Origin of the sequence: Acinetobacter sp. AOR43_HL (genome assembly GCF_027854635.1) — a bacterium.
Taxonomy (GTDB): domain Bacteria; phylum Pseudomonadota; class Gammaproteobacteria; order Pseudomonadales; family Moraxellaceae; genus Acinetobacter; species Acinetobacter pittii.
Genome location: NZ_JAKTHX010000008.1, coordinates 1 through 222,925, shown reverse-complemented (window position 1 = coordinate 222,925; position 222,925 = coordinate 1). Strand labels below are relative to the sequence as shown.

The window sequence follows — 222,925 nt, the reverse complement described above, 5'->3', positions numbered from 1 at the left end:
AGTGCACCTGTACGGCCAACACCAGTTTGCACTTCATCAAAAATAAGTAAGGCACCGAACTCATCACACAGTGCTCTTAAGCCTTTTAAAAATTCGATGTCAGCAGGAATAACACCGCCTTCACCTTGGATCGGCTCAACAATAACTGCACAAGTTTGCTCATTAATGACCGCTTTTGCAGCTTCTAAATCATTAAAGGCAACATGATTAATACCGTTCGGAAGTGGTGCAAAGTCTTGTGAATATTTAGGTTGACCACCCGCCGAAACGGTAAATAAGGTACGGCCATGGAAAGCATTGTTAAATGCCACAATGCCACTTTTACCAGCAACACCGCTGTCTAGTCCAACTTTACGAGCTAGTTTTAATGCTGCTTCGTTCGCTTCTGCACCTGAGTTACAGAAGAAAACCTTGTCTGCAAATGTATTTTCAGTGAGTTGTTTTGCAAGGCGTAGAACGGGTTCATTTGTATAACCGTTACCGACATGCCAAAGTTTTGTTGCTTGTTCTGTTAAAGCATTTACTGCCACTGGATGCGCATGACCTAATGCATTTACTGCAATCCCGCCCGCAAAATCGATATATTCTTTATTTTCTTGATCCCAAATACGTGAACCTTCGCCACGTACCGGAATGAAATTTGCTGGTGCAAAAACTGGAACCATCCACTCGTTAAAGTCATTACGAGAAACTGCAAAATTATTCATCTTATCTATTCCATTAAATTGAATTATTAGGCTTAATTGATGACCCTATTATTCAAAATCAAATTGATTCACAAAATTTGTAATTCAGTAAAAAATGAATTATTTTTTACCAATTTGATAATTGACAATTACAATATGGATAACATTGATCAAATTATTTTAGGTTTGCTTAAAGATAACGCACGGATGTCTGTTACCGAATTAGCCGAAAAAGTTCACGTTTCACGGGCAACGGTCAAAAAGAGAATCGAGTATTTAGAGTCTTCGGGCATTATTACCGGATATACAGTTCGTTTTAAACCCAATGCTGAACGAAACGTCATCCGTGCATGGATGAGCATTATGGTTGAAGGGACCAAAGCGCAGTCTGTGATTAAAGAACTACGCCTAGAAAGTGCCGTGGAATGTTTACATAAAACGAATGGCAAATGGGACATTTTGGTCGAGCTACGTTCTGATACTTTAGAAAACTTCGACAAAGTTTTAGAAAGAATCAGGAATATTTCAGGTATTTATAACAGTGAAACTAGCATTCTGCTTGCGAGTCATAAGACCTAATCATTCAATTTAATTTCAATAAATAAGAACTCGAAATTGATGAGCTAAGTTAAATCTTGGCTCCTCAAGCTGCTCTCGATTAGAAAATTATTCAATTATCTTTCATCAAATCTACTGAACTAGTACGACAATCAACCTCTCCTAAAAATCTTCAATAAATTTTTAATATTTTTTAAACAATCAAATCAAAAACTTAAAATCCAATTTGATTTAAATTTTCACTTTTTTCACTCACTCCTCTCATCAAAGCATTTGACAGAAAATTTAAAACATAATACATATAGTATTATATGTTATATGTTAAAACCTAAGGACAAGGTATAAAAAATGGCTAAAACTCAACTACAACACTTTATTAACGGCGAATATGTTGCTAGCAAAGGAAATGATTATTTCGACTTGGTAAGCCCAGTCACTGGTGAAGTTTATGCGCAATCACCGAATGCGACCGAGGCAGAAGTTGATGCAGCTTATGCTGCTGCAAAAGAAGCGTTTAAAATTTGGGGACGTAGTACACCTTCGACTCGTCAAAAAGCATTACTTAACTTGGCAGATGCTATTGAAGCAAATGCTGATCGTTTAATTGAAGCACAAAGTCGTAATACGGGTCAGTTAAAACACTTAATTGCATCTGAAGAAGTGGGTGCATCAGCAGATCAGGTTCGTTTCTTTGCAGGTGCTGCCCGTTTACTCAATGGCACAGCTTCAGGTGAATATTTAGAAGGTTTAACCTCTTCTATTCGCCGTGAACCTGTCGGTGTAGTTGGGCAAGTTACACCTTGGAACTATCCACTCATGATGGCTGTTTGGAAAATTGCTCCAGCTTTAGCCGCAGGTAATACCGTGGTACTTAAACCAAGTGATACAACGCCGGAAAGTACGCTTTTACTTGCTGAAATTGCTGCACCATTTTTCCCTAAAGGTGCATTTAACGTAGTGTTAGGCCAAGCTCAGGTGGGTTCAAAAGTTGTATCACATAAAACCCCTGCTCTCGTTTCGATTACAGGTTCAGTTCGTGCGGGATTACAAGTTGCAGCTTCTGCCGCAGCAAATCTAGCCAAGGCACATCTTGAGCTTGGTGGTAAAGCACCTGTAGTGGTTTTTGAAGATGCTGACCTCGACAAAGCAGTTGAAATGATTGCATTAACGGGCTATTTCAACGCAGGCCAAGACTGTACTGCGGCAACGCGTGTGATTGTGGCTGAATCTGTTCATGATGAATTTTTAAGCAAGTTAGTTGAAGCTGCAAAAAATACCCGTTTTGGTGAACCCGATGATCAAGACGCACTTTATGGCCCACTCAACAATGCCAACCAATTAAAAAATGTTAAAGCCTTTATCGACAACTTACCTGCTCACGCCAAAGTTGAAACAGGTGGAAAACAAGCAGACCGTCCAGGCTTTTATTTTGAACCAACCGTTATTAGTGGCTTAAAACAACACGATGAAGCCATTCAAAATGAAATTTTTGGACCAGTGATTACCGTTCAAAAATTTACAGATGAAAATGATGCGATTGAAAAAGCCAACGATGTTGAATATGGCTTAGCTTCAAGTGTTTGGACTAAAGACCATGCCCGTGCCACTCGTCTTTCTCGTGAACTTGATTTCGGTACGGTTTGGATTAACACCCATATTCCTTTAACCGCAGAAATGCCACACGGCGGTTTCAAAAAATCAGGTTATGGTAAAGATTTATCTGGCTACGGTTTTGAAGAATATACTCGCGTTAAACATGTGATGAGTTCAAACGAATAATAACAATGCGTTTTGAAAGGAGATCAAAATGAATAAGCAAGAAATGAAAGACTTGGTGACTAAAGCCCATCACGAGCTTTTTAATTTGCACGACACCACTGCTTTAGACCGTTATTTTTCTGAAGACTTTATAGAACACTCACCACTCGTTGCAAATGGCATTTCGGGCCTTCGCCAATTGGTAGAAGACTGTCCTGACATGCAACACGAAGCTGTACGTGTACTAGCAGATGGTGACTTGGTTGCAATTCATGGCCGCTTTCAAGGATTAGATGAAAATCCTTTAGTCGGTTTTGATATTTACCGAGTAAAAGACGGCAAAATTGTGGAACACTGGGATGGTCTGGTGGCAGAAGCCGCGCCAAATGTGAGTGGTAGAACTCAATTAGATGGTCCGACTGAAATCGTCACTCACCATGACCCAGAGGAAAATCGTGAGATTGTGACCTCTTTCTTTAAGAAGTCATTAATTGATGGCAATTACGAAGCATTTAAAGAATACACTCACAACGATCAGTTCATTCAACATAGTCCAGACATTGGCGATGGTGTTAAGGCAGTGATTGATTTTTTGAACAATATCCGTAATGAAGGACAAGGTTTGGTATACTCCAAAACGCATCGCTCCATTGCTGATGGTCAATTTGTCTTGACACATTCCGAAGGAAGTATTGCTGGAAATCGACATGCCTATTTTGAATTATGGCGAGTCGATAATGGCAAAATTGTTGAACTTTGGGATGCAATACCAGCTGTGCCTGAAGATGAACAGGCAGTCCATCAATATGGCGTGTTTTAATCATTTATCCGTTTCATTAAGCTAAGTCTCTGACTTAGCTTTTAGAGAATTCGCCATGTCAGCATATACGATAATTTTTGCACCTATCGCTCAGGCAACTCGATCGGAACAAGTTGTAGAACGCTTGGAAAATGCAATTATCTCTGGATTGCTCAAAAGCAATGAACAGCTTCCTAACGAGGCGGATCTAGCTCGCTTAATGGGAGTGTCACCCATTACGGTCCGTGAAGCTTTAAATACTTTACGCGTAAAAGGTCTGATTGATACACGACGCGGGCGAAACGGCGGAAGCTTTGTTTGTGAGTTGCCTTCCGATTTACTCTTAAACAAGCACCCTCTGCGTCAGGCTTCCAATGAATATCTAGCTGATTTAGGCGAGTTTCATAGTGCAATTTTAAGCCATGGTGCATATTTGGCAGCACAAAGAACTACTGAATATGAACTGGGTAAAATCAAAGAGCTTATTGATCAATTTGAACAGGCCGTTGAACCAGACACACGTGCCCAACTTGATTTACGTTGTTTGTTAACACTTACCTCTTTTGCTCAATCAGCTCGACTGGCAAATCAAGAGTTAACCATACAAGCCGAATGGGCACCGCTCATTGCTGTGCTTTACCAAGATGATCAATTCCATCAATCGGTCGTCGCTCAATACCACCAACTTTTATCATCTTTTGTTCAAGGCAATGAAGATGATGCTGTTATTCAAGCGCGAAAAATCATTTCGATGCTAACAGATCAAATGCTTCGATATAAGTTATCTATTGAATAAAAACAATAAAGTAGAGCACTTATAAAATATCGAGTGAGAAATACGGAATTTTAGGAGTTATAGGAATGACCCAACATTTAGATATAGAAGAGCTTCAAAATTTGTTAAAGACGGTGGTTGAAGAAACGACAGCCATTACCGAAAAGCTGGCAACTAAAGCGAGCAAAATTCTTTCAAAACATGAACCTGAAAAAACAAAAGACGTTAAGCTTTCAGGTTCAGAACGCACTGCTTTGCAAAAGGAAATTAAAAAGGCCTTACAGGAAAGCCATTACAGTCAGGGTATTGGTTTTGCAAGTTATAGCCCTGCAACGCAAGAAGAGCAGGACTATTGGACACTCGAATGGTGGTATAAAAAAGAAGATCAGTTACAGCAAGCCAAGCTTGAAAACTATCAAAATGCTCAGCGATTTTTAGATTTCCGCTCTTTTGAATGGTTCCATAAACCTGCTCAAAACAAAAGTCCGTGCATCCATGGACCCTATGTCGACTATATTTGCAATGGTGCATACACCATCACCCTTGCCCATCCAGTCATGATTCGTGATCAATTTATCGGTGTAATTGCTACCGATATTTTAGTTTCCGCACTGGAAAAAATTCTTATGCCGAAGCTTAAAAACATTAAACAAAAAGCAATTGTGATTAACGACTCTTCTCGAGTGATTACTTCAAATGATATCACCATCAGAACAGGCACATTATTTAAAGGCCAAAGCCCCAAGCAGGTTCTCTCACGACCGTGTCAATCTTTTCAATTGGTCGTGATCTAGAGTTATATCAAAGATATAAGTATTTGATCTTGCTTTAGGGCATCACCAAGGCGAAACAGCCACCCACTTTTGTACAAACTTTCTCCAAATAGACGTGTTTATTCAAGTCTAGGGGAAGTTTTGGCTCAAAAATAGCATCGCTTTTCCGGATGAAAAGCAAAACAACGAATTTGAGGTTGAAATGACATGGAAAAAAAAACGTCTTCCTTAAAAAAACTGTCTCTTTGGCAAGTCACGATTATTGGTATTGCCTACATGACTCCCATGACGGTGTTTGACACTTTCGGTATTGTCTCTGGAATTACCAATGGACATGTATCACTGGCCTATTTACTCGCACTTGGTGCCATGTTACTTACCGCTTGGAGCTATGCAAGATTTAGTCAAAATTCAGAAAAATCAGGCTCGGCATATAGCTATACTGCTGAAAGTTTAGGGCCTAAAAGTGGTTTTTTTGTCGGTTGGTGTTCACTACTCGACTATTTATTATTACCCCTCATTAATGTTTTGCTAGCCGCAATTTATCTCACAGCCCTTATCCCAAGTCTGCCTTACTGGTTCTGGGTAATTGTGTCGGCAAGCCTAGTCACTTTAGTAAACTGTTTCCGCATTCGGTTGCTCGCCAATTTAAGCCTGTTGTTTGTGTTTGCACCGATCATACTCATGGTCATTTTTGTTTATTTAGTGATTAAGGGTATTGGCTCGACTCAAGGTTATGAGCATGTGCTTACATTGGCGCCACTCTGGCATGAGCACCAATCTTTACTCCCTCTCGTTGCGGGTGCCTCAGTTTTGTGCTTTTCATTTATGGGCTTTGATGCGGTTACCACGCTTTCTAATGAAACCAAACAACCTACCAAAAATATTCCTCGTGCAGTCATGTTAACGACTCTCGCTGGCGGGCTTATTTTTTTCACAGCCGCTTGGTTTATTCAGCTTTATTTTCCAAACAATCTTCGTTTTCAACATCCTTCAGAAGCGTTGCCTGAAATTGTGCTTTACGTTGGTGGTGCTTTTTTCCAATCCGTATTCTTGTGCGGGCAAATTATGAACACAGTCGCCTCTGGCCTTGCCTCACATGCCAGCGCTTCACGTTTACTGTATATAATGGGTACCGATAATATTTTCCCTAAAAAGTATTTTGGGACAATTCATATTTCATTAGGTACACCGTTTTTCTCGGTTTTGTTTGTTGGTCTTATTTCAATGTCTGCGGTTTTTCTAGATTTAGCCCAAGTCGTAAGCCTCATCAGCTTTGGTGCGTTAGTCGCTTTTACAGCCGTAAATTTCTCAGTTTTTATGAAGTTTTATATTAAAGATAAACAGCGTTCAGGGTTTAAAAATAAATTTCTAAACCTGTTTTTACCGCTTATATCAGTCTTTAGCATTATTTGCCTCTGGCTTAATCTTGACTCATCTTCACTGATTTTTGGATGTTTCTGGTTAGCTTTGGGCATTCTCCTATTTATTTATAAAACGATTAAAAAACAAAGTATTGCTATCAGCAATGCTTATTAATTTTTAAGGAACTTTATTATGAAAATTATTTCTAAACCTCAACTTTTAAAAGACGTGGAATATAAACCAAGTAAATCTCTACAAGTGGGCAAAGAGTGGAGTTGGTTAAATCCAAAACATGCAAAATTTGACACAAAAAATGTAGAAGGTGCAGCGGTAGATAATCCAGCAAACTACTATGAAAGCTCGCTTTCTGATTGGCATACATTTGACAGTTTACAAGCTGATATTGAATGCGATGTGGTAGTTATTGGCGGTGGCTTATTAGGTTCATCAAGTGCATTACATTTAGCTGAACAAGGCGTAGATACCGTTTTATTAGAAAAAAACCGCATTGGTAGTGCAGCTTCTGGCAGAAATGGCGGACAACTTACCCCTGGTTTAGCTCGCTGGGAAGCTCAAGAAATGGCCGATCGCTTAAGCTATGAAGATGCCAAAAAACTTTGGCATTTTACCTCTACTGAAGCCATGCAACTTATTGATGATATCGCAGAAAAATACCAGCTCAACTTTAACCGAAAACATGGTCACATTACCGCCGCCGTTCATGAAGGACATTTAGTTGGTTTAACACAAGGCGCCGATGCACGAAAATATTTAGGTGAAGACCATACGCGCATTGTGGGTAAACACGAACTCATGGACTTTATTAAGTCTGATTACTATACGGGTGGTTTAATTGATGAGTTAGGTGGACAAATCCATCCTTTAGCTTTAAACCGTGGCTTAATTTATGGCTTTTGCCAAAATGGCGGTACTGTTTATGAACAAACAGAAGTCATTTCAATAGAAGAAAAAGCAGATGGTATTTATGTTCAAACAGCAAATGCTGTCGTAAAAGCTAAAAAGTCTGTGGTGTTAGCAGTACACCATGCTTCGTTTAAACTTTTATCAGAGCAAAGCAATACTACTATTCCATTTTACACCTATGTTGCGACGACTGCCCCACTAGAGCTTGATACAAAAGAGCTTCTGCCATTTGGACATCCAGTCTATGACACTCAGTTCCAGATTGATTACTACCGTCCCGTGTTTAACAACCGCTTATTGTTTGGTGGCCAAGGCACAGGAACGTGTTGGGGGCCAGAGAAAACTTTAAATTATCTAGAACATCGAATTCATACGGTTTTCCCTCAAATTAAAAATCTAGAAATGGATTTTGTCTGGAGTGGAACAACTGATTTAACCGTAAATGGTGCAGTCGATAGCCGTAAATTTGGTAATAAGTTCCCGATTTATGCTGTTCACGGTTGGAGTGGTCACGGCGTTGCACAGACGGTACGCATTGGTAAAGCCATTGCAAATGACTTTATTGGGCAATCTAATGACTTTGAAATGTTATCTAAAATTGACCATCAAAATATTATGTTTGGTCGTACCCTTGCTCCCGTTGTTATTCCACTCGCAAAAAGTATGTATGGCATCGGCGCAATGATTAACCCAGGCAAAATGGTGTCTTTCTAATTTATAGAATCACTAATTTTCTAAAAAAGGATTCGTATAGCTTTGTACGGATCCTTTTTTATTTAGCTGAGTAAAATCCTTTTCAAATTAGGTTATCCCTAGCCAATCTATTACAATAGCATCAGCTTTTTTATTCAGCGCATATATTTTGAGCAACTCATCTTCCCAATTAAAACGCGGACTTAAAAATCGCCACATCCAGCTAATCGCTATGGGTGGCGCTGTCGGGACAGGTTTATTTTTAGGCTCTGCACAAGTCATCCAGTCTGCTGGTCCGTCTATTATTTTAGGTTATGCCATTGTCGGTTTGGTCGCATTTTTAATTATGCGCCAAATGGGTGAAATGATCGTAGAAGAACCTGTGGTCGGTTCCTTTAGTTACTTTGCACAAAAATATTGGGGAAGATTCCCTGGTTTTTTATCGGGCTGGAACTATTGGGTGGTCTATATTTTGGTCGCAATGACCGAACTGACAGCAGTTGCTAAATATGTGCATTACTGGTGGCCTCATATTCCTGCTTGGATATCAGCCTTATTTTTCTTTGTTTTGGTCACGTGTTTGAACTTAGGCAATGTTAAATTTTATGGTGAATCTGAGTTTTGGTTAGCCATTATTAAAGTCGCGGCGGTCATTGCCATGATCGTGTTTGGCTTATATTTATTGCTCACCGCAGGTAGTGACTCTATCGCTAGCTTTTCAAACTTATGGCAGCATGGCGGATTTTTCCCGCATGGATTTTCGGGCCTGTTTTATATGCTTGCCTTCTTAATGTTTGCTTTTGGCGGTATTGAACTGATTGGGATGACTGCTGCTGAAGCCGAAAATCCTGAAAAAAGCATTCCACAAGCCATTAACCAAGTCATCTTTCGAATCTTGGTTTTCTATGTGGCTTCGCTTGCCATCATCATGTCGCTCATTCCGTGGAATCAGCTTGACCTCGGTGGTTTAGATAAAAGTCCATTTGTGATGATTTTTAGTCAGCTTGGGATTGGCTGGGCAGCGCATTTGCTTAACTTTATTATTTTGACGGCTGCACTGTCTGTTTATAACAGCGGTATGTACGCAAACAGTCGCATGTTGTACGGCTTAGCAGTACAAGGCCACGCATCTAAAGTTTTTACAAAAGTCAGCAAACAAGGGGTTCCTACACCTGCTGTTATTTTCTCTTCTATTCTGATTTTTGGTTGCGTGTTACTGAACTATTTTATCCCAGAAGAAGCTTTAAGCTATCTCATGTACATGGCTGTAGCAGCTTTAGTTTTAAACTGGGCAATCATTAGCTTTACTCATTTGAAGTTTAAACGTGCCATGAAACTTGAAGGTAAAGTTGTCAAATTCCCTGCACTATTTTCACCTTTAAGTAACTATATCGTTTTGATTTTTATTGGCATGATTTTATATATCATGTGGACTCAAGGCTTTGAAAAATCAGTTATTTTAATTCCAATTTGGATTGCATTCATGTTTGGATTATATAAATTTTTGAGTTGGAAAAAATCACTCTAATCTTCAAAAAAGGCTTATTCAAACAGAATAAGCCTTTTATCATTAAATAGCTTGTCCTCTTCAATAACTTCAGAAAATCTACTCAAAAAACCATTCACATTTTATTCATTATTATTAAATTGCTCTCTGCTAGACATATTAATATGTAAGCCTTAGTCATTCTAAACATCGGTATTTAATGAGATAATTATTAAAGTACAAGTGTTTACATGATCTATAAATATTTGTGTCAATGTTCAGCTAAAATCAAAGCAGACCAGTTTATCGTTACGATCACTCAATAGGCAAAAGATACTGCATCGCAAGACAGGTTCTTTACCCACTGCACTGATTTAGCCGTCAACTGTGTCACTCAATGATGAAAGACAGGAAATTTTATGGAAAAAGCTCTGCAATGTCCTAAGTGTGGTTCTACAGAAATTGAAGCACGTGACCATGACAAATTACTTAGAACAACTGGCGGTGTTTTACTCACAGCTGCCGGTACAACGGCAGGCACTGTAGGTGGCGCTGCGACTGGTGCTACTGTTGGAGCAGCTATTGGTACTGTTGCTGGTCCTTTAGGTGTAATTGTTGGCGGAACTGTAGGGACTTTTGTTGGTGCCATTAGTGCAGGAATTACTGGCGGTGTAGTTGGTAATATTTTTGGTAAGAAAGCTGGCGTAATAATCGACAAGAATATTTTTCAAGATTATCGCTGTCTAAAATGTAAATACCGTTTTAAGCAAAAGAAGTAATTTAAATTAAATAGGAGAACTAGTTACTCTAGCTCTCCTACCACCATAAACACCATCAAGACTCTACCAATACAAGCCTTAGTTTTTCAAGGATGAGAAAGTTTTCGGCTGCAATCTGACTCTTATTGAGTTAACTGGCTGCTTTAAAGTCCTGCTGGGCTTTTTGGTATTCATCAAAAAGCTGTTCTTGCTTAACATCTTGACTACCTACACTGCATACAGCTTTATCTTCAGCGACTTTTTGATCTACCTCTTTCCCTTTTCCACTACGACGGGATTCGTAAACTGTTCTTTGTCGGAAGTAACTAAATGGTTCCGCATTACTAATAAAACCATATTTGGAGTCATGTATATAATTCTGATAAAAGTCCATAATTTCTGGGCTTGCTCCTTTTCTCCAGCTTGCAAACTCCCAATCATCAATACCCAAGTAAAACTCATAAGCTTTCGAAACAGGTGATAATAATCTAAAAATATTAATTCCCCCTGTTGTATTTGGAGCAGTGAGTTTTTGCAATTTTTCTAAACGACTAATTTCGGTTGCCATATCTGATGGACCTATCGGAATATACTCACGAATTTTATTGTCGTTACGAGCTTGCTGACTTACAGAGAGAATTTTCTTTTCAGCTAAAGCCCCGTAAGCTGCATAATAGACTTTCATTGTGGCAATAATTTGATCTTGAATTTTACCGCTAGACTGCATTTCTGCTTTCACAGCATTATATAAATGTAGGGTTTTATCCTGTATTTCAAATTGCTCAGCAAATAGAACCCCATATTTTTCTTTTAATTGATTATAGTCAAACATACGGACACCCGCATTTACCGCTTCCTCCAACATATCCTTCAGTGGAATACGAGCATAGTTATCATTTACATTTTGACTTCCAGGAGTATAACCTCCCCCTACATCCGAATGCATACCTGGATAAACAATTTCCTTCCAGTTAGGATTCGAAATTTCACCATTTTCTTTATGTATTAAATCAACAGGAAAGGCAAAACGCTGTTCATTTCCTGCAATATGATGAACACACATTTTGACCCGTTCATCAATGACCATGTCTCGGCCTTCAAAAGTTAAATTATTATTTAAGTTGGTTGCAGGTAGACCAAAAGAAGCGACTGTATCGAAGATACCCATAAATTTAAATTCGATAGGATATTTTCCAGTACCATAAGTTAAACCATTACAATCAGATTCGCATTGCCACATAAACTGATTGGTAAAAGCACGTGCTAAAGCAGCGCCCCGAGAAAAGCCAAAAGTGGAAATATTAATTTTTTTGATGAGACGATGTTGACTTAAACTTTTCTCAACTTCAGCAAAACTATAAACCTTTTTTTCGTTTGCATATTTACTTGTATCTATTTCTGCTTTTTTCGCATTCAGAATCATGACTTGTTTTAATGCATCATTAAGTTGATCCTCTCCATAATCGAGCCGCCGAGTACCGCCTGATCCTACACCAAGTCCCAAACCACTATGATCTTGGATCATAGCAAGTGCTCGTTGGAAAATATTTAACTGACCATTAAAACGCGTTCCTACACCTGATACATAGATCGCATAATTTGAGCTATCTTTTCCTTCTTTCTTATGATCATCAATAAGAGCTCTGGCATTCCGCCATAATCGGGCAGGATTCGACCATTTCTTTTGCTCCTCATCAGCATCTTTATTGTTACCGGTACCGTCAAAAAAAACTGAAATATGGACTACATCTGAACAATCCTGTTTCGCAGATGGAGGGGTATTAGAAACATCACTATTTGTTTCTATAGTCCGTTTTATAATTGTTTTTTTAAACATGAACTAATCTCACTTTTTATTATTTTTTAGTTGATTTAACCATTTAATACCTTTTTCAGTTGGTTCAGGCCAATTATTAGATGTCGTAATTTCTACCGTATCATCTGGATATAAATGTGCAGCTAAATATTTCATACCTTTTAGTTGCTCTTTAGTAATAATCACTTGATTTTTTGCAGAGTGAGGTTCACCAGTTTTTGCATCTTTCCATGTAATGACTTGAGCACCAGTTTTAATTGAGTTAGTCGACATAGCGCCTCCAAAACCGCCTCCAATTTCCTGACCATTCAATTTCAACATATAATCAGAATAAGTTGGATCATAGTTGAATGATGTGGTGCCCATATAATATGTTGCGTTTGGGCCAATACCAGCACAACCTGCAGCACTAAATGCTAAACTTATTGGTAAGAGTAAAAACTTTTTAAGACTCATGGTATTTCCTCATTTCTCCTTGCTATCTTGGACCTTTTATAGCTGAACTTACTCAATTATTAGATGTGGTAGTTTCTAATGTATAAACAGGCTACAAATATACAAATGAATATTCATAAGCTCACTACCATCACTTAAATTTGTCCATACATCCAATTACAACCAGTTAAAATTACTGGTATAACAAGTAAAATAAATAGCATTTTATATTTCATTATTTCTCTCCATTTTAAATTCATATTGACTTACTCTCACTAAAGCCATATTAATCATAATTAAAAAAGTGATTACCCAGCTTTAGACATCAAACTATTCATAATCTGATCCATTGTTAGCTTTCTATCTTTCAAATTATTTAATAAATGCTGTAGGTTGTGATCCAACTCAAATTGGACTCCATACATCAATTTTAGGCAAATAAAATTTAAAATATCGCGAGTACCAGATAAATAGTGATCTCTTGCTTCAGGGATACTTTCAATTACAAATTCATATAATGACTCATCATCAATTTTATCAACCAAAAATGAGTTATTGAGTTTGAGGTAATAAATTAGATTGTCAGGAAAAGTAGCCTCGACCATCATTTCTTCTTGTTCCACCGTGAAATGTAAAGGCTTTTCGATTGATGGCAGTACTTCAACACGCTCATTTAGTCCAAATATACTTTGCAGATTACTTAATCGATCCCAATACCACCAGCTTTGAATAGGTTTTAGTAAAGCTTCAATTTGCTGGGGGTTAAATACAGGGCCTTGTACATATAAAGTTTTATCAGCTTTGTGCCCAACTAATGTCGCCAAGATAGCAGGATCCCAAAATGCCAGCATCATTTCTAGACCACCATCAAATTCAACATCTAAAAAATTTCTTAAATGTTTATAAAGATAATCAAAAGTTAAAGGCGTAATAATAATTGTCATTTTAGGTGTGCCAACGATATTACTTTCAATCCACTCCCATTCAAGTGAAGTAAAATTTTTAGGTAGCTGAATTAAATGTGGAGAAATCTCTTTAGCTTTTTCACCACTAGCTTCTTTTAATAAGCATTTTTGACGTAAATGCTCTAAAACCTTTAAAAATTTTTTATCTTGGGCGGCATCAGCGATTGCATAAATATTTAATCCAATTTGATCAAGCGGATACTTTTCAAAAGTTTTAAACAAAAATTGGAGACTTTGATTATCTATCATTTACATTCCATCTCCTTTATTGATGAAAGCTCCACGTTGTGCTGCGCGTCGAGCAAGACATTCCCAACAAATATTATTTGGAAATATCGGAAGCGTTGGGCTTTCACTTACACCTGTTGTAAAGAGATGTTGACCTGCTTTAGCAGTAAACTTATTTGGAGTAATGACCGTAACGCCTTCACCATTAATTTTTAGAGCACTATCTTTTGCTTTAAATACAATTTCAGTTGGACTATGGATTTCTACTTTACCTTCAGAGGATGTTATTTTTACATCGAGTCTTGCAGAAACATCTAATACATTATCTTGCGATTGCAGATCAAATTTCCCTTTTGCTACATAAATTTTTAAATCTTCCTCACCTGCAAACAGACTTACTTTTTTCTTAGCATTTAAAATTAGATGTTCATCCGTACTGACATTAATGGATTGCCCACTTCCAACAGTTACGCTATCTAAAGCATTAATATGTATATCTTTTCCAGAAACTAAAGAAATACTATCTGGAGAAGCTAATAACATTAAAGCTTCTTTAGTCGCTTTTAAGTCAGACCACTGAGATTCGATCGTTTTAATATACTGATTAATATTTCCAAGCATATCAGCAGCTTCTGCTTTCTGTTTCACAGCATATTCAGATAAAGCTTTCATACTTTCTAAACTTTCTGTGAAGTTTTGAACTGCTTCATTTGCCTCTAAATGTATACCCGCGGCATTATTCTGAACAAATGTTGAGATATATAATCCCTTACTTCGGATTGCACCTGAACGATCCGTTCTTAATTCAAATCCCTCACCACGCCCTTCACTCGTCGCACTTTCTTTAGGGTGACTTAAATTCCCCAAATTAAGCTGTGTTGCACCGTGACTGCTATGTAACTGAGCGCTAATTTGCCCTGTCGTATCATCAAAACGCAGCTGGTTATATCCACTACCGCCAACCTCTTTGGATCGAATACCACTCAGTTTTTTTGTGTCAGGAAGTTGCCCTTTAATATCAAACTTCGTTGGCGAACGCTGAGCTTCATGGATGCGTCCCGTCACGAATGGGCGATCAATGTTGCCATCAAAGAAATCAATCACTACGATTTCATCTTTACGTGGTAAAAAACGTGCTCCGTAACCTTCACCAGCCCAAGGAGTGAGGACATCTACCCAAGCCGAATCTGTATCACTATTATTGGCCCCCGCACCACCATCATGCGCATGGTCATCGGTACGTGTGAATAAGAATCTGACTTTTATTCGCCCCCATTCATCCACATGAATTTCTTCACCATCACTAACCACTTTGGCACGTTGGACATGGGCAACGGGGCGATGCTTCAATGAATCATATTCAGGGACAACGTTAATATTTCTGCGAACAACTACAAATTCATTGGCCTGGCGCTCTTGTTCACTGTCTTTACTGTTTTGCCAGTGACTTAAGGTCAATAGTTTTTCTACTTGGTCTTGAATATCTTTGGGTAGGTTATTTTGATTATAAAAGTGCTTATTAAGGATTAAAAACTCTTTATCTTGCTGACTATGATTTTTCTCTAACTCTGGATAATCATGTAATTGGAACCAATAACCGACTTGAGTGTCACGTACACTACTATGTGCAGTAAAATACTTGGCTTGTAATGCCTGATATTGGTTTAAGTGCATATTCAGTTTTTCTAACTGAGAATTACTTGAAGCGGTGGCTTGATCCTTTCCTTTAAGATCGCTTATCCAAGCAGGAGATATATTCCACGCCTGTTCCAGACTTAAGCTTTCATTGTCTCGCTGAGTGCTGTGTTGATGTGAGCTGACCACTGATCCACTGGCATCTTCTTGACTTAGACTATCAGCTTGCCAACGTTGTACATGGATAGCGGTTGGTTGTAACTGTCGCTGAGCAATAAAACTAGTGATACTGTCATATTGTTCAGTCGCATTTGAACGGTGATAACGGATGGTTCTGCGTTCGAGCGATTGAAACTGAGCATTATCATCAATTAAACGTAGTTTTTGTGCCTCAATACTTTGGCTATTACTTGCTACAAGATAACTCGCCTCATCCACAAGCCAGTTAATCGATTCTTCACGCATTATTCGAGTTAAATATGCATAGTCACTTTCATTCGACTGCATGGAAAAAGGGCGTACATCATATGTTTTGGTTAAACCGGTCGTATCTAACTGTAAACTTGACGCAAATAACGGACTTTTACTCTGCCATTCCTTAAAGATGACTTCGATAATGTCCACAACGCTTTTATTCATAAACACACGACTATTACGTCGTTTATGCCATAAGCTAGTAGCGTCCTGCATAGTCAAGCGATATAAACTAAAAGCACCATCGCTTTGACCTTGGCTAGCACCAGTAACAATACCCGTAGTTCTAAAAAGCTGACCTGCATCTGTTACTTGATCAACTGCAACCTGACATCCAATAAATTGTTTTAATTCAATATATGGGTTTGTAGATAAACAAATAAGCTCTGCCGATAGTCCATCATTAATACCATGATAGCCATCAATACGTTGCAACATAATCTGTGAATTAAGCTCAGTATTTGAAAACTGGATACTAATCGCACGTTTTTGAGCGCCAAATCCTATTTTTTCCAAAATACCAAAGATATTATTCAACATTATGATGCAAACCTTATTATTAATTAAACAAGTCTAACAGAATGATAAGTCTGTCTCAATTTAGGGTATTTCATGTTTTGTTTATATTAGTATCTTTTCCCTATCATCTTCTCACTTCCTTTATTGAAATCTAAACTGAACTTAAATTTTAAAACAAAATATTTACAACCAATCTTAGTGGAGAGAAACAATAAAATCAGTGACTTACTTTACATTATTAAGAGGATATGAAAAAATTATTACCTCATATAACATCTGAAAGTTAAAATGAAAAAAATATTATTTTTAAGTTTAGTAAGTGTCCTTAGCTCATATACTTTTGCTGAAGACAATAGTTCAATTTACCGCGGACTAGGCACTGGTACTAAAGATTTTTTAAAGTTTGAAATACTCAAAAAACAAGGCTTTATAGCAAAGAAAGCAACTATTTCAAGGGCAGATTATAATGATATATACAAACTGAAAAAGCCTTATCAATTTATGGGACAAAATGTTGTATTAATCTCAGATGAATATATGTCTGAATATGTGGGCTGTTGCGTTAGTGAAGGTTGGGGCGCGGTATTTAAACAAATCTCTAATTTGAAATTAATTGAACATTTTGCAAAAACTAATCAATGCAAAATCTCTCCTATAGAACAGGACAGTGATTACTATGGATTTAAAATCCGTTCTTTACCCAAAGGTAATTACTATGAATTATCATGCCGCGAACGCGATTTAGATGAATCCCAATAAATCGAAGTTAAATTCTAAAAATAAAAAGCCAAACTAGTAAGTTTGGCTAGAAGAATCGAACAGCTATAAGCTATATTAAAGAGGAATCGCCTTTGATGCGACTTTTACCAAAGTTCCTCCACCCGGAACAACCGTACTAGCTAACTCTGCCGAAAGTTCTACTAAATTCTCTTTAGTAAAAGCTTGATCAAAAGTATTTCGGAACCAACTTCCTTGTTCAATAACTTCTCCTGTAAGTCCATCAACCTCAATAACGCCAACTTTATCTGCATTAGACCAAATATATTCAAATGCATAAACTGGACGAAAATATAGGTACAGTTGAGTTATTTCCTCTGAATCTTCAATAATATTAGTTGCATGAACTTTTTGATTTTGTAGTTCCGATCTGACAATGCTAGTAATAGAGTCAAGAGATAGTAATGGTTGAAGTACATTATCAACTTCGACTTTATCTACCTCAGAAAGTTCAAACTTTCTAATATATTCCGCTAAATGAGATGATTTAAGCTCACGTTGCAAGCCATCAAAGTAATTTGAAAATTCTATTTTTCTGCTACAAACTTCTTTCATTTGCAATTCTATTTTGCCTTTATCCTGTTGACGTGTAATAGGATAATTTTTTTGTTCAGGATCTTCATAAACCTGAATTTGCTTCGCATGTGAATTATGTACAGGAATAGAATAAGTCACAACACAATCGTAATTAAGGTTACGCTCGCTTGAGACAAACCAAAATGGTTCATAACGTAATATATGATTTTTTAAATGTACTGTTTCTTCCGTAGGACGTTTTAAAAAGTTAAATTTTGCTAACATTCCAAAAGCATTAACCTTCTTCTTTTCAGCTTGTTGCTTTGCTGAATCAAATTCAAATATTTTCTTAAAAACAAATATTTTATGGTTTTCAGCCTTTACTTCTAATTTTGACATAATGATATCATTGCTATTAAACAAATTTTTTAAATTATAGTTATTAAATTTCATAAAATAAATCATTAAGATTGTATATTTTATTTAAGCGTAAGATTGGATAAACTTCTAGTAAGTGCCAACTTATTTAAGAAATAGCACTATAACGCCATGAGAAAACAAAGTTTATTAAACTACATTTAACCTCTTACACTCTAAGAAAATTACTTAAATAATCTGAATAAAACTTAACTTCAGGTTTTAATATTATACTTAAGATTTATAGGTAATATCCTGAATCCAATGATCTATTCATCGTGTCATCTAAGATAATCATTCATTTTAGATAGAAAATTTAAAAAGTAATCCAAGAACTGCTCCTTTTCACTAGCTTTATTTGGATCTAAAAGTTGGATGATTGCGCCATCAATCATAAATAAAATCATGTTTGCATCAGCTTTTAAGCCACGACTTTCTAGACTAAATATCAAATCAAAAAGTTCTTTAAGTAACCATTTTCGATATTCAATCGCCATGCGGTAAGCTCGAGGATAAAGCAGTTTTAATTCAAAAATGGCCTTAAATAGCAAAAAGTAAAAACTGTTTAAATCGACATGTAAACGGACAATTTCTTTAAGTTTATAGGCTGCGGTTGGGTAGCGATGTGAATAGACAATTGCCAGAACTTCTTCTTTGAGTCGGCTTTTTTGAAAGATTAGGCACATTTCAACAAGTCGTTCTTTCGAGTGGAAGTAGTTATAAAACGTGGCTTTTTGAATTTTGGATTTTTTAATAATCAGGTCTACGCCTGCATTATGGAACCCATGCATCGTAAAAAGTTGGATTGCGGTTTGAACAACCTGTAATTTTTTGGAAGATATTTCTAAAGTTGGCATAGTTTTACCGTTATAAATTCTTGTTGTTTCTAAATGAGATAAAAAGCCTGTGCCTTTTTGGGAGAAAAAAAGGCACAGCAAAGCCGTAAGACGGTGCTTGGCACATCTCAAGTTTTGTTTTGCTAAGTTTTAAGTAAAAATGACTTAAAGCCTGAAAACCTTATGGCGTTCAAGCTGCTTTAAATTTTTAAGTTGTGTCGATATAGACTTTGGCAAAGGCTGCCAAGAAATAATGAATGTGCAAAGCCAACTCCTTTTTTACTGGGAGTTCTGCCAAATCATTAAAATTATGGTGGCAGAACGAAAGGGGGCGAACGAGTTCCCGACACACAAAATAAGAATTTTGCATATCGACTTTGTTTTCCCGGTCTGCGACAACCGGCTGGCAATGTGGCCAGCATGCGAAGAATAGTATTCAACGCTCTTACAGTCAAGCACACAAAATGACATTTGTTTTAAATTAGATCATTAAAAAGTAAGGATAAATAATGAATGAGTTATTGTTAAAGTGGGGTTTATAACGGGATTGAAATTTATATAGATATATTAGTTTTAACAGGTAAGATGAGAATATAAAAATGGTAAATGATGAAATTAATGATGTAGAAAGTTTTTCTTAGAATTACTACTAAATTTACAATCACAATAAGTCACCGATGCCTTTAAACCTATTATTTATACTTCTCGCGATAAGCTTTCTGCTCGAAACAACTCAATAAGAATATAATGGTAAAAATAGTTGTTTGCTTTTCATTCTATTTATTTCAATTTATAAAAAACATATAATATTCTCAATAGTTTTCTAATTATCTATTACATTCAATCAAGATCATATATTTTCAATAAAGAGAATAAAATGCAAGACCAAGCTTTAACCTCTCTTCCTCAAGATGTAAATGAGGATCAAAATATTACAACTCCACCAATTTCACACTCAGGAATTCATCATTTTAAGTTTCATGGGAATGCCTCAGAATATTTTGGAATCTGGATCGTTAATATTCTTTTGACTATTATTACCTTAAGCTTATATGCGCCTTGGGCTAAAGTTCGTCGCTTACGCTATTTCTATGGTAATACAGAATTTTTTGAACGCCGCTTTGATTTTACAGGGATTCCAACCAAGATTTTGATTGGACGTTTAATTGCATTAGGAATTTACGTCGTATTTGCAATTTCATCACAGTATTCAATGATTGCGACTGTGGTTGGACTGGTTGCATTATATGCAGCAGTACCTTGGCTAATTCGCGCTACTTTGCGTTTTACTGCAAGAAATAGTAAGTTCGGCAACGCACGTTTTTATTTTGGTGGAACGATAAAAGAATCTTATAAAGTCTTTCTTTTGAGTATATTGGTATATATTTTCACTTTAGGAATCTTTACACCTGTCGCTATTTGGCTATATAAAAAATATTATCTTAACAACTTATATGCTGGACAATTAAATTTTAAATTAAACGCGAAATGGTCTGCATATATGGCTGCAGTTTATATACCAGTTTTTATTGCAATTGGTGTAATTGCTATTTTTTCAATCATTTACTTTGCTATGGCAGGAACAATTGCTGGAGTCTCACCAAACGCTATATTCTTCGGAATATTTACGGTATATGCATTTATTGGATTATTTATTTATCCATTAATTGCTGCTCGTATTTTTATTACGACATGGAACAATACTACAATTGGGAACAGTCAATTTAAAACAGACTGTAACCAATGGCGTTTCGCATGGATTGTAGCCTCGAACTGGATTGTAAAAATCTTATCCCTAGGTTTAATGTCTGCTTGGGCTGCAGTTCGTATTCACAAATACAAAATTGAATCGATGAGTTTAATTTTATTAGATGATCCAGATCAAATGATGAATCTCGCTCAACAAGAGCAAAGTGCTTTAGCTGAAGAAATCAGTGATATTTTTGATATCGACATCTCTTTATAACAATCTGAGTTTAATAATTTATGTCCCACGCAGTAGATATCACTTTCTATGATGGCCTAGTGTCTAAACCATACCCTGCTCAGATTTCAGCTCAATCTGAATCTGAAGTTCTAATTCGGTATGGTGAGCAATTAGAACTTCAGCGTCATTATCAATATAGTGATATGAAATTGATTGGTGCGCTGGGACAGTTACACCCAGTAATTGAATTATCTGATGATGCACGGATTGAATTTCATAGTGCATTACCTGAATGGTTTAATTACACAACTAAAAAGGTTCAACATTCGATCTGGAAATTTGAACGCTCTCCGGGTCTTATTCTTTTTAGTGTAATTTTTGTGATTACTTTTGCGATCAGTCTAGTCAAATGGGGTGTTCCAGCCACATCCCATTATCTTGCTTTTCAATTGCCTGAGAATACTTTAAACAAACTAGGTGATGAAGCCGAGAATTATGTATTAAATAATTGGACTGCACCCAGCCAATTAGCACAAACTCAAAAAGATCAAATTACTAAACAATATTTGAATACTGTTGCTGAAAACAAACCAGCCAAATTAGTCTTCCGTAAAGGTGATCAGTTAGGGGCAAATGCTGTAGCGCTACCCAATAATACGATTATTATCACAGATGAACTGATCAAATTGGCACATACGAATCAGGAAATCTTAGGCGTATTAGCCCATGAACAAGGCCATTTGGTTTATCGCCATAGTTTGCAACAAGGGTTAACCAGTTTAGGCCTAAGTATATTATACATTGCAATGACAGGAGATAGTTCAGACTTATTTACGTCCTTACCTGCCGCTATGATTGGTGCAAATTACTCACGTAAATTTGAATCCGAAGCCGATCTATATGCTTTACAGCTGATGGATAGGAAGCATATCGAAGTCTCACACTTTGCAAATTTCTTACAACGTTTAAGCGATACAACAGAAGAAGGTATCGATAAAAAGAATCAGGCCAACCCACCAACTTCTCAGGAAGAATCTTCAGCTAATAAACTATCTTCAGTTGTGCTTGATACTTTATCCTCTCATCCAGCAACTGAAGAGCGTATTCGAATGGTTCATGATTTTGAGAAAAAACAGAAAGGCGCACAAAATAATTTATAGGTACACAAAGTCTATCTAGAAAATTTATGGTCTTTAGGAAGTGGAGCATCACATGGTTGATCCGTCTTTACATTGACCATTTTCACAGGCCCATCGTTGTAGATTGTTACCTTACAGCCTTTTACAACATATTGTTGTTGAATGCCACCGTACATTTCATCCTCAGAAACAGCAGATGCAACATCACACGCCTCGTCAGCACGGCATGCAGTCTCCCCTCCACCACCCTCTACAGCTTCTGCTCCAGCAGCTTCCATTGCGTCTCCAGCACTCTCCTGTACTTCAGCATCTACAGCTTGTATCTTTGCTGCATATGTATTTGAAAGACTCATCATAAGAAGAATTGCAAGAAATAACTTACTACAGTGATTTATTAGATTCATGAACTATCCATATCTCTTAATTTAAATTTGGTACATATCAGGCGATTTTACTTTACAAGTTAGTGATGCAAAGGGATTGGTATTATAAGGAGCTATTCTACTCATAATTATACATATAGCAGCAATAGTTGCCCCGAAAGAATTCTTCAAACAATTACAAGATATTGACCATTATGAGGGTGCGATTAACTACACAATATAAAATTAAACTGAAATCAAAATCTGTCTAACTCAATCCAAATTTTTATGTGGGGTAGAATGAGGGGTAAAATAATAGATATAAAAAAAGCCCCTGCTTTTAACAGGGGCTTTTCGAATTTGGCGGAAGCGGTGAGATTCGAACTCACGGAGGACTCACACCCTCGTCGGTTTTCAAGACCGGTGCATTAAACCGCTCTGCCACGCTTCCATGTGCGTAAGAATACAAAGCTTATTCATTTTATTCAAGAAAAATATCATCGCTTTGTGTTCAAGTGCATATTGTTTCATCAATTTTACAGTTGCGCAGCCAATTCTGCTCCTTCTTTGATCGCACGCTTGGCATCTAGCTCTGCTGCGAGCTTTGCACCACCAATAATATGGTAGTTCGCTATAGTCGACTCACCTTCTTTTGGCATCAAGTCTTTTACCGACTCTTGACCTGCACACACCACCACAGTATCTACACGTAAAAGCTGGTCTTGACCATTGTGCTCAATCCAAAGTCCTTCATCAGTGACTGCTTTATATTGCACACCACGCAGCATACGTACACCATGCTTTTTAAGCTGTGCACGGTGTACCCAACCCGAAGTCTTGCCAAGGCCAATACCGAGTGGTGTGGTTTTACGTTGTAGTAAATAAATTTCACGGATTGCTGGTTCAACTTCTGGCGGCTGCATACCACCTTCAGAAACATAGTTCGGATCTGGGTCTACACCCCATTCACGTTGCCAATCTGCCAAAGGTTGAGGCTGTGGTTGATGTGGCGGTTTAAGTAAAAATTCTGACACGTCAAAACCAATACCACCCGCACCAATCACTGCAACCTTTTGCCCGACTTCTGCCCCTTTCAAAACTTGAGCATAAGAAAGGACTTGTGGTGCGTCACTTCCTTCAATTTTTAATGCGCGAGGGATTACACCAGTTGCAACAATTACTTCATCAAAACCTTCGCGTTCAAGCTGCTCGCGATTCACTCGAGTATTTAAACGTACATCCACCCCTGTTTTTTCGAGCTGGACTTTAAAATAACGAATCGTTTCGTGGAATTCTTCTTTACCCGGTACAACTTTGGCAAAGTTAAATTGACCACCCACATCAGAAGTTGCCTCAAACAGCGTCACTGCATGGCCACGGCTTGCCGCAACAGTTGCCGCCGACATACCCGCTACTCCACCGCCAACAACTGCAATTCGCTTAGGCTGTTTAGTCTTTAAATAGACCAGTTCAGTTTCATGGCCTGCACGAGGGTTAACCAAACAAGATACGCGCTTATTTTTAAAAGCATGGTCTAAACAGGCTTGGTTACATGCAATACAGGTATTAATTTCATCAACGCGGTTAGTCGCAGTTTTATTTACCCAAAATGCATCGGCCAATAAAGGACGCGCCATTTGAACCATATCTGCTTTGCCAGTTGCCAAAATTTCTTCGGCAGTTTCAGGTATGTTAATGCGGTTTGATGCAATAATCGGGATAGAAATATGCTGTTTTACATGAGCAGTGTAGTCGACAAAAGCGGCACGAGGCACAGACGTGACAATGGTCGGCACACGAGCTTCATGCCAACCAATGCCAGTATTTAATAAAGTCACACCTGCTTTTTCTAAAGCTTTTGCAACAGTCACAACTTCTTGCATGGTGTTACCGTCATGAACTAAATCGAGCAACGACAAGCGGAAACAGATAATAAATTTTTCACCAACTTTTGCACGAATCGCCTTTACGACTTCGACCGGAAAGCGCATACGGTTTTCAATTTCACCGCCCCAACGGTCAGTACGCTGGTTCACATGGCTGCTTAAAAACTGGTTAATGAGATAACCTTCCGAGCCCATAATTTCAACGCCGTCATAGCCCGCTTTTTTGGCAATGTCAGCACAATGTGCATAGTCATCAATCGTACTTAAAATATTTTTTTCAGAAAGCTGACGCGGTTTAAATGGTGAAATTGGCGATTTGATCGGACTAGAAGACACTGCAAAAGGTTGATAACCATAACGGCCAGCATGCAAAATTTGCATTAAAATTTTTGAACCATGCTTATGCACAGCATGTGTAACCAGACGGTGCTGTGGAATATCGGTTAAACCATTCATGGTTCCACCCATGGGTAGTAGCCAACCTTGACGGTTTGGAGAAATCCCCCCAGTCACAATCAGGCCCACCCCACCTTTTGCACGCTCTTCAAAATAAGCTGCCAGCTTTGGGTAATTATAAAAACGGTCTTCAAGCCCCGTATGCATGGAACCCATCACCACACGGTTTTTAATAGTGGTAAAGCCTAGATGTAATGGTTTTAATAAATTGGCGTAACTTGTCATGCTGCGTCCCAATAATTTTTTGCAACTTGTTGCATAGTACTTTAATACTTTTTTGATAATTTTGGATGACCATGCAAAGAAATTTATCGGAGCTTATGGTCAATCCATTTATTTAAGAACAATACTTCATTCACTTCTTCTTATTCTATAAATAGCCTTATATTTTTTATCAAATTAAAACTTCAAATCAGAACAAGTGAATTAATGCTTTTTTTGCGAAAAAAAGCACCATGAATAGTGCTACAATAGCCGCCATTCAGAATTCTCAAGACCGCCTATATGGGGTCTTTTTCATAAATGTTAGGATTAGCAATGACTGATAATGCAACTATCTTGCAGCATGTACCAGTAGGCAAAAAAGTTGGGATTGCCTTCTCCGGAGGCCTAGACACTTCAGCTGCCTTATTGTGGATGAAACAAAAAGGCGCAGAACCTTATGCATATACTGCAAACTTAGGTCAGCCTGATGAAGATGACTACGATGCAATTCCAAAGAAAGCAGAACAATACGGCGCTGTAAAAGCTCGCTTAATTGACTGCCGCTTACAACTTGCGCTTGAAGGTATTGCTGCGATTCAGTGTGGTGCATTCCATATCAGTACAGGTGGTGTTCCTTATTTCAATACGACTCCACTCGGTCGCGCAGTAACAGGCACAATGCTAGTTACCGCAATGAAAGAAGATGACGTAAACATCTGGGGTGACGGTTCAACTTATAAAGGTAACGATATTGAACGTTTCTATCGTTATGGTTTGTTGACTAACCCGAATCTTAAAATTTATAAGCCTTGGTTAGATCAAAACTTCATCGATGAGCTTGGTGGCCGTGCAGAAATGTCACAGTTCCTGATCGACAACGGTTTTGACTACAAAATGTCAAAAGAAAAAGCGTACTCAACTGACTCAAATATGTTGGGTGCGACTCACGAAGCAAAAGATCTTGAATACCTAAATGCTGGTATCAAAATCGTTGACCCAATTATGGGCGTTGCTTTCTGGAAAGATGAAGTTGAAATTACTCCAGAAGAAGTGACTGTACGTTTTGAAGAAGGTGTACCTGTTGCATTAAACGGTCAAACTTTTGACAATCCGGTTGAGCTTATTCTTGAAGCAAACCGTATTGGTGGCCGTCATGGTTTAGGTATGTCTGACCAAATCGAAAACCGTATTATCGAAGCAAAATCTCGTGGTATTTATGAAGCACCGGGTATGGCTCTTCTTCATATTGCTTATGAGCGTTTGGTTACTGGTATTCATAACGAAGATACGATCGAACAATACCGCATTAATGGTTTACGTTTAGGTCGTTTACTTTACCAAGGCCGCTGGTTCGACTCTCAAGCACTTATGTTGCGTGAAACTGCACAGCGTTGGGTTGCTAAAGCGATTACTGGTGAAGTAACTCTTGAACTTCGTCGTGGTAATGACTACACCATCATGAACACTGAATCTCCAAACTTAACGTACGAAGCTGAACGTTTAACAATGGAAAAAGGCGATTCAATGTTTACGCCAATGGACCGTATTGGTCAGTTGACTATGCGTAACCTCGACATTACCGATACACGTGCAAAACTTGGTATCTATACAGATGCTGGTTTGCTTTCAATCGGTCAAGGTTCTGCTGTGCCACAACTCGATAGCAAGAAAAAATAATTTTCTTACTTAATAAAAAAGCCACCGACAAAGGTGGCTTTTTTATTCCAAGCGCTAGAGTTTAAACAAGTTCTGTCACTTCCAAAGGTTGATAATAAATCTGGTTACGTCCAAGCTGCTTAGCTCGGTACAAAGCTTGATCCGCAGCATGAATTAACTTGTCCTGATTTACTTTAAAACCTTCTGTATAAACAGTAAAACCTAAACTAATCGTGACATGCTTAGAGACTAAAGATGCTGCATGAGGAATCGCTTGTCGCTCAATCGCTTTATAAATATTTGCAGCAACGGCATAGGCACCTTGAGCAGGTGTTTTCGGCAACAGTACCACAAACTCTTCTCCACCATAACGGGCAACAAAATCAACATGCCGAATCGAATTTTTAATTGCAGCGGCAATAGATGAGATGACTTTATCCCCCATTTGGTGCCCATAAAAATCGTTATAATTTTTAAAAAAATCGATATCAATAAATAAAACAGCCAATGGGCGCTTTTCTTGCTTTGCACGATAGTAAAAAAAGTCGAACATCTCATCAAAAGTACGTCGATTTGAGATATTCGTCAGTGCATCCTGCTGGCTTAAATGAAGCAATTCAGATGCCTCAATACGTAAAATCTGTTCGTTCAGCTCAGCAAGCTGATTATTTAAAAAAAGGCTTCTTTCTCTTGAGGTAAGCATCGTACTAATTGAAAAACCTAAAATACAACTTCCAAACAGCGCTCTTCCCAAAGCAATAAAATCACAATTCGCTTGCCATAAAATCAGTAGGGAAAAAACACAAAAGGCTGCTGTTAAACCCACATAAAGCATATGTAGAGGCTTTATTCCGCTTAAAATAAAACCCAGCATATATAAGAAGGAAAGTAATAACATCGACTGGTTTTTAAGAGCGACATTTTCTACGCTAAGGAGCAACATTGCATTGATAATAATGGTCAAAAATACAATGCCACACGCAGCGATATAAAAATATTCAGTGAGTTTTTTAAACTTTGCAAAAACCCAAAATAACAGTAGCGCACAAGCAATATTAATTGCACTAAGTAAACAGTAAATAAAGTCCCAAGTAATATAAGGCACCCCTATGACCAAATAGTCTGTAGGTAGAGCTAGCAATATAAAAATGAGATAGGTTAAAACGCCACTTGCTAAGAACTTTGAGATATTTTGTTTAGTTCGCTCAAGATTTAGACACCAGAATTTTTTTTCTAATTGATGTGGCAAAGGTATATTGGCATAACGATGGGTATGTAGAGTTACTAAATATTCTATTTCTTCTTTTGCTTTGAGTAATTCATGTACATTTCCCCTATTTGCCACTACTTGATTCCTGCCTCTCACACATTAACAAAATATAACATTATTTTTTAAGGCCTCTGGCGCTTTATTTTGCCATTTGTCCGTAATTCTCGTTACCATTTTCACACTTTATCGATTATCATTTGTTTTATTTCGAAGTTTGAACTGCCTTGGACTCTATTACCCTGCTCCAGCCAGATGACTGGCATGCACATTTACGTGATGGTTTAGCATTAAAACGTACTGTACCCGATTTGGCCAAACAATTTGCTCGTGCGATCTGTATGCCAAACCTTGTTCCACCTGTAAAAACTGTGGAAGAAGCATTGGCTTACCGTGAACGTATTCTTGCTCATGTTCCAGAGGGTCTTAATTTTGACCCACGTATGGTGCTTTATTTTACTGATTTCACCTCACCAGATGAAGTTCGTAAAATTAAAGAATCTGGACATGTAAATGCCATTAAACTTTACCCAGCAGGTGCGACCACCAATTCTGATAACGGTGTAAGTGACATCCGTAAAGTTTATGCAGTCATTGAGCAACTAGAAGAGCATCAAGTTCCGTTATTACTTCATGGTGAAGTGACTCATAACCACGTTGATATTTTTGACCGTGAAAAACGCTTCTTAGATGAAGTTTTATCACCGTTATTAAAACAGTTTCCAAAACTTAAAGTGGTACTTGAGCACATCACAACAAGCGATGCTGCACACTTTGTTTTAGAACAAGACCGCAATGTGGCTGCAACGATTACACCTCAGCATTTATTATTTAATCGTAATGATATGTTGGTTGGTGGTATTAAACCGCATTTCTATTGCTTACCAATTTTAAAGCGTCAAACTCACCAGACCACTTTGCTTGAAGTTGCAACGAGCGGTAACCCTAAATTTTTCTTGGGTACAGATAGTGCTCCTCACTCGCAAAATGCAAAAGAAAATGCGTGTGGCTGTGCGGGCTGTTATAGTGCGCCTAATGCAATTGAACTTTATGCTCAAGCATTTGATCAAGTAGGTAAACTAGAACGTTTAGAAGGTTTTGCTAGCCACTTTGGCGCAGACTTCTACGGCCTACCACGTAATACTTCTACGATTACTTTGGTAAAAGAAGATAACCTCGTTCCAGAATCTTTTGATTATTTAGATGATCAAAAAATTATCCCGCTGCATGCCGGGAAAACGCTGCAATGGAGAAAAGTGTGACACAAGAAACCTCTGTCCCGGTCATTGGCCAACGTTTTCGTGGCTTCTTACCTGTTGTTGTTGACGTTGAAACGGCAGGTTTTAATGCCCAGACAGATGCATTGCTAGAAATTGCGTGCATTCCAATTGTGTATGATGCTCAGGGACAATTTGTCCCTGGTCCAGCATTTCATGCACATATTAACCCGTTTGAAGGGGCTAATCTCGATCGTCGTTCGCTGGACTTTATTGGTATTGATCCATTCAATCCAATGCGTATTGCAATGGCTGAAGATGAGCGCACTGCATTACGCCGTATTTTTAAATCGGTGAATGAAGTCCGTAAACAGCAACACTGTACACATGCAGTCTTAGTGGGCCACAATGCGCATTTTGACCTTGGTTTTGTACAAGCAGCAATTGCGCGTACAAGTACAAAAAACCAAAACCCATTTCATAGCTTTTCTGTGATGGATACGGTTACTTTAAGTGCTGTTATGTTTGGACAAACCGTGCTTGCGAAAGCGTGTATTCAAGCTGGAATTGAGTTCGATGGCAAAGAAGCACACTCTGCTTTGTACGATACTCAGAAGACTGCTGAACTGTTTTGCTATATTTTGAACAAACTGTCACCTTACCTCCTTGACAGTTTGGTGGCGGCTTCTTAAGATACCGCCATCCTCAACGTCCCTATCGTCTAGAGGCCTAGGACATCGCCCTTTCACGGCGGTAACCGGGGTTCGAATCCCCGTAGGGACGCCATATTCTTTCTATCTATAAAGAATCCTATATCCAAATTATTTTATCTCACTTCAAATATCATCCATGAGATAAATTTCTTATTTTCAAAATCAAGAATTCAACTTTACTTCATCAATATATTGAGTGGGTTGTACACGTGGATCATCTCTCTCAATAATTATTGCATCAGTAACTAACTTTGTATTTGTTAAATCTGGCTCTATTGAAACTTGAGCTAATGAACTCGATGCACTATTAAAATCACTATGTATTTGTGCCAATTCTGGTGTTCGTTTATAGCGTATAACTTTAAAACCAGCTTCTTGAATTAAAGCATCTCGCTCTGCATCAAGGTTTTCTTTCCCCTTATGGCTAGAATCATCCAGTTCAACAATAGCAACTATATTAAACGCTTTATCCAACACAACAAAATCAGCAACTTTGCGATTAAATAAATTACGCGTCGCGTATCCTTGTGCTGTCATAAAAGCACTGAAAGCAACTTGCGCCAAAATAATATGTTCGGGCAAAGCTTCCTTTAGTTTCATAAAAGTAGGTTGTTCATTCATAGTAATGATACGCTTTCCCTTGATTGGGTTACGTTTTGCATTTCTATTTTTGCTTTCCCCTTTCTTTAAAACATTTAAAATTACCAATATCATCATGGCTATTAAAAATATACCAACAATCGCAAACATCGAATTTCCCCTAAATAAATATAAAAACTATTTTGATTTTCAAAAATACAATTAGAAACAGCTAGCTATAAATTATTTATTTGATTTTAAAAGCTATTGTTCTATGTATTTGATACTCTATTTTAGTCTGTAATTTATAATTATTTAAACTAATCAATTCTTGTTGTTTAATTTTTTGCCATTTGTATTTCCTAATAAAATACACTTGTGCATATATATCACCGATCTAGTATTTCCTTTACATAGATTTACAATATAATAATTCTTATTTTTATACTGATATTTATTATCAACAAGGTTTTAAATGGATCTTAAACTTCGCCTCCTCTCCCTGAGCATCGCTCAACTCTGCTGTATCTCAAGTGCTTTCGCAGAAACCAATAATTCCTCAACAACGCTCGCTACCATTAAGATTAAAGCCCAAGAAGCTGCCGACCAAGCTTATAAAGTCGATAGTTCAAATAGTGCAACACGTAGTGAAATCGCATTAAAAGATACACCACAATCTGTCAGTGTAGTGACTCAAAAAGTAATTGAAGATATTGGCGCAACACGTTTGATTGAAGCGCTTGATTTAGCTGGCGGTGTTACTCGTGCTAATAACTTTGGTGGTCAAGGGTTAACAGGCTTTAACCTTCGTGGTTTCACTAGCGGTGAATTTTATCGTAATGGATTCCCAATTAACCGTGGTTATCCAAATGCTCCAGATAGCAACACTATTGAACGTGTAGACGTTTTACGTGGACCCTCTTCTAGCTTATATGGTCGTGGTGACCCGGGTGGTACGTTTAACTTAATTTCTAAAACACCAACGTCTGAGCAACAAACCACTTTGGGCGCACAGCTTAACAGTGAAGGTTTATATCGCACTACGGTAGATACCACAGGTACTATTCCAAATGCAGAAAATATAGGTTATCGCCTAAATGTAATTGCAGAAGGTGGTGATAGTTATCGTGATCATGTCGAGTCCAAACGATATGGAATTGCACCAGTCATCCAATGGCAAGCTTCTGACGCAACCAAAGTTACTTTTGAAGCGGATATTTTAAGAAATCAGCATCCACTTGATCGTGGCCAAACACGTTATGCAGGCCAGAAGTCTTTTAATAGTTCACCCGAAACCTATTTGTGGGAAACAGGTAAATACAACAACCGACTCTACAATGATAACAATATGACTCAATTACGAGTCGAGCACGACCTTGGGAATGACTGGAAGCTAAATGCTGGTGTGCAATATTTAAATGGTAAATTGCATGGCTATGCGGTAGAGGCAAATGGCATTCAAGATGACGGCGAAACTTTAAACCGAAATTACAACTATCGCGAATTAAAATGGCAAGATACCGATGCCCAAATTAATCTAACAGGTAATTTCCAACTTTTAGGTCTAGCTCATACTTTAGTGACTGGGCTTGAATACGAAAACTATGATTATAAGTCATATATTATTCGTTCAGATGCTAAGTCAAATAACTACCCGATCAATATCTATGTTCCAGTTTTAGATCAACCTCTACCTGAGCTTAAAAACATTACGACCCATGACCGTGAAAATTTAAAAACAACTGCTCTTTTTGTACAAGATCAAATCGATTTAAATGAGCGTTTAAGTGCACTGCTGGGCTTGCGTTTTGAGCACTACGAACATGATTACAAAAATCTTTTACCGAATACTGCAAACTGGAATACCAGTCATGACGCATTTATTCCGCGTTTAGGTTTAGTTTTTAAAGCCCGTGATGACCTTTCAATCTATAGCAATGCTGCGAAATCTTTTAAACCTAACACTGGTGCTAGCCGTAATGGAGAAGGTTTTGACCCAGAAGAAGGCATGGCTTACGAGTTAGGCTTTAAATGGCAAGCACTCGACAATATGTTGTCGGTTGACTCTGCGATTTTCTATGCAGAAAAAGAAAATGTCTTAACCCCCGATCCTGTAGATTCAGCCTATAAAGTTGCTGCTGGTGAAGTTCGTAGCCAAGGTATTGAGCTAAATATTGCAGGGCAAATCACTCCAACTTGGAAAATTATTGGTGGATATGCCTATACAGATGCAGAAGTGACTAAAGACAATGCTTTGAAAAAAGGAACCGCTTTAGCCAATATTCCAAAGAATAGTTTTAATCTGTTAAATATCTATGAATTTCAAGATGGTCTTTTACAAGGCTTAGGTCTAGGCATTAATCAAAAATATATTGATAAGCGTGCAGGTCAAACAGCCAATAGTACTTACACCATGAAAGGTTATGCTGTTACAGATTTGGTTTCTTATTATCAGGCGACACCAAAACTTCGTATTAACTTAGATCTGAAAAATCTTTTTGATAAAGTTTATGATGAAAGCGCTTTCAATCTATATGCATATCCGGGTGAATCACGTACTGTTCAATTGGGTATGAGCTATACGTTCTAAACTTTAAAGACATTTAATAGACAGCCGTTTCACAGCGATAACCTAGCTTAAAATCTCACTAGGGATATCAAATACTAAAAAGCCACTGCTTTTTTAAGGTAGTGGTTTTTTATTCAGCTGCTCTTGTATAAAAACATAATTTATTGATTTATTAATATTTTTAAAAATTAAATGATGTCTTATACTAAAAATAGGTCAAAACTATAATTTGAAGATGACATGCAAATTCGATTATTTCACTTACAAAATTCACGCTCTCAACGCATTATTTGGTTTTTAGAAGAATTAGGACTCAACTATGAGCTCACTATTAAAGATCATTCAGGCATAGACAAAGATAAAAACTCACCTCATCAATTATCAAAATTTCCAACTATCGAAATTATTGAACAAGGAAAGACTTCTATCTTAGCTGAAACCTCAGCAATCCTAGATTACCTATCTCATTTACACCCACAATTAGGTCCGAACAGCCTATTAAGCCAACAACTGCAAAATTTTTATTATTGGAAAAATTATTCTGAGGCGACATTCATTCCCGATTTGGTACTCAAACAAATCTTTCACCAAATTGTAAAGCGTACGCCTTTTCCGGTCCGTTTCATTCCAAAGTTTTTAAAATATGGATTTGATCAAGGCTATCTCAATCAATCATTACAAAGACAGATGAGTATGATTGATAAATATTTAGAGCACCAATTATGGTTTGCCGGAGATCAGTTTACTACTGCTGATATTTTGATGTGGTTTCCATTACTGGCTTGCTCACCAAATTACAGACAATTTAAACATATACACCGTTATCTTGCCCAAATAGAAAACAGACCCGCCTTTAACAATGCTTTAATTAAAGGCCGATGGTCTGCTTCTACATTTAACGCTTACTGGACGACTGCATGGTAATTTATCTACGCAGATTTACGTGAGTTCACGCGGCCTTGTACAACAGCTTTAATATTGCCTTTGGCGTAATTTAAAAACACTACCAGTGGTGAAAGTTTTGGATTTGGCTTTTTACCTTTGCCAATCGTTTTAAATTGAGCTGCATACCAAATAATTTCCATAATTGCCATCTTATCGACAAATGGTAAGCCTGTTTTAATTGGTTTTACTGCATAGCGAACATCTTGCCCTGCAATTAAACGCTCAGTTAAATCAGTTTCTACTGCAAATGGACGAGCAATACCAATAAAGTCACATGCACCACTTTCAAGTGCGGCATTCATACCTTCTACAGTACGGAAACCGCCTGTCACCATGAGTTTACACTTAACATGCTGGCGGATTTTCTCTGCAAAATCTAAAAAGTATGCTTCGCGTGCAATCGTACTTGCTTTACGTTTGTCGGCCTTAGCTCCAGCCATTGCTGGTGCCTCGTAAGTACCGCCTGAAATTTCAATTAAATCGATACCAGCTTCATCCACTGCTTTAAATACTGAAATTACATCTTCTTCGCTAATACCACCACGCTGGAAGTCAGCTGAGTTAAGTTTCACTGAAATGATAAAATTATCTGAAGTCGCTTCACGTACCGCTTTATAAACCTCTAGTAAAAAACGAGTACGATTTTCAACTGAACCGCCCCACTGATCTATACGCTTATTGGTTAATGGCGATAAAAACTGACTAATTAAATAACCATGTGCACCATGTAATTGCACCCCTTCAAAACCTGCTTTTTCACAAATGTGAGCTGCTGTCGCAAAACGTTTAATAATATCTAGAATTTCGTCATGAGTAAGTTCACGTGGCGTTCCAAACATGGTTGCTAAAGCTGGGCTAAAAGGTACCGCTGATGGCGCTACAGTCTCTTTATTTAAGCCTTTTGGACACTGACGACCTGGATGCGATAATTGAATCAACTGAACCATGCCATATTTTTTACCTAATTCCGCCCACTCTTTTAAGCGCTCTAGGTCACGTTCAGTTTCAATAACAACAACACCCGGTTCATTTTTTGCGCTGGCATTTACCATGACATTACCAGTAATTGCACAGCCAAGCTCACCTTTTGCCCATGCACCATATAGACCCAAATGTAAGTCATTTGGTTGGCCTTCATAATTTGCTAGTGCTTCACTCATTGCACCTTTAATAATTCGGTTTTTAAAGGTGGTATTGCGAATTGTGATGGGTTGAGCAATCTGGTTCATGGTTAACCTCTGTTCTTTGAATTTTAGAGCAATTACTCTAATTTAAATGAGTTATTGGGCATGTCAAGTCATAATCGATAACTGACAATAGCACATGTCAATTTTAAAAAATATAAAAATATGCAACTTTTTGCATTAGAAGTTTAACCAAAATTTATTTATATAAAACAATAAATTAAAAAATATCTTTAAAAGGATGCTTTAATTAACTGTTTCGTATATTCACTGTTAGGCTTAGAAAATAAGAGTTCAGTTTCCTGATATTCAACAACTTTTGCATGACGTAATACCATCACTTTGTGGCAAAGTGCTTTTACTATATTGAGATCATGACTAATGAAAATATAACTTAACTGCTCAGTTTGCTGTAATTGTCTCAACAACTTGATCATGGCTTTTTGCGTGGTCCGATCTAAGGCAGAGGTAGGTTCATCCAAAATTAAAAGTTTCGGTTGCACTACCAAAGCTCTGGCTAAGGCGACACGTTGACGCTGTCCACCTGAAAGTTCATGAGGATAACGGTGTTGAAAATCTTCAGCCAATTCAACTTTTACCAATACAGATTCAACTTGCTGTTTGATCTCGTTATCAGCTACTGCTTTCACTTTCAATCCTTCAGCAATAATCTGCCCTACTGTCATACGCGGGTTTAAACTTCCAAATGGGTCTTGGAATACAAGTTGAAAATTTGATCTCATCAAGCGTAGGGCTTTAGGCTGTAGCTGATTTAAATCTTGACCTAAAAAAATAATCTGCCCTTCACTTTTAATAAGTCGGACCAAAGCCATCGCCAGGGATGATTTACCAGCACCACTTTCACCAACCACCCCAAGCGATTCACCTTGAGCAACATCAAAACTCAAATCTTCTATTGCGGTGAAATACCCTGGAATACGATTTAAAATTCCTTTTCTTATAGGAAACTTCACGCTGAGCTGTCGAACTGATAAAACATTCTGTTGAGCAGGTCTAGACTCTACACTGCCAAAATCATGATCTAACAACTGTGCTGTATAACTTGTTTTAGGATTTGCAAAGATTTGGCTCAGTTCACCTTGCTCTACTACACGCCCATTTTGCAATACAATAACTTTCTCAGCATAGCGATGCACTAAATTGAGGTCATGGCTAATTAAAATAAGTGCCATCCCATATTTGCTTTGCAAAGATTTTAATAGCTCTAAAATCTGTATCTGTAAAACCACATCCAACGCAGTAGTAGGTTCATCAGCAATCAAAATTTTAGGCCGAAGTGCCAATGTCATCGCGATCATGACACGTTGTCTTTGCCCTCCAGAAAGCTCATGAGGATAACTTTTTAAAATTTGTTCTGGTTCAACAATTCCCACATCTTTTAACAGTTCAAATATTTGCTGCCGGACTTCAAGTTTTGAAAAACCAGATAAAAGAAGATTTTCACCTATAATTTTTTCAACCCGATGGAGCGGATTTAACGCAGTAGCAGGCTCTTGAAAAATCATAGCGATTTGTCGACCACGTAAATTTGATTGAGCTCTTTCATCTAGCTCAAGCATGTTTTGTGAATCAATCCAGACCTGACCCGTTATTTCTAATTTTTCTTGTAGCAAGCCCATTATTGCTAAGCAGCTCATCGATTTACCTGAACCACTTTCGCCCACAATAGCCAATGTTTCCCCTTCATTTAAGTAAAAATTCAGATCTTCCAATAAAACCTTTTTTTCTTTAGTTTGAACCGAAAGTTGCTCTACTTTTAATAATGCTAAAGCGGGATTTAAATTATTTTCTTGGGTCAAAAGCATCACGAGCCGCCTCCCCAATATAGATTAAAAGTGAAAGAACAATCGCCAGACTAAAAAAGCCTGAAATTGCTAGCCATGGCGCATCTAAATTATTTTTACCTTGTAGCAATAATTCACCTAAAGAGGCAGCATCTGGCGGCAGACCATAACCTAAAAAATCAAGAGCGGTTAAAGCGCTAATGTTAGTTGTTAAAATAAAAGGTAACTGAGACAAACTCGAGCTGATCGCATTTGGCAAAATATGCCTAAAAATAATCGCGTGATCGGTCACTCCCAAAACTTGGGCTGCACGAACGTAATCAAGCTGACGAGCTTTTAAAAACTCTGCCCTAACAATACCTACCAAAACGGTCCAGCCGAAAAACAACATAATGAAAAATAGCCAATATACATTTGGAACAAACATACTGACTAAAATCATGACCATAAAGAGCATGGGTAAGCCATTCCAGACTTCAACTAAACGTTGCCCCAACAAATCGACCCAACCGCCATAGTAACCTTGAATGGCACCTACGGTAATTCCAAATAAAGCGGAACAAAAGGTTAAGGCTAAACCGAAAAGCAACGATACTCTTAATCCATAAAGAATACGGGCGAAAACATCCCTTCCTTGATCATCTGTTCCCAACCAGTTTTGCTTGGAAGGTGGTGATGGCACAGGAACGGCTAAGTCTAAATTGGGTGTTTGATATGAAAATTGAATGAGGGGCCAAACTGCCCATCCCTTAGTATTAATAAGCGCTTGTACAGCAGGGTCTTTATAATCAGCTTCTGTTTCAAACACCCCACCAAACGCAGTTTCAGGATAAGTTTTTAACACGGGTAAATAGTAAGAATCTTCATACTTCACTAACAGCGGTTTATCGTTAGCAATTAACTCCGCAGCTAAGGATAAAACCAAAATCAGACTAAATAAAATAAAGCTGGCCCAGCCCAATTTATGCTGCCTAAAACGCTGTAATCGTGTACGCACAATCAGAGACATTATTTGCCTCCTTGTGCATCAAAGTGAATTCTTGGATCAATCCATTGGTACAATACATCACATATGAGACGTAAAATTAGGCTAAATAAAGTAAAGAAAAATAAAACCCCAAAAATAACAGGATAATCACGCTGAACAATTGCTTCAAAGCCCAACAACCCCACCCCATCTAAATGAAAAATAATTTCTACAAACAGGTTACCCACAAAAAAAATGCCCGCTAACGCTTCTGGCAACCCTGCGAGCACAACTAAAATAGCATTACGAAAGACATGCTTATATAAGACCTGTTGGCTGTCCAACCCTTTTGCATAGGCTGCCAAAACGTAGGGCTTATTGAGTTCTTCTAAAAATGAGTATTTAGTTAAATAGGTTAAACTGGCAAAACCGCCTAATACCATCGTAATGAGTGGCAGAGTCATATGCCATAAATAATCGGTAACTTTGCCCCAGAGACTAAGTTGATGGAAGTTATCTGAGACTAAATTTTGTAATGGAAACCATTGGAAGTAAGACCCACCTGCAAAAAAAACAACTAACAAGATCGCAAATACAAAACTTGGTACAGCATACCCCACTACGAGGATTAAAGAAGTGGAGCGATCAAACCAAGAGCCCTGCTGTTTTGCCTTTTTAATTCCCAGCGGAATAGAAATGAGATAAATGAGTAAAGTACTCACCAGCCCAAGTGAAATGGAAACAGGCATTTTTTCCCACAACAATTGCACAACAGGTTTATCTTTAAATAAACTTTGTCCAAAATCTAAAGTTAAATAGCCTTTTAACATTAAGAAAAACCGTTCAGGCGCAGAACGATCAAAGCCGTACTGAGCCTTAATTTGCTCAACCATTTCAGGGCTTAAACCTTGAGCACCTTGATAATAAGTTTCTGCACTCAATGCACGACCAATTCCCAAATCACTTTGTGCCTGATGTATTGCTTGCTCAACTGGCCCACCCGGTGCAATTTGCACAACCACAAAATTAATCAATAAAATGACGAATAATGTGGGAATCATTAAAAGAAGTCGCTTGAGAATATATGAACCCATATAACAGGATTTCCTTTATGGCAGGTGCTTTTTATTGTTGATGTAAATATTTGGCAACTTTTTTGGCTTTGTTTGCATCACTCCACCAATATTCTATCCCAGAAGAAAGTGCTGGTTTAACTTTAGGTTGTTGATACATATTCCAATAAGCATACCAGTTTTCACCTTTACCATAGGTCGGGATTTGATAATAACCAGCTCTAAGCATTCGATCGAGAATGCGAGTATAAATAACCTGCTGTTCACGATTTTTACTCGCAACGAGTTTTGAAATCACTTGATCAATTACTGGGTTGCGGATTCCCGCATAATTGTAATTTCCATCCTGAGCTGCGGCGATACTCCCCCAAAATTGAGTCTGTTCATTTCCCGGATTGAGAGATTGAGGCAAATTCATTGTGGTCATATCAAAATCGTAACGACGAGTCCGTTCTAAATATTGCGGAGCATCAACCTGACGCAAATTAACTGCAATACCTAACTTTTTTAAGTTACGAATAAAAGGTAAAAGTGTTCGTTGTTTACCATCTTGCTGAATTAAAAACTCAAGCTGAACTTTTTTTCCTTCAGGTGTAAATAGCTGTCCTTCTTTAACTTTATAGCCAGCTTGTATCAGTAATTGCCGTGCCGTTAATAAATTCTGACGATTGAAACCACTCGCATCCGACACTGGATATTTCCAATCTGCTAACACACCTTGCTGCATGAGTGGAGATAACTTAGGTAATAACGGTTTTAACAACTCTAATTCAGTTTTTGAAGGTCGACCTGTTGCTGCTAATTCACTATTTTCAAAATAACTTTGTAGGCGCTGATATTGCCCATAAAACAAAGCTTTATTCTGCCATTCAAAGTCATAGGCATAGGTTAAGGCTTGTCTAAAACGAATATCATTTAAAGGTTTTCGTCGCGTATTAAAAACATAGCTTTCAGTGGCAATCGGATTATGGTGACGAAACTTATATTGAGAAACCAACCCTGCTTTTACGGCTGGAAACCGGTAATCAGTTACCCATTTTTTAGGATTAGTTTCTTCATGCAAAGTGTATTGCCCAGATTTAAATCCTTCAAAAGCAATATCCCAATTTCGATAATAAACATATCTCAAGCGGTCAAAGTTATAACGCCCCTTATTAATAGGTAAATCTGTTGCCCAATAATTTGGATTTCTTTTATAACTGATGCTTCTACCCGGATCAACTCGTTCAACTACATATGGCCCCGAACCAATAATCGGTTGTAAGGTAATTCGGCTAAAATCTCTTTTTTGCCAATCTGCTTTTGAATAAATGGGTAAGGTTGCCAAAATGAATGGCATTTTAGGGTTATGTGTAGACTTAAAACTAAACTTTACTTGATGAGCATTTATTACTTCTGTTTTTGCTAAATCAGCAAGGTACATTTGCAAACCTAAATTAGATTTAGTCTGATAGGCATCAAAACTAAATTTAACATCTGCCGCAGTGACTGGCTGCCCATTACTAAAACGCGCTTTAGGGTTTAAATAGAAAGTCACTGATTGCGTTTTTTCTGGGTCATAACTCACTTTCTGAGCCAAAAGCGGATATAAAACTCCAACCTCATCAAGTGATTGAGTCATTAAGGTATCAAAAAGATAATTAACGCCTTCTGTAGCATTCCCTTTCCCATTCATACTATTGAGGTTATCAAAAGTTCCTTGAGCTGCCTGACTTAATAGGCCACCTTTAGGTGCATTAGGGTTTGCATATGGCATAGCCATCATTTCTAAATATTTAGGCTTAGAATGAATCGCTATATATGAATTGGTTTGTTGTGCAGAAAAAACACTATGGGAAATGACACTGAGCCCGACTAGCAGGCTCAGTTGAAAATTTAATTTATGCATAAATGACTAATTATTTTACAAATTAGGCACTTTAATCACATCACCAATGCGAAGCTGAGTAGAAGGCGTTAAATTATTCAGCTCAGCCAATAAATTGGTTTCTAAACCATATTTACTCGCAAGACCGATTAAGGTATCACCACGCTTCACTTTGTATTCCACGACAGTTTTTGGAATCACAATATTCTGACCGCGCTGTAAGTTAGCATTTGCTTTTAATGCATTCATTTCAGCCAGTTCACGCACTGAAATACCAGCACGGCTCGCAATACTATTTAAAGACTCACCAGATTTAACCGTATATCTTTCAGTGTTTTTACCAGCAGCAACTGTTTTAGTTGAAGACTTAGTATCTACTTTAGCTGTTTCAACTGTAGGCACATCACCCGTTAGCTTTAAACGCTGCCCCACACGAACGCTACTGTTGCGTGAAAGACCATTTAATGAAGCAAGGTAGTCCAGCTGTAAATGGTAGCGATTAGCGATATTACCTAAGCTATCGCCAGATTTAACTGTATAAGTTTCTGGTGTTTCTTCTTTGGCGTTTTTAGAAGATTTAGTTGGCACTTCTTCAACCGTACCTGTTAGTTTTAAGCGTTGACCAGCACGCAAACCAGCAGTACGAGACAAACCGTTTAGGTCAGCCAAATAGCTTGTTTGCAAATTATATTTACTCGCAATCGCATTTAAACTATCGCCAGACTGTACAACGTATTGTTCTGGAACACTTAAGCCTGCCGGTACTTTTAAAGTTTGACCAAGCTGTACATGGCTATTTGCTTTTAAGTTATTTAATTCGGCTAACTCAGCTAGGCTAATTTTTGATTTAGTTGCAATACTCGATAAAGTATCACCACGTTGTACTTTATAGCCTTCTGTTTTATAAGAAACACTTGCTGATGCTTTCTCAGATTTACTAGAAGCCTTAGTTTCAGCAACTTCATCTACAGAAATATCTTGTGTAGGCACATTAATTTTTTGGCCTACCATTAAGTTACTGCCCGCAGTTAATCCCGGAGTTAATTCAGCAAGTTCCTGATTAGAGAGCGCATAACGATCTGCAATCAATTTAAGGTATTCACCGCGCTTCACAGTATAGCTTTTAGTTGCTATACGTTTTGCACTTGCCTGAACTGCTTTTGGCTCGGCTTTAGTACTTGCGCGACTATTCTTTGGTTCTTTTAACTGTAGTTTTTGCCCAACAAATAAGCCATCAGTCACTGATAAATCGTTATATTCAGCCAATTGTCTTACTGACAAATTAAACTGGTTTGCCACACCGCTTAAGCTATCGTTAGCCTGAACGACATATACATCTGGTTTAGCTGTGCTTTTTGAAGTCGTTTGAGTTTCTTGTGGCTTAGCATCATAAAGGTAAAGCGTTGAACCAACATATAACGTCTTCTCAGGATCAATCTGGTTCCACTTAGCAACATCGCGCCAGTTTACGCCGTTTTTCATCGCAATAACGGCTAAAGTATCACCCGGTAAAACTGTATAGGTACTACGTTTGCCTTTAGGCTGCACAACCACTACATCTGTGTCAGTTTTAATGTAAGGCTTGTCTTTATTACGCTGCCCATCTTCAGAGTTAGCCACAGTCACATCTTCAGCTAAAGTTTTTGGATATGCAAAACCTTTACTTACTTCTTTACCTTGTTGCTCTGCAACTGACTGACTTGTTTGAATCGCAGTTAATTTAATTTTGCCATCATAAGGATCAACAATTTCTGTTCCTTGTGGTGCAATAGCTTTTAACTCGGCAACTACTTGATCTTTTTCAGCCTGCGTTGGTTGTGGCTCTAAAGCTTGTTGAACTGTTTCTTTCTCACCTTCAGCTCGAACTGCCGCTAAAATCTTTTCACGTTCTGCAGCCGAGATTGGTGGCTCTGTCTTCACTTGCTTAATATTTGCCGCAGGTGTCACAGCAACAGGAATACGTGGAGCACTTGGTACATCAGCCGAAGCTGCAAACGCGGCTAAAGCATCAGACCCACGTGGAGTTGAAGTTTTTACCGTGGTAGAGCTACTCGTTGTTTTAGTAGGTGTAGACGGTTTAACCGGTTGAACCTGATTTGCAGGCATGGTTTTAATTGTCACAGATGTTGACGCACTTACATCTGGCTTAGATGGTGAGGTCACATTTGCCCACCAACCTGAACCACCGCCAGACGTCATACCTTTTAATTTATTATCAATTGAAGGACTTAAATCCGCCGGAATCAAGATACGCATTGGACTTGCAGGGTCTACCATTTCACCACGATATCCCGGGTTTAATGCATAGAGTTCCGAACGACTTAATCCAGCTACAGAAGCAATTTCATTTAAAGATAAAGGTGCAGATAAAGTCACTTCACGGAAATGGGGTCTATTTGCAATTGGTGGTAAAGAAATACCGTAAGCTTTTGGATTTTTAATAATTTGGGCAACAGCCAAGAAACGAGGAACATAGTTCATGGTTTCTTGAGGTAATTTTAAAGACCAATAATCAGTTGGTAAACCTGCTGCCTGATTTCGGTTAATTGCTTGTTGAATACGTCCCGGTCCAGCGTTATAGGCTGCTAAAGCAAGCTCCCAAGAACCGAATTGGTTATATAAGCTTCCTAAAAACTCATAGGCAGCACGAGTCGACTCAACAACATCTCGACGGCCATCATACATGCCTGTTTGCTTTAAGCCATAAATACGGCCAGTACTCGGAATAAACTGCCATAAACCTGCTGCTGCAGCACTACTTGTTGCAGCTGGGTCATATGAACTTTCAATTACAGGTAAGAGTGCAAGTTCTGTCGGCAAACCACGGCGTTCAGCTTCTTTAACTGTATGGTACAAATAACGACTTGCGCGGGCACTTAAACGATCAAGATAAGGCTGACGAGAAATAAACCAACTACGCTGAGCTTCAATACGCGAATCCCAATGGTTCAAATCCATTTTGAAACCAACAGACATACGTTTCCAGACATCACCATGCTTTAAAATAAGCAGACGGTCACCTTCTACAGCACGCATATCAGTTGCTGAAAGTAAGTCTTCCAATGAATCAAGACTACTCGCATCTAAATAACCTGCACCACTGACCTGTTTCGATTTTGAGGTTTTTGCAGATTGCGGAGTCGATGAACAGCCTGTTGTAATACCCAACGCAGCTAACGCAGAGCTAAGTACGGTAATTTTAAACAATGATGCTGCAGATGGCTGCCACACAAATGTGGTTGGTTTATACATAAAAACTTCCAAACAACTCGCGTAATATTTTTTTGGGGTCTGCCCACAAACCCTAGGTCTTCGATGCCATTGTAGTAAAGCATGCAAGATAGACAAGGCAATAATTTAATGTCATTTGCATGGAAATGTTACAAGAAATTAAAAAAACCTTGCTTTGATACGATGGAACCGAACTTTTTGCGTATACAATACACCATATTCAGTTCTTTTTCTTTTAGTTTAGGTTTCGATTTATGTCTCAAACAATCACACTGTATGTTGATGGTGCATGTCGTGGCAATCCGGGTTTAGGTGGTTGGGGCGCATATGTCATTACTGAGCAGGGTGAACATAAATTATTTGGCGGTGAGCCTGATACGACCAATAACCGTATGGAACTCACTGCTGCCATTGAAGGTGTTTCATTTTGCCCAGCCGATGCACATTTGATTATCTGGACAGATTCAAATTATGTGAAGCAAGGTATTACTGAGTGGATTCATGGTTGGAAAAAGAAAAACTGGAAAGATGTAAAAAATCCTGACCTTTGGCAGAAATTAGATGCTGTCTGTGCAGGTAGAAATATTGAGTGGAACTGGATTAAAGGCCACGCAGGACACCCGGGCAATGAAATGGCAGACCAGCTTGCTAATTTAGGTGCAGACAAAACTGCGAAAGAACTCAAGCAACCACAGTCTGCCACTGTATCGCAAGATATAAAAAAGCCTGAAGAGGACTGGCTGCTAGATGACCCTTTCGGGTTTGATCTGGCTGGCGCAACAGAAGAGGAAAATATCCATCTTGAAGCATCTGAAGAAGTTGAGATGATTATTGTGGAAGAAGAAATTATTGAAGTTGAAACTGTCGAACAAGAAAGTAAGCAGCCAACCAATAACATTCATCCTCAAATCGTTGTGACCGAAGCCAAGTTAAAATTACAAGGTCCTCGACAACTGATTCTCGATACGGAAACTACTGGTTTTTATTTCCAAGATGGCGACCGCATTATTGAGGTGGGCGCGATTGAGATGATTAACCGTAAGCTTACGGGTAGCTCGATTCATATTTATATTAACCCACAAAAACCAGTGGGAGACTCAGAAAACATCCACGGTATCAGTGATGATTTCTTAAAAGATAAACCGCTCTATGCAGACATTGCTGACACCTTATTTGATTATCTCAAAGGTGCAGAGATTATTGCCCACAACGCGACCTTCGATATGAACTTCCTTGATATGGAGTTTAAACGCGTAGGGCTTCCTGCACTTTCTGAAGTATGTGAGGTAACGGATACTTTAGCTTTAGCGAAAAACAAACATCCGGGACAAAAAAACTCCCTTGATGCGCTTGTAAGACGTTATGAAATTCCAGCACGTGACCGTACTTTCCACGGCGCATTACTCGATGCTGAAATTCTTGCTGATGTCTACTTGGCAATGACTGGTGGTCAGGTTTCTTTTGATATAGATGCCTTATCTCAGAGTGAAAATAGCCAGCAAACAACCAATAGAAGCAGAGTTCAAATTGACCTCCCTGTAATTTACCCTTCAGATGAAGAGTTAAATACACATGAGACTTGGGTCAAAGAATATGAGGAAAAACACGGAGAACCTTGCCTTTTTGCAAAATAAATTTTTGATTCTTTAGTGTTTTTAGCTTTTCCCCTTTGTAAGTTAAGTTATATTAGTCGCATAGATTTTTAGCTCAAATTATTGAGCACTACGAATATAACAATTGATTTTTTTGCAAAGGGGAACGTTTATGTCTGAGCATACGTCGATTCATTTCGATCCAACAGCTTTACTCATCATTAAACATGAAATTGATCGTTCAATAAAACTGGTTGAAGGTGCAGTAAGTACCTTAATTGAAGAACAGGCTCTCCCTTTTGGTATTGATGATGCATTAGAACAATTTAAACAATGCACTCAAGTTCTACGCTTAATTGATGTTCCTTATCTTGCAAAAATCACTCAATATTCGACTGAGTTGATGCAAAAAATTATTGCGAATCCAACCCAAATTAATACGGATGATGTGGTTGCCCTAAGTGAAGGCACGACCATGGTAAAGCGCTATATTGAATTTATCTGTTTGCGTGAAATACAAGTTCCACAATTTCTTCTTACGACCTTAAATAATTTAGAATTGGCTTTAAATAAGCCACTGACTACCTCCGGACAAGCTATTGTTCCTTTACTTGCAAATACTTCGCTTGAACTGCCCTTGCCTGAAATATTAATTAGTGAAAAAACTCAGTTCATCCATCAACTATACAAACTATCTCTACACCAATTTTTAAAAAAGACAGCTTCAGCTCAGAATTTTCAAGCCTTTAAACTTATTGCAACCTATTTGGTCAGCATGGCGAACACTCAGCCAAGCCAAAAGTATTGGCAGCTCGTCAATTATGCTTTTAACCATATTGATAACCTACTTTTAAATGATTCACGTCTACGTGTACTGATTAATATTGAAAGTCATATTGCTCTATTTTTAGCAGCGCCCGAAAGTTTTGAGCCCAATTTAGCTGCCTTCGCAGATATTTTAAGTATTGTTATTGCTCAAGAAGATGAGATTGCTCACCATATTCGTAACCAGCTTCATATTGGTGATGAAACACCAACTGATACTCAATTACTCATTTTAAGTCGCCATCTCTTTGGTCCGGACTTTGACACGATGCACACAGTCAGCCAATTAATCTTAGATGAAATGAATAAGGTGCGGAACGATATTGAATACAACTATCAAAATATGTCGCCTGAAAAAGCACAGCAACTACAAGTGAGCCTTTTACAATTGGCTCATACCTTTAAACTTCTAAACCTTGATGAAGCCGCATCTGCTCTTTCTCAACAAGCCAGCAGTTTAAGTCAACTTAACATTTTAAGTGATGAAAACTATGCTCAGCAGCTGATGAACAGCATTTTATCTGCTATGAACTCAATTGGTATTTTGGTACGCAATTACACGTCAAATCGTCTACAACTTAGCGTAAATAATACGGCGATTTCTTTAGACCGTCTTGATGAAGCTCATCAAGCTTTGCTTACCGAGACAAAAAATTTAATTGATTTTATCTGTCAGAGTCTTACTTTGTATGCCAATGATCAGACACAAAATATTGAAGCCATTGCAGGTTCATTAAAAGAGTTAGCGGGTGCAGCTGAATTTTTAGGAAGTACGACGCAACAACATGCTTTACTCCAAACTGCCCAATTTGTTCAAGAGCAACTTGAACAAAACCAGCCTTTTAATACAGACCAAATTCACTGTATTTTTAACGTATTAGCAGGCATTGACATGTTAGTTGACAATTTAAAAAATAAACAACCTGTTCTACAATCCATGTTTAATGTAGCATTGTCGAGTAGTCAACAACTTCAAAAAAAGGCAGCTTAATGTCTGAATTATCACTTGCTTATATTTTCCATCATCAACAATTACTGGTTGACCAGAATCTCCAACTACCCAAAGTCGAAAAGTTAGCAAGTGATTTACTTTTCACTCATGATGAGCAAGTCATTGCACGTGACTTGCTTGCTGAGGAACCTATCCCCGAAGGCTTACAACTTGTCCCAATTCGCCAGCTTATTACCAGCTGGTCGAAAGAACAGTTTTTGCAAGCGAGCCGTGCTGTTCAATTACTTGAATGGCGACGTAACCATAAGTTTTGTAGCCACTGTGGACATCCGACAGAAGTTCATCCAACCGAATATGCAATGGTATGCCCTTCTTGTCGCTACCACCAATATCCTCGTGTAAACCCTTGCATTATTACCGTCATTACTCGTGGTGATGATGAAATCTTGCTGGCTAAGTCAGTTCATAACAAAACCAATATGTATGGTTTGATTGCAGGTTTTGTTGAGGTAGGCGAAACACTTGAAGAGGCAGTACAACGTGAAGCCTTTGAAGAAGTAGGTTTAAAACTTAAAAATATTCAGTATATGTCCAGCCAGCCTTGGCCATTCCCAAGTAACCTTATGGTGGCATTTCGGGCAGAATATGAGTCCGGTGAAATTAAGCTTCAAGAAGAAGAAATTGCAGATGCACAATTCTTCAAAATTGATCAATTACCTGAGATTCCGTTTAAAGGAAGTATTGCTCATTCAATGATTATGCAGATTACCCAAGCTGGGTAATCTGCCGTGTTGTAAACGAGACTCTCGTTTAAAACACTTCTTCGAGAAAATGTAAGATCGTTCTTTTCGTTCTGAAATAGTGGCTAATAAAGCTAGAAAGACTGGCCAAAATTGTAATATGTCCAGTTTTGGGAATCACAGCGATATGACTGTGATTTCCACTCTGTCTTAAAGCCCGATCCAAATCCAACGTATTTTCTTTGCCGACAAGCTGATCATTTTCAGCCATGAGTAAGTAATGTTTAATACTATTTTGATTGACGAAATAGTATGGCATCACTTCTTGATAAGAAATACTTTGATCAAAAGCATCTTCAGCTAGTGGGTCACCCTTATAATCAAAATGATAAGGTCCAGCTAAACCGAAAATCGCCTTAATATTTCCTAAACATTGAATAGAATTTGGCGTTGGGTGATAAACAGCAGACATTACATTAAATGCCCCTGCTGAATGCCCCATAAGCACAACATTTTCTGTAGAAATTTCTAGTTTGTCTTGGTTTTGATGTAAATAATTCAATGCCTGAGTCAGGTCATCAACAAAACTCGGAAAAATATTTTTAGGAGCTAATTGATAGTTGATAACTGCAACGTCATAGCCTTCTTTAGCAAACGTCTCACCAATAAAAAGATAATCTCGCTTATTACCATGTTGCCAAGCACCACCATGTACAAAAACAATAAGAGGCTGATGTGCTAGTTTTTTAACAGATCGGTAAATATCCAAACGGTGACGCGGCTTTAGACCATAACGTACATTTGCGACCTGTTCAAAACCATCTTTTGGCGTAAAACGGTTTAAAGCAAAACTCCCCAAATCATAAAGGCGGAACTCTTTATAGAGAGTTCGCGCCTGTTCAATTTTACTTTGTAGTTGTTCAATCAGATTCATATATTACTGTGCATTCGAAGCTGGATCTGTTTGGTCAGGATCAATTGCAACAGGAGTTTGAACTGTTGGTTGAGCAATGACGTTATTAATAATTGGTGTAGTCGTTGCACTAGCAGTACTCGCCGCTGGCGCAGGTGCTAAATCAACGTTATCAATGAGTGTCACAATTTTGGTCACGTTACCCACATTTTGAAGCACATTATTTAAATCATTAATTTCAGCTGTATTTAAACGGCCCATCACATAAAGTACGCCGTCTTCGGTATGGACAAGTACTTTACTGTCCGATACAACTGGCGCTTTCATTAATAGAGCACGTGTATTTGCAGTTACACCAGCATCTTGCATGATCGTGTTATAGCTGACCTTATTACCCACGGTAATATAGTTATGTACAGCTTTTACATCACTCATGGCTTTAAGATTGTCTTCTGCCAATTGTTTCAAGTATGGGTCTGGCACTTGTCCTGTTAATAAAACAGTACTATGGAAACTTTCGATATTAATACGTGATTGTTTAAAACGCTGATCAAGCTTATAGAGGTTAATATTCGCTGTACGTTTAATTGAAGAATCAATGAATACCTGACCTAAGCTACGTACACCACTATCTGTTCCGACTGGAGCTGTACCTGTTCCACCAGAAATAAAACTTGCGCAACCTGACAAACTTGCGACACAAAGCGCTGTTACAGCAATACGTTTCAACACTCCACCAGACTCCTATCAATCTCTTCTTGGCTTGATCATAAAACATCGGTTTTAATTTGCTCAAAAGAGTAATGAACTCTTAATCCAAAGTAAATGCATTTTCGATCCATTGCAGATCATAATGGAAATTTGAAAAGTCTTGCTGTACTGTTTTTGCAATTTTCTGTGGAAAATCAAAACAAATCACATCAAAACGACAATAAAAATCCTGATAAGATGGGTAGCGCTGTAAAAAACGCATCGCGGTTTTAATAATTTTCTTCTGCTTTGTTCTTGTCACCATTTCGCAAGCCTGTCCATAATTTCCTATAGTACGTGCCTTTACCTCAACAAAAACCAGCTCTTGCCCTCTTTTAACAATCAAATCCACTTCACCACGGCGTGAATGGTAATTACTGGTTACCCATACATAGTTTTGCTTTTGCAACAGGTTTAAAGCTGTTTGCTCTGCCCATTTCCCCAACTGCTGTGCTAATAACATTTTTATCTTCCCCAAATTAAAAGTAGCACCACATATTTTGATGCTTAAATTATTTCGTTAAATCCATCCGTACTTTCCGATCTAAATTGAACAAATGAAAGTCAGATCATTTTGGAAAAACAAAGCTTGGCAGACATTGTTCACGCCCAAATCATAATTTCGGGTAAACTACCCCATTAAAATTGTTTATCTGTACGGAGTAAAACCAAATGAGTGCTCAGTTATTCGTTGTAGCCACCCCAATCGGGCACTTAGATGATATGACTTTCCGTGCAATTGATATTTTAAAATCCGTTTCTATTGTAGCTGCCGAAGATACACGTCAATCAGCACAATTATTTAAGCACTATAATATATCGACTCAACTTACTGCATGTCATGATCACAATGAAAGCAATAAAATTGAGCAGTTAGTTCAAAGATTACTTGCGGGCGACAATGTTGCTTTAATTAGTGATGCAGGTACGCCGCTTATTAGTGACCCCGGTTTTAAGTTAGTTCGAGCTGCTCAAGAACATGGCATTAAAGTTGTTCCTGTGCCTGGCGCATGTGCTGCAATTGCCGCTCTAAGTGCAGTAGGTCTACCGAGCGATCGTTTTAGTTTTGAAGGATTTTTGCCATCAAAAGCTTCTCAACGTATTTCTCAATTAGAAAAACTCAAAAATGAAACTCAGACCTTAATTTTCTATGAAGCACCACACCGTATTTTAGAATGTGTAAAAAATATGGCTGAGGTATTTGGTGAAAACCGTCCTGTAGGTTTCGCACGTGAAATTACCAAAACCTTTGAAACCATCAAAAAAATGACTTTAAAAGATTTGGTCAGTTTTATAGAAAATGATCACAACCAAGAAAAAGGCGAAATTGTTCTTGTAGTTGGCGGTGCGCCAGAAAAAACAGATCTGGAACAAGAAAAACTAGATGAACTTTTAAAGCGCTTACTTCAAGATTTATCTGTTAAAGCGGCATCTCAACTGGCTGCTGATTTAACAGGAGTTAAGAAAAAAGTCGCTTATCAACGTGCGCTTGAGTTAACACAATCTTAATCTTTTAATTAAGCACAGTGATGAATAATAAATATTCTTCATCATCACTGTGCATGAATTTTGCATAATAATATTAAAGATAAAAATAAGAGTATTTACATGAATGTACAGTTTGGAAAACTTGGGCCGCATGAAGAGTGTGAACTAGAATTACTACTTTCAGGCGAGAAATCTATCGCTTTGTTTTATGATCTATTACCTACCGAGTTTTTAGAGCATCTCGAGCAAGGTACTTTATCTATGCTGAGTAAAGATATTGAAACCTCTTTATCTTTACCATTTTCAATTATGCTGATCTATAAAAATGCTCCTTTAGCACATTTAAATGAACTTGTGTTATGTATTGAAAAATCACTAAAGGAGACTCAACTCGAAGATCGCTTAGAACTTGACCGTAGAATCGGACAACTTTTAGGTTACTCAACACAAGATATAGAGTTTTATATTCAGCATGTTTCAAATTTTTATGCCCGCTCACGGACTTAAATTTATCTCAATATCTTTTTTGCTGACTGAACAATTGTTTCAGTTAATACATCAAGTTGCTGTGACTGTCTTTTCCAGTGGTGCCAATATAAGGGAACATCAAGTTCGGCTTCAGGCATAATATCAACAAGTGTTCCATTTTCGAGTAGTGGCTGAACCTGCAACTCGGGCACCATGCCATAGCCTAAACCTAATTGAATTGCTTTGACGAAAGCATCTGTTGCTGGAATAAAACTATAAGGATAACTTTGCATCGGTAAACCGTATCCTTTTAATAGAACCTCTGAATGCATTAAATCTTTATGATTAAAAATAACTGCTGGTGCTTTTCTTAATGCGTCTCTATTCACTCCAGCACTGAACCATTTATTTACAAATTCAGCAGAGGCCAACATTTTATAACGCATTTTTCCTAGTGGTTGAGCTAAACAACCTGACATGACCTGCTCTTCTGCCGAAATACAGGCATTGACTTGTCCTGTCTCCAATAAAGTGTGCGTGTGAGATTGATCATCAATTTTTAGTTCTAATACTATTTTTTCTTTAAAAAGCGTTTGCTGAATATTTGGTAAAAGCCAAGTAGCTAATGAATCTGCATTTGAAGCTAGAGCAATTTTATAAAATTCAGATTCTGATGATTTTCCCATCAAACCTTGTAATAAATTTTGCTCCATTAATCTCGTATGACGTAAATGCTGCAATAAAGTTTGCCCTGCTTGAGTGAGCACACACGGGCGCCCACGTATAATGAGTACTTGTCCTAAATACTTTTCTAAAGCCTGTACGCGTAACGAAACTGCAGAAGGCGTAATATATAAATACTCTCCTGCTGCATCAAAACTTCCCAATTCTGCAACTGCAAGAAAGGCTTCACATTGTTTGCTATCCAACATATCAAACCTAAATTATTTTTAGCCAAACCTAAATATTCTTAATTTTACTTATTTCTTAATAAAAAGTCAGATAATTCCCATATCTGATTTTTCCACCTTATTGTTATGTTCTCTCTTAGTATATTTTTTAAAGGTTTCGGTATTGGCAGTGGGCTTATCGTAGCAATTGGAGCTCAAAATGCTTTTGTCCTAAAACAAGGACTTAAACAACAATATGTATTTTGGTTGTGTCTAATCTGCGCTCTATCCGACTCAATTTTAATTGCCTGTGGTGTATTAGGCTTTGCCGAAATCATGACGGCATCACCTATCTTAATTACCGTAGCTAAATATTTAGGGGCAACGTTTTTATTAGTTTACGGTGCTAAAGCATTTTATGCTGCATTTAAGACTACCCAAAGTATGGACCTTGATAGCAGTCAAAAACAAACATTAACTCAAGCATTAGTGACCTGTCTTGCCTTTACTTGGCTTAATCCTCATGTCTATTTAGACACTATTGTTCTGATTGGTTCAGTTGCAACTCAGCTTGAAGACAAAGTGAGTTTTGCTTTGGGGAGCATTCTTGCCTCTTGGGTTTTCTTTTTTAGTCTAGGCTATGGTGCAAGATTATTAAAGCCACTATTTACCAATCCCAAAGCTTGGAAAATTTTAGATTTCATTATTGGTTGCGTTATGTGGAGTATCGCTATAACCCTCTTGTTTTAACGGCTTAAAATAAAAAAGGATCATATAAAAGATCCTTTTTTATTACTCTTGAGTATTACGCTTCACTGGCAACTATAACTCTTGCCTGTTTTCTTTCTTGTTGTGACTGTTTTATAACAACATAGCCAGAAGATACACCCAAGTATGCAATGACAAAGGCAACAAATAAATCGGGAAATACACTTCCTGTTCCAAATACCCCAACCGCCGCTAAAATTACAGCAATATTGGCAATTGAGTCATTTCTACTGCACAACCAAACAGAGCGCATGTTGGCATCCCCATCACGAAATGCATAAAGCATAAGCGCCACAGAAACGTTAGCAATTAGAGCCATTACACCAATTGCCCCCATCACCATTGGTTCGGGTGAAACACCATAAAAATACGACCAGATCACTTTCGCAATGACAAAAACACCGAAAGCCGCCATCGTTATTCCTTTAAGTAGTGCCGCTGTCGCACGCCAATATAAACTCATCGAAAGAACGACTAAAGATAATGCATAGTTTGCTGCATCTCCGGCGAAGTCCAATGCATCTGCCCAAAGTGAAACAGATTGGGCCTTATAACCTCCCAATATTTCTACAACAAACATTAAAGCATTGATTACAAGTGCAATCCATAAAGCTTTTCTAAAACGCGGACTCACTTTCTTTGAAGGAGAACATGTTGAAGCACAACCACATCCAGCCATTTTATTTCCTCAAAAACTCTTTTATAGTGATTAAAAACCCTCGAGTAGCTCCAGAGTCAAGTCTTATGAGTCTTTCTATTGGTCAATTATCAAAAAAAGCGGATATTCCAATTGATACGATCCGTTATTACGAAAAAGTAGGTGTACTTGATCGCATCCAACGTTCAGAAAATAATTATCGTGTTTACACCGAACAAACACTTGCAGACCTTTTATTTATTAAGCATTGCCGTGAATTAGATATTTCACTGAGTGATATTAAAACGTTAAAGGAAATGAAAACTCAGCCTAAACAGGCCTGCACAGAAATTGATAATTTAGTCGATAAATACTTAAAAGAAGTATCTGAAAAAATCGAACGATTATTACTTTTAAAAGAATCTTTGATTGATTTAAAACAGCACTGCTCTACCAATCGAACAGTAGATGAATGCGGGATCTTGAAAGAACTTCAGAACGCACCTTAAAAATAAAAAAAGCATCACTCATGTGATGCTTTTTAGGATTAATGGTCGCTATGTTCATCTGGAGGAACTTCAGTAATTCTCCCCCCTCGAGCTAAAAATGCGGCAACTTCATCTTCCAGCGCTTGGCGCTGTTTTTGCTTAGCAGTCACAGTCAGTGTTTCTGCCTCAGCAATATCAGTATCATTAATACTGCTTGCTTCTTCATCAGCTGCACCGCTTTCAGCTGCTTTCGCTTCATCTTCATCTACAGCAGAATCTTCTGCATCTTCATAATCATTGATATCTGACATTTTTCACTCCCCAGAATGATTTCTATTGCATCATCGCTATGGTCCCAAGACCTCAGAAATTTAGCAATCTCTTTGCATTTAGCAAAGAGCCAAATTGGTCAAATGTGTATCTTTTTCAACCCAATTGGTAATGATATATAAATGATTGCTTAAAAAATATCTACTGATATTTATTTAGACCAGTAGAGCATAAACTTCGTAATTATTTTAACGACTATACTGGGTGTTTTGTAAAGACCCTAAACCGTTTGCTTGTTGCATAAAACGCTCTTTTAAGAAGGAAATTTGTTCAACTTGCTTGAGTCCCACATTCCGAGCCCAGATAAATGGAAATAGCTCACTACTTTCCAACCAACCAATTGCCGACATGCTATGCATCATTGCATCATTTTGGCCTTTACGGCGATGCTCATAACGCAACAATGTCTGTTCATTTGCCCATACGCCACGCGCTAAATCATGTAGTAATGCATCACAGAGTACAGCCGCATCTAAACAACCAATATTTACCCCTTGTCCAGCAAGTGGATGAATCACATGTGCAGCATCCCCAATTAAAGCTAAACCAGCTTTCACATACTGTTTTGCGGCGCGCGCTTTGAGCGGGAATTGGGCTCTTGAACGTACATCTAACACTTCACCCATCATATGTTGGCTTTCACGAGTTAAAAGCTGCATAAATTCATGATCGGTTAAAGCAGAATATTCATCGGCATAATCATCAGGTAGTGTCCAGACAATTGACTGCCAGTAGCCATTTTCACTTTCTTCAAGACAAGCCATCGGTAAATAGGCTAAAGGCCCTGTAGGTAAGAAAATTTGCCGAGCAACATGATTGTGGGGTTTAGATGTTTTAATAGCACAACTAATCGCTGCTTGCTTGTAATCTAAGACATCTAGGTCAATAAAGGCCTGTTCTCGTACAAATGAATTGGCACCATCTGCACCAATCAGCAGTTTTGTTTTAAGTGTCGTACCATCTGCCAATTGAATATGCCAACAACCAACACCCTGCTCAATGCGAGTCACACGAACTTGAGTACGATAGTCTGTTAACTGCTCAAGCATTTTTTGTTGAATAGCAATATTCAACACACTTGGCTCAACCATAGAACCCAAGGTCTGTTCTGGCATTGGTCTTTGTACGGACTCGTGACCAAAATTAATTTCACCATAGCCATTCAGGTTCCACACCTGCATGCCTGTATAAGACATTTGACGTGCTAGATCATCCCAAACATTCACAGTTTTAAGTAAATGAATGGTCGCTTGGCTCAGTGCTAAAACACGTGGGTTCATCACACTTAGTGTTTTTTCAACATCCAGTACAGGAGCAGCGTCAAGCACAGTAGGCTGTACACCACCTTGTGCAAGTAATAAAGCTGTTAAACCACCAACCAACCCACCACCAACAATGACAACATCTAGTACTTCACTCATGCTTTTAACCCCATTGCATAGTTCGCTACCAGTGGTTTAACACCCGGAATGACATCAAATGCAATTAATCCCGTATTACGAATTAATTTTAATAATGGATTTTGGTTACTAAAACCACGAACCACGGTGTCACAGAACTTAATTACTCGCTGTTGATCTGACAAACGGGCTTGTTCATAGGCCAGTAAATTATCTGGGTTACCGATATCGTCAGAAGCAGTTAGCTGATTCACTAAATAACGCACTAAAACATCCGCATCACGTAGACATAGGTTAAAACCCTGTCCTGCAACAGGATGGATTGTATGCGCCGCATTACCCATTAAAATAACGCGTCCAACCGCTTGTTTATGCGCAAGTACTTGTGAAAGTGGATAGCTAAAACGTTTACCCGTTTTTTCAAATTTACCCGCTCGGTCACCATAGGTTTGTTGTAAAGCACTTAAGAAATGCTGGTCATTTTCATCGCCTATCCATTCATTTTCGGTGCCCTTTTTAACAGGCCATACCACTGAGCGGCGGTACTCACCGGGTAAAGGTAATAAAGCTAAAGGACCCAATGCACTGAAACGCTCAAAACCTACATGCTCATGTGGCTTGGATGTCTGAACCGTAGTCACAATTGCAACCTGATCATAGTCGTGAACATCAACATCTACCCCAATTGCCTGACGACAAAAAGAATCACGTCCATCTGCGGCAATTAATAGCTTTGACTCAAGTTTTAAAACTTCATCACCACGCTTGGCCTCAATATGTACTTGCTCAGCATCTTGAGTTAAAGCAGTCACTTGAACGCCATCAATCAGCTCAATCAAAGGCTGCTGACGTACTTGATTCAATAAAACACGACCCAACCAAGCATTTTCAATCACCTGCCCAAAGCTTTCGACTTTTTCTTGTTCTGCAATTAATCGTGCCTTACCAAAACTACCTTGTTCAGTAATGTGAACTTGTAGAATTGGAGTCGCGTGCTGCTGTAATGCATCCCATAACCCCAGCTTCTGATAAATCTGGACGCTACGACGCGATAAAGCCGTATTACGCGCATCGAAACTGGAATGATAAGGGGCAACATTTTGATCATCATAGTTTGGGTATTTCACAGCTTCTAACAGCTTTACTGCAATATTAGCCTTCGCCAGCATGAGTGAAAGGCTAAGTCCAACCATTCCCCCACCTACAATAATCACTTGTTGTTGCATCGAGTTGCGCTCCTTTGGCGAATACGTTTAATTATGATTTAGCTTGCGCCATTAAATGTTCAATATCTACAATATTTTTAACTACATCAGCAGTTAAAACTCGTGGACCTTTTGATGTTGCGACCACATCATCTTCAATACGAATACCAATACCACGCCATTTTTTATCTACAGTTTCATCGTCTGGTGCAATGTATAGGCCGGGTTCAACGGTAACGACCATACCTTCTTCATATTGACGCCAGTCTTCACCTTTTTTGTAAGACCCGACATCATGTACATCCATTCCTAACCAATGGCCTGTACCATGCATATAAAATTGACGGTATGCTTCGGTTTCGATAAGTTCGTTAACATCACCTTTGAGTAAGCCTAAAGCAACCAAGCCTTCAGTTAAAATTTTAACGGCTACTTCGTGAGGCTCACGGTACGAATTGCCAATGCGTACTGCATCAATCGCTGCATATTGAGAAGCCAATACAACTTCATATAATGCTTTTTGTTCAGCACTAAACTTACCATTGACCGGAAAAGTACGGGTAATATCTGAGGCATAGAACTCATATTCGCATGCCGCATCAATTAAGACTAAATCACCGTCTTTAAGAGGTTGGTTATTTTCAACATAGTGCAAAATACAGGCATTAGCCCCACCACCAACAATACTGTTATAAGATGGGACACAGCCGTTTTGCCCAAATATATAATTGAGCTCGGCTTCAAGCGCATATTCCATCATACCTGGCCGCACCATCTGCATCGCACGAGTATGTGCCTGAGCACTAATTTTTGAAGCAGTTTGCATCAGCTCAAGTTCTTGTGGTGACTTGATTAAACGCATTTCATCGACAATACGGTCGAGCTGTACCAGTTGAGCTGGAGCACCTTGATGTCGATGCTCAGCATCTGCTTTTTTAATCCACTGGCTCACTCGTGCATCAAACGCAGCATTTTGCCCAATCCGATAATAAAGGCGTTCTTTATTTAATAACTTTTCAATAATTTCTTCATCAAGCAGATCAATTGCATAGGCTTCATCTGCATCATAGTCTTCGATTGCACCGTCAATTCCGGCACGGTAACCATTCCAGATTTCCATCTCGCGGTTACGTTCACGGCAAAAAAGACTATAGCTATAGTCACTTACATCCTCAAAAGTTTCAATAACTGCAACTGCTTCAGGCTCAGCAAAGCCCGTCAAATAGAAAAAACTACTATCGGCACGGAATTTATAATCCGCATCACGATTACGGTACATCTCCTCACGCGTTGCAATAATTGCAATACTGTTAGGACCCATTTTTTCTGCTAAACGGTCTCTACGATGTTGAAAATCAGCTTGAGGCAATTTCATAATGATCTACTTGATTTAGAATTTTAAAGTCAAAAAATAAAATACAACCAATAACACATCGCCTCAATTAGCTTGGACGATGTGGTGTGAACATTTCTACAATATTCTGATCTGTACCTAGAGCCGCAGTTTTACTTTTTGCATGAAAGTTTTTCAATAATGAACTTTCAGCTACAGTGATTTTTTTTCTGCCAATAGACAAGCTCACAGGGATTAAGCGTACAAATTCATACAATTCTTCGTAACTGCTTTCGCCTTCCTCATCATTGTCAGAATCTTCAAATTCTACTGCAGCAACATCTTGAAGGTGTTCAATCAATTCGCGCTCATCACCACGAACATGACCCGATGCCAAACCAAAGCCTAACACAACACCAGCACACCAATCAGATAATGCTTGCACACGCTCTTGAAGTAAATGTTCATCATCTGGAAGCATTGGTAAATAATCTAATTCATCTTCAGATAAAGCATGAACCACATCTTCTGCTTCGTCAGTCAAAAGCGCTAAAGCATCTTCACTTAACTCTGGCACATTAAGGGTTGTTAAAATTTGTGACCATTCTTCGCGCGTAGGCGCTTCTGTCACACAAACAATACCTGTTAACAGACCATGTAACTCACTAGGGCTTGAAATTTCTTCAATTCCTTCAAAATGAGCGTTCCAATCTGTCCAGCCTGAAATATCGTCTTGCATTCGTTTATCCAATCTCTATACTTTGTATATATTACCTTTGATTGCAATTCTGTGCGACCTCGTTATGTTAGAACAATTACAGCGGCTACAAGCGCATATTAGCGTTTTAAAAACACGCTTACATCATTTAGAGAGTGAACATGCGGCACTCTCAGAAGCTAAAGAACTGGCTGAAACAGAGCATCACGCACAAGTTGTGCAAAAAAATAGTATTATCACTAAAAAACAAGAGGAAATTGAGTCGGTAACTGAGCAACTTTCTCAGTTAAAAGGTCAATTTCAACAATTGAATCAAGATGCTAACACACTTGCCGAACGTTATAGCCGATTAGAAAAAAGTACGACTGATTTAAAAAATCGTTTTCAAGAAATTCTTGCAGAACGAAATGAATTACGTGTTGCAAAAGAGAAGTTACAAGCCCACCAGCGTCAAACCCAACAAGAGCTGCATGATTTACAACAAGATCGTGACCGTTTGTTACAAAAAAATGAGCTTGCCAAATCAAAAGTTGAAGCCATTATTCAGCGTTTAGGAATTTTAGGCACTGCTCAAGATCAACATGCTCAAGAAATCCAGCAACTTGCACATCCTAATGCTGAAACTGGTGAGGAGATCCAATCATGAGTGAACAAGTCATGGTAGAGCTTAGGCTGATTGAGCAGACTTTTAGACTCGCGACTACCTCAGATAAAAAAGATGAACTTGAACGCGCTGCACAACTTCTCAATGAGAAATTTAATGACATGCGCCGTAGTGCCCCACGTGTTGAGCACAACAAACTAGTCATTATGGTCGCTCTACAGTTAACTCAAGAAGTGCTGAGTCTTAATAAATCTTTGCAGGAATACACTCACTGTGAACGTCTACTTCAAACGATTTTAGAAGATGTGGAACAGGTTATTTAACAGCTTTGATTACCACAAAATGCCTTGCTCTATAAATCATAGATGCAAGGCTTTTTTATTTTTGACTATCAACTACAGTTGAATATCGTTTTATCTACTTTCAATGTACAAAGCTTCATCAAACGCAAACTAAGTTTACAGTTCCCTAGGCTCAAGTGATTGCCAACATAGTCAGATCGGTTATACTTAAGCTATCTCTGGGATGTTCGCCAGCGGGTCTATTCCCCTGCCGATACTTAAACTTATGGATTGCGTTCTGTATATTTAGAGTGTATGCCTACCTTCGAGTAGGAAACCCAGCAAGTATACGTCGCGTCCACCTTGAACTCATCGGGTTCAGGGTAACGACACATGCAGCGGCATCTTCGGAGCATTTATTTTTAATTAAATAATAAAATTCCAGAAATTTATTTCAATTAGCCTTTCAATACAGACCTGTCGGTACGATCTTTTTCTCAAGCATTCAATAATGCATAACATTATTATTTTAGAGATGAATAAGTCTCTGCATTCAAAATTACTTTTCTTTTCTACTCAGGCATTCTTGATACCAAGCTATTTGAAAATCTTCTATCGCTTTTCTTTTAAAGAAGCTGGTCTTGAATACTTTGGTTGAGTAAGCAGAAGTAATTAAATCTTGATAAAGTTTTTTTGCCTTTGGATCTTCAAGACTATTCGCTATATGCTGCAAGTCTTCAGATGGGACTTTTTGTTGACGCGCTTCCATGACAGTATAAGAAACTTTCTTTACCACATTACAAATTTCGGGGTCATTTACACTTTCATCGGCATAACAGCCAAAAGCTAAAAAACTAAGAAAAAATAATTTAAATTTCATATACCTACCTTATTTTTATAGCTTTGAATTAATTACAGAATTTTATTATTAATAAAGAAATAGGAAATTGATCCCTATTTCTTTTAAAGGTTTTTATGCTGGATTAATCACATAAAAATAAATAATTAGACCTACTAAAACGGTTGAAGCGATCGTTAAGTATGTACCAACTGTATTAAAACTCTGTAAGAACTTTAAGATTTCCATATCTAAATCCCCTAAACTTTCACTTATAAAGATAGAAGAAAATTTATCACAACCCAATAATGCCAATCAATTCACATTTATCGGATTTTTTGAGATTGAAATCAAAACAAACTTATTGAGTGCATCTAATCGCAAAAGCATCCTTATAGTAGTCCGTTGCACTTTTCAAATCTGATAATAATTTCTCTTCGGTATAAGGTTTAGGCGAAATTTTTATTAAGGCAGGCATATATTGGGTCTTATAAACTTCTGGATAGTCATGACATAAGATTTTGACTTTAATTTCTTGCGGTGTATTCGGGTTATCTAGTTGATCTAAAAACTCTCCTATTTTACGATCTGATTCTTCAAATTGAGCTTTATAATCAACTTCCGCCGCTTCAGGTTCGGCTTGTTTCGTACATCCACCAAGTAGCAGACCAGCACTTATTGTAATGGTTAAAATTTTCAACTTCATACGCTTAACAATTCTGCATTAATCTTTTAAATATACTTAACCTTATTAAATGTAAAGAAATACTGACAATACGTAAAGAAATAGAATTTTTAATAGTTAAACACAATAGATCAGATCAATTTATGACTTTTGGTCTAACGAATTTAAGTTATTTTCGAATTACCCTTCTATTTCCATAAAACTGTCGAAAAATAGGTATAATTTTGCACGACTGATCTTTAATCTTAGTTAGATTTATACATGAATGAACTCAGCTTTATTAGAAAAAATTTAAGATCTAAAAGACGTTCTTTAAGTTCATTTGAGCAAAAACAAGCTCAGCTTAATGTTCTTCATCATTTAAATACCCTGCCTATTTTTCATTCTTCCCAAAAAATTGGTTTATATTTGCATGCCTTTGGAGAAGTTCACACAGAGCTTCTCATAGAATTATGTTTTCAAAAAAATAAACAAGTTTATTTACCTATGATTTGTTCTATGAACCAGCGTTTGGTCTGGGTAAAAATATCTAAAAACCAATATATAAACCGACGTTTTTCACATCATCCATTGGGTATGAAAGAACCCATGGCAACAAGAGGAAAACATGTTTCAAAACTTGATTTACTATTAATGCCACTTTTAGCTTGTGATCAATACGGTACGCGTATTGGTATGGGAGGCGGCTATTATGACCGTACCTTGGCTAATGCAAAACACAAACCTTACCGTTTAGGGTTAGCTCACCCATTTCAATTTATCGAACATACTTTAAAACGTCAGAGTTGGGATCAGCCATTAGATGCTTTACTCACACCTCAACGTGTTTATTATTTTAAAAGATAATATTTATATAAAAACTAATAAAATTTAGTCATATAAAACCAGTTTTTTACTTTTATGTCTTTCAAAATCATAAAAGTAACCACCCTAAGGATGGTTACTTTTACGTGACAGACCGTTTCACCAACTTAAATTAGCACCTCTATTAGGCACCAAACATTGAATAAGTTGTGAATTATTGTTAACCATATAATGTCTATAAATCGCCCGCAAAATGATTACTTTCTATTCATAAACATTTTTTGTGATATGGATATTTATAATTATTAAGCTAAATTACTTAGCATTAATACAAAATTTTATTCTTCTTAAGAATTAATCTCTTGATTCATAACATTTTTAAAAAAAAGTTGACTAAATTAGTCCTTTTTTCCACATTTTCTCTAGTGAAGCCCTTGTAATTTTTAAAATACACATCACTATAAAAAACATGGCAACCTCGTTGTCACTCATTAGGAGTGCCCATGTCTGAACTTATTATGAATGAAAAAACTGACTTAGAGCCTCAGGTTCCAAGTGTATTACCACTTTTAGCGTTGCGTGATGTTGTGGTTTACCCACACATGCAAATTGCGTTATTCGTGGGTCGTGAAAAATCGATCAATGCAGTTGATGTGGCTCGTAACAGTGACAATTTAGTATTTGTAGTTGCGCAAAAAGATTCGCTTACAGAAGAAATTGATCACGATAACCTTTATCAGTACGGAACTGTCGCTAAGATTGTTCAAGTCGTAAATCATGAGAATGATGAAAACTGTATTAAAGTACTTATTGAAGGTTTACATCGCTCTAAACTTGAAAAGATTATCGATGAAGATAGCCATTTGACTGCTGAACACAGCTTAAGTCCAATGACAATTAACGTAGATAAAGCTACTCAAGAAACTCGTTTGCAAGAGTTGCGTACTTTATTTGCTCAATATGCTGAAGCAAAATTACGTAATGCACGCGAACTCGTTGCTGCGGCTAATAAAATTGAAGACTTGCTACAACTCATGTTCTTCGTAGCAACACGTGTGCCTCTAAATATTGAAATTAAACAGAAGTTTTTAGAGCACGATGAGTTTGAAGCACATTTGCAAGAGCTTATGAGCTACTTGGTAAATCAATCTGCTGAACAGCAAATTGAACAAACTTTGCATGACAGCGTAAAACGCCAAATGGAAAAAAACCAACGTGAATACTTTCTAAATGAAAAAATGAAAGTCATTCAACGTGAACTTTCTGACATGAATGGCGGTGCTGAAGATGACGTTGCTGAAATAGAGAAACGTCTTGCTGAAGCTGATTTACCTGAACACGTACGTAAAAAAGCTGAAGCTGAGTTCCGTAAGCTTAAAGCAATGCAACCAGCCTCTAGCGAAGCTGCTGTTGTACGTAACTATCTAGAAGTAATTTTAGATACGCCGTGGAATAAAGCTAGCAAAGTGAGTATCAACCTTGCGAAAGCACAGGAAATTCTCGATACAGATCACTACGGTTTAGATGACGTAAAAGACCGTATTGTTGAATACTTAGCTGTTCAGTCGCGTGTTAAAAAGCTTAAAGGTCCGATTCTATGTTTAGTAGGCCCTCCTGGTGTAGGTAAAACTTCACTTGGTGAGTCTGTCGCGAAAGCAACAGGTCGTGAATTTGTTCGTATGGCACTTGGTGGTGTACGTGACGAAGCTGAAATTCGTGGTCACCGTCGTACTTATATTGGTGCGATGCCAGGTAAAATTGTGCAATCTTTAACAAAAGTTGGCGTGAAGAACCCATTGTTCTTACTCGACGAAATTGACAAGATGGCGCAAGACTACCGTGGCGATCCTGCTTCTGCATTGCTTGAAGTATTAGATCCATCACAAAACAGTAAGTTCAACGATCACTATTTAGATCTTGATCTTGACCTATCTGAAGTGATGTTCATCTGTACTGCAAACAGTATGAATATTCCAGAAGCCTTGCTTGACCGTATGGAAGTTATTCGTCTACCGGGTTATACCGAAGATGAGAAAGTTAACATTGCTGAACGTTACCTTGTTCCAAAAGCAATTAAGAACAATGGTCTACGTCCAAAAGAGTTAACAATTCATGAAGAAGCGATTCGTGACATTGTTCAACGTTATACGCGTGAAGCCGGTGTACGTAGTTTAGAACGTGAAGTGTCTAAAATTGCGCGTAAAGTGGTAAAAGAAGCAGTAAGTAAAAAGTCTAAAAACTTACAACTTGATGTGACTTCTGCCAATCTTCCAGAATACTTAGGTCCACACAAGTTTGACTTTGGTATCGCAGAAGATGAAGCACAAGTAGGACGCGTAAATGGTCTAGCTTGGACATCTGTAGGTGGTGAGTTACTTACCATTGAAGTTGCAGCTGTCAAAGGTAAAGGTAAATTCATTACGACTGGTTCACTCGGTGACGTAATGAAAGAATCTATTACTACAGCAATGACTTTAGTGCGTACACGTGCCGATGAATTAGGTATTGAAGCTTCTCGTTTTGAAGAAACTGATGTACACGTTCATTTACCTGAAGGTGCAACACCAAAAGATGGTCCATCTGCTGGTTTAGCATTAACAACTGCGCTTGTATCAGCATTTACAGGTATTGCAATTCGTCCTGATATTGCAATGACCGGTGAAACAAGCTTAGGTGGTCGTGCAATGCGTATTGGTGGCTTAAAAGAAAAACTTCTTGCAGCACACCGTGGTGGAATCAAGCTTGTCTTTATTCCTCAAGATAACGTTCGTGACTTAGCAGAAATTCCTGCGAATGTTAAAGAAGGTTTGGAAATCAAAGCTGTGAAAAGTATTGATGACATCTTACCTTTAGCATTAGTTTCGATGCCAAAGCCTTTACCTAAAACACCGATTGTAAAACCGGTGGAAGGCTCAAAAGCAGCACGTCATTAATTAAAAATATAAAAAAGAGAGCTTCGGCTCTCTTTTTTTTGTTACACAATTTGATTGAAAAATATCCAACCATCCTCATAATAGGTAATAAGAGTATTTAAATAAATGAGTACTCTTAACTATCTAATTCTTAGATAGCCTTGTTTTTATTCTCTATGATCATCTGAACTCCAGACAGATGATCATTTGATCGCAGTCCAACACTGTTTTTTGGACTGCGTTTTTTATGCCAGCTTTTTAGATCGTCAGATACTTTCATTCATCAGGTATAATGCGCCAGCTGTATTTGAATGAATAGATAACATGAAAATTCGTATTCTGACCATTGGTCAAAAAATGCCTGCTTGGGTTCTTACTGGTTTTGAAGATTATTTCAAACGCATCCAACCTTTTGTTCAAACCCAAGTTATTGAACTACCTATGGCCAAACGTGGTAAAAATGATTCAGAAGCGGATATTGTAAAGTATTGCCAAATTGAAGGCGAAAGTATTTTAAATGCTTTAAAACCCAATGAAACCTTAATTGCTCTTGAAGTTGGTGGTCGGGAACTAAGTACAGAAAAATTAGCTGATACAATGAAACAATGGATGCTTGAGGGTAATGATGTAGCACTTGCGATTGGTGGTCCAGATGGTTTGTCAGATCAGGTACGTAAAGCTGCCGCTTGGCATTGGTCACTTTCAAAACTTACGATGCCCCATCCGTTGGTACGTGTTTTATTAATCGAGCAACTATATCGGGCCATGAGTATTAATCACAATCATCCCTATCACCGTGCATAAAAGGAACAAACGTTTCATTTTAAGAACAATCCGTTGAAATCTGGATACTTTTATCATGTTCTGATTTTGGCATAATACCTATTATTCTGCTTTTCAAATCAGGTGTAATGAAATGGAACTACAAACGCTTCCTGGACTGTTTATTTCTCATGGCTCGCCCATGCTTGCACTTGATCCGGAACAAGTGGGACCTGCTCTACATCGCTTAGGTACAAATCTTCCTATACCTAAGGCAATCATTGTGATGTCTGCGCACTGGGAAAGTAAAGCACTTGAAGTAAGTATTTCGACTCGTCCTGAAACGTGGCATGACTTCCGTGGATTTCCTAAAGAGTTATATGAAATTCGCTACAGTGCGCCTGGCGAACCAGCATTAGCAGAAGAAATCTTAAAATTATTGGCAGATGCTCACTTTGTTGCACATGCCAATAGTACCCGTCCTCGTGATCATGGCGTATGGATGCCTTTATTGCATATGTACCCAGATGCAGACATTCCTGTAGTCGAAATTTCTTTGCCATCAAATTTAAGTGCACAAGAAATTTATCGTATAGGACAAACACTCGCCCCTTTACGTGATAAACAAATCTTACTCATTGGTTCAGGAAGTATTACTCATAATCTTGCAGAGTTATCTTGGCAAGGAGACAACTCTAAAGTTCCTGAATGGGCTTCAACTTTTAGAAATACTGTCGTTAATAAGCTTTCCCATCAAGATTATGATGGAGTTTTAGACTGGCAATCACTGCCGTTTGTGAAACGTAACCACCCTACGCTTGAACATTTTGCACCTTTGTTTTTTGCTATGGGTACAGGCAATCGCTTTACGATTGTTCATAGTAGCTTCACAATGGGTTCATTAGGAATGGACATCTATCGTTTTGATTAATTATTAAGAAATACCCCGTTTTGCGGGGTATACCATTATTTTTGTTGAAAATTAGAATAATTTACAAACTTATACATTTTAAAAACCGAAACAATCAAATGTTTACATTTTCTTTTTTTAAGAATGTTTTAAGCTTATTACTGTTGTTTTTTTACTTGAAGTTTTTAAATGAAAATTAAATATTTAATTCTTGCGTTATTACCTTTTTCTTTGATGGCGTGTCAAACAGTTACTAATACTCCTGCTCCAATTGTTTCTGAGCAACAACAAAACCTTGCAACCACTTTAGGTGAATATGCATGGACTTATCAAAATGTAAAAGCTTCTAAACCACTTATTCTTAACTTTAATGCAGATGGTAAATTAGCCATTAATACGGGCTGTAATGGCCAAGGCGGTACTTGGAAAGTTGAAGGCAACCAACTTGTTACTTCTAATCTTGTTTCAACGATGATGGCTTGCCAAGATGATTTAATGAAACAAGAACAACTTTCTACTAGCATCTTTAATGAAGCAAAATTACCAATTGAAATTAGCAACACTAATGGTCAGGCGATTTTAACGGTGACAGATAAAACTGGTCAAAAACACATTTTCCAAGGTCAAAAAGCAGTTAATACTCAAGCTTTAACAGACTACTCTTGGTCATATCAGCCTGAAAATACTAAAAAACCAATCGTTCTTAACTTTACAAATGATCGTTTATCTATCGCAACAGGTTGTAACCGCCAAGGCACAACTTGGAAAGTTGAAAACAACACCATCGTAACAGCTGACGTAATGTCGACGATGATGGCGTGTGAACCTGCTTTAATGAAACAGGAACAGTTCTCTAGCAGCCTCTTCCAAAAACGTGCAATTCCATTTGAACTCAATACTACAAATGTTGATCAACCAACATTGACAGTATCTGATGCTCAAGGCCAGAAATATACTTTCACTGGTAAAATGACACCTGAAGCAAAATATCAATCTGAAGGAAAAACTGTTTTCCTTGAAGTAGCTCCGGAAACTAAATCTTGTACTGGTGTTGCGCCACAAACTTGTATGCAAGTTCGTGAAATTAAATATGACGAGAAAGGCGTTAAAACTTACGCTGACAAAAACTGGTCATTATATTACGGTCAAATCGAAGGTTTTGAACACAAACCAGACCAACCCGTAATTTTGCGTGTAAAACGTTTTGAAGTGAAAAACCCGGCTGCAGACCAATCTAGTCAAGCAGATGTATTAGATATGGTTGTAGAACAAGAGTTAGTTAAAAAACCTAAAAAATAAGTTTTTAGACTAAAAAAATCCGATGTTTATGCATCGGATTTTTTATTTCTATCTTAGAAAATACCTTGAGCAAGCATTGCATCAGCAACTTTTACAAAACCTGCAATATTGGCACCGTCTACATAGTTCACAGTACCGTCTTCTTTAGTACCATATCTTACACAGTTGGCATGAATGTCTTTCATGATTGCATGTAAGCGTTCATCGACCTCAGCATGGGTCCAGCCTAAACGAATTGCATTTTGAGACATTTCTAAACCAGAAGTTGCCACACCACCCGCATTAGATGCTTTACCTGGCGCATACAAAATTTTAGCTTCAATAAAATGTTCAACTGCTTCAAGTGTAGATGGCATATTAGCGCCTTCAGCTACACAAATGACACCGTTAGAAATAAGTTTTTTAGCGTCTTCACCTGTTAATTCATTTTGTGTAGCACATGGCAAAGCAATATCAACAGGAATATGCCAAGGTGTTTTTCCTTCAAAGTATTCAAAACCATGTTTAGAAGCAAACTCGGAAATACGACCACGTTTAACGTTTTTCAGTTCCATTACTTCAGCAAGTAACTCATCTGTAAAACCATTTTTTAAATAAACTGTGCCGTTTGAGTCCGACAAGGTAACAACTTTTGCTCCTAAGAACATCGCCTTTTCTGCTGCATATTGTGCGACGTTACCAGAACCTGAAACAGAAACAGTTTTACCAGCAAAAGATTGTCCACGGGCTTTAAGCATTTCTTCTGCAAAATAAACCGTACCATAACCAGTGGCTTCAGGACGCATCAAGCTACCACCAAATGAAATTCCCTTACCGGTAAAGACACAAGCGGTGTCGTTACTCAGCTTTTTCATCATGCCTGCCATATAACCGACTTCACGCGCACCCACACCAATGTCACCCGCAGGAATATCCGTATTTGGTCCTAAATGGCGATAAAGCTCAATCATTAATGCCTGACAGAATCGCATAATTTCAGCATCAGATTTACCTTTAGGATCAAAATCTGAACCACCTTTCCCACCACCCATTGGTAAAGTAGTAAGTGAGTTTTTAAAAGTTTGCTCAAAACCTAAAAATTTTAAAATTGATAGATTGACCGATGGATGGAAACGCATTCCACCTTTGAATGGACCAATTGCTGAATTGTATTGAACGCGGAAAGCACGGTTAACTTGGGTCTGACCTTGATCATCCATCCATGAAACACGGAATTGAATCACACGCTCTGGTTCAACCAAACGTTCTAGCAATCCCTGCTCTGCATATTCCGGATTTTTTTCAATAAATGGCCACAAACTCGTCATAACTTCTTCGACAGCTTGTAAGAACTCAGGTTGATGCGGATCACGCGCTTGCACGTAATTCAGGAATTCATTCAGGTTGTTGTATTTCAATGCACGGTCCTCAGCATAGTAATGAATTAAATTGGTGCAATACATTTTTAAATGCATCATTTAGCAGCAAAATATTAAATCCCTTTCCATCAATTTTAACAATACTTATTTTAAATTATTTTATTTATCTTAATTATCAAAAACTTATTTTTAGAAAAACTACTTAAAAATAAGAAATATTCATTAATCTTTTCATTTTTATTGATCTATTATTGTGCAATATTAGCTACATTTTAGGTCAATCAAAAAGCCAATAAATTCGTTAAAATCCATTGACCTTACTTAGGTTTTTCTTCATTATCGCATCGTTTTAACCAAGCTATTTGCCCACTATGAATTCATCTATTTCTCTCATACGCGAGATCGATGCGTTATTACCACAGACTCAGTGTGGTTTATGTGGACATCGTGATGGATGTCTACCCTACGCAAAGTCGATTGCTGAAGGTGAAGAAGCGAATAAATGCGTTCCAGGTGGTCAGCCTGTAGCCGATGCACTCGCAAATCTATTAAATCGTTCTGTGTTAACCGCTGAAACTAGCGTATGGCCTGTACAGGCCGATGGGCGCCCTCAGCGAATGAAAGCGATTATTCGAGAAGATGAATGTATTGGTTGCACCAAATGTATTAGTGCTTGCCCTGTAGATGCTATTATTGGAAGTGGTAAGCTCATGCATACCATCTTGACTGACTTATGTACAGGTTGTGAGTTATGTATTCCACCTTGTCCGGTAGATTGCATTGATTTGGTCGAAGATACGCAAGTATTACCAAATGAGCAACAGCGTATCGCTGAACAAAATGATTTAAGACAACGTTATTACGCTCACATTCAGCGCGAAGAAAAACGTCGTACTCACCGTAAAGGACCTGTAGTACGCGCTGAAATTGATACCCAACTGTTTGCCCAGTTCTCTCAGGCACTTGATGAAGTACCTTCAATTCAGCTCATCGAGAAACCCAAAGAAGTTGTGTCAACTGATGCAAAAACTACAATTGAGTTAGCGAAAATTCGTACGCAAATTAAAAAGTTGGAAAAACAGCTCAGTGTACGTGAAGATACTAAAAAACGTCTTCAACTTGAAGAACTTCAACAGCAACTCATGCAATTACAGGAGGTCTGAATGGCCGTCAAGAATATGACGAAAAAGCAGATTCAAATTTTCTTTGAACGCCTTCGCGAACAACGACCTTCACCTCAAACCGAGTTAAAATATTCATCTCCATTTGAGCTACTTATTGCAGTTATGTTGTCAGCTCAAGCGACCGATGTAAGTGTTAATAAAGCAACTGATAAACTCTACCCTATGGCGAATACAGCCGAGAAAATCTATAACTTGGGCGTAGATGGGTTAAAGGAATATATCAAGACAATTGGTCTCTATAACGCAAAAGCCGAAAATGTCATTAAGACCTGTAAGATTTTAATGGAACAATTTAACGGCGAAGTTCCAAGCAACAGAAAAGATTTAGAAGCTTTACCGGGTGTCGGGCGTAAAACAGCTAACGTGGTTTTAAATACGGCTTTCGGACAACCAACTATGGCTGTCGATACCCATATTTTCCGAGTAGGAAATCGAACTGGCTTAGCCGTAGGTAAAAATGTACTTGAAGTTGAGCACCGCTTAATTAAAGTCATTCCTAAAGAATTTATTTTAGATTCACATCACTGGCTCATATTACACGGTCGTTATTGTTGTATCGCCCGTAAACCTAAATGTGCAGAATGTGTTGTTGCAGATGTCTGTAACTGGCCTGATCGCTTTGAATTTGGCGCACAAAAGCAAATTGCCATTAAAAATATTGAAGCTTAAAAATATGGTTGGGTATAGGGATCATACCCAATCAAACTTACTTTAGACGTTTTTTTTCATTACGCTCTTCTTTTGCTTGTTTTTGAACCTGTCTTAGCATTTTGTAGCTTTGAAAAGCCAAAAATATTACTAGTGCCAGACTCAGCAATACCACCAAAATCAATATGATTTTCATATTGTTCTCCTGCACCTAATGAAAGAAATGAGCCCTCACAAAGAGGGCTCATTATCACAAACAATATTAAATTATTTGTCTAAGATGTTGAACAAATCTTTTTGTACATCTTCAATTGTACGCAAGCCATCAAGCTTGTCATAAGTTGGAGCATTTTCACCAGAAGCAGCACGGCCTTGGTAGAAACCAACCAATTGCTCTGTTTCAGTGTGATAAGACGCTAAACGCTTACGGATTGTTTCTTCTTGGTCATCTGGACGTTGAACAAGATCTTCACCAGTTTCATCATCTTTACCTTCCACTTTAGGTGGATTGTATACAGTGTGATAAACACGGCCAGAAGCTGGATGCTGACGACGACCAGAAAGACGTTTTACGATTTCTTCATCAGGAACATCAATTTCAATCACGTGATCGATGCTAATCCCTTCTTTTTCCAAAGCTTCAGCTTGTGGAATAGTACGTGGGAAACCATCGAAAATGCAGCCATTTGCACAGTCAGGTTGAGCAATACGTTCTTTTACTAAACCGATAATAAGTTCATCTGAAACCAAACCACCAGATTCCATTACACTTTTAGCTTTTAGACCTAATTCAGTACCTTCACGAATCGCAGCACGGAGCATATCACCGGTTGAAATTTGTGGGACATTGTAGCGCTTACAGATCAACTGAGCCTGAGTCCCTTTGCCTGCTCCAGGTGGTCCGAGTAAAATAATGCGCATAAAAAACATCCTCATTTAAAACAATGAATATGAAGTCCGGCAGAAAAAGTCTCGTTAATCTTCAATAGATTCTGCCTGACATCGAATTATAAGAAAGCCACAAACAAATGTATTGTACCAGCAATAAATCCGGTTACCCCACCTAGTACAATAAGAATCCACTCATCCTCCTGAAATGCAGGACGTAATAAATTCTGAAATTCTTTTGGTGTTAGTTCACGAATACGCTCTTTAAACATTTGAAAAATCTTCTGTGCCCGGCTTGCGTTCAGTGCTGGGTCACATACGGGTCCCATCGTAATTTCAATTGAACGATCAATCAAGTCCGTCTTTAATCTTGCGTACTCTCTTGGCCCTAAAGAAAGCTGTAAAGAGGTGCGAACTAACGGGGTTTCCATGATTTCGTTAATATGACGCTTAACAATGCGGCGCGTTTTATCTTTACGCGGCCCGTACATCATTTCGGTCATAATCGATTTTAACGTGATCAAATCTTCTGTGACTACGCTCGAAAACACATCAGAGACTTCCTCTTGACGCTTCATAAAAGCGCCTTGGACATTATAGGTCCCAATTCGAAGAACTGGTACAATCCATGGAAACTTACGATCTTTTGTTAATCTAAAAATCTGTGGATAACGAATATAATGCGGCTCAATTGGGTTAAATACCATCCAGATTGCGATCCAGTTAGTTAAAAAGCCCCAAATTGCAGCCCAAAATGGTACTGTCCAGTGCCATGGTACTACAAACCAAACCACCATTTGGAAAATACCAAAGAACATCCCAATCAGTGCACTAATATGCCAAATAAAGTTAATTTCTTTTTGACCCACCTTTAAGAACATACGTACCATTAAACGGCGATCACCTTCCATCTGGCTCACGACCATTTCACGCATGTTAACCAGTGACTCTACATTCATGGTCAGCTCAGTCACTAATTCTTTTAGCACACCCGGCAATTGCTTATGTGCTTGAGCATAAATACGGCGTTTAATTGAATAAGGTAGATTTTCCCAAAGCACAGCATTACGATCGATCATTACTTCATCAATAAGATGTTCAAGTTCAAAACCGACTTGTTCACCAATAATACGGGCCATATCTTCAGGATCCATTGCTTCTAAAAATTCACGCAATGAGCCTAATTTAGATAAAGTGTTATCGGTAATAATTCCAGAGATACGTCCTGCTTTACGTGGCACGATACCTTGCCAACCTACTGGCAATGGACCTAAATGGAATCCCCAAAATTTAATTGGGTAAAATACCATTTTTAAAGCCATCCACACATGTGCCCATGTGACAAAAGCCGTTACGGGAATAATACTCAAAACGGCCCAAAAATCAGGTCTGTGTAAAAAGGTCTGCCACAATCCACTGACGTACTCTAACATGTAAGACTCTCGTATTTATTTGTGCTCTGCTTATGGCGAGTTAACGATAAACTGCTTTGTTTTATAAACCAAAACTTAGAGAATAAGAAAATTGAATTTGTGGTTTAGTATCTGCAGCAACATTTCCGTTCTGGTCAGTTAATTTTTCAGCTGCACCGATACCCACACTAAAAGTGCTAATTCTTTCTGAATTTAACCACACATAGGCCAAATCAACACCCGCACCTAAACGGGATTTAAAATCACCATCGACCTCTTTACTATCAAGATGACCAGCATAGAAACCGATATAGTAACCATTTTTGTCTGTGCCAGTAAGATAATAAGGGTATCGGAAGCCAACTTGACCACCAGCGGTTTTGTCACCATTCAAAAATGCGCCGGCTTTGGCATAGGCAATACCATATGGATTTACCCACTCACCGTTAAGATGTAATAATTTTTGAGTAACTCCGGCACCCACATTCCAAGTAGATGCATTATGTCCTGCTAATTTTGCTTCTGGAAGAAACGAGTAGTCTTGAGCATGGGCCCAACTACTTACTGTCAAAACTGCAAGTAAGGGATAAATTTTTCTCATTATTTTCTCCATTTTCCCTAATCGTATGGTGAGAACAACCCTATTCTATTGAATGAGAGACTTTAACAGAATTATTTTGCTTCTTATATACAAGTATCTACAATTTTGTTGTCTACAAAGTCAAAAAGTATCTTATTAAAATGCAATGAAACTTTGAAAATTATGCAATATTTTAAGTGCTCTTGCGTTAGAATAAGCAGCTATTTTTCTACCCTATGTCATTAAGTCGATCCTTATGAAACAGCACTTTCCTTTAAAAGATATCCAGCAAGAAAAGCGCATTTATCGAGGTCGTATCTTTTTTGCCGTAGGGATCGTGATCATCTGCTTATTAGTCTTAATTAGCCGATACGCTTATCTACAAATTTTTCACTACGACGAATTCTCGACTGCATCTGACAAAAACCGAATTCGCTTGCAGCCGCTTCCGCCTGCTCGTGGCTATATCTATGACAGAAACGGTGTATTACTAGCAGATAACTATCCTGTTTTTACAGCAACTTTAAGTAAAACAGATGTAGAAGATGTTGATAGTGTCATTGAGCAATTACAACCTATTTTAGATTTAACACAAGAAGATATTGACCGTTTTAAAAGCCGTATAAAAACTGCCCGTAAAACTGAACGCGTCGCGATTAAACTTAATCTAACTGAAGCTAATATTGCTAAATTTAGTGAAGCCAAATATAAGTTTCCAGGTGTAAGAATCGAGACACAAATGACTCGCTATTATCCACACGGTGAGTTATTTGCTCATGTGATTGGCTATGTCGGGCGTATCAACGATAAAGAATTAAAAAGTATTGATAAAGACTTATATGCTGGGACCAACCTAATTGGAAAAATTGGTGTTGAGAAAAGCTATGAAGACCTACTACATGGGACACCCGGTTACGAATCTGTTGAAGCAGATGCACATAGTAATGTATTGCGTCATTTAGGTCGTAAAGACCCTACTCGCGGTAATGACCTCTATTTATCTTTAGATTACGGTTTACAAGTTGTCGCTTCTCAGCAGCTCGCAGGTCGTCGTGGAGCTATTGTCGCTATTGATCCTCGTACAGGTGAAATTCTAGCTTTAGTGTCTAGCCCAAGTTTTAACCCTAATTTGTTTGTGACAGGCATTAGTCATACTGACTACAGTTCACTACGTGACAATTTAGACCAACCTCTTTATAACCGTGCTGTGCAGGGTGTATATCCCCCTGGTTCTACCATTAAACCAATGGAAGCAATGGGTGGCCTACACTACGGTATTGTAGACTGGTCAACGGCAATTTCTGACCCTGGTTATTTCCATCTACCAGGTGATTCACATAAGTTCCGTGACTGGAAAAAATCTGGTCATGGCATCGTGAACATGCATAAAGCCATCATTATGTCATGTGATACCTATTTTTATATTCTTGCCCATCAAATGGGTATTGATCAAATGAACCAATGGATGCGCCAATTTGGATTTGGTCAAAAAACAGGTGTCGATTTACCAAGTGAAAGTGAAGGCCTTTATCCAAGTCCTGAATGGAAAATGCGTACGCGTAAAGCGAAATGGATGAAGGGTGAAACTATTTCTGTCAGTATTGGTCAAGGCGCGTTTACAGCCACTCCATTACAGCTTGCGATGGCAACAGCAATTACGGCAAATCATGGTTCTCATGTAACGCCTCATGTTTTACGCGCAACGCATGGTGCAAAACCATTTACAGTACGTAATGCGCCTGATGGCAAAATCAAATTCAACGGCACGGATGAAGACTGGATTCAAATGCGTGATGCCATGATTGATGTAATTCAATCAGGTACTGGCCGCGGTATTCGCACTCCCCTCTACCAAATTGCAGGGAAAACAGGTACAGCACAGGTTAAGAGTATTGCACAGGGTAAACGCTATAACGAAGCAGCCTTGAGTGAACGTCAACTTGACCATGGTTTATTCGTTGGATTTGCCCCTGCTGAAAAACCTGAAATTGCGATTGCAGTCATTTGGGAAAATGGTCGTCATGGTGGTTCAGCTGCTCAACTTGCAAGACCTGTCTTTGATTACTGGCTATTAACTCGTAAGAAAAACCCGATTCGTCCAGCAAATCACCAAGTCAATGGCGGGTTAATGACAGCAGGTATTAAACCAGGTGAACTTCCAAGCGGCGGTGAAAGTTCTGGTCCAGCATCGGCTACAGCTACCACCAACAAACCAGCAGCCTCAACACCGCAAGCTGCTCCTGCTCGTCCTGCTACCAATGAGGCCGATGAATAATGAAAAATCAATTACGTATAATTGGCGGCGAATGGAAAAGACGAGTACTGACTTTCGCTAGCATTGATGGCTTACGCCCAACCCCAGATAGAGTACGCGAAACTCTATTTAACTGGCTCATGTGGGATATTCAAAATGCTCAAGTTCTCGACATCTGTACAGGCTCTGGTGCATTAGGTTTTGAGGCTCTGTCACGTGGTGCTGCATCTGTTTATATGATTGAGCCTGACAAAACTCAGGCACGATTTTTAAAAGATAATATTGAACTATTAAAAGCCCAAAATTGTCACCTAATTAATGCCACTGCTCAACAAGCTCTACCCCGCTTAAAAGAACAGTTCGATGTGGTTTTTTTAGATCCACCTTATAGCCTTGATTTATGGCATGAACTATCGAACTTGGCCGAGCCTCATATTAAAAAAAATGGATACATTTATGTTGAAGCTGACCGAGATTTATCTCAGCTTCACCTTCCAGCAACATGGCAAAAAGTTAAAACCACTAAAGCGGGTACAGTCCACGCGGGGCTTTACCAGAAAGTAAACGAATAAAAAAGGTAGCTTAAAGCTACCTTTTTCTTTGCAAAGTTTTAGTTAGCTTAAGCCAATCACTGCAACAACTGCTGCACAGGCGCCAACAATTTTTTTGCCATATGGCACATATCGGGTAAGCACAGCACCCAACACCAATCCACCCAAATAGATGAGCGCCATACCAGCAACCATACCAGTTACTAATGCAACAATATGCCCCGCATGTGCTAACTCAACACCATGAGCCATGCCATGGAAGCTTGCAAGTAATGCCGCGGCAATTGGTAAAACTTTATTTGACTTTGTCCATAGAGCAATTGCTGTAATAACTAAAGAAGCAACAATGCCGTATTCAGCTATATTAACTGGTACCAAACCTTGAGCACCTATTAAAAAGCCTACAATTAAGGTAGTACTTAAGGCAATGACTCCAGCAATTTTCCACTGTTTAGCAGCTGACCACAACAAGACACCAAAACCCAAAGCCATGACTAAATGATCTAGACCGGTAAACGGATGAATAAAGCCTGCCATAAAACCAGAATGTGCATGGTCATGTCCCGGATGGGCCATTGCAAGTGCTGGCAATAATGAAAGGAGCGCTACATTCCATTTTTTCATGAAGTCCATAATCTCTCCTTAAGCTTTAAACAGCCCTTGTTTCTCAATAAATTGGATAATTTCTTCAAGCCCATCTTGTGTTTTCATGTTTGAAAATAAGAATGGCTTTTCTCCGCGCATGCGTTTCGCATCTTGGTCCATGACATCAAGATTTGCACCTACCATTGGCGCAAGATCAGTTTTATTAATAATGAGTAAATCTGACTTAGTAATGCCTGGTCCACCTTTACGAGGAATCTTTTCACCGCCTGCCACATCAATCACATATAGAGTTAAATCAGAAAGTTCAGGGCTAAATGTTGCAGCTAAATTATCACCACCACTTTCGATAATAATGAGTTCTAAGCCTTCGAATTTTTCACACAAATCATCAATTGCAGCCAAGTTAATTGAAGCATCTTCACGAATTGCGGTATGAGGGCAACCACCAGTTTCTACCCCCACAATACGATCTGGTGACATCGCCTCATTACGGGTTAAGAAGTTTGAATCTTCTTTGGTGTAAATATCATTTGTCACCACAGCCATATTGTATTTATTACGCAAGGCTAAACATAAATTAAGTGTAAGTGCTGTTTTACCCGAACCCACTGGTCCGCCAATTCCAACTCGTAATGGACTACGCTCTGTCATGATTTTTATCCTTTTTCCTAAACTTAAGATCTGAATAACCGTGAATATTGTGTTTCGTGTTTCATGCTCAGCATGGCATAACGAGGTAAAGCGCTGCTCAATTGCTCGTCATTAAGCTTCAAAGCTTTCTCTACCGCTTGTGGTACTAAACCATGTAAGTGCCATAAAATTCTTTGTCCTGCCATTTGGCCCAATGGAACGGTTTTTACGGCTGCTAAAACCTGATTTTCCAAAACGGTAAAGGTATATGCCGTAAGCACATCCTCTTCTTTAAGTTCTAAACGACCACAGAGCTGCGCATAGACAGGCACAAAACCAAACTGCTTTTTAACCTCAACCGTTTTTTTTAAAACATCTTTAATCCATGCATTTAAAGAAAATGCGAGTTGTTGAGATTCAGCAAGTAGCTCTTTACTTTCTCGGCTTGCCTTATACAAATTTGCCCATACCAGAAACTGTTCTGAGTCATCATGATATTGCATGAGACGCTTTAATACGGGTAACTCAAACCTCACCAACAACATCTCAAGCACTTCTTCAAAATAAGCAATTGCCGAGGTTTCGTCATGTATTAGGCCAATATCAATTGCCGTTTCCACACCTTGCGAATAACAATACGCCCCAACTGGCAATGCCGTAGAAGACAGTGTCAGTAATTGCAGTAATTGCGCGGCACTATGAATGGACATGATGTAAAGCTTTGATTGGGCTTAAACGATGGTCATGGCTATGCTGTGCATAGGCACCGCTTTCAGGTTCAAACGGATGATCGGTTTCAGTCACCGTAAGTCCTAAACCTTCTACCATTTCTGCAAGCACATGATCAGGCTCAAAATACAAAGCTGTAGGGGTCAACATTAACGGTACATGTCTATTACCTAAGTGATAGGCAGCTTTAAGCAAATCAAAATCAGTTTGAGCAGTGACTTGCATTAATCGCTCAGGTTTCGCGTCAACACGTAATACATCACCCTCTTGAGTTGCAATATATGAACCACTACGCAAAATACCAGTACGCGGTAAATCAGCACCAATATCGATGCCACTCGCTAAAGCTGCTCGAAAGCGGGATTTTTGGCGGGTATCAAAAGTCAGTTCAACCGTTTCAAATGCCTGATCAGGAGAAATATCTTCAAGTCGTTGGGTATAGATTTTCATTTAGCTTTTCTCTCCTTATTTATTTCTTTCATATCTAGAGTAATGAGACATATCATCTCTATAAAATTCATCAAAATAAGAAATAACGCTGTGCCATGGGTAATACGTCTGCAGGTTCACACGTTAATAATTCACCATCAGCCCGCACCTCATAAGTTTCAGGATGAACATGCATGACTGGACAATATGTGTTGTGCTTCATATCGGCCTTGGTAATTGAACGAGTGTTTTTACATGGACTAATTAACTTTTTAAGATTTAGCTTCTCAGCAACTTTTTCTTCAATTGCTGCTTGAGATAAAAAGGTAATACAAGTGTTATGCACCCCTCGCGGATAAGCCCCAAACATTGGGCGATAATGCACGGGTTGAGGTGTCGGAATTGAAGCATTAATGTCACCCATCGGTGCCGCTGCAATCATGCCACCTTTAATAATCATGGAAGGTTTCACACCGAAAAAAGCAGGCTTCCATAACACTAAATCAGCAAGTTTTCCAACTTCAACCGAACCAATTTCATGGCTTAGACCATGGGTAATTGCTGGGTTAATTGTATATTTAGCAATGTAGCGTTTAACGCGATTGTTATCATGAAACTCATTGTCACCCTCTAAAGGGCCACGTTGAATTTTCATTTTATGGGCAGTTTGCCAAGTACGTATAATTACTTCACCCACACGACCCATCGCCTGAGAATCCGATGACATCATGGCAATTGCACCTAAGTCTTGCAAAATATCTTCAGCGGCAATGGTTTCACGGCGAATACGACTTTCAGCAAATGCAATATCCTCAGCAATTGCTGGGTCTAAATGGTGGCAAACCATGAGCATGTCTAAATGCTCATCAATGGTATTAATCGTATAAGGACGTGTTGGATTAGTTGAGGACGGCAAGACATTACTTTGTCCAATTGCCTTTAAAATGTCAGGTGCATGCCCACCACCCGCACCTTCGGTATGGTACGTATGAATCGTACGATCTTTAAAAGCTGCTAGTGTTTCTTCTAAAAAACCACCTTCATTTAAAGTGTCTGTATGAATAGCAACCTGCACATCAAACTCATCCGCCACACTCAAACAGTTATCAATGGCTGCCGGTGTTGAGCCCCAATCTTCATGCAGCTTTAAGCCAATTACCCCAGCTTTAATTTGCTCTCGAATTGGATCTGGTAAACTCAAATTACCTTTGCCCAATAGGCCAATGTTCATAGGTAAATCATCAATCGCCTGCAACATGGTAGCAATATGCCAAGGCCCCGGAGTCACTGTGGTTGCCGAAGTTCCTGCTGCTGGTCCTGTACCGCCACCCACCATTGTTGTTGTACCAGACATAAGCGCGGTTTCAACTTGTTGAGGACAAATCCAGTGAATGTGGGTATCAATACCACCTGCAGTTAAAATTTGCCCTTCACCCGCAATCACTTCTGTTGCAGCTCCTAAAGGAATGGTAATGTCAGGTTGAATATCAGGATTTCCTGCTTTCCCTATTTTCCAGATTCGACCATTTTTTAAACCAACATCCGCCTTTACAATTCCCCACCAATCCACAATTAAAGCATTGGTAATCACTGTGTCAGCAACTTCATCAGCTAAAAGTTGAGATTGCCCCATTCCATCACGAATGACTTTGCCACCGCCAAACTTAACTTCTTCACCATAGGTCGTTAAGTCTTGCTCAACCTCAATAAAAAGCTCTGTATCAGCCAAGCGAATACGATCACCAACCGTTGGACCAAACATCTCAGCATATGCACGACGTGACATTTTCATAACTTATTACTCATCTCTTTCATTATCGTTGTTATGTTTAATCCAACTTGCCCATGACTCGGCCTGCAAAACCATATACTTCTCGCTTACCCGCTAAAGCAACAAGCTCCACTTCCCGACTTTGTCCCGGTTCAAAACGAATTGCTGTACCAGCTGCAATATTCAGTCGAAAACCCTTCGCCATTTCGCGATCAAACTGTAATGCATCATTTGCTTCATAAAAATGAAAATGAGAACCCACCTGAATAGGTCGATCGCCAATATTAGCAACTACAATTTTTAAAGTTTGTCGCCCAATATTCAGCTCAATGTCTGCATCTGGAGTAATGATTTCACCAGGGATCATAAACGCTCCTTTTATACGATTGGCTGATGAACAGTGACTAACTTCGAGCCATCAGGAAAAGTTGCTTCGACCTGAACCTCAGCAATCATTTCTGGCACACCATCCATCACATCTTCGCGCTTTAATAAAGTTGTTCCGTAATGCATCAAGTCACTCACCGTCATACCGTCACGCGCTCCTTCAAGCAAAGCAGCAGAAATAAAAGCGATAGCTTCCGGATAATTTAGTTTCAAACCGCGAGCTTTACGACGCTCAGCGACTAGCCCTGCGGTAAAAATAAGTAATTTATCTTTTTCTGTTGGATTGAGTTCCATATCTCTTTCCTAAATAGCATCTAATTTCTTTAAGCAAAATACGTGCTCAAAAGCAGCATACTTGTTTTAATCGTTTTTTAAATACGCAATTTAACGTAACTTAGGTTCTCCAGATTCTTGGGAATTCTTCATCCAAATCAAACCAATAACGTCTTAATCTTGCTCTTATTGCCGCAAAAGTATCATGGCAATGTCGGACATCATTTCCCAAGAAACGCGCACAAACTACATCATCTAATAATGTTAAAGTTACAGGTGCTTGCATACGCATCATCAATTCGCGAATGAGTTCGAGCTGTTGTTCTAAATAAAATGATGACCGATATTTCTCAGGTGCTACGGCCCAAAAACTTCCCATTACTACTTGATTATTCATACCTAAACACGAACTCAGCCAACGGTCTTCACCCTCAAAAAACAATGTATCTGCAACCAATAATTTTTGTTCTCGCCACAACTTAAACTGGTTGTGATAACTTCCCTGCACAAAACGTTCAGCGCGTGCCTGCCGCCCGAGTACCAACATATCCCAGCCAATAAAACTGGCAGCAAGATCAAGATGAATATGAGTTTCTGAGTGTGCTAGAGCTCCATCAAACAGCATCGTTTCTTGTGGAACCCACTCCAAAATAGACCGATCTCGCACATGAAGATGAATATGCTGAAAGGCCTGTTTCTCATTAGTTTTGTACCACTTTCCAGCACCAGGAGTCGTTACAACCGCATGAGCTTGATCTTTGGTTTCAATTTGAAAAGTAAGATGATCTCCTCCTGCGATTCCTGCTGGAGGATGTACAATAATCGCATGACATACGCCTGTTTTTTCAGGCCAGAGCATTTTTTGCACCCTTACAGGGCCATGGTGCTTTCTATGACTCATTATGGTGCGCGAATTTTCAAAACAAAATCTGAGCTCTAATCGCGCATACCAAAATGGTGCTAAAGAGTTTTTTGAAAACGTTTGTACCTGATTCATTCTGGTTCATATGTTCAAAATAAGTGCTTAAAGTTATAAGCAAAATACGCACCAAATATAAAAATAAGCAAAATGATAAAATTAGATACAATTTTTTGATTTTAATGAGTTAAAAAACAATCAATGTCTAACATAAAACCACAGTAACTCATGGAATTATTTATACAATAGCGCCCACCGTTGCTTCCATACTTGCTCTCCATGAAACTTTTTTTCGTGTTAACGCCACTTGTCTTTTTAACTGGGTGTATTTTTGGCCAATCTAGTGAGGTCAAACGTGCAGAAAAAATTCTCCATAATTTTGAATGTAAAAATGTTGAGACAAGTCAGATTGCAACAAGCTCAATCAATTCTTACTACCAGCAGTCTTTAGCGGTAAGCAAAGAAAAGGCGACTTCATATGTAGAGAGCTATAAAAATGGTGAAGAGTTATTTGACATGCCGCTCGATGAAGTTTTAAAGCAACAATATCAACTTTATAAATCAGCTTGTGATTCTTTAGGTGGGGTTTCTTCTCAACCTTAATATATAAAGGTATTCGCTAATTTTTTAGTGGATACCTTTTTTTTAATTTTATATCTTTCTTTTTTGATTAATTTTTACTCACTTTACCTTTTGTTAAAATTAAATTACATACTTAAACTTTTATTAGGCTCTTATATTTCATAGCCTGTTTACTTGTTTTTTATTTATTTTCCGAGGTTTAGAGCATCATGAAAAAAACATTATTATCAGTAGCACTCTTAAGTATCCTTCTTGCCGCTTGTAGCAAAAATGAAAATAAAGCCGACACGACAACTCAAGCATCTGCTCCAGCGCAAACTACTGAAGCGAATAATAATGCTGTAGATAGCGCACACACAGCTGAAAACTCACTCGATTGGGACGGCACATATAAAGGCACTCTCCCATGCGCAGACTGTGAAGGTATTAAAACTGAATTAGAACTTAAAGATGATAAAACCTACGAGCTAACCGAAACTTATCTTGGTAAAGGTGACACCAACCCATTTGAAACCCATGGTACCTTTACTTTCGACAAAGATAATACTTCAGTTATTACGTTAGATGATAAAGGCCAAAACCGTAAATTCTTTATTGGTGAAAATACTGCAACTGCTTTAGATATGGAAGGTAAAAAAGTTGAAGGCTCTTTAGCTGAACACTATGTTTTGAAAAAATAATTTTTAATAATTAAAAAACCCGCTCATTTGAGCGGGTTTTTTTATGAATCAATTTTTAGTGAGCTGCGAATTGGTTCATTGTGTTTTTAGCATCGTCATGTGCTTTAAGAGCGTTGTCACCAGAGAAGATTTCTTTGTGATCATCACCGATGTCAGAACCCGCCATTGCTTGGTGTTTAACACAAGCGATACCACCGCGGATTTCTTTACGTTGTACGCCAGCAACATAAGCCAACATACCTTCAGAACCGAAGTAACCTTGTGCAAGCTCATGAGTAGAAAGAGCAGCAGTGTGGTAAGTCGGAAGTGTGATCAAGTGATGGAACACACCCGCTTCACGAGAAGCATCTGCTTGGAAAGTACGGATCTTGTCATCAGCATCAGCAGCTAATTCAGTGTTGTCATATTCAGCACTCATTAATTTAGCGCGGTCATATGCAGAAACGTCTTTACCTTCAGCAACCCAACGGTCGTAAGCTTGTTGACGGAAGTTTAAAGTCCAGTTGAATGATGGGCTGTTGTTATAAACAAGCTTAGCGTTTGGAACAACTTCTTTAACACGGTTAACCATGTGTGCGATTTCTTCTACGTTTGGAGTCGCAGTTTCGATCCAAAGAAGATCAGCACCATTTTGTAAGCTAGACACACAGTCAAGTACAACACGGTCAATTTGAGTGTCAGCACGGAACTGGTATAAGCCAGAAGGTAAACGCTTAGGACGGTGTAATTTACCATCACGCTTGATTAAGATTTCATCTTCTTGAGCATCAGCAATATCAATTTCTTGAGTATCTAAGTAGCTGATGTATTGAGAAGCGATGTCACCTGGCTCTTTAACCACTGGGATTTTTTGAGTCAAGTCAGCGCCTTCAGAATCAGTACGCGCAACAATGATACCTTCTTCAAGACCCATTTCTAAGAATGCATAACGTAATGCATGGATCTTAGCGATGAAGTCTTCGTGTGGAACAGTTACTTTACCAGCTTGGTGACCACATTGTTTAGCATCAGATACTTGGTTTTCGATTTGAAGCGCACAAGCACCAGCTTCGATCATTTTCTTAGCAAGTAAGTAAGTTGCTTCTTCGTTACCGAAACCAGCATCGATGTCTGCAATAATTGGCACAACGTGAGTTTCAAAGTTGTCGATTTGAGCTGTGATTTCAGCTGCTTTAGCAGTATCACCAGCTTCTTGTGCTTTTTTAAGCGCACGGAATAAATCGTTTAATTCTTTTGCGTCAGCTTGACGTAAGAAAGTATAGATTTCTTCGATCAATGCAGGAACAGAAGTTTTTTCGTGCATAGACTGGTCAGGAAGTGGACCAAATTCAGAACGAAGAGCAGCAACCATCCAACCAGAAAGGTAGATATAACGTTTGCTTGTAGTACCGAAATATTTTTTGTTCGCAATCATTTTTTGTTGTGCGATGAAACCATGCCAGCAACCTAATGATTGAGTATATTTGCTTGAGTCAGCATCGTATTCAGCCATATCACGACGCATAATCGCAGCTGTATACTTAGCAATATCTAAACCAGTTTTGAAACGGTTTTGAAGTTGCATACGAGCAGCATCTTCTGGGCTAATGTCTGCCCAAGTATTGCCGAATTTTGCTTTTAATTGACGTACTGCATCAATCGCTGTTTGATATGTAGTCATGATATTGTCCTGTATTCATTTTAGGATTTCATCGATTGAAGCCTAGAGTCACGTTACTTAAATTTCTTATGACACCAGCTGCTTCCTCATGAACACAGCTTAGACTTAGCCAATCAATTAATCCAATATCCTTTGTTAATCTTCAGTATTTATTTAAAAAATATACCAATAAATCGATATTATAGATAAAACCAAAAACTTTAACACTTTGTTTATAAAAATAAAATTATCCTAAAGGAGTATAGAGTTTTATTCTAAAAACTCACTAAGTCTTATTTTTATACAATTTTTGGAGATTTTCCACTCATTTTTAAATCTAAAAGTCAATTGTAAATTGGGCTATTTTTGCCAATGCAAAAAGTCAATTGGTATGCTAGAAATTAAGAAGTTATTCATAAATATATTCTATTTAGATTTCTTTCATTCAAAACTGAGCAAAGACAGTAAAAACGTGCCTTTGAAACGTCTTTCCACCCTACTTAATTCCTACAAAAAATGTCGCTTTTCTCATCATTTTTTCACACAATGATCATTAAATATGGCATAATTTGAAACAATTTCAGGGTTTTATTTTCGGTATTTTTTTTATGAATCTGGAGCGAGTAGATCTTAATCTATTAATATATCTTGATGTACTTCTTCGTGAAAAAAATGTTACGCGCGCAGCCGAACAGCTTGGGGTAACTCAGCCTGCAATGAGTAATATTTTACGTCGCTTACGTAATTTATTTAATGATCCGCTTCTTATCCGTTCTTCCGAAGGGATGACCCCAACAGAACGTGCACTTGAATTACAACCTCGTATTCGTGATGCCCTTTCTGATCTTTCCATGATTTTGGAACCCCGTACCGAATTCCGCCCTTATACAAGTAATCGCGTTTTCCGCATTATGACATCTGACTATGCCGAGGCAACTTTAGTCCCTCGTCTTGTCAAAGCTCTACGCTCTGAAGCTCCAAATGTTGTACTCGACTTTCTTACACCAAGTGATGTGTCTTATAGAGACATGGAACAAGGTAAAGTTGATCTTGCGATTAATAGATTTAATGAAATACCGCAAAGTTTCCACCAAGTGTTAGTTTGGCGTGATAGTTTCAGCTGTATTCTTAATGACAAACACCCTGCTGTAACCCATTTGAATCTCAAAAGTTATCTAGATGCACAGCATATCTGGGTTTCTAAAACAGGTATGGGTGTAGGCTTTGGTGTAAATCCAGATAAACAAGGCGGTTTAGGCTGGATCGATCAGGCATTAGAACGTATTGGTCAACGTCGTAAAATTTCTGTATTTACCCGCCACTACCAAATGCCAGCATTACTTGCTCAAAATGTTGACTTGATTGCCACCCTTCCAACTCGAATGGCACGCCTACAAACTCAAAATCCAAAACTGGTTATAAAGGATCCTCCTTTTTATATTCCAGAATTTGAACTTAAAATGGCTTGGTGCCCGTTATTACATCATCATCCAGCTCATCGCTGGTTGCGCCAACTTATTTTATTTGTTGCTCGTCAAATGATTGAAGAAGAAAATCGTGAATTTCTAACCAACAATTCACAATTTTCTCACTATTAAATAAATTTTAATTTAATTGTCGATTTTAGACATTATCTTCAAGCGCTGAGCAATCAATCTGATTACCTCAGCGCTTTTTTGTGTTAAAACATAGTCATAATAATGATGAACCTCGGGTGATTTGTGAGTCTCTTTCAAAATATCATTATCATCGTACTGCTCATCATCGCAGCAGGCTTTTTATCTTTAACTGAAATTGCATTGGCTGGCGCCAGAAAAGTAAAGTTAAAAATTTTAGCCGAAGCTGGCGAAGAACGTGCCCAACAAGTACTTGATCTACAAGAACAATCTGCCGATTTTTTTGCAGCTTCTCAAATTGGCCTAAATGCAGTTGCAATTTTAGGCGGTATTTTGGGTGAAGCTGCTTTTCGTCCTTTTTTCGTCACTTTAGTTGACCGCTTTTATGAAGGCCCTTGGACACAAACTATCGGTTTTGCCCTCTCCTTCACTTTAGTAACTTCTCTATTTATTTTATTTGCCGATCTCATGCCAAAACGCTTGGCAATGATTGCACCTGAAAAAATTGCAATTAGCGTTATTAACCCGATTCAAGTTTTTATTAAGGTATGTAAACCCTTAGCTTGGGGAATTAATGCTATTGCGAATTTGTTATTTCGCTTGTTTAAAGTCAATACAACACGCGAAGACAATATTACTTTTGATGATATCTCAGCGGTCATGGATGCAGGTGCTCAAGCCGGCGTACTTCAAAAACAAGAACACCACTTTATTGAGAATGTTTTTGAACTAGAAGAACGTACTGTACCTTCAAGCATGACGACACGCGAAAACGTCGTTTATTTCACCTTAAACGAACATGAAGATAGTATTCGTCAAAAATTAGCAGAATATCCTTACTCAAAATTTTTAGTGTGTAATGAAAATATTGATCAGGTCATTGGTTATGTTGATGCTAAAGATTTCTTAGTACGCATTTTAAATAATCAATCACCTACTCAATTAAATGAGTCTACCATTCGTACTGTACTCATGATTCCCGACACTCTCACACTCTCTGAACTACTTGACCGTTTTCGTTCTACAAAAGAGAAATTTGCTGTCGTTATCAATGAATATGCACTTGTTGTAGGAGTGATTACGTTAAGCGATATCATGATTACAGTTATGGGTGATTGGGTTACTCCTATTGAAGAAGAACAGCAAATCATTAAACGTGATAATAACTCATGGTTAATTGATGGCAGTACACCAATTGATGATCTAAGACATGCTCTTGAAATTGATGAAATGCCTGATGAAGAAAACTATGAGACGCTTGCAGGTTTCATGATGTACCGTTTACGCAAAATTCCACGTCCAGCAGATTTTGTGGAATTTGGTGGATATAAATTTGAAGTTGTCGATGTCGACCATTTTAAAATTGACCAACTTCTTGTAACTCGAATTTTAGAACAAACCGAAACACACTCATCAATTGATGAAAACTAATCGTTATTAATTTAAATGCCCCACAATTTAGCTGGGGTACTTTTTAAAACTAAATAACTTTTTTAAATATATGTAATAATTATTTTAGATTCATTTATTCAATTTGCTCTTTTAATCTAAAAGTATTATTATTTTATTTAACAACTCTATTAAAGCTTAAATACTGAAAATTAATAAAATAATCTATATCTCTTAACTGCCTATAAAGTGATTAAGCCCCATTTACATTGTAAACAAACTTATGTAACTTAGCTCAAAGTAAGCCCCCTAAATGCTTCTTCTTCTCATTTCACTCATCAAAATACATATAATTAAAAAAAATGCCATATAATTTTTATTTTTATAAAACCTTTATATTATTTTATAATAGTATTCATTTATTATAAAACCATTATAACCTTAATATATATGTTCAGTATTTCATCTAAATATACCCATCCAAACGAATATATATTAACCAAATAAACTAAATATATTATTTGTCTTTTTAATAAAAATTAATAAGAATAACCAAGGTCAGAGTTTTGAATAAACTTGTTCAGTAAAACTATAGGCAAAGGATTGATTGTATGCTGACATTACTTGGTGTTGGCATGATTTTGTGCTTCATGTACTTAATCATGTCCAAACGTTTAAGCCCTATTATTGCTTTAATTCTCATCCCGTTTATTTTTTCTCTCATTGCTTGGGGCCTAGGTCATTACTTTGAAAGTTTAAGTCACATTGAACTTAAAGGTCTCAGTGAGATGATGCTGGATGGCATCAAAAAATTAGCGCCAACTGGCGTAATGCTTTTATTCGCAATTTTGTATTTTGCCTTAATGATCGATGCAGGTCTTTTCGACCCACCGGTTAAATGGATTTTGAAAAAAGTTAAAGGCGATCCTTTAAAAATTACACTAGGAACTGTCTTTTTAACCACTCTCGTTTCTTTAGATGGTGATGGCTCAACCACCTATATGATTTGTGTGGCTGCAATGTTGCCACTTTATCAACGCCTAGGAATGAACACACTCATCATGACTGCACTTATGCTTTTATGTAGTGGTGTAATGAACCTAACGCCATGGGGTGGTCCTACTGCTCGTGCTGCAAGTGCCTTACAAGTTGATCCAAGCCATATTTTCGTACCAATGATCCTTCCAATGATCATAAGTATTGGTTGGTTATTCTTCTTGGCATATTTATATGGTCGTTATGAGCAAAAACGTTTAGGCGTGATTGAGCTTGAGAGTCATCATGGTGACAATATTACCGTGTCAAAAGACCCTGAAGCGACACGTCCACATTTACGCAAAGTAAATATGGTACTTACTATTATTCTTATGATTGCATTAATCAAAGGCATTTTGCCAATGTCAGTGCTATTCATGCTAGCGTTCTGTATTGCAATGCTGATTAATTATCCAGATGTTGATATGCAGAAAAAGCGTATCGCAATGCATGCAGATAGTATTTTAGCTGTTGTAGGTTTAATTTTCGCAGCAGGTATTTTCACAGGGATTTTATCTGGTACAGGTATGGTTGAGGCGATGTCTAAAGAATTCGTCGCAATGATTCCTCCAAGCATGGGCCCATATCTTGCACCGATTACCGCTTTAGTCAGTATGCCTTTAACATTCTTTATGTCAAATGATGCATTCTTCTATGGTGTACTACCAATTCTTGCTGAAGCGGCTTCTCATTACGGTATTAGCCCAGAAGCTATTGCTCGTGCATCAATTGTAGGCCAACCAGTACACTTATTATCGCCTCTTGTTCCATCAACTTACTTGTTATGCGGTCTTGCTAAAGTTGACTTTGCTGACCATCAAAAGTTCACATTTAAGTGGGCATTTATAACATGTATGGTTTTGATGGGTACTGCATTAGTGATTGGCGTTTTCCCACTCTTTAGCACACTTTAATTATTCTTCTATAAAAATAAAAGCCCCAAACGGGGCTTTTATTTTTATTTATTTATATACTCAATCATGGCATCTAAGAACGCATGAAAGTGCAAGCTAATATCTTCTTCTAAAATTTTATAGGCATTATCAAATTGCACCATTGGCCAACCTTCTTTCCAAAATGGAAAGATGTCATGTAAGTCATGAGTAACTATTGCGTCTTCTCGAACAATTGCTTGTGAAATTTGTGCCAAAACTTGCGCTGTTTCTGCACCATCAATAGCTAAATAATCAATACCACGCGCTTTTAAAATACGAATTCGATCTTTTTTATAGCGAATTTTTTTAGCTTGAGCTGCATTTAAACCTAGTGCAAGAGTAACTGCCTCTACAAACTTCTCTTCAAAATTTGTATTCAATGCAACTAAAGCCTGTTTATGTGCTTCTTGACGCCCAGCTTTCCCCCCGTTACGGATGATCTCATTTGCTTCCGTATCTAGCTTATCTTTTTTCATCGACTGTAAAATGTCTAAAATTTCGATATCGCTTAAAGATTCAGGAGATTGCTCAAACATAGGAGTCTCTATACATACAACTAAAGGCGTATTCTCTCATAAAAGCGCTACTAAAGCAGAGTAAAATTTTAAATAGCCTATTATCTTGACTATTTTTATAGTCCTAATTTCAGAGACTACCCTCATAAAATCAGTTAATTCTTGGTTATGATTTTTACTATTTGCTAAATTAATTTTACCCTGATAATATTATTTTACCCTGATAAAAATATGCGGCTAAAATGGATACTAAAATCACCTATACTGCTTTCACTGGAAGCACACTTATTGCGAGTGACTCCCTGATTGAACTTGCAAAAAAACTAAAAACTCTTCCTAAAACAACAGAAAATATTCTGATTTTTAATGATCAAACAGGTCAACAAATTGATCTTGATCTTTCTGGTTCGGAACAGGAAATTCAACAACGTTATGCTGAACCGGAAGAAATTAAAAAAGTTGGGCGACCTAAACTCGGAGTAATTTCTCGTGAAATCACTTTACAGAAAAAACATTGGGATTGGTTAGATCAACAAAGTGCGAGTGCATCAGCAGTAATTCGTAAGTTAATTGATAAAGAGTTAAATAACCCAAATTCTGAAGGTAATATTATGCTCGCTAAACAAGCCATCGACCGTTTTATGTCTGCCATGTTGGGCAATATGCCAAATTACGAAGAAGCAACACGTGCCTTATATCAAGGCGATCAAGATATATTTTTAAAAATGATTCAGAGCTATCCTAAAGATTTAAGAGAATATTTAACTTTAAAAACTCAAAGTATTTTCTAAACCCAATAAAAAAACCCGCTTACGCGGGTTTTTTCAAAATCAATTCAGTCTATTAAAGACGAACTAATTCCACAACTTTTTCAGCTGCCTCTTCAACGGTTTCAGCAGTAACTTCTGTATCTGTACCATCCACAGCCGTAGTAATAACTACAACACCTGTCTCACGCAATAAAGTAATTTGCTCAGCAGTTAAGTTGGCTTTTGCAATCGCAACTACACCTTGCTGAATCAGCAAGCTTTCTAAAACTTGAGCTTTCTCGATTAACTGTGCAGAAATCCCAATCACTGCTGGCTTTTGGCCCAAACGTGCAGCACGATCTTCAGCTGTTACAGGATTGCTATGTGCAGTCCATTCAACAGCAGCCTCAACCATACCTGCACCAACAGTTACGTTGCTTAAGCGGTCAATGAAGATGAATGAACCTGTATAACGAGAATCTTGATATTGATCAAACACAACTGGCGCGTCGAACTCAACTACAACATCTGCAATTGCATTTAACTCAAGCTCTTCCACATGAGTATGTTCAAGTGTATTCACATTCACACGGTAATGGATATTAGTGACTTTAGCAGGAACAGTCTGGGTACCAATCTTAACGTTGTATAACTTACCTTTCACGAGCGGATGTTCATTCATCCACACCACTGAAGCACGAACACTACGTGAAATTAACGGCTGCTCGCCAGCACGTACCAAAACGTTACCACGGCTAATATCAATTTCATCATTCAGGGTCAATGTAACCGCTTGACCTGCTACAGCCTGCTCAAGGTTTCCATCAAAAGTAACGATTTCTTTAACTGTTGAACGCTTACCTGATGGCAGTGCAACAATCTCATCACCAACATTGATTTCACCTAAAGCAACGGTACCCGCAAAACCACGAAAATCAAGGTTTGGACGATTTACATACTGAACAGGGAAACGGAATTCGTGTTTATTCGATTCACGACTAATTTCCACCGACTCAAGAATGCTCATTAAGGTTTGACCCTTGTACCACGGCGTATGAGCTGACGGATTCACAACATTATCGCCATTTAAGGCAGAGATTGGTACAAACTGAATATTGGCTGGACGACGATCACCTAATTGGCTTACGAAAGCATCATATTCAATCTGAATTTCAGTGAAACGTTCAGGTGAATATTCAACCAAGTCCATCTTATTGATTGCAACAACGATATTTTTAATACCAAGCAAACTTGCAATAAACGTATGGCGACGAGTTTGAGTTTGTACACCATAACGCGCATCAATCAAGATGATTGCCAAGTCCGCAGTTGACGCACCTGTTGCCATGTTGCGTGTATACTGCTCATGCCCTGGGGTATCTGCAATAATAAATTTACGCTTTTCTGTTGAGAAATAACGGTAAGCTACGTCAATGGTAATACCTTGTTCACGTTCCGCTTGCAAACCATCTACCAGTAATGCCAAATCTGGTGCATCACCCGTAGTTCCTACTTTTTTACTGTCACGTGTTACTGCTTGCAATTGATCTTCATAAATCAATTTTGAATCGTAAAGTAAACGCCCAATAAGCGTACTTTTACCATCATCTACGTTACCGCAAGTCAAAAAGCGTAGAAGGTCTTTTTGTTCATGTTGCTTTAAATAGGCCAAGATATCTTGGCTGATTAATTCTGATTGATGAGACATTGCTCAAACTCCACAAATTTAGAAATTGTCTTAGAAATAGCCTTCTTGCTTTTTCTTTTCCATTGAGCCCGCTTCATCATGGTCAATCATACGACCTTGACGCTCAGAACTCGTGGCTAAAAGCATCTCTTGGATAATTTCAGGTAACGTATCTGCTTCAGACTCAACTGCACCAGTTAACGGGTAACAGCCAAGTGTACGGAAACGTACAGACTTCATCTGTGGAACTTCACCCTCTTTTAGACGCATACGCTCATCATCAACCATGATTAACGTACCGCTACGCTCTACTACTGGACGAACAGCAGAGAAATAAAGAGGAACGATTTGAATATTTTCTAAATAGATATATTGCCAGATATCTAACTCAGTCCAGTTAGATAAAGGGAATACACGAATACTTTCACCTTTGTTCACTTTACCGTTGTAAAGATTCCAAAGTTCAGGGCGTTGGTTTTTCGGGTCCCAACGGTGTTTACTATCACGGAATGAATATACACGCTCTTTCGCACGTGATTTTTCTTCATCACGACGTGCACCACCAAAAGCAGCATCAAATTGATATTTATCCAAAGCCTGTTTTAAAGCTTGGGTTTTCATAATATCGGTATATTTTGAACTACCATGATCAAATGGGTTGATCCCAGCTTCACGGCCTTCTTTGTTTTGATGAACAATTAAGTCAAAACCATGAGTTTTTGCCATGTTATCGCGAAACGCGATCATGTCTTTAAACTTCCAACCCGTATCTACATGTAATAATGGGAATGGAAGCTTAGCTGGATAAAATGCTTTTAACGCAAGATGAAGCATAACAGCCGAGTCTTTACCAATTGAGTAAAGCATGACTGGGTTTTCGAATTCTGCAGCAACTTCACGGATAATATGAATGCTTTCAGCTTCAAGTTGCTTGAGATGTGTGAGTCTTGATTCAGTCATGAACACGTCCTTCTCTATCCATTTTGCCCATAAAATCTAGAAGTAGTATTAAACCACCACCTAGAAGACCATGTGGAGGAACGAGTGCCATAACAACTCCAATTTTTCGTGATAGATAATCCAACCACAAGCCTTTATATGGCTTATAGCATTAGTTATGCATTATAGTGATTTAAAACCGATTCCTTTTGCTTGTTTTTTCATATTGATATTCGATTTAATCATATACATGTAATATGCTGATTCACTTGCATAACTTGGTAATCCTAGCTTGTGTAGTCAACTTAAGCAAATCATGTTCTAGCCTTTAGTTTTCTTTAAAAGCCATAAAAAAAGAGAAGCATTAATCGCTTCTCCTTTCTAAAACATGAACTAATCTTAGAAACCAAACATTTTACGTTCTAGGGGAATTTCAATACCAATAGATGCACCTGCATCATTACCCTCAAGATCCGAATCACTTACCCATCCATTAATTTTTAATGGAAGATCAGGTTTGATGAAATGCGTCCACGTTAAATCAAGCGCTTTAATTTCATCATCTTTAGAGAATGCTTTATTGATTGCCAAGTTAGATTGGTTAACTTTGACCACCATAGCGCGACCACTTAAACGGTTCATAACATCAAAGCGGATATCCCCACCCACTGAGTACATTTGTCCATCACCACCCATCGCATGTCCTAAAGGGAAACCGTGTTGGTAATAACCATCTTTATAAATATAATGATTATAAGAGATACCTTTTACATCACCATTGGTGCGTGTATCAGCCCATTCTGCATAAAGTTGATATGGCATATCATTGTAGCTTGACGAATAATCAACCCCAGCTAAATACATCTTTTTAGATGGAAGTAACCCAGCCTCATCTTCACCCACGTATTGTCCATAAATACCAACAGGAGCATTTAAAAGAGATTGCAGATTTAAACGAGCATCAAATCCAGCAATTTGGTTAGACCTGTCTTCAGACGCATCATAAACATTATCATTACCTTTAATCGCATTCCATAAAGAATCCCAACTTTCAGAACGTCCCTCACCGCCCCATTGTAAAGTTCGGGAAGCACCTAGTTCTAAATAAGGTAATGGTCTTGCAGTTACACGTAAGCCTAATAACTTAGCATCTGGAATTGCTTTATAATCATCTAATTGACCAGCAAAAGCTTGGTATTGCCAAGGTCCAATCCAAGACAACCATTTTGTCTCAAAAGCATTTTGCACAGCACGTTGTGCAGTTACCCCATAAACTGGTCGACTCGCATCACCACGAATTAAGCTACCATCGTGTCCAGGTCCCCACCATGTTGGAATTTGACCTGCAACTACCCATTGATTCCAAAGTTTACCAGCGACATATGAACCTTCAACATTAACGTCTTGTCCATTATCAATTTGAGGATCTTTTTCTGCATTTACTCGGATTTTAGCATCCCAGTTTTCACCGCCAGCATTAAACTCTAATGAACCTTGATATTGAGCTTTTTGGCTATCACCGAATGCTTGAGGAATATTTTTGATATCAGTTTCAGCAAAAGCACCCACTTTAACTTTATTGTTATCTGCTTTTAATGCATTAAGAACTGAGTTAATAACTTTTTGTTGAGCTGGATGAGACACTTTTGCCTGAGAGAGCGCACGCTGAATTTCATCACCACTTAACGGCCAAGTAGAAGTGCTAATATTAATAACACCTTGTTGATTCAACCAATTTAAGTCTGTACGTAAGTCTTCATTATTTAGCACTAAACCTTGTGCAGAAATAGCGGATGAAGCAGTTGCCAATATTGCAATCGAAAGTGTTTTTCTTAGAAACATGCCAGCACAATTCTCAAAGTTATTTATGAGCAACACCTTAAATTTTTTATCACAACTTTGCAATTGTTAAACTGTGCAATTACATTTTTTAACGCTATCTTAAGGTTAGTATAATTAGGTAAATTTCTAGATATAAAAAGTAATAAAAAAGGCAGTATAAATACTGCCTTTTTGCATCTTAGAAGATTAACCTTCTTTACGGCGCATATGCGGGAATAAAATTACATCACGAATACTTGGTGCGTCAGCAAATAACATAACCAAACGGTCAATACCAATACCTTCACCTGCTGTTGGAGGTAAACCATATTCAAGTGCTTCAACAAACTCTGCATCGTAATGCATTGCTTCATCATCACCAGCGTCTTTTTCAGCAACTTGCGCTTGGAAACGCTCAGCTTGATCGATTGGGTCATTTAACTCGCTGAAACCATTTGCCAATTCACGACCGCCAATGAAAAACTCAAAACGATCTGTAACATGTGGATTGTCATCATTACGGCGAGCGAGTGGAGAAGTTTCAGCTGGGTAATCGGTAATAAATGTTGGCTGACGAAGTTTAGTTTCAACAGTTTCTTCAAATACGATCGTTTGAAGCTTACCTAAACCAAAACCAGGCTTAACCTCTTCTTTCAACTCTTCACGAATAAATTTTGCAAGAAATTCGCGATCACTTACATTTTCAGGTGTGAACTGTGGGTTATTCTCTAAAATTGCATCGAACATAGAGATTTTCTTGAATGGTCCTTTGAAGCTAAACACTTCACCTTGGTAAGGGACATCGGTTGTACCTAGAATATCCAAAGCCAACTTTTCAAGCATATTTTCAGTCAATGCCATTAAGTCTTTATAATCAGCATATGCCTGATAAAACTCGATCATCGTGAATTCAGGGTTGTGACGTGTTGACACCCCTTCATTACGGAAGTTACGGTTAATTTCGAACACACGCTCAAAACCACCAACAACCAAACGTTTTAAATAAAGCTCAGGTGCAATACGTAAGAATAAAGGCATATCCAAAGCATTGTGATGTGTTTCGAATGGACGCGCAGAAGCACCACCTGGAATCACATGCATCATTGGCGTTTCAACTTCCATGAAACGTTCGTTGTTTAAGAATGCTCGAATACCTGCAACAACTTTGGCACGGATTTCAAAAGTCTTACGTGTTTCTTCATTCACAATTAAGTCAAGGTAGCGTTTACGGTACTTAACTTCTGTGTCATTTAAGCCATGAAATTTATCTGGTAACGGACGAAGAGATTTTGTAAGAAGTTCAAAACCTTCAAGATGAACATATAAGTCACCTTTGCCTGAACGTCCGATATAACCTTCGGCAGCAATAATGTCACCCAGATCTAAACCTTTAATAGTTTCAAGAATATCTTTTGGTAAGCCTTTACGGTCAACATATAACTGAATACGACCTGTCATGTCTTGAATCACCATGAAAGAACCACGGTTTAACATGACACGGCCAGCCACTTTTACATAGACATGCTCAGCGCTTTCAATTTGTTCTTTCGACTGATCTTTAAATTGTTCTTGTAGATCAGCAGCGTAATGTTCACGCTTAAAAGTATTTGGCCAAGGACTCTTTCCAGTTTCCTTCGCAACATCTTGGATTTGCTTTAATTTGGCATGACGCTGTGCAATTAAATCGTTTTCGGAAATAGTTGGTTCAGAAGTCGATTGAGCGTTTTGTTGCGTCATCTCTGCCTCGATTAAGTAAAAATGAAGTGGCATAGCTTAACAGATTGCAGGAGTTTTTCGAATGATTTCAATCAAACAAAAATGAAAAAAGACAATTTATGGAAATGAGCAGTACTTTTTAAAGACAAAATGACTTAGACCAATCGCTAAGATCATTTTTTAAAGCATTTAGTAAAATATAAAAAAATCCAAATAACCTCGATATTCAAAGGCCCTATTTGCCTTGTATTTTATCAATGAGATTGTGTCGTAAATAATGAAAATTCTATTTTTACATGGCTTGGATTCTTCTCGTGAATCAACAAAGTTCCACGCCATTTCACATCCTGAAAAATTTTGTATTGACGTTGATTATCGTAACTTAAGTTATGCATCTGTTGAGTACTTTTATCATCAGGCTATTCAGACGATCAAACCTGATTTACTGGTTGGTCACAGCCTTGGAGGATATTGGGCCTTAAAAACTGCCGCTCAACATAAATTAGCTGTGATTGTGGCAAATCCAAGTCTTACCCCTAATTTTCGGGCAGACTACCCTCAGCTTTCCGAAGAAGAACTTACTCACTGTAATCCTAAAATGGCTTATTTAGAATTAGGAGATGAGCAACTTGATATGTATCAGGTTCAAGAAAAACTTGCGCCCTACATGAATATTGAAACCTTTGAAGGCGGACATCATCGTTTGGCCTATCCTTCTCGCCTCAATGATTTGATTATGAAAATTTATAAAAAATATTTGGCTTAAATTAATGCAGATTGCCTATTTTTCTTCTGCCAATTTCTTGATTACGTCAAATCCTTGAACGAAGCCACTTTTCAACATACCCATGTATTCAGGTAAGGTGGCTAATTCGACTTTTAAAGTAGTTACACTATCGTGTTGGCTTAAAAAATATTTTTCTAGAGAACCACTCCAGCCTTTAACTTCTTCACTTTCTAAATCCTCCTTACCATCCTTAATCATTCCTAAATGTTTAAAAATCAAGATTTCCGGCTTTTTCAATTCTTCGATTGTGGAAACCATGCCATTGCCTTCACCATCTAGGAAATAAGTTTTGCCACCGATTTGCCAGTCGGTACGCATAGAGGAATCTGGAGCAAAAAATTTTGTCCAAGCATTATATGTCTCGTTATTCCAAAGTAATTCCCATACTTTTTCTATAGGCGCCTCAATTTCTACTTCGTATACTAAATTTTCCATACTTAACTTCCCTGATTTATTCCGTTCTTATACTGCCGAATTTTAATTTTCACGTTTAATGATGACATCTGTTGAATCTTTATTTGTTGTTATTTAGCTTTCTTATTATATAAATGTTTTAAATGAGCAGATACTTTTTATCTCTCAATAATTTCACAAACAACATTAAGTTTAAAATTAACGTTAAGAATATATTAGTTATTATTAGTTTATGCTCAAGTTTTGCCTAAAAAACCACTTATTTGTCCTAACCTGCCATTCATCTTTGCTTACGAATGATTAAACTCCGTTATTTGCTTTACATTAAATGTAGAACTGCGTAAAAATTTGATATCCGATCAAAGGCACATTGGTTATTATTGACCGGATCGTGGTTACATTATTAATAGATGGAATAGTTTTACTGAAAGGCAGCTTTGAGCAAACTTATCAGTGCGGAGAGTCTCATGAAAAAATATCAATGTATCGTTTGTGGATGGATTTACGATGAAGCAGAAGGTTGGCCACAAGACGGCATTGCAGCTGGAACAAAATGGGAAGATATCCCTGATGACTGGACTTGCCCTGATTGCGGCGTTTCAAAAGCTGACTTCGAAATGATCGAAATCTAATGATTTAAAGCGAAAGGCCATGATTGACATGGTCTTTTTTACGAATATTACCCATTACCGTATTAAATAAACAATTCTAACTCTGGAGAGAAAAATGCATCCTATCGTCATTATCGGATCAGGCATGGCGGGTTATACCTTAGCACGTGAGTTTCGTAAACTTAGCCCAGAGCAAGAACTTGTGATGATTTGTGCGGATGATGCAGTGAATTATGCAAAACCAACATTATCAAATGCATTTGCAGGTAAAAAAGCACCTGAACAGATTGCTTTAGGTGATGCTGCTAATATGGGTACCCAACTCAATATGCGTATTGAGCCTTTCACTTTTGTAAAAGAAATTTTAGCTGAACGTCATGAGCTTGTACTTGAGAAAGATGGGGTAACTTCGAATCAGCCTTATTCAAAACTGATTTTAGCTGTGGGTGCTAACCCAATTCGTCTTGCAATTGCAGGCGATGGCAGCGATGACATTCATGTAGTGAACTCGCTAATTGATTACCGTGCTTTCCGTGAAAATCTAGCTCAACGTAAAGACAAACGTGTTGTTATTTTAGGTGCCGGTTTAATTGGTTGTGAATTCGCCAATGACTTACTTCACAGTGAATATGACATTACTGTCATTGATTTGGCACCTCAACCATTAGGTCGCTTATTGCCAGGACATATTGCTTCTGCATTCCAGCAAAATCTAGAAGAGGCTGGTGTTAAATTTGCATTAGGCACAACCGTTGAAAAAGTCAGCAAAATTAATAATGGCGAAGATTATGCGATTACACTCGCAAACGGCCAAACTTTGGTAGCAGACATTGTTCTTTCAGCGATTGGTTTACAGCCAAATATTTCACTTGCTAAAAGTGCAGATATTCAAACAAGCCGTGGAATTATTACCAATAGTTTACTTGAAACGAATCAAGCCGACATTTATGCAATTGGCGATTGCGCTGAAGTAAATGGCACGCTACTTCCGTATGTAATGCCAATTATGCAGCAAGCTCGTGCTCTTGCAAAAACCCTCAGCGGACAACAAACTGCCGTGCACTACCCTGCTATGCCAGTTGCAGTAAAAACTCCTGCTGCTCCACTTACAGTGTTACCAGCTCCAGTGGATGTAGAAGTGAACTGGGAAACAGAAGAGTTCGACGATGGTATGCTTGCTAAAGCAATTGACAATGATGGAACATTGCGTGGTTTCGTATTGTTAGGTGCAACAGCAGGTAAACAACGCTTAACTTTAACAAAGCTTGTTCCAGATCTTATTCCAGCCCAAGCATAAGGTTTGAATCAGGAATACTCTTTTGTGAGTATTCCTTTAAGGAATGAATAACATGAATAGTGCCTTACAGTTTAACGTTTCGCCGTATACATCTTTCATGCAAGAAACCAAAGTCAACTTAGGCAATGGTATTGAGCTACATGTAGAAGTAGGTGGAAAACCAGAACATCCAACCATTTTGCTGATTATGGGTCTTGGCGCTCAAATGCTTTTCTGGCCGGATTTCTTCTGTAAATCACTCATTGATCAAGGTTTTCGTGTTATTCGTTTTGATAACCGTGATATTGGCCTTTCTTCAAAAGTACGTCATGAAGGTAAACGGTTAAATACGGTTAAATTGATGGGTCGCTTTGCGCTGGGGTTAAGTAACCAAGGAGCGCCTTATTCTCTGCATGATATGGCAGATGATGTATCAATGCTCATTGACCGCTTAGGCGTGACTAAAACACATGTCATTGGTGCCTCAATGGGCGGGATGATCGCTCAAATTCTTGCAGCAAAATATCCTGAGAAGGTTGAGAAATTGGGGCTCATGTTTACCAGTAATAATCAGCCTTTTTTACCCCCTCCTTTTCCGAAACAGCTTTTGAGTTTAATTGGCAAACCTGAGTCACGTGACGAAGAAGGTATTGTTAATCACAGTTTAAAACTATTTCAATTGATTGGTTCACCTGGTTACGTCAACCAGATTGAAGCAATGCAAACTGCACGCAAACTTTATCAACGTAGCTATTATCCTGCTGGTGTACTTCAACAGTTTTTAGCAATATTATGTACAGGCTCCTTACTTCAACTGGACCGTGAAATTAAGCAACCTGCGTTAGTCTTACATGGCTCTCGTGATCGCTTACTTCCACCCAGTCATGGTAAGGCTGTAGCAAAAGCAATTTCCGGTGCTAAGTTTGAATTAATTGATGGAATGGGGCATGATATCCCTGCACATTTTATTCCTCAGCTTAGCGGTTTATTTGCGCATCATTTTAAATCATCATACTAGGACACTATGGCTGCATTACCCTCACTAAGACAGCTATCATATTTAGTTACGTTGTCGGAAACTTTGCATTTTACTGAAGCAGCACGCCGCTCTTTTGTCACGCAATCGACGTTATCAGGCGGCATCATGGAGCTTGAACGATTATTAGGTGGCGTTCTGGTAGAGCGTGACCGTCAGAATGTGCGTTTAACACCATTGGGTGAACAAGTTGTTGCTCGTGCCCGTGTATTACTAGCAGATGCTCAAGATTTAATGCGATTGAGCCGTGAAATGAGTGAACCGTTAACAGGTGATTTGCATTTGGGAGTTATCCCAACCATTGCACCTTTTATCCTGACACGGTTACTTGATGAAGTGCATCAGCAGTTACCTAAAATTCAGTTGCATCTGCATGAAGCTCAAAGTGAAAAAATTGTAGAGCGTCTAGAACACGGTAATCTAGACATGATTGTTCTTGCTCTACCGTTTGATACTAGAGGCCTAAAAGTCGCTGAAATCTCGAAAGAAAATTTGTACCTTGTATGTAGTAAGCAAGATACAAATGCTTTGCAAGCAAACTCTCTAGATGATCTTGATTTATCGAGATTAATTTTGCTTGAAGAAGGCCACTGTTTACGTGACCACGTTTTAAGTGCATGCCCTATCGGTGAACGTAAAAACGACAACCGTTTAAAAGCAAGCTCTCTACCAACTTTAGTTGAAATGGTTTCTTCTGATTTAGGTTTTACGCTTTTACCAGAAATTGCAATTGAAAATAGTATGATCAAGTTTAATGATCAAATTACTGCAAAACCAATTGAAGATGCCCCGAGTCGCACTTTAGCGCTAGTTACTCGTAAAAGTACGCCGCTACAAAGTGAATTCGACGTGTTACTGCAAATTATGCAGAAAATCACGACAAACCTACATGAATAAAAAAAGGAGTCTTCGGACTCCTTTTTATTTTATTGAGGTGTAAGGGATGCCCACTTAAACACCCAAGCAGATTGCATATTCAAACTATTATCAGCAATAATTTTTTCTCTAATAATCTGTGCTATAGCATAGTCGTTGGCTGGATCTATCATAACTCGTACCCCTTTAGTGGTTGAGCTGGTTACGACCTTATAGCCCTTTGCTTCAAGCTGTGACTGAATCTTATTTGCTTTATTTTGATTAGAAGCTAGCGCAACTTGTACCATCCATTTTTTTTCACCATTTTCTAAAATTTCTTTAGCAATCGCAGCATCAAGTTGTTTTTTATTTTCAGAATTTTTCTTTTCTTCTACTTTTTTTGTGTGAACTTCTTCATTTTTCTTTTGCGCTAAAAACTCATCTTGCTTTTGTTTTCTTTTTTGGATGATTATTGTTTTATTCCTTACCTCACTCTTTTTAGTTTTATCATTGGAAACGGGCGCAAAATAAGGATATATCGCTTGATCATCAAACCTTTGAAATACGATGATATCCCCATAACACTTCTGATCTGCGTAGGCGGTCACTGGCATTATCCCCAAAAGTATTCTAATAAGTAAATTTCTAATAAAGCATTGCATCTTATTCATTTACCGAAGTTAAGTATATTTAATGCGGCGTATTAAAGTAGATTTCACATGATTTGTATATTTATAAAATTCAATGTTTTATGGAAAGAATCACATATTTTAAAAACATCTTGCTATGCTTCAAATTATTATCGTTTACCCAACAACCATTTAGAAAAACTAATTAAATTATTTTGAATTTCAGTGAATTAAAAAGCCGACATTTTGTCGGCTTTTTAATTAAATTTAAAACTTATTATTTAATCATTTCTAAGAGTGCTCTTTGAGCATTATGCAATTTTTCACCCTCTGCTGGCTCAGCACGCACCCAAGTACCATCTGACTGTAACAACCAAGCTTGCTGGTTATCTTGCAAATAGTTCACTAGGCCTTGTTGATAAATACGTTTTTTCAATGCAGGATCTTCCACAGGGAAACATGCTTCAACACGGTTAAATAAATTACGATCCATCCAGTCTGCGCTTGAGCAGTAAATACGTGCATCGCCATTATTGCTGAAGTAATAAACACGGGTATGTTCAAGGAAGCGCCCTACAATTGAACGTACACGAATATTTTCTGATAAGTTAGGCAAACCTGGACGTAAACAGCAAATAGAACGAATAATCAGATCAATCTGAACACCTGCTTGAGATGCTTCATATAATTTATTGATCAATTGAACTTCCGTTAAGGCATTCACTTTCACAATAATTTGAGCTTTACGTCCTGCCTTAGCATTGGCAATTTCTTCATCAATAAAGTTGATGAGCTGAGCATGTAAGGTAAATGGCGCATGTAATAGCTTTTTCAATTTCGCCATTTTGCCCATACCAGTCAACTCTTGGAAGATACGGTGCACATCTTCACACAGATCTTTATCAGTCGTCATGAGACCATAATCGGTATAAATTCGAGCATTCATTGCATGGTAGTTACCAGTGCCTAAATGAACGTAACGCACAAGTTTGTTATTTTCACGGCGTACCACCATAATCATTTTGGCGTGAGTTTTATAACCAACAATACCGTAAACAACCACAGCCCCTGCTTCTTGTAAAACGTTAGCCACTTCAATATTTGATTCTTCATCAAAGCGGGCACGTAATTCAATAACCGCGGTCACTTCTTTTCCATTACGCGCAGCTTCCGCCAAAATCTGTACAATTTCAGAGTCAGCACCACTACGGTAAAGTGTCTGCTTGATTGCCAATACTTGTGGATCGCGAGCAGCTTCACGAAGTAGCTGAATCACGGGAGCGAAAGATTCAAACGGATGATGAAGCAAAATATCTTGCTTCTGCATTGCAGAGAAAATGCTCTCGGTCTTTTTAAACACTTTAGGCACAACCGGCGTATGTGAGTCATAACGCAAATGAGGGCGTTTAAAATTTGAAACCAGACGAGCCAAGTTTACAGGACCATCAACTTTATATAATTGCTCATCAGTTAAATCAAATTCTTCTAATAAGTACTCGTAAATATGCTGCGGACAGTTATGAGTTACTTCTAAGCGAACAGCACGACCAAAACGTCGAGAACTTAATTCACCTTTTAAAGCTTTTGCTAAATCTTCAACATCTTCATTTAATGCCAAGTCAGCATTACGTGTAACACGGAATTGATAGCATCCTGTTGCTGTCATGCCAGGGAACAAATCGGACACATGTTCATGAATAATTGCAGATAGCATGACGTGATGTTCTTTACCACCTGTTAACTCATCTGGCAGTCGTACAACGCGAGGTAATGAACGTGGGGCTGGAACCACAGCTAAATCAATTTGACGGCCAAAAGCATCTTTACCTTCTAAGGTAATAATAAAGTTTAAGCTCTTGTTTACGAGACGTGGGAACGGATGCGCTGGATCTAAGCTAATTGGGGTTAATACAGGTGCAACTTGTTCTTGAAAATACTTCTTAATCCAAGCTGACTGTGCTGGCGTTAGTTCACCACGACGGAGGAAGCAAATATCTTCTTCACGTAACTTAGGTAAGATTTCTTCATTTAAAATACGATATTGACGTTCAATCGCAGCATGAGCAGTTTCAGAGATTTTTTGTAAGACTTGTCTTGGCGTCAAACCATCAGGGCTACGACTCTCATTGCCCAGAGAAAATTGCTCCATCACCCCCGCAACACGAATTTCGAAAAACTCGTCTAGATTACGAGAAAAAATGAGCAAGAAATTCATTCGCTCAAGTAATGGATGTAAAGGGTCTACCGCTTGCTCCAATACACGCAAATGGAAGTCAAGAATAGACAATTCACGATTTATATAACGGTCATTATAACTATATTCTGTTGGGGTCGTTGGTGTAATCGCTGTATTCATGTCTAACTCAATTCTCTATCCAGCCAAAATCTCTATAAAACAGTATGCTGCAAAAATATGACAATTTGGTAAAAACTAAAAAATTTACACATCTTTAAAACATCATTATTCAGGAATCTGGGTGCTATTCATATAACGTAGAATAACGCGTTTTCTATATTGTAGTTTACGATCGTTGCGGTGATCTTGATAATATTTCGGATCAGGCAATAATGCGGCCAAAAAAGCAGCTTGTTCGCGTGTTAAGCTTCTCGCACTTTTACCATAATAATATTGCGCGGCTGCTTCTACACCATATCGATTTTTGCCAAATTCAACAGAGTTCATATATACCTCAAGAATTCGGCGTTTTGACCACATTCGCTCCATCATCCATGTGGCTATGGTTTCTTGGCCTTTACGAATAAATGAACGCTTATTGTATAAAAACAAGTTCTTTGCCAGTTGTTGAGACACCGTAGAACCACCAGCAACAACCTCTCCTTCTTCATTATTCCGCTCTAGAGCAAAACGAATGCCATCCCAGTCAAAACCATGGTGATGAATAAATTTTGCATCTTCCCCAGCTAAAATCGCATGCTTGAAATTGTCGCTAATATCATCATAGTCAAGCCATTCATGAATGATCGGCTCTGAGGTATCTGACCAATAATCAATTCGCATAAACATGGTGGTATCAACTTCATGTGTACGCCACCAAACTAAACTTGAGAAAATCCAAAGCTGAATAAGGAGAATTGCCCCTATAAAAATTAACAACACGCGAACAATAAAAGCTTTCATGTTCGTCCTGATCTCCTGTATTCAACTTTTTTCATGTTAAGCTGTTAAGCATGTTCATATATAACAAAAGCATAGCATGACTCAATATCAGCCTCCGCACATTAATCGTAAACTCAATGTACAAACTTGGTGGCTGACCGCCTTATTGATCTTGATTAATGTAGGTTTGTTTGTCTGGCAAATTGCAACTGGTGTCGATATTAGCGACCCAGCCATGAAAGATGCTATTCATTGGGGTGCAGATTTTACACCACTTACTTTTACTGGGCAGCCCGAACGCTTATTTACCAGCATGTTTTTTCATTTTGGTCTTGTTCACCTCATGCTTAACATGTGGGCCCTTTATATTTTTGGTAATGTTGCAGAGTCTCTATTTGGTCGCTTCTATTTTATATGCCTGTATTTAATTGCTGGCTTATTTGGTAGCCTTCTCAGTAGCTATATGACCATTCAAAATGGGCATGAATTACTGCAACATTTCGATCAAAGTTTACTTCCTCATGTCAGTGCAGGTGCTTCGGGTGCCGTGATGGGATTAGGTGCTGCGTTAACAGTACTTTCTCTATTTCCCCCGCTTCCGCATCAAGCCTACATACTCGATAAAAAAGCCTTATTAATGATTATGGCCATCAACCTTGTTTTTGGTTTTGTCGCAACCGGTATTAATAATGCCGCGCATATTGGCGGCATGATTATAGGAGCATTCCTTGCACTGATGTGGTACTTAAGCTATGTCAGCAAGTTAAAAACTATACTTAAAATTTTAGGCTTATTAGGCGCAGTAATCATTACGGGTGTTTTTTATATGTACTGTGTACAAATCAATTCACCGTTATTTCCACTCTGGCATGAAATCATCATCCAGAACCCTGACATTATTCCTTAAACTACAATTGGTTTAATTCTCTTAAACTTTGTAAAGGTGGTAAATTACAGAGATAGCCTAGTCGATAACGACCAATCAAAGCACAAACCAGCATCATGCCAAAAGGTAAAATCAGCCAGATTTCAATATGCCACTGTATTGCCATATTCATTTTATAGCTTGCGATCGCACTAATCACTTCTGCAAAACAGCAGGCAACTATGCCTGCTAACAAACCTAAAAACCCAATCTCAAAACTGAGCATTTGCTTCATTTTATTTTTAGATAAACCAAATGAGCGTAGTAAAGCAACTTCACGGCGTCGCTCATCCATTAATAAATTTAGACATGCAATTAAAACGAGTATTCCAGAAAAACCAACTAATGCCGCTAGAACAGTTACTATTTTGACCAAAACATTCATTAAACGTTTTACTTCATCTAAAATCCGGTCAACATCAATAAATACTGTATTTGAGAACTGCTGAATAATATTGATCATTTTTGGTTGATCTTGCTTAGGCACATAGAAACTACCTAAATAACTTCCAGCATTTTCGTCTAAGGTTTTAGGTGAAAAAATAAAGAAAAAGTTAGGGCTAAAGCTTTCCCACTCGACACTCCGAAAATTCACAACTTTGGCCTGTAAGTTGCCTTCGGGCAAACTAAAAGTAAGCTTATCTCCAATTTGAATTCCTAAACTTTCGGCAGTTTTACTTTCGACTGAAACTTGCCCTACGCCATTAAACTGGGCTTGACCATTTGTAATGACATTGTCATTTGGTAGTAGATTTGATTGAGTCAAATTCAGTTCACGGCGCAAAGAATTATTTTGCTTTATAGCCTCTTCTGAAAAAGGCACATCATTCTTAGCTAACAATCGGCCACGAATATTTGGATATAACGGCGTGCTTTGCCAGCCATTCTGTTTTAATTGTTGCTCAAATGCTTTTAAATCAAATGGAGGCAATCCATAAACAAATTGATTCGGTGTTCCTTCGGGAAGTTGTTGTTGCCAACGCTCCAATAAATCTGTTCTTAATACAGTGAGTACCGTAATGAGGCTTAAGCCTAAAGCCAATGCGGTAATTTGTAAGGCACTCTGTGATGGCGAACGAATATAAAAAGACAAACGATTTTTCAGCTTTTTTAAGCTACGAAGCAATAGCCAAACAACGGTGTAAAGCAAAATACAAAGAACAATAATTGCCGCTAAAACCAGAATGCTGAGCATTAAGTTTTCACTCAACACCAAACTAAAAACAACTAGGCTAGTGATTCCTGCAAAAAACATGAAGAATAAAGATTTGCGAGATTTGGCTTGCTCGCGAATAACACGGATGGGAGGAGTATTTAACAATTCCCAAATGCTTGGCAAAATAAAACCAAGCAGCACGATCACACTCGTAAAAATAGCAATTGGTAAAGGTCCAACTAAAAGTGGTATGACCGAAAAACTTAGCTCTAATTGAGGTATTAATTGCAGCATAAGCTGGAGCAGGCCATAACCCATAATTAAACCTAATAGACTGCCCAACACAATTGAAATCGCACTGACAACACTAAGTAATCCAATATATGCCCACAAGATTTGGAACTTACTGGCTCCTAAGCATCTGATCAGCGCAATATGATCTTGGTTTTGTTGCACATAACGTTGACTCGTTAGAGCGATGGCAATACCACATAATAAAATCGTTAAAATATTGGCCAATTGCAAAAAGGTATCTAAATTTTCAAGCGGACGTAATAACCTACTGTTCGATTCACTTGCATCACGTAAACGCAAGCCAGCCGTTTCATCTACATCTTTAGAAGGTTGATGCTGTTGCTTAAATTGCTTTGAAAATGACTGAACCTGTTCAGGGCTACCTGCCATTAATAAACGATAGTCAATTCTGCTCCCTGTCTGAATCGCATGAGTCTTAGCAATATCGGCTTGATGAATAATAACGGTGGGCGAAAAGCCCGAAAAACCGAGCTCCTGATTTGAATCACGCACAATCACGCCACTAAAACGGAAGGTACCATCAGCAATAGAAACAGTATCTCCTAACTTTACTTTAAGTAAATCGGCTGCTCTTTGACTTAGCCAAACTTCACCAGATTGAATCGCTTTAGCACTTGGTTCAATTTCCAACTGTCCTCTGAGTGGAAATAAAGGCTCAATTGCCTTTACATTCACCATGACAAACTGATCTTGGGTATGAGCCATCGAGCTAAATATAGTGACATTAGTTTGCTTTAAACCAAGCTGCTCAGCTTTCTTTTTCCACTGCTGTTCGATAGGCTCGTTATTCGACAGAACTAAATCAGCACCCAGCATTTGTGAAGCTTGCAGACTGACTGCATTTTTAACTTGGTCATTACTAAATTTCAGGGCTGTCGTTGCGCTAATCGCAAGAGATAGAGCAATAATGAGTAGATATAATCCACCCGTACGAAAACTCTGTAGCAAAAGTGGTTTGAGAAGATTACGCATAGTTTAACCACCCTGTACTGTCTTTAGTCTGCCATCATCTAACTCAACATGACGCTGACAAAGGGATGCTAAATTACGATCATGGGTGACTAAAATCAGAGTCGTACCTAACTCTCGGTTTAAGTCAAAGAGTAAGCTTTCAATTTCTTGTGCCGTCTGACCATCTAGGTTTCCAGTCGGTTCATCTGCAAAAATAATTTGTGGTTCTGCAATGAGAGCTCGTGCAATGGCTACACGCTGCTGCTCGCCACCAGATAAGACTTTAGGCGTTTGTTCAACTTGACGGCTCAGCCCTACTCGATGCAACCAATCTAAAGCTTTTTTCTCCGCTGTTTTATAATCAAAGTCTTTACGTAATCGTAAAGGTAACATCACATTTTCAAGCGCACTCAACTGAGGCAGAAGTTGAAAAGACTGAAATACAAAACCAATATGCTGCATTCTGATTTGGGCACGTTGTTCCTCTGTTAACTGATGAACAGCTTGACCACACAACCAGACTTCTCCTTCAGACGGTTGATCTAAAGTCGCCAAAATTCCTAGTAAGGTTGATTTACCTGAGCCGGAACGTCCCGTAATTGCTACCTGTTCCCCTTCAAAAATCTCTAAATCAATATCTTTTAAAATCGTAAACTGATTTTGGTTAATCTGAATAGTTTGTGTAACTTGATGGGCAGCAATGATGGGTTGTGGCATGATGTGAAAAGTCCTATGTATTCAGAATCAGGGTCGAAGTACAAATGTCTAAATCTTTTTTGATTGGTTCTAAAAGCATCATGCTCATCTCATTAAGTATGCTGCCTATGCTTGTATCGGCGAAAACTATTTTAATTTTAGGAGATAGTATTAGTGCCGGTTACGGAATTGATCCCAAACAAGGTTGGGTACAATTACTGCAAAAACGTTTAGACCAACAGTATCCCAAACAGTACAAAGTGGTCAATGCAAGTGTTAGTGGAGAAACGACAAGCGGCGCTTTAGCCCGATTACCTAAATTATTGCAGACCTATAAGCCTAATGTGGTCGTGATTGAGTTAGGCGGAAATGATGGCTTACGTGGGCAACCACCTCAAATGATTCAAAAAAATCTGGATCAGCTCATTCAATTAAGCAAGAAACAAAAAGCCAAAGTTATTCTTTTTGGCATGAAGATTCCGCCAAATTATGGGGCTGCGTATAGCAAAGCTTTTGAAAATAATTATAAAGTTGTAAGTCAAAAATATCAGGTGAAACTACTACCGTTTTTTCTAGATGGTGTTGCTGGTCAAAAACAGCTTATGCAAAATGATTTAATTCATCCCAATGCTCAAGCGCAGTCAAAACTACTTAATTTAGCTTACCCATATATAAAAGGTGCCCTATAGGCACCTTTTATCTTTAAACATTCTTTTTAATATGATCAGAAATCAAAAAAAGTAACTTCACCAGTTTCTAGTGAATATTCTGCACCGACAACAATTAATTCACCTTTTGCAATCAGACTCTCTAACACCGCTGAACCATGGCGTAATTGATTTACCGAAGCAAAAACGTTTGAACGCACCGCATGACATGATAATTTTTTCAAATCATTTTTTAAGTCAGTCTGCATTAAAATTTCAACTGATGGACGAACGCGGTTCACAATCGACATTAGGTTAGATGATGGCGGGTGATCAGGATTCATTAACGTATCAATTGTTGCTTGAATCGCACCACAATGGCTGTGTCCTAATACGACTACAACTGGGCAGTCATAACGCTCTGCTGCGAACTCAACACTACCGACTTGTGAAGGTGCAACCACATTACCAGCTACACGGATTACAAATAAGTCACCAAGACCTTGGTCAAATACCATCTCTGCTGGAACACGAGAATCTGAGCAGCCAAGTACAATTGCAAACGGATTTTGATCCTTTGCCATTTCAGCGCGTTCTTGATGAGATAAGGTTTTTGCAAGGGAAGTATTTCCATTTACAAATCGTTGATTACCGGCTTTCAGACGATCTAAAACTTCTTGCGCAGTAGGCATTTTATATTTCCATTGTTTTTTCAAGGTTGGAAATCATTTTAATGTGTCAAAATTTGAATGTCACTGACAAAAAATAAATCCTTTTCTATGAAAAAATTTAAAAATACTTAACCTGTTTTAATGTAGAGCTCACTGCATATTCGCTACTGTTTAGTGAAAAAATAGACATACTTTGGTTCTCGGATTGACTATAATTTTCTTCATTCCAAACATTTGGCAAATGACTCATTGGCAAAGTTTTTCAATAATTTTTCAAACTCGCTTAAGCTTCAAGGATGAAATCTATGACAAGGCTGTCCACATCAATTATGGCCTCTATGAAAAAAACTGCTACCGCCCTGACTTTGGCTTGTAGCGTATTGTCAGTGATGAGTATTTCTCAAACACAGGCAGCCGATAATATTGATGTGACATTCCAGAATGTATTACAGCAAGAACGTAACTGGGCAGGTCTACAAAGTAAAAGCTTAAAAGTCGGTGATGTGACTTGGTCATATAGCGAAGGCGGCTCTACAACAAAACCAACTTTACTCCTTATTCATGGTTTAGCGGGTAGCCGTGATAACTGGAACCGAGTGGCTCGTTATCTCACCACAAATTACCATGTCATTATTCCTGATTTACCGGGTAGTGGTGAAACTATCGTTTCCCAAGACTTCGATTATTCGGTACCAAATCTTGCTGAAAAATTACGTCGCTTTGTTGAGGCTGCAAATTTAAAAGGTCCAATTCATATTGCTGGGCACTCACTCGGTGGCTCTATTGCCCTACTCTATGCTGGACAGTATCCATTTGAAACCAAAAGTTTATTTTTAGTAGATAGCGGCGGTATTTTTCGCTCAGCCAATACAATTTATTTAAAAGATCCTGCTTACCTCAAACAACTTTTAGTGTCTAAAAAAGGTGACTTTAATTATTTATTAAAACAAACCATGTTTAATCCTCCGTTTATTCCTAAAGAGTTTCTTCAAGCTCAAGAAAAGTTGATGATTGATCAGGCACCTCAAACACAAAAACTGGTTGATCAATTGATTGCACTTAATAAAGTCTATACACCAGATTCATTTGCGGTACTTACCAAAACGATCGATGCACCGACGCTCATTCTATGGGGCAAACAAGATAAGATTATTAATGTCGAAGTCGCAAGTGAACTAAAACGACTTTTAAAGAATGCTCAGCCTCCAGTTATTTTAGAAAATGTAGGCCATATGCCAATATTGGAAGCTGAACAGTTGGTTATGCAACAATATCTACCGTTTTTACTTAAAGTAGAAACAATTCAATCGTCGAAAAAGACCACACCTTAAATAAAACTTCGGACTTGTGAGACCTTATGTCTACCCAACCACTTATTGAAAAACTTATTGAAGCTCATCTAGATTTTTTAGATGAGCAATTTGCTCAGACTCAGGTGATCCAGCAAGAGTTTGAGCAATTTTATCATTGGTTGGGGAGTCAGCAATTACAACATCTGTGGACTTTTGAACAAATTCAACAGCTCATTCAAAAGCAGATTTTAGATACGCCTGCTTCTGATTTCCTGATTGAACAAATTGCTGAGCATATTCGATTTGCATTGATTCATCCTGCAAATGAAACCGCAACTGTTGAAGATGTTATTCCTGTTCTAACGATTGACCGAATTGCACAATACGTTGCAAGTAAGGAACAGCACCGTAAAAAACTCATTAAAACAATTGTGAATAATCCTGCTTTTTCGGCCCTGCTCACGCAACTGATTCAGCAAACAATGCATGATTATTTAGATGAATCTATGTCAAAACGCGTACCAGGTGTAGGTCGTTTTATGAAAATGGGGAAATCTGTTTTAGAAACAGTAACCGATTCAAATCTGGACGATACGATTAATCATTATTTGCAAAAGAATATTTTAAAACTCAGCCAAATGAGTGAGCGTGTTTTAAACCAACATTTTGACAATGATAAGCTCTACCATTTTCAGGCAAATGTTTGGCATAAAGTTAAAACTATGCCACTTTCTGTTTTAAAAAATTATGTAGAAACTCAAGACTTATCAAAAACGGTTGGCCTAGGACATGAAATCTGGGACCACATTCGTCAAACTGATTATCTAAAACAGCAAGTACATGATGGTATCTATACTTGGTATGCACGTAATCAAGAGCGTAGTTTTGATTTATTGCTTCGTGACCTCAATATTGATGAAGGTTTAGTACAACATGAGCTGACCAAGTTACTTGTGCCTGTATTACAGCAGTTAATTACAACAGGACATTTAAGACGTCGTGCCCGTGTGTACTTAGAGAAGTTTTATTATTCTGAAAGAGCATTAGATATTTTAAATAACAAAGGCGCTTAGAGCGCCTTTGTTATTTATGTTGATTAGAAAGAATATTTTAAAGAAGCGTAATAAGCTCGACCTGGTTCATTATAAGTTTGGCTGATTGAATTACTGTCTCTTAAAATTTGTTTATCAAACAAGTTGCTCACACCAACACGCGTACTTATATTGTCTGAAAATTTATAACCGACATTTATTCCAGCGGTACTATAGCTTTTTACAGTACTTGGGTTAAGCGCAGAATTTGCTCCACCTGAACCAATACCAGATTCGATTCTACTTTCTGCAAACTGACGTGATTTTTGACGACCATATTGAGTAAATACAAAATTCACATCTAACTGATCTGTGATGTCATAATCAAAAATTGAGTTAATTGTATAGATTGGAACTAAAGATAATGGATTACCTGTTTGTTTATCTTTTGAATCCATCATATACGTAAAGTTGTTAGTCCAGCGGATATCACCGAAATCTAATCCTAAGCTTCCTTCAAAACCTTGAATTAATGCTTTAGGCGTATTTTCCCAACGTAAGATATTCCACTTAGTATTGGTCACAGCTCCTGTATTTGCATTCGTGCTTGAACCATCAACTGTTCCAACAACGTTTGTACCAGCCACAATTTTATCTTTATAGTCATTGCGGAACCAAGTTAAGCTCGCATTCACGATGTCTTTTTGGAACTGGATACCGAGCTCTTTGTTAACCGAAGTTTCTGGTTTTAAATCACCATTACCTTGTAACAAGCAACGTGACTCAATATTGGCCGGACAACCATTCCCATTTGTACTTAATAAATACCCTTCGGCATTTTGATACATATTCGGTGCTTTATAAGCTTTTGCTACCCCACCTTTTAAAGTGAAATAATCGTTAAGTCTTTGGGTAATATTTAAGCTTGGACTCCAGTTAGAACCAGATTTACTATGGTCATCAAAACGCAGGCCTAATACGACATCTGTACTGTCTGTGAGTTTCAAGTTATCTTCGATATATGCAGAAGCAATCCGTGATTCCATTTTACTACGATCGCCTTTAGCCAATTGATCGCCATAACCTGAACCACTACTGTCTTTCCCTTGATTTGTCGACACATTATCTTTAAATCTGTCTTCAACCCATTCGGTACCAAGTGTTAATACATGCGGTACATAGTATTCAAAAGGAATATTGGCTTCACCATTAAATCGAAGAGTTTCTAAACGTGAAGTGGCTTTATCATCAAGGTTATTAATTTTTCCTTCTGTGCTACCGCCAAGGCCTTCTGGAAGACGTTTATTATGCGTTTTATCGTATTGAGCAACGAGCTTACTTTTACCCCAAGACCAATCCCCCTCATGTGTTAATGCATAGCTATCACGGTACATAGTATTGGTTTCTTTACCAATAAGTTCTGAAAGAATCGCATCAGCTTCCGCATTTGCATTTAACTGAGAGTCACCAGAATAAATATTACCTTGTTTGCTAGAAGAGACATCAAGCAAAACAGTTTGCTGATCTGTTGCCTGCCAAGCTAAACGACCTGAAATATCTTTATTTTTAACGCCTTCACGCCCAGCTGCGGTACTACCAATTGATTTATTAATATCAACATCGTCAGCTTCTGTTTTATTGTAATTACCATATAAACGATAAGACAAAACATCTTTAATCAGTGGCCCACTTACGTTAAAACCAACACGATTTGATGCACCTTCTTTAGAGTCTTCAGGTTGCGATGTATAAAACTCTACTGAGCCATGGGTTTCATTAGTCACTTTTTTAGTAATGATGTTAACCACACCACCTGCCGCACCGGAGCCATAACGAGCTGCTGCTGGACCACGTAAAACCTCAATCGATTCGATTGCTTCTGCTGGCACCCAGTTTGAGTCACCTCGTGTATCACGCTCTCCTTTCCAGCCATAACGGACTGAATTACGAGAATTAATTGGTTTTCCATCCACTAAAATAAGCGTGTTTTCGGGCCCCATTCCACGAATATCAATTTGTCTATTATTGCCACGCTGCCCTGTTGCACTGTTACCTGTTAAATTGACACCAGGCATACGGCGCACATAATCAGAAATATCATTACGAACTGGTAGTTTTTCTAAATCTTCTTGGGTAATTACTGATACACCGAGCGACTGCTTCACCTGCTCTTCAGCTGTTACAAAAATTGTTTCCAATTTCACAGGTTCAGCAGGCGTTTCTAATGCTTTTTCAGCTTGTTCTTGCTCATTTTGTGCAGCATAAGCCATAGACATCATACTTGCCAGTACTGAAACAGAAAGCACTGACTGGATAATACGCTTCGACATAAGTATTCCCAATATATTGATTTATTAAACATCTCTCATTTTCAGTTTCGCATTGTAACAAAGATAAATAAAATTACAAATGATATTGATAATAATTATCATTATTTATATTGAATAATAAAAAAACCTCATTGCGAGGCTTTTTTATTTCACTTTTCAAATAATTTAATTATTTGAAGTAAGCACCTTCAGCTTGTGTGTGGTCTGTTTGGTCAACCACACGTTGAAGCTCAGGAATGTTCTCTCTTAAAGTAGTTTCTACACCTTGTTTCAAGGTAACATCAATTGCAGAACAACCTTGGCAACCACCACCAAATTTCAATACAGCAGTTAAACCGTGTTCTGGATCATCTTGTACTTCTACCAAGCTACAATTTCCGCCATGCCCTGCAAGACCTGGGTTAATTTCTGCTTGAAGAATGTAAGTAATACGTTCTTCAATCGAAGCATCTGGACCAACACGTGGAACTTTAGAATTTGGAGCACGGAAAGTGAGCTGACCACCAAAACGGTCCTTGTTGTAATCAATTACGGCATCTAAAAGATAAGGAATAGATGGCGCATCAATATACGCAGGAAAATCAGGATAGTCCTGTTTATAATCCGTTGGGATCACTTCTTCTGGCGCACTATATGCCATACAGCATTCCGCACGTGGCGTACCCGGATGCTCAACAAAAATTCGAACGCCAATTCCCGGAGTATTTTGCTTCGTTAGTAAATCGTGCAAATACTCTTGTGCAGATGGTGTAATCAAAAGGTTTGGAATTTCTTCTGCAACAGCAGTGTTGGTGTTCTCAGTCGACATAACAATATTCCTCAAGCTGATGCCTTTATATTAACCGAAGATGAGGTGGATTTAAAAAAAATCAACTAAATTTGTCGGATTTATACACAACAGGGTTTCAAGTTAAGTTTTTAATGGCATTATTGAGCTCAGTATTGATCATTTTTTAAATATTTCTTATGTTGCATTTGCCGTTTAACCATACAGTTACTCTTATTATTATTACGGTCATTATCTCTTTACTTGCTTTTAGCAATCAAAATGTAATGAACCGATTGATTTTTTGGCCGCCTGCAATGCAACGTGGACAAATTGATCGATTCATTACTCATGGCTTTATCCATGCCGACGGAACACATTTACTGTTCAACATGATTACCCTGTTTTTCTTTGGCAGTATCATTGAAAGTTTTTACCGCCAATATTTCTATGACATGGGTTTTGTGTTGTTCTATTTAGGTGGCTTAATCTTTGCAATTTTGCCAAGCTATTTACAACATAAAAATGATGCGAACTGGGCCAGCCTAGGTGCTTCAGGTGCTGTTTCAGCGGTTTTATTTGCTTATATTCTGTTTCAGCCATGGAAGCTGATTTTTGTATTCTTCATTCCTGTACCCGCTATTATTTTTGCTATTTTATATGTGGCGTACAGTATTTGGGCTGGTAAACGTGGTAATAGTCATATTAACCATAGTGCTCATTTATGGGGTGCAGCTTACGGAATCATCGTAACCATTTTACTTGAACCTAAAGTTATTCCACATTTCTTAGACCAGCTTACCCGTCTTCCTTTCTAAACGATATAAATCAAAGAAAAGCCCGTTATGGGCTTTTCTTTTTTTCTGATTTATTTATCTGCATAAATTCTCAGTCTTTTTTCTGATTTTCTTTGATCAATTCGTTGTTTTGTTTGCAAAAACCATCTGATTAAACTCATGCCAATTCTTTTAATAATTCAGATGATACAATGAAGTACAGAGCAATTTTATCTAGCCTTTCCATTGCTTTATTTAGCTTATCTCTGGCTGGATGTAATGACAATGATAATCAAGAAAATGTCGTAAGCACGCCTAAGCAACCCAATATCTTATTTATTATGGCTGATGACTTAGGCTATTCAGATTTAGGGGCTTTTGGTGGCGAAATTCATACCCCTAATATTGATAGTCTGGCTCAAGAAGGTCGACTTTTAACGGATTATCATACTGCCCCGACCTGTTCGCCAACACGCTCTCAACTTATTTCCGGTACTGATCACCATTTAGCTGGTATTGGTGCAATGGCTGAACTCACACCAGAGCATTTGAAAGGACAACCAGGTTATGAGGGCTATTTAAACGAACGTTCTTTATCTATTGCCCAAGTACTTAAAGACAATGGTTACCGCACGTATATTAGTGGTAAATGGCATTTAGGCTTAACCCCTGAAAGTAATGCACATGCTAAGGGTTTTGATCATTCATTTACCTTATTACAAGGTTTAGATCATCATTTTAAACAAGCTCCAAGTGCCTTTAAACGAAATTCAACTTATACAGAAGATGGGCAAATTATTCCTATTTCGGCATTACCTGATGACTTTTTCTCTACCAACTATTTTACCGATAAATTACTCAGCTACTTAGATTCAGGCAAAAATAGTGGCAAACCGTTCTTTGCTTATGCTGCCTATACGGCGCCTCACTGGCCAATTCAAGCCCCAGCCGAATATCGTGAAAAATATCGCGGAGTTTATGATGTAGGCTACGATGCAATTCGTAATGCCCGCATTGCGAGACAAAAACAGCTTGGAATTATTCCTGCAAACTTTGATGCAGCAGAACCAATTGCGACTCAAAATGCTCCACAAAAATATGGGAAATGGGATGAGTTAACAGTCGAACAAAAAGCATTAGAAGCTCGTAAGATGGAAATCTATGCGGGCATGGTAGAAAATCTTGATGCCAATGTCGGCCGCATTATTCAATATCTCAAACAAAATAATCTTTATGACAATACTTTAATTTTCTTTGTTTCAGACAATGGTGCAGAAGGTTTTGTACGTGGCGGATATGGCAGTGAATCTGGTTTTGATAACTCTGTAGCAAACGTAGGTACACCTAGTTCGTACCACTATATCGGGCCACGTTGGGCCGAAGTCAGTGCCGCACCTTTCCACTTATGGAAAGATACAGCGGGCGAAGGCGCAACGACTGCCCCTGCTATTGTGAAATTACCAAATCAGAAAAAAGCGGAAGAGACAAATCATAGCTTTGCATCTGTACTCGATGTTTTCCCTACCTTACTAGAATATGCTCATATTCCAGTACCACAAGGTCAATATAATGGCCGGGCCATTAATACGCCATCTGGAATTTCATGGAAACCTTTGCTTGAAAACAAAACCGATACTATTCGCCCTGCAAATTTTAGCTTTGCCGATGAGTTACATGGCAGCAAATATGCAAAACAAGGTGAATGGAAAATCGCACTTCAAGGGCGGCCTGAATTAGGCACAGGGACTTGGGAGCTATACAACATTAAATTAGATCGCGGTGAAAGACAAAACGTTGCTCAGCTTTATCCTGCAAAAGTTCAAGAACTCTTATCGGTCTATCAAAAATATACTGAAAAAAATGGTGTGCAGGAATATAACGCCAAATGAAATTGAAGCCATTTTTAGTTACCACAATCAGCCTGTCTATTATGACGGGCTGTAGCGAATCTTCAAAATTTTCTGAATCTAGGCCTTCGACGCAACAGCAAACATCTTTAGCTGATTTAGGGTCTATTGAAAAGTGTCAAAACTATAGTGGTCTGCCTCAGGGTTGGCTCAAACAGCCTACAGCAGGAATGGTTTTAATTGCCGATGGAGATTTTAACTTTGGTTCTGAAAAGGCCTATCCCGATGAACTTAATTTTGGAAAAAAGCAGCGCGAAGTCAAAGGATTTTGGATTGACCAAACTGAAGTTACGGTCGCTCAGTTTGCAAGTTTTGTAAAAGCAACTGGCTATATTACCGATGCCGAAAAACAAAAACAGGCTGCTGTTTTTTCACCAGACCCTCATCACCCACAGCAATGGTGGCAACTAAAATCTGGATATACATGGAAAACTCCAAACGGCAGTACGGGTGCTATAGCAACTCCTAATGAGCCTGTAAGGTATGTGAGTAAAAATGATGCTGAACATTATGCAGTATGGCTAGGACGTGATTTACCAACAGAACTAGAATGGGAATATGCAGCTAAAGCCAATTCAAAAACTGATACGCCTTTACATCAGGCCCCTACTGATGAACATCAACATCCGCAAGCCAATTACTGGCAAGGCGAATTCCCTTTTCAAAACCTAAATCAAGATCACTTTAAAGGTGTTGCACCCGTTGGATGTTTTGCGGCAAATAAATTCAAACTATTTGATATAATTGGAAATGTATGGGAATGGACATCTTCTCCTTATCAAGGTGCTCATGACCAGCATATGGGAAATTATTCTGATTTACGTCAACAAGAAATCACCAGCACTCAATATGTAATTAAAGGTGGATCTTTTCTTTGTGCACAAAATTATTGTTCACGTTATCGTAGCAGTAGCCGTTATCCACAAGATTTTGATTTAGCTGCAACACATGTTGGATTTCGGACTATTTTACGGTCTCCTTAATTTCTACTTAATTCGACTTATTAAAGATATTTTTTAACCAAAATTAGGTCGAAAAATAATCAAAATGTTTTTATAGTACAAGTGAGAATGATAAAAAAGTGAGAACAAGATGAAAACTTTACTTCTTTGTGCCGCAGCAATTTTCACAATGTCACTATCAGCCTGTGCGGTCCATACACCTGAAGGTAGTATTGTGATTGACCCTGATTCACCATATTACGGACATCCAGGAGGCTTTTGCCCACCAGGACAAGCTAAAAAAGGACGTTGTTAGAAATACCCTCTTTTAAAGTAATTTTGAAGTTACTCTAAAGAAATAGGCTTCAATCAAGTGATGAATTGAATACTAAATGGAGGGTTCCAGCCCAAAAATAGATGGGATGAAACTAGAAAATTATGGTGTAAAAAAATCACCATATCCCCAAGATTTTTAAAAGACAATCTTACGTTGTCTTCTATCTAGTTTCACCCCAATTCTTTCTTATTCCGTTTGACTTTTCTTACCGCTTAAGAAAAAAGTCTAGTTTTTAATCATTTCTGTATCTCTATTATTGATACATTTTGAACATTTTACCTTCAGGTTAATACTGATGTATTTGCTTAATACAAAATAAACATTTATGTAACGTAAGTCTATAAAAATGTTCTAAAAATGTGAAAAAAATTAAGGCCAAAATGAGATGAATTTATCATAATAACTTTCTCTTTCACGTTTCATCACATAAATAATCAATATTATTTTGTCAGTTATTGCCACTCGTTTCCTTTCATTGGCATAGATAATGTATACACATGTATATTAACCCAGTCGTATAAACGAGATATTTTATGTCCAGCACAAGTCAAGTCGAAGGTCTACAATTTCCGGTACACGCCTCAACAAAAAAACAAAGTACATCTCTTACAGGCCAAGAGATTTTGTCAGAGGCCTTATCTATTGTAGATAATAAAACCGCACAACAAGTGTTGAATGAAAAAAACTGGCGAAAAAACTATCCTTTATATTTTAAAGCTCTTGTTAAACAAGGGATTTCTAATATCAACAACCCAATTACTATTGCGAAGCAAGGGTTGCATAAAGCTCACCATATTTTTGATTATTATCGTGATGGTAAACACTACCTTTTAAAAGATGCCGTTCATATTGCTTCATCTACTCCTCTTTATACAGTAAAACTTAAAGGTGAAAGTGACGCAGCACCTGAATGGTATGTTCCCTATAAAGGACAAAAACTAAGTGGACAAAGCTTATTAGACCAGATTCAACGCTGGGAAGAGACTGGTATTATTGAGCCAAGTCATGCAAAAGCACTTCGTGAAGCTATTGCTCATCCAGAATGGTTCGATTTGTCTGACCGTACGATGGTGCTGTTTGGTGCAGCCTCAGAAGCAGGACCACTGCCTTGGTTAGCCAAATGGAAAGCAAATATTGTTGCTGTAGATTTACCAAACTCACGAGTCTGGGGCAAAATCCTAAATACAATTCAACAAGGGAATGCAACACTCATTGCACCATGTGTTGAAGCCGTTAATTCGTCAGCAAAAGCTTCTGAGTTAAAAGATAAGCTGGGTGCAAATTTACTGACTCAATTACCAGAAATAGCGCAGTGGCTGGTGCAGTTTCCACAAAAGTTAGATTTGGCAGCAATCGCCTATTTAGATGGTGAAAAGCATGTCCGCGTTTCCATGGCAATGGATAGCATCATGCAATTTGTGAGCGAGCATAAGCCTGATACAAGCCTTATGTTTATGTGTACTCCAACCGATGTTTATGCAGTACCAAAAGAAGTTGCAGAGGCTGCTCAAGAGAAATTTAAATCCCGCAGAAAAATGCAAAAGTTGGCAGTAAAAGGTGTTTCTGCTCTTTCGCTCAATCGTTTTTTTCAAGCGCCATACCAAGACTTGGTTACATGTGAAAATGGAAAAACTTATGGTATTGCCGACTGCTTAGTGGTTGAACAAGGTCCAAACTATGCTTTGGCAAAACGTATTCAACAATGGCGTGCTATTTTGGCCCGCCATCAAGGACAACGTGTCAGTATTAATATTGCACCATCGACAACCACTCATTCAGTGACTAAAAATCCATTATTGAAAGCAGCTTTTAATGGCGCAGAACTTTTCGATGTAGAAGCATTTAGCCCTGAAACCACCAATGCCATTATGGCGGCGCTCTGGATTCATGACTTAAGAAATGAGTCTTCTGTGGCGAATCCTGAAACTGTATTGGACCATCCGCTTGAACTTATGATGGAAGGTGCCAATCATGGTGGATTATGGCGTGTGGCTTATTTAGCACGAACTGCCCTGCCTTTTGCGGCAATTTATGGTTTTGCTACCGAGAAACTGCCTTTTAGAAAATCATCTAAAAGATAATTTGATTAAAGCCCAATCTTAGAATTGGGCTTTTTTCTAAAGTTTCTTTATTTATCTTGAAAGTGCGATAGATATTTTTGCATTTCATCAGGTGGCACCATGCCGCCCCCAGTAGCCCATATTACATGAGTTACCTGCTGCAACTGCTCAGCTGTAAACTGGTGTAAAGCCAAGTAATCAGGACTCGTCTGTACGTAATACGGTCCCATCATGCCTGCTACCGCAGAAGGCTCAAGCTGAATATTCTCAGTTTGATTTAAAAGCGCAATAAGCTCATATAAACGTTCATCGTGAATGGTGTAGTAGCCATCGATTAATTGTTGCATAGCACGCCCGACAAAACCTGAAGCACGCCCTACCGCAAGTCCGTCTGCCGCAGTAACGTTATCAATGCCAATGTCATTAACTGAAATCTGATCATGCAAACCTGTGTGGACACCAAGTAACATACACGGCGAATGTGTGGGTTCTGCAAAGATACAGTGTACATGCTCACCAAAAGCCAGTTTTAGTCCAAAACTCACCCCACCAGGCCCACCACCGACGCCACACGGCAAATAAACAAATAATGGGTGTTCAGCATCGACTTTAATTTGTTTTTGCTCAAATTGCTGTTTTAAGCGTATTCCTGCAACGGCATAACCTAAAAATAATGTTGTTGAGTTTTCATCATCAATGAAAAAGCAGTGTGGATCTTGCTCTGCGGCTTTTCGTCCCTCTTCAACAGCTACTCCATAATCACTGGCATATTCTACAACGTTGACGCCGAGTGAACGTAGTTTGTCTTTTTTCCACTGTCTAGCATCAGCCGACATATGAACAGTGACTCTAAAGCCGAGTTTGGCGCTCATAATGCCAATAGAAAGCCCAAGGTTGCCTGTAGAACCTACTGCAATTTGATACTTAGAAAAGAATGCCCTAAATGAATCTTGATCTAATTTACTATAATCATCTTCTGGTTTGAGTAACCCTGCCTGCATGGCAAGTTTTTCAGCATGTGTGAGCACTTCATAAATACCACCACGTGCTTTGATAGAGCCTGAAATAGGTAGATGACTATCCTTTTTCAGCCAGAATGTTCCGTTAAGCTGTACTTGTTTTGCTGAAGAAAGTGCTTGTTGCATATGAGCAATTTCAACAATATCTGATTCAATTTTTCCCTGTTGTGCTTGAGTTTCAGGAAATACTTTTGCCAAATAAGGTGCGAAACGCGCTAGTCTTGCTTCTGCTTCACTTACATCCTTAGCGGTTAGTCCAACTTTTTCTAAAGCTTCTTTTAAAGGATAGCGATGAGGTGTAAACCAAAATGTTTCTTGATAGGCTTGAAGTGTTTCAATAAGTGGAAATTGTTGTTTTAGCTGATCTATTTGAACCGCATTCATAATATATCCTAATATAAAATTTTAAGCCCAATCTATAAAGCTGTTTGATGGCCTATAACAACCTATTAATTTATAGATGAATGTACATGAAAAATAGTCTCAACTTTAAAAACTAAACAAATAAAAAAGCCACTGTGAACAGTGGCTTTAATTTTTTAAATGCGTTTATACAAACTGTAAGAATAACCAGTACAAACCACCTGACAAGCAGATTGTTGCAGGAAGAGTAAATACCCATGCAGAGAGAATTGTCTTCACAGTATTAAAGTTTAAACCTGATTTATTCGCGACCATCGTACCCGCAACAGCACTGTTTAAAACGTGTGTTGTTGAAACTGGCATACCTAAACCATCAGCAGCTGCAATTGTACTCATTGCAACAAGCTCAGCAGACATCCCTTGACCATAAGTCATGTGGTGCTTACCAATACGCTCACCTACAGTCACAACGATACGTTTCCAACCCACCATTGTGCCTAGACCAAGTGCTAAAGCAACAGCCACTTTTACCCAAGTCGGAATGTATTGTAAGAATGAATCTAAGCTACTACGGTATTCTTTCACAAGCTTTTTCTGTGAGTCATCCATTTTTGGTAAAGCATCTGCTTTATCCAAACGCTTAAACGTCGTGGTGCTTAAATACATGTCATTACGAATTTCGCTAATTGCAGCTTCAGGAATATCTTTTAAGTTGCTATAGCTAGAAACTCGCTCACCCAAGTGATCAGTCATACTTGCCAATGCAGGCACGACTTCTGGAGTTTGCTGTTTAGTTTGAATATATTTAGTCAGAATAACACGTGCTTTTTCATCGGTTAATTCTGGCTGATTTTGATTCAAAAATACGGCAGTTTGAGAAGAAAGCTGATGGAATGATTGAACTTGCTGAGTATCAAGATTTTTATTTAATGAATAAGCCAACGGCACCAGACCAACCAAAATCAGCATGATGAGTCCCATACCCTTTTGACCGTCATTCGAACCATGTGCAAAACTCACACCTGTACAGGTAAAGATCAAGATTGCACGAATGATTGCTGGTGGTGGTTTATTCCCTTCAGGTGGCTGGAATAATTCTAATTGGCGTTTAAAAATAGTTTTAACCAACAAGAATACAATCGCTGCAAAAGCGAAACCAATTAAAGGTGAAAATAATAATGCCTTACCGACTTTAATCACCTGATCCATATCAACACCACTGGTCGTTACGCCAGTCGATGCACTCAATAGATGGTTCATAATGCCCACGCCCAAGATTGAACCAATCAAGGTATGAGAGCTAGAAGCAGGAATACCCAAGAACCAAGTACCTAAGTTCCAGAGAATCGCAGCAATAAGCAATGCAAAAACCATTGCGAAACCTGCACCGCTACCCATATTCATGATCAATTCAACAGGCAACAATGCAATAATGCCGTAAGCGACTGCGCCGCTTGCAACCATTACCCCAAGGAAATTACAAAAACCAGCCCACATGACTGCAACCGGTGCTGGTAAAGCATTGGTGTAAATCACTGTTGCTACTGCATTTGCAGTATCGTGGAAGCCATTTACAAACTCAAAGCCTAAAGCAATCAAGAGTGCAGTTGATAAAAGAATAACTGAATAAAGACTCAAAGGTGGTACATGCGCTAAATCAGCACTCACCTGAAATCCAATATAAATAAGTGTTGCAACAATAATCGTCAGAAACACCGGCATAAAAAATTTAGGTGTCGGGACATGTACATTCGTCGATTTGACTTGCAGGTTTGCCGCAAGTTTTGAATCCGAAACAGGGGGTAGATTAGAATTCATGCAGACGGTAAGAGGATAAAAAAATCCTCTGTATTCTTAAATTAAATTATGACAATTATATGACAAAGCGGCGCCTGATGAAGTCAATTTTTCACATTTTGACCTCATTTGATGCACCTTTCCTCTATGATTTTTATTTTTTTATTTAAATACAATAATTTACATAAATCCCCACCCATCTATTTTATGACTATTTTTGAAGCAAAAATATCTAAAAAATTACCTAAACGTCTACTTTTTAAACACTACAACTGTCATAAAACCGAATATTGGAGATGAAATATTTCAATATCATGATCATTTTATGAATATTTGATGAAAAAACACCCTCTTTTTGTTCGAAAACACTTTTTTTTACGACTAATTTACGGTGAATGGTGGGTCGTCATAGATCATCTATTGCGCAACTATTCTGTTACAATAGCGCCGCATTTTTAAATTCGTACAATATCGGGGTTTTATATGTCCACGCTTGCCACCCTAAAAGCGCTTCTTGCCAAACGTATTCTGATTATTGATGGTGCAATGGGTACCATGATTCAGCGCCATAAATTGGAAGAAGCAGACTACCGTGGTGAGCGTTTTGCCGATTGGGCACATGACTTAAAAGGTAACAATGACCTTTTGGTTCTGACCCAGCCTCAAATCATTCAAGGTATTCATGAAGCTTATCTTGATGCTGGTGCAGACATTATTGAAACCAATAGCTTTAACGGCACGCGTGTTTCTATGTCTGATTACCACATGGAAGATCTTGTTCCAGAGATTAACCGTGAAGCAGCACGTTTGGCCAAAGCAGCGTGTGAGAAGTATTCGACTCCAGAGAAACCGCGTTTTGTCGCAGGTGTGCTTGGGCCAACATCGCGTACTTGTTCAATTTCACCGAATGTAAATGACCCTGCCTTTCGTAACATCACCTTTGATGAGCTAAAAGAAAACTATATTGAAGCGACTCATGCGCTGATCGAAGGCGGTGCAGATATCATTTTGATTGAAACCGTATTTGACACATTAAACTGCAAAGCTGCAATTTTTGCGGTTAAAGAAGTCTTTAAACAAATTGGTCGTGAATTACCAATCATGATTTCAGGGACCATTACCGATGCATCGGGTCGTACCTTAACAGGTCAAACTGCGGAAGCGTTCTGGAACTCTGTACGTCATGGTGACTTACTATCGATTGGCTTTAACTGTGCACTTGGTGCAGATGCAATGCGCCCTCACGTAAAAACCATTTCTGATGTTGCAGATACGTTTGTTTCAGCGCACCCAAATGCGGGCTTACCAAACGCTTTTGGTGAATATGATGAAACGCCAGAACAAACTGCAGCATTCTTAAAAGAATTTGCAGAAAGCGGCTTAATTAATATTACTGGTGGTTGCTGTGGTACAACACCAGATCATATCCGTGCGATTGCCAATGCGGTAAAAGATATTACTCCTCGTCAAGTTCCTGAAACTGTACCTGCGTGTCGTTTGAGTGGTTTAGAACCATTTAATATTTATGATGACTCACTTTTCGTGAACGTGGGTGAACGTACTAACGTTACAGGTTCGAAAAAATTCTTACGCTTAATCCGTGAAGAAAACTTTGCTGAAGCTTTAGAAGTGGCACAGCAACAAGTTGAAGCTGGCGCACAGATTATCGACATTAACATGGATGAAGGGATGCTCGATTCGCAAAATGCGATGGTGCATTTCTTAAACCTTGTAGCTTCTGAGCCAGATATTTCACGTGTACCAATCATGATTGACTCATCAAAATGGGAAATCATTGAAGCTGGCTTAAAATGCGTACAAGGTAAACCCGTTGTTAACTCGATTTCTTTAAAAGAAGGTTATGAAGAGTTTGTAGAAAAAGCTCGCCTGTGCCGTCAATATGGTGCTGCGATTATTGTTATGGCATTTGACGAAACAGGTCAGGCCGACACTGCTGCACGTAAGCGTGAAATCTGTAAACGCTCATATGACATTTTGGTTAACGATGTAGGCTTCCCTGCTGAAGATATTATTTTTGACCCGAACGTGTTTGCAGTAGCAACAGGTATTGAAGAACACAATAACTATGGGGTCGATTTCATTGAGGCCACAGGTTGGATTAAACAAAACTTACCGCACGCTATGATTTCTGGTGGCGTGTCGAACGTTTCATTCTCGTTCCGCGGTAACGAGCCTGTTCGTGAAGCCATTCACTCTGTGTTCTTGTACCATGCCATCAAGCAAGGCATGACCATGGGTATTGTGAATGCCGGCCAAATGGCAATTTATGATGATATTCCAGCCGAGTTAAAAGAAGCAGTTGAAGATGTCATCTTAAACCAAAACCAAGGTGAGTCTGGTCAGGCTGCAACCGAGAAACTACTTGAAGTGGCGGAAAAATACCGCGGACAAGGCGGTGCTACCAAAGAAGCCGAGAATCTTGAATGGCGTAATGAATCTGTAGAAAAACGTCTTGAATATGCACTAGTTAAAGGTATTACCACTTACATTGATGAAGATACCGAAGAAGCTCGCCTCAAAGCCAAACGTCCTTTAGATGTAATCGAAGGCGCTTTGATGGATGGTATGAACGTGGTTGGTGACTTGTTCGGTTCGGGCAAAATGTTCTTACCACAGGTTGTGAAATCTGCCCGAGTCATGAAGCAAGCTGTGGCTTGGCTCAACCCGTACATTGAAGCTGAAAAAACAGGTAGCCAATCTAAAGGTAAAGTCCTGATGGCAACTGTTAAAGGCGACGTACACGATATTGGTAAAAATATTGTAGGCGTGGTACTCGGCTGTAATGGTTACGACATTGTTGACCTTGGGGTAATGGTTCCTTGCGAGAAAATCTTGCAAACTGCAATTGATGAAAAATGTGACATCATCGGTTTGTCAGGTCTGATTACTCCATCTTTAGATGAGATGGTGTTTGTTGCGAAAGAAATGCAGCGCAAAGGGTTTAACATTCCTTTACTGATTGGTGGTGCAACAACTTCAAAAGCACATACAGCAGTAAAAATTGATCCTCAGTACCAAAACGATGCTGTGATTTATGTTGCCGATGCTTCACGTGCTGTGGGTGTTGCAACCACACTCCTTTCGAAAGAAATGCGTGGAAACTTTATTGCAGAGCACCGTGCTGAATATGCCAAGATCCGTGAGCGCTTAGCCAACAAACAGCCAAAAGCTGCAAAATTGACTTATGCTGAGTCAGTTGAAAACGGTTTTAAAATTGACGAAAGCTATGTACCACCAAAACCAAATCTTTTAGGAACACAAGTTCTCACTAACTACCCTCTTGCAACCCTTGTAGAGTATTTTGACTGGACACCATTCTTCATTTCTTGGAGCTTGGCAGGTAAATTCCCGAAAATTTTAGAAGATGAAGTGGTCGGCGAAGCTGCAACAGATTTGTACAACCAAGCTCAAGCGATGTTGAAAGATATTATCGACAACAACCGTTTTGATGCTCGTGCCGTATTCGGTATGTTCCCTGCACAGCGCACTGACGCAGACACAGTGAGCGTATTTGATGAAGCGGGTCAAAATGTTACGCATACTTTTGAGCACTTACGCCAGCAATCTGACAAAGTGACAGGTAAACCAAACTTGTCTTTGGCAGATTACATTCGTAATGACCGTGAACAACAGGACTACTTAGGCGGATTCACTGTATCGATTTTTGGTGCAGAAGAACTGGCCAATGAGTACAAAGCCAAAGGTAATGACTACTCTGCAATTTTAGTGCAGTCATTGGCAGACCGTTTTGCTGAAGCCTTTGCAGAACACTTGCATGAACGCATTCGTAAAGAATTCTGGGGCTATAAAGCGGATGAGCAGCTCAGCAATGAAGAACTGATTAAAGAGAAATATGTCGGTATTCGCCCTGCACCGGGTTACCCCGCTTGCCCTGAGCACTCTGAAAAGGCAGTGTTATTTGACTGGTTAGGATCTACCGACAAAATTGGTACTAAACTGACTGAACACTTTGCAATGATGCCGCCATCTTCAGTAAGTGGTTTCTATTATTCTCATCCTCAGAGTGAATACTTTAACGTGGGTAAAATCTCTCAAGACCAACTTGAAGATTATGCAAAACGTAAAGGTTGGACACTGGATGAAGCGAAACGTTGGTTAGCGCCGAATTTAGATGATTCGATTGTTTAATGTTTATTTTATAACAATTGAGATCAGGTATGATTTATTTTAATGCCTGATCTCATATAATTAGTATTCTGGTTTAGTTAACTCGTCCACAATCAAACTTTTATTAATATTATTAATAAACAAATAAAAATCATGCTCTAATTTAATAAAATCTTTTCTCTCACACTCTTGAATAGTAATACCAAGACTTTCAGCATTAATAATTAGTTTCTTAATATGATCAGCATATCCAAGTTTTCGAGGAAGTCCTTTATTTAAAAAATTTATATCTACATCTATCAGCTTAATAATATTTTTATAATTATTAGAAACACTTAAATCACCTTCAAATGAATTTGGATATATAACACGATAAAAAAACAAGCGATCAATTGAGTTAGATTTCAAATAACTACTATGTTCTAGATAAATATCAATAGTTTCAATAAAATTCCTATAATGCTGTAAATATGTCGAATACCTATTAACTTGCTGTGTATTTAAATTATTAGCATGCGTAGTTATATAAGTTTCTAAATAAATCTGTACTGATATCCAACCTAATAAAACTGTTGTAATTGCTATTGCGAGCACAGGTATTTGAAAAACATATTGAGTTAATTCAATGAATTTTTTTAAACCTTCACTAGTTGGTTCAAAATGATATCCGCTCTTCAAAATGAAGAAAAAATTACAAATAAAAAAATAAAGAGTAGCACATGCTGCCAAAAACCAGATACGTTTTATTATTCTATTAATTAACGAACTATCCCTTGCTAACTTATCCATCTATCTAATTAACCTGTACTTTTGCAATTCCGTATTTAGAGAAATAGCTTTCTCTGTATATATTTCTTTTGGATGAGATTTAAGAAACCCAATTCTATGTTGAATTTTAAAAAACTTTCTATTATAAATAAAAGAACCATTTTCCTTTTGTAAAGGAAAATGTTTTTTTAAAGATTTAATTGAGTCTTCAATAAACTTTATGTCTGCTTTATTTGGTAATGGTTTAATTGCATTAAGCTTTCGCTGAAGTTTCTCTACAGACACATGATTTACTCTAGATAACTTACTTACTAATCCCTGACATCTATTAAAATCAATTCGATAAAAATAATGTGTTCTATAATTAGGTTTTTTAACTAATTGCTCTAATCTATGAATTGCCGCTCTAATATTTTTTACTTCAATCTTATCAAACTTTGGTGTTTTTAAATCAACCCTAATATTATGAACTTTTAATGCTTTACTTGAGAATCTTTCTACCTTAATTTTATCTATATTTAATGGAAGATCTATACTATTTAACTGACCTTCAACAATTTTTATAATAGAATCAAAATTATATTCTGAATTTTTACTAGAAATTGTAATATCATCAATATAACGGGTATAAATTAACTTTTTATTTTTCAAACGAAAGAATAGTCTTTCTTCTATTGAAAATAATGCTAAAGAAGCTATATAACTTGAAGTAATACCTCCTTGAGGAACTTTACCATCAACACAGCATAATTGCGCTAAGATTTTCGACAACTCATCATTATATTTAAAGAAATTTTTAAATATTTTTTCTACTAATTCTTGAGTAATATTATCAAAAAAATCTTCTATATCTAATTTAAGTAAAGCTCTAGCACCACAATGTTTTTCAGCACTAGCAACATAATCATTTGAGGATATTTCATCAGCTGGAATAGAACCAAAAATATAGTCTGGCCATTCTATTTGTTGAGTAAAAATTCTATTCTTAATTCTTCTTTGTATTTTTCTTAAAGAGGTATTTGGATTATAGATATTCCTTAGTTTACCATTACTTTTTTTTATAAATCCAGCTTTATATTTAGCTTCATCTTCTAATAAAAGTACATTTGTTAATTCATCAATATCAATAGATAAAACTTCAGATAATTTATCTAAACTATCAATTTTAGAGCCTTTATAAATATATTTGGACTTGATCATTTGATATAGCGAGGGCACTCTAAATGCTAAGTAGATATAATAAACTCTAAAGAACAATACATAGAGCTTGTAATCTCAATTTACTTGGTTACTCAACAGCACTTAAATAAACACTGAGATTACTACCCTCGGCTATCAGGATTATTTGGGACAAATGACGGAAACGACACTTCTCCCCACAAGCTATCTATTCAATAGCACTAGTTAAAACTAGCCAATAAGAGCTGAAATTAATTGAGTAACATCCGTAACCAAACGAAACATTTGGGATAACAAGATTTATACCATGTTTAAAATATTTGTAAAAGTATTAGCAACTATTTTAAGAAAAAAATAGATATCCATTTGAATTTTTATTAGAAATCCCTCAACCTTAAAGGACTGAGGGATTTAAAAGAATTTATTTCAATACTCTGCATCAAGCAGACATTACTTTTACTTCAAATGTGACTTAATCTTTTCTTTAACTGCTTCTGTTGAAATAGCATATCGATCATGCAAAGTTGGTAATGCTCCTGCATCTAAAAATGCATCTGGCAAACCAATCATGTCAAAATGAGGATGTTGACCATTTCTTAGAAGTAGTGAGCCAACAGCTTCTCCTAACCCACCAATGACTGAATGATTTTCGGCAGTTAAAACAGGTCGGCTACCTTTTGCGACTTCATCTAAAATAGTTTGTTCATCTAGAGGCTTAATGGTAGGTACATGTAGCACTGAAACCTCAATGCCCTCTTTTTCAAGCTCTTCGGCTGCCTCAAGCGCACGCATGGTCAATAAACCAGTCGAAATAATGAGTAAGTCTTTACCGGGTTTAATCACCTGTGCCTTACCCAATTTAAACTGGTAGTTGTATTTATCGAGCACTAATGGAACCTGACCGCGTAATAAACGCATATATACCGGACCATTATGCGCGGCAATCTGAGGAATCGCTTGTTCGATTTCTAAGGCATCACATGGGTCAATGATCATGAGGTTTGGCATTGCACGGAAAATTGCAATATCATCCGTTGCCTGATGGCTTGGGCCGTAGCCTGTGGTTAACCCCGGAAGTGCCGCCACAATTTTGACATTCAGGTTATCCTCTGCAATTGCCATACAAATAAAGTCATAGGCACGACGTGATGCAAACACGGCATAGGTGGTCGCAAAAGGAACAAATCCTTCACGAGCAAGTCCTGCTGCTGCACTCATCAAAAGTTGTTCTGCCATGCCCATTTGGAAAAACTTGTCTGGGTTTTCTTTGGCAAAGATATGTAGATCAGTATATTTTGATAAATCTGCTGATAACCCTACGATATCGTCACGCTCTTTTGCCAAGGCATTCAGTGCATGTCCAAATGGTGCGGATTTGGTCGGTTGACCCTCGGCAGCAATAGAAGCAATCATTGCCGAAGTGGTTAGTTTTTTCTTAGGAGGATTGGCTAACTGGCTCATGGTGTATTCCTTACTGTCCGTAGTGGGTCAAAATATTTAAGGCGTCATCCCATTCATGTTCATCAACACGAATGAAGTGTGTTTTTTCTCGGCTTTCCAAGAACGACACGCCTTTACCCATTTTGGTGTCACAAATAATGACGCGTGGGCATTTTCCCTCATGGTTTCGCGCTTGTTCGAATGCTTCAAGCAAAGCTTCCATGTTGTTGCCATCCACACGTTGGGTGTACCAACCAAATGACTGCCAACGATCAACAATTGGCTCAAATGCTAAAATTTCACTGGAGTGCCCATCTGCCTGCTGATTATTCACATCAATAATGGCAATTAAGTTATCTAGTTTCCAATGCGAAGCAGACATCACGGCTTCCCATGTTGAGCCCTCATTTAGCTCTCCATCAGAAAGTAAGTTATATACAAAAGCATCCGACTTTTTCTGTTTCAGCCCTAAACAAGCACCGACTGCAATTCCAAGACCATGCCCCAATGAACCACCTGTAATTTCCATACCCGGTGTGTAAGAAGCCATGCCCGACATTGGTAACCGACTGTCATCGGCTCCGTAGGTTTCAAGTTCTTCAAGCGGAATAATTTTTGCTTCAATTAAGGCTGCATAGAGTGCAATTGCATAGTGCCCAATAGACAGATAAAAACGGTCACGGCCTTCCCATTCAGGGTTCTCTGGCTGATATTTCATGGCATGAAAATAAGACACGGCGAGCAAATCTGCTGCCCCTAAGGCTTGCCCAACATAACCTTGCCCCTGTACTTGCCCCATACGTAAAGCATGTTGGCGAATGTGGTAGGCACGTTGTTGCAACTCGGCAATTTGGCCTGCTTTATCAACATTTAACATTGTCATTTACTATTCCTTATTAACGATTGACCAGTTTTGCCGGAACACGCAGAACCAGACTGGCACCGAAAATTAATACTGCTGTGATTAAGAACATGCCGATTGCATTTGAACCTGTGTTGGTAGTGACCCAACCGATCAAATAAGGTGAGCAAAATCCTGCAAGATTGGCGAAGCTATTCACTGCTGCAATACCTGCCGCTGCGGAAACACCACCCAAAAAGTTGGTCGGTAACATCCAGAATAAAGAGGATGCCGTCAGCACACCTGAGGCTGCGATGCAAAGGCAAATTAAAGAGAGCGTTAGATTTGAAGCGAATAAAGTCGCAAATGTGAGTGCTATAGCGCCTGCACACATCGGAATAATTAAGTGCCAGCGGCGTTCTTGGAAATGGTCACCACTACGCCCTGCCAAAATCATGACCACAATGGCACACATATAAGGCAGGCTTGTGAGCAAACCTATATGCCAGTTATCACTAATGCCCGAATTACGAATAAGAGTTGGTAGCCAAAATGTAATGGCGTATTGCCCCATCACGACACAAAAATAAATACCTGCCAGTAGCCATAAGCGTTTATCTGCGATGAACTCTTTAACGCTAGCATGACCTTCTTTGTGCTGGTTATCCTGAGCAAGCTCTTGCTTCACCAAGTTCTTTTCATCTTGGGTTAACCAGTTGGCGTCTTGAACTGAATCTTTTAAAACAGCAAGTACAAGCAGGCCAACAAGTACAGTAGGAATGGCTTCAATTACAAACATCCACTGCCATCCAAACCAGCCATGTACGCCGCTCATTCGGTCCATGATTAAGCCTGAAAGTGGTCCACCAATCATTCCCGAAATTGGAATCGCGATAAACCAAAGTACGGTCATGCGTGCACGGCGGTAAGATGGAAACCAATAAGTGAGGTAGAGCAACAAACCCGGAGCTAGTCCAGCTTCAGCAACACCAAGCAAAAAACGTAAGGTGTAAAATTGCCATTCGGTTTGAACAAAAGCAAAACAGCCTGACAAAATGCCCCATGTAATCATGATACGGGCAATCCAACGTCTTGCCCCTACCTTGTGAAGTACAATGTTACTTGGTACTTCACAGAGGAAATAACCAATAAAGAAAATCCCTGCGCCTAGACCATATACAGCTTCACTAAACTGTAAATCGCTCATCATTTGGAGCTTGGCAAAACCCACGTTTACTCGATCTAAATAGGCACAAAAATAACAAAGCATTAAAAATGGCATGAGCCGAAATGCAATTTTTCGATAGGCAGATTTACGAACCGCCGTATCTACTTCAGATGAAAATACTGTATCCATCATGCGAATCCCTTTACATTTGGCCACAGTATCCTCTTGTGACCATCATTCTATTTTTAGTTTTGAAATAGTGAGCGATTAATGAATCAGCATGCCACCATTTACATCGAGTGTGACACCAGTTAAGTAAGCTGACAGATCACTTGCCAAAAATAATGCTGCATTTGCAACATCTTGCGCTTTACCTAAGCGGCCGAGTGGAATACTTGCCAAAATGTCGTGACGACGGTCATCATTCATTAAACCGCCAGTAATATCAGTCTGGATTAGACCTGGAGTAAGAGAATTTACACGAATCTGATCAGCACCAAACTCACGAGCCATCGCTTTTGCCAGACCTAACACGCCTGCTTTGGCAGCGCTATAGTGTGGCCCGCCAAAAATACCACCACCACGTTGTGCTGAAACTGAAGATAGACAGACAATACTTCCACCACCGTTTGCTTTCATAGATGGAATAACCGCTTGCGACATAATCAATGTTCCGCGGAGGCTGACATCTAAAATACGGTCATAGTCATTACGTTGAATATCAAGGGTTTTAACTGTCTGAGTAATACCAGCATTGTTAATTAAAATATCAATCTTGCCATAGTGCTGTAGTGCTTGTTCAACAGCTACTTTGACCTGTTCTTCGTTCGCAACGTTTGCAGCAAGGCCTAAATGTCCTTCACCAAGCGCTTTTGCAGCGTTTTGGCTTTGAGCAAGATCTAAATCAACAATAATGATTTTGGCACCCTGTTGTGCAAAGATTTCTGCGGTTGCTCGCCCAATTCCACGTTCTGATGCTGCACCGGTAATTAATGCCACTTTTCCTTGTAGTAACATATTCAATCCTCTTTTACGCTTTATTTCCTGAGTTCTGACTTAGAATCTCTTTTTTCACAAAGCCCAGCAATCATCTCGAATTCAACAAGACATGAAAAAAATTCATGCCTATGCTATTTTCAAATAAGTTTTAGGGATAAAAACGGATCATTTCATGGATAGCAGTGAAAACAATTTCAACCAAATACCCTCAATTAAAACATTACAGGCTTTTGAACAAACCGCCCGTTTCGGCAATGTTGCCAAGGCAGCCGAGCATTTGAATCTCACCCCTTCGGCAGTGAGTCACCAAATTGCTAAGCTTGAAGAAATGATTGGGCAGAGTTTATTTATTCGTGGTGCCCGTGGTGTGACACTTACTCCTTCAGGTGAACGCTATTTTCAAGATGTCACCACCATTTTGCATAATCTGATGTTAGCCACAGAAAAAGCTGCCGATAAAAGCCCTAAAGACAGTTTATATATTCATTCATCCCCAAGTTTTGGTTTACTTTGGTTGCTCCCTCGCCTTGAATCATTTAAAGAAAAGTTCCCCATGATTCAGGTTAACCTATCGTGTTCGTATGAAAATTTGCACTTTACCCGCGATAAGATCGATATTGATATTCGTCATGGTTTACCCAACTGGACAGGGGTAGAAATCAGAACCATTCGTAATGAAAAGCTTGAAGTGCTTGCGTCCCCTAAGCTACTGGAACGTAGTCCTGTGCATAAACCTCAAGATTTATTAAAGAAAGATCTGATTTTATCGCGTTCAACCTTAGTGACTTGGCCCCAATGGTTTGCCCATCAGGGTTTAAGCATTCCTGAATTTCCCTACACTTTGAGTTTTGACCGCTCTTATATGTCACTTGAGGCAGCCACACACGGGCTAGGTTTTGTTTTAGAAAGTAATTTACTCACTCAAAATTACTTAGAATCTGGAAAGTTGGTTAGAGTTTTTGCAGATGAGCTATCGATTCCTATCTCTGCTCATCACTTGGTATATCCACGAACCCACCAATTTATTCCTAAAATTGATTTATTTTTAAACTGGATTCATGATGAATTGGCAGGCTGAGAAATCATTTCTTAAATGATCTGAATTTGCTCAACTCGTAAGTGATGCATCATCTCTCGGATAAATACAAAGTAGGTAAAAATATAAAGTTGATCTGGGGCTACTTGGTTTGTGTAGTAACTCAAACGCTCAATAAAATCATTAAATCCATGCTCAAGCTCAATACGGCTGATTTGCTTTTTAGCACTAAAAAATAACTGACTGAGGTGTGTCATAGCAGCATCAGACGTAACAGCTACCCCACTTATATTTAAATTTCTGAGGGGCTTTGACTCGATGATTTCTTCAATAAAATAAATCATCTTTTCGATAGCGAGTTCATCAATCACGCTATCGCTGACACTTTTTGAATTAACAAAACCTAAGCCCTGCTCAAGGTGAATGTGTTGGCTGTCTACATCAAACGAGAGACTATTTAGACCAAGTGAAAATTTTAAAACCGAGTCGGGATGAGTCATAAAAATAACTTACCGTTGAATTTTGCTCATAACATTAATTTCTTTATAAGCGTAAATTGAACCAGTTTTTCCAATATTTAACATTAACTAATCGATTATTATTAACACTACATATAATAAAAACCTCTTTAAAAAGATGAAAAATCAATCTTATATTCATTCAGTCTTACTATTAAAAAATAGAGTATAAGTATGAAAAAATTAGTAATTTTAGGTATTACGATTTATAGCTTTGCACAGCTTACCAATGCAGCCACATTAAATGTAAAACCATATGGTACAATTCAAGATGGTCAAAAAGTTGAACTCTATACCATGAGCAATAACAAAGGAGTCTCAATTTCTTTTATTAGCTTCGGTGGTGTAATTACACAGATTTTGACTCCCGATGCCCAAGGTAAACAAAATAATATCGTTTTGGGCTTCGATGATTTAAAAGGCTATGAAGTTACTGATACCAAGGAAGGAATTCATTTTGGCGGATTAATTGGTCGTTATGCGAACCGTATTGGCAATGCTAAATTTAGCTTAGATGGAAAAACGTATAACCTCGAAAAAAATAATGGTCCGAACTCATTACATAGCGGCAATCCTGGTTTTGATAAACGTGTATGGCAAGTTAAGCCTCTGGTTTCTAAAGGTGAAATCGTTAAAGCGTCTCTGAAGTTAACCAGTCCAAATGGTGATCAAGGATTTCCCGGAAAATTAGATGTAGAAGTGATCTACAGTCTTTCAGATCAAAATGAATTCCAGATTGAATATAAAGCCAAAACTGATCAACCGACAGTCGTCAATCTCACCAACCACAGTTATTTCAACTTATCAGGCGCTGGCAATAATCCTTATGGTGTACTAGACCATGTGGTACAACTCAATGCAGACCGTATATTGGTAACCGACCAAAACTCTTTACCAACAGGTGAAATTGCTTCAGTTGCAGGTACAACTTTTGATTTTCGGACGCCTAAGGCGATTGTGAAAGATATTCGAGCGAATAATCAGCAATTGGCCTATGGATATGGCTATGACCAAACTTGGGTAATTAATCAAAAGTCTCAAGGGAAACTCAATCTTGCGGCTGTTGTAGTTGATCCAAAATCTAAACGGACCATGCAGGTTTTAACCACTGAACCAAGCCTCCAAATGTATACAGCCAATCATTTATTAGGAAATATTGTTGGCGCAAATGGCGTACTCTACCGACAAGCAGATGCGCTAGCATTAGAAACACAGCATTTTCCAGATAGCCCGAATCAATCAGCTTTCCCTTCTACACGTTTAAACCCAAATCAAACTTATAACAGTGTCACCGTATTTAAGTTTGGTGTTCAAAAATAATCTTTTCAATGAGGCTATGTTCATATTAAAAAGACTCTCAGCTAAATATGGCTGAGAGTCTTTTCATTTATTTAACTTTTGTGTTGGGTAAAAATGCGGTGGCAAACCCAAGTAATGGCAAGAATGAACATAAACCAAATACCCATTCAATTCCGTTAATATCTGCTAAATGCCCTAGCCCAGCTGCGGCAATACCACTTACCCCAAACATAAGACCAAACATTAAGCCTGCAATCATGCCGACACGTCCCGGAACAGCTTCTTGCGCATACACTACCATCGCTGCAAAGGCCGATGACAATACCAAACCTGCAATAATTGAGAAAACTGTTGTCCAGAATAAGTTTGCATACGGCATCATTAATGCGAACGGTGCCATACCAACAAATGAAACCCAGATCACCGCTTTACGGCCAATTTTGTCACCAATTGGGCCACCTGCAAATGTACCTAAAGCAACGGCTGCCAAGAAGGCAAACAAATGCAACTGAGCTGTTTGAATACTGATATGGAACTTTTGAATTAAGTAAAAAGTAAAGTAGTTACTAATGCTGGCAATGTAGGTGAATTTGGCAAACATCAATACACTAATTGTGCTCAAAGCAATAATGAGCTTACGACCATGCAATTTAGTATGTGCTTGAGTTGCACGTGCAGCTACCTGATTTTTAGCATGGCTCACAGTCCAACGGCTTACCCCAAATAAAACCCAAATCGCCAAAAGTGCAAATATCACTAAGCCGGCAACTGCATGCTGTCCAAATGGGACAATGAGTAAAGCTGCCAACAATGGCCCAATGGCTGTACCTGTGTTTCCGCCCACCTGAAAAGTCGACTGAGCTGTACCGAAGCGCCCGCCCGATGCCATTCGTGCCACACGTGAAGCCTCTGGATGAAAGGTTGCAGACCCAACCCCAATAAGCGCAGATGCACATAACAACACAGCAAAACTTGGTGAAAATGCTAACAAGATAATGCCGCAGAATGTGACAACCATTCCGAGTGGGAGAAGATACGGTTTTGGATGTTTATCGGTATAAAGTCCAATCCAAGGCTGTAGCAGTGAACCTGTAATTTGATATACAAACGAGATTAGGCCAACCTCCGCAAAACTCAGCGAAAAGTTTGCTTTTAGCATTGGATAGATGGCTGGTAGCACTGCCTGAATTAAATCATTCAGTAAATGTGCGACTGCCACGGCGCCTACAATTTTAATAATCATTCCTTGAGGCTGATCATTTGCAACGGTATTGGCAATACCATCTTTCAATTGTATTGAAGACGTCATACCTGAAAAACTCCAATATTTTTAAATGAGATGCTTATTGTAAATTGTCGCTTATAAAGTTATCTTCCAATAATCATCGTATAAGTGACAATTTTTAGGATAGTTTATGTCCGATTCTCTTATTCAGTCTGATTTGTCTGAACTTGTGATTGGACTCTCTTCTGAACATTCTTACCGAGAAATCACGCCTACCCATACACATACACGTGCGCAGTTTTTGTATGCATCTACAGGCAACATTCAGGTGTTTACGCCTAATCATGTGTGGATTGTGCCGCCCATGTGTGCGTTATGGATTCCGGCGAATGTGGAGCACAGCGTAATTTCACTGAGTCACGTGAAGTTAAATACGGCGTTGGTTGAAGTAAATGCAGTAGCTTTAATGGGACAACATTGTTTTATTATTCGGGTAAGCAATCTGTTGCATGAACTCTTAATACGTTTAAATGAAATCGAACGAGAAGACACTCCAAATACGGCCACTTCTCAAGAGCTTTCCCGTTCTTTACAAATTTTGATTTTTGAAGAAATTCATCGAGCCAATTTATTGCCCATCCAGATTCCTTGGCCGAAAGACAAAAGACTCTTAAAAATTTGCCAAGAGTTATTACATACTCCTGACAGGTCAAAAGATTTAACAGATTGGGCTGATGATATTGGTGCGAGTTCTAGAACCCTAATGCGTATGTTCCAAAAAGAAACTGGGCTGTCATATCGGGCATGGTTACAACAAATGCATATTGCACTTGCCTTGAGTAAAATCGCGAATGGTGAATCTATTGCCCAAATTTCAGAATCACTGGGGTATACAAACCCCAGCGCATTCAGTTCGATGTTTAAGCGACATCTAGGAAAAACACCTCAGCAGTTTAGAAGTGCCGCGATGTCGCTATAAGTCTTTTTTTTTGCAGGTAGGTCATGCTTTTCGAGCAAATCATCAAAATCGTGATAGACATGAAGCTCACGATCTTTACCAGTTCTGGCATGGTCTAAGCGCTGTTCAGGGTCGACTAAAACGAGAGTATGACCGTCATCAATCAGACGATCCACGCCTTCTAAAAACATACGTTTACCCACATCGTGGATAAGTGAAATCTGCGTTAAATCAATAACGATCGTGCTTTGATCAGTTGTCTCGTCTTGTAAAATACGCAACAACATTTCAGCTTCGGTAAATTTCAATACCCCTCGAAGCACATACACACTCAATGATGCGTCTTTTCCTGTGCGGTAATGACTTTGTACAATGGTCTGGGCAGAAGGTGTGCCTTCCATGAGATGTAACCCCATGTCACGAGATAATCGTTCTAAAATATCGATTCCTCGAACACTATGACCATGCTCATCTAGTCGAGGTGAAAAAGCAGCAATACTGACCTGCCCCGGTAGCACACCCAAGATACCACCTGCTACACCACTTTTAGCAGGAATACCTACAGTTGAAAGCCAGTCACCCGCTGCATCGTACATACCACAGCTCATCATGACACTGAGGACTTGTCTAACTACAGATCGATTTAATAGGCGCTTTCCAGTTCTAGGATCGACCCCGCCATTAGCAAGTACACTGCCCATACGTACCAAGTCTTTAACTGTAACCATGATCGCACATTGACGAATGTAACCATTCACAATATCGACAGGGTCAGTTTCCAAAATCCCCACCGTGCGCAACATATAACCGATCGAAAGATTACGATAGGCTGTTTTGACTTCCGAATCATAAACAGACTCATCAAAACTTAATTCACGACCAGCAAGCTCGCTCATAAAACGGCGTAGAATTTCTGCGCTATGCAAACCATGTTTAACCTGAATCAAGGAATGTACAGTAATTGCGCCAGAGTTGATCATCGGGTTTTTTGGACGACCATCTTTACCCAATGAAATTTCATTGAAGGCTTCTCCCGAAGGCTCTACCCCTACTTTCGCAAGTACCGCATCAATGCCAAGTTGTTGTAAAACATAGGCATATACAAAAGGTTTAGAAATCGATTGTATGGTGAATTCAACATCATCATCGCCGACCGAATAAATTTCACCATCTACCGTAGACATTGCTAAAGCTAATCGATTTGGGTTTGCATTTGCCAACTCAGGAATATAATCGGCGAGATGACCGCTGTTATCGATGTCACAGGCTTCTATAACATTTGCCAAATAATCTGGGAGAGGGGTTTGCATGGTCAGTAACCTTAAATGAGGAGATTTACAACATCGCGTAAAATTTCAGCACAACCTGCTGATAATATTAAAATTATATCTTTTGTAATGATTTAAATATCACGCTATAAGTATTGTAATTCCGATGACTTACCCTTTTCAAGCTCATTATAGGTTTTTCAAAACTTTAAACTGAAGATTAGCTTATTCTTTCTACAAACAATATCCCATTTAAATGATCGACCTCATGTTGAACGATACGAGCAGGAAAACCATGAAAAATTGTTTCCACCGTCTCGCCCTGAAGTGTTAAGTATTTCACCTTAACCATTTCGGCACGTTCCACTTGTCCACGTTCGTCTGGCACACTTAAGCAGCCTTCTTCACCTAAACAAACTTCGTCTGAGAACTCTAAAATTTCAGGATTCACCATGACCACTGCTTCCATTTCAGGTGCATCGGGATAGCGTGGGTTTGGTCGAGACGCCACAATAATGACGCGTTTAGAGATGTAAACTTGCGGTGCAGCAATTCCTACTCCATTACGTTCGAGCATTGTTGCATGGATAGCGTCAGCAAGCTGATAAAGCCAATTACTGTTTAACTCATTTGCCGAGACGGGAGCAGCAATTAGTTTTAAAATATCTTCACCACGCTTCGCGACAGGTAAAACTACACTCATCCTTTGACTCTCTCATTAAACTGGCTATAACAAGTTTTATTGTGTCGCTGAACAAGCCAAAAGAAAAGCCATTCCTACATCTGTTTTTGTTTTATCTAAAGCGTTTTTTGTTTTAAAGCTTTTTGAACTGAGCAAGTCCAATCGGCATTGCCCTATAGAACAAATTTCCTCCATTTACTTTTACTTCACTTTTCCATTAATATCCAAACTTCAATTACAACAATTAAGTAAAAAATGGATCAGGAATTAACTTTGCAGGATGCGAACTATCTTAATAAAGAAGATAAACGAACCCTCGCCCTTTCTTCATTGGGTGGAGCTTTAGAGTTTTATGATTTTGTGATTTATGTGTTTTACGCCAAAATCATTTCCGACCTCTTTTTCCCCAGCACACTTAGTCCGTTTTGGGCCATGCTCAACACTTATGGTATTTTTGCAGCAGGTTACTTTTTTAGGCCCTTAGGTGGGGTTGTCATGGCCCATTTTGGTGATTTGGTCGGGCGTAAAAAATTATTTTCACTTTCTATTTTACTGATGGCGCTGCCTACCCTGTTTATCGGGATATTACCTACCTTTGAAAATATCGGATATTTGGCACCACTACTTTTATTGCTTATGCGTGTGGTACAAGGTATTGCGATTGGGGGTGAAATTCCAGCCGCATGGACATTTGTGTCTGAGCACGTACCCGAAAGAAAAATTGGACTGGCAAATGGTTTACTCACCGCTGGGCTGTCTTTAGGAATTTTATTGGGTGCATTGATGTCTTTATGGATTTCACTGAATTTTAGTGAAGGACAAATCCATGACTGGGCATGGCGTATTCCTTTCATTGCAGGTGGTATTTTTGGTCTGGTTGCACTTTATTTGCGGACTTATTTAAAAGAAACGCCTGTGTTTAAAGCCATGCAAGCTCGTAAAGAAATCTCAAAAGAAATGCCTGTAAAACAAGTGTTAAAAACGCATAAAACAGCTGTTGCGATTGGCATGTTATTTACATGGTTTTTAACAGGTTGTGTGGTGGTGGTGATTTTAGCCATGCCAAATTTATTAACTGGTACGTTTGGCTTTGAGCGTTCTCAAACTTTTGAAATGCAAAGTGCAGCCATTGTCATGCAAATGGTAGGCTGTATTTTGGCAGGCTATTTTGCTGACCGTTTTGGCTGTGGCAAAGTCATGATGGTCGGTGCGCTTGCCGTGGCACTCACAGCAGCAGTTTTTTATAACAGTTTGGGGCACGCGGCACATTCAACCATTTTTGGTTTATATATGTTGTTGGGTCTATGCTCTGGTACCGTCGGCATGGTGTCGAGCAGTATGGTCAAAATGTTCCCCGCGCCTGTTCGCTTCTCGGGCATTTCATTTTCTTATAATTTATCGTATGCAATTGTTGGTGGTATGACCCTGCCTTTAGTGCATTGGCTCAGTCAATATAGTGATATTGGTGCGATGTATTATATTTTCGCGCTAACCATTTTGGCCTTTGTGACTGCCTTTGTGTTTTGGAATAAGTTTGAAAAAAACAGGTATTAAAAATTTTCACTTATTAAATAAAAAACCACGCCAATTGCGTGGTTTTTTATTGCAGCTTACTTTAGAAAGTAAACCCGATATTAAAGTTAATACGGTATAGCCACTTATCACTATTTGGTGAAGTGGCAGAGGTATATCCTGTTGAGTTGGTCGAGCCACCAATGATGTTCGAATTTTTACCCCACGTATAATCTGCCCAAACCATAAATGGTGAAGCAATAAACATCATCCCTGTGGTATTCATTTGCGAATCTGACCAATCATCACGTTTTTTATCGAGATAACTATAGTCATTATAAAACTTAATGGCTTTTAGCTTGCCCATATTGGTCACAGGCAACGTATAGGCAAGGTTTAAACTGGCAATCGTACCTTCCGAAGCAATGAAATAAGCAGGCGTAAGGCCATTCGCTCCCATCAAAGTCATATCACTGTTTACACCATCCGGATTTTTAGCATCGTACTGATAATGAATGACCGAACTTTGTAAGTTAAAGCGCTTATAGTTATTTTCAGTATGCAAACCGACTGCATAATATTTGCCGTCTTTGTCAGTAATGTCATTATGCAACTGGGCAATTGCACCCGACACGCCAAACTCTTGTTTACCGAAATCAGTTTCTAACTTGCGAACAATGCGGGTATTCACCTGATTGCGCTTTTCATTTTGATAGGCTTTTTGAGATGGAAATGCATTTCCTGCCAAGTCATCATAAGTTGCACTTTCAGGGGAATAACGCAGGTTCGTCTCTAACATTTGAGGATAATAACCGAGTTTTACATCCCAATCTTTGTTGTGATAATTCCAGTTGATCCCCGGTGCAATGTTATTGCCATAACCTAAAAAGAATGGAATGTGATAGGTCCAGCCATTTTGCGGATAAGGATAAATCGTAAAAGGTTTATAGACTAGCCCCGCTTCGATGCTGTTATTGGCATCTAAGTTATAGCCAACATATGCTTTTTCAATGGACGTTTTCTGTTGGTCTTGAAACATATAGCTGGCATTGATATAGGCATCATCAAATTTACCTTTGAGATCAACCCTGAAAATATCAAAATGGAGCTTACCAAAACCACGGTTTGGCCCTTCCCAATCTTCATAGCGTTGATTTAACCGAACCACCCCACCTAACTTTAATGAATCGGTACCATCATCACTTTTCCATTCAAGCAATGAATCTTTTGCAAATGCATTGACGCTTACCCCCAGCGTAAGCGGTGCAATGAATGCCATGATCAATGAAGTCTTTTTCATCTCTACATCCTTGATTGAGTTCCAGCGTCCTGCTGGAACTTTATTTGTTTTACCTGTAAAACTTCGTTTTTATTGTTTTTTAGACAAAAAAATTTATCTAAAAAAAGGATGGCTTAGCAGCTCCCATCGCATATGTACTAAACCATCCAAACTGGTTAATACAGTTTCTTTTGCGGTGGACCCGCGAAGTTTAATGGTCCAATCGAGTTCATATCGAGCTCAATCACGGTTGGCCCTTCAAAAGCGACAGCCTCTTGAATAACCGTTTTAAACTCATCTGCACTACCCACTTTCCAGCTTTTCACACCCATTGATTCGCCAAGGAGTTTGTAGTCTGGCGTATGCAATTCATTGAAATACTGACGACCACCAAAGTAGTTATTTTGAATGCCACGCATTACGCCATAACCACCGTCATTCATAATCATTAAGACCATGTTGGTGTTTTCTTGCACCATAGTTGCAATTTCACCAATACCCAGCATTAAGCCGCCATCACCGACTAAACCAATTACTTTTTTATCAGGGTTAGCAACTGAAGCACCGATTGCTGTTGCAAGGCCTAAACCAATTGCACCCGCGAGTGAGTGGATGTTTTGGTTTGGTGCTTGTACTGGGAATAAACGACTGCCCCATGTACTACCCGACATGGTGATGTCACGTACAAAAATGCCGTCTTGAGGTAAAGCTGCACGTAAGTGATCACAAATTAAAGCGTATTGGTCGATTTGCTTACGCAGCGCATCAATTGCAGCCTGTTTAGCCGCTACTACAGCAGCATCGTAATCAGCATCAACTTTTGAAGTCCCCTGAAGCTGTTCCAACACACGTGTTAAGACATCTTTAGCATCGCCACAAATGAAGTTGCGGATTTTGTAATTACGTTGCTGAGCCACTGGGTTGGCATCTACCTGAATAATGTTTTCAGGGAACTCAACCGAATAAGTTTTTGTTTCATTACTACGTAACCGAGAACCCACTACAACCATCAAGTCGGCATCTTTTAATAACTGCTCAACACCTGCTGAGTTATGGAAAGCACCCAAACTACGTGGATGATCATCTGCCAACACCCCACGGCCATGTGTAGATGAAACAACCGGAATACCTAAATCTGCAATTGCTTTAACTTCGGCAACGCTATTTAAAGTTCCACCGCCAATCCAGAAAATTGGACGTTTTGCTTTTTGGATTTCACTGACAAGATGGTCAATTTCAGCTTGCTCTGCCTGTGGTAACTCAAGTGCTTTGACTGGCCCTAAGTTAAGTGGCAAATCAATTTCTGCTGCCTGCACATCAATCGGCAGCTCAACACTTACCGGACCCATTGGAACTGTGGTTGCTACACGGATGGCTTCACGTATTACACCAACAGCATTGTCTGGGCTGGTAATACGGAACGCCGCTTTGCTTGATGCGCGCAAGAATGTAAGTTGGTCTTTAGTTTCATGGATGAAGCTTGCATCACGGTCGAGATATTCACGCTCAACTTGACCTGTTAAATGCAATACAGGGCTACCCGCATTCATTGCTTCAATCAGTGAACCTACCGCATTACCTGCACCAGCACCCGTACTGGTTAACGCTACCCCTAGGCCTTTAAAGCGTGAGTGTGCATCTGCCATAGTAACCGCACCCGCTTCACCACGGGCTGCTACAAAGCGCATTTTTTCACGGCGCCCTACCGCATCGGCAATAGGTAAATTGTGGATGGAAATAACACCATAAATACTATCAACTTGGTGCGCTTCTAAAACTCTTGCGATTGCTTCGCCTACATTTACACGTTCAGTCATGTCTATTCCTCAAAATTTGTTTTCAGTCCTTGAATTTATTAATCGCACCAAGGGTTGGGCTGTTCATTCAGCCCCATATAAATACTCTTTTGTTGCATGTACGATAAAATGCCCAAACGGCCTTTTTCGCGTCCGATTCCACTGTCTTTAAAGCCACCAAACGGCGCACTAATCGAGAATTTTTTGTAGGTATTAATCCATACCGTTCCCACTTCTAAGGCACGTGCAATACGCCAAGCTTTGCGATAGCTTTCAGTCCAGATACCTGCGGCAAGACCAAAACAACTGTCATTGGCTTGGGCAATTAAATCTTGCTCGTTGTCATATTTCATAACCACTAAAACAGGGCCAAAAATTTCTTCCTGACAGGTTTGAGCACTGTTATTTAAGCCCGTAATAATGGTCGGTAAGTAATAGCTTCCTTTGGCATAGTCACCAGTCGTAAGTGCCTCACCACCAATCAAAACTTGACCACCTTCGCTTTTGGCAAGCTGTACATAGCGGTCAACTGACTGCAAATGTTTGTCATTGACCAGTGGACCTAAATGCACACCAGCTTGTTCCGGATGACCCACACGTAAGCCTTTGGTAATTTCAACCAAACGCGTTAAAAACTGATCGTAAAGACTGCTATGAATAAACAAGCGAGAACCTGCAATACACGCTTGGCCTGCCGAGCTAAAAATACCGTACGCGACACCTTTAGCTGCCAGTTCGACATCCGCATCCGGCAAAACGATGGTTGGTGACTTACCACCTAACTCAAGCGAAGTAGTAATCAGTTTATCTGCGGCAATGTGTGCCAAATGACGTCCCGTGGTTGTTCCACCTGTAAAAGAAATTTTACGAACCAATGGGTGCTGAGCAATAGCATCACCAATCACAGAACCACGCCCCACTAACACACTGAGTAAGCCTTTTGGTAAACCTGCTTCTTCAAAAATTTTGGCAAGCTCTAAAGCAATCAGTGAAGTCGCTTCAGCTGGTTTTAACACCACGGCATTTCCTGCTGCCAAAGCTGGAGCAAGCTTTTGAACTTCACTCGCAATTGGAGAGTTCCAAGGGGTAATGGCTGCTACAACGCCCACAGGTTCATGCACGCTCATGGTCATAAAGTCTGGAGCACGTTGAGTGGTGAGCTCATCGTTCAATGTTTCACATGCCGCAGCAACATAACGTGCAGTTGCCGCCGCGCTCATCACCAAGCCACGAGTTTCGGTTAAAGGCTTACCATTATCACGTGTTTGTAATTTGGCTAATTCATCTACACGCGCTTCAATAATGTCTGCAACTTTGTAGAGAATACGTGCGCGCTCATGCGGCAAACTGTTTCTCCAGCTCGGTTGACGCCAAGCCTGATCCGCTTTTTCAATTGCTTCATTTACATCTTCAAGCGTTGCTGTTGAAAGCTCAGCGTTTACCGACTGATCTGCCGGAAACAGGCTTTGAATGACTGCACCACTGCCTAATCGCCATTCACCTGCAATATAAATTTCCTTTGCCATGATCAAATCCTTCTTAAATCTGTATTGCTTCTACACTGTTGCGACAAGCACGAATCACGCTAAGCGCAGCCAAAGTTGATGTTTTTGGGTTACTTGGTAACGGCACGCCCACCAGTTCAATAGTCATTTGCCCAAAGCCACCTTCTGCCACAATAGTGTGTTTGTTTTTGTTGATGGTTGGATCAACAGTTAACTCAACCATGGTTTCATCCATACCAAGTCCTGCAAGTGCAATGGTTGCTGCAACGTTGGCATTAGCTGGAAATTTCATGGCAGCTTCACGCGCAGTTCCTGTGAAAAAGACTGTAGCTTCAGCAACATGGTCTAGATCGACCAATTGCTCTGCATAACTACCCTTCCAGCTTTTTGGACTTTTACAGCCTTTGTAAGTGACTTTTTGCAAACCACCTTCTTTGGCTGCAGAAATACCGTCAATACCTGCGATAGCCCCTGCCAGTAAATGCAGATGGGCATCATTTTTTTCGGCAGTTTGCTTAAGCTGAACCAAAAATTCGCTATCAGCCAAAGTACCCACCGAAATCAGACCAATGGTCCAGCCTTTCGCTAAAACTTTTTGAGCATGCTCTTTCACTGCTGCTTGACCTGCCACCTCAATGACATAGTCTGGGGTACCATCGCATTGCTCAATATCTGAAATCACCTGAATGTCAGACGAGACTTGTGATTGAACTTTTTCAATGCTACGAGATGGCACGACAATCCATTTGAGTTGCAGATCTTGAGGCAAGTGGGCATACACTTCTGCTGCCATTGCGCCAAAACCAATCATCATCAACTTTTTCATGACAGCACCTGATATTTATAAATGTTTGTTAAAACCACCTGAGACATCTATTGCCGAACCTGTGGTGTAAGATGCCAATGGTGATGCCAAGAAAACTAAAGCACGTGCAGGCTCTTCTGGACGACCTAAACGCTGCATAGGAATCCCACGATTTTTTGCGATATTGCCTGTCCACTCTTCCCATGACAGATTTAAATCTGAACGGGTTTCATAACGGCGTTTCCACTGCGCAGATTCAACCATTCCAAGTAAAATTGAATTCACGCGAACACCATATTGAGTAAACTCATGCGCCAACGAATGGGTTAAATTCAACAGTGCAGCGCGTGCAGATGAAGTCGCAATCATGTGCGGTTCCGGTTGCAATGCCAGTAACGAGTTCACATTGGTAATTGAGGCATTTGCCGACTGTTTTAAGTCGTCAAGAAAAGCCCGTACCGGATGTAAAACACTGAAATATTTCAGCTCGATTTCTTTCATCCAGTCTTCATCTTGTGTGTTTTCAAAATTTGAAACACGGCCTTGTCCAGCATTGTTAATGAGCATATCCACATTGCCCAAATTGAGTTTGACCTCTTTGGCAAATTGCTGAACTTCTTCTTTTTTCAATACATTGCATGCTTTGGTAAAAATATTGGCATGCGGAAATTTTTCTAAAATATAGTGCTTTGAAGCATTTAGACGTTCTTCATCGCGACCACACCAAGCAACTTTTGCACCCTCTGCAACCAGTATTTCAACAGCAGCCAGCCCAATCCCAGATGAGCCACCGGTAACAACTGCAACTTTTCCTTCAACTTGGAAGCTCATAATCCTTAATCTCTCTTACGATTGTTCCTGAATCGTCAACATAATTTGGTTAAATGCTTGCGGTTGGTCGACATAACTTAAACGTCCTGCATCTTCTATGACGAAGCGCTGTTCCAACTGCAATTCCTGAGCAAGCTCTTGTATACCTAACGCAGGAGTGATTTGATCTTGCTGCCCTGCAATGACTGTGCATGGGACTTTTAAATGGGTTAAGTAATTACGTATTTCGTCATATGCCAGTAAGTACGATGCATGGGTGAAACCTTTTAGAGTCAACTGCTGCATCACCTCTGAAACTAAAGCTAAGGCTTGTGGTTCTTGTTTATAAATCAAATGAGGTCCACGGCTTTCAGCCATTCCTTTAGCACCGAGTTCTTTCAACATTTTTGGTCTTTTTTCAAAAACCTGAATTTGTGTTTGTTCATCGTGGCGTTGATAGCCTTGAGCTAGGTTAGCAACAACTAAATGTTCCACTCGCTCTGGGTAAAGTGCAGCAAATGCACTGGCCTGTAAGGCACCTAATGAGTGTCCGACCACAATTGCTTTTTCAATTTTTAAAACATCGAACAATGCTGCCAAACACTTTGCGTAATCAGTAGCATTGGGCTGATCAGTTAAAAGTTCATCTGATTTGCCATAGCCCGGTGCGTCCCAGGCAATGACATGAAAATGATGAGACAGCACTTCAAGTTGGTTTACCCATGAAGCAGAACCTGAACTAATGCCATGCAACAGCACAAGGTACTCACCCTGACCGGCTTCTCGATAGGCTTGCTGCTGGCCTTGAACAGTAACGGTTTTCACCGGAAATTCTGCTAACTTTTCAATGAGTGTCATCATTTTCAATTCGTTCCTTTCATTCACTTCATCAAACAATTAACGTTTGATTTGAGACAATGGATGCTCTGGTGGATAGTTCGGAATGGTTGGTTTACCTGTTCCTAACATCACACACATCAAGGCATCTTCTTGACCTGGGTTAAACAGACCACGGTAGATTCCCGGTGGAATTGAAATCAGATCACGCTCTTTTAAACGGGTTTCAAATTTTTCGCCGTTGTGCTCAATGAACAAATCAATTTCGCCGCGGAGCATAAAGAAAACTTCTTCAACATCGTGATGAATGTGCAAAGGACCTTCACACTGTGGTGGTAGAACCATGGTTGAAAACGTGAAGTTTTCTGCTGGAACGGTGTTACCGTCATTTGCAACACCTGTTGCACCCGTACCCATGTAACGCATTTGTGCACGGCGATATTTCGGATCGTAATCTGCTTGGAACTTCAAAGCATCGAAGTCGTATTTACGTGTCTCAAAGCGAGCAATACGTGTGTTTAACCAATCTTCTAAAGAAGCACCCTCTGGTTGTGCCCACGATTCGAATTGTTGTGTAGTCATTTTTTAAACTCCTATACAGTGAATTAATAACGTTTTAAAAGAGGAACCAAGAACAACGACCCAATGACAGCGACAGCAGCCAAGAAGGTAATTCCTAAATTAAAACTATGTGTTTGCATCACGATGTAACCGATAAGAACAGGCGCAATTGCACTTGCAAAATTACCTAAACCGTTAAATATTCCACCCGCAGTCGCCCCTACATTTGAGGTCGTTACTCTTGCAAGCAGAGCAAATACCGCTGCTACTCCAAAACCCCACGCCATAGCACTTAAAGACATGGCAGCAATAATCAATAGTGGCTCAGTCATAATGACCATTACGTACATGAAGATGCCCGCGAGTAATAAACCGCTAAATACTTGAATTGCGCGGCGGCCTAATTTGTCAGATAAAAACGCACCGATAATTTCTCCAATTAACATGGCAATGAACGGAAAGCTTGAATACATCCCAAACTCTTTGAGATTGAATCCTTTGTCTTGCATTAAGTAAGAAGGAACCCAGCTGTTTAAGCCCCACAAATACGTCATCAGCGCAATGTTAAAGAGACAAACCAACCAGAATGCGCTGTTGCTGAGCAGCAATTTAGTATTGGCAATGTGACCTTTGAAATTAGTGCGTTTACTCTCGCCCTCAATTTCGACAGTTTTCTTGAGCTGCAAGTTACGCAGACCAAAAACAATGCTAAAAATCGCAATCAGGGTTAGCGCAGCCATCACAAAAAAAGTGGTGTGCCAGTCGTGGTGAGCTAAAACATTTGCCGTGATTGGGAACCCAAGGAATGCACCTATCGGTGTTCCAAGTAAGAACATGGTAGAAGCACGTGCCTGCTGACGGTCTGAATAAGTCTGCTTAACAATGGTGTATGCCAAGGCAAATAACGGGCCTTCTGCTAAACCAAGCAGTACACGTAAAACCAACATGCCTGAATAACTGGTGGTGAACCCCATACAGAACATGAGTACGCCCCACGACGTTACGCTCCAGAACAGCATTTTCTTTGGGTTAAAGATGTCACCCAAAAAGCTTAGAAAGACTGATGAAAAACCATAAGCAAGTAAGAAACTTGTCATGAGCCATCCGAGCTTGGCCTTATCTTCAGCAATTCCCATTGCACTTTGAAAATGAGGATCTGAAAATAAAACCGCAATACTAATCTTGTCGAAAAACGCCAGTACCACACACACCATAAGGACAAAAGCAGGTACCCAATGCTTCAATCCACTTTTTTCTTCATTACTCATGTGTCATTCCTTCGATTTGGTAATGAGAACCAGATTTAATGTTTACGGTTTTAACTTCATGACATTAAATTCAGCATCTGCTAATAGTTTTGGATCTAAAACGGTGTTGGCTTGCATCCAACGTTTTGCCAGTTTGACCAGTTTAGAATCATTAATGGCAATCATGTTGAGCAAACGATTTTCATGGTCCAGATATAAATAGCTCACCTGATCTTCACCGCCTTGACGAATGATTACTTCCTTCGTTTTTTCAGGTTGATACGTACCTAAGATCTGGATATTAAAGTGATATTGATCTGACCAAAGCCATGGAATATCGGTATATTCAGTTTCAATGCCGAGCATCGACTTTGCTGCTGCAATCGCCTGATTTTGTGCATTTGCCCAAGACTGAATGCAATAACCCAAACCCGGATGAATCGCGACATCACCTGCGGCATAAATGTTTTGATCTGAAGTTTGCCCAAAACAATTCACCACAATGCCATCTTTCACATCGAGACCAGCATGTACACCTAACTCTTTGGCAATCTCAGCGCCTGCACCTACCACGACACAGTCAAATAACTGGCTATTTTGTGGATGATTCACTACTTCAACTTTCTGATTCGGCGCTTCAACTAAATGAAGACTCTTGCTGTCTAAATGAATTTTTGTACCTTGAGTTTCATGCATATTTTTTAAAAATGCAGAAACTTCCGGACTCACGCTTCTTGCACATAAACGATCACCATATTCAAATATATGAACATCTTTACCTTGCTTACGTGCAGTTGCAGCAATTTCTAAACCAATCCAGCCACCGCCAATCACAGCGACATTTTTTGCATTCTTTAAAATTTCAGCCAAACGTTCACAATCATGCACATTGCGTAAAGTCAGAACATTTGGAATGAACTGCCATGTATTGACGGGTACACGCGCACGGCTTCCAGTTGCAATCAGCAATTTGTCATACGGCAAAACCTGACCACTTTCTAAATGAACCTGTTTTTGTTCACGATCGACTTTTGTTGCAATTTCCGGTTTATGCCATTGAACGTTGAACTCTTGAACCTGTTCAGGAGAGAACAGATTCAAACTTTCATAAGTTGCTTCTTTTGAAAGTACTTGCTTAGACAGTGGCGGACGCTCATAAAACACTTGATCTTCATTTGAAACCACGTGAATTTCGCCCACATAACCATTTTGGCGTAATGTACTTACTGCCCAACCCGCTGCCTGTCCGGCACCTACAATTACGATCTTTTCCATAGCCATCTTCCTTGTAAAGCAATACCTGTTAAACAGGCTTCACCTGACGGCGGGTTGTGTCATCAAGACCACCTTCAATCGCCCATTCAGTGAAAAGCTCTAGACGATGTTCTTCTACACGTGGTTGCCATTCTTCTGTCAAATAATCATCGTTGGTGTAATATTCAAATGCACCACCTAATGGTGAGTTGACGTACCAGAAATAAGCAGAAGAAATTGGATGACGTCCTGGTCCAATAAAGGTTGACCACTCCGAACGATTCATATTTAAACCGCCCCCAATCACCTCATGGATATCACGTACTACAAACGCAACGTGATTTAAGCCAGCAGGTTTATTTGGAACACTGAGCAAGAATAAATCATGGTGATAACCTTCACCGCGACAACGTAAGAAAGCACCGCGATTTTTGTAAGCATCAGATAAATGAAAGCCTACTTTTTCAATATAGAAGTTTTCAGTTGTTGCCAAATCCGGTGTGAAGAACACCACATGTCCAATCGCAACAGGTTGACCTTTTTCATAGACAGGACTTGCTGCATTCACACGTTGAATGTTGCCGTATTGGTTAATACCTTCCGTTTTAAGTTCAGGTACTTCTTTAACAAAACTTTGTTCAAAACGAATGGTCATGCCATTTGGGTCAAGGCACTGAACTGTATTTTCAGTACGTTTAAAACCTTCTACATCGGCCAAACGAGCTGCCAAGTCTTCAAGGTCTTGAGCACTATCAACGCCCCAAGTCACTTCACGTAAAGTTGAACCTTGTTCAATAGCAGTCGGCAAACGCTCATCATCACAATTAAATAGATAAATCTTGCTACCATTTTGGGTTTGGTAAAGATCAGTGCCTTCAATATCCGAAGTACTTTTGCTTAAACCAAAATCTGCCAAAAACTTGTTTGAAGCGGCTCTATCTTCAACTCCAAACTTTAAAATCTCGATCCCTGTAATCATTTGACTACTCCTTAGTTAAAGACAAAACCGCCATTGACCGGAATATTTTGACCTGTCACAAAAGAGGACAAATCCGACAGTAGATACAATGCTGTTCCATTTAAATCTTGTGGAAGTTGCTGACGTTGAATCGCTCTTCCATTGACATATAAATCGTGACGTTCTTGAGGCACATACTCGGTTGCTTCAACCAGAGTAAGGCCCGGTGACAATGTGTTAACGCAGATATTGGACTGCCCCAACTCTCTTGCCATTGAACGCGTCATGGCAACAATTGCACCTTTACTCGCAACATAAGCCATCAGGTTCGGTGCACCCCAAAGTGCTGTATCGGAAGCAACATTAATGATCTTGCCAGCAGCCGATTGCTTTAAATGGGGAACGCATGTCTTACTGATGAGCCATGTGCCTTTCACATTAATATTCATGACCCGATCCCAAAGTTCAGGATCGTAATCAATCATATTTTTTCCACCGACATTGGTCGCCAGTGCCGCGCAATTCACAAGTCCGTCTAGTCCTTGTAATACTTCCACGCTTTTTGCAACCGCACTTTCAATAGAGTCTGCATTGGCAAGGTCAACGGTGACAGCATGAACGTTTAGCCCTTGTTTCTGTAACGCTTGCGCTTCTTGTTGCACCAAGTCAGACAAAATATCTGCCATCACAACTTCAGCACCAGCCTCGGCAATGGCTTGAGCGAAATCTCGGCCTAAACCACGCGCAGCACCAGTCACTAAAACTTTTTTGCCTTGCAACAACGCTACATTAGCCATGAGCTTCTTCCTGCATCTCGATACGGTTTGATGCATTTAGCGCAGCAATTTTCTTTAATTGCTTTTCAGCTTCTTTCTTCATTAAACGACGTAAACGTGCAAGACCAACATCGTGTTGATAGAGGAACTCTTTTTCACGCGCATTTGGCGCAAGGTTTTCTAAAATAATTCGGTCTTGTTCCAATACATCCCAATGCAATTGTTCTAAGTGATTGCGATATAAGAAACGCCATACATTACGTTGCCAACCACTCACCTTACGGCAGCGCCAGAAAAATACGCGAGTATTGTTGGCATCAATTGGCGTTGCATAACCCACAATCCAGAATTCACCACCTGGGCCAAATTGTTTGCGGTATGGGATCGAAAGACGTAACCAGCTTGCACCTGTTGAACCATATTCAACCCAGTCAAAGTTCACGCCTGTTTGACCTTCTTTTTCAAAAACAAAGCCATTATCGGTCGTGCGGTGCTTCATCTCTGCAGTACGTTCACCATCTGCCATCGAGTGCGATGTCGCATGTAAATAGGTCCCGTGCATTGGGTCCATCACATTATCAATCGCGTATTGATAGTTTACTTTCCAGTCTGCTTGGCAAAGGAACGCACTCCACTCTTCACTTGCAAGTTGCTCTGGGAACTCAAGCGGTGCTGGTTGTTCATTTGCATCAATACCAAACCAGATAAAGATTGCGCCATGTTGCTCAATTACTGGATAGTTCTTTAAACATTTAGTTCCGGTCATTGGACATTCATGAACCGCTGGCACATCAGCAACTACACCATCAGCACGAACTTCAACACCGTGATACCAGCAAGCAACTCGGTCGCCTAAGTTCCAACCAAGGGAAAGACGAGCACCGCGGTGTGGACAGCGATCTTCAAGTGCATGAACCTGACCTTCGGCATCACGCCAAACCACGATATTTTCCCCTAAACGGGTAATACCGACTGGATTAGCAGCGACTTCCCAACTTGCCAAAACCGGATGCCATTGGTCACGTAAACCAAGTTCTAAATATTCTTCAGCGCTTTGTGAAGTTGATACGATTGCGTTCATTTTATTCTTCCCTGAATCAATAACCTAAACGTTGCATTTCTTCTGTAAAGCTTGCAGAAGTCCATTCATCACCAGATTCACAGCGGAAACCCTGTTGATTAAGTGCAGAAACAACGTCATCTAACTCTGTTGCGCCCGCAGAAAATGCCTGAATCAAGTTTTTTACAAAATCCTGTTCATAGAGCGTTGGTTCTTTATAACGTGTCTGCCAAACCAACAATTCAGATTGACCTGGAATTTGAATATTGTTGATACCTGCTTCGGTTGCTGGCGTTGCATGAATCCAGCTTGCCAACTTTTCATTAAATGTCTTCATTGTTCTGCTTCCTTGTACATGTGAGGACTAGAGTTGAATTTGAATATCCTGTCCTTCAACACGAACTGGGTACGTACATAGGTTTCTACACCCTGGCCCACTTTTTAGCTCACCTGTCTGAATGTCAAAAATTGCTTCGTGCAATGGACATTCAACAGTCTGATCTTCGATAAATCCTTCGGTTAATAAGGCATACGCATGAGGGCAAACATTTTCGATAGCAAAGTAATTTTCATCGACAAAAAATACGCCTATTTTTTTCCCTTCAATTTCGATGGCTTTCGGCTCATCTTCGCTAACGTCACCCTGCTGACAAACTGAGATCCAACTCATACCTTGCGTCCTCATTTTGTTTTATATACAAAACATAATTTGATTTTCAAAACACAAGCTAAGCATAATCCCCTTGATCATTTTTTGTCAAAGTAAAAATAAATATAAAATTCATTGGTTTATTAATTTTTAAATATTTTGTTACGTTTCAAGAAGGAAACAAAGTTTTAAATATAAAAATTGTTTTATGCATTTTTAACAATTACAATAGTTATAAAATAAAGCAGCATGCCCCAAATTGAATCATGTTTTATTTATAGGAAAATGACACGAATGAGCATAGCAATTGATGAAGATTCGCAAGAATCGGAAACAACAAAAAATGATGATCGATATTTAGTACCCGGACTTGTACGGGGTTTAGCTATCTTGCAAGCATTTAATCAACAAGCGCAAGAAATGACCATTACAGAAATTGCTGAAATTTTAGAAGTGAACCGTTCTAGTGCATTTCGTCTGATCTATACACTCGAATCTTGTGGCTATTTAAGAAAAGCATCTCAAAAAACTTACGCTCTCGATTCCAAAGTCATGGAGCTTGGTTTTAACAGTTTATCTAAACTTTCATTACTCGATTTATCGACACCTTTAATGAAAGAACTACGTGACCAGACCAAACTCGCGGTACATCTTTCTATTTTAGAAGGTACTCATATCGTCTTTGTAAATAATATCCAGTCGATGGGAACCTTTACGAGCAACATTAGTTTAGGAACTCGCTGGCCTGCCCATGCAACCGTCATTGGTCAAATGCTTTTATCTGATTTACCTGAAACAGAAGTACGTCAGCGTTACCGCAATTTTAGCGATTGGGACAGTTTCTCTGAACTGACGCCAACCAATTTAAAAGCTTTATTGCAAAGACTCTCTTTCGTAAAAACTCAAAAAACCATGGTGAGCTGGGGTCATTACAATCATGATATGGCAGCCTGTGCGGCGCCTATTTTTAAACAGTCAAATGGTAAAATGGTTGCTGTTATCTCTGTAAGTTGCCCTATTACCACCTACGATGAAAAAACCTTTAAAGAAGATATCGCAAGTTTAGTTGTTGAAACAGCGAATAAAATTTCCAAATTTATTTATTAGAAAAAAAGCGACGTTCAGTCGCTTTTTTTGAATTTTATTTCTTAAATTAAAAATTATTTTCAAAGACGTTCCCATTCATATCTTTAAAGATAATTGTCGAATCATTTTCTTTAATATCAAACTTTAAGTACTGCTGTTTAAACTGCACCACTGCATAAAACTCTTCAGCACCGTCATCTAAACCTGTCGCAGAGACCTGAGTGCCTTGAGGAAGATCCTTGAGCCATACAGCGTTATAAAAATCAGACACAAAATTAAATTCACAATATTCTTTTGGCTTGGCCATTATTTTTGCAGCCATTTGATCAAACTGTTGTTGTTTATAGACCTCTAAGCTCAACAACATGATTGTTCTCCAAATTAAAGCTGGTTTGAGGCTAAAAGCTGTTTCTTTTTAACCTTTTCCCATTGATACCAACCATAAGCTGCCATCAAAACAAATGCTGCATACAAAGCGGCTGTTAAAAATAAATTTTTATAGATGAACATGCCGACATAAATAATATCGACAAATACCCAAAGTATCCAAGTCGCAATATGTTTTCGGCTGGTCCAATACGTTGCGAGTAAACTAAATGCGGCAAGTTGTGAGTCGAGCATAGGAACTGCTGCATCAGTAAAGTTTTTAAGAATTAAGCCAAAAAGCAAGCCACCTACCGCGGCAATGATCATTTGAAAAATTGCAACTTTAGGAGCTATTGGCTCTATACGAATGTCATGATCTTGCTGCTTTCCTTTGAGCCAGTAGTAAAAGCCATAAAAATTTACGACCATAAAAAAGAACTGCAAAATCGTTTCGCCATATAGCTTAAATTCGTAAAACAAATAGGCATATAAAACAAAGGCAAAAAAATTAAACAGCCAACACCACATATTACGGATTACCGTTAATCCGACTCCAATCAGGCTAATCAAGACTGCAAAGATTTCTAGAGGTGACATAAAAACAGCTGCTTATTGAGATCAATTTGACGAAGTATTATGAGAAAAATATAAAGCGAAGCAAACTGCTAATTTAAATAAATTATGCAAATTGACGTTATCTTAGGATTTGTCTTTTCGTATGAATTTGATTTACTTCAATACATAGACAAAAGAAATACCGATCGAGTCGCGAACAAATTATATTTGCTAGTTTTTAAACGATTGTTTAAAACATGATTAAAGACAAATAAAGAGCATGACAATATGTCAAATCAAGCAGGAAAAGTCAGCCGTGAAACTCGCGGACATATTTTTTTAATTGGCCTAGATCGGGCAGCAAAACGTAATGCTTTTGATAGTCACATGATCAAAGACTTATCACTAGCGCTCACCGAATATGAAAATAATGATACCCTGCGCTGCGCTGTTATCTTTGCTCATGGCGATCATTTTACAGCTGGTTTGGACCTAGTTGAGTTACAACCTAAACTCGCTACAGGTGTTTTTGATTTTAGTGAAAATGAGATTAACCCTTGGGGCACAATAGGCCAGAAACTGAGTAAACCTTTGATTGTGGCAGTACAAGGTTATTGTTATACAGCTGGTATAGAACTATTTCTCAACGCAGATATTACGATTGCGAGTGAAAATACACAATTTGCTCAAATGGAAGTTCAACGTGGCATCTTACCTTTTGGCGGAGCTACTGCGCGTTTTACTCAAGCCGCGGGTTGGGCCAAAGCCATGCGCTATTTACTCACTGGTGACTCTTTTAATGCCCAAGCAGCTTTTGATATGAACCTGATTACCGAAATATGTCCAGAAGGCTCTCAGCTCAACCGTGCCATAGAACTTGCTGAACATGTTGCGCAAGCTGCTCCCCTTGCTGTAAAAGCGACTCTCGCCTCTGCGCGTGAAGCTATTAACGAAGGTTATGAGGTTGCCTTTAAGCAATTGCAAAGCCATCTTCAACCTTTGCTCACAACAGAAGATGTTCAAGAAGGTGTTTTTGCCATGTTGCAAAAAAGGCCTCCTGTTTTCAAAGGTAAATAATACCTACTCAAACACTGCGCTCTACAGTTTAAAACTTATGGATATACTGAAATTAGCGTAAAAAAAAGCCCACACGATGCGGGCTTTTTTTCATTAATCTTCTTTATTCAACTCTAACGATTTTACCTAGCTCATCATGGTGAACGACTGTAATTTTCTGACTACGTCCCTGTTCAATTTCATGTTCAGGTAAATCAAAATAGCGTGCATAATCCTCTGTCTGTTTTGCTTTAAGCGCATTACCGCCAACACGATGCTCAGGCAGCACATGACTCCACAACAATAAACAAATTGCACAAGCAATTAACGCAGTAATGCCATGTTCAATACCTAAACCAAAGGCACTAAACAAACGGTGAACCAAATGTGTTTTTTGGAGCTCAGCCAAAACCCAGATCAGTACAAATGGACGCCACAGCAACAACCAAACCGCCCACATCATGGCTGTGCTTGTTGTAGAAGCATAGCGTTTATGCCATGGTAGTTGACGGCGTAAATCAATAATCAACGAATTTGTCTTCATTTCTCTCTTTACCTAACGAAGTGCTGTGGTTTTCCCCAGACATCAATACAGCACGATCTTTAAAATCTCATGACTCTTGCATTTCATCCACGAATGCCCCGATCCGGGCTCACCCAACGCGCACGTTTCTCATCTCCACGTTTTAAAACTTTTGGAAATGCCACAATAGTTGCCGAGATGGTGATTAGCCAAAAGACCAATGGATACCAGATCATCCAGAAATAGTTTTTTCCCAGATGTGGTTCATAACGACTATCCATCCATTTGCTTAAAGCAAACTGAATGAGACAGGTTGCCCCCAATAAAATACCGCTACCATACGGTAAAAATGGAGAGCTCACAACGGCTAAAGCAGGGACCGGTAAAATAAAATGTACCAACCATAATAAAGCCATCGCGAGCATTAAATATGACCAAACTAAGGTTAAGCAAAGCTCAAACATTAAAGGCCATAAAAAATTTAATTTTGGTTTGGTGAACACATCAATATTTTTAATTAATACCTGTGCCCCACCCATAGCCCAACGTAAACGTTGTTTCCACAAACCGTTTAAAGTTTCAGGCATTAAGATCCAGACCAAGGCATTCGGCTCAAAACGAATGTCCCAACCTGCACGCTGTAATTTCCAAGTAATATCGATATCTTCAGTCAACATATTGGGTGACCAATAATCCACTTGGTGAACAGCGCTCTTACGAAAAGCGGTAATCACACCCGATACGGTAAATAAGCGTCCAAAGGTACGTTGTGCACGTTTAATCATGCCGACAATCGAAGAAAACTCACCGACCTGAATACGCCCTAGCAAAGTTGAGCGAGTACGGATACGCGGGTTACCCGTCACAGCTGCAACTGTTGGATTTTCCTGAAAATGACGAATCATCCACTTTGCTGCATGAGGATCGAGTAAAGCATCACCATCAATACCAATTAAAAACTCGGCATCGGTCATTAAGCTTCCGGCTTGCAACCCCATGGCTTTACCTTGGTTTTGAGCCAAATGAACAACACGTAGTTTTTCATGTTGTGCTGCTAAACGGTCGAGTACCTCACCTGTATTGTCCGAGCTACCATCATTAATCGCAATCACTTCAAAATGAGGATAGTCCAGTTTTAAAGCATGGCTGATCGTTTCTTCTGCATTATCCCCTTCATTAAAACAAGGAATTAACACAGCGACTTTTGGATAACTCTCTAATGGAGCAGGTTGATCGTAAGGCGGAGCCTGACGTTCTTTCCAATAGAAAATGATCGCGCCAATCATCCATAAATACGACATGAATAATGGATAATAGAAAACGAATTTTAAGGCATGCGACCATATTGCAGCAAAGATTGTCATGTTTTAGCCTCAACTACGGCACAAGACGAGATGATTTTTCAGCAAATGCTTTATGCATAGTGTCCACATCCGGATGATCTTTAATTGGGTCATCTGGGTAATATCCGACATGCATGACACCTTGCTGATAAAGAGAATGAATTGTTGCGGCCATTTCAGTTGAAGGTACCTTTTCGTTTTTACGCCAGTCTGTTGCCTGTAATTCAAAAACGGTTTTCTTAACGCCATTTGGATATTGTTTCACGCGATCAACCATATCTTTATAGAACTGATCAGCATTATCGACCTGTTCCATATAAGGCATTGCCATAATAGCCGTAAAGTCATAACGTTTTAACGACTCTTCAAGCGATTGTGAATACCAGTTTTCTGCATATGGTTTTAAAGCAACTTGCGCATATAAGTTACGTGCGGTGAGCAAGAACGGTTCATATTGTCGCACGTCATCAACAAGTTGCATTGCAAAATCATCTAGATATTTTGTCTTATATGCAGTCCACTTTTGCAAATCTTGATCGTTATCACGGATTTTTGCCAAATCTGTAGGTAAACCTTGTTTCGCATAAGCTTTTAAGGCATCTGGGCTTGCATCTTCATAGTCAGATAAGGTGACGTCATCATGGAATAAAATTCCGTTAAATGAAGATGACTTCGCCAAATCTTGATAAATCTCGCGAATAGTTTGGCGCGCCTCTGGTGAGAATGGACTTAAACGGATATACCCCATATTAAGGTGTTCACCAGATTTTGCCTGTTCTGTCACAACCAAATCCTTAGAAACAGGATCAGTTTTTGGTAATTCCCATGCCAATAAAGGCATCCACGCATAAATACGACTAACAGGCGTACGCGTTTGAATTTGCCATGCAACACGGTTAAACAAGTCAGCACGCATTGGAATATGTCGGTTCGGGAAATACACCATATCAGCAGAGCCATTCGCATCTGGATCTGAAAATGCTTGTAAATAGACAGTATTTACACCCATCGCATTAATTCGGTCTAACAAGTGACCTAAATTACGCTCTTGCTGTTTCGGGTCTGGATCATAAATATAGTCCAGATCAATATGCATAATTTTTTGCGGACGATTATTATCAGTTAAATTCAATTCACGATTTTTAATTTCTTGAGCCAAATCATCAGTCGTCATATCGCCTTCTACCAAAATACGGCTCATATTTTGGAGAGATTGTTTTGCGTGGTCTGCCCCATCATCAAGTGTAATGGTAATTGGCATACCCAGCTTTTTAGCAATTTGAACTGTTTGCATATTATAGCGACCATAAGGCCATACCATAATACGTGGTGAACGTAAGCCGTGTGCTTTTAGTAGTTCGTTATTTTTCTTTAAGTCGTTATAAATACGTGACTGATATTGTGCATCGTTCTCGTAAGTTTGAGTTTTTACATCATAAAAACGAGTAGTTGCAGCAGGTTCAGAGTTGCCTTGGGGGTTGCCTGTAATACCGCGGTGCAAATGATAGCTATGGTTTGCGATCTCAACAAAGCCACTATCTTGCATTTCTTTCAACTCAGGCCAGCTTAAGATTTTATCGCGTGGAATTTCTTCCCCTGAAAAATCGACTTTCTGCCCTGCTTTTGGCTCTAACCATGAACCTACTACTGCGAGTACTACAGGGATTTTTTTAGCTTTAATAACAGGATAAGCATTTTGATAAAAAGATTGATAACCATCGTCTACAGTTAATAGAACAGGTTTTGTAGGTAATTGAAATTTACCTTGATGAGCACGGATCAACTGATCAACCGTAATAAAATGGAATCCGTTTTTTTGCAGCCATTCAACATGCTGTGTAAATTGTTGAGTCGTCACTGCATATTGAGGAATTAGTGCATTTTTAGTATCGGTAATTTCATGATAACCAATCACCGTAAGTGTTGACGCGTCCAGTTTAGGTGGTTTGGCTAATGCCATGCCTGACAAACCTGCCAGAGCTAAGCCAAGTGATATGTTCAACAAAGGAGATGCAAAGCGGATAATCATGAAATAGCGTCTCAATAACAATATAGATTATTTATGCGAAGTTTGATTTTAAGACGCAAACTTTTTGAAATTTGGTCTTAATGTCAGCCTGCCCATAAATGAACAGTTTCTCAGTCAGCATTTATAATCAAATAATCTGAAAATAATCTTAAATATTTAAAAAGCTAAAATATAAATTAATAATGTATTTATATTTAAAGCTCATATAAACAAGAAAGCCCCCTAAAGGGCTTTAAATTTCACTAGTCACGAGTTTTGACATCGAATAATTCAATTTCAAAAATTAAATTAGAATTCGCTGGAATAATCTTACCCATTTTACGCTCACCATAAGCTAAATGAGCAGGCACGATTAATTTACGCTTGCCGCCAACTTTCATTCCCATAATGCCTTGGTCCCAGCCTTTAATTACACGGCCTGTACCAATCACGCATTCAAAATAGTTACCGCGATCAATTGAAGAATCAAATTTTGTGCCGTCTTCTAACCAACCTGTGTAGTGAGTTGTAATCAAAGCACCTTTAACAGCTTCTTTGCCCTCACCTACTTTTAAATCGATAATTTCTAATTCATTTGACATGGTTTACCCCTTAATCTGAATCTTTAAAATCGCAATTGGTACTTAGTGTACCAACTGAATCTGTAGAATTTGTTGCGCTTTTCTATGTTACTGTAACTGTGTCCACACAACACTTGCCTGACCCTTTTCACCTAAAAGCGTCCACTCGTTGTCCATGACATTTAATTGAAGCTGCATTGTACGTTCACAAAGTTGTTCAAGCTCTGCTGTACTTTGAGGAGCAATTTGCCACACCTGAACGTTACTTAACGTTTTAATTTTACTGTTTCGTTTCCACCATTCTTCGACTTGTGTGCCATACACAACAAGAGCAACTGTTTTACAGCGCGCACTGGCTTTTTTGACTTTATCTTCAGACGGTAAGCCAACTTCAATCCATGTTTCTAACTGACCCGTTAAATCTTTTTGCCATAATGCTGGCTCGTCAGTTTCAAAAAGGTCTTTAGTAAACTCAAGCTCATCACTTGCGAAACGGGCAAAAGCCATCAAACGAACCATTAAGCGTTCTAAAGTTTCAGAAGGATGCAAGGCAAGCGTCAGTTGATAATCACCATAAATGTGGTCATCCATATTGGCAATATTCAAGTCTGCCTTATAAATTGTTGCTTTAAGCGCCATGATTAATATGTCCAAAAATTTGGCGCTAAGGATACTCGATTTTAGGTAAAAAATTATAAAAAAACTGAACAATGCAAAGCACAGTCATGTGAAATTTGCATATTCTTCCAAAACGCTCAGCTTATTTTATAGTTGGCCGGCTTTTTGCTTTAGAGAGATATATTTTCCTCTTGCTAAAATTGATGACTTATGTGGCTAAAGCTCAAGCGTAGTTTATTTTTACAGGTTCTTTGTGCGCTCTTTCTTGGGGTTGCAGTTGGAATCGGCTTTCATGATTTCTCCCTATCTTTAAAGCCATTAGGTGATGGTTTTATTTCTTTAATTAAGATGCTGATTGCACCAATTGTGTTTTGTGTTGTTGTACTGGGAATCTATGGTGCAAACGACATTAAAAAAATGGGCAAAGTCGGTGCAAAAACGATTCTCTATTTTGAAGTGGTGACCAGTATTGCTTTAATTTTAGGCATTATTGTGGCCTATGTATTTAAACCGGGCGTCGGTATGAATATCGATATTAGCCATTTAGATGCAAAAGATTTAAGTACCTATACCGAACGTGCCCATGAAATGCATACGGGTTCGGAATTTCTACTCAATATTATTCCAAAAACCTTCACTGCCGCTTTTGCAAACGGCGATATTTTACAGGTTTTATTGATCGCTATTTTATTTGGTGTTTCCCTACTTTTAATTCCAAAACATTTAGCAGAGCTGGTACGTCAAGCACTTGAAGCTTTTTCAGAAGTCTTCTTTAAAATTATGGGGCTCATTATTCGTTTAGCCCCAATTGGTGTATTTGGTTCAGTGGCATATACCACTGCTAAATTTGGTTTAGATTCGCTCTTACAATTGGGTTATTTAGTTTTACTGTTTTATGCAACCTGCATTTTATTTGTCGTTATTGTTTTAGGTTCGATTTTAAAACTTGCCGGTTTCAACATTTTCAAATTTGTAGGCTATTTTAAAGATGAACTCGCGATTGTTTTAGGTACAGCTTCTTCTGACTCTGTTCTTCCTCAAATTATGAAAAAGCTCAAAAATTTGGGAATTAAAGATTCAACGGTGGGTTTGGTTATTCCAACGGGTTATTCATTTAATTTAGATGGCTTTTCAATTTACTTAACTTTAGGCGTGATCTTTATTGCACAGGCCTGCAATATTGATTTGTCTATGCATGACTTACTGGCTATTTTGCTAGTTTCACTCATTACTTCTAAAGGTGCACATGGTATTCCAGGCTCGGCTTTAGTTATTCTTGCAGCCACACTTTCAGTGATACCAAGTCTCCCTGCAATTGGCTTAGTGCTTCTACTTTCAGTCGATTGGTTTATTGGAATTATTCGTGCCTGTACCAACTTAATTGGTAACTGTGTCGCGACCGTAGTGATTGCTCACTGGGAAAAAGATATTGACCATGCGCAAGCTAAAGCTGTGTTAGATCGCAAACCTTAATCCCACTCTTCAGAGAACATTGAATTACTTTTGGTCTAATGTTCTCTACTTTTCAAGCTGACAGGCAAGTAATGCTGTTTCAAAAGCCAACCAATCGTGATGATGTCCGCTAATGATTTCAATACGGTTATCAATGCCCTCTTCACCAGACTTATAATTAAACTGATCAGGATTAAAGTTAAAAACTTTCCACCCTTGATCTGTGTTAAAAATTCCCTTAATTCGAAGCCAGTCTTGCTGTGCACATAATAAATCTAGCAAAGCATAAAACTCGAATTTCCAGCGCTTAGGTAATTTCCAACCTGCCACAATATAGCCTTGTGCCGACTCGACATAATGATAAGGTAATTGCTGAATTTCCTTCTTAACCTCGGTTTCAGTCATTTGTTTTTGAAGTTTAAGTAAAGGTTGTATAGATCGCTCAGTTAAACGAGCAGCTACATCAATTTTATTTAACGCTAACTGACCATGTTCAGTTTTAATCCACTCTTGGTGATAAGGCTGATATTCGTCTTTTAATAACTCAAGCGCTTGTTCATCTTCAAAAGTCATCACATCGGTATGTGACACCACCACAATTTGGGCAGCTTTTAACTGATCTTCATAAAGGTTTTGTTTAACCCAATTGGTATCATGCAAACGACTACCATCTACCACAGTAATCAGTGCTCGCATGGCTAAACTACTTTGCCAATGAGGCTCAGTCAGTTGGTCAAATAACTGAGAAGGATGCCCAAGTCCAGTCGGCTCAATAAAGAGTCGATCTGGCTTTTGTTCACTCAATAGACGTGCTAAAGCAATATGCATCGGCAATTGACTGCTACAACATAGACAGCCCCCTAATAGCTCTTTGACTGCATACCCTTCATCTTGGGGTAAGAGCTGTTGGTCTACTCCAATTTGCCCAAATTCATTCATTAATACAGCCCAAACCTCATCTTTAGGCTTTTGGCTTAATAAATGCTGTAATAATGTGGTTTTTCCTGCCCCTAAAAAACCGGAAATAATATGGGTGGGAACAGTTTTTGGGGCTATCAGTTTCACAAGCGGCTCAAATCAACAAGGTTCAAAAAACTAAGAAAGATATATCACTGTTTAAGTAGCATGAAAATGATTTTTAACTTTGAAGATATACTTTTCAATTATCAGGCCAAAATAGTTAATATGTGACATACATCTCATTTAAAATCTATATTAACTCTCGATAATTATAATTCAAACGGAATATTCTATTTAGGCGCATTCACAATTCATGCCAGAGTGTTAGGTTTACGTAACACAGTTGATCTTTTTTCATTCGATAAGAAATATTTTTTCACACTTTAAGGTGTATTTAAGCCCTTTTATTTTACAGATTGCTCACATAAATGACCCGTATATTTCATATTGTTAAGATAGCCGTAATAGATTGTTAAGTTAATTGATGTAATACTAAGCTCGGCTTAGCATGTGTCCTAGCTTAGTCATTCAGCCATACAGGTTTCAGGTATGTATGAACGATTAGGTTTAATTTATTTTTAAATGAAATTTAAGGATGCCATAAAATGAAATTAGCTAAAACTTTACTCGCTACTACACTTGCTTTAACTGCTGCTTCAACTTTCGCTGCTTCTAAGCACGACCAAGCACATAACACTGCTGGTGAAGAAAAAGTTGTTGTTTCAACTCAAGAACAAGCAAACACTGCAAATGCTGCATCTGATGCTGTAGGTTCTGCTTCTGAAGCTGCTCCTGCAACTCGTTAATTCTCTCAGCATTCTCCTCCAAGCTCAGAGATAATTTTACTGAAATGAAAAATGGACGCTGAATTTTGGTAAAGAAGAAAAAGGATCGAACCATGCTGCGGTTCGATCCTTTTTTTAATTCGATCTATTTTTTTAAGAAGTTTTCTTATACATGCTACAAGATGGATTGTGGTTTTCTTGAAGACGTAAAACCTTACGATGCTCAGCAGCTTCAAAGCGGCAACGCTTCCATTCTGTATTGAGATTTAATTGAGGTACTTCACATGGCTTGCCCTGTTCATCAACAGCAACCATCGTGAAATAACAACTATTGGTATGGCGCACTGTCCGCTTCTGGATATTTTGCGCTTCAACACGGATTCCGACTTCCATTGAAGTACGGCCTACATGGTTAACACTTGCCAAGAAGGTTACCAACTCACCTACATAAATAGGTTCTTTAAAATTTACTTTATCTACAGATAAAGTCACCACGTAGCCACCCGAATAACGACTTGCGCAAGCATAAGCGACTTGGTCTAGTAGTTTTAGAATCGTACCACCATGAACATTACCTGAAAAATTTGCCATATCAGGCGTCATCAAAACTGACATCGTCAATTCAGACTGATCATCAGTTGCTGTGGTCATTTCATCTAATGTAGGCATAGCTCAACTCTGTCTTAAAACAAGCTCAGTCAACATTATGGTTGATAATTCACAAAAAAAACATGCTTAAATCCACAACATAGCATTGTATTTTTTAATATCTTTGATTGTTTTTTAAAATTTAATTTTTTAAGACACTATTTTTAAAGTTATTTTTTAAAGCTGTTTTATTTATCTTAGAATTTTTTAGAAGATGCTATGCCATTTTATTCCATGTTCAATGGCATAGCAGGTTCTTATGAGTGACTTGCTAAACTTTATTAATGACGCCTGTCACACCATTAATGATCATATCAATGGCGATCGTACCAATTAATAAAGCAGATAAACGCCCAACAATATCAAAATAGCGGTCGATATGCTTGGCATGTTTATAGCGTAAATGATCATGTGAAAATTTCATTAAAATCAAAATACTGCAAGTTAAAAACAAAGTGAAGGCAATCACTAGGGCTGCTTCACCAATTGACATTTCAATTCCTGTGACTACCGCAGCGCTAATAGTCCCTGGACCGATCATAAACGGCATGGCAATGGTGCCAGCCAGATGTTCTGGAGCACCACGCATTTCTCCAATGGTGTCGGCACCTTGAAACACATAGCGGTAGCCAATCACCAAAAAGATTAGGCCTCCAAAAATCTGAAAGGCTTCAAAACGTACATTCAGATATTTACTAAAAATTGTTTCGCCGCCCCATGCAAATAGCATGAACACGACAAAAGCAATCAAACTTCCCTGAATCAGTGCTTTATTAAACACCTTAGCTTCTGAATGGCGGATCAGGCCAATCATATAAATGCTCATTAAAAATGGATTGAGCAACGAGAAAAATAAAGCAAAAGAATGTAGATAAGGAGAAGCCATGCATTTTCCTCTTAAGCTTGTGGATCTGGGAACAATGGACGATTCCCGGGACTAATACGATTAATATGTAAGAATGTCATATGTCTTTCATATTTATCTAAAATATCGTTAATAACCTGTTCTTTACTGTAACCGACCAGATCGTTATCTTGAGAGCCATCATAAAGATAGGTTTCAAGTCGGAAATAGAACTGTTTGCCTCGTTTTACACGCTGGCTAAAGTTCGGCGCGCTATAGCGTACAGGCCAAATCTGATAAACAAAGTTTTGCTCTTCTTCCAAATGGATAGTGAGATCTAGATGGTAAAGCGTATCTTCATCTTCAAGCGGGGTTTGCTGCACGTCCACATTCATACCCTGCTTAATCAACTCATCAGCAACAGCCTGAACAGCTGGCAAACACACCGTATCTAGCATGCGGTGTGTTTCAGTGGTTCCCGGATGATGCATCACTCGAGTTAAACGCTGTTTCCAGTTGAGAATATCAACGTTCCCTACGACTGGCGCTGCATTCATACTGCGACTAGCATGCCTGTAATCTTCAAGTCTGAGGGACTTATAAAGCCCTGCCATCACAAGAAACATCACAAAACTAAACGGCAACCCCATAATAATAGTTGCGTTTTGTAAGGCGGTAATGCCGTTGGTCATGAGCATGGCTAATGTGAGTAAACCAATCGCCACAGCCCAAAACACGCTTAACCAACGTGGAGCATCATTATCAATATTAGTAAGTTTAGTCGTGAAGTTACCTAAAACCAGCGCTCCCGAATCGGCAGAAGTCACGTAGAACAAAAGCCCAGTTACGGTGGCAATTGAAGCGATAAAGGTAAAGCCCGGATATTGCGCTAACAGGTCATAAAAACCATGAGCAGGATTTGCTAACACCGTCGCTGCTAAGGTTTGGTTGCCTTCAAAAATAACGCTATGCAATGCGCTATTACCAAAAATAGATAACCACGTGAGTGTAAATAGAAGTGGAATAATTAAGGTACCGCATACAAACTCACGAATGGTACGCCCTCTTGAGATACGTGCCAGAAAGAGTCCTACAAATGGAGACCAAGCAATCCACCACGCCCAGAAGAAGAAAGTCCAACTACTCATCCACTCTTTAGGCTGTTCAAAAGCAAAACTTTGTAATGCTAAAGCAGGGAAACGAGTTAAATAGTCACCAATATTTTGGACAAGGGCATTGAGTAAAAACTCGGTATTTCCCAAGAATAAAATAAACAGCAATAACCCGACCGAAACATAAATATTAATTTCAGATAAAATCCGCAGGCCTTTATTGACCCCGGATGTCACCGAAATAACGCTAATGCCGACCGCAACAGCAATCAGGATAAATTGCATCCAGATATTTTCTGGTAACCCCAATAACACATGTAGGCCATAATTCAGCTGTACTACTCCAATCCCGCAGGTCGTCGCAATACCAAAAATTGTCCCGATCACGGCAGCTGTATCAACACTATGCCCAATTGCCCCATTAATTCTTTGTCCAAAGATTGGATAAAGTGCAGAGCGAATGGTAAGCGGCAAATTATAACGATAGCTGAAATATCCCAATGACATACCAATCAAGGCATACATACACCAGCCAGTTAAACCATAATGAAACAATGTCCAAACCATACTTTGGCGTGCTGCTTCATAGGTTTGCCCTGCTCCGACCGGAGGTTGCATATAATGAGATAGTGGTTCAGCGACCGAGAAGAACATGAGGTCGATACCAATACCCGCCGAGAACAGCATGGCAGACCAACTGAGTAAACTAAACTCAGGCTTTGAATGCTTAGGTCCTAATTTGATACTGCCATATCTTGAGCAGGCAATAAAAATCACGAAGGCCATATATAGTGTTGCGGCAAGCAGATAATACCAACCAAAGGTTGAAGTTACCCACTGAAGCACGGCATTCATGACTCGATTTGCAAAATCGTTGAACAAAAACGTGACGAGAGAAAAAATTAAAATAAGTACAGCTGAAAAATAAAAAACCACACGGTTGAGCGGGTCTTTTTTAGATTTAGATAATGTTAAATCATCAACTGCTCTTGGATTATCTGTTGCCATACAATCCTCAAGGAATAAAATAAAAACAAAATATTTAATTTCGTCTTTTCACTCTTATTGAAAACAATGAAAAGACGACTTTAAACGCAAAAAATAATATATAGATGTGATCGATTGAGGTTATAAAACCTCGGTCACTTTATTCTGGTCACAATTCGATGGGACTGAAATGTCTTTTGAAACAGCTAACTGTTTTTTCACTAATTGAGGGTCAAAATCATCTTGCTTTAACGCTTTGGCTAAACCAAACATATAAAGCAAAATAATGACTGAAAATGGTAAACCACATAACACCACAGCACTTTGCATGGAGTTAAAACTACCGGCTAATAGCAAGCCAATACTTACAATGGTAATTACCACAGACCAAAAGACGCGTAACCAGATCGGTGAATCACTATCATTGGTGCCCCCTTTTGAGGACAAATTAGCGATCATTAGTGTACCAGAGCCAACTGGTGTCAAAAATAAAACGAAACAAATTACAACAACAATACCCGCAACGTAAGGATTAAACGGCAGATATTCGAGTAATTTAAATAAAGATAATGCTGGATCAGTTAAGACCATATCACCTAATACTTTCTGTTTTTGCTGCAAGATTAAATAAATTGCAGTGTTTCCAAAAACCGAGATCCAAGCCAGTGTAAAGCCGAGTGGAATCAGGCATACACCTAATACTACTTCACGAATGGTACGTCCTTTTGAAATGCGGGCAATAAACATACCGACAAAAGGCGCCCAAGCAATCCACCAAGCCCAATAAAATACAGTCCACGAACCCAACCAGCCACTGGCTTTTTGATTGTATAAATACATATCAAAACTTTTACCAATAAAATTATTGAGATAATCGCCCGTATTTTGCACCAGACCATTTAATAAATGGTTTGTCGGACCCGTTAAAAATACAAATAAAAGTAAGGCATATAGCAGACGTAAATTAATACGCGACAACCACGCCAAGCCTTTTTCAATACCCACCACTGTCGTAATCGTGGCAACGAACATCATGATGAGCACGGCAGTAATTAAGGTCGCAGAGTTATCTGGAATTTGCGGCAGTAAATAACAAATGCCCGATACAAGCACTAACGCTCCGATTCCCAAGTTGGTAACCAAGGAAATAACTGTCGCTAAAATCCCAAAGCCATCGACAAAATCGCCCACCAAGCCATGCACTCGCTCTCCAAAAATTGGGTAAAGCGCTGAACGCAGTGCTAATGGCAAGTTTTGTCTAAAAGCAAAGTAGCCTAAAGTAACTCCGAGCAATGCATAGAGCACCCAGCCATGAATCCCCCAATGCAAAAAGCTATAAGTCATCGCATTACGGGCTGCCTGAATCGTTCCTGCCTCGCCTTCTGGCGGTCTTAAAAAATGGTCAACCGGTTCGGCCACACCATAATAAAGTAGCGCAATACCAATCCCTGCCGAAAACAGCATTGAAGTCCAAGCCAAATAACTAAACTCTGGTTTGTCGTCATCTTTTCCCAAAGGAATCTGCCCTACTTTTGAAAAAGCGAGCCAACCAACAAAACCCAGACACAGCACAATAACCAGCATGTAATACCACCCAAAAAAGTGATTTACTTGCTCTTGTACATAAGTCAGCCAAAACTGACTTTTTTCTGGAAACAGCACAAAAAGTAGGCCAAAAATACCGATACTGATTGCTGAACTCCAAAATACGAAACGATTTAACCGAATATGGTCTGAAGAATATCCATCACTTTTCAACACCATCTTATTGCTCCTTGCAATCGGTGTATTTTTCTCAAAATAACGTGATAAGTACCGGACTTATGCGCATCATCCTATCCGTAAGAACTTCTGATTCTATCTCTTCTACCCCGAAGTAAGATTCAAAAATTCATTGATTTTTACATATCATACTTGTTATTGATTGAACGTTCAATCAATAACAAGTATGATAAAAAAGTGCTATGATGCTCTGTAAGTTAACATGTTGAATTTTAAGCACCCATAAAAGTGCTGATGTGGACAACCATGACAAAACGCAGAGTAAAACCAGAACATGTGCGACGTGAAGAAATCATGAACGCTGCACTCGACGTAATTTATGAAGTGGGGTTATCCAATACCACCATTGCACAAATTGCAAAAAAAGCCGAGCTGTCGACCGGCATTGTCAGCCATTACTTTGGCGACAAACAGGGGTTGATAAATACCTGTATGCAAGAAATGTTAAATGTTCTGCGTCGTAAAACCGAACAGTACAGAGCAGAAGCAGATTCGCATCCAGAGAGCCAGATTAAGGCCATTATCGACTCTAACTTTGACATTAGTCAGGTCAATGAAAAAGCAATGCGGGTCTGGTTGGACTTTTGGTCAGCAAGTATGCATGTACCAGACTTAAGCCGCTTGCAAAAGATTAATGATCAACGCCTGTATTCCAACTTAAAGTTTTATTTTCTTAAGTTAATGGATGAACAACAGGCCAGTGTTGCCGCTAGAGGTTTGGCAGCATTGATTGATGGATTATGGTTACGAGGCAGTTTAAGCCGTCATAACGAATTTGACAGCAACCTTGCTCGTTCCATTGCTTACGATTATGTACAAACGCAATTGCAATTTGCGAACAAGCCTTTGCAGGAGAGACAAAATGAGTGATGTACAAGTTCATCAATTGTATATCCATGGACGCTACGTTAAAGCAACCAGTGGTAAAACATTTAATAGTATTAACCCTGCCAACGGCGAGACAATCGCGACTCTTCAACAAGCTTCTGAACAAGATATTGAAGCTGCTGTACAAAGTGCCCAACAAGGACAAAAAATCTGGGCTGCCATGACTGCCATGGAACGTTCTCGTATTTTACGTCGTGCTGTCGACATTCTTCGTGAACGTAATGATGAGCTTGCCCGTCTTGAAACACTCGACACAGGTAAAGCTTTCAGCGAAACATCTACAGTCGATATTGTGACTGGCGCAGATGTACTCGAATACTACGCAGGACTTGCAACAGCTATTCAAGGCGAACAAGTTCCACTTCGCGAATCAAGTTTCTTTTATACACGCCGTGAACCGTTAGGTGTAGTTGCTGGTATTGGTGCTTGGAACTATCCAATTCAAATTGCTTTATGGAAATCTGCCCCTGCCCTTGCTGCGGGTAATGCCATGATTTTCAAACCAAGTGAAACCACTCCACTCACTGCATTTAAACTTGCAGAAATCTATACAGAAGCAGGCGTTCCAGACGGCGTATTTAACGTGGTGCAAGGTGCTGGTCGTGAAATCGGTCAGTGGCTGACTGAACATCCTGTGATTGAAAAAATCTCATTCACTGGTGGTGTGGAAACTGGCAAAAAAGTCATGGCAAGTGCTGCTGGCTCTACGCTTAAAGAAGTGACCATGGAACTTGGTGGTAAATCTCCACTGATTATTTGTGAAGATGCCGACCTCAACCGTGCAGCAGATATTGCAGTCATGGCGAACTTCTTTAGCTCAGGTCAGGTATGTACCAACGGTACGCGTGTATTTGTTCCAAAATCACTTCTAGCCGACTTTGAAAAAGCCGTAGTAGAACGCGTAAAACGTATTCGCATTGGCGACCCAATGGCTGAAGACACCAACTTCGGTCCACTCACTAGCTTCCCTCACATGGAAAAAGTGTTGTCCTTTATTGAGTCAGGCAAACAACAAGGCGCTAAAGTGTTAATTGGCGGTGGCCGCGCAACAGAAGGCGAACTTGCAAAAGGCGCTTATGTACTACCGACGGTATTTAGCGACTGCACTGACCAGATGGCGATTGTTCAAGAAGAAATTTTTGGACCTGTCATGAGCATTTTAAGCTATGAAACCGAAGAAGAAGTCATCCGTCGTGCCAACGATACCACCTTTGGTTTAGCTGCCGGCGTGGTTACTCAAGACATCAGCCGTGCTCATCGCATTATTCACCAAATTGAAGCAGGTATTTGCTGGATTAACACTTGGGGCGAATCGCCTGCCGAGATGCCAGTCGGTGGCTATAAACAATCTGGTGTGGGCCGCGAAAATGGCTTGACCACACTTGGGCACTATACCCGTATCAAATCTATTCAAGTTGAACTTGGCGATTATCAAAGCATTTTTTAATGCCTCCATCGCTTTAAACACTTCAACCTAAATCACATATGCCGAGCAGTCTTTATAGATTGCTCAGGCAAACTGTTAGTAAAAAAAGGATAGTTATGAATATTAAAGAATATGATTACATTATTATTGGCGCAGGATCTGCCGGAAATGTACTCGCTGCGCGTCTTACTGAAGACAAAGATACCACCGTTTTATTATTAGAAGCGGGTGGACCAGATTATCGCTTGGATTTCCGTACACAAATGCCGGCAGCTTTGGCCTACCCTCTTCAAGGCCGTCGCTATAACTGGGCTTATTTAACCGATCCTGAGCCACACATGAATAACCGCCGTATGGAATGTGGTCGTGGTAAAGGTTTAGGTGGTTCATCTTTAATTAACGGCATGTGCTATATCCGCGGTAATGCAATGGATCTAGAACAATGGGCAACACATAAAGGCCTTGAAAACTGGTCTTATGCCGACTGTTTGCCATACTACAAAAAAGCCGAAACCCGTGACATTGGTGAAAATGACTATCATGGCGGCAATGGTCCTGTGTCCGTTGCTACTCCTAAAAATGGCAACAATGTCTTGTTCCATGCCATGGTTGAAGCTGGTGTACAAGCCGGTTACCCGCGTACTGATGACTTAAATGGTTACCAACAAGAAGGCTTTGGTCCAATGGACCGTACGGTAACCCCTAAAGGTCGGCGTTCAAGCACTGCACGTGGTTATTTGGATATGGCAAAAGGTCGTCCAAACCTCACTATTTTGACTCATGCTACAACCAATAAAATCTTGTTTAATCAAAAGCAAGCGATTGGTGCTGAATACATTATTGGCGCTGATCAAAACAACTTACAACGTGCCTTGGTTAAACGCGAAGTCTTACTGTGTGCAGGCGCAATTGCGTCACCGCAAATTTTACAGCGCTCAGGTGTGGGTCAAAGCACTTTCTTAAAATCAATGGACATTGATGTGGTTCATGATTTGCCGGGCGTAGGTGAAAACCTGCAAGACCACCTAGAAATGTACTTACAATATAAATGTAAACAACCCGTTTCTTTATACCCTGCCTTGAAATGGTATAACCAACCTGCGATTGGTGCCGAGTGGTTATTTAACGGTACAGGTATTGGTGCAAGTAACCAGTTTGAAGCAGGCGGATTTATCCGTAGTTCGGATGAGTTTACATGGCCAAATATCCAGTACCATTTCTTGCCAGTTGCCATTAACTACAACGGTAGTAATGCAGTGAAAGAACATGGTTTCCAAGCTCACGTCGGTTCAATGCGTTCGCCTTCTCGTGGTCGTATTAGACTGAAATCAAAAGATCCGTTTGAGCATCCAAGTATCTTGTTTAACTACATGTCGACTGAACAAGACTGGCGCGAGTTCCGCGATGCAATTCGTATTACACGTGAAATTATGCAGCAACCTGCGCTTGATCCATATCGTGGTGAAGAAATTAGTCCGGGCAAACATTTGCAAACCGATGCAGAGATTGACGACTTTGTTCGAAACCATGCAGAAACAGCTTACCATCCGTCTTGTAGCTGTAAGATGGGTGAAGATGAAATGGCTGTTGTAGATGGTCAAGGTCGCGTCCACGGTATGCGTGGTTTACGTGTAGTTGATGCCTCAATCATGCCGCTGATTATTACCGGTAACTTAAATGCAACCACCATTATGATTGCCGAGAAAATTGCAGACCAAATTCGTGGACGTGAAGCGTTACCACGTTCAACTGCACCATTCTATGTAGCATCATAAAATCTGAAAGGGTATATTTCTTATGCAGAGATATGCCCTTAATTTAATCTTTATAGAACCAATATTAATAAGAACGATGTATGACAGAAAATAAGCACTTACGAACAGCTTATTTACATAAATAGGGTAAGAAATAAAAATTAATCAATTTTTATAGGAAAATATTCTTCAAATGATTTAACTTTAATCAAATTAAATTTATTAATTTAATTTCAAATACTTAAATAAAAATAATTAGCTTAAATTATCTTTTCAAAGCTCAATTTGATTAAATATAAATCATATTTATGATTTTGATGAACCCCATTTATTATAAAAATTGTCTTGTCAATGCAAAATTAGTCTAAAATATAGAGTGTTTGCGATAATCCCAAGTAATTTTTATTTTTTTCGAAGTTCTCTAATTTTGAGAATTTACTTTCGCATTTATATCCGTTTTGTCTGGATACGCTGTCTAGGTTTCCTCACACCTTAAGTGACTCAAATAACTTATTTTAAGGTCCCCCTTACATGAAAAAGTTTTTGAAATACCTTCTGGTATTAATCATTCTTATTCTAATTGCAGGTATTGTATTCTTGTTTAGACCAACAACGTCAAAACAAGTTGAAACTGCAAAAGATGAGCCAGTTGTTGATGCTGTTCTTGTTGGCGGCGGCATCATGAGTGCCACTCTCGGTACTTATTTCACTGAGCTTGAACCAAACTGGCAAATTCGTATGTATGAACGTCTTGACCAAGTTGCTCAAGAAAGTTCAAACGGCTTTAACAATGCCGGAACAGGCCACTCTGGCTTTATGGAAATGAACTATACCGAAGAGAAAAACGGTAAGATGGAAATTGCCAAAGCTGAAAAAGTTGCTTCTCAATTTGAAGTTGCTAAACAGTTCTGGTCATATCAGGTAAAACAAGGCGTTTTAGCTGAACCAAAATCATTCATTAATCCAGTTCCGCACATTGCTTTCGTTTGGGGCGATAACGTTCAATTCTTAGAAAAACGTTATGCTGCCATGATCCAAAGCCCGTTGTTCAAAGGTATGAAATTTACTGAAGACCCAGCTGTGATTAAACAATGGGCACCTTTAGTGATGAATGACCGAGACCCTAGTCAAAAAGTTGCAGCAACCCGTATGGATGTTGGCTCTGACGTGAACTATGGTTCAATCACTAAACAATTAGTGGGTCATTTAAATCAAAACCCGAATTTCAAATTACAGACATCAACTGAAGTGACTGGCATCAGCCAAAATGATGACAAAACTTGGACTGTGTCTTTCAAAAATTTGAAAACTGGTAAAGTAGATCACGTTAAAACACGTTTTGTATTTATCGGTGCAGGCGGTGCAGCAGTTAAATTATTGCAACTTACTGGTTTACCAGAAGCGAAACAATATGCTGGCTTCCCTGTTGGTGGTGAGTTCTTAATTACTGACAACCCAAAAATTACTGCTGAACACACAGCGAAAGTATATGGCCGTGCTGAACTTGGTGCTCCTCCAATGTCTGTACCACATATTGATACACGTTATATCGATGGTAAAAAATATGTATTGTTTGGCCCATTTGCAACGTATTCAAACAAGTTCCTGAAAAATGGTTCTCAGCTTGATTTACTGGCATCAACCAACAAAAACAACGTTTTACCAATGACCACTGTTGGCTTGGAAAACCTTGATCTTGTTAAATACTTGGTCAGCCAAGTCATGATGTCAGATGAAGACCGTCTAAATGAACTTCGTAAATACTACCCAGATGCGAAAGCTGAAGACTGGCGTTTAAGCCAAGGTGGTCAACGTGTTCAGATCATTAAGAAAGAACCGGGTAAACCAGCAACACTTCAATTCGGTACAGAAATCTTTGCGTCTAAAGATGGTGCTGTAACTGCATTGTTAGGTGCGTCGCCTGGTGCTTCGACTTCTCCATACATCATGCTTAACTTGCTTGAAAAAGCTTTCCCTGAGCAAACTGAAGGTAAGTGGAACCAGAAGCTTCATGAAATTGTAGTGTCTTATAAACAAGACTTAAGCAAAGATCCTGTGTTACTCGACAAAGTTCGTCAGTACACAAGTTCTACGCTTGGCTTGAACTATACATCTCCGTTCAAAGCTGCAAACGATGAAACTGCTGCTGCCCCAGTTGCAAAAGCAAACTAAGTTTGACGATGTATAAATAAAATTCCAAAAGGATGAATTTCGATTCGTCCTTTTGTTTTTTAAGCCCTCAGTTGAGATATTTAGATTCACTATGACGCCTTTAAACTCATCATCTCGCCTCTTGTCATTTGGTTTTAAGCTCGTGCTTGTTTTACTGCTGGCTTATCTTTTGGTAAGCGGTTTTTATATGTGGATGATTGGCGGCACAGCAATTTACATCGGCTCTGCAGTGTTACTTGTCATAACTGCCTTCTCTTTTAAGCTCGGTAAATATCAAAAGCTATGTTCTGTTTTAAATGTGCTGATGGGTGCAGCGGCGTTATATTTCAGTACTGCTCATTTATTTTTCTCCCCTGTTCAATTCTTTATATTTTTACCTGCCTTATTTTTTGTACTGTTAGCTTTTGCTCGCCTAGAAAAAGTTCGTCGCTTATCTAAAGTTTTAATATTCATCAGTTTATTAATTTGGTCAGGCATACACTTTATGCAGCTTGAACAGCTTAAAGCGTATTATAGAACGCAGCACACTGGCGAAAGTTGGCAACAATATGGCGCGTTATAAGATTATTTTTTAGTCTATATTTTCAAATAAATACGTAATCTTTTTCACATGAAGTTCATCAGTAAAACTGAACATGATCTACAGAATTCCTTTTAAGAAAAAATATTCATAACAATCTAATTTATTTAGAAATATATCGAGCATATTCGCGATTGAATACGATCCATCTACACGCTAGATTAGCTGAATTATTTTTCTCCCTTTACGTTGTAATTTATGAAAATTTTAGATGGCGGTTTAGGCCGTGAATTGGCCCGTCGTGGCGCTCCATTTCGTCAACCAGAGTGGTCTGCTCTCGCACTCATTGAAGCTCCTGAAACAGTAAAAGAAGTACATCTCGATTTTATTAACGCTGGTTCAGAAGTCATTACGACTAACAACTATGCTGTTGTGCCATTTCATATTGGACAAGAACGCTTTGAAACTGACGGCGTGCGTTTAATTAAAGTTGCTATTCAACAAGCAAAAAATGCAGTTCAAGAAAGCGGGAAAAATGTCAAAATCGCGGGTTGCTTACCACCGTTATTTGGTTCTTACCGTGCAGACCTGTTCCAACCAGAACAGGCTAAAAGCCTTGCTGAGCCCATCATTAAAACATTGGCACCAGAAGTTGATTTTTGGCTCGCTGAAACCCAATCTTGCTTAAAAGAAGTTGAAACAGTCCACGCGTTATTACCACAAGATGGTAAAGACTATTGGGTATCATTTACGCTGCAAGATGAGATTAAACAAGAACAAGCATTACTTCGTTCAGGCGAAAATATGCAACAAGTGGCTGATTTCATCAAACAATCAAATGCCAAAGCAGTATTGTTTAACTGCTGCCAACCTGAAGTGATCTTGCAAGCAATTAATGAAATTAAAGGACTCATTCCAGAGTCGGTGCAGATTGGTGCTTATGCCAACGCGTTCCCACCGCAAGATGAAAGCGCTACTGCCAACGATGGTCTGGATGAAATTCGTAAAGACTTAGATGCTCCAGCTTATCTAGGTTTTGCTAAACAATGGCAGCAAGCAGGTGCAAGTTTAGTGGGTGGTTGCTGTGGTATCGGACCAGAACACATTGCTGAACTTTCACAATTTTTTAAAGAATAAATACCATGTCTGCTGCCAAAATCGGATTATTGTCTCTTACAGCGCTGGTCTTTAGTTCTATGGTGGGGTCAGGCGTTTTTAGCCTTCCCCAAAATATGGCTCAAGTTGCCAATGGTTCTGCCCTTCTTGTTGCATGGCTCATTACTGGGGTCGGTATTATTTTCTTGGCCCTCTCATTGTTGCATTTAACGCGTCAACGACCAGACCTTGACGGCGGTATTTATAACTATGCACGCGAAGGCTTTGGAGACCTGATCGGGTTTTGCTCGGCGTGGGGCTATTGGTTGTGTACTACCATTGGTATTGTCGGTTATGTGGTGATTGCCTTTTCAGGCGTCGGCATGTTTACCGACAGCAAAGACCATATTATTTTTGGCGAAGGTAATACGCTCTATTCACTGATTGGCTCAAGCATTTTTGTGTGGCTGGTGCACTGGTTAGTAAGTCGAGGTATTAAAGAAGCTGCGATTGTGAATTTACTGGCAACCATTGCCAAAATTATTCCAATGGTGGTTTTCATCTTCTTTACCTTCATTGCCTTTAAGTTTGATTTGTTCAAACTCAACTTAAATGATTTCTCTTTAAAAGTTCCGCTTTGGCAGCAAGTGAAAGACCTGATGTTGATTACCCTTTGGGTATTTACCGGTATTGAAGGTGCTGTAGTTTTATCATCGCGTGCAAAAAAGCGTCATGATATTGGTAAAGCAACTATTTTAGGTGTTTTGCTGGCATTAAGTTTTTACGTGATGGTGACCGTATTGGCTTATGGTGTGGCAAGTCGTGAAGCGCTTGCAGGCATGCATAACCCATCAATGGCGACTATTTTACAGCAACTGATCGGTTTACCGGGCACGATTGTTATTACCATCGGGCTTATTATTTCAGTTTCTTCGTCTTATTTAAGCTGGACGTTATTCGCCACTGAAATTCCATATTTAGCTGCAAAAAATGGTGCATTCCCGAAATTATTTTTAAAGAATAATCAAAATAATGTACCCATTTCATCACTTTGGCTGACCAGCATTGTCGTGCAAGGTGCATTGATTGCGGTTTATTTTTTCAATAAAAATTACACCCAGCTTTTATTGATTTCCTCGGTCATGATTTTGCTGCCTTATTTTCTGGTGTCGGCTTTTTACCTTAAAGAATCTATTCGCCATAAACGCACGCCTCACATTGCGATTGCAAGCGTTGCTTCAATCTATGCGCTTTGGTTGCTCTATGCCGCAGGACTAGACTTACTACTCTTGTCTGGTGTGTTGTATTTGATCGGCTTGGTTATTTTTTCAATCAGCTACTTTGAGCATAAAAAATCGCTCAAACAAAATCAGCTAAATTAGTCATTTCAACCACTGTTGACCCAGTTCAGCAGTGGTTTTCTAAGAATAAAACTCTCTACTTTGAAGACTGTGACTGCTTTAAATGCAATCGTAAAATACGGCGTAATTCTAAAATTGCCTCAGGGCTAGTTTGAATCGAATGGCCACCTTTGATGATCAACTCCGACTGCTCCCCACCTAAATGCGAACTTTGATACGGCACAATTCCATCACTGCTTTTTAACTTATCTGTTGTCCCGTTAATATTGCCCATAATCGAGTGATAGACCACTTGTGGCGATGGTTGAATAGCTTGAGTCAACTGCATAAAGTTAGAAGAGCGACTTAAATTACTTGCCCCATTTTCAATTAATCCTTTTCTGAGTTTTGTATTTTTCTCATCTCTCATTTCAACTGCAATAAAAAAATCAGCGGGCAAACGAATGATACGGCGAGCAATTTGGGTAAACCATCGGTCGGCGTAGTCTGTACCATGATGCGGTGCCGAAACAAAAACAACTCGATTAAAATATGGCAAAGCCTTGAACTGAAAACGCTCTTGAATTACCGGATTTTCTTTTAAACGGTTTAGCTGTGCTTCATTCATTTTTTGCATGGCTTGCTCTGAAACATCGGCATTGCTTACCAGTAAACGGCTAATCACTCCACCCATACTGTGCCCAACTAACACTGCATCGTGTGCAGCATAACTGTCTTTGGCAATGTTTTGAAAAGCCTGATTCAACAATGAATAAATCTGAAAACGACTTTCAAAAATCGGCATGTTAGTTGAATAAAACACTTGCCACACCTGATAGTTTTTCCTTAATTCGGCATCGCCCATAATGTCATTGGTTAGGCTCACCCACGCCTCTGGGCTACTTGCTAAACCATGAATAAACACAATAATTTTCTTATTCGGGTTAAAAGGTTCCAGCATATATAAATGCGGCATGATTAAATTGGCTTCTTTATTAATTAAAGACCAATAACCTGCTGCCCCTAAATTATATTTTGATAGCCAAAGCCCATAAGGAGCCGAATAGTTTGCAGTCAGTGGATAGTCCACACCTTCAATTTTTACACGCTCTTGTCGATATGGATCGAACATCGCAATTTCTAACTCTGCCCCAGCAATGACCTGATCGGCTGTGGCTTTTTGTTTTGGGTATGCAATGGCAGTAGCAGGAAAGAAGCGTGGTAAATGAATATTAGGGTTGGCTTGGTGAGCATAAAAATTATCGGGGTCTAAAATGAAGCCGTGATTTACATCATTTTCTTTACGCCCAACAATAAACTCTGCCCCCAAACCATCCTTACGGTTGACGGTATTAAAACCGGAAAAGTTCATGTTATAGCTGGAGCGAAAAGTATCGACTTCAATTTTTTGTACATCTAACGCGTGGTCAAAATTGACGTGGTACTCATGACCATCCGCTTTAAGCAATGGTGGAAAGCGATGCGTATTTAAATGATTAAAATACGTGGTCATAAGCTTTGACAAGGCGACGTTATAAAAAATACGTACCTGATTTTGGCGATGGTCAAACACCCGATCGAAAGGCGACTCTTCAGAGTCAAATAAATAGACATAACTATAGCGCAAGCTTTTATCGAACAGCGCTAACTCTTGCTCAACGCAAATGTTACTTTTATTAATGACGTTACACTGGCTGCTACGCCCGACATCTAAAGCTTTTGCCAAGTAAATTTCACTCAGCGCAGCATAGCGTTCTTCTCGGCTGCTATTTTCGGACAGGCTCTGAACCTTATTTAAACAATCATCAAAATTTTGTAGGCAAGTTTTTTCATCTTCTTTGACCAAATACAGCAAGTTTTGAGTTTGATGACTTAAGGTGCCGTCGGTCAGAATACTTTCATTCTTACTTTTTAAAGCGTTACTTAAATTACTTTCTTTTAAATGAATGACCTGACAGCCACTGAGCAAAGCCATTATTGTTATGATTGAATAATGATAAGACTTTGTCATTGTGCATTCCTTAATCGAATGTATTCCCCATCTGGTCATTATGCCTGTAAAGCAGTGAACGAACAATTTCGAGTCCGCTTCCGTTTTCCTTTATTACGAAAAAAAGCCTGAACTCATTTTAATTCAGGCTAATTTGTTATTTCTTCGAATTAAGCTTGATTGAACTTTTGCTGTGAAGCTAAATAAGAAAAATACAAAATTGGTAAAATAAACGGCGCTACACTCCAGAAATCAAAATAGACATAAAGTATCGCTCCCAACAAAGCACCAATCACAAAGCCAATTACAATACTGGCACTTTTAAGCAAACTTGCCCGATTAGCCGCATTATTATTTTTAAGCAAGTTAGCAATATCAATCCCAAGCTGGGTAGTGTTGCCTGTCATCATAGTACTTGGGCTAATATTTTTAATGAGGGTTTTGCTTGATGTATTACGAATAGCCAAAGCAATTAAACCTAGCCCACCCGTTACTGCAACTGTTAATGCATCCGGATCTTTAAATGGCTCAAAGTAAAGCCCTGCCACCATAAAGGCACATAGAAAAATAGCTTCAAATAAAAATAAATAAGACAGCGTTTTGTGCTTGACCTGACTGCGGTCAATCAACAGTTTTGTAATGACAACGGTCAAAATAAATAGCGGGATTGCGGCAAGCTTGATCCATAAACCCGAGCCACCTTTAACCCATGCTGCCCCTGCCAACACTAAGTTTCCCGTCACATGCGCGGTGAAAAAGCCAAACAATGCAATAAAACCAATAGTATCAATTGCCCCACCCACCATAGTGAGTAAAACAGGATCGCGACATATTGCCCAGGTACTTTCTGTGTCTTTTTTAATTGGGGTATCTGTCATAAAAATATCCTGTTAAATTAAAACTTTAAAGTAAGCAAGTTGTATATAAATGATTTAAAAATGAATAATACTAAAGCGTTTATGAAAGCAAAAAACTATGTAAAAAAATAGGGTGCGTAATGTCGTAACACTGTCTTTAAAATGGCAACAATCAAAATTGACTATTTTTAAAACACTAAACTGTTCTCCTCCTTAAATCAATTTGACCTCCAAAACTGTTCTAACTATGATGAAGCCGCTAGTTGACATCAACTGGTTTTGGACCTGAAAAAGTTATGCCAAAATATGGATAATCAATAACAACAATCACGAGTAGATATATGTCACTTTATAATTTTTCAGTTTTTTTAGGGGGATTATTATTTGTATCTGTTGCCTTCGCGGGTCAAAAAAACAGTCCTCATCGTGATTTCTATCTAAAATGTATTGCGGCTGGTCATAGCCGTGCAAGCTGTACATGCATTTATCATCGTTTAGAACGCCAATACTCCCCTAAGCTCATGCATAAACTTGGAAGTTTGAGTTTACAAAGTCCTGAAATACCGCGTGATTTTGTAAAATCCATGATGCGTACTATGCAAAAATGCCAGTCATAATTTTATTTTTTAAGCCACATCCACACCAATACCCCAGCCATACATAAAATTGCTGGATAGACAAACCACGGATGCGGAATGGTCCAAATCATCAGTCCCGCAGCCAGACTCATACTCAACGTCGAGATGTATTTTGCCTTTTTGGGAATACGACGATGTTCTTGCCACTCATGAATGAGTGGGCCGACATAGCGATGATTTCGAAACCATTGATGAAGTTTTTCAGAACCACGAGCAGCAAAGAAAACCGCCAAAATTATAAAGTCGACGGTGGGTAAACCCGGAATGAAAATACCCAATATACCAAGCGCAATACACAACCAAGCCAAACCAATAAACACCCAACGTGCCCACATAGAACGGGCAAGCTTACTGACTGGTTGAGCAGGCGCTAACGACTGCTCATGTTTTACGATTACATTTACTTGATTGAGTTTGTCCATATCGGGTATTCCCTTTATCCACTTTTACTATTTCAATTCATCAAGCTGATCAAGCGCTTGACCAAAATATCCAAAGGCATCTAAAGCTCCTTGAACGACTCGGTCTTGCTGGGTTTGGTCAAGGCCTGCTTCATCCAGTGCTTGTACAAAACGTTTCCAGACTTTCGCGCGCCCTTCGGGATATGCCGCTAAATTACGTGCAGCAAACGTTTCAGAAAAACCCAAATGCTTTTGAGCTTCTTTAAATAAAAATGCAGCTCCTAAGGTTGAACCTTCAGACACATAAATCCAGCCTAAAGCTTCGGGTAGTTGTACGTTTTCACTCTGTAATTGCTGCCCGTTGGGTTGAATCCCTAAATCATTTAAATCGGCAAGTGCTTGTTTTGAGCGGCCACGAATGTCTAAGTCCGGAATCAGTCCAGCTACACCCTCTTTTTCAAAAAGATGTTCAACTTCACGCTGAAAGTAATATTGAGACAAAGTAAATTGCGCGTATTTTTCTTTACTTGAAAACACCTTTGCCTGTGACATTAATTGATGCATACGTTCGTGTTCAGCAGCAGTTTCTTGTTTCAAACGTAAAGACAAACTGTTGCTAATGATTTGTTCTGTAGATGAATTCATCATCTTTCTCCTGCAAAATAGATATTACTCATCGGTTAGCGGCCCCGATTGAGTTTGAGTTGGACTGGAAAATCCACAACGATGGTCACGGCTCGACCGTTAATTTTGTGGGGTTTAAATCTGGATTTACGTGCAGCTTGCATGACCCGTTCATCAAGGCTTTGAATACCCGAACTTTGACGTAATTGAATGTTGATTGGCTGCCCTTTTTCATTAATGCGAATCCGAAGCTCAACCAAACGATTTTGTTGTTTTAACTCTCGGTCATCGTAATCAAGCCCGCCAAAACTCAGCACATCCACACTACTCACCTGAACAACATCATCATGTTCAACTTGAGTGTTCGGTGCTTTGGAATACTCTTGCTGCGTTGCAGGTGTTTTAACGCCGCCACTTTTGGTCTCGCTATTGGTGTTTTGTGGCAACTGCTCAGTTTGCGTTTGTTCAAGGTCTGTTGAATTGAGTGGTTTATCGGTATGAGCCACTCGCCTTTCTGTAGGCTGCGTTGCTTGAGACGAAGCTAAATTATTTAAAGTCGTTTTTGGTTGTGCTTGCTGTTTGTCATTTAAATTATTTTGCACAACTTCTTTAGTAGCAGTTTTTGATGCTAATGTTTGAACATTTGTAGGCGAGTTTTTTGATTCTTCAGGTACTGAAGATACCGAACTGCTTAATGTAGATTGAGGCGTTACACTATTTTTAGGTTGGCTTTCAGTCTTTTTAGCCGATAGCTTTTTAGCAGGCGCCAATGACACAAAACTTACTTTTAATGCATCTACTTTGGGTGATGCTTTAAAAGTATATGGTTCAATTAAATGACTCAGCATCCAGACAACAAACACATGCAGACCAATCACCACCACTACGGTTAAGCACTTATAAAAATGCTTCGGCCCTTGTGGTAAAGGCAACATAACCATTGGCTTATGTGTAGGGAATAAAGATTTTGATTTCATGGCTTATTCCCTAAAAACGATGCTCAAGCTTGAGACTAATGTTGTGTTTATCGTAGGAATACAGCCAATCGACATTGCTTTTATTATGGTTATAGCGATAGGTTAAATTAGGCGTCATGCCATAAAACTCAAAGCGCGGCATTTGCACAACAAGGGTATAGTTTTGTTCAAAATCATGACGACGAGCTAAGAAAGTTTCTGCGTATTTATCAAACAGGCGCCAACGATAAGAACTCAGCAAAGTGGTATTAAATCCTGTACTCCAAGATTTGCTTAAGCCCAATCGCACACCTTGCTGTTGGTAGGCAGCCATGTATTTTTCTTGGGTCGAATGGTCGAGCACATCTAGACCACCAAAAAAAGTCCACTGGTCTGGAAAAATCTTCCAGAAAGTAGCAAACGCTGAGCTTTCTACCCCATCTAGGGTTTTATATTTCTGATAATTTAAATCTTTACTCTCAGCCTCAAGCTTGAAAGCTTTATCTGCAGAGATAAAATGCATCCACTCGGCACGCGCACCCCAGGCATTGTAAAGACCATCATTGCCATAACGTTTATGTTCAAATAGCGGACTCACCCCAATTTGATTTTTTAAGTCAAAGTAGCTGTAGCCTGCATTAATATTAATGGTAGATTCATTAAATGCCGCGTGGTCGTTATAGGACTGTCCAAACGCCAGTGCACGTAAAGCCACGCCATGATGCCCCTTAATCGCATAGCGTTTAATCAGACTGGCTTCGTAATCTAACCCCGTTGCCGATTCAGCTTTAGGCGTTCCACGGGTAACTTGCTCAATTGGAATAATATTACCCTTACTATCTTTGCCATAAAGCGTCCATGTTTTACTTTGTTCAGACGAACTATTTAAATTACTGACATAGGTATAACCCGCTGAAACCGAGCCTTGCCAAGAGTCTCGTTTTTTTAATGCCTGAACAAAGGTATTCACTGTTGTTAAAACTCCAGACGGGATTACCGCAGGGTCACTTTGTTTAAGTTGGTCTTGAATGGAAATAAAAAGGCGTGCTGCTTCCTTATTTTTCTGTTGTTCAAACAGCACGCGCGCTAACTCAAGTTCACAAATTAAATTATGAGGTTGTTGTTTTAGGCTGCTTTGAAATTTTTGTTCAGCCAATTTCAGTTGACCCTGAGAACGTGCAACTGCCCCTTCGGCAAAGTCGGTTAAAGCCCGATCGTAGCCAACATATTTTTTATAATGTTCTAAATAAACCGTGGCTTTGAGCCACTGTTTTTGCATGACTGCCAAATATAACGCCTTGGCAAGATCATTCGGATTTTGCTCAACACTGTATTCTTGTCCATTAATTTGAAGTTTAGGTAATTGCTCGGTACTACGAATTGTTCCCTGTTCGTGAAACTGGCGCTGTTCTTGTAAAAGCGTTTGGTCCAAGCTTTGATTAAGACGAAGCTGTGTGTCTTCGTCGGCATATAAAAATGGACAACTCAACAATGTTAGACAGCACAAAAGCGTTCGTTTCATAAAACAATAAACCTGAAGCAACCAAGCAAAAGCCAAAAAAACAAAAGGAACCTACGTATGTAGATTCCTTTTGCATTCATTAATTTTTAGCACCGCCAAATGCAGTGTTGTAAGACACATTATCAAACTGGGCAATACCCGCTAAAGCCGAAGCATTTGCACCAAAGAATTGACCTTGCACCACACCAGAGTTGTCGACACCAGCCGTACCGTTAGCCGTTGCCAAACCTGCAAACGCAGCAGTACCCGGGTTAAATGCCACACCATCTAGGCTTAATGATGAAACAGCCGTACCTGTTCCGGTAAGCGTTCCTTCAAGTGTACCCGCGCCATAATTTGCCGTGAACGTACCACTTAACAGATTGCTTCCAGAACCATTAATCCCTGCAACGGTATAAGTTGCAGTACCCGCGGTTGGAACCGTGGTATTAGTGTTATCACCCGCGTAGTAAACGGTATGGCTCGCGCTTGCTGGCGTGTCGCCCGCTTTCCACCATTCACCAAAATAGACTTCCTGTGTGCCCACCTGACCAAAGTTAAAATTACCTAATGCACTGTGTGAAGGTGGCATTGCAGACACTGGAATATGCGAAATATTAAAGGTTTTGCTGCCAACCGTTACATTGGTATTACTCGTTCCCTGAGCAGCAAAAGCCTGAGCCAAACCTTTTAACGAACTAAAACCTGTAAAAGCGTTATATGGTGCACCCGCAGCTTGAACCGACACCGCTGCTACACCACCCGGATGGCTTGCATTGGCAGCAGCACCGATTTTGATGTTACTTTCATTACTCGAAATACCATCAATACCTGCATAAGCAAATGCAGTTGAACAAGCAACAAGACCCAAGAACAATTGAGAGATTTTCATTTGTTGTTACTCCATCTTTTTTAAAACTAAGTTATTGTTTAATTTAAAATAACGATTTCGCTATTTTTAGTTTATTGAGTAGGCCCAGCTGCAAACCTACTCAGTTTTTTGTAAATAATAATCATTCAATCTTATTATTTACTGTTACCTGACTCCCCTTTTATGTATGTGTAGAGGGAATCAAATTCTGTTTAAAATTTGGTGGTCCAACTAATTTTCATCGTTCGGCCTGGTGCGGCCATGGCACTACGGGTTAAAGGATCGATATAAAACTGGTTAGAAAGATTACTGCCGACAAACTCAACCGTGTTGTAGTTATCGACCTGATAACGCGCATAAGCATCAAAAATCCACGTGTCATCCCAAGCCAAAGGCACATTGAGGTAATAGCCTTTATTGACGCTAGCATCATTGTTTTTTCGTAGCGGGCTTTCATAAGCTTTATAGAATGTGGCACGTGCACCGAGCTCTAACTTTTCATCAAAAAAGCGTGCGCCAAGCAAACCGTGGAAACTCAGTTCAGGTGTAGCCATGGTCACCAAGTAGCCATTTGGGAAACCGTCATCGACACAACGCTGATACGGCTCACGGAACTCAAGGCCCTGCTCGGTTTGAACCGTGCCGCCTAAAATCATTTTGTTAATGGCACTATTGGTGTCACACACTTCATTTTTTAAGTTATAGGCCACGCTCAAATCTGTGAAAAAACCGCCATTATCAAAACGGCTTTGTAATTCTAGACCTGACAGCTTTTGCTCATCCATATTGGTAAAAATAAGGTTTTGGTCACGCTCAATCACATTTTTGGTTTTGTTGTAGTAATAGGCGAGCTTAATGTCAGCATTGCGTGCTGTGCTAAACCAATCACGCATGTCATAGACATAACCCACTTCGTAGTTAAAAGCGTGTTCAGGTTTGATTGCTTGATATGGCAACATGGCAGAAAAACCGACAGTGCTTTCAAACAAACTTGGTAAGCGATATTCCTCTGCATAGCGTGCATAGATTCTGCTATTTGGCGTGAGGTGAATTGAGGCGCCTAATTGCGGTGCCCAGCCACTATCTTTAACTTTGTCGGCAGACTCAACCGGAACTTGGTCTACCACCGACATAAAGTTCCCGCCAGTTACGACGTACTTTTGGCCAGAGGCATTGAGCTGGTTTAAAGGATTATCGGCAAGCGACAATTGCCCATTCGCATCTGCTTTCCAGCTCAGCGTATTTTTCTGTGACCAGATCATGTTATACAACGTGCTCTCTGATGCTGGCACAGTGTCGAGCTGCCCATCCCACTCAGGATTTTTTGTGGCATAGCGCTGTTTTAAAACATTGATTAAACGCTGCTGAGTCGAGGTGTAACTCTCAGGCATGGTCTGATATTCAAAGGTATATTCTTTAAGCCTACTTTTTTTGGTAAACAGCGGATTTAAACTCGGGTCAATCTCGCTCTGCAAAGACTTATTTAAAAAGTCATCAACTGCCCAATACGAGCGATAACGCATGCCCGCATCAAAACTTAACCAAGACAGCGGTCGATAATTAAAATTAAAGTCGAACGTTTTTTCCTCACGGCGTCCTGCTCGTGGCAGCGCCTGATAGAGCGAATAACTTGGTCCAAATTCGCCATATATATCGTCAGACGTTAGTTTTTCTTTTAAGAAACTTCCACCGAGCGTCAAATCAAGCTGGTCTAACAAACGAGTTTTATTACTGAGCGTAATGCCTTTACGCGTATTGTCAGAATGGCTTATTGCCGTGTTAATAATCGTGTTATCTCGAAAATCGATTGTGGTTGGCCACCCACCACGTGTGTAGGTCTGGCTTTCGGTGTCGGTTTGCCAAATGTTGGCATAGAAATCAATCCAGCGATTATTCTCAGGCTTAAACTTATATTCGAGGCTATAAGCTTTAGAGTGAATATTGCTTAAAGGCCACTGCGGAACACCCAAGTCAGGGGTAATACCCCAAACAATCCGAGACGGCATAATTTCACCAAAAATATTTTTGGTATCTCGGTAAGTCAGTTTAAGGGTCTGATCATCTGTTGGGCGATAGGTCCCTTTTAACAACCACGACTCCATATGACTTGAAGTGTTGGGAACTTCATCTCCCGGTTGATAGGCATAGGCAAAGTAAGGAATAAAATCGAGGCTACTGTCTGGCGTCGCTCGTTTATAGTAGCCCGCGCCATGTGTGCCAGAAAAATAGTTGCCGCGCTCACGTACTGCATAAACTGCCAGTAAATCGAATTTGTCTTGCTTGGTGGCAATTGCCAGTCGGCCCGCTAAGTCATCGCCCGAAAAATGAGAGTTATCACTTCTGGTCCGGTTCTTTTTATAAATATCGGGGTCGTATTTTGACCCATTCATGTCGATCCAAGGCGTGGTGTTATCGTAGTTTTGGCCCACTTTGCTCATGTCTGGCAAAGACGGATCAATTGAGTTGGTTGAGCCTTCTACTTTTAACTCGGCACCAAAAGACTTACCCGGACGAACAATGTCATCGGCCTCTAGCGTTTTAACTACCACACCACCACCTACAGAAGTTGTGGTATTGCGCTCTAAAGATGGGCCTTTAATGACTTCAATGCCCGCAATGAGATTGGGGTCGATATAGTTTCTGTTATTTACCCCGTTGTAGCCACGCCACACCGCAATCGACTGTTCGGTGCCATCAATGGTTAAAGGCACACGGCCAACGCCCTGCACACCACGCACACTCGGGTCGAGTGCCCCACTGTTACGGGCATCGCCGCTATAGACTCCCACCATGCCTTGTAAAACATCGGCTGGGTTGGTTCCTTTAAATCGCTCAACATAGTCTTTGCCCGCATAGACCGAAGAGCGGTTTGCGTCATAAACTTTGTTATAGCCTTCTGTGTCACGGTCTTCTTTGCCGTATACCACAATTGGCGTAAGTCGTACCGATGCATCTTCTTCAACTACAGCACTACTTGGCGGCAGACTAGCGACCTGAACCTTAGCGGGAGTGACTCGCAGCATAGATTTTTTGGTAAGTGTGTAGCCCTGCCCAACTTTTACAGCATTAAATTCGGTTGCTTTTAAAAGCTGCTCAAAACCTTGTTCGACGGCAAAGCTGCCTTTTAAACCCAGACTATGTAACCCTTGAAGTTGCTGGGCATCCATTGCAATTGAAGTACCCGATTGTTCGGCAAACTGGTTGAGTACGTTAGCAAGGCGACCCGCAGGAATGTTATAGCTTTTCACTCCGGCTGTTTGTGCATAGGCCTGCTGCATAGGAAGCACAACAAGCCCACCCATCGACACAGCATGTATGGCAAACGCCAGTGTTGAGAATCGAAAAATCGATCGATTCCGCTTTTGCCCTGTTCCCGCTTTTTTCATTTGCCCCGCCCCAGTAAATCGTAATAAGAATCATTCAATACAACAAATTAAAATGATCCATATTTATTGCTTCTACTTACTATGACGAACGACTTTCAAAAAAGTGGAACCTAAAATTGAAAATAAATTTAATTTTTTATTATTTTAAAGAAACCATGACCACAAACGGCGTGATTTGCTTAATTTTCAGGTCTGGAAAAACCGTAGCCAAAAGCTTAAGCGATTCGGTGGTTTGGTCTAAAGGTAATACCGCATTGACCCGCACATGTTGCAGTGCCGCATCATTAAAAATAATTTTGCCTTTGTAGTTACGGTCTAGCTCTTGTAGCACTTGATTCAGCGGCAAGTTTTCTACCATAAGCTGATGCTTTTGCCATTTTTGTTGTTCGTTATAAACATTCAGTTCAGGCAATTTTTGTACGCCATTTTGATCCATTTTAATGGCTTGCCCTGCTTCAACAATGGCCTGACGAGTCGCATGCAATTGGGTGGTTTTAACCTGTGTGGCTTCTACTTTTACCTTTGAGTGCAACATTTTGAGTTCGGTTGCCGAAGGGTCATAACTGACGCTAAAAGCTGTGCCGAGTGCCTGAATTTGCCCATGACTGGTTTTGACCAAAAACGGTCTAGTCTTATCTTTGGCAACATCAACATAAATTTGACCTTGCACCAACTCAACCACTCGCTGGTTGGTTTTAAAATCAAGATTGACCGCACTTTTCCCACGCAAAATTAAACGTGAACCATCTGGTAAGGTTTGCGTAGTCCACTGCCCCGATTGCCCTTGAATATCGGCAGTCACATAGGCCACTGTGGTGTCAGTTAAATAAAATAACGCCCCACTCATGGCAACAAACACAACGGCAAAAGCTGTTCCTGCACGTAAATGTTTATAGGCTTTGCCTGAGTTTAGGCCAGCTTTAAGAGCAACTTTAGTGACTTTTTTATGTCCGCTGGTTTGAGAAAGTTTTTGAATTGAACCAATGCACTGTTCAATGTCGGCAGCCACTTGGCGGTGTTGCTCACTGGTTTTTTTCCACTCTTCAAATTTTTGTTTGGCGGTTTTCCGTGAGCTTTCATCATCCGAACTCAGTTGAACAATCCAATGTGCAGCTTCTTCAACCAACTGGTGATATTTGCTTTTATCCATGGCCATTTAAATGCAAGCGTCCATGTCTTGTCGGTTTTGGTAGCACTGAATTAAACAGCTCGCCAAATATTTTTGAATCATTTTGGTCGACACATTTAAACGCTCGGCAATTTCTTTATGGGTATAGCCTTCAAGGTAATGCAAAATAAAAGCTTGCTGTGCTTTTTCAGAAACCCCTTCGAGTGCTTTGCAAAGTTGGTTAATTGCTTGAATAATTTGCATTTGGTCTTCGGGTGACGCCACTGCATCAAGCATATATTCCATTTGACTCAAGCCATCTAAATAAGCTTGTTCAATGCGTTTACGGCGCACTTGGTCAATGAGCAGATTTTTAGCAATCGAGGTTAAATAGGCACGCGGTTCCTTAATGCCGAATAGCTCGTCACGCGTTTGTAGCAGTTTAATAAATGTGTCCTGAACCAGATCTGCAGCCTGATCAGTATTACCTAATTTTTGTCTCAACCATTGGTGAAGCCAGCTTTGGTGACTTCTATATAACTGATCTACAAGCAAAGAAGTTTTGTTCACAGCAATTGGACTCAAAACAAGGAACCTATAAATGATAATAATTATCATTTAAACAAGTCAAGTAATAATTCAAGTAAAACTTAAACCACTGTTTAATAAATTGAATTAATTGCCCGCTCGCTTTGCTGCACTTCTCTTAAAGCAAATCAGCCAAATTCCTAATTTCTTCCATCACCGCCTTACACGCAGGCGTTAAATAGCCATGTTTAGAAATAGACAAAGAAATATAACGCTTGAGTGCGGGGTTAATAATTTTTGCAGCTTGAATTGAGGTGTATTGGCTGGCCTTCTTTAACGCTTGCGGCCCCAGCATGTTGTACATGCGAGATTCGGAAACCAAATACGTTTGTAAACTAATCGAGTCGGCTTCAAATACAATATTTAGCTCTACCCCATTTTCATAAGCCATGTGGTCTAAAAAGTTTCGCCAGTTACTTGGCCTGCAAAATGTGACCAGCGGTAACTGACTTACCTTTTTAAACTCGACTTCATTGGCCTGAGTGAGTGCATCTCCTTCACAGCCAACCAAATAGGTATCGGCTTCGGTAAGATAGACATCGCCCTGTTTAGGCGTTGGGTTAAACCGATAGAGTATGGCTAAATCGACGCTGCCATCTTCGAGCCATTTTTCTAAATGTACCCCTTGCCCTTCACGCACCGACAATTTAATTAAGGGATATTTTTGTTGAAGGACTTTATACAGAGTCGATAATAACGGGTGTGCAGTAGACGGCAAACTGGCAATACGAACCGTACCAATCGGGGTATCGGTCGAATGTAAAATTTCATTATTGAGTTGGTCGGTTACGTTTAGCCATGAACGAATTTTAGGAAGTAAATGCTGACCTAAATCGGTGAGTTCAACGCCGCGTCCAGTTCGGTTAAATAAACGACCACCACATTGCGCTTCAAGCTCGTTCATTTGCCGACTGATTTGCGGTTGGTTGGTGTTATGCAGCATCGCGACTTTGCTTAAGCTACCGAGTTCCACCGCGTCTAAAAATATTTTCCATAATTCATAATTCATCGATTCTTCCTAAATCGTAAATAGGCAGTATTTTGAGCCATACATTTTGAGTATAACTGAAATTCAAGAATTGGTAATTCCTACATAGCTCACCTATTTCTATACTCCAATCATGTTCTCTACAACACGATTTAAGTCAGATTAAGAACCAGAGAATATTTAATTACACTGTATAGGAAGTACGATTATGAGTTTAGATTTACGTGGATTAACCCCAGCACCTGTGACTCCTTTTACCCGTGATGGACAAGTAGACCATAATGCAATTCAACGTTTAGGTTCATGGTTAGGCAGTATTGATGGTGTGAAAGGCTTGGTTGTTCTTGGGCATGCAGGTGAAGGAACATTCTTGTCGCAAAAAGAACAAATGCAGGTCATCGAAAGCTTTGTTAAATCGGTAGATGACAAAATTCCGGTAATCGCAGGGATTACACTCGAAGGTACTTCGGTTGCAGCAGAAGAAGCAAAACGTGCAGTCAGTGCGGGTGCTTCGGCAGGTTTGATTTACCCTTCACATGGCTGGTTGCGTTTTGGCTATCAAAAAGGCGCACCACAAGACCGCTATAAAGCGATTTATGAAGAAAGTGGTTTGCCATCTATTTTATTCCAATATCCAGATGCAACGAAGGCCACTTACGACCTTGAAACTCTACTCGATATTTCTGCACAGCCAGGCGTGTTTGCCATGAAAAATGGTGTACGTAACATGCGCCGCTGGGATGTCGAGATTCCGATTATTCGCCGTGAACGCCCAGACTTACAGGTATTGACGTGCCACGATGAATATTTGCTTCACACCATGTTTGATGTAGACGGCGCTTTGGTTGGCTATGGCAACATTGCTCCTGAACTTTTAATTGAAATGATTAAAGCAGGTAAAGCTAAAGATTACGCCAAAGCTCGTGCGATTCACGATCAATTATTACCAGTGACTCGCAATGTTTATCACCGTGGTTCACACATGGAAGACACGGTCGCACTTAAACATGCCTTGGTTGCTCGCGGAATTTTGGACCATGCCACTGTGCGTTCGCCTCTGCTTCCACTGGCAGATGGTGCTGAGCAAGAAATTCATGATGCAATGCGTCAAGCCGGAATTGGCAAGGTCGATTTAACCCAAGCCGTTGCTTAAATTCTATTCGGGCTAGCATGTACGCTAGCCTTTTTTTCCTGTACGCTGCCTGAGGCCAAACATCGGGCATGTCTCTTAAAAACAATAATAAAAAGCATGCAAACTGTGGTGAACAGGTAGTGCGAAATAGAACAACAAAACTACGAGGAATGTAGTAATAAGGAGATAGAAGATGACAAATCTAGCGGATGTAGAACAAATTAGTCATCATCAAAAAAATGCGGAAATTATTGCAAGACTTGAACGGCTACCCGTCACTGGTCGATTGCAATTTATGCGAATTACCATTGGGATCGCGACCTTTTTTGACGCTTATACTGTTCTTGCGATTGCCTTTGCTTTACCCCAACTCATTACCGAATGGCACCTAACGCCTGCCTATGTCGGCGCGATCATTGCCGCGGGCTATGTCGGGCAATTGGTCGGTGCGATCTTTTTTGGTTCACTTGCCGAAAAAGTCGGTCGTTTAAAAGTGCTGTCTTTTACCATTTTACTGTTTGTGGCAATGGACATTTCTTGTCTGTTTGCTTGGAGCGGAATGTCGCTGTTAATTTTCCGTTTCTTACAAGGTGTTGGAACAGGTGGCGAAGTGCCTGTTGCGAGTGCCTATATTAACGAGTTTATTGGTGCAGAAAAGCGCGGTAAGTTTTTCTTGCTCTATGAAGTTTTATTCCCACTTGGTCTTATGTTTGCAGGCATGGCAGCATTTTTCCTGATGCCAATTTACGGCTGGAAAGTCATGTTTATTGTGGGCCTAATTCCATCTTTACTGGTCATTCCTTTACGGTTTTTCTTGCCTGAGTCACCACGCTGGCTTGCTTCAAAAGGTCGTTTTAAAGAAGCGGATCAAGTGGTTAAAAGCTTTGAAGATGGTGCCATCAAAAGCGGTAAAACTTTAGCTGAACCTATAGTTAAAGAAATTAACCCGCAAGGCATGGCAAAAACCGACTGGCGCGAGCTGTTCCGTGGCATTTACCGTAAACGTACCTTTACACTGTGGGGCATGTGGTTTTGTGTGTATATGGTGAACAATGCCATGGTGACTTGGTTGCCATCTCTTTACAAACAACACTTTGGTCTGTCGCTGCAAACCAGTTTAGGTTATGGCTGGGTTACGTCGGGCGTGGGTGTGATTGCCTCTATTATCTGTGCGTTAATGATTGATAAAGTCGGCCGCCGCCCTTGGTACAGTGCAGCGTTTTTCTTGGCAATTATTCCACTCATGAGCCTTTCGATTTTAGGTGCAAAATCGGCGATGGAAGTTGTGATTTTGGCAACGCTCAGCTATGCCATTTTGCAAACCATTTCATTCTCTTTATATCTTTACGCTGCCGAACTTTACCCAACTCGCCTACGTGCAATGGGCATCGGGTTTAGTACCGCTTGGCTCCGTGCCGGCTCTGCGATTGGGCCTGTTATGGTGGGTCTGGTTGTTGGTGGTTACGGCATTCAATATGTGTTTAGTGTGCTTGCCGTTGTGGCGCTGATTGGTGGCCTAGTGACCTTCTTGTTTGCCATTGAAACCAAAGGCCAAGTGCTCGAAAAACTCTCTCCTTAATTCATCCATTTCATAAAAAGCTTGCCTAACCTCAGCGTTAGGCAAAGGGCTTATTCATGCTTAAAAAAGGAATTTAAAATGAATAAATATTTGCTATGGGGCTGTATTGGTTTAGGCAGTGTGAGCAACGCTTATGCAGAGCTTCCTCAAGAATTTGGCAAGTTAGAATTAAAACTCAACACTCGTTACTGGAACGATGAAGACACTGCCCACCCCACGCTTGCCAACCCTTCCCCTTCGTCGAGTGAATATGAACAAAGCGCTTTAGGGCTTGAGTTAAATTATCAGTCACCTTACTTGTGGGACTGGCTCGGGGTAGATGGCTCACTCTATGCAGTCACCAAGTTATTTGACTCTGGCAAGCCGAGCGCTCAGCTTTTAGAAGTCGAAAATAACGGCAAGCTCGATCAAAACTTTGCAACTTTAGGGCAGCTCTACATCAAAGCAAAACTCGGCGATAAAGGCGAAATTAAATTAGGCCGTCAGTTGCACGATTCACTGTTGCTTAAAAGCACCAATAACCGCACGGTGCCCGATACTTTTTCGGGTGCGAGTGGTCAGTTTCAACTGAATGATCAGCTACAGACTTACATGGCTTACTATGACCGCTGGAAACCGCGCAGCATGGACTCATTTGAAAAACTGGTGACTGAAAATGACGAGCGCATTGATTATGTCGGTTTGCTTGGTGCCAAGTATCAGTACAAAAACTGGAGCTTGAATGCCGAGTATTTAAATAGCAAAAATTATTTAAAAAAGTACGGGGCGATTGCTCAATATAAATTGCCCTTGCATGGCCTTGTGTGGACATTTAACACAGGTGCTTTTTTCTCGCGTGACGATGGCAAGCTGTTTAAATGTGGTGCCGAAACCGAGCTGGACTGTGTTAAAGGCCAAGACATTAACAACCGTGGGAATGGTTATTTTGTCGATGTAAATGTGGCTAAGAATAATATTGAAGGTGGTATTGCAGTTTCAAAGTTTGATGGTTTTTGGATTGAAGATAACTTTGCCGTGCACTCTGACCGTAACTCGGTTTTGACACAAGACCACGGCACCAATCCGTTTCCGACCTCTGCGACCATTGGCCCAGACTTTACCAATAACGATGAAACCGCGATTGCCCTTCGCTTGAAATATAATTGGAAAGACTATGTGAAAGGTTTAAAAACCGAAGCGAAGTATATTTATGGCTTTGGCGCTCACCAAAGTAACATCAGCAGTGATATTGAAGGTAAAGAGCGTTACTTTGACTTTACGGTGAGTTATGCCTTGCCGTGGGTGAAAAACTTAGATGTGCGTTATTCATTTTTGCATTATGAGTCGAAGTTTGAAAATGCAAACCTAGGTGAAAAAATAAATGGAATGACACGTAAAGATTGGGACCAGCACCGTGTATTTATTAATTACCGTTATACATTTTAAGAGCAGGTTAAACGTTTAGTTTAACTTTATTATATTTATTAATTCACCGATTTAAATCAATAAACTTTTGAGTTTAATTAAAATATAAATTTATATTTTAATTTTTTATAATATTTTATTTAAATTGAATTGACCTGTTAAAAACTTATGATTATTATGGTCTCGCTGGCCTACATTGCCAGTCGGTTTTAGCAGACCGTAGATCCATGGCGGGTTATAGTTCCACTATAAGTCGTTAGACCCTTGCGTCCCTTTTCTTTGCGGTAGGACGGGAGGGGGACGCGCTCGCGCGTGCTGGTTCCTTGGATCCCAGTCTGCTAACCCCTTCTCGTTCTACCACCATAATCAATTGACGGTGATCTTTGGTGGTAGAGCTCCATAAATTTTAAGGAGTTAACCATGACCTTTTTTAGATTAACCCCCTCTCCCTTATAAACATTTTATTTATTTAAAATTTAGATATTCTATTATCTAAATTTATAAATTATTTTTATTTTAAAATTTAAGTCATTTTATTTTATTTCTTTTATAGGCGGGTTAACTATTGCCTTTAAAAATGATTTTAAAACTTAAAATATAGCGGTTTATTTTTTCTCATTGATATATCCCCAATCATTACGAGAATAATATGAAATTTTATAAAACTATTTTGGTTTTAGGCCTTGTGATCGGTGATTACAGCGTTTCGGGTTGTGACCTCCACACTCAACAGGATTTTGAAGAAATTTGTCTGTCTGGTGGGCACACCCAAGCCAGTTGCGACTGTATTTACCAACGGCTTGAACAAGTGTATTCGCCCAAGCTTATGCAACGTCTAGAACATGTCAGTTTGCAAAGTCCTGCTCTCCCACAGGACTTTGCCCCTACTTTTTTTAGTGTGATGCGGCGGTGCGATAAAGAAGACATGGGTTAAGCGTTTGGCTTAGCTCCCTTATCTCTGTGTCGCAATGGTAGATGACTTTAAATCAGCGCAAAAAATTAAAGTTCTGTTGTGGCATGGGGGCCTTGGGGATACCCAAATAACTAATTAATAACGAGTGATATATAACTTTACTTATCGGCCTTCTGAGTTCGCTCTACAGTAATATATTCATTAGGAATCACTAATTGCTTTTCAATATCTTTCACCTTATAAGAAATTAGAGTGCTTTTACCAATGCCTTGAAATAACACTTTAACATCTTTAAAAATAAAGGTTTTATACTGACTCAATTCTTTAGTGGTTGATTTTGGTAGTGCAATTAAATTTGCATAAGGTTCTTTGATATATAAAGTCGCTTTTTCTACTCTCACACCAGTTTTTTGCATGGCATAATTTAGAAACGTGTTACCAACCTCTTCAATAAAAAACATGGGGACAAGTGGTATCAAGATCAAAATAATGGCAACTTGTAAGCTATCATTAATATGCGTTTCTAATCTCTTGAATTTCTTTATTGCAAATGTTTTAAGATGGTCACTTGCATCTGGGTCATCAATAATATCTTGTAAATTCTCAAACTTTATACGAAATTCTTTAATCTTCTGTCGGTTGATATAAAAAGGATAATAAGTAAAGGCAATAAAAAATACGGTAATACCTATGTAAAGATTGATTTTCCAATGCAGTAAAAACAAACTATGAATAACATATAACAGATAAAGGGATGCAGCCAATGTAGTAATGCTAATCTTTGGAAATGGCAGTTTTTGTCCAATTCTGATATGGGGTGGTAAATACTTATCAACCACACTAAAGATGATATATGTCACTGGAACTAAGGAAATACCAAAGAAAAACAAAATCGTGCTTAGCCCCGCATAAATAATAGAACACGCTACAAAAATCAGTAGAAAAATGAGCGAATCACCAAAGCTAATTTCCGAAGGTATATAGCTAATCGTCACTAAATATGCGACTAAGCATAATACACCTATAGCAACAATCGCTTTAGTCGTTGTAAGTGCTGTTTCATGCCACTGCCCCAGATTATTTAAATATCTAGTTATAAAGTCATTCATTTGATCTAACCAAATCTTATAAATTATTTAAGAATCGATGATTACCTTTTTCTTAAACCGCTCCCCAGCGGAGTAATCATCGTTTGAAATTTCCCCAAATTTCAGAGTATAACGTTGTGTATTGTTTAGCTAGTCATATCCTTTGACAACTTAGGCATTATACTACTACACACCTGTTCATTTTTAATCAAAAAAAGACTATTGTCCCCATTTATTAAGTGAGAATTCAGAGCTTAAAATAGTATTCAAAAATAAAATACTTAATAAAATTATAAGTTAAAGCAAAATAAAAAATCTGTTTCAGAATAAATCTAATTGATTTATATTTTTTTCAATATTATAAATTTCCTGCATTCGGTTAATAAAATCGTTCTTACCACCAAAGCTTGGATGTCTAACTTTATCTATAGTTACGCCATTTATTTTAAAACTGGATGTAATATCAAATGCATCATTACCAATCGCAACAATATGCTTAATTTTCAAAATATTAATTAATTCAAATAAAATTTCTTTTCCAATTTTACGTTCTTTGGCAGAATGCTGACGATTTGTAAAAGGTTTATTTTCTTCATGAGGATGCAAAGGAAAAACATTCCACAAGAAAATATTTTCATTTATCGAATTTAGAATTGACCAGATAGCTGTAGCTGTATTTTCAGTAATTGAAATGCCCTTAGTCGCTTTAATTAGATGTGTATCCCATTTCAAGTTTAGATCATCCAAATGGTATTCATCTGTTAATGCCAAGCCTGTACGACGGCCTCCTCTATGTCCTAAATCTCTTCCAATCCATAAAGTTTGGACTTGGTTTTGAATAGCACTATCCAGAAGTTCATTTAAATTATTAGTTCTAATTTGAGGAGCATCTAATACATCAAAATGTTCACAAAAATCAGCATATGGGTTGAAAACATTTTCAAGTTCTATGGACTTTAAGTTTTCTACAAAAGCATGCATAACCCCACCTGCTGAAATTAAAATTCGTGATATTCTATTGTCCTTTTATCTAAATTACCAATAATTTTACCTTGTCCCTTTTCTTTCAATTGGTTAAATTCTTTATATCCTTCTAATATCGCTTTTTCCCATAAAGATAATGAACACTTTTCAACTTCATAGCCTTTTATGAACTGCTGAATAGTTTTCAAAATATCGTAAGAAAGAATAGACGTATTTTCAAAGTAATTATGCTCTTTGGCTTGCGCATATAACCATACAGATATCCCTTCCTCGATAACAATAGCTCTACCACCATCTTGTGTTTCATCAATGAACGGATTACTTTTTCTTTTATGTTTTATTAAAGCACGAAATACGGGAGACCAATGCAAAATTGCAGCATAAGCCAAATGAAAAACATCGTGATACTTATAACCATCTTTACTCGCATGATTATCTGTTAAAGGATCACCTATCCTTACGCCATTCCATTTCATATATGTTTTATTATTTTTTAGAATAATATGTATTTCGAATTCCCTAGGAATCTGTTCATCTTCATCAAAGCCTTCATCAAAATAAATTGGTTCATTAATACCATCCAAAAAACGACTTGCGGTCTTTTTTATATTTGATTCAACTATTTCATAAAACGAAATGTTAAGAAATATTATAATTTCCTGATATTTTTTTAAAAAATTGATCGCCTCATCATAAACAACATTATTATTGCTTATTATAGAATCTACTAGTTTCATTCCTTGAGACGCAAACTCTAAAAGTTTTTGTTTTTTTTCAGGTGAATCTATAGAATTTACTTTCCCCACTACAGGTTGTTCGGGTAAAGAAGTAAAAACTAGATTACTTTTTTCGTCATTACTTTTTTGAGGAGAATCTAAATTGATAATATAATTTTTAAAATCACAACTATAGGCTTCACATAAGGCAACAAAATACCACAAAATATCACCTAACTCTTCAATTGTATCATTTCTAAATTTATCTTTACCGTATATTTCATGTTCTCTAGCAAGCTTTTTAGCGGGAGACATTAAACTTCCAATTTCCCCTACTAAACCAAGTAATAAACTGTCTATACCATCTAGTTTATTTGTTTTTCTTATATTTTCTATGTACTCATCAACTAATATCATTCTTCCGCCTTCTCATCTAAAACCAATTATTAGGAAACCCTTTTAATCCTTTATTATCTTTCATTATTTCTATTAACCAATTTTCTATTTTAGCTAATTCCTCTGTTGTAAAACGGCTTCGGGTTCCTTGCTTTTCTTTTATCATAAAATGTAAATCCTCAGGAATATCTATTGATCTATTTCCTAAGTATATAAACTCTTGACTTATTAAAACGATAGGTTCTGAAGTATCTTTTGAAATATTACTAGCATTTTTACTTCCTCCTTCCCTATAGTGATGGGAATCTAATACAACCCAGCTTCCATTTTCATCTTTTGTATAAATATTATCTCCATAATTGAATTTTGCAGATTTTGTTAAATCAGGTTTTTTATCCTGAAATCTTTCATCCAAAAAATAACTTTCAAAATCAATTATTTCTTCTACTTTCATTGCATATATTAATTTAGTTTTATCATTTCTAGTAGCAGAACCAGTACCAACGATCCAATCTCCAATTCTTGCATAACTACGGATATCTGGCCTGCAAGTTGCTAAAGTACAATATCCATGAAATGGATTTGGAGCAAAACCAAAATCGCGGGCAACAACATATGAATAAACTCTCATATCATTAACTCAACAAGAAAATCTCGATATTTCTTTCTTCTTCGGTAATTGGCATTCTGCATCAACAAAAATATTTTCACCATTAATAGCTCTTCTAATAAATGCATCATCCCAACACACAATTGCATCCGCAACTTTATCCAGAGCTTCAGGAGTTTTATTATTTATTTTTAGAATCGAATGTATACCAATGATCCTTTTACCTTGAACTGAATATTCCTCAATTAAAGTATCAATTGCAGCTGAAGAGTGGATATTTTTCTCAATATATATAACGACAATATCAATATTATTCTCGAACTGAGAATGAGGAGACAAATTTTCAATTTCTACTTCATTACCCAAATTATTCAATTTATCTCGAAGGCGTTGAGCATCCTTTAGTTCTTCTAAATAAATTACTTTAATTTTCATTACATACACCTTATTTATAATTAACACCCAAAGTGTACAATAAAACAACAATAATCAACAAGAAAAATAATCTTATACTAAAGGCTAAAATTTTGTGGATTTTAATGGAAATATAAATTATTAATACAAAATTAAAATCAATAAGCTATTTTTAATAATAATTTAAAAATCTCTTTTATAATTTTTCTTTTTTATATATTACAAGCTTATTTTTAGAAAGGTGATACACAATTAATTAATAATTCTAAACAATAATTATCTGTAATTTTTATATAAAACTTTTTAACCATATACAATAAGTTTAAGTCAAAATTCCTTTTATGAGAGGAAAACAACCTACCGATTAAAACTTAATTTTAATTTTTTAATAATAAAATTCAATTAGATAAATAAAAATATATTTAACTTTATAGGGACCTTTCAGATTCTTAAAAAATCTTAATTTTTTAAATAAATATCAAAATAAGCTTGTGGGAGTTAGAATTATTAAAATAAAGAAAATAAAAAAGCCACCCATAAAAGGTGGCTTTTTATATAGAGAATTTTGGTGGAGATGGCGGGAGTTGAACATCTATTTTAAATTATTGATTTTATAGTTAGTTTTTTACTGTATAACATGCTGGTATAACTCATGTATAACATTTAATTTTGATTAAGTATGATTAACAACAGTTTCTTTTTTGTTCAAGTCCGACTATAGGAGTTGAACTCTGGAGCTAATATAAAGCATTTTAAACAACTCTCAAATGACTTTACTTAAGTTTCAAAAATAGCCATTGTCTATAAAAACTACTAAGATGGAATAAAAATGGGGAAAAGTTTATGTGCGCAAACTATGAACCAATAAGAAAAGATCGTGTGTACCTCCTAGATCTATTCGAACCAACCTTCGAATATAAAGCTGATGTTTATCCGGGATACGACTGCCCTCTTATTTTTTCTAAAGATGGCCATATAGAATGGCGCCAAGTAAAGTTCGGTATGATTCCACCATGGAACCATGACCTAAAGTTCTCAAAATACACTTACAACGCTAGAACTGAGACGGTTGATAAAAAGCCGAGCTTCCGACATGCATGGGCTAAAAGCCAGTTTGCTTTAATACCAGTCGAAAAGATTTATGAACCACGTTATGTAAATGGGAAAGCAGAACGTTGGGGGATTTTTAGAGAAGATGGCTTACCTTTCACCATTGCAGCTATTTATGATTCGACTGTGATTGATGGGCAGCAAGTAAGATCTATGTCGATGCTGACTATTAATGCAGATAATCACCCTTTCATGAGTCAGTTCCATAAACCCGAAGATGAAAAGCGGTCTATTATCGTTATTCCTGACGAGTATCGAGAAGACTGGCTGAATTGCAAAAAAGAAGATGCAGATCAATTTTTCTTTGAAATGCCCTTAGGTGAATTTACTGCTGACTATTTCCCTAAACCAAAGAAAACTGCAAATTAGCACCGTTGATTTTCCGACCAAATGCACTATTAAGAACGACAAGTTGTGACTAGTCATTATTTATCCACAACTTTTTAAATTTGAATTTCAGCTCATCTCTAGAATATCATCTTGAATATGTTACATATTCAAGTTAGGGGAAGCAAATGAGCGAAATTGCACCATCCATCATCCAGATAAAACCATATCTACAAAATGGTATTGTTTTATCTGAGGCCTTATCAATCAAGCAAGTTGTACCATCAACTCACATGCTTGTCCCCTATGCTCTAGAGAAGATTTCAGCAGGTTTTCCCAGCCCAGCACAAGATTACATCGATAAAGCTCTCGATATGAATGAGCACTTAATTAAAAATGAAACTGCTACGTTTATTGTCAAAGTTGCTTCGCTTTCTATGTTAAATGCAGGCATTGATATTGATGACGAACTAATTGTCGATCGCAGTCTCGATGCAAAACACGGTGATATTGTCGTGGCACTAATCGATAATGATTTTACAGTTAAGCGCCTAATGATCGATGAAAAAGGCCAATGGCTAAAAGCTGAAAATCCGGATTATAAAAATATTTACTTGCAGGATGGCCAAGAATTAATAATTTGGGGCGTTGTTACCTGCATCATTAAAATGATTAGAAACTCATGAAACATGAGAACAAAGTTTTTTTCTTGATTGACGTCAATAATATGTACGTTTCGTGTGAGAGAGTCTTTGACCCAAGTCTGAACAATAAACCAGTGATTGTTCTCAGCAATAATGATGGGTGCGCCGTGGCGCGTAGCAATGAGTCAAAAAACCTAAACATAAAAATGGGTGTGCCACTTTTTCAAATCAAAGACATTGTCCAGCAACATAATGTGATCGTTCTTTCAAGTAACTATGCAATGTATGCAGAAATGTCACGGCGCTTTCATAAGATTCTGAGCTCGTACGTAACTGCAGAGGAAGTTGAGCCCTACTCAATAGATGAATGCTTTGTTGATTTCACAGCTTATGAGAAGCACTTTGATTTAGAAAAGGTTGGTCAGCAAATGCGTCAACAAATATGGAAATGGCTAGGCTTACCGGTTTGTGTTGGTATTGGTAGAAGTAAGACAGAATCGAAGATAGCTAACCATATAGCTAAAAAAAATGCAGGCTTTAATAGTGTTTGCGATCTCGTAAATATGGATCCGTGTAATAAAGAATATTATTTCTCATTAATTGATGTTTCGGAAGTTTGGGGAGTTGGTCGTAAGCACTCAAAAAAATTGCAAGGTATGGGAATTAATACAGTCCTTGACCTAACTTGTGCTGAGCCTCGAAAAATGCAGAGGCAATTTTCGATTGTCATGGCTCGTACTATTTACGAACTGCAAGGCATCTCATGCATTGAGATCGAGCACACCCCACCCTCAAAAAAGCAAATAGTTGCAAGCCGGTCTTTCGGTGGTCGCGTAACTGAGTTAACGGATTTAAAAGAAGCTATCTCTATGTATGCTCAAGATGCATGTAAGCGCTTAAGAGATGAAGAATTATTATGCGGTTGCATGATTGCTTTTGTTCAGTCAAACCCATTTGATCCTAACGTGCCGTTTTACAATAAATCTATTACAGGCTCTTTTTCAGAACCAACAGACTGCGCAATAGATTTTGTTAGAGCTGCGACAAGGATGTTGAACGATATCTATAAAGAAGGGATTAAATATAAGAAATGCGGTGTTGTGCTCACAGCGCTAGAGCCCAAGTCTGGCCATACTTATGACCTATTAACAGACTTTGAGCACATAGAAAAAAAGGAATGTTTGATGAAAGCTATGGATGGTATCCATAGTAAGTTTGGAAAGAAAAAGCTCGGTGTCGGACCATGTTTTGTTCCTGGTCGAAACTGGTCAATGTCTCGAGATAAATTGAGCCGGAATCCATTTCGCTGGGATGAATTACCACTGATAACGAAATGAGCAAAAATTTGCTCAGAATCAATTATTTTTGCCTATATTGAGCAAATGTTTGCTCAATTAAATTTTTAATGAAGAAGCTAGTATGAACTTTACACGACTAACAGACGAACAATTAACACAAACTCTTATTCCAAAGCGTTTTGTTCCACCAACTCCTGCAGAGTATGAGGGAAAAAATATGGTCTATGTTTTTGATAGTGAAGATTCTTTTAATTTAACTTATGATGAGCTTGTTGAAATTATTAGTAAGGCTCGAATGACGGGTCCACAGATGATTCCTATTTTAGGAACGGTTGGTGATTAATGAAAAAAAATACTGGGAAGCCTTATGAACATTTTGTTCAAACACTTTATCAAGCAATTTTGGCAGCTGAGTTTACTGGATTTGGTGGGCAAAAAAACATTAAAGTTGAGACCAATAAACTATTAACAGGTAAAAATGGTATTAAACGAGAGTTTGATATTTATTGGGAATTTACTCAGGGAGGATTCATATATAAGAATGTAATCGAATGTAAAGACTATAATAGCAAAATAAAGATTGAAAAAATTGATGCTTTAGAAAGTAAATTGCGTGACTTCCCCAATCTCGTAGGTATTTTTGCAACCACAAAGGGCTATCAATCAGGGGCTGAACAAAAAGCTCGAGATTGTGGAATCGAACTTTTAATTGTTAGAGAACAAAATGATGAGGACTGGATCGATAAAGATGGTACGCCATGTTTAAGAGAAATAAATATCAGCATGAATGCTATATTACCCGCAAGTATTACCAATTTAGACTTCAAATTACCCCTTAATTCGAAATTACCCAAAACAAATGAAATGAATAATCAAATTGTAATATGTAATTTGGAATCTGGTGATAGATATACAGCACATGATCTGCAATTTAGGTTATTAAAAGATCATGAAGAGAGTGATGGAGAATTTGAAAAAGAGTATTTATTTAAAGGGAAAGTGATTTTACCAGATGCTGAATTTCAAATTTTAGGCTACAAAGTCAGCTATATCATCCATAAAATTGCTGTATCAGAGGTAAATATCGATTTTTCAAAAAAATTGAAGGGAGTGATTGAGTTTTTAAACCAAGGAAGAAAAGCAAAAGTTTATGATGAGTTTGTAAATTTTATAGATGAATAGCCCTCCTTAGAGGGCTTTTACACAAATGCCTATACTGACATTATTATTGATCGTATGAGCAGTGCATCCTGATAACAGAATACACAGCAATAAAGTTTTAAACATCGATTGGTACCATGCCGACAGTTTGGCCAGCGAGCTCATGATGACAATCTGATAAGAATTGAATCTTTCCTTCAGTCAAAAATAAATGACATCGGCTAGCCGGGTAATGATCATTAACAAGTAAAGAGGGTGTAAACGTTGGGTTATTTATATCGCCGTTAAACTCCCAAGTACTTCCATTGTGGTGTGCACCTGCTTTTACATGGAACGGATGTAAATACTTACACCCTGGGCACTTAAACATATAGATACCACTGCTCCAGTACTCAAGATAAGGAGTTAGCTCAGTTACTGTTTCTGCTTGAGTCATTTACATCACCACTCGATTGGCGATCCAGCCATAGAAAAACTGTTCCTGCTTTGGATTACGCTCACAGATTTCAATATATCGTTGGCCTTGCATAATATTGAGAACTCGCACGAGCACTTTCTCACCTTCTTTCCCACGTTTGGCCAAGTAAGTTTTGAGAGCACCTAAAGTGTTAGAGCCATAAACTCCATCAACCTTTAAATCTGCATATCCGGCTTTACCTTCATTATTGAGCAAATTCAAAGCACGTTGTAAAAGTGGTTTTGCAAATCCAGTACCGCAATTTACTCCTGTATCTAAAAGCTCTTCTGCCACAGCAGAACTAAGGGTATTTACCTGATCAAAGCGTGGCTCTATCCAGTATTGTTTCCGATAAATAGACTTAGCGACTTCAAGCGGCAAATCTTTCATGTTCCCTTTGTAGCCATTTTCCCGTGCTACAGCTTCAGTAATACCGTATTTAGTTGCACCACCTCGATCAGCTTGGTTGTTCACATAACTGCCTTCACGTTTGATAAGTTCTTCAAGATATTGTTCGATATTCATTTAAGTTTCCTTTGGATGTAAAAAAACCGCCCGAAGGCGGCATTAACTATTTTCAATGTCTTTTCTGGCTTTTTTAACTTCTTTAATTACCTCCACAATCGTCTTACCCTCTTGTTTGTCAATAAAGTTAAAGATCCATCGGACCAGAGCCCAACCAGGAATGCCACAAATAAAGAAGAAACCACCTAATGCGATCATTCCCCAAATATCTGTAATCCATTCATGTAGCCCCCACTTCACAATAATGAATGAGCCACCAGCTAGACTGGATACAACTGTACAAATCAAGCCTACTGCCCATTCTTGAGGGGAACGTGGCATACGAGTCATCAATACAACTGCTGCAACTAAAGCGACCGCAAGTGTCACCATGATTGCTGCACCATAAAATTTTAAAATTGCTGTTAAACCACTCGTGGAAACTGGTTCCATTTATTTCTCCAGTAAATAAAAAAACCGCCTTTTGGCGGTAGTTCTTCGTTGTCCAATCCATCATTGGACCGACCATAAAAAAGCACCCGTATTGGGTGCTGTTATTTCTTCATTTCAATTACACTTAATGTTCTTGAAGTAATCATGAAAGTATTGTTAGAACTGATATTCAATGGAATATTAACACCCTCCTGTCGAGCAAAACCCGCTTTAAGTTCATATGTAATATTGCCAACCGTACTATTATCATCAATAGCAGAAACGATAACCGCAGTCCCGTTGAAATTGACATTAATAGTACCAGTTTCAAGATTTGCCCCTAATGAACCCCGTCCAATTAAATTTCCATTCCGATATATAGAAATATAAAAAGAAGCCATGGCCCTGTCATTTGCTGCAATTGGATTACCTCGTCCGTCACTTACACTAAAAGCGCCAAAAGTAGGTGTGCAAATATTTACTGAAGCATCAATTCTAACTTTTCCACCACTTCTATTTAACGTTACTTGTAAAAGTGTACCTATATGATTTTCCCACGCTGATAGGTGGTTGTTAAAATCATTATTAGGCAACCCACCAGTTGATCCCCCTGAAAAACTATTGATAGTTTTGATATCAATTGCTTTAACTCCTATCGGTACAGTTACAGCCTCATCCTTGATCTTTAGAGTATCAATTGCGCCATCTTCAATATTCGCAGTTTTGACTTTAATTGTCCCCAAGTCTGCACTAATAGTACTTAAGTTTTCAGCCCAGATTCGATTCGCATTGATATACCCAAAACTAGCATTATCGACATACAAACCACGAGGAATGACAGTACCGTTAGGCAAAGTCACAGGCGTATTTTGCAATGTCATTAAGGGTTTTGGCTCAATACCATCTATACCCACTGGAGTACCAAATTGAATGCAGTCATAGTTAAAAATGAAAGTTGAAGTAGTTCCATCATTCATTGATCCATGGCCTGAAACATGACCATTTACATCGAACTTGGTAAACTGCTGAGCATAGATGCCATCAACACTTTCATTAACATTTTGAATAGACGCACTATTCTCACCGACTTTAGTTTGCAACGTTTCCGTTACTTTTATCGTTGAAGAAATAGCACTAGTATTCGCATTGATTTGTTGCTGAAACAAAGCATTGCTGTCATTCATTTGTGCAGAAACTTGATCTGTACGTTTAGATTGGGCCAAATCACCTTCGATACGAGCTGATTGTTCAGACCAGACACCTGCATAGCCTCCTTCATTACCTACCAAGTCAGACTCAGAGCCAATGAGTGGCGGATTAATTTGTGCATAAACACCATCGATCCGAATCGTTTGAGCAATAACTTTGTCATCAACATTTTTGATTTCAGACTTAACCTGCTCAAGTGCACCAGTTGAAGCTTTCTCATCAAGCTCAAGATTAATTAAATCGATCGCCTCAGCATTTGCCGAAGACTGATCTACTGCAACTTGTGCTGAATTACGAACAGTTGCCAAAGCACTATCATTGCTCGCAATATAAGTATCAATCTTTTGAACTGTTACTTTATCGCCCTCAATTCGTGCTTGTACTTCTCGTTGTGCATAAGCCTGTAAGTTATTTAACTCAACTGCCGTTGTATCAATACGCTTACTAAGTGCTAAGTCCCCTTCGATCATTGCCGATTGAATTGACCAAGTTCCTGCGAAGCCCTGATCATTACCAATCAAATCTGACTGAGAGCCGATCAATGGTGGATTTAACTGTGCATACACGCCATCGGTCTTTTCAGCAACAAGTGAGAGATCATTTGCAACAACCCGAATACTTTCTTGAGTCGCTGCAATTCCCTCGTCACTTGACTGTTTAACAGTATTTACGACTTCAAGAACACCTTCATCACCTGCAATAATTTGCTGTGTTAAACCATCTTTCGCTTGTTGAATAGCGTTTTGACGATCAATGACTTCTTGTGCAATCCGATCTTTCGTATTTTGAATATCTTGCTTAATTGGTTCAATTTCAGCATCAATAGCCTCAATTTGATCAATCTTGGTTTTAAGATCCTGATTGAGCTGAGATTCACTGATTTGATCATTCAAGAGCTCAAGAACGTCTGTAGCATCGGCAGAAGTTGTCGCATGAGTCCAATCCGACCAAGGTCCTATATTCCCGATCCTGTCAATCAAACGGCCACGATAAAATTGAGTCAGATTTGGCTGCAAGCCTTGAATCGTATGAATCGTTGTTGGATAAGCGAATAAGCCCAATTGAGCAATGTTGCTTGTTCCGTCTGGTGAAACTTGAATTTCGGTATAAGCTGTATCTAGAGCACCAGTTGCAGGAAAACTCCAATCAAGTTTTATACCAAATAAGATTCCTGTCGCTTGGATAAATGCCAATTTTGGAGGTAAACCCTGCTTACCAGAGAGTTCAGTCAAAGTTGAATAAACTGGTAAAGAAGCGATCTCAAAAGCTGAAATTGCTGTTACACGCGCCTGATATTGACCCGCATAAATACCTAGTACTTCGACTGAATTATTACCGGTTATTGGAAGCTTAATCCAACTCCCATCATCTTTCCTCCACTCAACCTGATACTTTACGGCTCCTTTAGCCTGCGACCAGGACACAATCATTGTCGCCACATTGATACCCTGATCAATACGGCTTTCACTAGTAATTACGACATCAGTTACAGGATCCTGAATTGTTGGGTTCACAATCGAAATCGGAACCTCATCAAAATAAGCACCCTTATCAATGGCATCAAACTTAGCTGGATTATATTGAAGCGCTGTTACTGAAAATTGATGACTTTCGTCTTGAGTAATCGAGATCACTCGAAACTTCATTGTTGCTAAATCTTGGGCATCCATTACCCAAACATTTTGAGCGGCAATAGCATCAAATTCATGAGTAACAGTTACTACTCGACCTGAGATAGATTGAACAATACGAGTTTGAGCCTTTCCATCCTCGCCATTAATAATAAGTCGGTCACCAGCAACTGCCACAACATCATCACGATCTAGCGTAATGCTTTTACGATCAGCTGAGATTTTAGAAACACGTCCACCGTTTGCACGACCAGCAAACAATGGATCTGCAACTTCAATCACTTTCCCCGGCAATGGTATATAACCGTCTAGACCAACTTTGAAACTGACGGTTCGAGTTTCTAACTGCTCAGACTTTAATGCCCACCAGCCTGCTCGCTGCGCTTGCCCACGCGAAGTACATCCCCAAGCTTCAATTTCTAAAATTCGAACTTGGCCAGCTTCAGCAATCGCCTTTTCATCACGAACAAACTCATATTCAGTTTTATAGTGATTAGCCGGGTTATCCCACGCAACTTTTACAACATTATGGCGATCACGTGCACGAGTGCCTGCATACTCAAAATTGCCACCAATGACATTGGCACGCGTATAAGTGAAATATGTATCTTGGGGAATATCCGCATCACAAATAATGCTATTACCATCCCAAAATGTGATGGCACGGAATACACCAGCTAACTTAGTTAAAATCTCAAAGGCACCTTCGGCACTCTGAAGATAAACATTACAGGTGAAACGTGGTTCTTGACCGCCCAACCCATCCGGCACCATTTGGTCACAGTATTGGGCTAAACGATATAAAGACCACTTATCAACCATTAGCGGGGTTAAGCGGTCACCCAAAGCATAACGGTCTACGGTGCATATATCGTAATAGATCCATGCCGGGTTATTGGAATATGCCTCTTTGAAAGTACCGTCCCACATCCCAACATATTGTCGTGTTGCGGGATTGTAGTTAGTAGGAACCTTTAGAATTCTTCCCTTTGTATCTGCTGCAACTTTAGCAACGTTTCCAAAAGTCTCTGCATCATATTGAAGGCCCAATAATGCTGTATTTGGGTAACGTAATTTTGCATCAATGACTTCAGTCACTGCTTCAATATACATCTTGTCACTGACATACTCTGACGTTGAGTTCGGTGTAAGTCTGCGAACACGTATGAGCCAACCTGAGTCAGCTTGAGGCAAATCAATACGATGAGCTCGTTCATAATTAGCAGAAGTTTTATCTGAAATCTTTGTTTTTAAAACTTCAGTCCAGATCCCCCCATCGGTCTGCAAATCAATCGCGTATTCGATTGTAATGCCCGACACATCACCATTTGTGGCGTTTTGACTGCGCAAAGGTCCCCACTTGAGGCGCAAACGTACAGCATCGAGATCAAGATTGCTAAAAGCACGAATCCATGGTGTTTCCGACTTTAATTCAACATTGATGGCAGTTTCACTTTCGACTGCTGGGAAGCCCTCAATGTATTCTTGATCATTAGTGCCATTTCGAAAATCAACTTTTATATTTTCAAAGTTAAGGCTTCCATCTGCGTTCTGAAGTGGAGTTTCTTCTAAATAAATCGATTGAAGCCCATTTGCTAAACCTTCAATTTCACCTTCTGCTAACCCATATAAAACCTTGATATATGTTTTTGATTGAGCTGAATCTGGTGAAATGACAGGCTGCCGTTGTTTATCACTGCCTTTCTTTGCGCCTAGTACTGCATTCATAAGAAATCTCACGCAATAAAAAAGGCGCTAGCAAGCGCCTGTTAAATAATTAAAATTTACATCTGATCTTCAGGATATTGGCCTGCACTCACAATGAAACCACCGATTTCACGTTGTCCATATAAAATTGGTACTGGGTTGCCCTGAGCAACTGTTGTGACCGCACCGCCAAAGCCTTTATTGGCACGGTTGCCATCTTGGTTCTGGTCTTGAGTATTATCAATTTTTGGCATGAGCATCATTGCGACACCACCGACCATCATACCGATACCTGCACCTATCACAGAAGGAGCGTAAGCTGCTGCTGGCGTATACATCATAATTACACCAACCACTACCATCACAGCACCAAGAATAGTTTGCAATGTGCCATTCCCACCAGCCCCAACAACTCGTGGAACAATATGAATAACATCAGCTTCTGTAGACATATCGAGCTGCTCTTCACCAATGTTATCGCCGGTAATGAGCCGCTTAGTTTCATGGTCATAAATTGCTGGGCGTTTCTTGCCTCGCTTATTACTTGAGTTCTTACCCTTTAAAAACACGGCAAAGCGTAGGCCATGCTCATGTGCATGCAACATAAAGTGTTCAAAGCCAGAAATTTGAACAGATAATGCCCGCATTGCTTCGCGAGTATTTGCGACATCGAGCTTAAATTCACGACCAAACTTTTGCCCCAAGATGCCGTACAACTTAATTGTTTTTAACATCTCTATGCCTCAAGATTTTTACCGTTCTGGTTGACCATTGCGGTCCATAGATTTCACGTATAGATTTACGGCCGTGAAGCTGATGCAAAATTAATGTATTGCCAATACACGGTTCGGTATCTTCGGACTTCAGCATTGCATTATCACCAAGCCAAATGATGCAATGATTTGGGTGTTCTGTTCGTGGTACTCGGCAAATCAACATATCTCCATATTGCGGAGTGTCCACTTCATAGAAACCGGCTTTCGGAAAATTATCAATCAATATTGACGGATGATCTTTGTCCTCCCACCAGCCATCTTTTCTTTCAAAGTCTGGCAACTTAATACCTAGCTCACGATCATAAAAGTCACGGACTAGTGCATAACAGTCCTGATAATGATGAATATAATTACGCCCCACTAAGGGGGCGCGATAACCACAAGGTTCATAAACTTGAAAATCCAGATCTGGATAGGAGCAAATGACCCATGGCGTTTTATGTAGTTCAATTTGGATACGATCCAAATCAGTAGCTCTGGTAGTGCCATCTGGATGCGAATGAACATAAGCTTGAATTTCACCCTGATTTTCTGCAGATACGAGATCTTCAGGATCAATTTCAAAATTAGTTGTTTTATCCTGTTTAATAATGCCATTTTGATCATAAACTGTTGGGGCAATATTAGTGCATGGTAAATATTTACCACCTACAATTAGCCCGCAACATTCTTCCGGATAACATTTTTCTGCATGGGCCATGATTGCTTTTTTAAGTTTTGCAGTAAGTTTCATAAAACCTCACAATAAGCTTGAAGCCGAGAACCCACCAAACGGCAATGGTTTATTTTCACCTAATCGCAAGCGACAAGAACGTAAACGTCCACCGCATCGATCAAGTGCCGGATTATCTGTTGGCTCATCTTTATCGGTGAACATTGCAATACCTGTGTAACCACATTCCTCACCGCGATACTTACCAACCATGCACCAATGGCATAATGATGTAATTTGGCGAACAGGAATTTTCAACCCTTCAAAATCGATTGGATTGGAGAGCTCGAAAGTCACTTGTTGAGCATTTTCAGATGTCTTTTGCTCGATGTACCAGATTTGCTCTTTTGATTCATTCGATGCATTTAGATTACCTGCTGTAAAGTTCTCAGCATCAAGGTATTTAGCAAGAGTGGTAATAACTTTAAGTTTTGCACCTGCAAAGTCTTTAAACTGCAAACAGTAAGCAGACACAGCATTTTGAATGCCGTTGATATTGTTGGCCATGCTTAAAGTTGGCGCTGAAGCTTTACCATCTGAACGCATTTCAAGCCCAGATACTTCCAAAGCCATAGGCTCAAAAACTTGACCCTGCCAGATAATATTTCGGTTCCATACTTTCTGATCACCAGTGTCAAAAACCTTACCAATGCTTCCTGAATCTGCACCGATCAACCCTTCGGAACCAATTGAAGAGTAGATTTTCTCCCAGTCTTGAAAAGAAATATGCCCGTGAAAACGCAAGATGCCAGCACCTAAGCTGCTGGCATCTAGTTCATACAAATGGATTAATCCATCTACATATAGTTTTTGGAAATCACTATTCAGGGTCATAAGTCACCTCGTCATAGATTGGATTTCCATCTTTGTCTAAGACTGGCACATCATCAAAAACAGGATTTCCTTCGCTATCAAATGCTTGCACCCATTCAAGTACAGGTTCACCATTTTCATTAATGACAGGTTGATTCGTTAAGATTGGGGTACCGTTTTGATCAGTTTGAATGTGGGTTACTGGCTTTTTATAGTTCTTGCCATCCACAATTACAGCTTTTCCTTCATCATCAAATAAATCTTCGTATTTAGTGATATAGGTCAATTGCGGTGCATATTTTACTTGCTGGACCATACGCGGTTGTTTTTCAGTGCGTGGCACTTTTCTAACGATTGTCTTTTTAATGCTGTTTAAACGAATATCGATCCAGCGCGGCTCACCGTTTGCATTGTTCGGAATATCGATTGGTGCATCAAGATTCGCAACAATATCGCCTTCATCATTTAGCTTTTTCTTGAAGGTCTTAATTTCAAGATCACCGTTTTCTAAAGTTTGATATTCAACTGCACAAATTTTATTGCCGTGAGTGTCGGTCGGAATTTCAATCCACCAGCCATCTTTTGCAAATCCCGATGAACCTTTAATTAAGCAATGACCAATGCCTAATTTCTCAAAAGAGAGGGGTTGCTCAGCAGCTTCATCGTTAGGTTCAATTTTATCTGCAAACAATTTAACAACGGGTGATGCTGACTTAATGAAACCATTTGCATCCACAGTTGTATTTTTTGATGACAAGATTTTACGCCACGGCTGAAACGTATTTACATTCCAGTTTACAGACCTGACATAAAAATCGGAGTTATGCGTTATGCTTAATTGCGCACAAGCATCAGTTGAGTCGTTAAGATCTAAATTAATAATTGCCTGAGAACTATTGTCAGGATAGTCTCCAGCACTTGAAACATTATCACCATTATTTTGCCAATAAAAGGCATTACCATTTCCCCTCAATGTTGATAATTTTTGACTACCTAATCGAATTGACTTTCCAACTCCAAAAGCGCCAACCTCCATCACATTGCCTGTAGCTGTACCAAC

Annotated in this window: 203 protein-coding genes, 2 tRNA genes and 1 other RNA gene; 84 read left to right on the top strand and 122 right to left on the bottom strand. The window is 38.9% G+C overall.

Features of this window, described 5'->3' with window-relative positions:
- A partial coding sequence (locus MKL33_RS05315; RefSeq protein ID WP_270906616.1) for an aminotransferase class III-fold pyridoxal phosphate-dependent enzyme occupies positions 1-707 on the bottom strand: 707 nt, incomplete at its 3' end.
- A gap of 135 nt (positions 708-842) precedes the next feature.
- Here MKL33_RS05315 and MKL33_RS05310 point away from each other — a divergent pair.
- The 9 genes from MKL33_RS05310 to MKL33_RS05270 all read left to right on the top strand — a co-directional run bounded on the left by MKL33_RS05310 (position 843) and on the right by MKL33_RS05270 (position 10,596).
- Entirely contained in the window at positions 843-1,265 is a 423-nt protein-coding gene (locus MKL33_RS05310; protein ID WP_002120489.1) for an Lrp/AsnC family transcriptional regulator, read from the top strand.
- Positions 1,266-1,592: 327 nt separating this feature from the next.
- A complete protein-coding gene (locus MKL33_RS05305; protein WP_002120548.1) occupies positions 1,593-3,023 on the top strand; it encodes a gamma-aminobutyraldehyde dehydrogenase in 1,431 nt (476 codons plus the stop codon).
- 28 nt (positions 3,024-3,051) lie between these two features.
- On the top strand, positions 3,052-3,822 hold the full coding sequence (locus MKL33_RS05300) for a nuclear transport factor 2 family protein (protein WP_002120573.1): 771 nt from the start codon (positions 3,052-3,054) through the stop codon (positions 3,820-3,822).
- Between the two features lie 55 nt (positions 3,823-3,877).
- Entirely contained in the window at positions 3,878-4,597 is a 720-nt protein-coding gene (locus tag MKL33_RS05295; RefSeq protein ID WP_017387191.1) for a FadR/GntR family transcriptional regulator, read from the top strand.
- Between the two features lie 65 nt (positions 4,598-4,662).
- Positions 4,663-5,370 (top strand): cache domain-containing protein, encoded by a 708-nt coding sequence (locus tag MKL33_RS05290; RefSeq protein ID WP_270906615.1) that lies wholly within the window; start codon positions 4,663-4,665, stop codon positions 5,368-5,370.
- Positions 5,371-5,556: 186 nt separating this feature from the next.
- Positions 5,557-6,888, top strand: coding sequence for an APC family permease (locus MKL33_RS05285; RefSeq protein ID WP_270906614.1), 1,332 nt, complete (start codon positions 5,557-5,559; stop codon positions 6,886-6,888).
- Between the two features lie 18 nt (positions 6,889-6,906).
- The gene (locus MKL33_RS05280; RefSeq protein ID WP_270906613.1) at positions 6,907-8,352 is read left to right on the top strand and encodes an NAD(P)/FAD-dependent oxidoreductase; all 1,446 of its coding nucleotides are present in this window, start codon (positions 6,907-6,909) and stop codon (positions 8,350-8,352) included.
- 148 nt (positions 8,353-8,500) lie between these two features.
- Positions 8,501-9,859, top strand: coding sequence for an amino acid permease (locus MKL33_RS05275; RefSeq protein ID WP_081399183.1), 1,359 nt, complete (start codon positions 8,501-8,503; stop codon positions 9,857-9,859).
- Between the two features lie 377 nt (positions 9,860-10,236).
- On the top strand, positions 10,237-10,596 hold the full coding sequence (locus MKL33_RS05270) for a hypothetical protein (protein WP_002120526.1): 360 nt from the start codon (positions 10,237-10,239) through the stop codon (positions 10,594-10,596).
- A 130-nt stretch (positions 10,597-10,726) separates the two neighbouring features.
- On the opposite strand, the gene MKL33_RS05265 is transcribed toward MKL33_RS05270, so the two are convergent.
- The 4 genes from MKL33_RS05265 to MKL33_RS05250 form a co-directional block, all read right to left on the bottom strand.
- Positions 10,727-12,412 (bottom strand): T6SS phospholipase effector Tle1-like catalytic domain-containing protein, encoded by a 1,686-nt coding sequence (locus MKL33_RS05265; protein WP_069036838.1) that lies wholly within the window; start codon positions 12,410-12,412, stop codon positions 10,727-10,729.
- Positions 12,413-12,421: 9 nt separating this feature from the next.
- Positions 12,422-12,847 carry a hypothetical protein gene (locus MKL33_RS05260; RefSeq protein WP_005303536.1) on the bottom strand — a complete coding sequence of 142 codons (426 nt, stop codon included), beginning with the start codon at positions 12,845-12,847 and terminating at the stop codon, positions 12,422-12,424.
- Between the two features lie 287 nt (positions 12,848-13,134).
- Positions 13,135-14,040, bottom strand: coding sequence for a DUF4123 domain-containing protein (locus MKL33_RS05255; protein ID WP_069036839.1), 906 nt, complete (start codon positions 14,038-14,040; stop codon positions 13,135-13,137).
- Positions 14,041-16,668, bottom strand: a complete 2,628-nt coding sequence (locus MKL33_RS05250) for a type VI secretion system Vgr family protein (protein ID WP_270906612.1) — start codon at positions 16,666-16,668, stop codon at positions 14,041-14,043.
- Between the two features lie 267 nt (positions 16,669-16,935).
- Here MKL33_RS05250 and MKL33_RS05245 point away from each other — a divergent pair, with 267 nt between their 5' ends.
- On the top strand, positions 16,936-17,406 hold the full coding sequence (locus MKL33_RS05245; protein ID WP_032004098.1) for a hypothetical protein: 471 nt from the start codon (positions 16,936-16,938) through the stop codon (positions 17,404-17,406).
- 75 nt (positions 17,407-17,481) lie between these two features.
- On the opposite strand, the gene MKL33_RS05240 is transcribed toward MKL33_RS05245, so the two are convergent.
- Positions 17,482-18,405, bottom strand: coding sequence for a hypothetical protein (locus tag MKL33_RS05240; RefSeq protein WP_081313871.1), 924 nt, complete (start codon positions 18,403-18,405; stop codon positions 17,482-17,484).
- 233 nt (positions 18,406-18,638) lie between these two features.
- Positions 18,639-19,214, bottom strand: a complete 576-nt coding sequence (locus tag MKL33_RS05235; protein ID WP_069036841.1) for a TetR/AcrR family transcriptional regulator — start codon at positions 19,212-19,214, stop codon at positions 18,639-18,641.
- An 856-nt stretch (positions 19,215-20,070) separates the two neighbouring features.
- Here MKL33_RS05235 and MKL33_RS05230 point away from each other — a divergent pair.
- A complete protein-coding gene (locus MKL33_RS05230; RefSeq protein ID WP_039757233.1) occupies positions 20,071-21,159 on the top strand; it encodes a YjgN family protein in 1,089 nt (362 codons plus the stop codon).
- A gap of 20 nt (positions 21,160-21,179) precedes the next feature.
- Positions 21,180-22,280 carry a M48 family metallopeptidase gene (locus MKL33_RS05225; protein WP_270906611.1) on the top strand — a complete coding sequence of 367 codons (1,101 nt, stop codon included), beginning with the start codon at positions 21,180-21,182 and terminating at the stop codon, positions 22,278-22,280.
- An 11-nt stretch (positions 22,281-22,291) separates the two neighbouring features.
- Here MKL33_RS05225 and MKL33_RS05220 read toward each other — a convergent pair whose 3' ends face one another.
- The 3 genes from MKL33_RS05220 to MKL33_RS05210 form a co-directional block, all read right to left on the bottom strand.
- Positions 22,292-22,615 carry a hypothetical protein gene (locus MKL33_RS05220; RefSeq protein WP_270906619.1) on the bottom strand — a complete coding sequence of 108 codons (324 nt, stop codon included), beginning with the start codon at positions 22,613-22,615 and terminating at the stop codon, positions 22,292-22,294.
- Between the two features lie 367 nt (positions 22,616-22,982).
- Positions 22,983-23,072 (bottom strand) — tRNA-Ser (locus tag MKL33_RS05215).
- 85 nt (positions 23,073-23,157) lie between these two features.
- Entirely contained in the window at positions 23,158-25,188 is a 2,031-nt protein-coding gene (locus tag MKL33_RS05210) for an NADPH-dependent 2,4-dienoyl-CoA reductase (RefSeq protein WP_270906610.1), read from the bottom strand.
- 297 nt (positions 25,189-25,485) lie between these two features.
- On the opposite strand from MKL33_RS05210, the gene argG reads away from it, so the two are divergent.
- The gene (argG, locus tag MKL33_RS05205; protein WP_014206117.1) at positions 25,486-26,844 is read left to right on the top strand and encodes an argininosuccinate synthase; all 1,359 of its coding nucleotides are present in this window, start codon (positions 25,486-25,488) and stop codon (positions 26,842-26,844) included.
- A gap of 61 nt (positions 26,845-26,905) precedes the next feature.
- Here the strand turns inward: argG and MKL33_RS05200 are convergent, their stop codons facing one another.
- Positions 26,906-28,168 carry a GGDEF domain-containing protein gene (locus MKL33_RS05200; RefSeq protein ID WP_270906609.1) on the bottom strand — a complete coding sequence of 421 codons (1,263 nt, stop codon included), beginning with the start codon at positions 28,166-28,168 and terminating at the stop codon, positions 26,906-26,908.
- A 149-nt stretch (positions 28,169-28,317) separates the two neighbouring features.
- Between MKL33_RS05200 and pyrC the strand changes: the two genes are divergently transcribed.
- From pyrC to MKL33_RS05185, 3 genes are all read left to right on the top strand, one after another.
- Positions 28,318-29,352, top strand: a complete 1,035-nt coding sequence (pyrC, locus tag MKL33_RS05195; protein ID WP_005070491.1) for a dihydroorotase — start codon at positions 28,318-28,320, stop codon at positions 29,350-29,352.
- Entirely contained in the window at positions 29,337-29,999 is a 663-nt protein-coding gene (rnt, locus tag MKL33_RS05190) for a ribonuclease T (RefSeq protein WP_002117536.1), read from the top strand. Before pyrC ends, rnt begins: the two co-directional genes overlap by 16 nt.
- Positions 30,000-30,017: 18 nt before the next feature.
- Positions 30,018-30,093: transfer RNA gene (locus tag MKL33_RS05185), tRNA-Glu, on the top strand.
- Positions 30,094-30,182: 89 nt separating this feature from the next.
- Here the strand turns inward: MKL33_RS05185 and MKL33_RS05180 are convergent.
- Positions 30,183-30,770: a DUF2726 domain-containing protein gene (locus MKL33_RS05180; protein WP_069036847.1), complete on the bottom strand. Its 588-nt coding sequence runs from the start codon at positions 30,768-30,770 to the stop codon at positions 30,183-30,185.
- A 304-nt stretch (positions 30,771-31,074) separates the two neighbouring features.
- Between MKL33_RS05180 and MKL33_RS05175 the strand changes: the two genes are divergently transcribed.
- The gene (locus MKL33_RS05175) at positions 31,075-33,189 is read left to right on the top strand and encodes a TonB-dependent siderophore receptor (protein WP_270906608.1); all 2,115 of its coding nucleotides are present in this window, start codon (positions 31,075-31,077) and stop codon (positions 33,187-33,189) included.
- Between the two features lie 219 nt (positions 33,190-33,408).
- Positions 33,409-34,092 (top strand): glutathione binding-like protein, encoded by a 684-nt coding sequence (locus MKL33_RS05170; protein ID WP_069036849.1) that lies wholly within the window; start codon positions 33,409-33,411, stop codon positions 34,090-34,092.
- Between the two features lie 5 nt (positions 34,093-34,097).
- Here MKL33_RS05170 and MKL33_RS05165 read toward each other — a convergent pair whose 3' ends face one another.
- The 6 genes from MKL33_RS05165 to MKL33_RS05140 all read right to left on the bottom strand — a co-directional run bounded on the left by MKL33_RS05165 (position 34,098) and on the right by MKL33_RS05140 (position 44,261).
- Positions 34,098-35,342 (bottom strand): NADH:flavin oxidoreductase/NADH oxidase family protein, encoded by a 1,245-nt coding sequence (locus tag MKL33_RS05165; RefSeq protein WP_270906607.1) that lies wholly within the window; start codon positions 35,340-35,342, stop codon positions 34,098-34,100.
- Positions 35,343-35,530: 188 nt separating this feature from the next.
- Positions 35,531-37,126 carry an ABC transporter ATP-binding protein gene (locus tag MKL33_RS05160; protein WP_270906606.1) on the bottom strand — a complete coding sequence of 532 codons (1,596 nt, stop codon included), beginning with the start codon at positions 37,124-37,126 and terminating at the stop codon, positions 35,531-35,533.
- Positions 37,101-38,111, bottom strand: a complete 1,011-nt coding sequence (locus MKL33_RS05155) for an ABC transporter permease (RefSeq protein WP_270906605.1) — start codon at positions 38,109-38,111, stop codon at positions 37,101-37,103. The genes MKL33_RS05160 and MKL33_RS05155 overlap by 26 nt, the downstream gene beginning before the upstream one ends.
- A complete protein-coding gene (locus tag MKL33_RS05150; RefSeq protein WP_270906604.1) occupies positions 38,111-39,163 on the bottom strand; it encodes a microcin C ABC transporter permease YejB in 1,053 nt (350 codons plus the stop codon). Before MKL33_RS05150 ends, MKL33_RS05155 begins: the two co-directional genes overlap by 1 nt.
- A 31-nt stretch (positions 39,164-39,194) precedes the next feature.
- Positions 39,195-41,030, bottom strand: a complete 1,836-nt coding sequence (locus tag MKL33_RS05145; protein WP_270906603.1) for an extracellular solute-binding protein — start codon at positions 41,028-41,030, stop codon at positions 39,195-39,197.
- 15 nt (positions 41,031-41,045) lie between these two features.
- Positions 41,046-44,261, bottom strand: a complete 3,216-nt coding sequence (locus tag MKL33_RS05140) for a lytic transglycosylase (protein ID WP_270906602.1) — start codon at positions 44,259-44,261, stop codon at positions 41,046-41,048.
- 233 nt (positions 44,262-44,494) lie between these two features.
- Here MKL33_RS05140 and dnaQ point away from each other — a divergent pair, with 233 nt between their 5' ends.
- The 3 genes from dnaQ to nudC all read left to right on the top strand — a co-directional run bounded on the left by dnaQ (position 44,495) and on the right by nudC (position 48,391).
- On the top strand, positions 44,495-45,874 hold the full coding sequence (gene dnaQ, locus MKL33_RS05135) for a DNA polymerase III subunit epsilon (RefSeq protein WP_270906601.1): 1,380 nt from the start codon (positions 44,495-44,497) through the stop codon (positions 45,872-45,874).
- 130 nt (positions 45,875-46,004) lie between these two features.
- A complete protein-coding gene (locus tag MKL33_RS05130; RefSeq protein ID WP_161281832.1) occupies positions 46,005-47,648 on the top strand; it encodes a chemotaxis protein in 1,644 nt (547 codons plus the stop codon).
- On the top strand, positions 47,648-48,391 hold the full coding sequence (gene nudC / locus MKL33_RS05125; protein WP_005070517.1) for an NAD(+) diphosphatase: 744 nt from the start codon (positions 47,648-47,650) through the stop codon (positions 48,389-48,391). Before MKL33_RS05130 ends, nudC begins: the two co-directional genes overlap by 1 nt.
- A 28-nt stretch (positions 48,392-48,419) precedes the next feature.
- Here the strand turns inward: nudC and MKL33_RS05120 are convergent, their stop codons facing one another.
- The 3 genes from MKL33_RS05120 to MKL33_RS05110 form a co-directional block, all read right to left on the bottom strand.
- Positions 48,420-49,283, bottom strand: a complete 864-nt coding sequence (locus MKL33_RS05120; RefSeq protein WP_270906600.1) for an alpha/beta hydrolase — start codon at positions 49,281-49,283, stop codon at positions 48,420-48,422.
- Between the two features lie 3 nt (positions 49,284-49,286).
- Complete coding sequence (locus MKL33_RS05115; protein WP_002117601.1) at positions 49,287-49,994, bottom strand: BON domain-containing protein; 708 nt, start codon at positions 49,992-49,994, stop codon at positions 49,287-49,289.
- Between the two features lie 79 nt (positions 49,995-50,073).
- Positions 50,074-50,475, bottom strand: a complete 402-nt coding sequence (locus MKL33_RS05110; RefSeq protein WP_005070523.1) for a YraN family protein — start codon at positions 50,473-50,475, stop codon at positions 50,074-50,076.
- A 209-nt stretch (positions 50,476-50,684) separates the two neighbouring features.
- Here MKL33_RS05110 and rsmI point away from each other — a divergent pair, with 209 nt between their 5' ends.
- Together rsmI and MKL33_RS05100 are read left to right on the top strand one after the other, a co-directional pair.
- Complete coding sequence (gene rsmI, locus MKL33_RS05105; RefSeq protein WP_033848667.1) at positions 50,685-51,521, top strand: 16S rRNA (cytidine(1402)-2'-O)-methyltransferase; 837 nt, start codon at positions 50,685-50,687, stop codon at positions 51,519-51,521.
- Positions 51,522-51,620: 99 nt separating this feature from the next.
- Positions 51,621-52,007 carry a hemin receptor gene (locus tag MKL33_RS05100; RefSeq protein ID WP_270906599.1) on the top strand — a complete coding sequence of 129 codons (387 nt, stop codon included), beginning with the start codon at positions 51,621-51,623 and terminating at the stop codon, positions 52,005-52,007.
- Between the two features lie 2 nt (positions 52,008-52,009).
- On the opposite strand, the gene MKL33_RS05095 is transcribed toward MKL33_RS05100, so the two are convergent.
- On the bottom strand, positions 52,010-52,900 hold the full coding sequence (locus tag MKL33_RS05095; RefSeq protein WP_270906598.1) for a LysR family transcriptional regulator ArgP: 891 nt from the start codon (positions 52,898-52,900) through the stop codon (positions 52,010-52,012).
- Between the two features lie 105 nt (positions 52,901-53,005).
- Here MKL33_RS05095 and MKL33_RS05090 point away from each other — a divergent pair, with 105 nt between their 5' ends.
- Positions 53,006-53,608 carry a LysE/ArgO family amino acid transporter gene (locus tag MKL33_RS05090; protein WP_002117603.1) on the top strand — a complete coding sequence of 201 codons (603 nt, stop codon included), beginning with the start codon at positions 53,006-53,008 and terminating at the stop codon, positions 53,606-53,608.
- Between the two features lie 55 nt (positions 53,609-53,663).
- On the opposite strand, the gene MKL33_RS05085 is transcribed toward MKL33_RS05090, so the two are convergent.
- Positions 53,664-54,305, bottom strand: a complete 642-nt coding sequence (locus tag MKL33_RS05085; protein WP_270906597.1) for a cation transporter — start codon at positions 54,303-54,305, stop codon at positions 53,664-53,666.
- Between the two features lie 65 nt (positions 54,306-54,370).
- Here MKL33_RS05085 and MKL33_RS05080 point away from each other — a divergent pair, with 65 nt between their 5' ends.
- Complete coding sequence (locus MKL33_RS05080) at positions 54,371-54,772, top strand: Cd(II)/Pb(II)-responsive transcriptional regulator (protein ID WP_017398653.1); 402 nt, start codon at positions 54,371-54,373, stop codon at positions 54,770-54,772.
- Positions 54,773-54,810: 38 nt separating this feature from the next.
- Here the strand turns inward: MKL33_RS05080 and MKL33_RS05075 are convergent, their stop codons facing one another.
- From MKL33_RS05075 to MKL33_RS05055, 5 genes are all read right to left on the bottom strand, one after another.
- On the bottom strand, positions 54,811-55,062 hold the full coding sequence (locus MKL33_RS05075; protein ID WP_002117665.1) for a hypothetical protein: 252 nt from the start codon (positions 55,060-55,062) through the stop codon (positions 54,811-54,813).
- A 207-nt stretch (positions 55,063-55,269) separates the two neighbouring features.
- Entirely contained in the window at positions 55,270-56,502 is a 1,233-nt protein-coding gene (locus MKL33_RS05070) for an FAD-dependent monooxygenase (RefSeq protein WP_270906596.1), read from the bottom strand.
- Positions 56,499-57,707 (bottom strand): 2-octaprenyl-6-methoxyphenyl hydroxylase, encoded by a 1,209-nt coding sequence (gene ubiH, locus MKL33_RS05065; RefSeq protein ID WP_270906595.1) that lies wholly within the window; start codon positions 57,705-57,707, stop codon positions 56,499-56,501. The genes MKL33_RS05070 and ubiH overlap by 4 nt, the downstream gene beginning before the upstream one ends.
- A 31-nt stretch (positions 57,708-57,738) precedes the next feature.
- Entirely contained in the window at positions 57,739-59,061 is a 1,323-nt protein-coding gene (pepP, locus tag MKL33_RS05060) for a Xaa-Pro aminopeptidase (RefSeq protein ID WP_270906594.1), read from the bottom strand.
- 67 nt (positions 59,062-59,128) lie between these two features.
- Entirely contained in the window at positions 59,129-59,758 is a 630-nt protein-coding gene (locus MKL33_RS05055) for a UPF0149 family protein (RefSeq protein ID WP_005802891.1), read from the bottom strand.
- Positions 59,759-59,822: 64 nt separating this feature from the next.
- On the opposite strand from MKL33_RS05055, the gene MKL33_RS05050 reads away from it, so the two are divergent.
- The 3 genes from MKL33_RS05050 to ssrS all read left to right on the top strand — a co-directional run bounded on the left by MKL33_RS05050 (position 59,823) and on the right by ssrS (position 61,040).
- Complete coding sequence (locus MKL33_RS05050; protein WP_002117619.1) at positions 59,823-60,383, top strand: hypothetical protein; 561 nt, start codon at positions 59,823-59,825, stop codon at positions 60,381-60,383.
- Positions 60,380-60,664 (top strand): cell division protein ZapA, encoded by a 285-nt coding sequence (locus MKL33_RS05045; RefSeq protein WP_005070547.1) that lies wholly within the window; start codon positions 60,380-60,382, stop codon positions 60,662-60,664. The genes MKL33_RS05050 and MKL33_RS05045 overlap by 4 nt, the downstream gene beginning before the upstream one ends.
- Positions 60,665-60,855: 191 nt before the next feature.
- Positions 60,856-61,040: non-coding RNA, 6S RNA (ssrS, locus tag MKL33_RS05040), on the top strand.
- Between the two features lie 141 nt (positions 61,041-61,181).
- Here the strand turns inward: ssrS and MKL33_RS05035 are convergent.
- The 3 genes from MKL33_RS05035 to MKL33_RS05025 form a co-directional block, all read right to left on the bottom strand.
- A complete protein-coding gene (locus MKL33_RS05035; RefSeq protein ID WP_270906593.1) occupies positions 61,182-61,502 on the bottom strand; it encodes a hypothetical protein in 321 nt (106 codons plus the stop codon).
- A 93-nt stretch (positions 61,503-61,595) separates the two neighbouring features.
- Positions 61,596-61,709 carry a hypothetical protein gene (locus MKL33_RS05030; protein ID WP_002117788.1) on the bottom strand — a complete coding sequence of 38 codons (114 nt, stop codon included), beginning with the start codon at positions 61,707-61,709 and terminating at the stop codon, positions 61,596-61,598.
- A gap of 112 nt (positions 61,710-61,821) precedes the next feature.
- A complete protein-coding gene (locus MKL33_RS05025; RefSeq protein WP_017387158.1) occupies positions 61,822-62,166 on the bottom strand; it encodes a hypothetical protein in 345 nt (114 codons plus the stop codon).
- 240 nt (positions 62,167-62,406) lie between these two features.
- Here MKL33_RS05025 and MKL33_RS05020 point away from each other — a divergent pair, with 240 nt between their 5' ends.
- The 5 genes from MKL33_RS05020 (at position 62,407) to MKL33_RS05000 (ending at position 68,832) form a co-directional block, all read left to right on the top strand.
- The gene (locus MKL33_RS05020) at positions 62,407-62,991 is read left to right on the top strand and encodes a 5-formyltetrahydrofolate cyclo-ligase (protein WP_213069737.1); all 585 of its coding nucleotides are present in this window, start codon (positions 62,407-62,409) and stop codon (positions 62,989-62,991) included.
- Between the two features lie 461 nt (positions 62,992-63,452).
- On the top strand, positions 63,453-65,882 hold the full coding sequence (gene lon / locus MKL33_RS05015) for an endopeptidase La (protein WP_002117591.1): 2,430 nt from the start codon (positions 63,453-63,455) through the stop codon (positions 65,880-65,882).
- Positions 65,883-66,185: 303 nt separating this feature from the next.
- Positions 66,186-66,665: a 23S rRNA (pseudouridine(1915)-N(3))-methyltransferase RlmH gene (gene rlmH / locus MKL33_RS05010; RefSeq protein ID WP_161281829.1), complete on the top strand. Its 480-nt coding sequence runs from the start codon at positions 66,186-66,188 to the stop codon at positions 66,663-66,665.
- A gap of 112 nt (positions 66,666-66,777) precedes the next feature.
- Entirely contained in the window at positions 66,778-67,554 is a 777-nt protein-coding gene (locus MKL33_RS05005) for a DODA-type extradiol aromatic ring-opening family dioxygenase (protein WP_005075524.1), read from the top strand.
- Between the two features lie 168 nt (positions 67,555-67,722).
- Positions 67,723-68,832 (top strand): META and DUF4377 domain-containing protein, encoded by a 1,110-nt coding sequence (locus MKL33_RS05000; RefSeq protein ID WP_270906592.1) that lies wholly within the window; start codon positions 67,723-67,725, stop codon positions 68,830-68,832.
- A gap of 53 nt (positions 68,833-68,885) precedes the next feature.
- Here MKL33_RS05000 and gdhA read toward each other — a convergent pair whose 3' ends face one another.
- Entirely contained in the window at positions 68,886-70,289 is a 1,404-nt protein-coding gene (gene gdhA, locus MKL33_RS04995) for an NADP-specific glutamate dehydrogenase (RefSeq protein WP_005075518.1), read from the bottom strand.
- 272 nt (positions 70,290-70,561) lie between these two features.
- Between gdhA and MKL33_RS04990 the strand changes: the two genes are divergently transcribed.
- Entirely contained in the window at positions 70,562-71,353 is a 792-nt protein-coding gene (locus MKL33_RS04990; protein WP_270906591.1) for an RnfABCDGE type electron transport complex subunit B, read from the top strand.
- Positions 71,354-72,043 (top strand): endonuclease III, encoded by a 690-nt coding sequence (gene nth / locus MKL33_RS04985; protein WP_069030951.1) that lies wholly within the window; start codon positions 71,354-71,356, stop codon positions 72,041-72,043.
- A 37-nt stretch (positions 72,044-72,080) separates the two neighbouring features.
- Here nth and MKL33_RS04980 read toward each other — a convergent pair whose 3' ends face one another.
- From MKL33_RS04980 to MKL33_RS04965, 4 genes are all read right to left on the bottom strand, one after another.
- Positions 72,081-72,218, bottom strand: a complete 138-nt coding sequence (locus MKL33_RS04980) for a hypothetical protein (protein WP_002117672.1) — start codon at positions 72,216-72,218, stop codon at positions 72,081-72,083.
- A gap of 71 nt (positions 72,219-72,289) precedes the next feature.
- A complete protein-coding gene (gene adk / locus MKL33_RS04975; RefSeq protein ID WP_002117671.1) occupies positions 72,290-72,943 on the bottom strand; it encodes an adenylate kinase in 654 nt (217 codons plus the stop codon).
- An 86-nt stretch (positions 72,944-73,029) separates the two neighbouring features.
- Positions 73,030-74,343: a membrane protein gene (locus MKL33_RS04970; protein WP_005070566.1), complete on the bottom strand. Its 1,314-nt coding sequence runs from the start codon at positions 74,341-74,343 to the stop codon at positions 73,030-73,032.
- Positions 74,344-74,404: 61 nt separating this feature from the next.
- Positions 74,405-74,923 carry a hypothetical protein gene (locus tag MKL33_RS04965; protein ID WP_002117557.1) on the bottom strand — a complete coding sequence of 173 codons (519 nt, stop codon included), beginning with the start codon at positions 74,921-74,923 and terminating at the stop codon, positions 74,405-74,407.
- A 235-nt stretch (positions 74,924-75,158) separates the two neighbouring features.
- Between MKL33_RS04965 and mrdA the strand changes: the two genes are divergently transcribed.
- A complete protein-coding gene (gene mrdA / locus MKL33_RS04960; protein ID WP_270906590.1) occupies positions 75,159-77,177 on the top strand; it encodes a penicillin-binding protein 2 in 2,019 nt (672 codons plus the stop codon).
- On the top strand, positions 77,177-77,728 hold the full coding sequence (rsmD, locus tag MKL33_RS04955; protein WP_270906589.1) for a 16S rRNA (guanine(966)-N(2))-methyltransferase RsmD: 552 nt from the start codon (positions 77,177-77,179) through the stop codon (positions 77,726-77,728). The genes mrdA and rsmD overlap by 1 nt, the downstream gene beginning before the upstream one ends.
- A 42-nt stretch (positions 77,729-77,770) precedes the next feature.
- On the opposite strand, the gene MKL33_RS04950 is transcribed toward rsmD, so the two are convergent.
- The 8 genes from MKL33_RS04950 to MKL33_RS04915 form a co-directional block, all read right to left on the bottom strand.
- Positions 77,771-78,340, bottom strand: coding sequence for a HupE/UreJ family protein (locus MKL33_RS04950; RefSeq protein ID WP_270906588.1), 570 nt, complete (start codon positions 78,338-78,340; stop codon positions 77,771-77,773).
- Between the two features lie 9 nt (positions 78,341-78,349).
- On the bottom strand, positions 78,350-78,964 hold the full coding sequence (gene ureG, locus MKL33_RS04945; protein WP_002117800.1) for an urease accessory protein UreG: 615 nt from the start codon (positions 78,962-78,964) through the stop codon (positions 78,350-78,352).
- 23 nt (positions 78,965-78,987) lie between these two features.
- Complete coding sequence (locus MKL33_RS04940; protein ID WP_068529208.1) at positions 78,988-79,653, bottom strand: urease accessory protein UreF; 666 nt, start codon at positions 79,651-79,653, stop codon at positions 78,988-78,990.
- Positions 79,640-80,122 (bottom strand): urease accessory protein UreE, encoded by a 483-nt coding sequence (ureE, locus tag MKL33_RS04935; RefSeq protein ID WP_017387150.1) that lies wholly within the window; start codon positions 80,120-80,122, stop codon positions 79,640-79,642. The genes MKL33_RS04940 and ureE overlap by 14 nt, the downstream gene beginning before the upstream one ends.
- A gap of 70 nt (positions 80,123-80,192) precedes the next feature.
- Positions 80,193-81,893: an urease subunit alpha gene (ureC, locus tag MKL33_RS04930; protein ID WP_068529212.1), complete on the bottom strand. Its 1,701-nt coding sequence runs from the start codon at positions 81,891-81,893 to the stop codon at positions 80,193-80,195.
- Between the two features lie 37 nt (positions 81,894-81,930).
- Positions 81,931-82,239 carry an urease subunit beta gene (locus MKL33_RS04925; protein WP_068529219.1) on the bottom strand — a complete coding sequence of 103 codons (309 nt, stop codon included), beginning with the start codon at positions 82,237-82,239 and terminating at the stop codon, positions 81,931-81,933.
- Between the two features lie 11 nt (positions 82,240-82,250).
- Positions 82,251-82,553 (bottom strand): urease subunit gamma, encoded by a 303-nt coding sequence (gene ureA, locus MKL33_RS04920; RefSeq protein WP_002117495.1) that lies wholly within the window; start codon positions 82,551-82,553, stop codon positions 82,251-82,253.
- A gap of 100 nt (positions 82,554-82,653) precedes the next feature.
- Positions 82,654-83,529, bottom strand: coding sequence for an urease accessory protein UreD (locus MKL33_RS04915; RefSeq protein WP_270906587.1), 876 nt, complete (start codon positions 83,527-83,529; stop codon positions 82,654-82,656).
- A 201-nt stretch (positions 83,530-83,730) separates the two neighbouring features.
- Here MKL33_RS04915 and MKL33_RS04910 point away from each other — a divergent pair, with 201 nt between their 5' ends.
- Together MKL33_RS04910 and MKL33_RS04905 are read left to right on the top strand one after the other, a co-directional pair.
- On the top strand, positions 83,731-84,054 hold the full coding sequence (locus tag MKL33_RS04910) for a hypothetical protein (RefSeq protein ID WP_005070594.1): 324 nt from the start codon (positions 83,731-83,733) through the stop codon (positions 84,052-84,054).
- 188 nt (positions 84,055-84,242) lie between these two features.
- Positions 84,243-84,713 (top strand): copper resistance protein NlpE, encoded by a 471-nt coding sequence (locus tag MKL33_RS04905; protein ID WP_044100614.1) that lies wholly within the window; start codon positions 84,243-84,245, stop codon positions 84,711-84,713.
- A gap of 55 nt (positions 84,714-84,768) precedes the next feature.
- Here the strand turns inward: MKL33_RS04905 and MKL33_RS04900 are convergent, their stop codons facing one another.
- On the bottom strand, positions 84,769-86,373 hold the full coding sequence (locus MKL33_RS04900) for an isocitrate lyase (protein ID WP_002117581.1): 1,605 nt from the start codon (positions 86,371-86,373) through the stop codon (positions 84,769-84,771).
- A gap of 587 nt (positions 86,374-86,960) precedes the next feature.
- On the opposite strand from MKL33_RS04900, the gene MKL33_RS04895 reads away from it, so the two are divergent.
- The 3 genes from MKL33_RS04895 (at position 86,961) to MKL33_RS04885 (ending at position 91,306) form a co-directional block, all read left to right on the top strand.
- Complete coding sequence (locus MKL33_RS04895) at positions 86,961-87,950, top strand: LysR family transcriptional regulator (protein ID WP_004703082.1); 990 nt, start codon at positions 86,961-86,963, stop codon at positions 87,948-87,950.
- A 123-nt stretch (positions 87,951-88,073) separates the two neighbouring features.
- Positions 88,074-89,399 (top strand): hemolysin family protein, encoded by a 1,326-nt coding sequence (locus tag MKL33_RS04890; RefSeq protein ID WP_002117726.1) that lies wholly within the window; start codon positions 88,074-88,076, stop codon positions 89,397-89,399.
- A 569-nt stretch (positions 89,400-89,968) separates the two neighbouring features.
- Entirely contained in the window at positions 89,969-91,306 is a 1,338-nt protein-coding gene (locus MKL33_RS04885) for a CitMHS family transporter (RefSeq protein WP_002117607.1), read from the top strand.
- Positions 91,307-91,350: 44 nt separating this feature from the next.
- Here the strand turns inward: MKL33_RS04885 and MKL33_RS04880 are convergent, their stop codons facing one another.
- Positions 91,351-91,863 carry a hypothetical protein gene (locus MKL33_RS04880; protein WP_002117749.1) on the bottom strand — a complete coding sequence of 171 codons (513 nt, stop codon included), beginning with the start codon at positions 91,861-91,863 and terminating at the stop codon, positions 91,351-91,353.
- 221 nt (positions 91,864-92,084) lie between these two features.
- Between MKL33_RS04880 and MKL33_RS04875 the strand changes: the two genes are divergently transcribed.
- Positions 92,085-92,633, top strand: coding sequence for a DUF2239 family protein (locus tag MKL33_RS04875; protein WP_270906586.1), 549 nt, complete (start codon positions 92,085-92,087; stop codon positions 92,631-92,633).
- A gap of 52 nt (positions 92,634-92,685) precedes the next feature.
- Here the strand turns inward: MKL33_RS04875 and cysN are convergent, their stop codons facing one another.
- From cysN to lysS, 5 genes are all read right to left on the bottom strand, one after another.
- A complete protein-coding gene (cysN, locus tag MKL33_RS04870) occupies positions 92,686-94,299 on the bottom strand; it encodes a sulfate adenylyltransferase subunit CysN (RefSeq protein WP_005070603.1) in 1,614 nt (537 codons plus the stop codon).
- 30 nt (positions 94,300-94,329) lie between these two features.
- Entirely contained in the window at positions 94,330-95,238 is a 909-nt protein-coding gene (gene cysD, locus MKL33_RS04865; RefSeq protein WP_000140408.1) for a sulfate adenylyltransferase subunit CysD, read from the bottom strand.
- A complete protein-coding gene (locus MKL33_RS04860) occupies positions 95,231-95,362 on the bottom strand; it encodes a hypothetical protein (RefSeq protein WP_002117520.1) in 132 nt (43 codons plus the stop codon). The genes cysD and MKL33_RS04860 overlap by 8 nt, the downstream gene beginning before the upstream one ends.
- 254 nt (positions 95,363-95,616) lie before the next feature.
- Positions 95,617-97,059, bottom strand: a complete 1,443-nt coding sequence (locus MKL33_RS04855; protein WP_270906585.1) for a capsule assembly Wzi family protein — start codon at positions 97,057-97,059, stop codon at positions 95,617-95,619.
- A gap of 186 nt (positions 97,060-97,245) precedes the next feature.
- Positions 97,246-98,775, bottom strand: a complete 1,530-nt coding sequence (gene lysS, locus MKL33_RS04850) for a lysine--tRNA ligase (RefSeq protein WP_005070604.1) — start codon at positions 98,773-98,775, stop codon at positions 97,246-97,248.
- Positions 98,776-99,031: 256 nt separating this feature from the next.
- On the opposite strand from lysS, the gene MKL33_RS04845 reads away from it, so the two are divergent.
- Entirely contained in the window at positions 99,032-99,520 is a 489-nt protein-coding gene (locus tag MKL33_RS04845; RefSeq protein WP_270906584.1) for a YqiA/YcfP family alpha/beta fold hydrolase, read from the top strand.
- A 15-nt stretch (positions 99,521-99,535) separates the two neighbouring features.
- Here MKL33_RS04845 and MKL33_RS04840 read toward each other — a convergent pair whose 3' ends face one another.
- Positions 99,536-99,976 (bottom strand): SRPBCC family protein, encoded by a 441-nt coding sequence (locus MKL33_RS04840; RefSeq protein WP_161281817.1) that lies wholly within the window; start codon positions 99,974-99,976, stop codon positions 99,536-99,538.
- 446 nt (positions 99,977-100,422) lie between these two features.
- On the opposite strand from MKL33_RS04840, the gene rubA reads away from it, so the two are divergent.
- The 4 genes from rubA to oxyR all read left to right on the top strand — a co-directional run bounded on the left by rubA (position 100,423) and on the right by oxyR (position 103,775).
- Positions 100,423-100,587: a rubredoxin RubA gene (rubA, locus tag MKL33_RS04835; protein WP_000760495.1), complete on the top strand. Its 165-nt coding sequence runs from the start codon at positions 100,423-100,425 to the stop codon at positions 100,585-100,587.
- Between the two features lie 94 nt (positions 100,588-100,681).
- On the top strand, positions 100,682-101,863 hold the full coding sequence (gene rubB / locus MKL33_RS04830; RefSeq protein ID WP_270906583.1) for a rubredoxin reductase RubB: 1,182 nt from the start codon (positions 100,682-100,684) through the stop codon (positions 101,861-101,863).
- A 52-nt stretch (positions 101,864-101,915) separates the two neighbouring features.
- The gene (gene estB, locus MKL33_RS04825; RefSeq protein WP_270906582.1) at positions 101,916-102,860 is read left to right on the top strand and encodes an esterase EstB; all 945 of its coding nucleotides are present in this window, start codon (positions 101,916-101,918) and stop codon (positions 102,858-102,860) included.
- Positions 102,861-102,866: 6 nt separating this feature from the next.
- A complete protein-coding gene (gene oxyR, locus MKL33_RS04820; RefSeq protein ID WP_002117503.1) occupies positions 102,867-103,775 on the top strand; it encodes a LysR family transcriptional regulator OxyR in 909 nt (302 codons plus the stop codon).
- A gap of 29 nt (positions 103,776-103,804) precedes the next feature.
- On the opposite strand, the gene MKL33_RS04815 is transcribed toward oxyR, so the two are convergent.
- On the bottom strand, positions 103,805-104,395 hold the full coding sequence (locus MKL33_RS04815) for an SPOR domain-containing protein (protein WP_198912093.1): 591 nt from the start codon (positions 104,393-104,395) through the stop codon (positions 103,805-103,807).
- Between the two features lie 57 nt (positions 104,396-104,452).
- Here MKL33_RS04815 and MKL33_RS04810 point away from each other — a divergent pair, with 57 nt between their 5' ends.
- Positions 104,453-104,581 carry a hypothetical protein gene (locus tag MKL33_RS04810; RefSeq protein WP_081309849.1) on the top strand — a complete coding sequence of 43 codons (129 nt, stop codon included), beginning with the start codon at positions 104,453-104,455 and terminating at the stop codon, positions 104,579-104,581.
- Between the two features lie 58 nt (positions 104,582-104,639).
- Here the strand turns inward: MKL33_RS04810 and ppk1 are convergent, their stop codons facing one another.
- Entirely contained in the window at positions 104,640-106,718 is a 2,079-nt protein-coding gene (gene ppk1 / locus MKL33_RS04805) for a polyphosphate kinase 1 (protein ID WP_002117516.1), read from the bottom strand.
- A gap of 105 nt (positions 106,719-106,823) precedes the next feature.
- A complete protein-coding gene (mtgA, locus tag MKL33_RS04800) occupies positions 106,824-107,501 on the bottom strand; it encodes a monofunctional biosynthetic peptidoglycan transglycosylase (protein WP_002117784.1) in 678 nt (225 codons plus the stop codon).
- A gap of 76 nt (positions 107,502-107,577) precedes the next feature.
- Between mtgA and MKL33_RS04795 the strand changes: the two genes are divergently transcribed.
- Positions 107,578-108,387, top strand: a complete 810-nt coding sequence (locus tag MKL33_RS04795; RefSeq protein ID WP_270906581.1) for a rhomboid family intramembrane serine protease — start codon at positions 107,578-107,580, stop codon at positions 108,385-108,387.
- 1 nt (position 108,388) lies between these two features.
- Here MKL33_RS04795 and MKL33_RS04790 read toward each other — a convergent pair whose 3' ends face one another.
- Entirely contained in the window at positions 108,389-110,848 is a 2,460-nt protein-coding gene (locus tag MKL33_RS04790) for an ABC transporter permease (RefSeq protein ID WP_270906580.1), read from the bottom strand.
- A gap of 3 nt (positions 110,849-110,851) precedes the next feature.
- Positions 110,852-111,544 (bottom strand): ABC transporter ATP-binding protein, encoded by a 693-nt coding sequence (locus MKL33_RS04785; protein WP_005070633.1) that lies wholly within the window; start codon positions 111,542-111,544, stop codon positions 110,852-110,854.
- Positions 111,545-111,588: 44 nt separating this feature from the next.
- Here MKL33_RS04785 and MKL33_RS04780 point away from each other — a divergent pair, with 44 nt between their 5' ends.
- Positions 111,589-112,212, top strand: a complete 624-nt coding sequence (locus MKL33_RS04780; protein ID WP_270906579.1) for an arylesterase — start codon at positions 111,589-111,591, stop codon at positions 112,210-112,212.
- A gap of 35 nt (positions 112,213-112,247) precedes the next feature.
- On the opposite strand, the gene MKL33_RS04775 is transcribed toward MKL33_RS04780, so the two are convergent.
- A complete protein-coding gene (locus MKL33_RS04775; protein WP_002117769.1) occupies positions 112,248-112,862 on the bottom strand; it encodes a carbonic anhydrase in 615 nt (204 codons plus the stop codon).
- Between the two features lie 284 nt (positions 112,863-113,146).
- Between MKL33_RS04775 and MKL33_RS04770 the strand changes: the two genes are divergently transcribed.
- On the top strand, positions 113,147-114,172 hold the full coding sequence (locus tag MKL33_RS04770) for an alpha/beta fold hydrolase (RefSeq protein WP_270906578.1): 1,026 nt from the start codon (positions 113,147-113,149) through the stop codon (positions 114,170-114,172).
- Positions 114,173-114,198: 26 nt separating this feature from the next.
- Positions 114,199-115,206 (top strand): hypothetical protein, encoded by a 1,008-nt coding sequence (locus tag MKL33_RS04765; protein ID WP_270906577.1) that lies wholly within the window; start codon positions 114,199-114,201, stop codon positions 115,204-115,206.
- A gap of 23 nt (positions 115,207-115,229) precedes the next feature.
- Here MKL33_RS04765 and MKL33_RS04760 read toward each other — a convergent pair whose 3' ends face one another.
- Positions 115,230-117,494 carry a TonB-dependent siderophore receptor gene (locus tag MKL33_RS04760; RefSeq protein WP_270906576.1) on the bottom strand — a complete coding sequence of 755 codons (2,265 nt, stop codon included), beginning with the start codon at positions 117,492-117,494 and terminating at the stop codon, positions 115,230-115,232.
- Between the two features lie 169 nt (positions 117,495-117,663).
- Positions 117,664-118,302 (bottom strand): Fe-S biogenesis protein NfuA, encoded by a 639-nt coding sequence (nfuA, locus tag MKL33_RS04755; RefSeq protein WP_002117617.1) that lies wholly within the window; start codon positions 118,300-118,302, stop codon positions 117,664-117,666.
- Positions 118,303-118,460: 158 nt separating this feature from the next.
- On the opposite strand from nfuA, the gene MKL33_RS04750 reads away from it, so the two are divergent.
- From MKL33_RS04750 to MKL33_RS04730, 5 genes are all read left to right on the top strand, one after another.
- On the top strand, positions 118,461-119,078 hold the full coding sequence (locus MKL33_RS04750; RefSeq protein ID WP_002117778.1) for a rhomboid family intramembrane serine protease: 618 nt from the start codon (positions 118,461-118,463) through the stop codon (positions 119,076-119,078).
- Positions 119,079-119,248: 170 nt separating this feature from the next.
- On the top strand, positions 119,249-120,925 hold the full coding sequence (locus tag MKL33_RS04745) for an arylsulfatase (RefSeq protein ID WP_270906575.1): 1,677 nt from the start codon (positions 119,249-119,251) through the stop codon (positions 120,923-120,925).
- Positions 120,922-121,926, top strand: a complete 1,005-nt coding sequence (locus MKL33_RS04740) for an SUMF1/EgtB/PvdO family nonheme iron enzyme (RefSeq protein WP_270906574.1) — start codon at positions 120,922-120,924, stop codon at positions 121,924-121,926. The genes MKL33_RS04745 and MKL33_RS04740 overlap by 4 nt, the downstream gene beginning before the upstream one ends.
- A 109-nt stretch (positions 121,927-122,035) precedes the next feature.
- Positions 122,036-122,200: a hypothetical protein gene (locus MKL33_RS04735; RefSeq protein WP_000854552.1), complete on the top strand. Its 165-nt coding sequence runs from the start codon at positions 122,036-122,038 to the stop codon at positions 122,198-122,200.
- 554 nt (positions 122,201-122,754) lie between these two features.
- The gene (locus tag MKL33_RS04730; RefSeq protein WP_270906573.1) at positions 122,755-124,302 is read left to right on the top strand and encodes a hypothetical protein; all 1,548 of its coding nucleotides are present in this window, start codon (positions 122,755-122,757) and stop codon (positions 124,300-124,302) included.
- Positions 124,303-124,349: 47 nt separating this feature from the next.
- On the opposite strand, the gene MKL33_RS04725 is transcribed toward MKL33_RS04730, so the two are convergent.
- Both MKL33_RS04725 and MKL33_RS04720 read right to left on the bottom strand, forming a co-directional pair.
- Positions 124,350-125,684, bottom strand: coding sequence for a D-serine ammonia-lyase (locus tag MKL33_RS04725; RefSeq protein ID WP_270906572.1), 1,335 nt, complete (start codon positions 125,682-125,684; stop codon positions 124,350-124,352).
- 165 nt (positions 125,685-125,849) lie between these two features.
- Positions 125,850-127,481, bottom strand: a complete 1,632-nt coding sequence (locus MKL33_RS04720) for an inorganic phosphate transporter (RefSeq protein ID WP_005070664.1) — start codon at positions 127,479-127,481, stop codon at positions 125,850-125,852.
- A 462-nt stretch (positions 127,482-127,943) separates the two neighbouring features.
- On the opposite strand from MKL33_RS04720, the gene metH reads away from it, so the two are divergent.
- Entirely contained in the window at positions 127,944-131,630 is a 3,687-nt protein-coding gene (metH, locus tag MKL33_RS04715) for a methionine synthase (protein ID WP_270906571.1), read from the top strand.
- 60 nt (positions 131,631-131,690) lie between these two features.
- Here the strand turns inward: metH and MKL33_RS04710 are convergent, their stop codons facing one another.
- From MKL33_RS04710 to MKL33_RS04685, 6 genes are all read right to left on the bottom strand, one after another.
- Positions 131,691-132,398, bottom strand: a complete 708-nt coding sequence (locus tag MKL33_RS04710) for a retron Ec48 family effector membrane protein (protein WP_270906570.1) — start codon at positions 132,396-132,398, stop codon at positions 131,691-131,693.
- Positions 132,399-133,577: a reverse transcriptase family protein gene (locus MKL33_RS04705; RefSeq protein WP_270906569.1), complete on the bottom strand. Its 1,179-nt coding sequence runs from the start codon at positions 133,575-133,577 to the stop codon at positions 132,399-132,401. It lies immediately after the preceding gene.
- 435 nt (positions 133,578-134,012) lie between these two features.
- Positions 134,013-135,017 carry a transketolase family protein gene (locus MKL33_RS04700; RefSeq protein ID WP_270906568.1) on the bottom strand — a complete coding sequence of 335 codons (1,005 nt, stop codon included), beginning with the start codon at positions 135,015-135,017 and terminating at the stop codon, positions 134,013-134,015.
- A gap of 10 nt (positions 135,018-135,027) precedes the next feature.
- Complete coding sequence (locus tag MKL33_RS04695) at positions 135,028-135,873, bottom strand: transketolase (RefSeq protein WP_080759563.1); 846 nt, start codon at positions 135,871-135,873, stop codon at positions 135,028-135,030.
- Positions 135,874-135,892: 19 nt separating this feature from the next.
- A complete protein-coding gene (locus MKL33_RS04690; protein WP_057068489.1) occupies positions 135,893-137,194 on the bottom strand; it encodes an MFS transporter in 1,302 nt (433 codons plus the stop codon).
- A 78-nt stretch (positions 137,195-137,272) separates the two neighbouring features.
- Positions 137,273-138,022, bottom strand: a complete 750-nt coding sequence (locus MKL33_RS04685; protein ID WP_270906567.1) for an SDR family NAD(P)-dependent oxidoreductase — start codon at positions 138,020-138,022, stop codon at positions 137,273-137,275.
- 184 nt (positions 138,023-138,206) lie between these two features.
- Between MKL33_RS04685 and MKL33_RS04680 the strand changes: the two genes are divergently transcribed.
- Positions 138,207-139,082 (top strand): LysR substrate-binding domain-containing protein, encoded by an 876-nt coding sequence (locus MKL33_RS04680; RefSeq protein ID WP_270906618.1) that lies wholly within the window; start codon positions 138,207-138,209, stop codon positions 139,080-139,082.
- Between the two features lie 11 nt (positions 139,083-139,093).
- Here the strand turns inward: MKL33_RS04680 and MKL33_RS04675 are convergent, their stop codons facing one another.
- On the bottom strand, positions 139,094-139,540 hold the full coding sequence (locus MKL33_RS04675; RefSeq protein ID WP_270906566.1) for a hypothetical protein: 447 nt from the start codon (positions 139,538-139,540) through the stop codon (positions 139,094-139,096).
- A gap of 192 nt (positions 139,541-139,732) precedes the next feature.
- Between MKL33_RS04675 and MKL33_RS04670 the strand changes: the two genes are divergently transcribed.
- The gene (locus MKL33_RS04670; RefSeq protein WP_270906565.1) at positions 139,733-140,878 is read left to right on the top strand and encodes an aldose epimerase family protein; all 1,146 of its coding nucleotides are present in this window, start codon (positions 139,733-139,735) and stop codon (positions 140,876-140,878) included.
- Between the two features lie 67 nt (positions 140,879-140,945).
- On the opposite strand, the gene MKL33_RS04665 is transcribed toward MKL33_RS04670, so the two are convergent.
- A complete protein-coding gene (locus tag MKL33_RS04665; protein WP_270906564.1) occupies positions 140,946-142,166 on the bottom strand; it encodes an MFS transporter in 1,221 nt (406 codons plus the stop codon).
- A gap of 106 nt (positions 142,167-142,272) precedes the next feature.
- Between MKL33_RS04665 and MKL33_RS04660 the strand changes: the two genes are divergently transcribed.
- Positions 142,273-143,061, top strand: coding sequence for an AraC family transcriptional regulator (locus MKL33_RS04660; protein WP_270906563.1), 789 nt, complete (start codon positions 142,273-142,275; stop codon positions 143,059-143,061).
- Here MKL33_RS04660 and MKL33_RS04655 read toward each other — a convergent pair.
- Positions 143,028-144,350: a glutaminase gene (locus tag MKL33_RS04655; protein WP_002060167.1), complete on the bottom strand. Its 1,323-nt coding sequence runs from the start codon at positions 144,348-144,350 to the stop codon at positions 143,028-143,030. The genes MKL33_RS04660 and MKL33_RS04655 overlap by 34 nt on opposite strands.
- Before the next feature lie 178 nt (positions 144,351-144,528).
- On the bottom strand, positions 144,529-145,011 hold the full coding sequence (gene def, locus MKL33_RS04650; RefSeq protein ID WP_270906562.1) for a peptide deformylase: 483 nt from the start codon (positions 145,009-145,011) through the stop codon (positions 144,529-144,531).
- Between the two features lie 234 nt (positions 145,012-145,245).
- Here def and MKL33_RS04645 point away from each other — a divergent pair, with 234 nt between their 5' ends.
- Positions 145,246-146,544 carry an MFS transporter gene (locus MKL33_RS04645; RefSeq protein WP_017399054.1) on the top strand — a complete coding sequence of 433 codons (1,299 nt, stop codon included), beginning with the start codon at positions 145,246-145,248 and terminating at the stop codon, positions 146,542-146,544.
- Positions 146,545-146,605: 61 nt separating this feature from the next.
- On the opposite strand, the gene MKL33_RS04640 is transcribed toward MKL33_RS04645, so the two are convergent.
- From MKL33_RS04640 to MKL33_RS04575, 14 genes are all read right to left on the bottom strand, one after another.
- Complete coding sequence (locus MKL33_RS04640) at positions 146,606-147,802, bottom strand: hypothetical protein (protein ID WP_069141001.1); 1,197 nt, start codon at positions 147,800-147,802, stop codon at positions 146,606-146,608.
- A 155-nt stretch (positions 147,803-147,957) separates the two neighbouring features.
- Complete coding sequence (locus tag MKL33_RS04635; protein ID WP_270906561.1) at positions 147,958-149,598, bottom strand: thiamine pyrophosphate-binding protein; 1,641 nt, start codon at positions 149,596-149,598, stop codon at positions 147,958-147,960.
- Positions 149,599-149,636: 38 nt separating this feature from the next.
- Positions 149,637-151,103: an aldehyde dehydrogenase gene (locus MKL33_RS04630; protein ID WP_270906560.1), complete on the bottom strand. Its 1,467-nt coding sequence runs from the start codon at positions 151,101-151,103 to the stop codon at positions 149,637-149,639.
- A gap of 13 nt (positions 151,104-151,116) precedes the next feature.
- Positions 151,117-151,908, bottom strand: a complete 792-nt coding sequence (locus MKL33_RS04625) for an aspartate dehydrogenase (protein WP_064784326.1) — start codon at positions 151,906-151,908, stop codon at positions 151,117-151,119.
- Between the two features lie 15 nt (positions 151,909-151,923).
- Positions 151,924-152,718 (bottom strand): SDR family oxidoreductase, encoded by a 795-nt coding sequence (locus MKL33_RS04620; RefSeq protein ID WP_000009973.1) that lies wholly within the window; start codon positions 152,716-152,718, stop codon positions 151,924-151,926.
- A 15-nt stretch (positions 152,719-152,733) separates the two neighbouring features.
- Positions 152,734-153,558 carry an alpha/beta fold hydrolase gene (locus MKL33_RS04615; protein WP_270906559.1) on the bottom strand — a complete coding sequence of 275 codons (825 nt, stop codon included), beginning with the start codon at positions 153,556-153,558 and terminating at the stop codon, positions 152,734-152,736.
- A gap of 36 nt (positions 153,559-153,594) precedes the next feature.
- Positions 153,595-154,116, bottom strand: a complete 522-nt coding sequence (locus MKL33_RS04610; protein ID WP_002117566.1) for a cupin domain-containing protein — start codon at positions 154,114-154,116, stop codon at positions 153,595-153,597.
- A 23-nt stretch (positions 154,117-154,139) separates the two neighbouring features.
- Entirely contained in the window at positions 154,140-155,363 is a 1,224-nt protein-coding gene (locus MKL33_RS04605) for an MFS transporter (protein WP_202744665.1), read from the bottom strand.
- A gap of 42 nt (positions 155,364-155,405) precedes the next feature.
- On the bottom strand, positions 155,406-156,617 hold the full coding sequence (locus MKL33_RS04600) for an NAD(P)/FAD-dependent oxidoreductase (RefSeq protein WP_270906558.1): 1,212 nt from the start codon (positions 156,615-156,617) through the stop codon (positions 155,406-155,408).
- A gap of 28 nt (positions 156,618-156,645) precedes the next feature.
- Positions 156,646-157,575, bottom strand: coding sequence for a VOC family protein (locus MKL33_RS04595; protein ID WP_063098297.1), 930 nt, complete (start codon positions 157,573-157,575; stop codon positions 156,646-156,648).
- Positions 157,576-157,586: 11 nt separating this feature from the next.
- Positions 157,587-158,351 (bottom strand): SDR family oxidoreductase, encoded by a 765-nt coding sequence (locus MKL33_RS04590; RefSeq protein ID WP_068930631.1) that lies wholly within the window; start codon positions 158,349-158,351, stop codon positions 157,587-157,589.
- Positions 158,344-159,411 carry an aromatic ring-hydroxylating oxygenase subunit alpha gene (locus MKL33_RS04585; RefSeq protein WP_068930630.1) on the bottom strand — a complete coding sequence of 356 codons (1,068 nt, stop codon included), beginning with the start codon at positions 159,409-159,411 and terminating at the stop codon, positions 158,344-158,346. Before MKL33_RS04585 ends, MKL33_RS04590 begins: the two co-directional genes overlap by 8 nt.
- A gap of 16 nt (positions 159,412-159,427) precedes the next feature.
- A complete protein-coding gene (locus tag MKL33_RS04580) occupies positions 159,428-159,727 on the bottom strand; it encodes a recombinase-like helix-turn-helix domain-containing protein (protein ID WP_005070730.1) in 300 nt (99 codons plus the stop codon).
- Positions 159,728-159,754: 27 nt separating this feature from the next.
- Complete coding sequence (locus MKL33_RS04575) at positions 159,755-160,060, bottom strand: non-heme iron oxygenase ferredoxin subunit (RefSeq protein WP_002117586.1); 306 nt, start codon at positions 160,058-160,060, stop codon at positions 159,755-159,757.
- Between the two features lie 273 nt (positions 160,061-160,333).
- Here MKL33_RS04575 and MKL33_RS04570 point away from each other — a divergent pair, with 273 nt between their 5' ends.
- On the top strand, positions 160,334-161,146 hold the full coding sequence (locus MKL33_RS04570; RefSeq protein ID WP_270906557.1) for an IclR family transcriptional regulator: 813 nt from the start codon (positions 160,334-160,336) through the stop codon (positions 161,144-161,146).
- Positions 161,147-161,192: 46 nt separating this feature from the next.
- On the opposite strand, the gene MKL33_RS04565 is transcribed toward MKL33_RS04570, so the two are convergent.
- Together MKL33_RS04565 and pnuC are read right to left on the bottom strand one after the other, a co-directional pair.
- Entirely contained in the window at positions 161,193-161,492 is a 300-nt protein-coding gene (locus MKL33_RS04565) for a hypothetical protein (protein ID WP_270906556.1), read from the bottom strand.
- Between the two features lie 14 nt (positions 161,493-161,506).
- Positions 161,507-162,088, bottom strand: a complete 582-nt coding sequence (gene pnuC / locus MKL33_RS04560) for a nicotinamide riboside transporter PnuC (RefSeq protein WP_270906555.1) — start codon at positions 162,086-162,088, stop codon at positions 161,507-161,509.
- 246 nt (positions 162,089-162,334) lie between these two features.
- On the opposite strand from pnuC, the gene MKL33_RS04555 reads away from it, so the two are divergent.
- A complete protein-coding gene (locus MKL33_RS04555) occupies positions 162,335-163,123 on the top strand; it encodes a crotonase/enoyl-CoA hydratase family protein (protein ID WP_270906554.1) in 789 nt (262 codons plus the stop codon).
- 103 nt (positions 163,124-163,226) lie between these two features.
- On the opposite strand, the gene pgaD is transcribed toward MKL33_RS04555, so the two are convergent.
- From pgaD to MKL33_RS04530, 5 genes are all read right to left on the bottom strand, one after another.
- The gene (pgaD, locus tag MKL33_RS04550; RefSeq protein ID WP_005075401.1) at positions 163,227-163,646 is read right to left on the bottom strand and encodes a poly-beta-1,6-N-acetyl-D-glucosamine biosynthesis protein PgaD; all 420 of its coding nucleotides are present in this window, start codon (positions 163,644-163,646) and stop codon (positions 163,227-163,229) included.
- Between the two features lie 83 nt (positions 163,647-163,729).
- Positions 163,730-164,989 carry a poly-beta-1,6-N-acetyl-D-glucosamine synthase gene (pgaC, locus tag MKL33_RS04545; protein ID WP_002117710.1) on the bottom strand — a complete coding sequence of 420 codons (1,260 nt, stop codon included), beginning with the start codon at positions 164,987-164,989 and terminating at the stop codon, positions 163,730-163,732.
- A 13-nt stretch (positions 164,990-165,002) separates the two neighbouring features.
- Entirely contained in the window at positions 165,003-166,997 is a 1,995-nt protein-coding gene (pgaB, locus tag MKL33_RS04540; RefSeq protein ID WP_270906553.1) for a poly-beta-1,6-N-acetyl-D-glucosamine N-deacetylase PgaB, read from the bottom strand.
- A gap of 242 nt (positions 166,998-167,239) precedes the next feature.
- Positions 167,240-167,578 (bottom strand): FKBP-type peptidyl-prolyl cis-trans isomerase, encoded by a 339-nt coding sequence (locus tag MKL33_RS04535; protein ID WP_002117532.1) that lies wholly within the window; start codon positions 167,576-167,578, stop codon positions 167,240-167,242.
- 87 nt (positions 167,579-167,665) lie between these two features.
- Positions 167,666-168,196 carry a YaeQ family protein gene (locus MKL33_RS04530; RefSeq protein WP_002117684.1) on the bottom strand — a complete coding sequence of 177 codons (531 nt, stop codon included), beginning with the start codon at positions 168,194-168,196 and terminating at the stop codon, positions 167,666-167,668.
- A gap of 189 nt (positions 168,197-168,385) precedes the next feature.
- On the opposite strand from MKL33_RS04530, the gene dctA reads away from it, so the two are divergent.
- Positions 168,386-169,648 carry a C4-dicarboxylate transporter DctA gene (gene dctA / locus MKL33_RS04525; protein WP_108008706.1) on the top strand — a complete coding sequence of 421 codons (1,263 nt, stop codon included), beginning with the start codon at positions 168,386-168,388 and terminating at the stop codon, positions 169,646-169,648.
- Between the two features lie 45 nt (positions 169,649-169,693).
- On the opposite strand, the gene MKL33_RS04520 is transcribed toward dctA, so the two are convergent.
- Positions 169,694-170,692 carry a CobW family GTP-binding protein gene (locus MKL33_RS04520; RefSeq protein WP_270906552.1) on the bottom strand — a complete coding sequence of 333 codons (999 nt, stop codon included), beginning with the start codon at positions 170,690-170,692 and terminating at the stop codon, positions 169,694-169,696.
- A gap of 500 nt (positions 170,693-171,192) precedes the next feature.
- Between MKL33_RS04520 and MKL33_RS04515 the strand changes: the two genes are divergently transcribed.
- Positions 171,193-171,393: a hypothetical protein gene (locus tag MKL33_RS04515; protein ID WP_000761577.1), complete on the top strand. Its 201-nt coding sequence runs from the start codon at positions 171,193-171,195 to the stop codon at positions 171,391-171,393.
- 132 nt (positions 171,394-171,525) lie between these two features.
- Here the strand turns inward: MKL33_RS04515 and MKL33_RS04510 are convergent, their stop codons facing one another.
- The 4 genes from MKL33_RS04510 to MKL33_RS04495 all read right to left on the bottom strand — a co-directional run bounded on the left by MKL33_RS04510 (position 171,526) and on the right by MKL33_RS04495 (position 176,727).
- On the bottom strand, positions 171,526-172,041 hold the full coding sequence (locus MKL33_RS04510) for an acyl-CoA thioesterase (RefSeq protein ID WP_005070756.1): 516 nt from the start codon (positions 172,039-172,041) through the stop codon (positions 171,526-171,528).
- Between the two features lie 250 nt (positions 172,042-172,291).
- Positions 172,292-172,906 carry a MarC family protein gene (locus MKL33_RS04505; protein WP_002117499.1) on the bottom strand — a complete coding sequence of 205 codons (615 nt, stop codon included), beginning with the start codon at positions 172,904-172,906 and terminating at the stop codon, positions 172,292-172,294.
- A gap of 11 nt (positions 172,907-172,917) precedes the next feature.
- On the bottom strand, positions 172,918-174,984 hold the full coding sequence (locus MKL33_RS04500; protein ID WP_033848536.1) for a choline transporter: 2,067 nt from the start codon (positions 174,982-174,984) through the stop codon (positions 172,918-172,920).
- 120 nt (positions 174,985-175,104) lie between these two features.
- Entirely contained in the window at positions 175,105-176,727 is a 1,623-nt protein-coding gene (locus MKL33_RS04495) for a BCCT family transporter (RefSeq protein ID WP_014206021.1), read from the bottom strand.
- Between the two features lie 264 nt (positions 176,728-176,991).
- Between MKL33_RS04495 and betI the strand changes: the two genes are divergently transcribed.
- The 7 genes from betI (at position 176,992) to MKL33_RS04460 (ending at position 185,982) form a co-directional block, all read left to right on the top strand.
- Complete coding sequence (gene betI, locus MKL33_RS04490; protein ID WP_005070763.1) at positions 176,992-177,615, top strand: transcriptional regulator BetI; 624 nt, start codon at positions 176,992-176,994, stop codon at positions 177,613-177,615.
- On the top strand, positions 177,608-179,080 hold the full coding sequence (gene betB, locus MKL33_RS04485; protein ID WP_005075388.1) for a betaine-aldehyde dehydrogenase: 1,473 nt from the start codon (positions 177,608-177,610) through the stop codon (positions 179,078-179,080). The genes betI and betB overlap by 8 nt, the downstream gene beginning before the upstream one ends.
- Before the next feature lie 95 nt (positions 179,081-179,175).
- On the top strand, positions 179,176-180,834 hold the full coding sequence (betA, locus tag MKL33_RS04480; protein WP_270906551.1) for a choline dehydrogenase: 1,659 nt from the start codon (positions 179,176-179,178) through the stop codon (positions 180,832-180,834).
- A gap of 510 nt (positions 180,835-181,344) precedes the next feature.
- Positions 181,345-182,985: a malate dehydrogenase (quinone) gene (mqo, locus tag MKL33_RS04475; RefSeq protein ID WP_270906550.1), complete on the top strand. Its 1,641-nt coding sequence runs from the start codon at positions 181,345-181,347 to the stop codon at positions 182,983-182,985.
- Positions 182,986-183,076: 91 nt separating this feature from the next.
- Positions 183,077-183,547 carry a hypothetical protein gene (locus tag MKL33_RS04470; protein ID WP_199111789.1) on the top strand — a complete coding sequence of 157 codons (471 nt, stop codon included), beginning with the start codon at positions 183,077-183,079 and terminating at the stop codon, positions 183,545-183,547.
- Between the two features lie 216 nt (positions 183,548-183,763).
- On the top strand, positions 183,764-184,642 hold the full coding sequence (locus MKL33_RS04465) for a homocysteine S-methyltransferase family protein (protein ID WP_270906549.1): 879 nt from the start codon (positions 183,764-183,766) through the stop codon (positions 184,640-184,642).
- Between the two features lie 5 nt (positions 184,643-184,647).
- Positions 184,648-185,982 (top strand): basic amino acid/polyamine antiporter, encoded by a 1,335-nt coding sequence (locus MKL33_RS04460; protein ID WP_270906548.1) that lies wholly within the window; start codon positions 184,648-184,650, stop codon positions 185,980-185,982.
- 55 nt (positions 185,983-186,037) lie between these two features.
- On the opposite strand, the gene MKL33_RS04455 is transcribed toward MKL33_RS04460, so the two are convergent.
- Together MKL33_RS04455 and MKL33_RS04450 are read right to left on the bottom strand one after the other, a co-directional pair.
- Positions 186,038-187,951: an esterase/lipase family protein gene (locus tag MKL33_RS04455; protein WP_270906547.1), complete on the bottom strand. Its 1,914-nt coding sequence runs from the start codon at positions 187,949-187,951 to the stop codon at positions 186,038-186,040.
- A gap of 149 nt (positions 187,952-188,100) precedes the next feature.
- Positions 188,101-188,808 (bottom strand): YoaK family protein, encoded by a 708-nt coding sequence (locus tag MKL33_RS04450; protein WP_270906546.1) that lies wholly within the window; start codon positions 188,806-188,808, stop codon positions 188,101-188,103.
- A gap of 320 nt (positions 188,809-189,128) precedes the next feature.
- Here MKL33_RS04450 and MKL33_RS04445 point away from each other — a divergent pair, with 320 nt between their 5' ends.
- Positions 189,129-189,404 carry a hypothetical protein gene (locus MKL33_RS04445; protein WP_000061143.1) on the top strand — a complete coding sequence of 92 codons (276 nt, stop codon included), beginning with the start codon at positions 189,129-189,131 and terminating at the stop codon, positions 189,402-189,404.
- A gap of 2 nt (positions 189,405-189,406) precedes the next feature.
- Here MKL33_RS04445 and MKL33_RS04440 read toward each other — a convergent pair whose 3' ends face one another.
- The 9 genes from MKL33_RS04440 to MKL33_RS04400 all read right to left on the bottom strand — a co-directional run bounded on the left by MKL33_RS04440 (position 189,407) and on the right by MKL33_RS04400 (position 199,869).
- Positions 189,407-189,847, bottom strand: a complete 441-nt coding sequence (locus MKL33_RS04440; RefSeq protein WP_270906545.1) for a YbaN family protein — start codon at positions 189,845-189,847, stop codon at positions 189,407-189,409.
- 27 nt (positions 189,848-189,874) lie between these two features.
- A complete protein-coding gene (locus MKL33_RS04435) occupies positions 189,875-190,474 on the bottom strand; it encodes a biliverdin-producing heme oxygenase (RefSeq protein WP_270906544.1) in 600 nt (199 codons plus the stop codon).
- Between the two features lie 32 nt (positions 190,475-190,506).
- The gene (locus tag MKL33_RS04430) at positions 190,507-191,427 is read right to left on the bottom strand and encodes an energy transducer TonB (RefSeq protein ID WP_270906543.1); all 921 of its coding nucleotides are present in this window, start codon (positions 191,425-191,427) and stop codon (positions 190,507-190,509) included.
- Positions 191,428-191,437: 10 nt separating this feature from the next.
- Positions 191,438-192,928: a porin family protein gene (locus tag MKL33_RS04425; protein WP_057062618.1), complete on the bottom strand. Its 1,491-nt coding sequence runs from the start codon at positions 192,926-192,928 to the stop codon at positions 191,438-191,440.
- Positions 192,929-193,007: 79 nt separating this feature from the next.
- Complete coding sequence (locus MKL33_RS04420; RefSeq protein WP_002041986.1) at positions 193,008-193,799, bottom strand: Slam-dependent surface lipoprotein; 792 nt, start codon at positions 193,797-193,799, stop codon at positions 193,008-193,010.
- 191 nt (positions 193,800-193,990) lie between these two features.
- Positions 193,991-197,164, bottom strand: coding sequence for a TonB-dependent receptor domain-containing protein (locus tag MKL33_RS04415; RefSeq protein WP_290033186.1), 3,174 nt, complete (start codon positions 197,162-197,164; stop codon positions 193,991-193,993).
- Between the two features lie 139 nt (positions 197,165-197,303).
- Positions 197,304-198,320, bottom strand: a complete 1,017-nt coding sequence (locus MKL33_RS04410) for a FecR family protein (protein WP_032050863.1) — start codon at positions 198,318-198,320, stop codon at positions 197,304-197,306.
- Positions 198,321-198,842: a sigma-70 family RNA polymerase sigma factor gene (locus MKL33_RS04405; protein ID WP_003653184.1), complete on the bottom strand. Its 522-nt coding sequence runs from the start codon at positions 198,840-198,842 to the stop codon at positions 198,321-198,323. It abuts the gene before it with no gap.
- Between the two features lie 136 nt (positions 198,843-198,978).
- Positions 198,979-199,869 (bottom strand): LysR family transcriptional regulator, encoded by an 891-nt coding sequence (locus MKL33_RS04400; protein WP_270906542.1) that lies wholly within the window; start codon positions 199,867-199,869, stop codon positions 198,979-198,981.
- 187 nt (positions 199,870-200,056) lie between these two features.
- Here MKL33_RS04400 and MKL33_RS04395 point away from each other — a divergent pair, with 187 nt between their 5' ends.
- The 4 genes from MKL33_RS04395 (at position 200,057) to MKL33_RS04380 (ending at position 204,897) form a co-directional block, all read left to right on the top strand.
- A complete protein-coding gene (locus tag MKL33_RS04395) occupies positions 200,057-201,001 on the top strand; it encodes a dihydrodipicolinate synthase family protein (RefSeq protein WP_270906541.1) in 945 nt (314 codons plus the stop codon).
- 172 nt (positions 201,002-201,173) lie between these two features.
- On the top strand, positions 201,174-202,559 hold the full coding sequence (locus MKL33_RS04390) for an MFS transporter (protein WP_270906540.1): 1,386 nt from the start codon (positions 201,174-201,176) through the stop codon (positions 202,557-202,559).
- Positions 202,560-202,637: 78 nt separating this feature from the next.
- The gene (locus MKL33_RS04385; protein ID WP_270906539.1) at positions 202,638-203,984 is read left to right on the top strand and encodes an OprD family outer membrane porin; all 1,347 of its coding nucleotides are present in this window, start codon (positions 202,638-202,640) and stop codon (positions 203,982-203,984) included.
- Between the two features lie 628 nt (positions 203,985-204,612).
- Positions 204,613-204,897 carry a hypothetical protein gene (locus tag MKL33_RS04380; protein ID WP_075382430.1) on the top strand — a complete coding sequence of 95 codons (285 nt, stop codon included), beginning with the start codon at positions 204,613-204,615 and terminating at the stop codon, positions 204,895-204,897.
- A gap of 137 nt (positions 204,898-205,034) precedes the next feature.
- Here the strand turns inward: MKL33_RS04380 and MKL33_RS04375 are convergent, their stop codons facing one another.
- The 5 genes from MKL33_RS04375 to MKL33_RS04355 all read right to left on the bottom strand — a co-directional run bounded on the left by MKL33_RS04375 (position 205,035) and on the right by MKL33_RS04355 (position 209,105).
- Complete coding sequence (locus tag MKL33_RS04375; protein WP_270906538.1) at positions 205,035-205,985, bottom strand: hypothetical protein; 951 nt, start codon at positions 205,983-205,985, stop codon at positions 205,035-205,037.
- A gap of 300 nt (positions 205,986-206,285) precedes the next feature.
- The gene (locus MKL33_RS04370; RefSeq protein ID WP_075382428.1) at positions 206,286-206,945 is read right to left on the bottom strand and encodes a uracil-DNA glycosylase; all 660 of its coding nucleotides are present in this window, start codon (positions 206,943-206,945) and stop codon (positions 206,286-206,288) included.
- A gap of 17 nt (positions 206,946-206,962) precedes the next feature.
- Positions 206,963-208,081, bottom strand: coding sequence for a pyrophosphatase (locus tag MKL33_RS04365; protein ID WP_270906537.1), 1,119 nt, complete (start codon positions 208,079-208,081; stop codon positions 206,963-206,965).
- Positions 208,082-208,097: 16 nt separating this feature from the next.
- The gene (locus MKL33_RS04360) at positions 208,098-208,691 is read right to left on the bottom strand and encodes a hypothetical protein (protein ID WP_075382426.1); all 594 of its coding nucleotides are present in this window, start codon (positions 208,689-208,691) and stop codon (positions 208,098-208,100) included.
- Positions 208,692-208,700: 9 nt separating this feature from the next.
- Positions 208,701-209,105 (bottom strand): hypothetical protein, encoded by a 405-nt coding sequence (locus tag MKL33_RS04355; protein WP_075382425.1) that lies wholly within the window; start codon positions 209,103-209,105, stop codon positions 208,701-208,703.
- 822 nt (positions 209,106-209,927) lie between these two features.
- Between MKL33_RS04355 and MKL33_RS04350 the strand changes: the two genes are divergently transcribed.
- The 5 genes from MKL33_RS04350 (at position 209,928) to MKL33_RS04330 (ending at position 213,645) form a co-directional block, all read left to right on the top strand.
- Positions 209,928-210,563, top strand: coding sequence for an SOS response-associated peptidase family protein (locus MKL33_RS04350; RefSeq protein ID WP_270906536.1), 636 nt, complete (start codon positions 209,928-209,930; stop codon positions 210,561-210,563).
- 146 nt (positions 210,564-210,709) lie between these two features.
- Positions 210,710-211,207: a LexA family protein gene (locus tag MKL33_RS04345; RefSeq protein WP_270906535.1), complete on the top strand. Its 498-nt coding sequence runs from the start codon at positions 210,710-210,712 to the stop codon at positions 211,205-211,207.
- Positions 211,204-212,502, top strand: a complete 1,299-nt coding sequence (locus tag MKL33_RS04340; RefSeq protein ID WP_270906534.1) for a Y-family DNA polymerase — start codon at positions 211,204-211,206, stop codon at positions 212,500-212,502. Before MKL33_RS04345 ends, MKL33_RS04340 begins: the two co-directional genes overlap by 4 nt.
- A gap of 82 nt (positions 212,503-212,584) precedes the next feature.
- The gene (locus tag MKL33_RS04335; protein WP_044101668.1) at positions 212,585-212,806 is read left to right on the top strand and encodes a hypothetical protein; all 222 of its coding nucleotides are present in this window, start codon (positions 212,585-212,587) and stop codon (positions 212,804-212,806) included.
- Complete coding sequence (locus MKL33_RS04330) at positions 212,806-213,645, top strand: restriction endonuclease (RefSeq protein WP_044101666.1); 840 nt, start codon at positions 212,806-212,808, stop codon at positions 213,643-213,645. Before MKL33_RS04335 ends, MKL33_RS04330 begins: the two co-directional genes overlap by 1 nt.
- A 97-nt stretch (positions 213,646-213,742) precedes the next feature.
- On the opposite strand, the gene MKL33_RS04325 is transcribed toward MKL33_RS04330, so the two are convergent.
- The 8 genes from MKL33_RS04325 to MKL33_RS04290 all read right to left on the bottom strand — a co-directional run.
- The gene (locus MKL33_RS04325) at positions 213,743-214,060 is read right to left on the bottom strand and encodes a DUF6527 family protein (RefSeq protein ID WP_270906533.1); all 318 of its coding nucleotides are present in this window, start codon (positions 214,058-214,060) and stop codon (positions 213,743-213,745) included.
- A complete protein-coding gene (locus MKL33_RS04320) occupies positions 214,061-214,606 on the bottom strand; it encodes a glycoside hydrolase family 108 protein (protein ID WP_270906532.1) in 546 nt (181 codons plus the stop codon).
- Positions 214,607-214,648: 42 nt separating this feature from the next.
- Positions 214,649-215,038, bottom strand: coding sequence for a hypothetical protein (locus MKL33_RS04315; protein ID WP_068563132.1), 390 nt, complete (start codon positions 215,036-215,038; stop codon positions 214,649-214,651).
- A 101-nt stretch (positions 215,039-215,139) separates the two neighbouring features.
- A complete protein-coding gene (locus MKL33_RS04310) occupies positions 215,140-219,585 on the bottom strand; it encodes a host specificity protein J (RefSeq protein ID WP_270906531.1) in 4,446 nt (1,481 codons plus the stop codon).
- A 56-nt stretch (positions 219,586-219,641) separates the two neighbouring features.
- A complete protein-coding gene (locus MKL33_RS04305; protein WP_270906530.1) occupies positions 219,642-220,298 on the bottom strand; it encodes a tail assembly protein in 657 nt (218 codons plus the stop codon).
- Positions 220,282-221,073, bottom strand: coding sequence for a C40 family peptidase (locus tag MKL33_RS04300; RefSeq protein WP_270906529.1), 792 nt, complete (start codon positions 221,071-221,073; stop codon positions 220,282-220,284). The genes MKL33_RS04305 and MKL33_RS04300 overlap by 17 nt, the downstream gene beginning before the upstream one ends.
- Before the next feature lie 6 nt (positions 221,074-221,079).
- Positions 221,080-221,886, bottom strand: coding sequence for a phage minor tail protein L (locus MKL33_RS04295; RefSeq protein ID WP_270906528.1), 807 nt, complete (start codon positions 221,884-221,886; stop codon positions 221,080-221,082).
- A partial coding sequence (locus tag MKL33_RS04290; RefSeq protein WP_270906527.1) for a pyocin knob domain-containing protein occupies positions 221,873-222,925 on the bottom strand: 1,053 nt, incomplete at its 5' end. The genes MKL33_RS04295 and MKL33_RS04290, both read right to left, overlap by 14 nt.

Excerpts from the sequence above, each read along its gene's own strand:
- MKL33_RS05310 (WP_002120489.1), top strand. The coding sequence starts at position 843 with ATGGATAACATTGATCAAATTATTTTAGGTTTGCTTAAAGATAACGCA.
- MKL33_RS05305 (WP_002120548.1), top strand. The coding sequence starts at position 1,593 with ATGGCTAAAACTCAACTACAACACTTTATTAACGGCGAATATGTTGCT.
- MKL33_RS05300 (WP_002120573.1), top strand. The coding sequence starts at position 3,052 with ATGAATAAGCAAGAAATGAAAGACTTGGTGACTAAAGCCCATCACGAG.
- MKL33_RS05295 (WP_017387191.1), top strand. The coding sequence starts at position 3,878 with ATGTCAGCATATACGATAATTTTTGCACCTATCGCTCAGGCAACTCGA.
- MKL33_RS05290 (WP_270906615.1), top strand. The coding sequence starts at position 4,663 with ATGACCCAACATTTAGATATAGAAGAGCTTCAAAATTTGTTAAAGACG.
- MKL33_RS05285 (WP_270906614.1), top strand. The coding sequence starts at position 5,557 with ATGGAAAAAAAAACGTCTTCCTTAAAAAAACTGTCTCTTTGGCAAGTC.
- MKL33_RS05280 (WP_270906613.1), top strand. The coding sequence starts at position 6,907 with ATGAAAATTATTTCTAAACCTCAACTTTTAAAAGACGTGGAATATAAA.
- MKL33_RS05270 (WP_002120526.1), top strand. The coding sequence starts at position 10,237 with ATGGAAAAAGCTCTGCAATGTCCTAAGTGTGGTTCTACAGAAATTGAA.
- MKL33_RS05265 (WP_069036838.1), bottom strand. The coding sequence starts at position 12,412 with ATGTTTAAAAAAACAATTATAAAACGGACTATAGAAACAAATAGTGAT.
- MKL33_RS05260 (WP_005303536.1), bottom strand. The coding sequence starts at position 12,847 with ATGAGTCTTAAAAAGTTTTTACTCTTACCAATAAGTTTAGCATTTAGT.
- MKL33_RS05255 (WP_069036839.1), bottom strand. The coding sequence starts at position 14,040 with ATGATAGATAATCAAAGTCTCCAATTTTTGTTTAAAACTTTTGAAAAG.
- MKL33_RS05250 (WP_270906612.1), bottom strand. The coding sequence starts at position 16,668 with ATGTTGAATAATATCTTTGGTATTTTGGAAAAAATAGGATTTGGCGCT.
- MKL33_RS05245 (WP_032004098.1), top strand. The coding sequence starts at position 16,936 with ATGAAAAAAATATTATTTTTAAGTTTAGTAAGTGTCCTTAGCTCATAT.
- MKL33_RS05240 (WP_081313871.1), bottom strand. The coding sequence starts at position 18,405 with ATGATTTATTTTATGAAATTTAATAACTATAATTTAAAAAATTTGTTT.
- MKL33_RS05235 (WP_069036841.1), bottom strand. The coding sequence starts at position 19,214 with ATGCCAACTTTAGAAATATCTTCCAAAAAATTACAGGTTGTTCAAACC.
- MKL33_RS05230 (WP_039757233.1), top strand. The coding sequence starts at position 20,071 with ATGCAAGACCAAGCTTTAACCTCTCTTCCTCAAGATGTAAATGAGGAT.
- MKL33_RS05225 (WP_270906611.1), top strand. The coding sequence starts at position 21,180 with ATGTCCCACGCAGTAGATATCACTTTCTATGATGGCCTAGTGTCTAAA.
- MKL33_RS05220 (WP_270906619.1), bottom strand. The coding sequence starts at position 22,615 with ATGATGAGTCTTTCAAATACATATGCAGCAAAGATACAAGCTGTAGAT.
- MKL33_RS05210 (WP_270906610.1), bottom strand. The coding sequence starts at position 25,188 with ATGACAAGTTACGCCAATTTATTAAAACCATTACATCTAGGCTTTACC.
- argG (WP_014206117.1), top strand. The coding sequence starts at position 25,486 with ATGTTAGGATTAGCAATGACTGATAATGCAACTATCTTGCAGCATGTA.
- rnt (WP_002117536.1), top strand. The coding sequence starts at position 29,337 with ATGGAGAAAAGTGTGACACAAGAAACCTCTGTCCCGGTCATTGGCCAA.
- MKL33_RS05180 (WP_069036847.1), bottom strand. The coding sequence starts at position 30,770 with ATGTTTGCGATTGTTGGTATATTTTTAATAGCCATGATGATATTGGTA.
- MKL33_RS05175 (WP_270906608.1), top strand. The coding sequence starts at position 31,075 with ATGGATCTTAAACTTCGCCTCCTCTCCCTGAGCATCGCTCAACTCTGC.
- MKL33_RS05170 (WP_069036849.1), top strand. The coding sequence starts at position 33,409 with ATGCAAATTCGATTATTTCACTTACAAAATTCACGCTCTCAACGCATT.
- MKL33_RS05165 (WP_270906607.1), bottom strand. The coding sequence starts at position 35,342 with ATGAACCAGATTGCTCAACCCATCACAATTCGCAATACCACCTTTAAA.
- MKL33_RS05155 (WP_270906605.1), bottom strand. The coding sequence starts at position 38,111 with ATGTCTCTGATTGTGCGTACACGATTACAGCGTTTTAGGCAGCATAAA.
- MKL33_RS05150 (WP_270906604.1), bottom strand. The coding sequence starts at position 39,163 with ATGGGTTCATATATTCTCAAGCGACTTCTTTTAATGATTCCCACATTA.
- MKL33_RS05145 (WP_270906603.1), bottom strand. The coding sequence starts at position 41,030 with ATGCATAAATTAAATTTTCAACTGAGCCTGCTAGTCGGGCTCAGTGTC.
- MKL33_RS05140 (WP_270906602.1), bottom strand. The coding sequence starts at position 44,261 with ATGTATAAACCAACCACATTTGTGTGGCAGCCATCTGCAGCATCATTG.
- dnaQ (WP_270906601.1), top strand. The coding sequence starts at position 44,495 with ATGTCTCAAACAATCACACTGTATGTTGATGGTGCATGTCGTGGCAAT.
- MKL33_RS05130 (WP_161281832.1), top strand. The coding sequence starts at position 46,005 with ATGTCTGAGCATACGTCGATTCATTTCGATCCAACAGCTTTACTCATC.
- nudC (WP_005070517.1), top strand. The coding sequence starts at position 47,648 with ATGTCTGAATTATCACTTGCTTATATTTTCCATCATCAACAATTACTG.
- MKL33_RS05120 (WP_270906600.1), bottom strand. The coding sequence starts at position 49,283 with ATGAATCTGATTGAACAACTACAAAGTAAAATTGAACAGGCGCGAACT.
- MKL33_RS05110 (WP_005070523.1), bottom strand. The coding sequence starts at position 50,475 with ATGTTATTAGCACAGCAGTTGGGGAAATGGGCAGAGCAAACAGCTTTA.
- rsmI (WP_033848667.1), top strand. The coding sequence starts at position 50,685 with ATGAGTGCTCAGTTATTCGTTGTAGCCACCCCAATCGGGCACTTAGAT.
- MKL33_RS05100 (WP_270906599.1), top strand. The coding sequence starts at position 51,621 with ATGAATGTACAGTTTGGAAAACTTGGGCCGCATGAAGAGTGTGAACTA.
- MKL33_RS05095 (WP_270906598.1), bottom strand. The coding sequence starts at position 52,900 with ATGTTGGATAGCAAACAATGTGAAGCCTTTCTTGCAGTTGCAGAATTG.
- MKL33_RS05090 (WP_002117603.1), top strand. The coding sequence starts at position 53,006 with ATGTTCTCTCTTAGTATATTTTTTAAAGGTTTCGGTATTGGCAGTGGG.
- MKL33_RS05085 (WP_270906597.1), bottom strand. The coding sequence starts at position 54,305 with ATGGCTGGATGTGGTTGTGCTTCAACATGTTCTCCTTCAAAGAAAGTG.
- MKL33_RS05080 (WP_017398653.1), top strand. The coding sequence starts at position 54,371 with ATGAGTCTTTCTATTGGTCAATTATCAAAAAAAGCGGATATTCCAATT.
- MKL33_RS05075 (WP_002117665.1), bottom strand. The coding sequence starts at position 55,062 with ATGTCAGATATCAATGATTATGAAGATGCAGAAGATTCTGCTGTAGAT.
- MKL33_RS05070 (WP_270906596.1), bottom strand. The coding sequence starts at position 56,502 with ATGAGTGAAGTACTAGATGTTGTCATTGTTGGTGGTGGGTTGGTTGGT.
- ubiH (WP_270906595.1), bottom strand. The coding sequence starts at position 57,707 with ATGCAACAACAAGTGATTATTGTAGGTGGGGGAATGGTTGGACTTAGC.
- pepP (WP_270906594.1), bottom strand. The coding sequence starts at position 59,061 with ATGAAATTGCCTCAAGCTGATTTTCAACATCGTAGAGACCGTTTAGCA.
- MKL33_RS05055 (WP_005802891.1), bottom strand. The coding sequence starts at position 59,758 with ATGCAAGACGATATTTCAGGCTGGACAGATTGGAACGCTCATTTTGAA.
- MKL33_RS05050 (WP_002117619.1), top strand. The coding sequence starts at position 59,823 with ATGTTAGAACAATTACAGCGGCTACAAGCGCATATTAGCGTTTTAAAA.
- MKL33_RS05045 (WP_005070547.1), top strand. The coding sequence starts at position 60,380 with ATGAGTGAACAAGTCATGGTAGAGCTTAGGCTGATTGAGCAGACTTTT.
- MKL33_RS05035 (WP_270906593.1), bottom strand. The coding sequence starts at position 61,502 with ATGAAATTTAAATTATTTTTTCTTAGTTTTTTAGCTTTTGGCTGTTAT.
- MKL33_RS05030 (WP_002117788.1), bottom strand. The coding sequence starts at position 61,709 with ATGGAAATCTTAAAGTTCTTACAGAGTTTTAATACAGTTGGTACATAC.
- MKL33_RS05025 (WP_017387158.1), bottom strand. The coding sequence starts at position 62,166 with ATGAAGTTGAAAATTTTAACCATTACAATAAGTGCTGGTCTGCTACTT.
- MKL33_RS05020 (WP_213069737.1), top strand. The coding sequence starts at position 62,407 with ATGAATGAACTCAGCTTTATTAGAAAAAATTTAAGATCTAAAAGACGT.
- lon (WP_002117591.1), top strand. The coding sequence starts at position 63,453 with ATGTCTGAACTTATTATGAATGAAAAAACTGACTTAGAGCCTCAGGTT.
- rlmH (WP_161281829.1), top strand. The coding sequence starts at position 66,186 with ATGAAAATTCGTATTCTGACCATTGGTCAAAAAATGCCTGCTTGGGTT.
- MKL33_RS05005 (WP_005075524.1), top strand. The coding sequence starts at position 66,778 with ATGGAACTACAAACGCTTCCTGGACTGTTTATTTCTCATGGCTCGCCC.
- MKL33_RS05000 (WP_270906592.1), top strand. The coding sequence starts at position 67,723 with ATGAAAATTAAATATTTAATTCTTGCGTTATTACCTTTTTCTTTGATG.
- gdhA (WP_005075518.1), bottom strand. The coding sequence starts at position 70,289 with ATGATGCATTTAAAAATGTATTGCACCAATTTAATTCATTACTATGCT.
- MKL33_RS04990 (WP_270906591.1), top strand. The coding sequence starts at position 70,562 with ATGAATTCATCTATTTCTCTCATACGCGAGATCGATGCGTTATTACCA.
- nth (WP_069030951.1), top strand. The coding sequence starts at position 71,354 with ATGGCCGTCAAGAATATGACGAAAAAGCAGATTCAAATTTTCTTTGAA.
- MKL33_RS04980 (WP_002117672.1), bottom strand. The coding sequence starts at position 72,218 with ATGAAAATCATATTGATTTTGGTGGTATTGCTGAGTCTGGCACTAGTA.
- adk (WP_002117671.1), bottom strand. The coding sequence starts at position 72,943 with ATGCGCATTATTTTACTCGGACCACCTGGAGCAGGCAAAGGGACTCAG.
- MKL33_RS04970 (WP_005070566.1), bottom strand. The coding sequence starts at position 74,343 with ATGTTAGAGTACGTCAGTGGATTGTGGCAGACCTTTTTACACAGACCT.
- MKL33_RS04965 (WP_002117557.1), bottom strand. The coding sequence starts at position 74,923 with ATGAGAAAAATTTATCCCTTACTTGCAGTTTTGACAGTAAGTAGTTGG.
- mrdA (WP_270906590.1), top strand. The coding sequence starts at position 75,159 with ATGAAACAGCACTTTCCTTTAAAAGATATCCAGCAAGAAAAGCGCATT.
- rsmD (WP_270906589.1), top strand. The coding sequence starts at position 77,177 with ATGAAAAATCAATTACGTATAATTGGCGGCGAATGGAAAAGACGAGTA.
- MKL33_RS04950 (WP_270906588.1), bottom strand. The coding sequence starts at position 78,340 with ATGGACTTCATGAAAAAATGGAATGTAGCGCTCCTTTCATTATTGCCA.
- ureG (WP_002117800.1), bottom strand. The coding sequence starts at position 78,964 with ATGACAGAGCGTAGTCCATTACGAGTTGGAATTGGCGGACCAGTGGGT.
- MKL33_RS04940 (WP_068529208.1), bottom strand. The coding sequence starts at position 79,653 with ATGTCCATTCATAGTGCCGCGCAATTACTGCAATTACTGACACTGTCT.
- ureE (WP_017387150.1), bottom strand. The coding sequence starts at position 80,122 with ATGAAAATCTATACCCAACGACTTGAAGATATTTCTCCTGATCAGGCA.
- ureC (WP_068529212.1), bottom strand. The coding sequence starts at position 81,893 with ATGAAAATGTCACGTCGTGCATATGCTGAGATGTTTGGTCCAACGGTT.
- MKL33_RS04925 (WP_068529219.1), bottom strand. The coding sequence starts at position 82,239 with ATGATCCCTGGTGAAATCATTACTCCAGATGCAGACATTGAGCTGAAT.
- ureA (WP_002117495.1), bottom strand. The coding sequence starts at position 82,553 with ATGGAACTCAATCCAACAGAAAAAGATAAATTACTTATTTTTACCGCA.
- MKL33_RS04915 (WP_270906587.1), bottom strand. The coding sequence starts at position 83,529 with ATGAATCAGGTACAAACGTTTTCAAAAAACTCTTTAGCACCATTTTGG.
- MKL33_RS04910 (WP_005070594.1), top strand. The coding sequence starts at position 83,731 with ATGAAACTTTTTTTCGTGTTAACGCCACTTGTCTTTTTAACTGGGTGT.
- MKL33_RS04905 (WP_044100614.1), top strand. The coding sequence starts at position 84,243 with ATGAAAAAAACATTATTATCAGTAGCACTCTTAAGTATCCTTCTTGCC.
- MKL33_RS04900 (WP_002117581.1), bottom strand. The coding sequence starts at position 86,373 with ATGACTACATATCAAACAGCGATTGATGCAGTACGTCAATTAAAAGCA.
- MKL33_RS04895 (WP_004703082.1), top strand. The coding sequence starts at position 86,961 with ATGAATCTGGAGCGAGTAGATCTTAATCTATTAATATATCTTGATGTA.
- MKL33_RS04885 (WP_002117607.1), top strand. The coding sequence starts at position 89,969 with ATGCTGACATTACTTGGTGTTGGCATGATTTTGTGCTTCATGTACTTA.
- MKL33_RS04880 (WP_002117749.1), bottom strand. The coding sequence starts at position 91,863 with ATGTTTGAGCAATCTCCTGAATCTTTAAGCGATATCGAAATTTTAGAC.
- MKL33_RS04875 (WP_270906586.1), top strand. The coding sequence starts at position 92,085 with ATGGATACTAAAATCACCTATACTGCTTTCACTGGAAGCACACTTATT.
- cysN (WP_005070603.1), bottom strand. The coding sequence starts at position 94,299 with ATGTCTCATCAATCAGAATTAATCAGCCAAGATATCTTGGCCTATTTA.
- cysD (WP_000140408.1), bottom strand. The coding sequence starts at position 95,238 with ATGACTGAATCAAGACTCACACATCTCAAGCAACTTGAAGCTGAAAGC.
- MKL33_RS04855 (WP_270906585.1), bottom strand. The coding sequence starts at position 97,059 with ATGTTTCTAAGAAAAACACTTTCGATTGCAATATTGGCAACTGCTTCA.
- lysS (WP_005070604.1), bottom strand. The coding sequence starts at position 98,775 with ATGACGCAACAAAACGCTCAATCGACTTCTGAACCAACTATTTCCGAA.
- MKL33_RS04845 (WP_270906584.1), top strand. The coding sequence starts at position 99,032 with ATGAAAATTCTATTTTTACATGGCTTGGATTCTTCTCGTGAATCAACA.
- MKL33_RS04840 (WP_161281817.1), bottom strand. The coding sequence starts at position 99,976 with ATGGAAAATTTAGTATACGAAGTAGAAATTGAGGCGCCTATAGAAAAA.
- rubA (WP_000760495.1), top strand. The coding sequence starts at position 100,423 with ATGAAAAAATATCAATGTATCGTTTGTGGATGGATTTACGATGAAGCA.
- rubB (WP_270906583.1), top strand. The coding sequence starts at position 100,682 with ATGCATCCTATCGTCATTATCGGATCAGGCATGGCGGGTTATACCTTA.
- estB (WP_270906582.1), top strand. The coding sequence starts at position 101,916 with ATGAATAGTGCCTTACAGTTTAACGTTTCGCCGTATACATCTTTCATG.
- oxyR (WP_002117503.1), top strand. The coding sequence starts at position 102,867 with ATGGCTGCATTACCCTCACTAAGACAGCTATCATATTTAGTTACGTTG.
- MKL33_RS04815 (WP_198912093.1), bottom strand. The coding sequence starts at position 104,395 with ATGCAATGCTTTATTAGAAATTTACTTATTAGAATACTTTTGGGGATA.
- MKL33_RS04810 (WP_081309849.1), top strand. The coding sequence starts at position 104,453 with ATGATTTGTATATTTATAAAATTCAATGTTTTATGGAAAGAATCACAT.
- ppk1 (WP_002117516.1), bottom strand. The coding sequence starts at position 106,718 with ATGAATACAGCGATTACACCAACGACCCCAACAGAATATAGTTATAAT.
- mtgA (WP_002117784.1), bottom strand. The coding sequence starts at position 107,501 with ATGAAAGCTTTTATTGTTCGCGTGTTGTTAATTTTTATAGGGGCAATT.
- MKL33_RS04795 (WP_270906581.1), top strand. The coding sequence starts at position 107,578 with ATGACTCAATATCAGCCTCCGCACATTAATCGTAAACTCAATGTACAA.
- MKL33_RS04790 (WP_270906580.1), bottom strand. The coding sequence starts at position 110,848 with ATGCGTAATCTTCTCAAACCACTTTTGCTACAGAGTTTTCGTACGGGT.
- MKL33_RS04785 (WP_005070633.1), bottom strand. The coding sequence starts at position 111,544 with ATGCCACAACCCATCATTGCTGCCCATCAAGTTACACAAACTATTCAG.
- MKL33_RS04780 (WP_270906579.1), top strand. The coding sequence starts at position 111,589 with ATGTCTAAATCTTTTTTGATTGGTTCTAAAAGCATCATGCTCATCTCA.
- MKL33_RS04775 (WP_002117769.1), bottom strand. The coding sequence starts at position 112,862 with ATGCCTACTGCGCAAGAAGTTTTAGATCGTCTGAAAGCCGGTAATCAA.
- MKL33_RS04770 (WP_270906578.1), top strand. The coding sequence starts at position 113,147 with ATGACAAGGCTGTCCACATCAATTATGGCCTCTATGAAAAAAACTGCT.
- MKL33_RS04765 (WP_270906577.1), top strand. The coding sequence starts at position 114,199 with ATGTCTACCCAACCACTTATTGAAAAACTTATTGAAGCTCATCTAGAT.
- MKL33_RS04760 (WP_270906576.1), bottom strand. The coding sequence starts at position 117,494 with ATGTCGAAGCGTATTATCCAGTCAGTGCTTTCTGTTTCAGTACTGGCA.
- nfuA (WP_002117617.1), bottom strand. The coding sequence starts at position 118,302 with ATGTCGACTGAGAACACCAACACTGCTGTTGCAGAAGAAATTCCAAAC.
- MKL33_RS04750 (WP_002117778.1), top strand. The coding sequence starts at position 118,461 with ATGTTGCATTTGCCGTTTAACCATACAGTTACTCTTATTATTATTACG.
- MKL33_RS04745 (WP_270906575.1), top strand. The coding sequence starts at position 119,249 with ATGAAGTACAGAGCAATTTTATCTAGCCTTTCCATTGCTTTATTTAGC.
- MKL33_RS04740 (WP_270906574.1), top strand. The coding sequence starts at position 120,922 with ATGAAATTGAAGCCATTTTTAGTTACCACAATCAGCCTGTCTATTATG.
- MKL33_RS04735 (WP_000854552.1), top strand. The coding sequence starts at position 122,036 with ATGAAAACTTTACTTCTTTGTGCCGCAGCAATTTTCACAATGTCACTA.
- MKL33_RS04730 (WP_270906573.1), top strand. The coding sequence starts at position 122,755 with ATGTCCAGCACAAGTCAAGTCGAAGGTCTACAATTTCCGGTACACGCC.
- MKL33_RS04725 (WP_270906572.1), bottom strand. The coding sequence starts at position 125,684 with ATGAATGCGGTTCAAATAGATCAGCTAAAACAACAATTTCCACTTATT.
- MKL33_RS04720 (WP_005070664.1), bottom strand. The coding sequence starts at position 127,481 with ATGAATTCTAATCTACCCCCTGTTTCGGATTCAAAACTTGCGGCAAAC.
- metH (WP_270906571.1), top strand. The coding sequence starts at position 127,944 with ATGTCCACGCTTGCCACCCTAAAAGCGCTTCTTGCCAAACGTATTCTG.
- MKL33_RS04710 (WP_270906570.1), bottom strand. The coding sequence starts at position 132,398 with ATGGATAAGTTAGCAAGGGATAGTTCGTTAATTAATAGAATAATAAAA.
- MKL33_RS04705 (WP_270906569.1), bottom strand. The coding sequence starts at position 133,577 with ATGATCAAGTCCAAATATATTTATAAAGGCTCTAAAATTGATAGTTTA.
- MKL33_RS04700 (WP_270906568.1), bottom strand. The coding sequence starts at position 135,017 with ATGAGCCAGTTAGCCAATCCTCCTAAGAAAAAACTAACCACTTCGGCA.
- MKL33_RS04695 (WP_080759563.1), bottom strand. The coding sequence starts at position 135,873 with ATGTTAAATGTTGATAAAGCAGGCCAAATTGCCGAGTTGCAACAACGT.
- MKL33_RS04690 (WP_057068489.1), bottom strand. The coding sequence starts at position 137,194 with ATGGATACAGTATTTTCATCTGAAGTAGATACGGCGGTTCGTAAATCT.
- MKL33_RS04685 (WP_270906567.1), bottom strand. The coding sequence starts at position 138,022 with ATGTTACTACAAGGAAAAGTGGCATTAATTACCGGTGCAGCATCAGAA.
- MKL33_RS04675 (WP_270906566.1), bottom strand. The coding sequence starts at position 139,540 with ATGACTCATCCCGACTCGGTTTTAAAATTTTCACTTGGTCTAAATAGT.
- MKL33_RS04670 (WP_270906565.1), top strand. The coding sequence starts at position 139,733 with ATGAAAAAATTAGTAATTTTAGGTATTACGATTTATAGCTTTGCACAG.
- MKL33_RS04665 (WP_270906564.1), bottom strand. The coding sequence starts at position 142,166 with ATGACGTCTTCAATACAATTGAAAGATGGTATTGCCAATACCGTTGCA.
- MKL33_RS04660 (WP_270906563.1), top strand. The coding sequence starts at position 142,273 with ATGTCCGATTCTCTTATTCAGTCTGATTTGTCTGAACTTGTGATTGGA.
- MKL33_RS04655 (WP_002060167.1), bottom strand. The coding sequence starts at position 144,350 with ATGCAAACCCCTCTCCCAGATTATTTGGCAAATGTTATAGAAGCCTGT.
- def (WP_270906562.1), bottom strand. The coding sequence starts at position 145,011 with ATGAGTGTAGTTTTACCTGTCGCGAAGCGTGGTGAAGATATTTTAAAA.
- MKL33_RS04645 (WP_017399054.1), top strand. The coding sequence starts at position 145,246 with ATGGATCAGGAATTAACTTTGCAGGATGCGAACTATCTTAATAAAGAA.
- MKL33_RS04640 (WP_069141001.1), bottom strand. The coding sequence starts at position 147,802 with ATGAAAAAGACTTCATTGATCATGGCATTCATTGCACCGCTTACGCTG.
- MKL33_RS04635 (WP_270906561.1), bottom strand. The coding sequence starts at position 149,598 with ATGACTGAACGTGTAAATGTAGGCGAAGCAATCGCAAGAGTTTTAGAA.
- MKL33_RS04630 (WP_270906560.1), bottom strand. The coding sequence starts at position 151,103 with ATGGCAAAGGAAATTTATATTGCAGGTGAATGGCGATTAGGCAGTGGT.
- MKL33_RS04625 (WP_064784326.1), bottom strand. The coding sequence starts at position 151,908 with ATGAAAAAGTTGATGATGATTGGTTTTGGCGCAATGGCAGCAGAAGTG.
- MKL33_RS04620 (WP_000009973.1), bottom strand. The coding sequence starts at position 152,718 with ATGAGCTTCCAAGTTGAAGGAAAAGTTGCAGTTGTTACCGGTGGCTCA.
- MKL33_RS04615 (WP_270906559.1), bottom strand. The coding sequence starts at position 153,558 with ATGATGACACTCATTGAAAAGTTAGCAGAATTTCCGGTGAAAACCGTT.
- MKL33_RS04610 (WP_002117566.1), bottom strand. The coding sequence starts at position 154,116 with ATGACTACACAACAATTCGAATCGTGGGCACAACCAGAGGGTGCTTCT.
- MKL33_RS04605 (WP_202744665.1), bottom strand. The coding sequence starts at position 155,363 with ATGAGTAATGAAGAAAAAAGTGGATTGAAGCATTGGGTACCTGCTTTT.
- MKL33_RS04600 (WP_270906558.1), bottom strand. The coding sequence starts at position 156,617 with ATGGAAAAGATCGTAATTGTAGGTGCCGGACAGGCAGCGGGTTGGGCA.
- MKL33_RS04595 (WP_063098297.1), bottom strand. The coding sequence starts at position 157,575 with ATGATTACAGGGATCGAGATTTTAAAGTTTGGAGTTGAAGATAGAGCC.
- MKL33_RS04590 (WP_068930631.1), bottom strand. The coding sequence starts at position 158,351 with ATGGCTAATGTAGCGTTGTTGCAAGGCAAAAAAGTTTTAGTGACTGGT.
- MKL33_RS04585 (WP_068930630.1), bottom strand. The coding sequence starts at position 159,411 with ATGAACGCAATCGTATCAACTTCACAAAGCGCTGAAGAATATTTAGAA.
- MKL33_RS04580 (WP_005070730.1), bottom strand. The coding sequence starts at position 159,727 with ATGAAGACATTTAATGAAAAGTTGGCAAGCTGGATTCATGCAACGCCA.
- MKL33_RS04575 (WP_002117586.1), bottom strand. The coding sequence starts at position 160,060 with ATGAGTTGGATCTCAGTTTGTCAGCAGGGTGACGTTAGCGAAGATGAG.
- MKL33_RS04570 (WP_270906557.1), top strand. The coding sequence starts at position 160,334 with ATGAGCATAGCAATTGATGAAGATTCGCAAGAATCGGAAACAACAAAA.
- MKL33_RS04565 (WP_270906556.1), bottom strand. The coding sequence starts at position 161,492 with ATGTTGTTGAGCTTAGAGGTCTATAAACAACAACAGTTTGATCAAATG.
- pnuC (WP_270906555.1), bottom strand. The coding sequence starts at position 162,088 with ATGTCACCTCTAGAAATCTTTGCAGTCTTGATTAGCCTGATTGGAGTC.
- MKL33_RS04555 (WP_270906554.1), top strand. The coding sequence starts at position 162,335 with ATGTCAAATCAAGCAGGAAAAGTCAGCCGTGAAACTCGCGGACATATT.
- pgaD (WP_005075401.1), bottom strand. The coding sequence starts at position 163,646 with ATGAAGACAAATTCGTTGATTATTGATTTACGCCGTCAACTACCATGG.
- pgaC (WP_002117710.1), bottom strand. The coding sequence starts at position 164,989 with ATGACAATCTTTGCTGCAATATGGTCGCATGCCTTAAAATTCGTTTTC.
- pgaB (WP_270906553.1), bottom strand. The coding sequence starts at position 166,997 with ATGATTATCCGCTTTGCATCTCCTTTGTTGAACATATCACTTGGCTTA.
- MKL33_RS04535 (WP_002117532.1), bottom strand. The coding sequence starts at position 167,578 with ATGTCAAATGAATTAGAAATTATCGATTTAAAAGTAGGTGAGGGCAAA.
- MKL33_RS04530 (WP_002117684.1), bottom strand. The coding sequence starts at position 168,196 with ATGGCGCTTAAAGCAACAATTTATAAGGCAGACTTGAATATTGCCAAT.
- dctA (WP_108008706.1), top strand. The coding sequence starts at position 168,386 with ATGTGGCTAAAGCTCAAGCGTAGTTTATTTTTACAGGTTCTTTGTGCG.
- MKL33_RS04515 (WP_000761577.1), top strand. The coding sequence starts at position 171,193 with ATGAAATTAGCTAAAACTTTACTCGCTACTACACTTGCTTTAACTGCT.
- MKL33_RS04510 (WP_005070756.1), bottom strand. The coding sequence starts at position 172,041 with ATGCCTACATTAGATGAAATGACCACAGCAACTGATGATCAGTCTGAA.
- MKL33_RS04505 (WP_002117499.1), bottom strand. The coding sequence starts at position 172,906 with ATGGCTTCTCCTTATCTACATTCTTTTGCTTTATTTTTCTCGTTGCTC.
- MKL33_RS04500 (WP_033848536.1), bottom strand. The coding sequence starts at position 174,984 with ATGGCAACAGATAATCCAAGAGCAGTTGATGATTTAACATTATCTAAA.
- MKL33_RS04495 (WP_014206021.1), bottom strand. The coding sequence starts at position 176,727 with ATGGTGTTGAAAAGTGATGGATATTCTTCAGACCATATTCGGTTAAAT.
- betI (WP_005070763.1), top strand. The coding sequence starts at position 176,992 with ATGACAAAACGCAGAGTAAAACCAGAACATGTGCGACGTGAAGAAATC.
- betB (WP_005075388.1), top strand. The coding sequence starts at position 177,608 with ATGAGTGATGTACAAGTTCATCAATTGTATATCCATGGACGCTACGTT.
- betA (WP_270906551.1), top strand. The coding sequence starts at position 179,176 with ATGAATATTAAAGAATATGATTACATTATTATTGGCGCAGGATCTGCC.
- mqo (WP_270906550.1), top strand. The coding sequence starts at position 181,345 with ATGAAAAAGTTTTTGAAATACCTTCTGGTATTAATCATTCTTATTCTA.
- MKL33_RS04470 (WP_199111789.1), top strand. The coding sequence starts at position 183,077 with ATGACGCCTTTAAACTCATCATCTCGCCTCTTGTCATTTGGTTTTAAG.
- MKL33_RS04465 (WP_270906549.1), top strand. The coding sequence starts at position 183,764 with ATGAAAATTTTAGATGGCGGTTTAGGCCGTGAATTGGCCCGTCGTGGC.
- MKL33_RS04460 (WP_270906548.1), top strand. The coding sequence starts at position 184,648 with ATGTCTGCTGCCAAAATCGGATTATTGTCTCTTACAGCGCTGGTCTTT.
- MKL33_RS04455 (WP_270906547.1), bottom strand. The coding sequence starts at position 187,951 with ATGACAAAGTCTTATCATTATTCAATCATAACAATAATGGCTTTGCTC.
- MKL33_RS04450 (WP_270906546.1), bottom strand. The coding sequence starts at position 188,808 with ATGACAGATACCCCAATTAAAAAAGACACAGAAAGTACCTGGGCAATA.
- MKL33_RS04445 (WP_000061143.1), top strand. The coding sequence starts at position 189,129 with ATGTCACTTTATAATTTTTCAGTTTTTTTAGGGGGATTATTATTTGTA.
- MKL33_RS04440 (WP_270906545.1), bottom strand. The coding sequence starts at position 189,847 with ATGGACAAACTCAATCAAGTAAATGTAATCGTAAAACATGAGCAGTCG.
- MKL33_RS04435 (WP_270906544.1), bottom strand. The coding sequence starts at position 190,474 with ATGATGAATTCATCTACAGAACAAATCATTAGCAACAGTTTGTCTTTA.
- MKL33_RS04430 (WP_270906543.1), bottom strand. The coding sequence starts at position 191,427 with ATGAAATCAAAATCTTTATTCCCTACACATAAGCCAATGGTTATGTTG.
- MKL33_RS04425 (WP_057062618.1), bottom strand. The coding sequence starts at position 192,928 with ATGAAACGAACGCTTTTGTGCTGTCTAACATTGTTGAGTTGTCCATTT.
- MKL33_RS04420 (WP_002041986.1), bottom strand. The coding sequence starts at position 193,799 with ATGAAAATCTCTCAATTGTTCTTGGGTCTTGTTGCTTGTTCAACTGCA.
- MKL33_RS04415 (WP_290033186.1), bottom strand. The coding sequence starts at position 197,164 with ATGAAAAAAGCGGGAACAGGGCAAAAGCGGAATCGATCGATTTTTCGA.
- MKL33_RS04410 (WP_032050863.1), bottom strand. The coding sequence starts at position 198,320 with ATGGCCATGGATAAAAGCAAATATCACCAGTTGGTTGAAGAAGCTGCA.
- MKL33_RS04400 (WP_270906542.1), bottom strand. The coding sequence starts at position 199,869 with ATGAATTATGAATTATGGAAAATATTTTTAGACGCGGTGGAACTCGGT.
- MKL33_RS04395 (WP_270906541.1), top strand. The coding sequence starts at position 200,057 with ATGAGTTTAGATTTACGTGGATTAACCCCAGCACCTGTGACTCCTTTT.
- MKL33_RS04390 (WP_270906540.1), top strand. The coding sequence starts at position 201,174 with ATGACAAATCTAGCGGATGTAGAACAAATTAGTCATCATCAAAAAAAT.
- MKL33_RS04385 (WP_270906539.1), top strand. The coding sequence starts at position 202,638 with ATGAATAAATATTTGCTATGGGGCTGTATTGGTTTAGGCAGTGTGAGC.
- MKL33_RS04380 (WP_075382430.1), top strand. The coding sequence starts at position 204,613 with ATGAAATTTTATAAAACTATTTTGGTTTTAGGCCTTGTGATCGGTGAT.
- MKL33_RS04375 (WP_270906538.1), bottom strand. The coding sequence starts at position 205,985 with ATGAATGACTTTATAACTAGATATTTAAATAATCTGGGGCAGTGGCAT.
- MKL33_RS04370 (WP_075382428.1), bottom strand. The coding sequence starts at position 206,945 with ATGCATGCTTTTGTAGAAAACTTAAAGTCCATAGAACTTGAAAATGTT.
- MKL33_RS04365 (WP_270906537.1), bottom strand. The coding sequence starts at position 208,081 with ATGATATTAGTTGATGAGTACATAGAAAATATAAGAAAAACAAATAAA.
- MKL33_RS04360 (WP_075382426.1), bottom strand. The coding sequence starts at position 208,691 with ATGAGAGTTTATTCATATGTTGTTGCCCGCGATTTTGGTTTTGCTCCA.
- MKL33_RS04355 (WP_075382425.1), bottom strand. The coding sequence starts at position 209,105 with ATGAAAATTAAAGTAATTTATTTAGAAGAACTAAAGGATGCTCAACGC.
- MKL33_RS04350 (WP_270906536.1), top strand. The coding sequence starts at position 209,928 with ATGTGCGCAAACTATGAACCAATAAGAAAAGATCGTGTGTACCTCCTA.
- MKL33_RS04345 (WP_270906535.1), top strand. The coding sequence starts at position 210,710 with ATGAGCGAAATTGCACCATCCATCATCCAGATAAAACCATATCTACAA.
- MKL33_RS04340 (WP_270906534.1), top strand. The coding sequence starts at position 211,204 with ATGAAACATGAGAACAAAGTTTTTTTCTTGATTGACGTCAATAATATG.
- MKL33_RS04335 (WP_044101668.1), top strand. The coding sequence starts at position 212,585 with ATGAACTTTACACGACTAACAGACGAACAATTAACACAAACTCTTATT.
- MKL33_RS04330 (WP_044101666.1), top strand. The coding sequence starts at position 212,806 with ATGAAAAAAAATACTGGGAAGCCTTATGAACATTTTGTTCAAACACTT.
- MKL33_RS04325 (WP_270906533.1), bottom strand. The coding sequence starts at position 214,060 with ATGACTCAAGCAGAAACAGTAACTGAGCTAACTCCTTATCTTGAGTAC.
- MKL33_RS04320 (WP_270906532.1), bottom strand. The coding sequence starts at position 214,606 with ATGAATATCGAACAATATCTTGAAGAACTTATCAAACGTGAAGGCAGT.
- MKL33_RS04315 (WP_068563132.1), bottom strand. The coding sequence starts at position 215,038 with ATGGAACCAGTTTCCACGAGTGGTTTAACAGCAATTTTAAAATTTTAT.
- MKL33_RS04310 (WP_270906531.1), bottom strand. The coding sequence starts at position 219,585 with ATGAATGCAGTACTAGGCGCAAAGAAAGGCAGTGATAAACAACGGCAG.
- MKL33_RS04305 (WP_270906530.1), bottom strand. The coding sequence starts at position 220,298 with ATGTTAAAAACAATTAAGTTGTACGGCATCTTGGGGCAAAAGTTTGGT.
- MKL33_RS04300 (WP_270906529.1), bottom strand. The coding sequence starts at position 221,073 with ATGAAACTTACTGCAAAACTTAAAAAAGCAATCATGGCCCATGCAGAA.
- MKL33_RS04295 (WP_270906528.1), bottom strand. The coding sequence starts at position 221,886 with ATGACCCTGAATAGTGATTTCCAAAAACTATATGTAGATGGATTAATC.